Annotated in this window: 189 protein-coding genes, 4 pseudogenes and 1 riboswitch; of the genes and pseudogenes, 96 read left to right on the top strand and 97 right to left on the bottom strand. The window is 63.2% G+C overall.

Annotated features, from left to right (window positions below):
- The 4 genes and pseudogenes from DY201_RS28560 to DY201_RS28545 form a co-directional block, all read right to left on the bottom strand.
- Positions 1–381: pseudogene (locus tag DY201_RS28560) on the bottom strand (succinate--CoA ligase subunit alpha); the annotation flags it as partial.
- 11 nt (positions 382–392) lie between these two features.
- Positions 393–1,577, bottom strand: coding sequence for a malate--CoA ligase subunit beta (locus tag DY201_RS28555; protein ID WP_115734699.1), 1,185 nt, complete (start codon positions 1,575–1,577; stop codon positions 393–395).
- 13 nt (positions 1,578–1,590) lie between these two features.
- On the bottom strand, positions 1,591–2,556 hold the full coding sequence (locus DY201_RS28550) for an HpcH/HpaI aldolase/citrate lyase family protein (protein ID WP_115734698.1): 966 nt from the start codon (positions 2,554–2,556) through the stop codon (positions 1,591–1,593).
- Positions 2,557–2,567: 11 nt separating this feature from the next.
- Positions 2,568–3,758 carry an aminotransferase class V-fold PLP-dependent enzyme gene (locus DY201_RS28545; protein ID WP_115734697.1) on the bottom strand — a complete coding sequence of 397 codons (1,191 nt, stop codon included), beginning with the start codon at positions 3,756–3,758 and terminating at the stop codon, positions 2,568–2,570.
- Positions 3,759–4,041: 283 nt separating this feature from the next.
- Here DY201_RS28545 and DY201_RS28540 point away from each other — a divergent pair, with 283 nt between their 5' ends.
- Positions 4,042–5,292, top strand: coding sequence for a S41 family peptidase (locus tag DY201_RS28540; RefSeq protein ID WP_115734696.1), 1,251 nt, complete (start codon positions 4,042–4,044; stop codon positions 5,290–5,292).
- Positions 5,293–5,298: 6 nt separating this feature from the next.
- On the opposite strand, the gene DY201_RS28535 is transcribed toward DY201_RS28540, so the two are convergent.
- Positions 5,299–6,624 carry an NAD(P)/FAD-dependent oxidoreductase gene (locus tag DY201_RS28535; RefSeq protein ID WP_115734695.1) on the bottom strand — a complete coding sequence of 442 codons (1,326 nt, stop codon included), beginning with the start codon at positions 6,622–6,624 and terminating at the stop codon, positions 5,299–5,301.
- 132 nt (positions 6,625–6,756) lie between these two features.
- Here DY201_RS28535 and DY201_RS28530 point away from each other — a divergent pair, with 132 nt between their 5' ends.
- Genes DY201_RS28530 through DY201_RS28520 form a run of 3 tightly spaced genes read left to right on the top strand, consistent with a single transcriptional unit; the run spans position 6,757 to position 9,430 of the window.
- Complete coding sequence (locus tag DY201_RS28530; RefSeq protein ID WP_115734694.1) at positions 6,757–7,698, top strand: nucleoside hydrolase; 942 nt, start codon at positions 6,757–6,759, stop codon at positions 7,696–7,698.
- The gene (locus DY201_RS28525) at positions 7,698–8,309 is read left to right on the top strand and encodes a TetR/AcrR family transcriptional regulator (RefSeq protein ID WP_115734693.1); all 612 of its coding nucleotides are present in this window, start codon (positions 7,698–7,700) and stop codon (positions 8,307–8,309) included. Before DY201_RS28530 ends, DY201_RS28525 begins: the two co-directional genes overlap by 1 nt.
- 23 nt (positions 8,310–8,332) lie before the next feature.
- On the top strand, positions 8,333–9,430 hold the full coding sequence (locus tag DY201_RS28520; RefSeq protein ID WP_115734692.1) for a pyridoxal phosphate-dependent aminotransferase: 1,098 nt from the start codon (positions 8,333–8,335) through the stop codon (positions 9,428–9,430).
- Positions 9,431–9,451: 21 nt separating this feature from the next.
- Here DY201_RS28520 and DY201_RS28515 read toward each other — a convergent pair whose 3' ends face one another.
- The 3 genes from DY201_RS28515 to DY201_RS28505 all read right to left on the bottom strand — a co-directional run bounded on the left by DY201_RS28515 (position 9,452) and on the right by DY201_RS28505 (position 11,715).
- On the bottom strand, positions 9,452–10,771 hold the full coding sequence (locus tag DY201_RS28515; protein ID WP_245432199.1) for a glucoamylase family protein: 1,320 nt from the start codon (positions 10,769–10,771) through the stop codon (positions 9,452–9,454).
- 68 nt (positions 10,772–10,839) lie between these two features.
- Positions 10,840–11,283 carry a pyridoxamine 5'-phosphate oxidase family protein gene (locus DY201_RS28510; protein ID WP_115734691.1) on the bottom strand — a complete coding sequence of 148 codons (444 nt, stop codon included), beginning with the start codon at positions 11,281–11,283 and terminating at the stop codon, positions 10,840–10,842.
- A 90-nt stretch (positions 11,284–11,373) separates the two neighbouring features.
- A complete protein-coding gene (locus DY201_RS28505; protein ID WP_115734690.1) occupies positions 11,374–11,715 on the bottom strand; it encodes a COG4315 family predicted lipoprotein in 342 nt (113 codons plus the stop codon).
- A 673-nt stretch (positions 11,716–12,388) separates the two neighbouring features.
- Between DY201_RS28505 and DY201_RS28500 the strand changes: the two genes are divergently transcribed.
- Both DY201_RS28500 and DY201_RS28495 read left to right on the top strand, forming a co-directional pair.
- Positions 12,389–12,568: a hypothetical protein gene (locus DY201_RS28500; RefSeq protein ID WP_115734689.1), complete on the top strand. Its 180-nt coding sequence runs from the start codon at positions 12,389–12,391 to the stop codon at positions 12,566–12,568.
- Positions 12,569–12,689: 121 nt separating this feature from the next.
- The gene (locus DY201_RS28495; protein ID WP_115734688.1) at positions 12,690–12,953 is read left to right on the top strand and encodes a DUF1488 family protein; all 264 of its coding nucleotides are present in this window, start codon (positions 12,690–12,692) and stop codon (positions 12,951–12,953) included.
- Between the two features lie 70 nt (positions 12,954–13,023).
- Here the strand turns inward: DY201_RS28495 and secD are convergent, their stop codons facing one another.
- The 4 genes from secD to DY201_RS28475 form a co-directional block, all read right to left on the bottom strand.
- On the bottom strand, positions 13,024–15,558 hold the full coding sequence (gene secD / locus DY201_RS28490) for a protein translocase subunit SecD (RefSeq protein ID WP_115734687.1): 2,535 nt from the start codon (positions 15,556–15,558) through the stop codon (positions 13,024–13,026).
- 106 nt (positions 15,559–15,664) lie between these two features.
- Positions 15,665–15,973, bottom strand: a complete 309-nt coding sequence (locus DY201_RS28485; protein WP_165916024.1) for a hypothetical protein — start codon at positions 15,971–15,973, stop codon at positions 15,665–15,667.
- Between the two features lie 219 nt (positions 15,974–16,192).
- Positions 16,193–16,897 carry a response regulator gene (locus tag DY201_RS28480; protein ID WP_115734685.1) on the bottom strand — a complete coding sequence of 235 codons (705 nt, stop codon included), beginning with the start codon at positions 16,895–16,897 and terminating at the stop codon, positions 16,193–16,195.
- Positions 16,898–16,962: 65 nt separating this feature from the next.
- Positions 16,963–19,896 carry a hybrid sensor histidine kinase/response regulator gene (locus DY201_RS28475; RefSeq protein WP_165916023.1) on the bottom strand — a complete coding sequence of 978 codons (2,934 nt, stop codon included), beginning with the start codon at positions 19,894–19,896 and terminating at the stop codon, positions 16,963–16,965.
- A gap of 374 nt (positions 19,897–20,270) precedes the next feature.
- Here DY201_RS28475 and DY201_RS28470 point away from each other — a divergent pair, with 374 nt between their 5' ends.
- From DY201_RS28470 to DY201_RS28460, 3 genes and pseudogenes are all read left to right on the top strand, one after another.
- Entirely contained in the window at positions 20,271–20,651 is a 381-nt protein-coding gene (locus DY201_RS28470) for a hypothetical protein (protein ID WP_115734683.1), read from the top strand.
- A 201-nt stretch (positions 20,652–20,852) separates the two neighbouring features.
- Positions 20,853–20,954: pseudogene (locus tag DY201_RS29670) on the top strand (YjiS-like domain-containing protein); the annotation flags it as partial.
- A 31-nt stretch (positions 20,955–20,985) separates the two neighbouring features.
- Positions 20,986–21,918 (top strand): alpha/beta fold hydrolase, encoded by a 933-nt coding sequence (locus tag DY201_RS28460; RefSeq protein ID WP_115734681.1) that lies wholly within the window; start codon positions 20,986–20,988, stop codon positions 21,916–21,918.
- Here the strand turns inward: DY201_RS28460 and DY201_RS28455 are convergent.
- Both DY201_RS28455 and DY201_RS28450 read right to left on the bottom strand, forming a co-directional pair.
- Positions 21,885–22,829 carry a glycosyltransferase family protein gene (locus DY201_RS28455; protein ID WP_131922409.1) on the bottom strand — a complete coding sequence of 315 codons (945 nt, stop codon included), beginning with the start codon at positions 22,827–22,829 and terminating at the stop codon, positions 21,885–21,887. The genes DY201_RS28460 and DY201_RS28455 overlap by 34 nt on opposite strands.
- Positions 22,727–25,594 (bottom strand): FkbM family methyltransferase, encoded by a 2,868-nt coding sequence (locus DY201_RS28450; protein ID WP_115734679.1) that lies wholly within the window; start codon positions 25,592–25,594, stop codon positions 22,727–22,729. Before DY201_RS28450 ends, DY201_RS28455 begins: the two co-directional genes overlap by 103 nt.
- 770 nt (positions 25,595–26,364) lie before the next feature.
- On the opposite strand from DY201_RS28450, the gene DY201_RS28445 reads away from it, so the two are divergent.
- Entirely contained in the window at positions 26,365–26,601 is a 237-nt protein-coding gene (locus DY201_RS28445) for a DUF1344 domain-containing protein (RefSeq protein WP_115734678.1), read from the top strand.
- 121 nt (positions 26,602–26,722) lie between these two features.
- Here DY201_RS28445 and DY201_RS28440 read toward each other — a convergent pair whose 3' ends face one another.
- A complete protein-coding gene (locus tag DY201_RS28440; RefSeq protein ID WP_115734717.1) occupies positions 26,723–27,169 on the bottom strand; it encodes a DUF983 domain-containing protein in 447 nt (148 codons plus the stop codon).
- A gap of 357 nt (positions 27,170–27,526) precedes the next feature.
- Here DY201_RS28440 and DY201_RS28435 point away from each other — a divergent pair, with 357 nt between their 5' ends.
- Genes DY201_RS28435 through DY201_RS28420 form a run of 4 tightly spaced genes read left to right on the top strand, consistent with a single transcriptional unit; the run spans position 27,527 to position 31,052 of the window.
- Positions 27,527–28,957 (top strand): cytochrome ubiquinol oxidase subunit I, encoded by a 1,431-nt coding sequence (locus DY201_RS28435; protein ID WP_115734716.1) that lies wholly within the window; start codon positions 27,527–27,529, stop codon positions 28,955–28,957.
- Positions 28,958–28,961: 4 nt separating this feature from the next.
- Complete coding sequence (cydB, locus tag DY201_RS28430) at positions 28,962–29,969, top strand: cytochrome d ubiquinol oxidase subunit II (protein ID WP_115734677.1); 1,008 nt, start codon at positions 28,962–28,964, stop codon at positions 29,967–29,969.
- On the top strand, positions 29,969–30,112 hold the full coding sequence (locus tag DY201_RS28425) for a DUF2474 domain-containing protein (protein WP_115734676.1): 144 nt from the start codon (positions 29,969–29,971) through the stop codon (positions 30,110–30,112). The genes cydB and DY201_RS28425 overlap by 1 nt, the downstream gene beginning before the upstream one ends.
- Positions 30,113–30,128: 16 nt before the next feature.
- Positions 30,129–31,052, top strand: a complete 924-nt coding sequence (locus tag DY201_RS28420; protein ID WP_115734675.1) for a hypothetical protein — start codon at positions 30,129–30,131, stop codon at positions 31,050–31,052.
- Between the two features lie 4 nt (positions 31,053–31,056).
- Here DY201_RS28420 and DY201_RS28415 read toward each other — a convergent pair whose 3' ends face one another.
- Entirely contained in the window at positions 31,057–32,445 is a 1,389-nt protein-coding gene (locus DY201_RS28415) for an aminotransferase-like domain-containing protein (protein WP_115734715.1), read from the bottom strand.
- Positions 32,446–32,890: 445 nt separating this feature from the next.
- Between DY201_RS28415 and DY201_RS28410 the strand changes: the two genes are divergently transcribed.
- From DY201_RS28410 to ftsZ, 12 genes are all read left to right on the top strand, one after another.
- Positions 32,891–34,396 (top strand): NAD-dependent succinate-semialdehyde dehydrogenase, encoded by a 1,506-nt coding sequence (locus tag DY201_RS28410; RefSeq protein WP_115734674.1) that lies wholly within the window; start codon positions 32,891–32,893, stop codon positions 34,394–34,396.
- A gap of 73 nt (positions 34,397–34,469) precedes the next feature.
- On the top strand, positions 34,470–34,970 hold the full coding sequence (locus DY201_RS28405; RefSeq protein ID WP_115734673.1) for a transporter substrate-binding domain-containing protein: 501 nt from the start codon (positions 34,470–34,472) through the stop codon (positions 34,968–34,970).
- The gene (locus DY201_RS28400) at positions 34,967–35,518 is read left to right on the top strand and encodes a type 2 periplasmic-binding domain-containing protein (protein ID WP_115734672.1); all 552 of its coding nucleotides are present in this window, start codon (positions 34,967–34,969) and stop codon (positions 35,516–35,518) included. Before DY201_RS28405 ends, DY201_RS28400 begins: the two co-directional genes overlap by 4 nt.
- A 23-nt stretch (positions 35,519–35,541) precedes the next feature.
- Positions 35,542–36,639 (top strand): amino acid ABC transporter permease, encoded by a 1,098-nt coding sequence (locus tag DY201_RS28395; RefSeq protein WP_165916021.1) that lies wholly within the window; start codon positions 35,542–35,544, stop codon positions 36,637–36,639.
- Positions 36,636–37,715, top strand: coding sequence for an amino acid ABC transporter permease (locus DY201_RS28390; protein WP_115734670.1), 1,080 nt, complete (start codon positions 36,636–36,638; stop codon positions 37,713–37,715). The genes DY201_RS28395 and DY201_RS28390 overlap by 4 nt, the downstream gene beginning before the upstream one ends.
- Before the next feature lie 29 nt (positions 37,716–37,744).
- Complete coding sequence (locus DY201_RS28385; protein ID WP_115734669.1) at positions 37,745–38,416, top strand: GntR family transcriptional regulator; 672 nt, start codon at positions 37,745–37,747, stop codon at positions 38,414–38,416.
- 141 nt (positions 38,417–38,557) lie between these two features.
- Positions 38,558–39,940: an aspartate aminotransferase family protein gene (locus DY201_RS28380; protein WP_115734668.1), complete on the top strand. Its 1,383-nt coding sequence runs from the start codon at positions 38,558–38,560 to the stop codon at positions 39,938–39,940.
- An 88-nt stretch (positions 39,941–40,028) separates the two neighbouring features.
- Positions 40,029–40,832: an amino acid ABC transporter ATP-binding protein gene (locus tag DY201_RS28375; protein WP_115734667.1), complete on the top strand. Its 804-nt coding sequence runs from the start codon at positions 40,029–40,031 to the stop codon at positions 40,830–40,832.
- An 11-nt stretch (positions 40,833–40,843) separates the two neighbouring features.
- Positions 40,844–41,920: a tartrate dehydrogenase gene (locus DY201_RS28370; protein ID WP_115734666.1), complete on the top strand. Its 1,077-nt coding sequence runs from the start codon at positions 40,844–40,846 to the stop codon at positions 41,918–41,920.
- Between the two features lie 335 nt (positions 41,921–42,255).
- Positions 42,256–42,495: a hypothetical protein gene (locus tag DY201_RS29320; RefSeq protein ID WP_207904355.1), complete on the top strand. Its 240-nt coding sequence runs from the start codon at positions 42,256–42,258 to the stop codon at positions 42,493–42,495.
- Between the two features lie 65 nt (positions 42,496–42,560).
- Positions 42,561–42,704, top strand: coding sequence for a hypothetical protein (locus DY201_RS29315; RefSeq protein ID WP_210210435.1), 144 nt, complete (start codon positions 42,561–42,563; stop codon positions 42,702–42,704).
- 201 nt (positions 42,705–42,905) lie between these two features.
- Positions 42,906–43,940 carry a cell division protein FtsZ gene (ftsZ, locus tag DY201_RS28360; protein ID WP_115734665.1) on the top strand — a complete coding sequence of 345 codons (1,035 nt, stop codon included), beginning with the start codon at positions 42,906–42,908 and terminating at the stop codon, positions 43,938–43,940.
- A 53-nt stretch (positions 43,941–43,993) separates the two neighbouring features.
- Here the strand turns inward: ftsZ and DY201_RS28355 are convergent, their stop codons facing one another.
- Positions 43,994–44,401, bottom strand: coding sequence for a group II truncated hemoglobin (locus tag DY201_RS28355; RefSeq protein WP_207904354.1), 408 nt, complete (start codon positions 44,399–44,401; stop codon positions 43,994–43,996).
- Between the two features lie 121 nt (positions 44,402–44,522).
- Entirely contained in the window at positions 44,523–45,185 is a 663-nt protein-coding gene (locus tag DY201_RS28350; RefSeq protein WP_115734714.1) for a 5-formyltetrahydrofolate cyclo-ligase, read from the bottom strand.
- Between the two features lie 124 nt (positions 45,186–45,309).
- Between DY201_RS28350 and DY201_RS28345 the strand changes: the two genes are divergently transcribed.
- Positions 45,310–46,152, top strand: a complete 843-nt coding sequence (locus DY201_RS28345) for a LysR family transcriptional regulator (RefSeq protein WP_115734663.1) — start codon at positions 45,310–45,312, stop codon at positions 46,150–46,152.
- Positions 46,153–46,186: 34 nt separating this feature from the next.
- On the opposite strand, the gene DY201_RS28340 is transcribed toward DY201_RS28345, so the two are convergent.
- The 4 genes from DY201_RS28340 to DY201_RS28325 form a co-directional block, all read right to left on the bottom strand.
- Positions 46,187–46,498 (bottom strand): hypothetical protein, encoded by a 312-nt coding sequence (locus DY201_RS28340; RefSeq protein WP_115734662.1) that lies wholly within the window; start codon positions 46,496–46,498, stop codon positions 46,187–46,189.
- Positions 46,499–46,555: 57 nt separating this feature from the next.
- On the bottom strand, positions 46,556–46,900 hold the full coding sequence (locus DY201_RS28335) for a hypothetical protein (protein WP_131922407.1): 345 nt from the start codon (positions 46,898–46,900) through the stop codon (positions 46,556–46,558).
- Positions 46,897–47,265 carry a hypothetical protein gene (locus tag DY201_RS28330; RefSeq protein WP_131922405.1) on the bottom strand — a complete coding sequence of 123 codons (369 nt, stop codon included), beginning with the start codon at positions 47,263–47,265 and terminating at the stop codon, positions 46,897–46,899. Before DY201_RS28330 ends, DY201_RS28335 begins: the two co-directional genes overlap by 4 nt.
- 442 nt (positions 47,266–47,707) lie before the next feature.
- Positions 47,708–48,535, bottom strand: a complete 828-nt coding sequence (locus DY201_RS28325) for an alpha/beta hydrolase (protein WP_115734659.1) — start codon at positions 48,533–48,535, stop codon at positions 47,708–47,710.
- 315 nt (positions 48,536–48,850) lie between these two features.
- Between DY201_RS28325 and DY201_RS28320 the strand changes: the two genes are divergently transcribed.
- The 7 genes from DY201_RS28320 to DY201_RS28290 all read left to right on the top strand — a co-directional run bounded on the left by DY201_RS28320 (position 48,851) and on the right by DY201_RS28290 (position 56,097).
- A complete protein-coding gene (locus tag DY201_RS28320) occupies positions 48,851–50,476 on the top strand; it encodes an AMP-binding protein (protein ID WP_115734658.1) in 1,626 nt (541 codons plus the stop codon).
- The gene (gene kynA / locus DY201_RS28315) at positions 50,473–51,309 is read left to right on the top strand and encodes a tryptophan 2,3-dioxygenase (RefSeq protein WP_083948826.1); all 837 of its coding nucleotides are present in this window, start codon (positions 50,473–50,475) and stop codon (positions 51,307–51,309) included. The genes DY201_RS28320 and kynA overlap by 4 nt, the downstream gene beginning before the upstream one ends.
- Before the next feature lie 44 nt (positions 51,310–51,353).
- Positions 51,354–52,490, top strand: a complete 1,137-nt coding sequence (locus DY201_RS28310; protein WP_115734657.1) for an ABC transporter substrate-binding protein — start codon at positions 51,354–51,356, stop codon at positions 52,488–52,490.
- Positions 52,491–52,754: 264 nt separating this feature from the next.
- Positions 52,755–53,675: a branched-chain amino acid ABC transporter permease gene (locus tag DY201_RS28305; protein WP_115734656.1), complete on the top strand. Its 921-nt coding sequence runs from the start codon at positions 52,755–52,757 to the stop codon at positions 53,673–53,675.
- A 25-nt stretch (positions 53,676–53,700) separates the two neighbouring features.
- Complete coding sequence (locus tag DY201_RS28300; protein ID WP_115734713.1) at positions 53,701–54,672, top strand: branched-chain amino acid ABC transporter permease; 972 nt, start codon at positions 53,701–53,703, stop codon at positions 54,670–54,672.
- Positions 54,665–55,414, top strand: coding sequence for an ABC transporter ATP-binding protein (locus DY201_RS28295; RefSeq protein ID WP_115734655.1), 750 nt, complete (start codon positions 54,665–54,667; stop codon positions 55,412–55,414). The genes DY201_RS28300 and DY201_RS28295 overlap by 8 nt, the downstream gene beginning before the upstream one ends.
- Positions 55,411–56,097, top strand: a complete 687-nt coding sequence (locus tag DY201_RS28290) for an ABC transporter ATP-binding protein (protein ID WP_115734654.1) — start codon at positions 55,411–55,413, stop codon at positions 56,095–56,097. The genes DY201_RS28295 and DY201_RS28290 overlap by 4 nt, the downstream gene beginning before the upstream one ends.
- Before the next feature lie 40 nt (positions 56,098–56,137).
- Here DY201_RS28290 and kynU read toward each other — a convergent pair.
- The 4 genes and pseudogenes from kynU to DY201_RS28270 form a co-directional block, all read right to left on the bottom strand.
- Positions 56,138–57,386: pseudogene (kynU, locus tag DY201_RS28285) on the bottom strand (kynureninase).
- Positions 57,387–57,404: 18 nt separating this feature from the next.
- Positions 57,405–58,328: an ABC transporter permease gene (locus DY201_RS28280; RefSeq protein WP_115734653.1), complete on the bottom strand. Its 924-nt coding sequence runs from the start codon at positions 58,326–58,328 to the stop codon at positions 57,405–57,407.
- A gap of 5 nt (positions 58,329–58,333) precedes the next feature.
- Positions 58,334–59,113 carry an ABC transporter ATP-binding protein gene (locus tag DY201_RS28275; RefSeq protein ID WP_115734652.1) on the bottom strand — a complete coding sequence of 260 codons (780 nt, stop codon included), beginning with the start codon at positions 59,111–59,113 and terminating at the stop codon, positions 58,334–58,336.
- Positions 59,114–59,238: 125 nt separating this feature from the next.
- A complete protein-coding gene (locus DY201_RS28270) occupies positions 59,239–60,225 on the bottom strand; it encodes an ABC transporter substrate-binding protein (RefSeq protein WP_115734651.1) in 987 nt (328 codons plus the stop codon).
- A gap of 153 nt (positions 60,226–60,378) precedes the next feature.
- On the opposite strand from DY201_RS28270, the gene DY201_RS28265 reads away from it, so the two are divergent.
- The 3 genes from DY201_RS28265 to DY201_RS28255 all read left to right on the top strand — a co-directional run bounded on the left by DY201_RS28265 (position 60,379) and on the right by DY201_RS28255 (position 62,743).
- A complete protein-coding gene (locus DY201_RS28265; protein WP_115734650.1) occupies positions 60,379–61,158 on the top strand; it encodes a GntR family transcriptional regulator in 780 nt (259 codons plus the stop codon).
- Positions 61,155–62,123, top strand: a complete 969-nt coding sequence (locus tag DY201_RS28260) for a threonine ammonia-lyase (protein ID WP_115734649.1) — start codon at positions 61,155–61,157, stop codon at positions 62,121–62,123. The genes DY201_RS28265 and DY201_RS28260 overlap by 4 nt, the downstream gene beginning before the upstream one ends.
- 95 nt (positions 62,124–62,218) lie before the next feature.
- Positions 62,219–62,743, top strand: a complete 525-nt coding sequence (locus tag DY201_RS28255; protein ID WP_115734648.1) for a MarR family winged helix-turn-helix transcriptional regulator — start codon at positions 62,219–62,221, stop codon at positions 62,741–62,743.
- A 46-nt stretch (positions 62,744–62,789) separates the two neighbouring features.
- On the opposite strand, the gene DY201_RS28250 is transcribed toward DY201_RS28255, so the two are convergent.
- A complete protein-coding gene (locus tag DY201_RS28250; RefSeq protein WP_115734647.1) occupies positions 62,790–63,764 on the bottom strand; it encodes a GlxA family transcriptional regulator in 975 nt (324 codons plus the stop codon).
- 105 nt (positions 63,765–63,869) lie between these two features.
- Between DY201_RS28250 and DY201_RS28245 the strand changes: the two genes are divergently transcribed.
- The 9 genes from DY201_RS28245 (at position 63,870) to pcaF (ending at position 73,737) form a co-directional block, all read left to right on the top strand.
- Positions 63,870–64,418, top strand: a complete 549-nt coding sequence (locus DY201_RS28245; RefSeq protein ID WP_115734712.1) for a cysteine hydrolase family protein — start codon at positions 63,870–63,872, stop codon at positions 64,416–64,418.
- A gap of 174 nt (positions 64,419–64,592) precedes the next feature.
- Positions 64,593–66,920 (top strand): bifunctional salicylyl-CoA 5-hydroxylase/oxidoreductase, encoded by a 2,328-nt coding sequence (locus DY201_RS28240; RefSeq protein WP_115734646.1) that lies wholly within the window; start codon positions 64,593–64,595, stop codon positions 66,918–66,920.
- Between the two features lie 2 nt (positions 66,921–66,922).
- Positions 66,923–67,699: an SDR family NAD(P)-dependent oxidoreductase gene (locus tag DY201_RS28235; RefSeq protein ID WP_115734645.1), complete on the top strand. Its 777-nt coding sequence runs from the start codon at positions 66,923–66,925 to the stop codon at positions 67,697–67,699.
- Positions 67,696–68,544, top strand: coding sequence for an enoyl-CoA hydratase family protein (locus tag DY201_RS28230; protein ID WP_115734644.1), 849 nt, complete (start codon positions 67,696–67,698; stop codon positions 68,542–68,544). Before DY201_RS28235 ends, DY201_RS28230 begins: the two co-directional genes overlap by 4 nt.
- A 3-nt stretch (positions 68,545–68,547) precedes the next feature.
- Positions 68,548–69,741 carry an acyl-CoA dehydrogenase family protein gene (locus DY201_RS28225; RefSeq protein ID WP_425358776.1) on the top strand — a complete coding sequence of 398 codons (1,194 nt, stop codon included), beginning with the start codon at positions 68,548–68,550 and terminating at the stop codon, positions 69,739–69,741.
- Positions 69,742–69,751: 10 nt separating this feature from the next.
- Complete coding sequence (locus DY201_RS28220) at positions 69,752–70,168, top strand: acyl-CoA thioesterase (RefSeq protein ID WP_115734643.1); 417 nt, start codon at positions 69,752–69,754, stop codon at positions 70,166–70,168.
- Complete coding sequence (locus DY201_RS28215) at positions 70,161–70,556, top strand: RidA family protein (protein WP_067967726.1); 396 nt, start codon at positions 70,161–70,163, stop codon at positions 70,554–70,556. The genes DY201_RS28220 and DY201_RS28215 overlap by 8 nt, the downstream gene beginning before the upstream one ends.
- A gap of 2 nt (positions 70,557–70,558) precedes the next feature.
- Positions 70,559–72,538 (top strand): 3-hydroxyacyl-CoA dehydrogenase NAD-binding domain-containing protein, encoded by a 1,980-nt coding sequence (locus DY201_RS28210; protein WP_115734642.1) that lies wholly within the window; start codon positions 70,559–70,561, stop codon positions 72,536–72,538.
- Positions 72,535–73,737, top strand: coding sequence for a 3-oxoadipyl-CoA thiolase (gene pcaF, locus DY201_RS28205; protein ID WP_115734641.1), 1,203 nt, complete (start codon positions 72,535–72,537; stop codon positions 73,735–73,737). Before DY201_RS28210 ends, pcaF begins: the two co-directional genes overlap by 4 nt.
- Positions 73,738–73,743: 6 nt before the next feature.
- Here pcaF and DY201_RS28200 read toward each other — a convergent pair whose 3' ends face one another.
- The 7 genes from DY201_RS28200 to DY201_RS28170 all read right to left on the bottom strand — a co-directional run bounded on the left by DY201_RS28200 (position 73,744) and on the right by DY201_RS28170 (position 81,342).
- On the bottom strand, positions 73,744–74,391 hold the full coding sequence (locus DY201_RS28200; RefSeq protein WP_165916020.1) for an outer membrane protein: 648 nt from the start codon (positions 74,389–74,391) through the stop codon (positions 73,744–73,746).
- 411 nt (positions 74,392–74,802) lie between these two features.
- Positions 74,803–75,717: a carbohydrate kinase family protein gene (locus tag DY201_RS28195; RefSeq protein ID WP_115734639.1), complete on the bottom strand. Its 915-nt coding sequence runs from the start codon at positions 75,715–75,717 to the stop codon at positions 74,803–74,805.
- Entirely contained in the window at positions 75,714–76,751 is a 1,038-nt protein-coding gene (locus tag DY201_RS28190) for an ABC transporter ATP-binding protein (protein WP_115734638.1), read from the bottom strand. Before DY201_RS28190 ends, DY201_RS28195 begins: the two co-directional genes overlap by 4 nt.
- Positions 76,751–78,265, bottom strand: coding sequence for an argininosuccinate lyase (gene argH, locus DY201_RS28185; protein ID WP_115734637.1), 1,515 nt, complete (start codon positions 78,263–78,265; stop codon positions 76,751–76,753). The genes DY201_RS28190 and argH overlap by 1 nt, the downstream gene beginning before the upstream one ends.
- 3 nt (positions 78,266–78,268) lie before the next feature.
- On the bottom strand, positions 78,269–79,120 hold the full coding sequence (locus DY201_RS28180) for a carbohydrate ABC transporter permease (RefSeq protein WP_115734636.1): 852 nt from the start codon (positions 79,118–79,120) through the stop codon (positions 78,269–78,271).
- Positions 79,117–80,055, bottom strand: a complete 939-nt coding sequence (locus DY201_RS28175; RefSeq protein WP_115734710.1) for a carbohydrate ABC transporter permease — start codon at positions 80,053–80,055, stop codon at positions 79,117–79,119. Before DY201_RS28175 ends, DY201_RS28180 begins: the two co-directional genes overlap by 4 nt.
- Before the next feature lie 18 nt (positions 80,056–80,073).
- Complete coding sequence (locus tag DY201_RS28170; RefSeq protein ID WP_115734635.1) at positions 80,074–81,342, bottom strand: sugar ABC transporter substrate-binding protein; 1,269 nt, start codon at positions 81,340–81,342, stop codon at positions 80,074–80,076.
- A gap of 289 nt (positions 81,343–81,631) precedes the next feature.
- Here DY201_RS28170 and DY201_RS28165 point away from each other — a divergent pair, with 289 nt between their 5' ends.
- The 3 genes from DY201_RS28165 to DY201_RS28155 are packed head-to-tail and all read left to right on the top strand — an operon-like array spanning position 81,632 to position 86,172.
- Positions 81,632–82,846 carry an ROK family protein gene (locus DY201_RS28165; protein WP_165916019.1) on the top strand — a complete coding sequence of 405 codons (1,215 nt, stop codon included), beginning with the start codon at positions 81,632–81,634 and terminating at the stop codon, positions 82,844–82,846.
- A 25-nt stretch (positions 82,847–82,871) separates the two neighbouring features.
- On the top strand, positions 82,872–85,277 hold the full coding sequence (locus DY201_RS28160) for a PIG-L family deacetylase (protein WP_115734633.1): 2,406 nt from the start codon (positions 82,872–82,874) through the stop codon (positions 85,275–85,277).
- Complete coding sequence (locus DY201_RS28155) at positions 85,261–86,172, top strand: DMT family transporter (protein ID WP_115734632.1); 912 nt, start codon at positions 85,261–85,263, stop codon at positions 86,170–86,172. Before DY201_RS28160 ends, DY201_RS28155 begins: the two co-directional genes overlap by 17 nt.
- Before the next feature lie 45 nt (positions 86,173–86,217).
- Here DY201_RS28155 and DY201_RS28150 read toward each other — a convergent pair whose 3' ends face one another.
- On the bottom strand, positions 86,218–87,096 hold the full coding sequence (locus DY201_RS28150) for an MBL fold metallo-hydrolase (protein WP_115734631.1): 879 nt from the start codon (positions 87,094–87,096) through the stop codon (positions 86,218–86,220).
- Between the two features lie 3 nt (positions 87,097–87,099).
- Positions 87,100–88,581, bottom strand: coding sequence for an aminotransferase class V-fold PLP-dependent enzyme (locus DY201_RS28145; protein WP_115734630.1), 1,482 nt, complete (start codon positions 88,579–88,581; stop codon positions 87,100–87,102).
- Between the two features lie 108 nt (positions 88,582–88,689).
- On the opposite strand from DY201_RS28145, the gene DY201_RS28140 reads away from it, so the two are divergent.
- Positions 88,690–89,160 carry an Lrp/AsnC family transcriptional regulator gene (locus DY201_RS28140; RefSeq protein ID WP_115734629.1) on the top strand — a complete coding sequence of 157 codons (471 nt, stop codon included), beginning with the start codon at positions 88,690–88,692 and terminating at the stop codon, positions 89,158–89,160.
- Positions 89,161–89,232: 72 nt separating this feature from the next.
- On the opposite strand, the gene DY201_RS28135 is transcribed toward DY201_RS28140, so the two are convergent.
- Complete coding sequence (locus DY201_RS28135; protein ID WP_115734628.1) at positions 89,233–89,907, bottom strand: GntR family transcriptional regulator; 675 nt, start codon at positions 89,905–89,907, stop codon at positions 89,233–89,235.
- 227 nt (positions 89,908–90,134) lie between these two features.
- Here DY201_RS28135 and DY201_RS28130 point away from each other — a divergent pair, with 227 nt between their 5' ends.
- Complete coding sequence (locus DY201_RS28130) at positions 90,135–91,166, top strand: trans-3-hydroxy-L-proline dehydratase (RefSeq protein ID WP_115734627.1); 1,032 nt, start codon at positions 90,135–90,137, stop codon at positions 91,164–91,166.
- Positions 91,167–91,168: 2 nt separating this feature from the next.
- Here the strand turns inward: DY201_RS28130 and DY201_RS28125 are convergent, their stop codons facing one another.
- Complete coding sequence (locus DY201_RS28125; RefSeq protein ID WP_165916018.1) at positions 91,169–91,789, bottom strand: helix-turn-helix domain-containing protein; 621 nt, start codon at positions 91,787–91,789, stop codon at positions 91,169–91,171.
- A 227-nt stretch (positions 91,790–92,016) separates the two neighbouring features.
- On the opposite strand from DY201_RS28125, the gene DY201_RS28120 reads away from it, so the two are divergent.
- From DY201_RS28120 to DY201_RS28095, 6 genes are all read left to right on the top strand, one after another.
- Positions 92,017–93,591 carry an ABC transporter substrate-binding protein gene (locus DY201_RS28120; RefSeq protein WP_115734625.1) on the top strand — a complete coding sequence of 525 codons (1,575 nt, stop codon included), beginning with the start codon at positions 92,017–92,019 and terminating at the stop codon, positions 93,589–93,591.
- A 65-nt stretch (positions 93,592–93,656) separates the two neighbouring features.
- Complete coding sequence (locus tag DY201_RS28115; RefSeq protein ID WP_115734709.1) at positions 93,657–94,598, top strand: ABC transporter permease; 942 nt, start codon at positions 93,657–93,659, stop codon at positions 94,596–94,598.
- The gene (locus DY201_RS28110) at positions 94,595–95,464 is read left to right on the top strand and encodes an ABC transporter permease (protein WP_115734624.1); all 870 of its coding nucleotides are present in this window, start codon (positions 94,595–94,597) and stop codon (positions 95,462–95,464) included. The genes DY201_RS28115 and DY201_RS28110 overlap by 4 nt, the downstream gene beginning before the upstream one ends.
- Position 95,465: 1 nt before the next feature.
- A complete protein-coding gene (locus DY201_RS28105; protein ID WP_115734623.1) occupies positions 95,466–96,479 on the top strand; it encodes an ABC transporter ATP-binding protein in 1,014 nt (337 codons plus the stop codon).
- Positions 96,476–97,489, top strand: coding sequence for an ABC transporter ATP-binding protein (locus tag DY201_RS28100; RefSeq protein WP_245432198.1), 1,014 nt, complete (start codon positions 96,476–96,478; stop codon positions 97,487–97,489). The genes DY201_RS28105 and DY201_RS28100 overlap by 4 nt, the downstream gene beginning before the upstream one ends.
- Positions 97,490–97,524: 35 nt before the next feature.
- The gene (locus tag DY201_RS28095) at positions 97,525–99,333 is read left to right on the top strand and encodes an aminopeptidase P family protein (protein WP_115734622.1); all 1,809 of its coding nucleotides are present in this window, start codon (positions 97,525–97,527) and stop codon (positions 99,331–99,333) included.
- 239 nt (positions 99,334–99,572) lie between these two features.
- Here the strand turns inward: DY201_RS28095 and DY201_RS28090 are convergent, their stop codons facing one another.
- A complete protein-coding gene (locus DY201_RS28090) occupies positions 99,573–100,442 on the bottom strand; it encodes a LysR family transcriptional regulator (RefSeq protein WP_115734621.1) in 870 nt (289 codons plus the stop codon).
- A 91-nt stretch (positions 100,443–100,533) separates the two neighbouring features.
- Between DY201_RS28090 and DY201_RS28085 the strand changes: the two genes are divergently transcribed.
- The gene (locus DY201_RS28085) at positions 100,534–100,947 is read left to right on the top strand and encodes a VOC family protein (protein ID WP_115734620.1); all 414 of its coding nucleotides are present in this window, start codon (positions 100,534–100,536) and stop codon (positions 100,945–100,947) included.
- A gap of 54 nt (positions 100,948–101,001) precedes the next feature.
- On the opposite strand, the gene DY201_RS28080 is transcribed toward DY201_RS28085, so the two are convergent.
- Together DY201_RS28080 and hpaR are read right to left on the bottom strand one after the other, a co-directional pair.
- Positions 101,002–101,919: a DUF6929 family protein gene (locus DY201_RS28080; protein WP_115734619.1), complete on the bottom strand. Its 918-nt coding sequence runs from the start codon at positions 101,917–101,919 to the stop codon at positions 101,002–101,004.
- Positions 101,920–101,985: 66 nt separating this feature from the next.
- A complete protein-coding gene (hpaR, locus tag DY201_RS28075) occupies positions 101,986–102,384 on the bottom strand; it encodes a homoprotocatechuate degradation operon regulator HpaR (protein ID WP_115734707.1) in 399 nt (132 codons plus the stop codon).
- A 221-nt stretch (positions 102,385–102,605) separates the two neighbouring features.
- Here hpaR and DY201_RS28070 point away from each other — a divergent pair, with 221 nt between their 5' ends.
- From DY201_RS28070 to hpaI, 6 genes are read left to right on the top strand one after another with little or no spacing between them, the layout of a single operon-like run.
- Complete coding sequence (locus DY201_RS28070; RefSeq protein ID WP_115734618.1) at positions 102,606–102,992, top strand: 5-carboxymethyl-2-hydroxymuconate Delta-isomerase; 387 nt, start codon at positions 102,606–102,608, stop codon at positions 102,990–102,992.
- An 11-nt stretch (positions 102,993–103,003) separates the two neighbouring features.
- Entirely contained in the window at positions 103,004–104,521 is a 1,518-nt protein-coding gene (gene hpaE / locus DY201_RS28065; protein WP_115734617.1) for a 5-carboxymethyl-2-hydroxymuconate semialdehyde dehydrogenase, read from the top strand.
- Positions 104,522–104,536: 15 nt separating this feature from the next.
- Positions 104,537–105,517 (top strand): 3,4-dihydroxyphenylacetate 2,3-dioxygenase, encoded by a 981-nt coding sequence (gene hpaD / locus DY201_RS28060; protein ID WP_115734616.1) that lies wholly within the window; start codon positions 104,537–104,539, stop codon positions 105,515–105,517.
- A 10-nt stretch (positions 105,518–105,527) separates the two neighbouring features.
- Positions 105,528–106,400 carry a fumarylacetoacetate hydrolase family protein gene (locus tag DY201_RS28055; protein WP_115734615.1) on the top strand — a complete coding sequence of 291 codons (873 nt, stop codon included), beginning with the start codon at positions 105,528–105,530 and terminating at the stop codon, positions 106,398–106,400.
- Positions 106,397–107,203 (top strand): 2-oxo-hept-4-ene-1,7-dioate hydratase, encoded by an 807-nt coding sequence (hpaH, locus tag DY201_RS28050; RefSeq protein WP_115734614.1) that lies wholly within the window; start codon positions 106,397–106,399, stop codon positions 107,201–107,203. The genes DY201_RS28055 and hpaH overlap by 4 nt, the downstream gene beginning before the upstream one ends.
- 10 nt (positions 107,204–107,213) lie before the next feature.
- Positions 107,214–108,020, top strand: coding sequence for a 4-hydroxy-2-oxoheptanedioate aldolase (gene hpaI / locus DY201_RS28045; RefSeq protein ID WP_115734613.1), 807 nt, complete (start codon positions 107,214–107,216; stop codon positions 108,018–108,020).
- Between the two features lie 119 nt (positions 108,021–108,139).
- Here hpaI and DY201_RS28040 read toward each other — a convergent pair whose 3' ends face one another.
- The 6 genes from DY201_RS28040 to DY201_RS28015 form a co-directional block, all read right to left on the bottom strand.
- On the bottom strand, positions 108,140–109,549 hold the full coding sequence (locus DY201_RS28040; protein WP_115734612.1) for an aldehyde dehydrogenase family protein: 1,410 nt from the start codon (positions 109,547–109,549) through the stop codon (positions 108,140–108,142).
- Positions 109,550–109,616: 67 nt separating this feature from the next.
- The gene (locus tag DY201_RS28035; protein ID WP_115734611.1) at positions 109,617–111,209 is read right to left on the bottom strand and encodes an ABC transporter ATP-binding protein; all 1,593 of its coding nucleotides are present in this window, start codon (positions 111,207–111,209) and stop codon (positions 109,617–109,619) included.
- Positions 111,206–112,015 (bottom strand): ABC transporter permease, encoded by an 810-nt coding sequence (locus tag DY201_RS28030; protein WP_245432197.1) that lies wholly within the window; start codon positions 112,013–112,015, stop codon positions 111,206–111,208. The genes DY201_RS28035 and DY201_RS28030 overlap by 4 nt, the downstream gene beginning before the upstream one ends.
- 3 nt (positions 112,016–112,018) lie before the next feature.
- Positions 112,019–112,999, bottom strand: coding sequence for an ABC transporter permease (locus DY201_RS28025; protein WP_115734610.1), 981 nt, complete (start codon positions 112,997–112,999; stop codon positions 112,019–112,021).
- A 14-nt stretch (positions 113,000–113,013) separates the two neighbouring features.
- On the bottom strand, positions 113,014–114,543 hold the full coding sequence (locus tag DY201_RS28020) for an ABC transporter substrate-binding protein (RefSeq protein WP_165916035.1): 1,530 nt from the start codon (positions 114,541–114,543) through the stop codon (positions 113,014–113,016).
- A 129-nt stretch (positions 114,544–114,672) separates the two neighbouring features.
- Positions 114,673–115,449, bottom strand: coding sequence for a FadR/GntR family transcriptional regulator (locus DY201_RS28015; protein ID WP_115734608.1), 777 nt, complete (start codon positions 115,447–115,449; stop codon positions 114,673–114,675).
- A 163-nt stretch (positions 115,450–115,612) separates the two neighbouring features.
- On the opposite strand from DY201_RS28015, the gene DY201_RS28010 reads away from it, so the two are divergent.
- Genes DY201_RS28010 through DY201_RS27960 form a run of 11 tightly spaced genes read left to right on the top strand, consistent with a single transcriptional unit; the run spans position 115,613 to position 126,023 of the window.
- The gene (locus DY201_RS28010) at positions 115,613–117,052 is read left to right on the top strand and encodes an NAD-dependent succinate-semialdehyde dehydrogenase (RefSeq protein ID WP_115734607.1); all 1,440 of its coding nucleotides are present in this window, start codon (positions 115,613–115,615) and stop codon (positions 117,050–117,052) included.
- A gap of 11 nt (positions 117,053–117,063) precedes the next feature.
- Positions 117,064–118,317 carry an amidohydrolase family protein gene (locus DY201_RS28005; protein WP_115734606.1) on the top strand — a complete coding sequence of 418 codons (1,254 nt, stop codon included), beginning with the start codon at positions 117,064–117,066 and terminating at the stop codon, positions 118,315–118,317.
- An 11-nt stretch (positions 118,318–118,328) separates the two neighbouring features.
- Positions 118,329–118,628: a hypothetical protein gene (locus DY201_RS28000; RefSeq protein WP_115734605.1), complete on the top strand. Its 300-nt coding sequence runs from the start codon at positions 118,329–118,331 to the stop codon at positions 118,626–118,628.
- Positions 118,625–119,035, top strand: coding sequence for a Rieske (2Fe-2S) protein (locus DY201_RS27995; RefSeq protein WP_207904352.1), 411 nt, complete (start codon positions 118,625–118,627; stop codon positions 119,033–119,035). The genes DY201_RS28000 and DY201_RS27995 overlap by 4 nt, the downstream gene beginning before the upstream one ends.
- Positions 119,032–120,693 (top strand): FAD-dependent oxidoreductase, encoded by a 1,662-nt coding sequence (locus DY201_RS27990; protein WP_115734603.1) that lies wholly within the window; start codon positions 119,032–119,034, stop codon positions 120,691–120,693. Before DY201_RS27995 ends, DY201_RS27990 begins: the two co-directional genes overlap by 4 nt.
- A 41-nt stretch (positions 120,694–120,734) precedes the next feature.
- Complete coding sequence (locus DY201_RS27985) at positions 120,735–121,760, top strand: amidohydrolase family protein (protein ID WP_115734602.1); 1,026 nt, start codon at positions 120,735–120,737, stop codon at positions 121,758–121,760.
- A 50-nt stretch (positions 121,761–121,810) separates the two neighbouring features.
- Positions 121,811–122,827 carry a DODA-type extradiol aromatic ring-opening family dioxygenase gene (locus DY201_RS27980; protein WP_115734601.1) on the top strand — a complete coding sequence of 339 codons (1,017 nt, stop codon included), beginning with the start codon at positions 121,811–121,813 and terminating at the stop codon, positions 122,825–122,827.
- On the top strand, positions 122,824–123,486 hold the full coding sequence (locus DY201_RS27975) for an RraA family protein (RefSeq protein WP_115734600.1): 663 nt from the start codon (positions 122,824–122,826) through the stop codon (positions 123,484–123,486). The genes DY201_RS27980 and DY201_RS27975 overlap by 4 nt, the downstream gene beginning before the upstream one ends.
- Complete coding sequence (locus DY201_RS27970) at positions 123,483–124,139, top strand: RraA family protein (protein WP_115734599.1); 657 nt, start codon at positions 123,483–123,485, stop codon at positions 124,137–124,139. The genes DY201_RS27975 and DY201_RS27970 overlap by 4 nt, the downstream gene beginning before the upstream one ends.
- Positions 124,136–124,804: a 4-carboxy-4-hydroxy-2-oxoadipate aldolase/oxaloacetate decarboxylase gene (locus DY201_RS27965; RefSeq protein WP_115734598.1), complete on the top strand. Its 669-nt coding sequence runs from the start codon at positions 124,136–124,138 to the stop codon at positions 124,802–124,804. The genes DY201_RS27970 and DY201_RS27965 overlap by 4 nt, the downstream gene beginning before the upstream one ends.
- Before the next feature lie 46 nt (positions 124,805–124,850).
- Positions 124,851–126,023, top strand: a complete 1,173-nt coding sequence (locus DY201_RS27960; protein ID WP_165916017.1) for a 4-hydroxybenzoate 3-monooxygenase — start codon at positions 124,851–124,853, stop codon at positions 126,021–126,023.
- A 124-nt stretch (positions 126,024–126,147) separates the two neighbouring features.
- On the opposite strand, the gene DY201_RS27955 is transcribed toward DY201_RS27960, so the two are convergent.
- The gene (locus DY201_RS27955) at positions 126,148–127,332 is read right to left on the bottom strand and encodes an amino acid aminotransferase (protein ID WP_115734596.1); all 1,185 of its coding nucleotides are present in this window, start codon (positions 127,330–127,332) and stop codon (positions 126,148–126,150) included.
- Positions 127,333–127,644: 312 nt separating this feature from the next.
- Here DY201_RS27955 and DY201_RS27950 point away from each other — a divergent pair, with 312 nt between their 5' ends.
- The 3 genes from DY201_RS27950 to DY201_RS27940 all read left to right on the top strand — a co-directional run bounded on the left by DY201_RS27950 (position 127,645) and on the right by DY201_RS27940 (position 131,538).
- Positions 127,645–129,312 carry a thiamine pyrophosphate-binding protein gene (locus DY201_RS27950; protein WP_207904351.1) on the top strand — a complete coding sequence of 556 codons (1,668 nt, stop codon included), beginning with the start codon at positions 127,645–127,647 and terminating at the stop codon, positions 129,310–129,312.
- Between the two features lie 70 nt (positions 129,313–129,382).
- Entirely contained in the window at positions 129,383–130,348 is a 966-nt protein-coding gene (locus DY201_RS27945) for a PDR/VanB family oxidoreductase (RefSeq protein ID WP_115734705.1), read from the top strand.
- A 14-nt stretch (positions 130,349–130,362) separates the two neighbouring features.
- Positions 130,363–131,538 carry an aromatic ring-hydroxylating dioxygenase subunit alpha gene (locus tag DY201_RS27940; RefSeq protein ID WP_115734595.1) on the top strand — a complete coding sequence of 392 codons (1,176 nt, stop codon included), beginning with the start codon at positions 130,363–130,365 and terminating at the stop codon, positions 131,536–131,538.
- A gap of 49 nt (positions 131,539–131,587) precedes the next feature.
- Here DY201_RS27940 and DY201_RS27935 read toward each other — a convergent pair whose 3' ends face one another.
- The 3 genes from DY201_RS27935 to DY201_RS27925 form a co-directional block, all read right to left on the bottom strand.
- Positions 131,588–132,352: an IclR family transcriptional regulator gene (locus DY201_RS27935; RefSeq protein WP_115734594.1), complete on the bottom strand. Its 765-nt coding sequence runs from the start codon at positions 132,350–132,352 to the stop codon at positions 131,588–131,590.
- 156 nt (positions 132,353–132,508) lie between these two features.
- Entirely contained in the window at positions 132,509–133,564 is a 1,056-nt protein-coding gene (locus tag DY201_RS27930; RefSeq protein ID WP_115734593.1) for a porin, read from the bottom strand.
- Between the two features lie 296 nt (positions 133,565–133,860).
- Positions 133,861–134,547: an antitoxin Xre/MbcA/ParS-like domain-containing protein gene (locus DY201_RS27925; protein WP_115734592.1), complete on the bottom strand. Its 687-nt coding sequence runs from the start codon at positions 134,545–134,547 to the stop codon at positions 133,861–133,863.
- 502 nt (positions 134,548–135,049) lie between these two features.
- Between DY201_RS27925 and DY201_RS27920 the strand changes: the two genes are divergently transcribed.
- From DY201_RS27920 to DY201_RS27885, 8 genes are all read left to right on the top strand, one after another.
- Positions 135,050–135,724, top strand: a complete 675-nt coding sequence (locus DY201_RS27920) for a Crp/Fnr family transcriptional regulator (RefSeq protein ID WP_245432196.1) — start codon at positions 135,050–135,052, stop codon at positions 135,722–135,724.
- A 213-nt stretch (positions 135,725–135,937) separates the two neighbouring features.
- Positions 135,938–137,917 carry an AMP-dependent synthetase/ligase gene (locus DY201_RS27915; protein WP_425358775.1) on the top strand — a complete coding sequence of 660 codons (1,980 nt, stop codon included), beginning with the start codon at positions 135,938–135,940 and terminating at the stop codon, positions 137,915–137,917.
- On the top strand, positions 137,914–138,693 hold the full coding sequence (locus DY201_RS27910; RefSeq protein ID WP_115734590.1) for an ABC transporter ATP-binding protein: 780 nt from the start codon (positions 137,914–137,916) through the stop codon (positions 138,691–138,693). The genes DY201_RS27915 and DY201_RS27910 overlap by 4 nt, the downstream gene beginning before the upstream one ends.
- Before the next feature lie 102 nt (positions 138,694–138,795).
- Positions 138,796–139,770: a branched-chain amino acid ABC transporter permease gene (locus DY201_RS27905; RefSeq protein WP_115734589.1), complete on the top strand. Its 975-nt coding sequence runs from the start codon at positions 138,796–138,798 to the stop codon at positions 139,768–139,770.
- Positions 139,771–139,774: 4 nt separating this feature from the next.
- The gene (locus DY201_RS27900) at positions 139,775–140,851 is read left to right on the top strand and encodes a branched-chain amino acid ABC transporter permease (RefSeq protein WP_115734588.1); all 1,077 of its coding nucleotides are present in this window, start codon (positions 139,775–139,777) and stop codon (positions 140,849–140,851) included.
- Positions 140,852–140,898: 47 nt separating this feature from the next.
- Positions 140,899–142,227 (top strand): ABC transporter substrate-binding protein, encoded by a 1,329-nt coding sequence (locus DY201_RS27895; RefSeq protein WP_115734587.1) that lies wholly within the window; start codon positions 140,899–140,901, stop codon positions 142,225–142,227.
- 61 nt (positions 142,228–142,288) lie between these two features.
- Positions 142,289–143,125 (top strand): ABC transporter ATP-binding protein, encoded by an 837-nt coding sequence (locus DY201_RS27890; protein ID WP_115734586.1) that lies wholly within the window; start codon positions 142,289–142,291, stop codon positions 143,123–143,125.
- A gap of 50 nt (positions 143,126–143,175) precedes the next feature.
- A complete protein-coding gene (locus DY201_RS27885) occupies positions 143,176–144,411 on the top strand; it encodes a phenylacetate--CoA ligase family protein (protein ID WP_425358774.1) in 1,236 nt (411 codons plus the stop codon).
- A 96-nt stretch (positions 144,412–144,507) separates the two neighbouring features.
- Here DY201_RS27885 and DY201_RS27880 read toward each other — a convergent pair whose 3' ends face one another.
- From DY201_RS27880 to DY201_RS27840, 9 genes are all read right to left on the bottom strand, one after another.
- The gene (locus DY201_RS27880) at positions 144,508–145,905 is read right to left on the bottom strand and encodes an NAD(P)(+) transhydrogenase (Re/Si-specific) subunit beta (protein ID WP_115730840.1); all 1,398 of its coding nucleotides are present in this window, start codon (positions 145,903–145,905) and stop codon (positions 144,508–144,510) included.
- Between the two features lies 1 nt (position 145,906).
- A complete protein-coding gene (locus DY201_RS27875) occupies positions 145,907–146,332 on the bottom strand; it encodes a proton-translocating transhydrogenase family protein (protein ID WP_115730839.1) in 426 nt (141 codons plus the stop codon).
- Positions 146,329–147,690: a Re/Si-specific NAD(P)(+) transhydrogenase subunit alpha gene (locus DY201_RS27870; RefSeq protein WP_115734584.1), complete on the bottom strand. Its 1,362-nt coding sequence runs from the start codon at positions 147,688–147,690 to the stop codon at positions 146,329–146,331. The genes DY201_RS27875 and DY201_RS27870 overlap by 4 nt, the downstream gene beginning before the upstream one ends.
- Before the next feature lie 201 nt (positions 147,691–147,891).
- Positions 147,892–148,692, bottom strand: a complete 801-nt coding sequence (locus DY201_RS27865) for an ABC transporter ATP-binding protein (protein WP_115734583.1) — start codon at positions 148,690–148,692, stop codon at positions 147,892–147,894.
- An 87-nt stretch (positions 148,693–148,779) separates the two neighbouring features.
- On the bottom strand, positions 148,780–149,553 hold the full coding sequence (locus DY201_RS27860) for an ABC transporter permease (protein ID WP_165916015.1): 774 nt from the start codon (positions 149,551–149,553) through the stop codon (positions 148,780–148,782).
- A gap of 64 nt (positions 149,554–149,617) precedes the next feature.
- On the bottom strand, positions 149,618–150,610 hold the full coding sequence (locus tag DY201_RS27855) for an ABC transporter substrate-binding protein (RefSeq protein WP_115734581.1): 993 nt from the start codon (positions 150,608–150,610) through the stop codon (positions 149,618–149,620).
- A gap of 342 nt (positions 150,611–150,952) precedes the next feature.
- Positions 150,953–151,951, bottom strand: coding sequence for a CobW family GTP-binding protein (locus DY201_RS27850; RefSeq protein ID WP_115734580.1), 999 nt, complete (start codon positions 151,949–151,951; stop codon positions 150,953–150,955).
- A gap of 2 nt (positions 151,952–151,953) precedes the next feature.
- Entirely contained in the window at positions 151,954–152,421 is a 468-nt protein-coding gene (locus DY201_RS27845; protein WP_115734579.1) for a RidA family protein, read from the bottom strand.
- Positions 152,422–152,446: 25 nt separating this feature from the next.
- Positions 152,447–153,190, bottom strand: coding sequence for a GntR family transcriptional regulator (locus tag DY201_RS27840; protein ID WP_115734578.1), 744 nt, complete (start codon positions 153,188–153,190; stop codon positions 152,447–152,449).
- Between the two features lie 251 nt (positions 153,191–153,441).
- Here DY201_RS27840 and DY201_RS27835 point away from each other — a divergent pair, with 251 nt between their 5' ends.
- Positions 153,442–154,794: a cytosine deaminase gene (locus DY201_RS27835; protein WP_115734577.1), complete on the top strand. Its 1,353-nt coding sequence runs from the start codon at positions 153,442–153,444 to the stop codon at positions 154,792–154,794.
- Positions 154,795–154,870: 76 nt separating this feature from the next.
- Here the strand turns inward: DY201_RS27835 and DY201_RS27830 are convergent, their stop codons facing one another.
- The 12 genes from DY201_RS27830 to DY201_RS27775 all read right to left on the bottom strand — a co-directional run bounded on the left by DY201_RS27830 (position 154,871) and on the right by DY201_RS27775 (position 168,422).
- A complete protein-coding gene (locus DY201_RS27830) occupies positions 154,871–155,860 on the bottom strand; it encodes an isochorismatase family protein (RefSeq protein ID WP_115734576.1) in 990 nt (329 codons plus the stop codon).
- Positions 155,860–156,057 (bottom strand): 2-hydroxymuconate tautomerase, encoded by a 198-nt coding sequence (locus tag DY201_RS27825; RefSeq protein ID WP_018431063.1) that lies wholly within the window; start codon positions 156,055–156,057, stop codon positions 155,860–155,862. Before DY201_RS27825 ends, DY201_RS27830 begins: the two co-directional genes overlap by 1 nt.
- A 1-nt stretch (position 156,058) precedes the next feature.
- Entirely contained in the window at positions 156,059–156,742 is a 684-nt protein-coding gene (locus DY201_RS27820) for a resolvase (RefSeq protein WP_115734575.1), read from the bottom strand.
- On the bottom strand, positions 156,739–158,085 hold the full coding sequence (locus tag DY201_RS27815) for a dihydroorotase (protein ID WP_115734574.1): 1,347 nt from the start codon (positions 158,083–158,085) through the stop codon (positions 156,739–156,741). Before DY201_RS27815 ends, DY201_RS27820 begins: the two co-directional genes overlap by 4 nt.
- Positions 158,085–158,972, bottom strand: a complete 888-nt coding sequence (locus DY201_RS27810) for a dipicolinate synthase subunit DpsA (protein WP_115734573.1) — start codon at positions 158,970–158,972, stop codon at positions 158,085–158,087. Before DY201_RS27810 ends, DY201_RS27815 begins: the two co-directional genes overlap by 1 nt.
- Complete coding sequence (locus DY201_RS27805; protein WP_115734572.1) at positions 158,969–160,057, bottom strand: NAD/NADP octopine/nopaline dehydrogenase family protein; 1,089 nt, start codon at positions 160,055–160,057, stop codon at positions 158,969–158,971. The genes DY201_RS27810 and DY201_RS27805 overlap by 4 nt, the downstream gene beginning before the upstream one ends.
- Before the next feature lie 163 nt (positions 160,058–160,220).
- A complete protein-coding gene (locus DY201_RS27800; protein WP_115734571.1) occupies positions 160,221–160,652 on the bottom strand; it encodes a GlcG/HbpS family heme-binding protein in 432 nt (143 codons plus the stop codon).
- A 10-nt stretch (positions 160,653–160,662) separates the two neighbouring features.
- Positions 160,663–162,882: a malate synthase G gene (locus DY201_RS27795; protein WP_425358773.1), complete on the bottom strand. Its 2,220-nt coding sequence runs from the start codon at positions 162,880–162,882 to the stop codon at positions 160,663–160,665.
- Between the two features lie 9 nt (positions 162,883–162,891).
- Complete coding sequence (locus DY201_RS27790; RefSeq protein WP_115734570.1) at positions 162,892–164,145, bottom strand: D-amino acid dehydrogenase; 1,254 nt, start codon at positions 164,143–164,145, stop codon at positions 162,892–162,894.
- Between the two features lie 145 nt (positions 164,146–164,290).
- Positions 164,291–164,393: riboswitch (glycine riboswitch) on the bottom strand.
- Positions 164,394–164,459: 66 nt separating this feature from the next.
- Complete coding sequence (locus tag DY201_RS27785; protein WP_115734569.1) at positions 164,460–165,899, bottom strand: amidohydrolase family protein; 1,440 nt, start codon at positions 165,897–165,899, stop codon at positions 164,460–164,462.
- Positions 165,900–166,052: 153 nt separating this feature from the next.
- Complete coding sequence (locus DY201_RS27780; RefSeq protein WP_115734568.1) at positions 166,053–167,225, bottom strand: M24 family metallopeptidase; 1,173 nt, start codon at positions 167,223–167,225, stop codon at positions 166,053–166,055.
- A 36-nt stretch (positions 167,226–167,261) separates the two neighbouring features.
- Positions 167,262–168,422, bottom strand: coding sequence for a mandelate racemase/muconate lactonizing enzyme family protein (locus DY201_RS27775; RefSeq protein ID WP_115734567.1), 1,161 nt, complete (start codon positions 168,420–168,422; stop codon positions 167,262–167,264).
- 168 nt (positions 168,423–168,590) lie between these two features.
- On the opposite strand from DY201_RS27775, the gene DY201_RS27770 reads away from it, so the two are divergent.
- Positions 168,591–168,902: a hypothetical protein gene (locus tag DY201_RS27770; protein ID WP_245432195.1), complete on the top strand. Its 312-nt coding sequence runs from the start codon at positions 168,591–168,593 to the stop codon at positions 168,900–168,902.
- Between the two features lies 1 nt (position 168,903).
- On the opposite strand, the gene pdxR is transcribed toward DY201_RS27770, so the two are convergent.
- Positions 168,904–170,388 carry a MocR-like pyridoxine biosynthesis transcription factor PdxR gene (gene pdxR / locus DY201_RS27765; RefSeq protein WP_115734566.1) on the bottom strand — a complete coding sequence of 495 codons (1,485 nt, stop codon included), beginning with the start codon at positions 170,386–170,388 and terminating at the stop codon, positions 168,904–168,906.
- Between the two features lie 155 nt (positions 170,389–170,543).
- Between pdxR and tauA the strand changes: the two genes are divergently transcribed.
- The 8 genes from tauA to pta all read left to right on the top strand — a co-directional run bounded on the left by tauA (position 170,544) and on the right by pta (position 179,158).
- Complete coding sequence (tauA, locus tag DY201_RS27760) at positions 170,544–171,563, top strand: taurine ABC transporter substrate-binding protein (protein ID WP_115734565.1); 1,020 nt, start codon at positions 170,544–170,546, stop codon at positions 171,561–171,563.
- 83 nt (positions 171,564–171,646) lie between these two features.
- Entirely contained in the window at positions 171,647–172,459 is an 813-nt protein-coding gene (locus tag DY201_RS27755; protein WP_115734564.1) for a taurine ABC transporter ATP-binding protein, read from the top strand.
- Positions 172,452–173,279: an ABC transporter permease subunit gene (locus DY201_RS27750; RefSeq protein WP_115734563.1), complete on the top strand. Its 828-nt coding sequence runs from the start codon at positions 172,452–172,454 to the stop codon at positions 173,277–173,279. The genes DY201_RS27755 and DY201_RS27750 overlap by 8 nt, the downstream gene beginning before the upstream one ends.
- A 144-nt stretch (positions 173,280–173,423) precedes the next feature.
- Positions 173,424–173,810 carry a nuclear transport factor 2 family protein gene (locus DY201_RS27745; protein WP_115734562.1) on the top strand — a complete coding sequence of 129 codons (387 nt, stop codon included), beginning with the start codon at positions 173,424–173,426 and terminating at the stop codon, positions 173,808–173,810.
- Positions 173,811–173,832: 22 nt separating this feature from the next.
- Positions 173,833–175,233 carry an NAD(P)/FAD-dependent oxidoreductase gene (locus tag DY201_RS27740; protein WP_115734561.1) on the top strand — a complete coding sequence of 467 codons (1,401 nt, stop codon included), beginning with the start codon at positions 173,833–173,835 and terminating at the stop codon, positions 175,231–175,233.
- Positions 175,234–175,278: 45 nt separating this feature from the next.
- A complete protein-coding gene (gene xsc / locus DY201_RS27735) occupies positions 175,279–177,054 on the top strand; it encodes a sulfoacetaldehyde acetyltransferase (protein WP_115734560.1) in 1,776 nt (591 codons plus the stop codon).
- Positions 177,055–177,128: 74 nt separating this feature from the next.
- The gene (locus DY201_RS27730) at positions 177,129–178,160 is read left to right on the top strand and encodes a YeiH family protein (RefSeq protein WP_115734559.1); all 1,032 of its coding nucleotides are present in this window, start codon (positions 177,129–177,131) and stop codon (positions 178,158–178,160) included.
- Positions 178,160–179,158 carry a phosphate acetyltransferase gene (pta, locus tag DY201_RS27725; protein ID WP_115734558.1) on the top strand — a complete coding sequence of 333 codons (999 nt, stop codon included), beginning with the start codon at positions 178,160–178,162 and terminating at the stop codon, positions 179,156–179,158. Before DY201_RS27730 ends, pta begins: the two co-directional genes overlap by 1 nt.
- Positions 179,159–179,188: 30 nt before the next feature.
- On the opposite strand, the gene DY201_RS27720 is transcribed toward pta, so the two are convergent.
- The 24 genes and pseudogenes from DY201_RS27720 to DY201_RS27605 all read right to left on the bottom strand — a co-directional run.
- On the bottom strand, positions 179,189–179,836 hold the full coding sequence (locus DY201_RS27720) for a helix-turn-helix domain-containing protein (RefSeq protein WP_245432194.1): 648 nt from the start codon (positions 179,834–179,836) through the stop codon (positions 179,189–179,191).
- A 125-nt stretch (positions 179,837–179,961) separates the two neighbouring features.
- The gene (locus DY201_RS27715) at positions 179,962–180,564 is read right to left on the bottom strand and encodes a HupE/UreJ family protein (protein ID WP_115734701.1); all 603 of its coding nucleotides are present in this window, start codon (positions 180,562–180,564) and stop codon (positions 179,962–179,964) included.
- 41 nt (positions 180,565–180,605) lie between these two features.
- Positions 180,606–181,424, bottom strand: coding sequence for an urease accessory protein UreD (locus tag DY201_RS27710; protein WP_165916116.1), 819 nt, complete (start codon positions 181,422–181,424; stop codon positions 180,606–180,608).
- A gap of 56 nt (positions 181,425–181,480) precedes the next feature.
- A complete protein-coding gene (gene ureG, locus DY201_RS27705; RefSeq protein WP_115734555.1) occupies positions 181,481–182,128 on the bottom strand; it encodes an urease accessory protein UreG in 648 nt (215 codons plus the stop codon).
- A 4-nt stretch (positions 182,129–182,132) separates the two neighbouring features.
- Positions 182,133–183,845 carry an urease subunit alpha gene (gene ureC / locus DY201_RS27700; protein ID WP_115734554.1) on the bottom strand — a complete coding sequence of 571 codons (1,713 nt, stop codon included), beginning with the start codon at positions 183,843–183,845 and terminating at the stop codon, positions 182,133–182,135.
- 14 nt (positions 183,846–183,859) lie between these two features.
- Positions 183,860–184,555 (bottom strand): urease subunit beta, encoded by a 696-nt coding sequence (locus tag DY201_RS27695; RefSeq protein WP_115734553.1) that lies wholly within the window; start codon positions 184,553–184,555, stop codon positions 183,860–183,862.
- Between the two features lie 12 nt (positions 184,556–184,567).
- Positions 184,568–185,251, bottom strand: a complete 684-nt coding sequence (locus DY201_RS27690; protein WP_115734552.1) for an urease accessory protein UreF — start codon at positions 185,249–185,251, stop codon at positions 184,568–184,570.
- Positions 185,248–185,700 carry an urease accessory protein UreE gene (ureE, locus tag DY201_RS27685; RefSeq protein ID WP_115734551.1) on the bottom strand — a complete coding sequence of 151 codons (453 nt, stop codon included), beginning with the start codon at positions 185,698–185,700 and terminating at the stop codon, positions 185,248–185,250. Before ureE ends, DY201_RS27690 begins: the two co-directional genes overlap by 4 nt.
- Before the next feature lie 52 nt (positions 185,701–185,752).
- A complete protein-coding gene (gene urtE / locus DY201_RS27680; RefSeq protein ID WP_115734550.1) occupies positions 185,753–186,448 on the bottom strand; it encodes an urea ABC transporter ATP-binding subunit UrtE in 696 nt (231 codons plus the stop codon).
- Entirely contained in the window at positions 186,441–187,235 is a 795-nt protein-coding gene (gene urtD, locus DY201_RS27675) for an urea ABC transporter ATP-binding protein UrtD (RefSeq protein ID WP_115734549.1), read from the bottom strand. Before urtD ends, urtE begins: the two co-directional genes overlap by 8 nt.
- Before the next feature lie 3 nt (positions 187,236–187,238).
- On the bottom strand, positions 187,239–188,345 hold the full coding sequence (urtC, locus tag DY201_RS27670; protein ID WP_115734700.1) for an urea ABC transporter permease subunit UrtC: 1,107 nt from the start codon (positions 188,343–188,345) through the stop codon (positions 187,239–187,241).
- A 25-nt stretch (positions 188,346–188,370) separates the two neighbouring features.
- On the bottom strand, positions 188,371–189,261 hold the full coding sequence (gene urtB / locus DY201_RS27665) for an urea ABC transporter permease subunit UrtB (protein ID WP_115734548.1): 891 nt from the start codon (positions 189,259–189,261) through the stop codon (positions 188,371–188,373).
- Positions 189,262–189,332: 71 nt separating this feature from the next.
- The gene (locus tag DY201_RS27660) at positions 189,333–190,580 is read right to left on the bottom strand and encodes a transporter substrate-binding domain-containing protein (protein ID WP_115734547.1); all 1,248 of its coding nucleotides are present in this window, start codon (positions 190,578–190,580) and stop codon (positions 189,333–189,335) included.
- A 506-nt stretch (positions 190,581–191,086) separates the two neighbouring features.
- Positions 191,087–191,695, bottom strand: a complete 609-nt coding sequence (locus tag DY201_RS27655; protein ID WP_115734546.1) for an ANTAR domain-containing response regulator — start codon at positions 191,693–191,695, stop codon at positions 191,087–191,089.
- 13 nt (positions 191,696–191,708) lie between these two features.
- Entirely contained in the window at positions 191,709–192,863 is a 1,155-nt protein-coding gene (locus DY201_RS27650) for a transporter substrate-binding domain-containing protein (protein ID WP_115734545.1), read from the bottom strand.
- Positions 192,864–193,134: 271 nt separating this feature from the next.
- Positions 193,135–194,397, bottom strand: coding sequence for an ArgE/DapE family deacylase (locus tag DY201_RS27645; protein ID WP_115734544.1), 1,263 nt, complete (start codon positions 194,395–194,397; stop codon positions 193,135–193,137).
- Entirely contained in the window at positions 194,397–195,644 is a 1,248-nt protein-coding gene (locus tag DY201_RS27640; RefSeq protein ID WP_115734543.1) for an allantoate amidohydrolase, read from the bottom strand. Before DY201_RS27640 ends, DY201_RS27645 begins: the two co-directional genes overlap by 1 nt.
- A gap of 25 nt (positions 195,645–195,669) precedes the next feature.
- Positions 195,670–196,578, bottom strand: coding sequence for an allantoinase PuuE (puuE, locus tag DY201_RS27635; protein WP_115734542.1), 909 nt, complete (start codon positions 196,576–196,578; stop codon positions 195,670–195,672).
- A gap of 38 nt (positions 196,579–196,616) precedes the next feature.
- The gene (locus DY201_RS27630) at positions 196,617–197,360 is read right to left on the bottom strand and encodes an aspartate/glutamate racemase family protein (protein WP_115734541.1); all 744 of its coding nucleotides are present in this window, start codon (positions 197,358–197,360) and stop codon (positions 196,617–196,619) included.
- Positions 197,361–197,369: 9 nt separating this feature from the next.
- On the bottom strand, positions 197,370–198,086 hold the full coding sequence (locus DY201_RS27625) for an ABC transporter ATP-binding protein (protein ID WP_115734540.1): 717 nt from the start codon (positions 198,084–198,086) through the stop codon (positions 197,370–197,372).
- On the bottom strand, positions 198,083–198,853 hold the full coding sequence (locus DY201_RS27620) for an ABC transporter ATP-binding protein (RefSeq protein WP_115734539.1): 771 nt from the start codon (positions 198,851–198,853) through the stop codon (positions 198,083–198,085). Before DY201_RS27620 ends, DY201_RS27625 begins: the two co-directional genes overlap by 4 nt.
- Positions 198,846–199,649, bottom strand: a pseudogene (locus DY201_RS27615) (branched-chain amino acid ABC transporter permease); the annotation flags it as partial. The pseudogene DY201_RS27615 and the gene DY201_RS27620, both read right to left, overlap by 8 nt.
- A gap of 242 nt (positions 199,650–199,891) precedes the next feature.
- Positions 199,892–200,752 (bottom strand): branched-chain amino acid ABC transporter permease, encoded by an 861-nt coding sequence (locus DY201_RS27610; protein WP_067967374.1) that lies wholly within the window; start codon positions 200,750–200,752, stop codon positions 199,892–199,894.
- 116 nt (positions 200,753–200,868) lie between these two features.
- Positions 200,869–201,448 (bottom strand): ABC transporter substrate-binding protein (locus DY201_RS27605; protein WP_147297345.1); only part of this gene is annotated, 580 nt, incomplete at its 5' end.

Genomic DNA, 201,448 nt, shown 5'->3' with positions numbered 1-201,448 from the left:
GTTCGGGCCGACAAGGCGCATCCGGTCTTCGTAGCGGAAGCGACGCATATAGCGTTTGACCCGCATCATGTCCTGGGAGGGGATGCCGTCGGTGATGCAGACGCAGAGTTTCAGGCCGGCTTCCGCTGCTTCCATGATCGAGTCGGCGGCAAAGGGCGGCGGCACGAAGACGATCGAGGCTTCGGCACCGGTCTCGCGCACGGCACCGCGGACGGTATTGAACACCGGAATGCCCTGGTGGACCTGCCCACCCTTGCCCGGAGTGACGCCGCCGACCACGTTGGTGCCGTAGCGCTTCATATCGTCGGCATGGAACGAGCCGATCTTGCCGGTCAGACCCTGGACGATGACACGCGTCCGGCGATTCAAGAGAACTGCCATTTCGACCTCCCTTAGTTCTTTTTTGATTTCGAGTAGGCGCGCATCGCTTCGACCGATTTCTCGGCCGCCTCGGCGAGCGTATCGGCGACGATCACCTTTTCGCCCGACTCGGCGAGAATGCGCCGGCCCTCTTCGACATTCGTTCCAGCGAGCCGGACGACCAGCGGCACGTTGACGCCAACTTCGCGGATCGCCTTGATGACGCCCTCGGCCACCCAGTCACAGCGGTTGATGCCGGCGAAGATGTTGACGAGGATGGTCTCGATGTTCTTGTCGGCGAGGACGGCGCGGAACGCCTTGGCCACGCGTTCGGGCGACGCACCGCCGCCGATGTCGAGGAAGTTCGCAGGCTCACCGCCGGCGATCTTGATCATGTCCATCGTCGCCATGGCGAGGCCGGCACCGTTGATGATGCAGCCGATGTTGCCTTCGAGGCCGACATAAGACAGGCCACGGTCGCTGGCGAATGTTTCGCGCGGGTCTTCCTGCGACTTGTCGCGCAGTTCCGAAATCTCGGCGCGGCGGAACAGAGCGTTCTCGTCGAACGACATCTTGGCATCGAGCGCGATCAAATTGCCGTCCTTGGTGATGACGAGCGGGTTGATCTCCAGCATCGAGGCGTCGAAATCGCGGAAGACGCGGTAGCAACCGAGCAGCGTGTCGACGGCCTTGCCGATCAGGCTGTTGTCGAGGCCGAGACCAAAGGCGATCTCACGAGCCTGAAACTGCTGCATGCCGGCACCTGGATCGACGATGGCGCGGATGATCGAGTCGGGCTGCTTTTCGGCAATCTCCTCGATCTCCATGCCGCCTGAGGCGGACGCCACGATCATCACTCGCTCCGACTTGCGGTCGAGCACGATGCCGAGATAGAGCTCCTGGCGGATATCGACGGTCTCCTCGACATAGAGGCGCGATACCAGCTTGCCCTTGGGGCCGGTCTGGTGCGTCACCAGCTTGCGGCCGAGCATGGATTCGGCAGCCTCTGAGACCTCATTATCGGTGGTGCAGATGCGGATGCCGCCGGCCTTGCCGCGGGCGCCGGAGTGGATCTGCGCCTTGACCACCCATTTGCCGCCGCCGATCTCGCTGGCGCGATAGGTCGCCTGCTCCGGGCTGTAGGCCAGGCCACCGCGCGGAATCTGCACCGAGTAGCGGGCGAGCAGTTCCTTGGCCTGATATTCATGAATATCCATGTCGAACTCCTCCTCAGTTTGGCAGGCTGTTGCGCGACCGCGCCGACTGCTCGATTGCGTCGTGCATGACCAGGACGTTGCGGGCCATGCGTTCGGATGCGGCGTCGATCATCTTGCCGTCGAGAGCTGCGGCACCCTTGCCCTGCTCCTCGGCCTCCTTGAGCACTTCGATGATGCGGCGGGCGCGGGTGACTTCCTTTTCCGGCGGCGAAAATACGGCATTCGCCAGTTCGATCTGCGAGGGGTGGATCGCCCACTTGCCTTCGATGCCGAGTGCAGCGGCACGCTTGGCGGCAGCGATGTAGGCTTCCGGATCGGAGAAGTCGCCGAACGGTCCGTCGATGGGGCGAAGGCCGTAGGCGCGGCAGGCGACCGTCATGCGCGACAACGCGGCGTGCCACTGATCACCAGGGTAATCGGGGTTGAGACCGCCGATGCTGACGGTACGCGCCTTGCAGCTCGCAGCATAATCGGCAACGCCGAAGTGCATTGCCTCGAGCCGGCCGCCATAAGCAGCGATCGCTTCGACATTGGCCATGCCAAGTGCCGTTTCGATCAGGGCTTCCAGGCCGACACGGGTCTTGAAACCCTTGGCCATCTCGATCTGGCTGACCATGGCATCCACCGTATAGAGATCGGCGGGAACGCCGACTTTCGGCACCAGGATGGTGTCGAGCTTGTCGCCGGCCTGTTCCATCACATCGACCACGTCGCGGTACATGTAATGGGTGTCGAGGCCGTTTATGCGAACCGAAATGGTCTTGCCCTTGGCGCGCCAGTCGATTTCGTTCAGCGCCTGGATGATGTTCCTGCGCGCCCGCTCCTTGTCAGGCGGCGCCACCGCATCCTCGATATCGAGGAAGATGTAATCGGCTTCACCATCGGCGGCTTTGCGGATCATCTCCGGGTTGGAGCCCGGCACGGCAAGTTCCGAGCGCTGCAGGCGCAGCTTGCGGAGGTGGTGGAGTGTATGGCTCATGCGATCCTCCCTCAGGCTGCCTTGGCGACGGCCGGCTGAGCCGACAGGCGGTAGTGCTCGAGCGCGGCACCGACGCCGGAACCCGGCTGAACCTTGACGCCGCAGTCGCGCAGCGACATTTCGGCCGCCGAAATCGCACCGCACATCATCACTTCATTGACCCAGCCGAGATGGCCGATGCGGAACACCTTGCCGGCGACCTTGTTGAGGCCGACGCCGAGCGAGGTCTGGTAGCCGTTGTAGGCGCGGCGGACGATGTCGGCGCTGTCGATGCCCTCCGGAACCACGATCGCGCTGACCGTGTCGGAATTCCACTTCGCTTCCTTGGCGCAGACGCGCAGACCCCAGGCGTCGACCGCCTTGCGCACGCCGGTCGCCAGCCGGTGGTGGCGTTCGAAAATGTTGTCGAGGCCTTCGTCCTGGATCAGGTCGAGGGCAGCGCGCAGGCCGCGCAGCAGCTGGACCGCCGGCGTATAGGGGAAGTAGCCGGTATCGTTGGCGCGGATCTGGTCCTCGAACGAGAAGTAGCAGCGGCTGAATTTCGCCGACTTGGCAGCATTGAGAGCCTTCTGGCTGACCGACAGGAAGCCGAGGCCGGGCGGCAGCATGAAGCCCTTCTGCGAGCCTGACACGGCGCAGTCGACACCCCACTCCTCCTGGCGGAAGTCGATCGAGCCGACCGACGACACGCCGTCGACGAAGAGAAGCGCCGGATGCTTGGCAGCGTTGAGGGCGGCACGCACGGCGCCGACATCGCTGGTCACGCCGGTCGCGGTTTCATTGTGGGTGACGAAAACCGCCTTGATGCGGTGCTCCTTGTCGGCTGCGAGACGCTCGGCATAGATCTCGACCGGAACGCCCGTGCCCCACTCCACATCGACGACGTCGACGTCAAGGCCGAAGCGCTCGGCCATATCGACCCACAGATGCGAGAACTGGCCGAAACGCGACATCAGCACGCGGTCGCCGGGGCTCAGCGTGTTGGTGATCGCCGATTCCCAGGCGCCGGTGCCCGAGGATGGGAAGATGAAGGCGCGGCCGGTCTCGTTGCGAAAGACCTTCATAAGGTCGGCGAACAGGCCACGCGTGAATGCAGGATAATCCGGAGCGCGCATGTCCTCCATCGGCATGTTCATCGCCTGCCGGACGGTCTCCGGAACGTTGGTCGGTCCTGGAACGAAAAGCTGATTGAAGCCGGCCATGAAAAGTCCTCCCGAAAACTGTTGCGGCGCAGTGCCTGTCTGTGGCTTTCGGGAGGATGATCGGTTTTGCACTGCCGGCTCACAACACCTGCCGGGATAGATTCGCGGACCTTTGGGCGTTGGACCGAGCCTACTCTTTCAGATGTGCCGACCCCCTGTCGGATAGGGCGAAGCCTACCCGGCAACCGCGCGCAACGGGCCAGTTCCGCTCACGCAAACTTGTCAGCAAAGGGACTCGTTCTGCGTGAACTTAGGTTGATAATAGGCCGAAGAAGGAACGGCCATGGACATCAAGACCCTCGGCTTCCTCGCGGCGACAGCGCTCTATGTGCTGCAGCCTTTGCCGCTCGTGGCCGACGATGCGCCGCCGAAATCGGGCAATTCCATTTTCGACCGCGCCGTCGAACTCGTCGTCGACAATTTCCACGACGCGTCTGCGTTGCCGCGGTTCGTCGCCGCGGTCAGGCAGGAGATTGGCAGCGAGCCACTGAACGCGGACAGCCCGGACGCGCGGGTCGACAAGGCGATCGACACCGTGCTTGCCAGTCTTCAGGCCTCCCACACCGGCCGTTTCGAACCAGACACGATCGCCTATTTCGAACTCGCCGACATCTTCCGCTTTGCCATCCGCAATGACATGCGGCGGCTGTTTCCGCCCGACGGCCAGGTCAGCTACCCCGGCATCGGCATGATTGCCGAACCGCGCGCGGGATCCCTGTTCGTCAGCGACGTCTATGACGGCTCGCCGGCGGCGGGGGCAGGAATCCTGACCGGCGACGAAATCCTTTCGGTCGACGGCGCCCCTTATCATGAGATCGCATCGTTCCGCGACAAGGTCGGCCGCACCGTCGAGATCAGGCTGCGCCGGAACGCCGGAGCTGAACCTGTCTCCATCAAGGTTGGGGTGGAGCGGCTGCGCCCGCTCAGGACCTTCGAGCGAGCGATCGAGGCAAGCATCGGCATCAGCGAGCGGGGCGGAAGGCGCGTAGGCTATGTCAGGCTGTGGACCCTTTCGGCGTCTGACGGTCTCGACATCGTTGCCCGCGAAATGGCCGACGGTCGCCTCAAGGACGTTGACGGCATGGTCGTCGACCTGCGCGGACGATGGGGCGGCGGCCCTTCCGATGCCGCCGAGCTGTTCGTCGGCGACACGCCGACATTCCGGCTGATCCAGCGCGGCGGCAAGGCAACGCTTGCCAATGTGCGCTGGCAAAAACCGGTCGTCGCCATCATCGACGAAGGCGCGCGAAGCGGGCTCGAATTGTTCGCTTATGCGCTGAAGAGCAACGGCATCCCGCTCGTCGGCGCCCGAACCGCCGGTGCGTTGCTGGCCGGGCGTGCCTATCTGCTGTCCGACGACAGCCTTCTCGAAGTTGCGGTCTCCGACGCCGTCATCGGTGACGACGTGCGGTTGGAGGGTGTCGGTGTTGCGCCCGACATCCCGGTGGCCTTCAGCCTGCCCTACGCCGCGGGCCGGGACCCGCAGCGCGATGCCGCCGTGGAAGAGATGCAGCGCATCCTCGACAGCCGCTGAGCTCCATCACACCCCGGTCGTCGGACGATGCCTGGTGCCGTCGATGAAGCGCTCGTAGCGAAAAGCCGTGGGGTCCACCAAAGGCTTGTCACCGGTGACGATGTCGGCCGTCAGCCTCCCAGCGGCCGGGCCAATCCCAAAACCATGGCCGGAAAATCCGGTGGCGATGACCAGCCCGGGCAGCGATCCAACAGGCGCAATGACCGGCACGGCATCCGGCGTGGCATCGATGAAGCCAGCCCAGCGCTGCAGCGTGGGCACGCCCTTCAACACCGGAAACACCTTCTCCATATTGGCACGGGCAGCTTCGAGCGGAGCAACGGCCGGCGCCGGATCGAGCGTGCGGTGCCGCTCATAGGCACTGCCCTCGCCTTCCAGCCTGGGTGAAAGCCCGAAGGGGCCGCCGAGGAAATCGCCAAAGCGCAGGCCGACAGAGCGCCACTCCCGCGACAGGATCGGCAGGAAATCGGTGACGTAGCGGAAGCTGTCGGGGTTCACATGATGATAGCTGATCGTGCCGTCGGCGATGGTATAGCCGCCGTCGAGGCGCTTGCGATAGGCAAAGCCTTCCGTCCAGGCGGCACCGTCGGGACCGCCCCGAACAGGACCGGTCCGCATCACCGACGAGCGTACGGCAAGCTGCGGCAAGCGGATGCCGACCGACCGGCAGAGCTGGCTCGACCATGCGCCGCCGGCGATGACGACGGTGCTGGCGCGGATCGGACCGTTCTCGGTCACCACGCCCGAGACACGGCCACCCTCGGTCTCGATCTCGCGTGCCGCACAACGCAAAAGGATGCGCGCGCCGGCGCGCTGGGCGGCACGGGCGATCGCCGGCGCTGCCTTCTGCGGCTCGGCCCTGCCGTCGCTCGGCGTGTGCAGTGCAGCCCGGAACGTCTTTCGCCCTCCGGGCATCAGCTCGGCCAGCGCCCTGCCCTCGATCATCTTGCTGTCGAGCGCATAGTCACCGGCGCGCTTCACCCATTCGGCATGGTGTTCGACGTCGCTTTCGTCCTGGCAGAGATAGAGGATGCCGGTGCGGCGAAAGCCCACGTCCTCGCCGACCAGCTCCTCGATGCCGCCCCACATCTTCAACGCTTCAACGATCAATGGCAGCTCGCGGGGGTCGCGGCCCATACGCCGGCACCAACCCCAGTTGCGGCTCGACTGTTCGCCGGCCACATGCCCCTTCTCGCAGACGACGACCGAGATGCCTTTCCTCGCCAGGAACAGCGCCGCGCTGACGCCGATGATGCCGCCACCGACGATGACGACATCGGCACTCTTCGGCCGGATGTCGCCAGCAGGAACCGGATCGACTGGAGGCCCCATTCATTTCTCCCAATGTGCCAACGGGAGGCGTCCCAACCCGTCTTGAAAATAACATACAGTACTGTATGCATTGACGTCTAATTCATGCAATGCCGCCGAAGCTATCCGGCGATCGAACCGGGGGGAAGAGCCATGTCGCCGCGAAAGATCATCATCGATACCGACCCCGGTCAGGACGACGCCTTTGCCATCCTGTTTGCACTTGGCTCGCCCGAGCTTGAGGTGATGGCGCTGACTACCGTCGGCGGCAACGTGCCGCTGGCGTTGACCTCGCGCAACGCGTTGCAGATCGCCGAGCTCGCCGGCCGCTCCGACGTGCCGGTCTATGCCGGCTGCTCGCGCCCGATGGTCAAGGCGCTCAAGACCGCCGAATATGTCCACGGTCCGACCGGCATCGACGGCTGCGTCCTGCCCGAGCCGACCAAGCCGCTGCAGGACCAGCACGCCGTCAACTTCCTCGTCGATACGCTGATGGCCGCTCCCGAAGGCGAGATCACCGTCTGCACGCTCGGGCCGATGACCAATCTCGGCATGGCGATGGTGATGGAGCCGCGCATCATCCCGCGCATCCGCGAAGTGGTTCTGATGGGCGGCGGCTTCTTCGAGGGCGGCAATGCCACGCCCGCCGCCGAGTTCAACATCTGGGTCGACCCACATGCGGCCGCTGTCGTGTTTGACTCGGGCGTACCGGTGACAATGGCCGGCATCGACTGCACCTACACCGCCCAGATGACGCCGGAATGGCTGCAACAGCTGCGTGCGCTCGGCACCCGCTCGGCCATCGAAGCCGCCAACATGGCCGACTTCTACCGCCAGTATGGCTCGCACAAATTCCCGACCGAGGCCCGGCCCATCCACGACGCCTGCGTCACCGGCTACCTGCTCGCACCGCATCTCTACGAGCAGAAGCAGTGCAACGTCACCATCGAGCTGATGTCGCCCGAAACCATCGGCATGACCGTGGTCGATTGGTGGCACGTCACCGGCCGCCGCAAGAACTGCAACGTGCTGCGCCGCATCGACGCCGACGGCTTCTTCGCGCTGATGCTGGAGCGCTTCGGCAACCTCCCCTGATGAACGACGAGATGAAGCGCAGCCCAACTTCTCCCGAACGATCGGCCAGGTCCGAGACGCGGAAAACGCTGTCGCGCGAGGCGTGGATTGCCGCTGCCATCGCTGCGCTGGAAAAGAAGGGCATCGCCAACGTGAAGATCGACCACCTGTCGAAACAGCTGAAGGTCACGCGCGGCAGCTTCTACTTCCACTTCAGGAACCTGAAGGACCTGCTCGACAGCCTTCTGGAGGAATGGCGCCAGCGCAATTGCAAGCCGTTCGAGGCCCTCATCGACCAGGACGTCATCGACGGTCCGGCGTTCTTCGACGCGATAACAGGCGTGTGGATCAGGGAGGACCCGTTCAGCCCACGGCTCGACCTGGCCATCCGCGACTGGGCGCGCAGCTCGGCGGTGATTGACCGCAAGGTGCAGGCGCAGGACGATTTTCGTATGGCATTGCTGGTCAGGGCGTTTGCCACGATGGGCTATGATGAGGACGAAAGCCTGATCCGGGCCCGCATCACCTACTTCCAGCAGATCGGCTACTACGCCACCCACTTCAAGGAGCCGCCGGCGGACCGCAAGCGCTTCCGCTCGCTCTACACCAAGATCCTGATCGGCTCCGACTAGACCAGCTACTTCGAGGAAACGAAATGTCCCTGCCCGTGCCTTACCTCTCCGCCCGAACGCTGACCGTCGTCAAGAAGATCGACACGACAGGCGCAGCACGCATCGTCAATCTCGGGCTCAACGAGAGCTGGCTGGGTTCTGCACCGGGCGTTGTCGAGGCAATCCGTGACGCAGCACCAAACGTCTACCGTTATGCCGATCCGAACTGCGGCACCATGCGCGCGGCAATCGGCAAGCAGTTCAACCTCGACCCGGCCCGCATCGTCTGCGGCAACGGCTCGGAAGAGCTGCTCGATGCCGTTGGCCGCGTCTATGCGCGCGCCGGCGACGAGATCCTGTTTCCGGCCTATTCCTTCCTGCAGTTCGCCATCGTTGCCTACCGCCTCGGCGCCAAGGCGGTCGAAGCACCTCTTGGCCCCGACTTCTCCGTCGATGTCGATGCGCTGCTGGCCGCCGTCACGCCCAAGACGCGCGTCGTCTTCCTTGCCAATCCCAACAATCCCACCGGCTCGGTGGTGCCGATGGACGAGGTCGCGCGGCTGGCGCGTGAGCTGCCGTCGCATGTCGTTCTGGTGCTCGACGCGGCCTATGCCGAATATATCGATCCGGCAGAAGCGGTGGCGACCTTCGAGATCGCCGATCGCCACGCCAACGTCATCGTCACACGTACGTTCTCCAAGGCCTACGGCCTGGCCTCCGCGCGTGCCGGCTGGGCCTATGCCTATCCGGAGGTGGTTTCCGCACTGAACAATGTGCGCGGCATCGGTAACGTCAACGGCCTGGCGCAGGTGGCGGCTACTGTCGCGGTCGGCGAGCAGGACTTTGTCCAGCACGTGCGGACCCGCACCGCCGAAGAACGCGACTATCTCGAAGGCGAACTGCGCAAGCTCGGTTTCGAGATTTCGCCGAGTGCCGCCAACTTCGCCTTCGTCCGCCTGCCCGGCGCCTATGCCGGCTGGGCCCAGGCGACCGTGGCGCGGCTCGCAAGACAAGGTTTCATCATCCGCTCGAACGAAGACTACGGCCTGCCGGAATGGCTGCGCATCTCGATCGCCGACCGGGTCGATCTCGATGAAATGCTCACTCTTTTGCACGTCGAGGTCCGCGCCGCCAACGGCTAGGTGGCAACAAATCCAGCGGCTTTACGTGGAGGGCGAAGCATGAACGCCTAGGAGGTCCTTCTGCTGTCTGGCTCCAGTTCTGGTGAAACCCAACCTGGCCAGACCAAGCCGGACTTCATCTGCCGCCATGAACAGCTTCCACAAGAGCCCGGTTCTGTGGTTTTCGATCATTGCGACGATGGGGCCCTGGTTTATGGCCAGATAGGTTCGGGCATACCAGTTGCGGTTTTCGCAGAACGCATCGACAAAGCCGAAGCGACCCCAGATACGACCTCTCGGTTTGGTCAGGAAACCGCGCAGGGCGGCCATCGCCTGATCGGGCACATAAGGGAAACTTGAGAGGGCCGCGCTCGGCGTGATGATGCCGACATCCCTGTCGGGCGCATGCGCCATGTAGGCCGTCGGCCCGTGGGATGCGGTAAGCCCCCAGCAATCGGCGCCGTAGCCTTTGTGACCATGCGGGTTGAGCACGCAGTGCCGGTGATTGATCAATGCGTGGCGAGTATTTTGCTCCCAATAGTCGGCATAGCGATCACTGAGACCATTTGGATCGAGGCCGCAGAATGAGTAGTGCGCGAAGAAGAGCGGTCCGCCAAAGTTAGTTCCAAGCGGCAGGACGATGCCGTAGTGGTCACGCCCGTTTTGAAAGGTTGGTCCGCCAGCAAAACCGTCGTGGTAGCAATCCGGATCAATGGCATGATGTTGCGATCCCGCCGCCAGAACGAATGCAAGCAGGCACTCGTTCCAGCCCTCGATGGGACTGTTCATGGCCCAGCCATGCCTGGGGCTCCAGTGCCAGTAGAGCTTGCCTTTCCGCGCAAACCAATCCCACTCGGCCTGAGCCAGCAGCGCGTTCACCCGAGCGCGAAAACGCCGCTCTTCGCCTGCAGGTTGGTCGAGATATTGCCGGGCACAAATCAGGCCCTGAAATAGGAACGTCGTCTCGACGATGTCCGCGCCATCGTCCTTTCGTCTGAACGGAATGGTGTCGCCCGTGCTGCCATCGATGAAATGTGGGAACATGCCGTGATAGCGCGGCGAGCCCTCTAGCAGATCGAGCATCCGATACAACCGATGAAGGGCTTCGGCGCGATCGACCCAGCCGCGCTCCACCGCAACGATGATGGCCATGATCCCGAAGCCGGAGCCGCCGATCGCCACGAGATCGTTCGGCGCATCGCCGGCGGTCTTCTGGCGGTCCCGGGCAAGACCGCTGACCGGATTGGCACTCTCCCAGAAATAGCAGATCGTCTGACGCTGCACGATATCAAGCAGGGCGTCATCGGGCAGTTCGGACGGATCTTCTGGAAGGTCGATCATCGAAGGCGAGGCAAGAATCATGCTTCTAGTATGCAGCCAAATCCGTCATTGAAGGGGCCGCTCGCACAGCCCAGTCAGACGACGTCGTCTTACGAGCCATGCCTGCCGGTCATGCTTTCGATCTTGATCCTGTAAAATACCGATGGTGAGGCGACCAACATTGGTGGAGCGCCGGGTTTCAGACTTCCTGGCTCCCACCAGTTGGCGTGTTGCTGAAGCAGAGACCAGGCATGATCGCGATCGCGTCGCCACTGTGGCGTCTCTGGCAGTTCCTCAAACATGCCGAAGACGATAACGCTTCGCCATTCTCGATTGGCGCCCACTTCGTCGACCTGAACACACACCTGAGCATTCTCGCGCATCCAGTCGATCTTCTGGCCCTGCATCGAAAAGCTATACAGATGATTGTCCGAAAATGCGTAATGAAAGGGCACAAGATAAGGCCGATTGTTTCTGACACAAGCCAGCCGTCCGAGCCGATGCGCCGACACAAAGGCAATGTTTTCGTCTCGCGTCATCTCCTGCACGATCATCGCCTGCCTCCTGCTTCCCCGAGTCCGGCGTCTGCCGGCATAGCGGCGGCGCCGTGAGACGCCGCCCCGAATGAAGTTTAGCTTGGATGGTTAGCTGGCCTTGGCCACATGCCAGACGCCGCCAACGCCTTCGCCGTTCATCTCGCCTGCCTTCTTGTCCTTGGCGTAGGTGTAGAGCGGCTTTCCGTCATACGCCCACATCTTGGTGCCGTCGGTCCGGTCAACGACAGTCCATGCGCCCTCGGCTTTTGACTTGGCATCGGCCTTGAGCGCTGGCCAAGCTGCAGCACAAGCATCATAGCAGCTGGATGCGCCTGCCTTGTCCTTGTCGAAGGTATAGAGCGTCATGCCCTTCATATCAGTGTATATTTCGCCCTTGGGCGTCTTCGCCATCATTGCCGGCTCAGCTGCAAAACCCATTCCAGCGGTCATAAGTACAGCTGCAAGTCCAAATGCAATGCGTTCATATTTATATTCCTTATTATTGGTGGGCGGTCGAATGCCGCCATAAATAAAACGGCTGGCCGCTGATGTTCGTTCCTCCATTTTCAGAAATATTTGCTGCACGGGAATAATTGAACGTCGGTGTAGACGCGATCTTGATAAAGGCGCAGGGTCGGTTGTCGGCCGCTTGTCTCAGGGCGCGGCTGATCGAGGGCGGCCATCGTGCCCTAGCCCCAATTGAAAGGAGGACACGGTGTCTTCCAACCATCCGACTTCCGAAGACATCAGACAGAGAGGGCGCTTGCTAGCCAAAATCCGGCAACGTGGCTCTCGGCCTGAATCAGACAGGATTGCTACCATAACGCGATTTCCGGTTGACAGCTGCCAAGGTGGAGCGAGAACCGTCGATGGCTTTCGCAGGCGCTTCGCCAACGACGCACGCCAGTGTAAGGCCATGGATTTGGCCGTCGATCGGTGGGGCGACGAAGGCGGCGCGATCGCAACGGCATCACCCAAACCTCACAGGCCCCCAAAGGGGGAAGCTGATCGTCGACGTGTCAATGACACCGCCGGCAAGCGGCGGCGCGCAAGCGATTTCCACCAACGCAATCGCCTCAGCTATCCAGGCGGCCATTGATGCTCCGAGCGAAAAGAGCCCCTGATGGCTGAACTGCATCAGCGCGGCGTCGAACTCGTGCGCCAGCTTCTCGATGTGGCGGACGACCCGCACGCGGTCACCCAGCAGGACATGCAAGCCCTTCTGCGCGAAGCAGCCCGGATTCTCAGCGGTCTGCTGACGCGGGACATGCCGACCTCGCGACTGCACGATGAGGCAGAGTGACCTTGGGTGCGCATCATCGCAGCGAGCGCAAGTTATGCGGCAAACCTGGCACTGAGTGCCTAAGTGGATCGCCGAACTTCGGCAACCTCATCTTCCCGACTGTCCTGCACTGGAGCAAACGATGACACTCGCCTTTCCAAACAGAAGCCGCAGCTATGACGCCGCGAGAAAAGCCATACGTTTCCTGGGCTACGATGGCACGTTCGAAGTTCCGTTCTTCGTCGAGGTTCAGGCGCTCAAAGCCAGCCAACCGGCGGTCGACAGTGAAACACGATATCTTGCCGCATTCGATGCGGCGCGCATTTCGATCCAGGACGTCGCTCGTGAAGTCTATTCCCACGGGCGCAAGCGTTTGTATGTGCTGACCGCACACGACTTCAGGTGACGCGTCGCGCCGGCCGGCCTGAGGTCGGCCTTTGTCGGAGCCGCCGCCAGGACGGCTCCGACAGGGACAGTCAGGCCTTGGTCGTTACCGCTCCAGTCGAAGGCTCGCGGCCTGCACTGCGGTGCTGCCACCAATCACCGAGCAGCAACAGGATCGGCGCCGCGATGAAGATCGACGAGGTCGTCGCGATGAACACGCCGAACACCATCGGAATGGCGAAGTTCTCGACGGCACTGCCACCCCAGATCGCCATCGGCAGCATCGACAGCAGGATGGCGACGGAGGTGTAGATACAGCGCGCGAACACCTGGTTGATGCTCATGTCGATGATCTCGCGCAGCGGCATCTTCTTGTACAGGCGCAGGTTCTCACGCATGCGGTCGTAGACGACCACCTTGTCGTTCACCGAATAGCCGATGATGGTCAACAGCGCAGCAATCGCCGTCAGGTTGAAGTCCAGCCCGAACAGCGCAAAGAAGCCCACCATCTTGGTGGTATCCAGCACAAGCGTGGCGATGGCGCCGATGGCGAAATTCCACTCGAAGCGCCACCAGATGTAGACGAGCATGGCAAGAGCGGCCAGCACCACGGCCAGGATACCGGACTGCGCCAACTCGCCGCTGACCTTCGGACCCACCACTTCGGTGCGTTCGAACTTCACGCTTGGATCGAGCTTCTGCACGGCGGCCTTGATGGTGTCGACGGCAGCGGTCTGTGCCGCTTCGCCACCCTCCTGGCGCTGGACCCGGATGAGCACATTGCCGTCGCTGCCGATCTGCTGCAGCGCCACCTCGCCAATGTTCAAGCCGCCCAGCGTGCTGCGCAGCTGTGCCAGATCGGCCGGCGTCGACGTCGCGATCTCGACCTGGATGCCGCCCTTGAAGTCGATTCCGTAGTTGAGGCCCGGCTTGAAGAACAGGCCGATGGAGGCCAGCGACAGGAAGATCGACATGCCGATGCCGAGGTAGCGGGCCTTCATGAACGAGATCGAGGTCTTTTCCGGGAAGAAGCGGATCAGCGGTTCGATCGTGATCGTCTTCAGCCGCTTGCGGCGCACAACCGCGGCCATCAGGATGCGCGTCACCGAAACGGCGGTGAACATCGACAGGCAGGTGCCCAGGAACATGGTGATGGCGAAGCCGCGCACCGGGCCGGAGCCGAACATGAACAGCAGGCCGGTGGCGATGAGCGACGTCACGTTGGCATCGACAATTGTCGAATAGGCGCGCTTGAAGCCATTGTCCAAGGCGGCAAAGGCGCTGAGCCCCTTCTTCGATTCTTCCCTGATGCGTTCGTTGATCAGGATGTTGGCGTCGACGCCGAAGCCGATGCCCAGGATGATGCCGGCGATGCCGGGCAGGGTCAGAGTGCCGCCGATCAGGGTCAGGACGCCGAAGGTCAGGATCAGATGCAGCAACAGCGCGAAATTCGCGATCATGCCCCAGGTGCCATAAAGCGCGACCATGAACAGGACGACCGCAACGAAGCCGGCAACGCCGGTGTAGATGCCCATCTTGATGACGTCGCCACCAAGGTCGGGACCGACGGTGCGCTCCTCGATGACGGTCAGCGGTGCCGGCAGCGCGCCGGCGCGCAGAAGGGCCGACAGCGTCACCGTCTCTTCAACGCTGAAGCTGCCGCTGATCTGGCCGGAACCGCCGGTGATCGGCTCGCGGATGTTTGGCGCCGACAGCACCTTGCCGTCGAGCACGATGGCGAAAGGTTTGCCGACATTGGCGGCGGTGATCTCGGCGAACTGACGTGCGCCGACGCTGTCGAAGCGGAAGGAAACAAGCGGTTCCTGAGTACGCTGGTCGAAGCCGGCGCGCGCATCGGTGAGGCGTGCGCCATCGAGCGCGACGCGGTCCTCGACCGGATATTGTGCGCCGGACTTGGCGTCCGGCAGCATGGTGACGCCGCGCGGAAGCGGCTCGCCATTGGCGACGTTGGCCACCATGTGGAATGTCATCTTGGCAGTGCTGCCGAGCAGTTCGCGCAAACGGGTCGGATCCTGCAGGCCCGGCAGCTGAACCAGCATCCGGTCGCTGCCGACGCGCTGGATCGTCGGCTCGGCGACGCCGACCTGGTCGACGCGCTGGCGCACGATCTCGAGACTCTGCTGGAGTGCAGCGTCGAGCTTGTCGCGCTGGCCAGCATCGGTCAGCACGACCTTGATCTGCTTGTCGGCAGTGGTGACCTCGATGTCCGGCTTGCCGCCGCCAAGTCCGAGGCCGCCGCTGACCGGAACGGCCAGTGACTGCAGCGTTGCCAAGGCTGTCGCGCGCTGCGCGTCGTCGGCAATGTTGACGACAATGGCATCGCCGGCAAGACGCGCCGACGAAGCGTTGATGCGCTCCTTGCGCAAGGCGCCGCGCACATCATCGAGCAGCGAGCGCAGGCGGTCGGTCTTGAGTGCCGCCGCATCGACTTCCAGCACCAGGTGCGAGCCGCCCTGGAGGTCGAGGCCGAGCGTGACCTGCTGTTTCGGGAACCAGCTTGGCAATGCTGCCAGTTGCTTGGCGGTGAGGGCGTTGGGAAGCGCGGCAATGATGCCGGCCAAAATGATGATGGTGTATGTCACCACCACCCATCGGGAGGTCCGCATATGATCTGATCCTGCAAAACCATCGCCGCGGCGTCATGGCGCGCGAAAGATGGTTGTTAGTCCTGGTGATGCGATGCCCCATTGAGCCCGCATCATTCATGGATTTTCAGGAGAATGCCGGTGGCGCGCGCGCGCTGTAGATCAGCGTCGAAGATTGAATATCCGCATGCAGGACCAGCTCGGAGCGTGGCCTGGAAATGGCCGCTTCGGGCGTGTCTACCCTGGACGGGATCAACGCCGACTTGCCGTCATCATGCTGCGGCAGCGCCTTGGCGCTTCGCCAATCGACGACGACGAATGTCCGCTCGGGAATGGCGGGACCGGTGTGCCGTCCGCGAACGTCCATCTGGCCTGGAACGGGTTCGGTGGCAGCGGATGCCACAGGCATGCTGTCGACCAGCGATCCGCCGACCATGGCCAGAATCACCGCCAAGCATAGCAGCATGGCCGGCAACATGCCGGTCGCAAGCGATCTATATGCCTTGGTCTGCTGCATCAGGCGGTGGCGCGGTCCGTGGTCTCTGGGGCTGATTTGCCCAAGGAGCCTCCCAGTAAGGCATTTTGATGGATACGCCAAGCAAGTCTCGTCGCTTACGCAGCGGCCGTCGATGCAAGCGCAACGCCGGGTACCAGGCTAGGCATAGAGATATCCGACCCCTCGAATGGTCTTGATCACCTCAGGCTTGGAAGGATCAGCCTCGATTTTCTTGCGCAATCGCGAAATCCGGATGTCGATGCTGCGGTCGAACGGGTCCCAGCCGCGGTCATGCGCAAGTTCGAGCAACTGGTCACGGTTGAGTATCCGTCCCCGGTTCTCGGCGAACACCTTGAGCAGCCGGAACTCCATCGGGGTGATCGCTATGTCCCCGCCGTCGGCGTCGAACAGCTTGCGCGAATCCAGGTCCAGCCGACAGCTCCCAAACTGGGCGCTCTGGGGCCCGAGAGCATTTTCTGAAACACGGTCCCGGCCCGTTGTCCTGCGCAGAACCGCCTTCACCCGTGCCAGCAGTTCGCGCAAATCGACCGGCTTACCGATGTAGTCGTCGGCACCGATCTCGAGGCCGACGACCCGGTCGATGATCTCCGCCGAGCCCGTCAGCATGATGATCGCGACCTCGGAATGCTCACGCAGGTAGCGCGCGAGAGAGAGGCCGTCTTCGCCGGGCATGCGGATGTCGAGGATCACGACATCGACGGGTTGGCTCTCGACGATCTGGCGCAAGGCCGGCCCGGCATCGGCAGTCGTCACGGCATAGCCGTGGCGCTCCAGATACTCCGCGACCATGTCGCGGACATCTGGCTCGTCATCGCAAACGACGATCTGCGAATTGGCAGTCACCGGGTCCTCACCTCAACTGGGAAAGTACCCCTCTTCGGCGAGGGCGGCAAATCAATCGGCATCGTTCACGCCTGCCTGACGACCAGCCCTGAAACAAACCGGCGCAATTCGATCGGCTTCACCGGCTTTTCCAGATAGGGCCGCTTTGTGGCGCGCAGGAAGATCTGCGCATCCGGGCTGATCGTGTCGCCGGTCAGGAAAGCGAGCCTATCGACCTCGGCCGGATGGTAGTCGGCGATGTAGTTGTACAGGCGCCGGCCATCCATGCTCGGCATTTTCAAGTCGCTCAGAATGACGGCAAATGTCCGTTTCCTCAGCTGCGTCAACGCCTCTTCGCCCGACCGCGCGACGACGACAGTGAAGCCGTCGCGCATCAGGACTTCGGCGATCAGGTCGGCAACCTCCCTTTCGTCATCCACCACCAGGCACGACAGGCCCGCCGAGCTCGATGGCTCTTCGTCGGACGGCCCCGATGTTTCGACGAGTCGATCGGAAGCCGGCAGCGAGACGACGAAGGTTGAACCTCCGCCAGGCACGGTCTCGACCTCGATCGTTCCCTGGTGCGATTGAATGATGCGATGGCAGAAGGACAGGCCGATGCCCGTGCCGGCGCCGACCTCCTTGGTCGTGAAGAACGGCTCGAAGATGCGGGGCAGGATTTCTTCGGAAATCCCGGGGCCGGTGTCGGTGACGCTGAGGGTGATATTGCCGCATTCCGGGTGCCGCCCCGTGGCAACCAGTATCTTTCTTGGCCCCTCCCAATGGTGAAGCGCGTGCTCGGCGTTGACCAGCAGATTGATCAGCACCTGACTGAGCTGATCGGGATCGCCCCAGATCGCCGGCAGATCCGGTTCGAGATCGAGCATGAGCTTGATATCGGAAGAGCGGATCGAATAGTTGACCACTTCGAGTGCCGCGGAAACAACCTCGTCTATCGACACATTCATGGCGCGCGTCGGCTGTTGCCTGGCCATCGCCAGGAAAGTCTTGACGATACGGGCGCAGCGCTCCGCCGCCTTGCTGATCTTGTCCGCCCGCTCGATCGTCTTGGGATCGACCGATGTCTCTTTCAGCGTCAGCGACATGCCGAGCACCACCGACAGTGGATTGTTCAGCTCATGGGCAACACCGGCGAGCAACCCGCCGAGCGCCGACAGCTTCTCGTTCTGGTGCAGCTTCTCACGCTGATGTTCCAGTTGCTTCTGCAGCTCGATGCGGTCGCTCAGGTCATATGTGTGGGAAACGATGACCTGCTCGCCGTGGAAATCGATCAGGCGAGACGAAATCGAGCACCAGAATGTCTGGCCGTCGCTGCGCCTGAGCTGGGTTTCGAATTCGTCGACGGCGCCATCGCGCAGCAGCCGTTCGACATATTCGTCGCGGTAACCCGCAGTGGCGAAGTGATCCAGCGCGCCGGCGACGTCGCCAAGCAGCCTCGTCGTCGCCGGGCTGCTGTATAGCTGCTTGCCGTCATGGGCGCGCGTCATCTGGATGCTGACGGGGCTGGCCTCCAGGACCCGGCGCACCAGGTCGTCGGCTTCCTTGGCCGCCAGTTCAGCCCGCTTGCGCTCGGTGATGTCAAGCCGGGTGACGACGAAGCCGCCCTCTCGCGTCGGACTGTTCGAAACGAAGAACCAGCCACCGTCTGCATGCTGGAACTCCTGCTGCCGGTATTCGCGCCGATCCCGGGCCCGCTCGGCCAGCCACTCGTCGATCTTGTCGCCGGGAACGCGGAACTGGCTGCGTTCTGCGGTCACGCGAAGGAAGTCGAACCAGTTCACCCCCGGGACCAGCACATCTGCGCAAATGGCATGCATTTTCCGGTACTGGCAGTTGGCCAGCACCAGACAATCGTCCTTGTCGTAAAGGGCGAAGCCTTCGGCCAGCGACTCGATCGCGTCTGTCAGACGGTTGTTTGCCTGGCGCGTCTGTTGCTGCGCCATGATCATGCCGTTGATGTTCGTTGCGTTGGAGACGATCACCTTCTTGCCCTGGAAGTCGATCAGCCGTGCAGAGAGCGATCCCCAGAAGATGGTGTCGTCGGAACAGTACTGCCGCACGCGAAAGTCGTCGATGCTGCCCTTGTCCAGCAGAGTACGCACCAATGTCTCCCTGTCGCCGGGGTCGACATAGTAGTCTGCGATGTGAGGACGATCGCCATAGAGTTCGCGGCTGGCGGGGTTGCAGTACAGCGTTTCGCCCTCGATCGTCGACATGCGGGTCGGCGAGGGGCATGCGTCAAGCACCCGTTGCATCAGCGACGTCGCCTCGCGCTCCGCAGCCTCGGCCTTCTTGCGCTCGGTGATGTCGAGCACGCCGATGACCAGCGACGGACGCGCGCGAAAGACGCTTCGCCGCCAGTTTGTCGAGCACCAGACGTGTGACCCATCCTCGCGCTGCATCTGGATCTCGCAGTCGCGCAGGATGTCGTTGCCGTGGACGCGGCGACACGCCTGATCGAATTCGTCCGGGTTCACGAAATGGTCGGTGAGGAGCTGTTGCTGTTGCGGCTGCCATTTGCGGCCAAGCAGGTGCGACCCATCGAGGCTCTCATAAAGGATCTGCCTGCTTTGTTCGTCGACGACCCAGACCGGCAGCGGGTGGCTGTCGGTGATGCAGCGGAAGATCTCGGCGCTGCTGAGATGCGCGATCTGGGCCAGCTTCATTTCGGTGATGTCGGTGCTGATCAGTGCGATGCCGGCGCCAAGGCGGGGGTGGCTTGTCAGCAGTTTCCAGGCGCCGTCGACGGTTTGCGCCTCGATCGGCGACACATTCGGCTGCCGCCAGCGCAGCACCGCGCGCCGCACGAAATCGTCGCTCTGTTCAACTGCGAGACCATCGAAGCTGGAGAACTGACGAAGAACCCGGGCAATGGCTGCGATGACATTCATCGGCGGCTGCTCATCGCGGGGCTGGACAATGCCGCCAAAAATCTCGGCGTTGGCGTCGACAAGCATGTCGTCGCTGTCGAAAAGCGCGTAGCCCGTCCGAAGATTCACGGCCGGATCACCAGCTCGCATGATCGTCTCCTCAATCCTGAGCGCGGCCACTTCACGGCGGCGTGAGCGCGGCGGATGATTACAAGCCTTCTGTTTCGGTATGAGGTCGAATCTCCCTCACTTTGTTTCAATTGCTTCGGTCTGATGGCCATTTTCGCGCAATCGCGCGAACAAACGAAACCTTTTTCCCAGGCTCAGAAAAAGCGCCGAAACAGGCCTGAGCTAACTTCCGCCATGTCGACTTCGTTGGGTCGGCTCCCGGCATGCGGAAGCAGCCAGTCTATCAAAAACCCACGGGATGTTGATAGGCGGCCCTTCAGCAGGCGAGGCGCCCGGCAAAGTCGAGAACGCGAACGTCCCCAAGGAGACATGAGATGCGATCGACCATTCTAGCCTTTTGTGCTGTTCTGCCGACCTTCGACATGGCGCATGCTTTCGACATCGCTTCCACCTTTCAGTTCCCGCCCGCCGGGATGATGTCGTCACTGCACGAGCCTTTCACCGCCCCGTCCTCGCGGATCGTGAAGAAGCGAACCGACGTCTATTCACGCGTGTCGCTGGGCGCGACACCAGGGCGGCTCACCTCGCGCCGCCTGTTCAGTGTCCTGCCACTGTCTGCAACCGCCGACAATGGGAACGGCTCGATCTCGGGGCACGGCTCGATCGGGCTTTCGTCGGCCGCTTCGATGGCGGTTGGCGGCCCTGCTCGCCCGGGCAGCCGTCATGTGCCCTGCGGCAACCCGCAGATCGACTGATCATCGCCACTGAAACAAACGAAACACTTCTCCCTGATGCCGGGAACATGCCCGAAACAGGAGAGGTCTAGACCAGCATAGCCGACTTGGCACAGCTCAAAGGAGTTCCAGGACATGACTACCCTGACCATCCGATCACCCGCCGCCGGCCTCGTTTCGTCGCTGGCTTCGCGGATCGCGGCCGCCCATCGGGCATTCTGGCTGCGTCGCGCCCATCGCCGCGCGGTGTGGAACCTTGGGGAACTTGACGACTACCTGCTCAAGGACATCGGCGTGGCCCGCTCTGAAATCCAGTCGCTTGTCAGCGATCCATCCGGTGACCGGAAGCGCGGCCATGAACACGATGTGGAATAGCGCTAGCTGGCAGTCCGACCCGGGCCCAATCTGCCAGCCTGTACTCAGCAACACCGTACTCGCGCTGCACGGCTCTGCGAGTACAGGCAGGCTGTGGCAAGGCACCGCGGACTACCTGCGCGGCCGCCACCGGCTGATCGCACCTGATCTGTCCCGTTACGGCAGCAATCGGACGGCCGGCAACATCCCCGATGTTGCCGGCGTCGTTATTGGCGCGATGGCGGAGCCGATGCACCTTGTCGGACATGGGCATGGTGCGGCGGTGGCGTTGGAAATCGCGCTGTTGCGGCCCGAACTGGTCAAAAGCCTGACGCTGATCGAGCCCGCACTGTTCCATCTGCTGCGTGACGGGGCTCCGACCGACCTGGCGTTGTTCGCCGAGCTTGCCAGCATGGCTGCAAAACTGACGACAACAGCAAGTAGCCCCAACCCGACAGCCGGCATGCGTGCCTATATCGATTTCTGGCACGGCGCAGGGGCCTGGCGCAGGACCAGCGAAAGCCTCCGGCAAGAGCTTGAGCATCATGCGGATCAAGTGGGTCGGGATCTTGCCGCAGCACTTGCAGCAGCCTGGCCGGCAAGACGCTGCCGCAGGCTCGATTGCCCGACACTTGCGATAATGGCATTGGACAGCCCTGTCGCCAGCTTGCGTGTCACCGAAATGGTGGCCGAAGCCGTTCCCGATGCACGGCTCGCCATGGTTGCCGATGCCGGGCATATGGCGCTGCTGACCGACCCCCACATCGTCAATCCGATGATTTCAGCACATTTGCGAACCGCCGACCGCGTACGCTCCGTCCGAAAGCCGCGGCGTTCTAGGGTCCGAACCCATAAAAATGTTGGCATCGCTTCGGGTACAACAGTGCCGAATGGGCCAAGTCACGACGCTCGCAGGAACCCGTTTTTGGTCTGATTAAACTGATCCAGAAGCATGTCATTAATACTCGCCGGGTCCGACATCGTCTCTAGCGGCAGCAGCAATCCCGTGCCCAAGGCGCGCAGGCGCTCGGCAGGGGCTCCCATGTCGAACGTGCAGACCGGATAACCTGCCTCGAGCGCTATGGACAGCGTATAGGAATAGGTCTCCGGCCAAACGGAGGGCAGCAGGGCGACATGAGCCTTCACATCGTCTAGCGCGTCGAATACCTCATCCTCTTTGTAGCCGCCCGTGATCTGGATCTCCGAGGAGCCATTAAGCTTGGGGCTACTCGTGAAACCGACGATCGAAAACGCGATAGGAAGCTGGCGGCTTCGAGCATCGTCGATGCAGGCTTCCAGGATGCGGGCTCCCTTGTGATCACCGATGGCACCGATGGTCACGACTTTCAGCACTCCGCCCTCGTAGGGAAGCGCGACCCTGCGTGCAAAAGGCCTGTCCAGTTCGGCGTGCGGGCGCAGGACGATTTGGCGACCGGGATGGTAGCGGCCCATTCTCAGAATGACGTCCCGGCTTGGCGCGACCACTTCATTTGCGCCTGCGACAAAATCACTGTATCGCCGCCGCCAGCCATCAATGTCCGTCATATCAGTAGATTGCCAGTCGGGGTGAATGGTGTTGGCAGATTTGGGATTTTCGCCGATGCACCGGTTGCACTGCTCGACGCCCGCTTCACCGCAATAGTGCCCCGAGCTGTCGATAAGGGTTACCTGCGGGCAAACGGGCACATAGTCGTGCAACATGACGTCATAGGTCGATCCCAATTCGCGGGCCAGATCCGGGATCAGGTCGAGGATCTTGCTCGACCAGCGAACCGTGCTGTGGACCTCGATATGCGAAACGATGCCCCGGAGTTGCTCGGTAAGCGTCGAAAGGCTGCCTTCCACCGCAAAGGGTTCGAGATTTGCGAAATCGCCCTGCGATGCGACATTGGTGATTCTGAACGCTGTACCATCCCGCACGGGCACGGCACAAAGCAGCGTTTCCCTCCGCTCGACATGCCGGCAGCCGCGCGGTCAGCAAGGTAGCGATCGATGCCGCCACCCCAGCCGTGGGTAAAGCAAAGCACGACACGAGCGAGTCGACCCTCGACGAGACGGGCGATGTCCAGCCGTGCACGCGCAGCTTTGGCGGGATCGGCAGAGAGGTAACGCGCGACAGCGCCGGGGTATTGAGGGTGCTTCTTGACCAGCGCGCGGTAGCCGTCCTTCTTGGCCTGTGCAGCCCCCGAGCTGAATGACGTCTCGCCTGAATGAAAGACAAAGACATCGAGCGCGTGCAAGTTGCGCATGTTCTGCGCCTCGGCCCGAACGCAGAAATCATTCTCCTCGCCATAGCCGCGGCCAAATGTCTTGACGTCGAAATCGCCGATCTTCCTGAATGTTGCGCGCGTCACATACATGCAGAAGCCGACACCCGTCGGCACCTCGACTGCAGTGCCCCGGTTTGCCGCAGTCGCATACTCGTCGATCTTGGCAAAGGGAACATCCAGTTCGCCCGGATTGTCCTTGCAGAATTTCGGATAGCTGCAGATCGTGCCGTTGTTGGTGAACGGCGTCACAGTCGCCACCTCGCCACCCGTGACGTGATCTTTAAGCCGGTCGAGCCAGTCGTTGAAGACCTGGGTATCGCTGTTCAACAACAGCACGTCACGATCGGGGTGCAGTGCGATGCCGCGGTTCACTGTCGCGACAAAACCCAGGTTCTTCTCGTTTCGCAGCAGCGTGATGAGGCCCATCCCGGCAAGCCGATCGAGCGCGCGCGACAGCTCGGGCTCCGGCGAGGCATCATCGACAACGATCAGCTCGAGATCGGTCCTGTTCGTGCTCGTCAGCACCGACATGATGCAAGCCAGCGTGTCGGCGTAGCCGCGATAGACAGGAACAATCACATCAACCGTGGCAGGCGACGCGACGGGAGCAGCGATATGAGCGGCCAACGCCTCGAAATCACCCCAGTCTGGAGCTGCCGGGCGAAATGACGGCTTGAAATGGTCGTCGCGACCGGCGCCCTGAAGATGCTGGCTTAGCAGCATCTTCCTCCTGTCCGCATTCGGATTTGCATTGAGATAGGATGCTGGATCGAAGTTTTCGTTCGGCCACCTGCCCTCCTTCTCGCCACGCTCGATGTAATGCAGCAGCGGGTTTCCGCCCCAATTGCGGATGTCCGCATTGTTTTCAAGGTAGTAGGAGGTATCAAAGCCCTTGCATGGATCGCGCCCTTCATAGGCGCCAAAGAGCACGTAGTGGACCACCGGCTCGTGCCGGGAGGCCCCGACGTCAGGATAGCTGTCCTTGTACCACTCTCGGTCAAACAGCCCTGACTTGACCAGAGTTCGACAGATCTGCGCCAGTTCCGAACGTCCGAACTTGCGCGCCAGAGTTCCTAGTGCACTTCGCCGACGTGCGGCCAGCTGTCCGTCCGAAATATATTCAGAGAGGCGGTCAAGGCGAATGCGATACAGGCTGGCTGCCTCATTGAGCCGCGCGATTTCGCTTCGGTGTTTAGCAGCTTCCGCCTGAAACCTGGATGCAGTGGCCTCGGCCTCGGCCAGCGCGCGCTGTACAAGCGCCAGCTGTTCAATAAGGGGCCGGTCTGGGTCCGCATCATCCGCATAACGGAGTGCGGCCGCAGCTTTGGCTTCGGTCAGCGCCCGCTTTGCAACCGCCTGCTCTTCATTCAGAGCGACCAACTTGCGGTCACGGTCAGCATCATCGGCATGCCGGGACTTTGCGTCGGCCCTGGCTTCGGCAAGCGCACGCTTTACAACGGCCAGTTCTTCATTGAGGGCAACCCAGTTCCGATCGTGGTCCGTATCGTCGCCATAGCGCGGAGCAGCAACGAAGTGCGGCACCAGCTCATCGATGCCATCCACCCTCTTGCACACGCTGGCGCGACATTGCGACGGGACTTGATGATCTGCCGGCAGAAACAACAGCGCAGTCTCGTGTGCAACGCCGAATATGTTCTCCGGATCACCATTGCGGTTTTGCGTATTGTAGGCGGACGTTGATACAAAGTACGAGACGTAGTCGTGCGCGGACATCACATCAAACAAGCTGAAAGCATGCCCAATCGAGTTCACTTCGCAGAAGATTGCCGGTTTGTCGCGACTTATCGTCTTGAAGGCGCCTTTCAGCGCCAGCGACTCATAGCCTTCGACATCCATCTTGATGAAGGCAACCTGGTCGAACTGATAGTCGTCAATCGTTCTGACTTCCACGGCGATGTCATTTGAGCCGGCAACAGTTCTGACCGATTGCGCCCCTGCATTCACGTTTCGATCGTCAGGCAATCTGCCGATAAATGCTCGCCCGGCTTTCTCGCCGATGGCTACCGCGTGAACACTGATCTTCCCATCGAATTGTTCAGCATTGCGCGACAACAGGCTCGCCAATTGCGGCTGCGCTTCAAAGGAATGGACCTTCACATCATTGCTAAGGCTGGCAAATGCACGAGCGTGAAGTCCGACATGGCCGCCAACATCAAGGACCAGGCTGCCCGGCGAAATGAACTGTGCAAGGAAGTCGATCTCGATCTGCGCCCATTCGCCGTACTTGGATAACGAATCTGCAATTGGACGGTCGTGTGTCTTGATGAGCACAGGCCCATATCGCGTGGAGAACTCTGTTGTCCCCGTGGTCGCATTCATTCAGCAGCTACTCTTTTGAAATCCCTTGCATGCGCACCTCCGACCAATCAGCTATCCGAAGGCGAGTCGAAAACCTATCCGCTAACATCGACTAACGGGTATATATCCAGCGCATCCGCTCCGGCCAAGTAGACATTGTAAAAAGGCGCTGCTCCCGACATGGCATCGGCAGCGATCGGCCAACACGGCAAGCGTCGCTATCAACTCCACGGCGACAGGCATCCTCGGTACGAAGAACACCCGGGAACCGGTAGCTGCTCCTAGGGTCAGGACTTCGGTAACGAGGCCGTCCCAGTCAAGCGGCTTTGCGCATGGGAGGTCGGCCGCCAAGTGCGGTGATGAACACCTGCTCTTTCTGATCCGTCCTCTAGTAATTGCCGCCGTCGTCTGAGATCACCCCGGGTACATTCTTCGGTCCGTGGTCAGCGCGGGGCTGCCAACATGATGCTGGATCAATGCAATTCCGATGTGCCCATCTCATTGGCGTGCTCGATGTGGAATCAGCAACAGTCCGGACCACAATCATCGGACCGCGTCCCTGGGGGGACCTCGAGGGCCTGCTGTCATGCAGGCAACGGTTGGAAACTCGAGTCTTCAGGCCGCAAGTGGCACCGTCATGCTAGCAAGCAGCGCCATGTTTCGCTTTCCGCCAAGGAATGAAACAAACGAAACACTTATCGCCATATTCTGAAAACAGCTCGAAACGGGACGCCGCTAGAAATAGGGCGTCGCCGATGTTGGCGTCACCTCCCAAGAAAGGAAACTATCAAATGAAGAAGATCATCCTGGCTGCCGCATCCCTCGCCTTCATGTCGGGCGCAGCGCTCGCCTCGTCGAACAACGGCGTGGTCATGAAGTTCAGCCCGGCATCTCGCGTCATCACCCTCGAGAACGGCCACAGCTTCACCGTGCCGCGTGACGTCGGTCTTCCGAACGTCCAGATCGGCGAAAAGGTCTCGATCGAGCTCAATGACGAAGGAGACAAGGTCACCAGCGTCCTGCGCTGATCGATACCTCCCCACCGCCACAGGGCAGCCTGAAGCTGCCGCAAAGCCATGGGCCGCCCCTGCCCATGGCTTTTTTGCTGTTTCCATGCGCGACTTGATCGCAGGAAACAATGCGCGTCGATCAGGCGGCTGGCGTCTTGCCGTTCTGCTGCTGTCCCTTGGCCTTGGCGTGCCAATCGAAATCGATCGAGCCTTCCTCCGCCTTGTGGAAAAACTGCGAACACACCAGCCAGCCCTTGAGCGGCCGCAACAGCGCCATGCAGCTGAGTACGGTCAGCGGCAAGGTGATGAACAGGTGCACCCATAGCGGCAAGCCGAAGGCCGTCTGGAACCAGGCGCCGAAGGCGAGCGCCGGCACTGCGGCAATGGTCATGGCGAAGAAGGCGGGGCCGTCAGCGGGATCGGCGAAGGAATAGTCGAGCCCACAAACCTCGCAACGCGGCGCCAGCTTCAGGAAGCCCTGAAACAGGTGCCCCATCTGGCAGCGCGGGCAGAGCCCCTGGATGCCCGTCTTCATCGGGTTGTCGGTGGGGGTAAATCCCTCCGCCGTATATCTGGACCGCGACATGCGCGTCTCCTCTTTGCGGGTCGCAAACACGCGGGCAACGCCACAGCGTGCCCTACGCCCCACATAGGGCGCTTCACCCTTGCCGGCAAGGCGCAATATACATATAATTCACATACATTCCGGTCAATCTATGGATGTATGGACTTATTGTATGGATAATGGGCGCGCCACAAGACGCCTGCGCGGGTCCGCCACATGGGGCAAAATGTCCCCCGGGGTGCGTCGACTTTCCGCGCTGCGCAGATCAAGATGGGGGTCTATTGCAAGGCGTGAGCAATACCTGACGACAATCGACGAGTATTACGCTTCGACCAGCAATCGCGCCCAAGCCGATTGTACATGCAAGAGAGGTCCTTGATGTTCGGTCTAACCGCACTCGAACTGGCCCGCATACAGTTCGGCTTTACCATCTCCTTCCACATCATCTTTCCCGCCATCACCATCGGCCTCGCAAGTTACCTCGCGGTGCTGGAAGGCCTCTGGTTATGGAAGCGCGATACCGTCTACCGCGATCTTTATCATTTCTGGTCGAAGATCTTCGCCGTCAACTTCGCCATGGGCGTCGTCTCCGGCCTCGTCATGGCCTACCAGTTCGGCACCAACTGGAGTTACTTCTCCTCTTTCGCTGGCTCGGTCACCGGGCCGCTGCTCGCCTATGAAGTGCTCACCGCCTTCTTCCTCGAGGCCGGTTTCCTGGGCGTCATGCTGTTCGGCTGGAACCGCGTCGGCCCTGGTTTGCATTTCTTCTCCACCATCATGGTTGCGGTCGGCACGCTGATTTCAGCGACGTGGATCCTCGCTTCCAACAGCTGGATGCAGACCCCGCAAGGCTTCGAGATCGTCAATGGCGTCGTCATCCCGGTGAACTGGTTCGAGATCATCTTCAACCCGTCATTCCCCTACCGGCTGGCGCACATGACGGTTGCTGCCTATCTGGCGACCGCTTTGTTCGTTGGCGCGTCGGGCGCCTGGCATCTGCTGCGCGGCAACGACAACAGCCATGTCCGCACCATGATGTCGATGGCGATGTGGATGGTTCTGATTTCCGCACCGGTACAGATCCTGATCGGCGACCTCCACGGTCTCAACACGCTGAAGCACCAGCCCGCCAAGATCGCGGCACTCGAAGGCCATTGGGAAAACAAGCCTGGCGAGGCCGTGCCGCTGACCCTGTTCGGCTGGCCCGACATGGAGAAGGAAGAGACGCTCTACGCGATCAAGGTTCCCAATCTTGGCAGCCTGATCCTGACCCACAGCTGGGACGGCCAGTTCCCCGGCCTCAAGGAATACGCGAAGGAAGACCGTCCGAACTCGACCGTCGTGTTCTGGAGCTTCCGGGTCATGGTCGGGCTAGGCATGCTGATGCTGCTGCTCGGCGCCTGGGGTCTTTGGCTACGCTGGCGCAAGCAACTCTATGAAAAGAGGCTGTTCCTACGCTTCGCCACCTTGATGGGGCCGGCCGGCGTGATCGCCATCCTCGCCGGCTGGTACACCACCGAGATCGGCCGCCAGCCATGGATCGTCTACGGCGTCATGCGCACCAAGGACGCCGTCTCGAACCATTCCGTGCTGGCGATGAGCACCACCCTCATTGTCTTCGTCGTGGTCTATTTCATCGTCTTCGGCATCGGCACCAGCTACATGCTCAAGCTGGTCGGCAAGGGCCCCGAAGTCGACGAGCATGATCCGGGCGAGGACGACATCAGCGGTCGACCGGCGCGTCCGCTATCGGCCGCCCACGAACAGGTCGACATGTTCGCGCCGACCCACGCCGACAGGAAAGGCTGAACCGATGGGCATCGATCTTCCGGTTGTCTGGGCCGTCATCATCGCCTTTGGCCTGATGATGTACGTCATCATGGACGGGTTCGATCTCGGCATCGGCATCCTGTTCCCCTTTGTGCGCGATCGCGAGCAGCGCGACACCATGGTCAACACCGTCGCCCCGGTCTGGGACGGCAACGAGACCTGGCTTGTGCTCGGCGGCGCTGCCCTGATGGCGGCCTTCCCGCTTGCCTATGCCGTCATCCTCAGCGCGCTCTATCTGCCGCTGGTACTGATGTTACTTGGCCTGATCTGGCGCGGGGTCGCCTTCGAGTTCCGCTTCAAGGCCGACCAGCATCACAGGGCATTCTGGGACAAGGCCTTTGCCGGCGGCTCCTACGTCGCCACCTTTTTCCAGGGTGTGTCGCTCGGTGCCTTCCTCGACGGCTTCAAGGTCGAAAATAACGCCTATGTCGGGGATGCGCTCGACTGGATCACCCCATTCAGCCTGTTCACCGGCTTCGGGTTGATCGTCGCTTATGCACTGCTGGGCAGCACATGGCTGATCATCAAGACCGAAGGCGTGCTGTATGACCGCATGGTCGCACTGGCGCGCCCGATTACGCTCGCCTTGCTGGCCGTCATCGGCATTGTCAGCCTGTGGACGCCGCTCGCCCACCCCGACATTGCCGAACGCTGGTTCAGCTTCCCCAACATCGCGTTCTTCTCCCCGGTGCCCATTCTCGTGCTGGTCGCCACATGGCTGATCCTGCGCAGCCTGCAGGGCGCACCGCATGCCGGGCCGTTCATCCTGGCACTGTTTGTGCTGTTCCTCGGCTATAGCGGGCTCGGCATCAGCCTGTGGCCAAACATCATCCCGCCTGACATCACCATCCGCGAAGCGGCTTCCCCGCCGCAGAGCATGGGCTTCACGCTTGTCGGCGCGCTGTTCATCATCCCCTTCATCCTCGGCTACACGGCATGGTCCTATTACGTGTTCCGCGGCAAGGTGAAGGCCGGCGAGGGATACCACTGATGGCGGCCCCCTCCCAGGCACCGGTATCGTGGTCGAAGCGGATCGGCTGGCTGATCCTCATCTGGGCAGTCAGCGTTCTGGGGCTGGGCGCTGTGGCCTACCTCTTTCGCTTGCTGATGAATTTTGCCGGTCTCACAGTGTGAATTGCGGAACGATCCGATGTACAGCAACGTCACCCAGGCGCTTGGTCCGCGCGTGCTTCATGACCGGATCTATGCCGGCGACATCCTTCGTTTCGGCACACTTGCGTCGATGACCGATCTCGTCAGCTACAGCCAAGCCTTTCTGGAGGATGCGTTCGCGCCCTTCGCGCCGGTGGAGATCCATCGCCACCTGTCGCATGACCAGCAGACAGAGAGTTTCGCCCAGCGTCAGCGCGATTTCGCCCGGTCGCCGGAGGTCAGGCGGCTATGGCGCGATGTTTTCGAGGCCTGCGGCCTGGACGCGCAAGGGCTCGCCCGCGACGCGCTCTACCTCAGGTTCCAGCCCCACCAGGACCCTGGTGCCGTCGTGCCGCGTGCCCGCACCACTGCCACCATCGCCTTCCACCGCGACACCTGGGGCTCAAACCTCTATGCCCAGACCAACTGGTGGGCGCCGGTCTACGACATCGATGCGGGGCGTACATTTGCGATCTACCCCTCGCTTTGGGATCGCCCAGTCGCAAACACCAGCGCCGACTTCGACCTTGGCGCGCTGCTGGAGCGATCGAAGGCCGGCGGACGCAACGCTGTCGATGCCGACGCGGCGATACCTCATCTGACCGAGGAGCTTGAGGTCGCCGACGCAACGCCAGTGGTCATAGCACCGGGTGAGATCATCGCGTTTTCCAGTGCGCACGCCCATGCCGGCGTGCCAAACTCAACCGGCTTGACCCGCATCTCGCTCGAAACGCGCACGCTATGGATCGACGACGTTCGTTCAGGTCGCGGCGCGCCCAATGTCGACGGCTTTGCGCGCTGGATGTCGCCCGGCATGTTTCGCCGGGTGAGCGATGAGACCCCGCTGCATGAAATCCTCGGCATGAACCGGATCGAGCGTTTTGCCGGCCCGATTCCGGCGCGCCCGGTCACCGCTCCCTGAGAAGCTACACCACCATCGCCGACATCGCCGACTGCTGCACAAGCAGGTCGGCGACCGTCTTAAGACTCGCAGCGAGCGAAGCCTGATTGGACGCGGCACCCAGACCGAGGCGCACCGCCTCGGGAGCAGGACCGGAAACCGAGAACGCGTCGCTGGTGACGACGCCAATGCCGACCGATCGCAGGCGTGCGGCAAAGTCGCTCCGGTTCCAATCCTCAGAAAGCTTCAGCCAGACGTGGAAACCTTCGGCATTTGCCTGCGCAAGGGTGGGCGGCAGCAGTTGCGACGCGATCGCTTGCCGCTGCCTGGTTTCGGCGCGGATTGCCGCAAGCACGGACTGGGCGACCCCTGTTTCGATCCACCGCGTTGCAAGAGCGGCAGTGAGCGGCGAGGCCATGCCCGCCGTCGCCCGGATAGCGCCCGCCAACTGGACAACCGTACGCTCCTGCGGCACCACCACATAGGCCACGCGCAGGGCCGGCGCCACGCACTTTGCCAGCCCGGCAATGTGGTAGGTGATTTCAGGCGCGAGTGTCGCAAACGTGGCCACCGGATTGACCGGCAAGGCGCCATAGGCATCGTCTTCGACGATCAGCACATCGTGCCGGCGCGCGATCGCCACGATCCGCTCGCGCCTTGCCTGCGACAGCGTTGTCGTCGTCGGATTGTGCAGCGTCGGCGTGCAGTAGAGCAGCTTCGGCGCGCGCTTGCGGCAGACATCTTCGAACGCTTCGGCGATCAGCCCTTCTCCATCCATCGCGACCCCGGTGACGCCAATACGCAGATGCTCGGCAACGGCAAGCAAGCCGGGATAGGTCAGCGCCTCGGCGCAGATCGTCTCGCCCGGCGCAGCCAACGCCCCCAGCAGCGCCAGTAAGGCTCCTTGCGCCCCAGGACACACCATCAAACGGCCGGGCCCAACATCGCCCAGCCGCGGTGCCAGCCACATGGCCCCGGCAGCGCGATCTCGCAATGTACCTCCTGCTTCCTGGTAGCGCATCAACAGGCCAAGGCCGTCGCCGGTCTGCAGTTCGGCGATGCTGTCCCACATTCTCGCGGCCAACTCGGGATCGTCGAAGCGTGGCGGCAGGTTCATGCTCATGTCGACGACGCCTGTCACCGTGGTCGACGAACCGGACGGACGACGCATCCTGACATAGGTGCCCTGCCCGACCCGACCTTCGACCAGGCCGCGCTTGCGCGCCTCGGCATAGGCACGGCTCACCGTGGTGAAGTCGATGCCAAGCTGAGCGGCAAGCGTCCGCTGCGGCGGCAGCCGAAAGCCCCCGGGCAGCCGGCCCGATGCAATGTCAACCGAGAGGGCATCGGCAATCGCCAGATAGAGCGGCCCGTCGGCCTTCGAGATCGAGGGTGACCAGATGTTGACTGTCATGACGCCGCAGGATCCATCATTGATTTCCATATATAGGCATAATGTATGCCTATAGTCACCAGCAATGCCTGTGACGGGCTGCCCAGCGCAAGTGGAACTTAAGCATGGTCCGTAGGACCCCCTATCGAGTCCTTGGGCTCGTTAAGCTGGGTCCTCACGGCTGGACCAGTCGAGGGCACGCTCGCAGTCTGCGAGCGCCTCCGCAACCTTCATAAGTGTTGCGCACTTAAGTGACGTGCCGCAGTTGCCGGACATTTAGGCGATTGCGGAAGAGCGCCGCGCGCCCCCGGGGGCGGCGGAACGCTTGCCCGGCACCTGCGGGCTGGCCCAAATCCGCGGCCATTCCACTGATCCAGCTTGAACTGCCCTTGACTCTTTGTAATTTGACGTTTGATATATCAAACATCAGCTTTCAGATATTGTGGAATTCAGGACTGGTTCGCGCATGACCTTGCATCAAGATTCAATCCATTCCCTCCTTGGACGTTTGGCGGACGCGTCCCTGCTGCGGCAGCAGGCCTATGTCGACGGCCAATGGGTCGATGCAGACGGCAAGGCGACGCAGAAAGTGACCGATCCGGCGACCGGTTCTCTTCTTGGAACAATTCCCGACATGGGAGCAGCAGAGACCCGTCGGGCCATCGAGGCCGCCGACCGTGCCCGCAAGGCCTGGGCGGCGCTGGCTGCGGGCGAACGTTCGGCAGTGCTGCGCCGATGGTTCGGGCTGATTCTCGATAATGCAGAGGACCTGGCTCGCATCATGACTGCGGAGCAGGGCAAACCGCTTGCAGAAAGCCGTGGCGAGGTGCGCTATTCGGCATCCTTCGTCGAGTGGTATGCCGAGGAGGCCAAGCGCGTCTATGGCGACCTCATCCCGGCACCAAAGGCACAGTCGCGCATCATGGTGCTAAAGCAGCCCGTGGGTGTAGTTGCCGCGGTAACCCCTTGGAATTTCCCGAGCGCGATGATCACGCGTAAATGCGCACCGGCTCTAGCCGCTGGCTGTACTGTTGTGGTCAAGCCGTCCGAGTTCACGCCCTATTCCGCGCTGGCGCTGGCCGAGCTTGCGGACCGCGCGGGGGTTCCCGCCGGCGTGCTCAATATCATCACCGGCGACGCTCAAACGATCGGCGGTGAGATGACCGGCAATCCAACTGTGCGCAAGGTGAGCTTCACTGGCTCGACGCGCGTCGGCAAGCTTCTGATGCAGCAGTCGGCCAGCACGGTGAAGAAGGTCTCGATGGAACTCGGCGGCAATGCGCCGGTCATCGTCTTCGCCGATGCGGACCTCGACGTCGCCGTTCAGAACGTCATGGCCTCGAAGTTCCGGAACACCGGCCAGACCTGCATCTGCGCCAACCGGATTTACGTCGAGGACGCAATCCATGGTGCCTTCGTGGCGCGCTTCAAGGCCGCGGTCGAGGCGCTCAAGGTCGGCAACGGTTTCGAAGATGGTGTCGAGCAGGGACCGCTCATCAATCCGGCGGCGCTGACGAAGGTCGAGAGCCATATCGCCGATGCAGTCGCCAAGGGCGGCAAGGTTGCCACTGGCGGCAAGCCCCACGGGCTCGGCGGCACCTTCTTCGAACCGACGATCCTGACCGAGGTGAACGACACCATGCTGTTCACGCAGGAAGAGACGTTTGGGCCAGTGGCGCCGGTGTTCCGGTTCACCGACGAGGACGAGGTGGTTGCGGCCGCCAACGCCACCTCGGCGGGCCTCGCGGCCTATATCTTCACCCGCGACCTGGATCGCATGTGGCGCGTCACCGAGGCGCTGGAAACTGGCATGGTCGGCGTCAATGAGGGCCTGATCTCGAACGAGGTGGCACCATTCGGCGGCATCAAGGAATCCGGCGTCGGTCGCGAGGGCTCCAGTTACGGAATCGATGAATTCCTGAACCTCAAATATGTCTGCCTGACGCAGAACCCGCGTCGGACGGCCTCCTAGGCTTTTGGCCAGCCGAAGGCACGGCTGGCTGCAAGAAACCACCATCGTCATACAACACAAGAGAGGGAATGAAATGACGTTTTCCAGGAGGGTTCAGGGCCATGCCCTGGGGTGCCTGACGGCGCTCGCCATGGCTGGTGCCGTGTTTGCACCAATCGAGGCGCAGGCCGGCAAGGTTCTCGACAATATCAAGCAGAAGGGCAACCTGACCTGCGGCGTCGGCCAGGCCGTCCCGGGTTTCTCGGCACCTGCCGCGAATGGTGAGCTCGCCGGCATCGATGTCGACTACTGCAAGGCTATGGCTGCCGCGATCCTCGGCGATGCCAGCAAGGTCACCTACCGCCAGACCTCCTATTCCGAGCGTTTCGTGCTGCTGGCTTCGGGAGAGATCGACGTGCTGGCCCATGACACGACGACCACGCTCAATCGCGAGGGCGCACAAAAGGCCCGCTTCACCTTCCCGAATTACTTCGACGGCTACACCTTCATGGTACCCAAGTCGCTCGGCATAGAAAGCCCCGATCAACTGGCCGACGCACTGTCTGCATCCTGCAGGGCTCCACCTTCGAGGTGAACACTGAGAACTTCTTCAAGTCGCGCGGCCTCAAATACACCCCGCTGGTGCTCGGTACCTGGGAGCAGCTCGACGCCGCCTTCTTCGGCGGTCGGTGCGACGCCTTCGGCGGCAACTATGGCAATCTCGCCGGCTCGCGCGTCGCCCATGGCAATGTCGACGACTACGTCATCTTCCCGAACTTCCTGACGCTCGAACCCTATGCGCCGTCCGTCTATGGCGATGACGAGGAACTCTTCGTGGTCGCCCGTTGGGTGATGGCCGCGCTGATTGAGACCGAGCGCCTCGGCGTCACCCAGGCGAATGTCGCTGAAATGGCCGCCAAGTCGACGGATCCGGAAATCCAGCAGTTGCTGGGCGCCAAGCCGGGCAACGGTAAGGACCTCGGCCTGTCGGAAGACTGGGTGGTCAAGATCGTCTCGGCGGTCGGCAACTACGGTGAAAGCTTCGAGCGCAATCTCGGCAAGGCATCGCCGATGAAGCTCGACCGGGGTCTAAACGACCTGTGGACCAAGGGCGGCCTCATGTTTGCGGCGCCGCTGAGATGATCAGCCGGGAACGTCTCCATGGTGTGACGTTTGTTGTGGCAGCCACCGCCATCGCGGCGTGGCTGTCCTACAACTTCTCTGCCAATCTGGCCACCAAGGGCATCGTGATCGACTTCGGCTTCCTGCGCGAAGCGACGTCGTTCCCAATCGGCGAGTCGATCATCGCCTACAGCTCCGGCGACACCTATCTGCGCGCGCTGACGGCCGGACTGCTCAACACCATCAGACTGGCGCTCGCCAGCATCGTTCTGGCAACCGTATTCGGCGTGCTCATCGGCCTGACGGCCCGGGTCGGCCACCCCTTGCTTACGCGCCTTGCAAAGGCCTATGTCGAATTCACCCGCAACGTGCCGCTGTTGCTGATCCTTGTGGTCTGTGCGACCGCCGTTCGCGCCCTGCCGGGACCGCGCCAGGCCTGGGCGCCGCTGGATGGCGTCATGCTCTCAAGTCGCGGCCTCTACATACCGCTGCCCGTCTTCGCCGACGGAACGGCTCTGGCTGCTGCAGCCCTGACGCTCGTCGTTGCCTCGTGGGCCGTTTGGCATCTCGCACTGCGCAACAGGAACGAGACTGGCGTCTTCCCCGCCCTCGGCAAGCTCGGCTTGGCCGGCTGCGGCGCGGCCTTCATCGCCCTGTGTTTCTGGGCCATCGCGATGACAACGCTGGACCGCCCCGCGCTCGTCGGCTTCAACTTCCGCGGTGGATGGAGCGTGACGCCCGAATATCTGGCGATGCTCTTCGGCCTAGCTTTCTATACCTCCGGCTTCATCGCCGAGATCGTCCGCGGCAGTCTTGCCGCTCTGCCAAAAGGGCAGTCTGAGGCAGCGGCTTCGCTGGGGTTGGGGTCCTTCCTGACGCTCTGGCTGGTGCTGGCGCCGCAGGCGCTGCGGCTGATGCTGCCGCCGCTGGCCAACCAGTATCTCAACCTGATCAAGAACACGACACTGGCGGTACTGATCGGTTATCCCGATCTGGTGTCTGTCGGCAACACCGCCCTCAACCAAACCGGTCGGGCCATCGAGACAGTGTCTATCTATCTCCTGATCTACCTGTCGCTCAGCCTAGTGACCTCGGTCGTCATACGCCGGCTGGAACGGCGCGCCCAACTGGTGAAGCTATGAGTGATATCGCCGTCGCCACGGTTACCCGTGATCGCCTGACCATCAAGAGCCGTCTAAGCCCCTACTTCAAGCCATGGCCGCACGCGGTCGTCACCGTGCTCGGGGCGCTGCTGCTCGGCTATGTGCTGCTTGCCCTGTTGCGCTGGGCAGTTCTGGACGCCACCTTCGGCACAGCGACGCCCGACGAATGCCGCGCTGCCGGCGGCGCCTGCTGGGCGATGCTAACCGAGCGCTACCACATCATCCTATTCGGCAGCTATCCGGCCGGCGAGTACTGGCGGCCAGCGCTCGCCGTTGCCCTTGTTCTTGCGGTGCTGATTGCCAGTGGCTTCCGGCAACTGTGGAAACCGGCGCTGTTGTTGGCCTGGATCGCGGTCATGATAGTGAGTTTGGTGCTGATGGCAGGCGGCGCGTTCGGCCTGACCCCGGTCTCAAGCAGCCGATGGGGCGGTTTGCCACTGACGGTCGGCCTCTCGGCCTTCGGCATCGTGCTGGCACTGCCACTTTCGGTGCTGCTCGCCCTCGGGCGACGCTCGAAGAGCAAGGTCGTGAAACGCTTCTGCGATGCCTATGTCGAGGTCATGCGCGGGCTGCCGTTGCTGGCGGTCCTGTTCGTCGCTTCTACCATGCTGCCCCTGCTCCTGCCGGGCGGCAGCATGATCGATACGATCCTGCGCGCACAGATCGCCCTGATCCTGTTCCAGGCGGCCTATCTGGCAGAAGCGATCCGCTCCGGGCTCGAGGCCGTGCCGAGGGGACAGACCGAAGCCGCCCAGAGTCTCGGCCTGCCGGATGGGCTCGTGTCGCGGCTGGTGGTGCTGCCCCAGGCGTTCCGCATTGCCCTGCCGGCGATCATCAACACCTTCATCGAGTCCATCAAGGACACCACGCTGATCAGCGTCATCGGCCTGATAGATGTTCTGGGTGGTGCGCGCGGAGCTATTGCAGACGGCACCTGGATGGGCTTTTACCGTGAAGCATATATAGCCGTCGGTCTCGCCTTCTTCGTGTTCTGCTATATCCTGTCGCTCCATTCTCGACGGCTCGAGCAGGAATTCGCCAATGAACGCAGGTAACCGGCTCATGTCTTCAGCAGGAACGCCCAATGCTCGATGAACGCAGGCAGGTCTACAAGTCTCTCGTTCAGGATACGCTGAACGAGCAGATCTACAGGCAGCTCAAGGAGAAATTGATCACCGGCGAGTTCCGCCCTGGTGACAGGCTGGTCCTGCGCAAGCTGTCGGCCACGCTGGGCACCAGCCCGGTGCCGGTGCGCGACGCGCTGCAGAAGCTGGAGAGCATCGGGGCGCTAAGACTGGAGCGCACCTTCTATGTGCCCAACCTGACTCCCGGCGAGCTGGCGGAGATTCGTGACATACGCGTGGCGCTCGAAGGGCTATCCGCCGAGCGCGCCGCTCAGCATTCCACGCCCGAAACGATGACGCCGCTGACCAACCACTTCAACGCCCTGGCCAAGGCAGCGAACAACAACGACGCAAGCCTGTTCCTGCGTGCAAATGCGCGGTTCCATCTCGAGATCGCACGGATGGCGAACTCTCCGATCCTGTTCGACATGATCGAGCCGCTTTGGCTGCGCATGGGTCCGTCGGTTCGCATGGCCAAGGCGCAGCCGGGCCGCCTCAAGGAGGCGATCCCGCCACACGAAGAAGCACTTCATGCGATTGCCGCGCATGACGGCGCGACCGCTAGGGCGGCAGTCCTGAAGGACATCGTCGGCTGCTTCGGCATTCTGGCAAACACAGGCGACGAACCCTGAGAACGCCGCTCGCCTGACTGCCCCACCGGGGCAATCCATAAAAGTTCAACAACCCGACCGCCCTTCGGCACGAAGTGCGGCGACCTAAGCGTGCGCCCTTCGGCAAGTCGCCCAGGGCCGAAAACAACCGGAGGCAACTTCATGTCTAGACCGAATTCCACCGCCACCCGCGATATCGCCCACCAGCTCCACCCCTACACCAACGCCGTCCGCCATGCCGAGATCGGCCCGATCGTGATCGATCGCGGCGAGGGCATCTATGTCTTCGACGATCAGGGCAATCGCTATATCGAGGGCCTTGCCGGCCTATGGAGCGTTGCGGTCGGCTTCGGCGAAAAGCGCCTGGTGGAGGCGGCCACGAAGCAGATGGACAAACTGCCCTACTACCACACCTTCGCCCACAAGTCGCACTTGCCCTCGATCGCGCTCGCCGAAAAGTTGGCCGAAATGGCACCCGAAGGCCTATCGCACGTCTTCTTTACCAATTCGGGCTCGGAAGCCAACGACACCGTCGTCAAACTGGTCTGGTACTATAACAACGCGCTCGGCCGCCCCGCGAAGAAGAAGTTCCTGGCGCGCACCCAAGGCTATCATGGCGTCACCGTTGCCGCCGCCAGCCTAACCGGCCTGCCCAACAACCATCGTGATTTCGACCTGCCGGCAATCCCGGTCCGTCACCTAACCTGCCCGCATTTCTGGCGCTTCGGAAAACCGGGCGAGACCGAAGCGCAATTCGTCGACCGCCTAGCCGCCGAACTGGAAGCTGTGATTGCCGAAGAAGGTGCCGACACCATCGCCGCCTTCATCGGTGAGCCGCTGATGTCGGCGGGCGGCGTCATCCCGGCACCCGAGGGCTACTGGCAGATGGTGCAGGAGATTTGCCGTCGCAACGACATCCTCGTCGTCGCCGACGAAGTGATCACTGGTTTCGGCCGCCTCGGCACGACCTTCGGCTCCGACTATTACGGCATCAAACCCGACCTGATGAGCCTATCCAAGCAGATCACCTCGTCCTACCAACCTCTGGCCGCCGTCATGATCTCGGACGCCATCTTCAAGGCGGTGGCCGACAACAGCGGCAAGATTGGCACCTTTGGCCATGGCTATACCGCTACCGGGCATCCTGTCGCGACGGCCGTCGCGCTCGAAAATCTCGCCATCATCGAGGAGCGCAAGCTTGTCGATAATGCCGCCGCCATGGGCAAGATTCTGCAGGCGCGCCTGGCCAAGCTTGCCTCGCATCCGCTGGTCGGGGAGGTGCGGGGCGCTGGCTTGATCGCTGGCGTCGAACTGGTAGCCGACAAGGCTACCAAGGCTCGCTTTGACGTGCCAGGCAAGATCGGCGCCTATGTCTTCGCTAGAGCCCATCATCATGGCCTGATCGTCCGCAACATCCTGGACACGCTCGCCTTCTGCCCGCCGCTGATCATCACCGAAAGTCAGATCGAAGACATGGTGGAGGCCTTCGAGCGCACTCTGAATGACGCCATCGATTGGATCGCTGCCGGACAGCCACCCTACTAGCAGCAGGGACTGTTGTTCGCAAAAGCCGTCCACTCCGGTGCAGCCGTGCTGCGCTGGAGTGGGCCAAGAGAATATCGAGGAGGTTCAAATGGCTGCGGAAAATAGGGTGAGAGCCGACGATCTCAAGGTCGATCGGGCGAAGATGCACATCTCCGATACCGACGTGGCGATCGACATTGTCGGCATGCACAAGTGGTATGGCGAGTTCAACGTGCTCAAGGACATCAATCTCAGGGTCATGCGCGGCGAGCGCATCGTCATCTGCGGTCCGTCCGGTTCGGGCAAGTCGACAATGATCCGCTGCATCAACCGGCTGGAAGAGCACCAGAAGGGCAAGATCATCGTCGACGGCAAGGAACTGACCAACGATCTCAAGAAGATCGACGAGGTCCGCCGCGAAGTCGGCATGGTGTTCCAGCACTTCAACCTGTTCCCGCATCTGACGATCCTGGAGAACTGCACGCTGGCGCCGATCTGGGTGCGCAAGACGCCGAAGAAGCAGGCCGAGGAGCAGGCGATGCATTTCCTGCGTCGCGTCAAGATCCCCGAGCAGGCCAACAAATATCCGGGCCAGCTGTCGGGCGGCCAGCAGCAGCGCGTGGCGATCGCCCGTTCGCTGTGCATGAACCCGCGCATCATGCTGTTCGACGAGCCGACCTCGGCGCTCGATCCGGAAATGATCAAGGAAGTGCTGGAGACCATGGTCGGCCTCGCCGAAGAGGGCATGACCATGCTGTGCGTGACCCATGAGATGGGCTTCGCCCGCAAGGTCGCCAACCGCGTCATCTTCATGGATCAGGGCCAGATCGTCGAGGAGAACACGCCGGGCGAGTTCTTCGACCATCCGCGCCACGAGCGCACCAAGCTGTTCCTCAGCCAGATCCTCCACTAGGAGCGACGTCCATGAGCAACAAAACCCTGAGAATCGCAGTGATCGCCGGCGACGGCATCGGCAAGGAGGTCGTGCCTGAGGGCCTGCGCGTACTCGAGGCGACAGCAGCCAAGTTCAAGATTGATATCGGTTTCGACGTCTTCGACTTCGCCTCCTGCGACTACTACCTCAGGCACGGAACGATGTTGCCAGAGGACTGGAAGGCGCAGGTCGGTGGCCACGACGCCATTTTCTTCGGCGCCGTCGGCTGGCCGGACACGGTGCCGGACCACGTCTCGCTTTGGGGATCGCTGCTGCAGTTCAGGCGCGAGTTCGACCAGTACGTGAACCTGCGTCCAGTGAGACTGATGCCTGGCGTGCGATCGCCGTTGGCGGGCCGGAAGCCTGGCGACATAGATTTTTACATCGTGCGCGAGAATACAGAGGGCGAGTATTCGTCGATCGGCGGCCGAATGTATCCCGGCACCGAGCGCGAGGTCGTGATTCAGGAGACGGTGATGAGCCGCGTCGGCGTCGACCGGATATTGCGCTACGCTTTCGAACTGGCCAATCGGCGCGGCGCTCGCCACCTGACCTCCGCGACCAAGTCGAATGGCATCTCGATCACCATGCCCTATTGGGACGAACGCGTCGAAGAGATGGCGAAGCGCTATCCCGAGGTGCGCTGGGACAAGTATCACATCGATATTCTCGCCGCGCAGTTCGTGCTCAATCCTGATCGCTTCGATGTGGTCGTTGCTTCGAACCTGTTCGGCGACATACTGTCGGACCTCGGCCCCGCCTGCACCGGGACGATCGGTATCGCCCCGTCAGGCAACATCAACCCGGAGCGGAAATTTCCGTCGCTGTTCGAGCCCGTGCATGGCTCGGCACCGGACATCGCCGGCAAAGGCATTGCCAATCCGGTCGGCCAGATCTGGACCGGCGCGATGATGCTCGAACATCTCGGCCACCACCAGGCGTCCAGCGCCATCGTCAGGGCTATCGAGGAAGTGCTGTCGAACGAGACGCTACGTACCCGCGATCTTGGCGGCCAAGCCGATACGGTCACCTGCGGCAAGGCCATCGCAGATGCCTTGTCGACGTAGGTGTGGGACAAGGTTAGCGACGACTACCAAGGAGACCACCGCGCAACCCGCGAATGCAAATGTGGGTTGCGCGGCGCCGGTGTCCACGTTCCAGGGTTCCTCAACCAGTATCGGGCTAATGGCGGTACCTATTCCGCTTGCCATCAGCCCGATCAAAAGCGTGCACAAAGCTCCAAGCTTCCACTAGGCTGCCGAGAAGGAACAGGCAGAGTGCATTAAGCTAACTTCGCTTGCCGACGGTATCGATCGCACCTCGAAACTTGCCGCCGTCCAGGACGGACCGACGCTGCTGGTCGGCCACTGCTATGGCGGTGCGGTCATATCAGGTGCCGGCCATGAACGTCGTCGGACTGGTCTACATCGCCGCCTTCGCGCCCGAGGAAGGCAACAGCCTCGGCAGCATCTTTGCCCGCCGTGGGCCGCCTTCCGGCGGCGCCAGCATCCGCCCCGACAAGGAAGGCTTCCTCTGGCTCGCTCAGGACACGTTCCGCCAGAGCTTCAGCCAGGACCTGGATGAAAGCGAGTCCCTGGTGATGGCGGTGACGCAAAAGCCGATCGCTGCGCGTTGCTTCTAGGACAAGGCCGGCCCGCTGCCTGGCATAGCAAGCCGAGCTGGTATCAGGTCTCGAGCCGCGACAACATGATCCCGCCTGAAACAGAGCAGTGGATGGCCGACCGCATCAAGACGCGCAAGACCCTCACGCTCGACGCCAGCCACGCCTCGCTGGCTTCGTATCCCCATGAGATCGTCGCCCTGATCGAAGAGGCGGCAAGATCATTCTGACCAAGACAGCCGAGCCTGTCCGGCCGCGCCAGTCGCGGCCGTAGATCGGATCGAACGCCCAGCCCGTCACTTACACGTGCAAAAGCCTGAACTTGCCGGTTAAAAACCGCAATCGGCAGGCTATTCCTTGCAGCCTCCCGATCAATCTGATTCCCTGAGCCGGTCCGATTCGGGCAGGGGCGCTGCGCAGGAAACGGAACCATGAACACTTCCAAGAAACCTGAGATCTCGGAAATGAGGCCGAAGCTGACCGTTATCGGTGTCGGCGGCGGCGGCGGCAATGCCGTCAACAACATGATTGCCGAAGGTCTCGAGGGCACTGAGTTCATCGTTGCCAACACCGACGCCCAGGCGCTGACCATGTCCAAGGCCTCGAAGCTGGTTCAGCTCGGTGCCGTAGTGACTGAAGGCCTCGGTGCCGGCTCCCTGCCGGAGGTCGGTCAGGCCGCCGCCGAGGAATCAATCCACGAGATCATGGATCAGCTCTCCGGCACGCATATGTGCTTCGTGACCGCCGGCATGGGCGGCGGCACTGGAACGGGCGCCGCACCTGTGATCGCACGGGCAGCGCGCGCGGCCGGCATCCTGACCGTTGCGATCGTCACCAAGCCCTTCACCTTCGAAGGCAAGCGGCGCATGCAGATGGCCGAGCAAGGCATCGAGCTTTTGCGCCAGGCTGCCGACACGGTCATCGTCATTCCGAACCAGAACCTGTTTCGCATCGCCAACGCCAAGACCACCTTCGAGGATGCGTTTGGTATCGCCGATAAGGTGCTTTATTCCGGCGTCAGCTGCATCACCAACCTGATCGTCAAGGAAGGCCTGATCAATCTCGACTTCGCCGACGTGAAGACGGTGATGCGTGACATGGGTCGCGCCATGATGGGTACGGGCGTCGGCAGCGGCGAAAACCGCGCCAGCAAGGCGGCCGAAGCATCGATTGCCAACCCACTCATCGACGAAAATTCGATCAAGGGCGCCAGGGGCGTGCTGATCTCGATATCGGGCGGCATGGACATGACGCTGTTCGAGGTCGACGAAGCCGCCACCCGCATCCGCGAGGAGGTCGGCGACGAAGCCGACATCATCGTCGGCGCGATCTTCGACAACTCGCTCCAGGGCCAGTTCAAGGTATCTGTCGTGGCTACCGGCCTGGCGGCCCCGACGTCGCAAGGCGAGCCGGTCGTCAACATGCGCGGCGAGCCTGCGCCGGGCTCGATGCAGCCCTACCACTAAGGCCGAAACGCCTGTCTCTCGCCGCTGCTGCGGCTGGAGACAGGCTGGGCCGATCAATCCCTGTTTCTTGTCATCTCGGCGGCAAAGGTAAAGTGGCGCATCACCAAGGCCTGCAGGTGCTCGGACAGGCCGGCCTTCTCCACCGCCTGTCGCATGCATGTCAGCCAGAGATCGCGCAGTTCCGGGCCGATCGCCACATGCGCGTGGATTTCCTTCAGCCGCGAATGCCCGTGCTTCTGAACGTAATAGCTCGGACCGCCGAAAAAGCCTGAGAGATAGTTGAACTGTTCCTCGCGCGAATGGGCGACGCCATGGCCCCTGCGGTGCAAGAGGTGCAGTTCGGCCGCGGCCTCGTCCTGCTCGACGATATCGTAGAAGATCTCGACCAGCCGGCGGACGGCTTCTTCGCCTCCCAGCTCGAGATAGAGCGAACGCCCCTTTGGCTGCACAGCTTCGTTCACGACAAGCGACCTCCTCCCGATTGCGATGCGTGTCGCACTGCTGTCCGGCATCGCATGGTCAAAGCCTAGCAGCAGGCCCCCTGACGACAAGAGTGGCATGCTGCGACCTATTAGCCAGCGCTCATTCGTCAGTGACGATGACGTCCATCGGGATGTCGTGCGGCTGCGGATAGATCGTGGCGATGCGGCTACGGGTGTAGCCGACGCCGACGACGAGTGGACGCTTGGGCATGGCGGCGAGCGTGCGGTCGAAGAAGCCGCCGCCATAGCCGAGCCGATAGTTCGCATCGTCGAAGCCGACGACGGGCGCGATGACGACATCGGGCAGGATCGCCGGCCCATTGGCGGGGACGAGGATGTTCCAGACGCCCCGCTCCAGCGGATCGCCCGGCGACCAGGCGCGGAATTCGAGCGGCCAGGCCTTCTTGATGACGACGGGCAAGGCGATCCGGCCGCCGCGCCCAATCACGCGGACAGCCCAGTTGCGCAGATCCGGCTCGCCACGGAAGGGCCAGTAGACACTCACAATGCGTCCGCTGACCTTGCCGATTGCCAGGTCGAGTTCGGCGGCGATGCGCTCGGAGCGAGCCTTGCGCTCCTCGGGATCGGCAAGCAGCCGCTCGTCTATCAGGCGCGCGCGCTCCGCCTTGCGCCACCGCGCGACATCGGCCCACGCGTCCATGGGAGCCTTTTCGCCCCGGTAGCCCGGTTCGAGTTCATGCATGAAGCAAGGTGGCGAGGCGTATTCCCGTGTATCGGCAGGAATGCTTTTTTCGTCAGACATCATCTTCGTGTCCCGTTTTGGCGGCGAGATCAATCATCGATGCGGAAAAGGTGCGCTCCATCAATCCAGAAGGCAAACGGAATTAAATGCTGCATTGATGCAATTATTTTGCACTAATGCGCCCATGGATATCGACCGCGCGCGCACATTTCTCGAGATCGTTCATTGCGGCAGCTTCCTCAGGGCGGCCGATCGCCTTCATGTCACCCAGACGACCGTCAGCGCCCGGATCCGCACGCTGGAGGATGAACTGGGCCGTCAGCTGTTCGTGCGCAACCGCAACGGGGCACAACTGACCCCGGCCGGCCGCGAGTTCGAGCGCTTCGCCCAGTCCTTCGTCCAGATCTGGGAACGCGCCCGCTACCAGTTGGCCATCCCATCCGGGCGGACAAGCGTGGTTGCGCTGGGCGGCGAGCTCAGCTTGTGGAACCCGCTGCTGCTCGATTGGCTGGTGTGGATGAAGAAGACCAGGCCGGAGATCGCCGTTCACGCCCATGTCGGTGTGCCGGACCAGTTGCTCGATCAGCTCAGGAACGGCGTGCTCGATATCGCGGTACTCTATGCGCCGAAATTGCTGCCCGGCTTCAAGGTCGAGATACTTCAGGAAGAGCAACTCGTCCTGGTCAGGACCTTGCCCGGCAACGGCAGACCGGAGGCCGACACCTATGTCTATGTCGAGTGGGGGCCATTGTTTGCCGCCCAGCACGATGCCAGTTCGACGGCGTTCGGCGAGCCAGGCCTAGTTGTCGGCCTCGGTCCACTCGGCCTGAGCTATATCCTGCGCGCCGGCGGCATGGGCTATTTCCGCAAGGGCGTGGTTGCCCCCTTGATCGCTGCGGGCGAGCTGGAAACCGTCGAAGGCGCACCAGAGTTTACCTATCCGGTGTATGCCGTCTGGCCCGAAGCCAGCGAAGCACGGGTCGACGTGCAGGAGGCGCTGGCAGGCCTCAGGCAGACAGTCCGGTAAAGGCGCAACGCCACGCAGACTGTCCGCTGTCCGATCAGGCGCTGCCGATGACCCGCATCAAACGCAGATCGTGGCTGCGGCGGTGTTGCCGGCACGCAGCCGCCAGTGCTGCTTCAAGCACCTCGATGTCGGAAGCTTCATGTGGACGCCAGCCGCATGGGCAACCATCGGGGCAGGCATGAACGTCGGCCACTTCGCGGTAAATCGAGCCTACCGCCTGTGCGGCAAGGCGCATCACCGCAATCGGTGACAGGCCCGTCTTGTGCATGACTTCGCAAAACTCGTTCATGATCGTTGCGCGGATATGCGCCGACGCCTCTTCACTGCGGCGCTCGATCTCGGCCATCTTTGACACTCGATAGTCTCCAGCTGATATGTTGTCCCGGGACGGTCCGGCCCTGCCTCAGGCAGGGCGGCGTAGATTTGCCGCGGCAGCCTTGTCCTGATCCATGGCGAAATCCGATGCGATTGCCCGCAGCGCCTGACGCGCGGCATCTAGCTTGCGCATCGCCTCGAACATCGTCTCGCGGTCGGCACGATGGCGTTCGAGCTCAACTGCGAAAACGGCATTGCCGGCGCTGTGGGGTTCGGGCGCGGAGTTAACCCGCTTCAGGCTCAGATCAGCCTGCCGCCTTGCCCGACGAACCCGGGCGCCCAACGCTTCGACCTCGGCGAACGTCTCGCGATAGCGTCGTATGTTGTCGCCCTGCGGCTCGCCGGCATCCTTAAGGGGATTGAAATGCATCATGGCCTGCTGGTCTCCGGTGCAAGCTCGTTATCGCCCGGCCGCGAAAAAGGCTCCCGGCCGGCGATGACGACCGGCTCTTCCGCAGCATAGGATTCGGTCGACAGCGGCCGGATCTCAACGCCCTTGCCGTATTGCAGTTTCTGCCAATGCCCCGGCTGCGGGCGGGCGATGTCGTGGCGATCGCAGGCCTGCGCTATCTGCTGGTCGCGCACGCCAAGCTGGACGGCGATCTCGGTCATCGGTCGCGACCAGACCAATTGATGAAGTTCGGCCCGCGTCAGCTCGACCGCAGCACTGGTCGCGCGCAAGCCCAGCCTGCTGATCCCATGCGTTCCGACATTCATCGCCGAAAGAGCTGTTGCCACGACCTAGTCCCATCGTGCCGACGGTGGCCGTCGCGGCCTTCCTTCTCGGACACAATGGCAACATATAAAACATGACTGTAAATATCAAGTTTAGTTTGGCCGAGATTTGTTGCTCTTTCGGCGAGGCCCGGAACGTCCACTGAAAGTCACCGGGCGCAGCAAAAGCTCAGGCCGCGTGACCCGGCCATCATCGTCCTCGACCTCAGGCTCCGCCTGCTCGAAGCCTGCTTGCCAGGCTGCGATCCTTCAGACGCGCGCTTCGTCGCCGATATGCTCGGCCAGGCGTGCCTTCTGCCGCAGGGCGACGCGCAAGGCAGCCCGGGCGTGGCGCCCGGCAGGCGCGTCAAAGGGATCGAGACCCCTGCCGGCCTTCCCGTACCGGTACAAAGACCGCGCCGATGCGCGCTTTGATCGCCGCCACGATCTCACACTCCGCGTATGTTCAGCCGAGCAAGGTCCTTGTCAGCGCATGGTCCTTGTCGGCAAGTCCGTCGATGACACTGAAATGATGCCGGTCGGGCTCGACCACGGTCGCCGTCGCCGCACCAAGACCGGTCCAGATATTGGCGAGCAATGCGTTCTGGCGCAGGAACTCGGCGCGCTCGCCACCGCCGACCCAGCAGGTGATCCGGACGTTGTCCACCGGCCGCAGCAGCGCCGGGCTTTCGGCCAGCGCCTCGGCCTCGTCGATGTGGAGCGTCTTGTTCATGCCGGTGTTGATCAGCGGCCGGAGGTCATGCACGCCCGAGAGCGAGACGACATGACGGATACGATGCTGGACTTCGGGCGCAAGCGGGGAAGCTGCCGCGACCATGCGCGACACCAGGTGTCCGCCCGCGGAATGGCCGGTCAGCATGATCGGGCCTTCGACCAACGCGGCTGCCTTGTCGATCGCTGCGCCGACTTCACGCACGATGTCGCCAATCCTGACTTCGGGGCACAAGGTGTAGGACGGCATCGCCACCGCGTAACCGCTGTCGATGGAGCCCTTGGCGAGATGCGACCAATAGCTCTTGTCGAGCGCCATCCAGTAACCGCCGTGCACGAACACGACCAAGCCTTTCGGCTTGCCTTCAGGCAGGAACAGGTCGAGCCGGTTACGCGGCCTGTCGCCATAGACGATGTCGAGCTGCGCCCTTTCAGCTGCCGACAGGGTGTCGCGAAACGACTGCGACGGTTCCACCCAGGCAGCCGGCCAACGATCGCCGCCGGCGATGTTGGCGCCATTGGTGTAGGCGTTGTCCCAATCGGCGATACGGCGTTCGAGCATGCGGGCATCCCTCCAAGGCGGCAGCAATTCAGGTGCATAGCAATGGCCAGCGTGCCGGATCACGTCAATGGGCCAGCGTAAGAAACTTTATGCTTGAAATAATTTTGGTCCGGTGCAATTCTCAGCTATCAGCCGAGAACGTGGGAGGTCTCGCTGTGCCAGACGCCGATCGCATGACGATCGCGCAGAAAGGGTGCCGCGGCTTGTGCCGAATGGCTGCCCCTTTGCGGCGCGGCGCCTTCCCCGAAGTACCGCATTCCAACGCACGCATGGCGCTTCCGTCATGCCGATGAGCAGGTAGGGGACAGCCGCAGAATGCTTGGACCGTCAGCGCATATCGACACCTTCACGCGCGACAACCTGCCGCCACAGGAGCAGTGGCCGGACTTCCTGCTCGACGGCTTCGACTACCCCGAATACCTCAATGCCGGTGTAGAGTTGACCGATCGCCTGGTCGAAAAAGGCCTCGGCGACCACACCGCCCTGATTGGCAATGGCCGCCGCCGCACCTACAAGGAGCTGTCCGACTGGACCAACCGGCTGGCGCATGCGCTGGTCGAGAACTACGGCGTCAAGCCCGGCAACCGGGTGCTGATCCGCTCGGCCAACAACCCGGCCATGGTCGCCTGCTGGCTGGCCGCGACCAAGGCAGGTGCTGTCGTCGTCAACACCATGCCGATGCTGCGCGCCGGTGAGCTCGCCAAGATCGTCGACAAGGCAGAGATTACCTTAGCGCTTTGCGACACGCGCCTGATGGACGAGATGATCGCCTGCGCAAAGGATAGCGCCTTCCTGACCAAGGTGATCGGCTTCGACGGCACCGCCAACCATGACGCCGAACTCGACCGGGTCGCGCTCGACAAATCCGTCATCTTCGAAGCGGTCAAGACCGGCCGCGACGACGTCGCCCTGCTCGGCTTCACCTCGGGCACCACGGGCGTGCCGAAGGCGACGATGCATTTCCATCGCGACCTGCTGATTATCGCCGACGCCTATGCCAAGGAGGTGCTTTCTGTCACCTCCGACGACGTCTTCGTCGGCTCGCCGCCTCTGGCATTCACCTTCGGTCTTGGCGGCCTGGCCATTTTCCCATTGCGCTTCGGTGCGGCCGCGACCCTGCTCGAGCAGGCGACGCCGCCGAACATGATCCACATCATCGAGACCTACAAGGCGACGATCTCGTTCACCGCGCCGACCGCTTATCGCGCCATGCTGAAGGCCATGGACGAAGGTGCCGACCTGTCGTCGCTGCGCGTCGCGGTCTCTGCCGGCGAGACCTTGCCCGGACCGGTGTTCGAGGAATGGCTGGCCAAGACGGGCAAGCCGATCCTCGACGGCATCGGCGCCACAGAGATGCTGCATATCTTCATCTCCAACCGCTTCGAGGACATGAAACCCGCCTCCACCGGCAAGCCGGTCGGCGGCTATGAAGCGCGGGTCGTCGACGGCGACATGAACGAGGTGTCGCGCGGCACGGTCGGCAAGCTCGCCGTCCGCGGCCCGACCGGCTGCCGCTACATGTCCGATGACAGGCAGCTCGAATATGTCCGCGACGGCTGGAACCTGACCGGCGATGCCTTCATCCAGGACACCGACGGCTTCTTCCACTTCGCCGCGCGTTCCGACGACATGATCGTCAGCGCCGGCTACAACATCGCCGGTCCCGAGGTTGAAGCCGCCCTGTTCTCGCACCCCGAAGTCGCCGAATGCGCCGTCATCGGCGCGGCCGACGGCGAACGCGGCCAGATCGTCGAGGCCTATGTCGTGCTGGTTGCCGGCGTGGCAGCCGACGCCGCGACCGTCAAACGCCTTCAGGATCACGTCAAGGCGACGATCGCGCCTTACAAATACCCGCGCTCGGTGAAATTCATCGACGCCCTGCCCAAGACCCAGACCGGCAAGATCCAGCGCTTCCGGTTGCGTGCGGAGAAGATGAATTGAGCAAGCCTTACGATCCCTCCGTCGAGGGCGCGCAGATGTCGTTCAAGGACCGCATGTCCTACAGCGATTATCTGCATCTCGAAAAGATCCTCGACGCTCAGGCGCCGCTGTCGACCGCCCATGACGAGATGCTGTTCATCATCCAGCATCAGACGTCGGAGCTGTGGATGAAGCTCGCTTTGCACGAGATCGGCTCGGCGATCCGCTCGATCCGTGCCGACAAGCTTGAGCCCTCGTTCAAGATGCTGACCCGCGTGTCGCGCATCTTCGAGCAGCTCAACAGCGCCTGGGATGTGCTCAGGACGATGACGCCGAGCGAATACACCGAATTTCGCGACTCGCTCGGCCAGTCCTCGGGTTTCCAGTCCTGGCAGTATCGAGCCATCGAGTTCATGGCCGGCAACCGCAACACAGCCATGTTGCGCCCGCACGCCCACCAGCCCGAACTCAGCGAAAAGCTCGAGGCGGTTCTCGCCCAGCCTTCGCTCTATGACGAGGCAATCCTGCTGCTTGGCCGCAACGGCTTTGATATCGGCGCCGACGGCAAGCGCACCGACTGGCGCGAAACGCGCAGCGAAAGCGAAGAAGTGCTCGTCGCCTGGCAGGCGATATATCGCGATCCGCAACGCTACTGGATGTTCTACGAGCTGGCCGAGAAGCTTGTCGATTTCGAGGATTACTTCCGGCGCTGGCGCTTCAACCATGTCACCACGGTCGAGCGTATCATCGGTATGAAACGCGGCACCGGCGGCACGTCTGGCGCCTCGTATCTGAAGAAGATGCTGGAGGTTGAACTGTTTCCCGAACTCTGGAAAGTTCGCACCCGGCTCTAGGACTTCAAATCAAATAATCGGGAACACTTGGGAGGAGTAACCTAATGAAGAAAATCATTGCAGCCGGAGTTTTCGGCCTTTCGTTGGCAGCATCCGGCCTGGCCTATGCCGAACCGGTGAAGATCGGCGTCATCACAACGCTTTCGGGCGGCGGTGCGGGCCTCGGCGTCGACATGCGCGACGCGTTCGTGCTGGCCATGAAGCAGTCCGGCAACAAGGATGTCGAGCTCGTCGTCGAGGACGATGCCCAGAAGCCCGAGATCGCCGTTCAGCTCGCCGAGAAGATGATCCAGAGCGACAAGGTCGACCTTTTGACCGGCATCATCTGGTCGAACCTTGCAATGGCCGTAGTGCCGAACGCCGTGGCGCAGGACGTCATCTACCTGTCGCCCAATGCCGGCCCGTCGGCGCTCGCCGGCGCCAAGTGCAACAAGAACTATTTCAATGTCGCCTACCAGAACGACAATTTCCACGAGGCGATGGGCCAGTACGCCAACAAGGACTACAAGAAGACCTTCATCCTCGCGCCCAACTATCCCGCCGGCAAGGATTCGCTGACCGGCTTCAAGCGCTATTACAAGGGCGAGTTGGCCGGCGAAGTCTACACCCAGGTCGGCCAGACCGACTACGCCGCCGAGATCGCCCAGATCCGCGATTCCGGCGCCGACTCTGTGTTCTTCTTCCTGCCCGGCGGCATGGGCATCTCGTTCATGAAGCAGTACGCCCAGTCGGGCGTGAACATTCCGGTCATGGGCCCGGGCTTCTCCTTCGACCAGGACATCCTGCCGGCGGTTGGAGACGCAGCCCTCGGCGTCAAGAACTCGGCGAGCTGGTCCAAGGATCTCGACAACGAGGCCAACAAGCAGTTCGTCGAGGCCTTCCAGGCCGAATACAAGCGCTTGCCCTCGGTCTATGCCGCCCAGAGCTGGGATACGGCAAACCTGATCCTGTCAGCGCTCGGCAAGGCCAGCGTCAAGGACAAGGATGCCTTCCGCGCAGCACTCAAGGCCGCCGATTTCAAGTCGGTGCGTGGCGAATTCACCTTCAACACCAACAACCACCCGGTGCAGAACATCTACGTGCGTGAAGTGATCAAGGAAGGCGACGTGCTGACCAACAAGATCGTCGCCACCGCCTTCGAGCACCACAAGGACGCCTACTCCGACCAGTGCAAGATGTAGGATGGACAAGGGGGTTAGTCGTAGCAGACCGGCCTTGTACGGAGCGCCCGACCCCCACTCCGCCTCGCTGCGCTCGGCACCTCTCCCCCTCAAAAGGGGGAGGAAAAGAGCCAGAACGCCGCCGGACTTCCTCTTCCCCGTCGAACGGGGGAGAGGTGGCCCGAAGGCCCCGGAGTGGGGGTCGACATCGCCAGCGATGACATAGTCGCGGGCGCGTTTGCCCTATCCCACCAAACAGACACCCAGCCCAGCGAAAGCGTCCCCTTGTCCATAGCACTGCTCCTCGAGCAACTTCTCAACGGGCTGCAGCTCGGGGTGATGCTGTTCCTCATGGCCGCCGGCCTGACGCTGATCTTTGGCGTCATGGGCCTGATCAACCTCGCCCATGGATCGCTCTACATGATCGGCGCCTTCGCATGTGCTGCGGTTGCGGCTGCCACCGGCTCGTTCTGGATCGGCCTGGCGGCAAGCCTCGTTGCCGCTGCGGCGGCTGGCGCGATCATCGAAGTGACAGTCATACGCCGCCTCTACGACCGCGACCATCTCGACCAGGTGCTGGCGACATTCGCGCTGATCCTGATCTTCTCCGAAGGTACGCGCTGGCTGTTCGGCTCGTTCCCCCTCTATCTCGACATTCCGCCGCTGCTTCAGGGCGCAGTCCCCCTGCCCGGCGGCGGCCAGTACCAGCTCTACCGTCTCGCCATCATCGGCGTCGGCGTCGTGGTAGCACTGGGCCTGTATGTGCTGATCTCGCGGACGCGGCTCGGCATGCGTATCCGCGCCGGCGAGTCCGACCGCGAGATGATCGCCGCACTCGGCGTCGATATCCGCACCCTTTACACCGTCGTCTTCGCACTTGGCGCTGCGCTGGCCGGCCTTGCCGGCGCGCTCGTCGGTGCATTGCAGTCGGTGCAGGTCGGCATGGGCGAGCCGGCGCTGATCCTTGCTTTCGTGGTCATCGTCATCGGTGGCATCGGCTCGATCAAGGGCGCCTTGTTCGGCGCCATCCTCGTCGGCGTCGTCGACACGATGGGGCGTTTCCTGCTGCCCAAGGCTCTGGCCCTGATAATCCCCGCCGCCCAGGCCGGCCCGATAGGTGCAGCACTTGCCTCGATGCTGATCTACATCGTCATGGCACTCATCCTTGCCTTCAGGCCGAGCGGCCTGTTTGCGACGCAGTCGTGAGGGTGTCATGACCAACGCCCCCTTCATGAACCGCGAAACCATCGTCAACGTCAGCCTCGCACTGCTTTTGCTCGGCTTGCCGCTGGTAGCGCAGACGATGGGTGAGCCGTTCTACATCACGCTCGCAACGCGCATCGCCATCCTGGCGCTCGCCGCCGTCGGCCTCAACATCGCACTTGGCCTTGGCGGGCTGGTGTCGTTTGGCCACGCTGCCTTCTTCGGCCTGGGCGGCTATGCAGCCGGCATCCTCGCCACCCATGCCTTTGACGGCGTGCCGCTGTTCGCCGGCATCCCCGGCACCGCGTCGATGCCCGTCATCTGGCTTGTCGCGACTGCCGTCTGCGGCCTGATCGCCTTGCCGATCGGCGCCATCAGCCTGCGCACCACCGGCGTCTACTTCATCATGATCACGCTCGCCTTCGCGCAGATGATCTACTATTTCGCCGTGTCCTGGCCGTCCTATGGTGGCGAGGACGGGCTTTCGATCTATGTGCGCAACGAATTCCCCGGTCTGAACACCGCCCAGCCGCTGTCCTATTTCCTGATCTGCTATGCAGTTCTGATGCTGGCGCTCGGTCTGTTCTGGCTGCTGCGCGGCTCGCGCTTCGGCGCGGCGTTGCAGGCGGCCCGGCAGAACGCAACGCGGCTGTCCGCTGTCGGCATCGCTCCATTCAACATCAGGCTGGTTGCCTTTGGTATCTCGGCAATGGTCACCGGCCTCGCCGGCGCGCTGTTTGCCGACCTCAACAAATTCGTCAGCCCCTCCATGCTGTCCTGGCATATGTCGGGCGAGTTGATCGTGCTGATCATCCTGGGTGGCAAGGGCCGGTTGTTCGGACCCGTCGCCGGGGCCATGCTCTATGTCCTGTTCGAATTCGCCCTTGGCGGCATCACCGAACGCTGGCAGTTCTTCCTTGGGTTGATCCTGCTCGGTGTCGTTCTGTTTGCCCGCGGCGGGCTGCTCGGTCTGCTGGCCGGAAAGGCGCGTCATGGCTGAGCCGATCCTCGAAATCCGCGACCTCCGCAAGACCTTCGGCGCCCTGAAGGCGACAGATGGCGTCAGCCTTGAACTTAGGCCCGGCGAGATCCACGCGCTGATCGGGCCCAACGGCGCCGGCAAGAGCACGCTGATCCACCAGATCTCCGGCTCGTTCCGGCCGGACAGCGGCAGCATCCGCTTTCTCGGCCAGGACATGGCCGGGCTCGACATGGCCGCGCGCGCCCGTCTCGGCCTCGGCCGCAGCTTTCAGATCTCGTCGCTGGCGCAGGAGTTTTCCGCCCTGCGCAACGTCATGCTGGCGGTGCAGGCACGCCAGGGCACGAGCTTCCGCTTCTTCCGCCCTGTCATGAGCGACAAGAGCCTGACCGAACCGGCAATGAAGATGCTGGAGCGCGTCGGTCTCGCCGGACGCGCCCACGTGCCCGCTGCCGAGCTGTCGCATGGCGAACGCCGTCAGCTCGAGATCGCAATTGCGCTGGCGCTCGGCTCCAAGGCCTTCCTGTTCGACGAACCGATGGCCGGCATGGGTCCCGAGGGCTCGAAGGCGCTGACCAAGTTCCTCGACGGCCTGCGCCATGAAGCGCCGATCCTGCTGGTCGAGCACGACATGGATGCCGTCTTCGCCCTCGCCGACCGAATCTCCGTGCTTGTCTATGGCCGCGTCATTGCCACCGGCACTGTCGACCAGATCCGCAACGACCCCGAAGTCCGCCGGGCCTATCTCGGAGAAGCCGCGTGAGCCTGCTCGAACTCAAAGGCGTCCAAACCTTCTACGGCGCATCGCAGGCGCTGTTCGGCGTCTCGCTCGACGTCAAGGAGGGCGAAGTCGTGGCGCTCATGGGTCGCAACGGCATGGGCAAGACGACGACGATCAATTCCATTCTTGGCCTGGCGAAGCCGCGCTCCGGTGCAATCAGCTTCGCCGGCCGCCAGGTAGCCGGCATGCGCCCGCATCGCATCGCCCGCCTCGGCCTGGGTCTGGTGCCCGAGGGACGGCGCTGCTTTCCCAACCTGACCGTTCTGGAAAACCTGCTTGCCGCAGCGCGTGGCAGCGAGTGGACGCTGGAAAAAGTCGTCGACCTGTTTCCACGCCTCGGCGAACGACGCGACCAGTATGCCAACACGCTCTCGGGCGGCGAACAGCAGATGCTGGCGATTGGCCGCGCGCTGATGACCAATCCCAGCCTGCTCATTCTGGACGAGGCGACCGAGGGACTTGCACCGGTCATCCGTCAGGACATCTGGGCGGCGATCCGCAAGCTCAAGGATGCGGGTCAGTCGATCCTGGTGGTCGACAAGACGCTGTCGGAACTGCTGCCGGTTGCCGACCGCTGCTTCGTGCTGGAGAAGGGCGTGACCGTGTTCGAAGGCACGCCGGACCGGCTGACGCCTGACATCCAGGACCGCTATCTCGGTGTATGAAAAAGGGCGGCAGATGCCGCCTTTTTCATTCGACCTGAGATCAGGTCACTGCCGACTTGACGGCAAAACGGGCTTCCTTCCAGGCGCCGGTCCGCATGATGTCTTCGAGGATCTCGGCCGCCTGCCAGACGTCCTTGAAGCCGACATAGAGCGGCGTGAAGCCGAAGCGCAGCGTAGCCGGTGCACGGAAGTCGCCGATGACACCGCGCGCGATCAGCGCCTGCATGATGGCATAGGCGTTGTCGTGCTCGAACGAGACCTGGCTGCCGCGCTTCGTGCCGTCGCGCGGGCTTTCCAGCTTGAGGCCGTAGGCGCCGCACCTGGCTTCGACCAGTTGGATGAACAGGTCGGTCAGGGCGATGCTCTTCTTGCGCAGCGCTGCCATGTCGACGCCGTCCCAGTCATCGAGCGCGCCCTTGAGCGCCCGCATGGTCAGGATCGGCTGGGTGCCACACAGGAACCGGCGGATGGCCGCCGTCCGCCGCATAACCCTGCTCGAAGGCGAAGGGCCTGGCATGTCCCCACCAGCCGCTCAGCGGTTGCTGGACGTCGGCGAGATGACGCGTCGCGGCGTAGATGAAGGCCGGGGCACCGGGACCGCCATTGATGTACTTGTAGGTGCAGCCAACGGCGAAATCGACATTGGCACCGTCAAGATCAACCGGCAGGGCACCTGCCGTGTGGCAGAGATCCCAGACGATCAGGGCGCCTGCCGCCTGGGCTTTCTGGGTCAATGCCGCCATGTCGCGCAGCTCGCCCGACTTGTAGTTGACGTGGTTGACGAGAACCACCGCAACCTTGTCGTCGATCAGTTCCTCGATGCTTTGCGCATCGACGCCTTCGAGCCTGAGCACGGCACCGGCACGCGTCGAGGCGACACCCTCCGCCATGTAGAGATCGGTCGGGAAACTGTTGCCCTCGGCAACAATGACCGAACGGTCCGGCCGCATCGCAAGGGCAGCATGCAGCACCTTGTAGATATTGGTCGAGGTGGTGTCGCAGACGACCGTCTGGCCGGGTGCAGCACCGATCAGGCGGCCAATTCGGTCGCCCAGTTCGGTCGGCATGTCGAACCAGCCGGCGGTGTTCCAGGCGCGGATCAGGTCCTGCGCCCACTCCTTGGACGCGGCCGCCTGGAGCTCGCTGAAGACGGCATGCGACGCAGCCCCCAGCGAATTGCCGTCAAGATAGATCACTCCTTCCGGCAGAATGAAGCGATCACGCATCGAGCGCAGCGGATCGGCAGCGTCCATCGCCTCGACAACGGCGAGATCGGGAATTGCAGTCATGATGTGGGCTATCCTTGCTTATTCGCGGATGGTTTCGCGTGCTTGTGCCGGTCCCCGGCTGCGACGCAGGCTCGGCAGCGCCAGCATGGCGAGCACGAACAGGCCGGTGGCGAGCTTCAGGTCGGGGGGCGGCATGCCGGCGGCCAGACAGAACGACACCAGCTGGTAGTAGACAACCGCGCCGACGAACGGGGCGGCGAGCTGGCGCAGCACCGTCTGCTTGCCGACGATGGCTTCACCGATCATCAGCGCCGCAAGGCCGTTGATCAGGATGCCGAGGCCCATGTTGACGTCGGCAAAGCCCTGGCTCTGCACCATAAGCGCACCGCTGATGGCCGAGAATGCGCTGGCAAGGCCGACGCCGCCGATGGTGGCGACCCAGACATTGATGCCTTGCGCCTCGGCCATGTCGGGATTGGCGCCGACGGCACGGATCGCGGTGCCCTTCTCGGTCTTGAAGAACATGTTGAGCAGGATGAAGATGACCGCACCGATCAGTCCCGCGACGATGATCTTGGCGAACGGGAAACCTGGCTGGACGAATGGAGCCCAGTCGAACACCGTCGGCGCACCGAACACCGAGAGGTTCGACTTGCCCATGATGCGCAGGTTGATGCTGTACAGCATCGTCATCATCAGGATGCCGGCGAGCAGCGTGTGGATGCGGAACCGCAGGTGGATGAAGGCGGTGCAGCAGCCGGCGAGGAACCCGGCGATGAGCGCGACGGCAAGCGCTGTCAGCGGCGAGGCACCGCTTGCCAGAAGCACACCACAGACACAGCCGCCGAGCGGGAATGCGCCTTCGCTGGTGAGGTCGGGGAAGTTGAGGGTGCGGAACGGGATCATGATGCCGAGCACGACGAATGCCAGGATCAGGCTCTGCGCCAGGGTGACGGGAATGAGCGAGACGAAGCTCGTGAAAACGGTCTGGATAAAGTCCATGATGATCAGCTCGCCAGCAACATGCGGTCGGTTTTCACGGAGAAATGGCCGATCAGGTCGACAACCGTCACCTTGGCCTTTTCCTCGCCGGAGATTTCGAGCCGAAGCTTGCCGGCATCCAGCATGATGACGCTGTGACCGAAATCGACGGCATGCTGCATGTTGTGCGTCACCATCAGAGTGGTGAGCTTCAGGGCATCGACGGCACGCACGGTCGCCTGCATGACGATGTCGGCGGTGCGCGGATCGAGTGCCGCCGTATGCTCATCGAGCAATAGGAGATCCGGAGAGCCGCCGACCGCCATGATCAGCGACAGCGACTGGCGCTGGCCACCCGAAAGCAGTTCGACGCGGGTGTCCAGGCGATTTTCGAGACCGAGGCCGAGAAGTGCCAGACGTTCCTTGTAGGCCGCCAGGCGAGTGGCATTGAGCCCCTGGCGCAAGGTGCGCTTCTTGCTGCGCAGATCTGCGAGCAGCATGTTTTCGGCGACCGTCATCGAGGCGGCGGTGCCTTTCATCGGATCCTGGAAAACGCGAGCCAAGCGGATGGCGCGCTTGTGAACGGGCATGCCGGTGACGTCGTCACCATTGATCAGGATCTGGCCGGAATCGAGCACCAGCGCGCCCGAAATGGCATTGAGCATGCTGCTCTTGCCGGCACCGTTGGAGCCGATGACGACGCCGAATTCGCCGGTGGCGAGCTTGAGGCTGAGGCCGTCCAGCGCGACTTTTTCGTCGGCCTGACCCTTATAGAAAACTTTACGTGCAGATCGGATTTCGAGCATCCGTCCCTCCAGGAAAAGGCAACGGCGCCCTGGAGCGCCAGAGCGCTCCAGGTTTCTGAACCTGCGCATCGTACCTCTTGGGCCGATGCGCCAAACGCCGCTACCAGTTTTGACGAAGTCGAATATTAGTCGACGATGCAGCCGCAATCAGCGAGCGACGCCGGGATCTCGATGCCGAAGGCGGCCATGGCCTTCTTCGAGATCGTCGCGGCATGGTCCTCATAGGCCGGGCGCGAAGGCGCAATGGTCTTGGGGTCCTTGCCCTTCAGGATTTCGGCGGCGATCTTGCCGGCATTGATGCCGACCTGCTCGTAGTTCACGGCGAAGCTGGCGGGCACGACACCGTCGCGGACTGCATTGTCGTCGGCATTGACGACCGGAATGCCAGCCTGGCGGGCGGCGGCGGCAACGGCCGGGATGGCCGGCTGGATCAGGTTCGAGGTCGGGCCGTAGATCACGTCGACCTTGCCGGCGAGCGAAGCGATGCGCTGCTGGATGTCGTTGACGTTGTCGATACCCACTTCGACCACTTCGAAGCCGGCGGCAGGTGCTGCTTCCTTGATCTTCTCGACCAAAGCGACGTCGTTGGCTTCACCCGGATTGTAGGGCACGCCGAAACGCTTGGCGTTTGGCAAGAGCTTCTTGGTGAATTCCATCACCGCCTTAACGTCCTGCAGGTCGGTAGCACCCGTCATGCCTTCGTCGCCGGCTTCCCACGACGGGACCAGCTTGGCGGCGACCGGGTCGGTCACGGCCGAAAAGACGATGTTGATGCCCGAGCCGGCGAGCGCCTTCTTGGCGATCTGCGAGACCGGGGTGGTGACGGTGTACATCAGCTTCGGCTGTTCAGCCTGAAGCTTGGCGATCATCTGGGGAACCAGCGACGCGTCGAAATTGGTGTGGCTTTCAGTGAAGACGACGTCCTTGCCATCGACATAGCCATTGTCAGCCAGCGCCTTCTTGAAACCGGCGACGGCGGCGTTGAGCTGCGGGTGCTCGCCGAAATTGGCGATGCCGATCTTGATCGGGTCGGCAACAGCGGCACCCAGGCTGGCGGCGAGCGCGCCGGCCAAAATCAGGCCCGACATCAGACCGGACTTCAAATTTCTCATCTATTCCTCCCAGATTTGACAAGCACCGCTCCCCTGAACGGCAGCATGGGACAATCATGAGCAGTCCGGAGAGGTCTGTCAAACATTATATATAATTCTTGCCATGAGCCCCCATGATATATAATTTTTTCACAGAGACGGGGACGGATAGCGATGCAGGATGACGAACACTCGACCAAGACGGAAGCAGCCTACCGGCTGCTGCGCCGCGACATCCTGACGACCCGGCTGATGCCGGGCGCGCCCCTCAAGCTGAGCGCGCTGCGCACGTCCTACGGCGTCGGCTGGACGCCGCTGCGCGAGGCACTGTCGCGGCTCGAGGCCGAGCGGCTGGTGACGGCGATATCCAATCGCGGCTTCACTGTGGCTTCCGTTTCGCGCCAGGAGCTGGAAGATCTGGCGCGAGCCAGGATGGTGGTCGAGCTGCCGCTTCTATTGGAATCGATCGAGAAGGGAGGCAGCGACTGGGAAGCGGCTGTCGTTACCGCGCATTACCGCCTGTCGCGCTGCAAGACCGCAGTCGAGGATCCTTCCGACGCCTCCGTCGATGATTGGGACGAAAAGCACGAAGCGTTCCACTCGGCGCTGTTGAGCGCCGCAACCTCGAACTGGCTGTTGCGATTCCGTTCGACGATCTCCGACCAGCTCCGGCGCCATCACAGGTTCCTCGGACTCGCACCGACCCTGCGGGCGGCCGCCGGCCAGAAGCAGGGCTATGAAGAGGCAATGGCAGCACTTGGCGAGGCGCAGTCGATCGGACCGCACACCGCCCTCATGGAGGCAGCGCTCGATCGCGACCTCGAAAAGGCCAAGGCGCTGATGATCGACCACATCGGCTACACGCTCCACGTCTATGTCCACACCGAGGACTACAGCGGCAGCAGACACGCCGCCCGCGCCGGCAGCCTCAGAACGCCGTCGGCAGCCGAATGACCGCCCCCTATCGCCCGTCGCTTGACGAAATCAGCGCCGCCCGCGCCCGGATCTCATCTCATGTTCCGAGAACGCCGCTGGTCCGACTCGATCTCGACCTGCCCGACCGGCAGATCTTCCTCAAGCTCGAAACGCTTTCTCCGATTGGCGCGTTCAAGCTGCGGCCAGCGCTGAACGCCCTTCTGTCACGCGACCGCGCGACGCTCGCCCGGGGTGTCGCCACCACGAGCTCCGGCAACATGGCCTATGGCATGGCCTGGGCTGCCAACCGGCTTGGCGTGCCGATGGCCGCCTACATGTATTCGGGGGCACCACAGACCAAGATCGATGGCGTGCGCCGCCTCGGCGGCGAGGTCCGGTTCATCTCCATGGAAACATGGTGGCAATACATCATCGGCGCCGACCGACCCGATTTCCCCGAGCTCCTGATCAACCCGGTGACGGACCAGGCGGTGCTGTCGGGCAACGGCTCCATCGGCATGGAAATTGTCGAGGACCTGCCCGAGGTCGACGTCGTGCTGACGCCTTATGGCGGCGGCTCGATGACCACGGGCGTGGCGAGCGCCGTCAAGGCCTTGCGACCCGAGGCAAAAGTCTTCGCCGTCGAGGACGAGAACGCCGCCCCTGTGACGGCGGCGCTTGCGGCCGGCCGCATCGTCGACATCGAGACGCGCCCTTCCTTCATCAAGAGCATCGGCGGCCCGTCGCTTGTGCCGCAACTGTGGCCCATCGCGCGCGAGCTGATCGACGGCGCGGTGTCAGTCAGCCTGATGCAGGTCACCGAGGCTATGCGGATGCTGTTCGCCAAATCCAAGGTCGTCGCCGAGGGCGCGGGGGCAGCTTCGCTGGCTGCGGCGCTGACGAGCCAACATGCCAGGGGCAACATCGTCTGCGTGATCTCTGGCGGCAACGTCGACGCCGCCGCTTATTCGGCGGTGCTTGCCGGCGACATTCCTGCCCCTTGAACCTTTCAAGCTTGTACCATCGCGCGAAACGGCACTACAACTGCCCGAGAGGATAGCCGGCGCACCGGCCGCGGCGAGGAAAGACCCTGACACAGATGGAAGAGCGCAAGGATACAGCCGGCGCCGAAGGCTGGGTGGACGGCGAGACCAAGGTGCTTGAAGCGCCTGCGGATCACGGCACCGAGCTTCGCCTTTGGCTGCGCCTTTTGACCTGCTCGACGCTGGTTGAAACAGAAGTGCGCCGCCGCCTGCGCGAAGAGTTCGATTCCACCCTGCCCCGCTTCGACCTGATGGCACAGCTCGAACGAGCCCAGGACGGCATGGTGCTGGGCGAAGTGTCCAAGCGCATGATGGTATCACCCGGCAACATCACCGTCCTGGTCGAGCGTCTGGCCGAGAGCGGCCACATCAGCCGCACCACCTCGCCCACCGACCGCCGCGTCCAGATCATCGCGCTGACGCCCTTCGGCCGCGCCGAATTCGAGAAGATGGCCGCAGCCCATGCCGACTGGATCGGCGACCTGTTCGGCAGCTTGTCGGCCAAGGACGGCGGCATCCTGCTCGACGAACTCGGCAAGCTGAAACGCTCGATCGTCGCGTCGCTGGCCAAGAGCAGCTAGGTTTCTTGACGCAGTTCCTGACGGAAAACCGCGTTGCTGAAGTGCTCTAGGCCCGAAACCGCGCGCGATAATCGCTCGGCGTCAGCCCGACGATGCGAGCAAAGACCTTGCGGAACGCGCCCGGGTCGCCATAGCCAACCGCCCAGGCCACCTTGTCGACCGTCTGCGTGGTGAATTGCAGCAGCTCGCGCGCCTTGCCGACGCGCAGGCGCTGGCCATATTCGGTCGTCGTGAGTCCGGTCGCCTTCTGGAAGCGGCGCAGGAACGTGCGCTCCTCCAATCCAGCCAACGATGCCAGCACGGCCAGGTTCAGCTCCTTGCCCTCGCCCGCCTGCAACCAATGCTGGACCTTGAGGATGGCCGCGTCGCCATGGCTGAGCCGCGGCGCGAAGGCGCTATAGTAGCGCTGCTCGCGTCCGGGAGGATCGAGCGCCAGTATCCGGGCGGTCTCGATCATCACGGTCGGCCCAAGGAAGCGGTCGACCAGCCGAAGACCCAGGTCGGTCCAGGCCATCAGGCTGCCGGCAGTGATGATGTCACCGTCATCGATGAGCAGCCTGTCGGTGTCGAGCCTAGCCTCGGGGAAACGCGACCGGAACGCCTCGTCATAGACCCAGTTCGTCGTCACCGCCCGCCCGGCCAGCAACCCGGTCTCGCCGAGCACGAAGGCGCCGGCACAGACGGACGCCAGCACGCTGCCGGCGCCGTGACGCTCACGCAGCCAGCTTGCCAGGGGACTGACGGTCTCCCGCGAAATAGGATCGCCAAGCGCCGGCGGCACCACGTAGACCTCGGCTACGCCTGAAACACCCGGATGGCTGTCGAATACCCGCGCAGGAGCGACTCCCGGCTGGTCGGCACGCCAGTGGCTGACGCGCAGCTGGTTCGGCGCTGCACCGCGGCTCTTGCGTGCGGCGGTGCGGTTGGCGAGCTCGAACAGGTCGGTCATGCCAAGCACCGCCGACATCTGCGCGCCGGGGTACAACACCAGCCCGATCTCGATGACGCCAGCTTTTGCCATTTGTCGAAATCACCCCTTGTTATGTCGATATCGCCAATGGGCCGGCACCATAATCCATTGCATCCTGCAGGCAACATTCTTCCCAACAGCAAAGGCATCAGGGACATGAGCAAACGCGCAGTGATCGCCATCGACATCCAGAACGAATATTTCCCCGGCGGCCGCATGCCGCTCGTCGGCATCGAGCAGGCAACTGAAAACGCCGCCCGCATCATCGAGCAGGCGCGCGCCAAGGGCGACACCGTCATCCACGTTCGCCATGTCTCAAAGGACGCGGACGCGCCGATCTTCGCTGCCGGCACCCCAGGGGTCGAGATCAACGCCACCGTTGCCCCGGCCGAGGGCGAGAAGGTCATCACCAAGAACTACGTCAACTCGTTTCGCGAAACCGATCTTAAGGCGACACTCGATGCCAAGGGCATCGAGGAAGTGGTCATCATCGGCGCGATGAGCCATATGTGCGTCGAAGGCGCCACCCGTGCCGCGGCCGACTTCGGCTACAAGACATCGGTCGTTCACGACGCCTGCGCCACGCGCGATCTCGAGTTCAGCGGCAAGACGGTGCCGGCCAACCAGGTCCACGACGCCGTCATGGCAGCGATCGCCTTCGGCTATGGCGAACTCGTGGATACCGCGACCTACCTGTCGCGCTAGTGCATCCGGGCCCCTTCTGGCCCCGGCCGCGCGCTCGCCGACCGGGGCCTTTTTGCGCTCGCTTCCAAAATAACTTTAAGCTTGAAGTTTTTTTTGAAAGCGTCCATGGTACCTCCATGGTCAGGGTCGGGCACACATGTCCACCTGACCGAACGGCTTCAGGAGGAGGACGGCATGCGCATTGTCTGTATCGGTGGCGGACCGGCCGGTCTCTACTTTGCCCTGCTGATGAAGAAGCAGCACCCCGAGCATCAGGTTACCGTCGTCGAGCGCAACCGGCCCTTCGACACCTTCGGCTGGGGCGTGGTCTTCTCCGACGCCACGATGCAGTCGATGCGCCAATGGGACCCGGCTACCGCCGAGACCATCGAGGACGCCTTCAACCACTGGGATGACATCGAGTTGGTGTTCAAGGGTCGCAAGATCCGCACCACCGGCCACGGCTTCGTCGGCATCGGCCGCAAGAAGATGCTGAACATCCTGCAGGAGCGCTGCATCGAGCTCGGCGTCGAGCTGGTATTCGAGACCGACGTGCAGGGCGACCAGGACTTCCCCGAAGCCGACCTCATCATCTCGTCGGATGGCGTGAACTCGCGCATCCGGCACAAATATGCCGACATCTTCAAGCCCGACATGGTGATGCGGCCGAACCGCTACATCTGGCTCGGCACCGACAAGCGCTTCGACGCCTTCACCTTCGACTTCCAGCGCACCGAGCACGGCTGGTTCCAGGCGCACATCTATCGTTTCGACGACCACACCTCGACCTTCATCGTCGAAACCACCGACGAAGTGTTCAAGGCGCATGGCATCGACGAGATGGACCAGGATCAGTCCATCGCGTTTTGCGAGAAGCTGTTCGCCGGGACGCTCGAAGGCCACAAGCTGATGACCAATGCGCGCCATCTGCGCGGCTCGGCCTGGCTGAATTTCGGCCGCCTGATCTGCGACAAGTGGAGCCACTTCAATGGCCAAAGCCACGTCGTCTTGATGGGCGACAGTGCCCACACCGCACATTTCGCAATCGGCTCCGGCACGAAGCTTGCCATTGATGACGCCATCGAGTTGACCCGCCAGTTCGACCTCATCGGCCACGACAAGGCCAGCATCCCGGCCGTGCTCGAAGCCTATGAGGAGGTGCGCCGCGTCGACGTCGCCCGCATCCAGAATGCGGCGCGCAACGCCATGGAGTGGTTCGAAGTCGTGGGCACGCGTTATGCCGACACGCTCGAACCCGAGCAGTTCATGTATTCGATGCTGACCCGCTCGCAGCGCATCAGCCATGAGAATTTGCGCCTGCGCGACAAGGACTGGTTGGAAGGTTTCGAGCGCTGGTTCGCCGAACGCGCCGGCGTGTCGCCTGCCCCCAACGGCTCGGTACCGCCGCCGATGTTCACGCCGTTTTCGATCCGCGGGCTGACGCTGAAGAACCGCATCGTGATGTCGCCGATGGCGATGTATTCGGCCACCGACGGCCTGCCCGACGACTTCCACCTCGTCCATATCGGCGCCCGCGCCATGGGTGGCGCCGCACTCGTCTTCCCGGAGATGACCTGCGTGTCGCCAGACGCGCGCATCACGCCCGGCTGCCTCGGCCTGTGGAATGACGAGCAGGCGAAAGCCTTCAAGCGCATGGTCGACTTCGTCCACCAGCAGACGCTGGCGAAAATCGGCATCCAGATCGGCCATGCCGGCCGCAAGGGCGCGACCAAGGTTGCCTGGGAAGGCATCGACCAGCCGGTAACCTCAGGTGGCTGGCCGCTGATCTCGGCCTCCGCCCTGCCTTATCTCAAGCATTCGGACATGCCGCGCGCCATGACCCGCGAGGATATGGATCGCGTTCTGGCCGACTTCGTCAGCGCAACGGAGCGGGCCCGCGACCTCGGCTTCGACATCCTCGAACTACATGCCGCCCACGGCTACCTGCTGTCCTCCTTCCTGTCGCCACTGACCAACCTGCGCGACGACGAATATGGCGGCAACCACGAGAATCGCGCCCGCTATCCGCTCGAAGTGTTCCGCGCCATTCGTGCCGTCTGGCCCGAGGACAAGCCGATCTCGGTGCGGCTCTCCACCCATGACTGGTACGAAGGCGGCAACACGCCGGAAGACGCAGCGATCTTCGCCAGGATGTTCAAGGACGCCGGCGCCGACATGATCGACTGCTCGTCAGGCCAGGTGGTGAAGGAAGAGCAGCCAGTCTATGGCCGCCTGTTCCAGACGCCCTTCTCCGACAAGATTCGCAACGAGATCCAGGTGCCGACCATTGCCGTGGGTGCGATCTCGGAAGCCGATCACGCCAACTCGATCATCGCCGCCGGCCGCGCCGATCTCTGCGCCGTCGCCCGCCCGCACCTCGCCGACCCGTCTTTCGTCATGCATGAGGCGGCAAAGATCGGCTATGCCGAGCAGGCCTGGCCAAAGCAGTATCATTCGGCCCGTGCCCAATATGTGAACAACCTCGCTCGCGCCGCGGCGGCGGTTCCCACGGGCAAGGCATGAGCATGGCCAAGCGTCACGCCCTGGTCACTGGCGCCGGCAGCGGCATCGGCCGCGCCATCGCACTGGCGCTCGCCGCCAACGGCCACGGCGTCAGCCTGTGCGGACGGCGTGCCGCGCCGCTCGAGGCGGTGCGCGACGAGATCGCCAAGATGGGCGGCGAGGCCTTCGTCCTTGATGGCTTCGACGTCACTGATGCGCATTCGGTCGAGGCAGGTATCGCCAAGGCGATTGCCCATGCAGGCGACATCGCCGTGCTGGTCAACTGCGCCGGCGAAGCGCCGTCGGCACCGTTCGACAAAACCGACCTCGCATTGTGGAACCGGGTGATCGGCATCAACCTCACCGGCACGTTCCTGGTCACACAGGCCGCGCTTGCCTCGGTCAAGCGCGCCGGCAAGGGCCGCATCGTCAATGTCGCCAGCACCGCCGGCCTGACCGGCTATGCCTATGTGTCGGCTTATTGCGCCTCAAAGCATGGCGTGGTCGGCATGACGCGCGCGCTGGCGCTTGAGCTTGCCCGCACCGACGTCACCGTCAACGCGGTTTGCCCCGGCTTCACCGACACACCGCTGCTCGACGGCGCCGTCGAAACCATCACCGGCAAGACCGGGCGCTCGGCCGAAGAGACACGCGCCACGCTCGCCCGCGCCAATCCACAAGGGCGGCTTGTGACCCCCGAGGAAGTGGCCGACACCGTGCTCTGGCTCACCTCGGAAAAGGCCACCGCAATCACAGGCCAGGCGATCCCAGTCGCCGGCGGCGAAGTTCTGGGAGGATGACCATGACCAACCCAATGCAGGACAAGAAGCATCCCTTCCGGGGCCACAAGGCTCAGCACTTCAAGTTCGAGACCGATGCCGACGGCAAGGTCGCGACGATCACGCTGAACCGCCCAGAGAAGAAGAACCCGCTGACCTTCGAGAGCTACGAGGAACTCGGCAACCTGTTCCGCTCCCTGCACCGGGCCAGCGACGTGCGCGCCATCGTCATCACGGGTGCCGAGAACAACTTCTGCTCGGGCGGCGACGTCTTCGAGATCATCGAGCCGCTGACCCGCATGCCGATGCATGACCTGCTCGACTTCACCCGCCTCACCGGCGATCTGGTGCGCCAGATGCGCGCCTGCCCGCAACCAATCATCTCCGCCGTCGACGGTATCTGCGCCGGCGCCGGTGCGATCATCGCCATGTCGTCCGACTACCGCGTCGCAACCCCGGAGGCGAAGACCGCCTTCCTGTTCACCCGCGTCGGCCTGGCCGGCGCCGACATGGGCGCCTGCGGCATCCTTCCGCGCATCATCGGCCAGGGCCGCGCCGCCGAACTTCTGTTCACCGGTCGCGTCATGACCTCGACCGAGGGTCATGCCTGGGGCTTCTACAACGCGTTGCATGAGCGTGGCGCACTGCTCGCCGAGGCGCAGAAATTCGCCCGCAACCTGGCCGACGGTCCCTGGTTTGCGCATGCCATGACCAAGAAGATGCTCGACCAGGAATGGGCGATGGGCATCGACCAGCTGATCGAATCCGAAGCGCAGGCCCAGGCGATCTGCATGGCGACCGGCGACTTCCGCCGCGCCTTCGAGGCTTTCGCCGCCAAAGCCAAGCCCGAATTCAAGGGGAACTGAGCCATGGCCGCGCATTTGATGCCGACCAGTGCGCCAACCCGCGACCACCTCGACTGGCCGTTCTTCGCCGACAGCCACCGCGCGTTGGCGGCTGAACTCGACGCCTTCATCGCCAGCGGCGGGCTGGGCGAGATCGACCATGGCAACGCCGACGGCGCCTGCAAGAAGCTGGTGGCGGCGCTTGGCCAGGCGGGTATCCTGCGTCACTGCGTGCCGGCCGCCTTCGGCGGCGCGTCGAACGTGATCGACAGCCGCTCGCTCTGCCTGATCCGCGAGACACTGGCCTATGCCGACGGTCTCGCCGACTTCGCCTTCGCCATGCAGGGCCTGGGCACCGGGGCGATCAGCCTGTCCGGTTCGGACGACCTCAAGCAGGCCATCTTGCCTAGGATTGCCCGAGGCGAACTGATCTCGGCCTTCGCCCTGACCGAGCCCGAGGCCGGCTCCGACGTTGCCGCCATGAGTACCAGCGCACGCCGTGATGGCGACACCTATGTGCTCGACGGCGAGAAGGTCTTCATCTCCAATGGCGGCATCGCCGACGTCTACACCGTCTTTGCCCGCACCGGCGAGGCGCCCGGCACGCGTGGCATCTCGGCCTTCGTCGTCTATGCCGACACGCCGGGCTTTTCGATCGCCGAGCGCATCGAGACGATGGCCCCGCATCCCCTGGCACGGGTCAGCTTCGACAATTGCCGCATCCCGGCATCCCACCTGTTGGGCGAACCGGGCGAAGGCTTCAAGATTGCCATGCGCACGCTCGATATATTCCGGCCGTCAGTGGCTGCCGCAGCCCTCGGCTTTGCCCGCCGTGCCCTCGACGAAGCCGTCGCGCACGCCAGGTCCCGCAAGATGTTCGGGGCGACGCTGGCCGACCTGCCGACCGCTCAGAGCACGCTGGGCGAGATGGCGACTGCCATCGACGCAGCCTCGCTCTTGACCGTGCGTACCGCCTGGCGGCGCGACGTGCAAAAGCTGCCGATCACCCGCGAGGCCGCCATGGCCAAGATGACGGCGACCGAGAACGCCCAGTGGGTCATCGACCAGGCACTGCAGCTGTTCGGCGGCCGCGGCGTGCGTGTCGGCGAGATCACCGAGCGCCTCTATCGCGAGATCCGTGCGCTGCGTATCTACGAAGGCGCCACCGAAGTGCAGAAGCTGATCATCGGCCGCGAGCTGATGAAGGCCTCGAGGTAGGGGAGCTGACGTGCCCTTCCGTACCTCAAGGCCGCTCCGTTTCGGAGACTGCGACCCCTCCGGAATCGCCTACTTCCCGTCTTACCTGAACATCCTCGTCGGTGTTTTGGAGGAGTTCTTCGGCGATGCCGGTGCGCCGTGGAAAGACCTGATCGCCGAACGGCGCATCGGCACGCCGACGGTGCGACTGGACCTCACCTTTGCCCATCCGGGCTTCCATGGCGACACGCTCGACTTCGAGCTGTTCGTCCGCCGCATCGGCCGCTCCTCGCTCGATCTCGAGCACAAGGTTTCGGCCGCCGGCACGCTGCTCTGGAGCGCCCGCCACAGCGTGGTCGCCACCTCGCTCGATACCCACAAATCGCTTGCCTGGCCGGACGACCTCCGCGCCGCACTCGAAAGCCGCCTGGAGACGACAGATGCATGAGATCCTGCAACCCGAAGGGTGGGCCAAGCCCATCGGTTATGCCAACGGCATCGCCGCGAGCGGCCGCACCATCTTCGTCGGCGGCCAGATCGGCTGGAACGCGCAGTGCCAGTTCGAGACTGACGACTTCGTCGGCCAGGTGCGCCAGACGCTGGAAAACGTCGTCGCCGTGCTGAAGGCCGGCGGCGCCGAGCCGCACCACATCACCACGATGACCTGGTACTTCACCGACAAGAAGGAATACACCGAGAACCTGCGCGGCCTCGGCCAGGCCTATCGCGACGTGATCGGCCGCCACTTCCCCGCCATGGCCGCCATGCAGGTGGTGGCGCTGGTCGAGGACCGCGCCAAGATCGAGATCCAGGCCACCGCGGTCATCCCGGCATAGCCATGAGCGCGACGCGGTTTTCGGAGAGCGTTTCAGGCAGCATCCGTGACGGCGTGCTCGTCGTCACCATCGACAATGCACCCGTCAACGCCACCTCGGCACATGTCCGGCAGGGGCTGGTCAAGGCACTCGACCATGCGTCAGCCGTTGGCACCGTCATCGGCGTCGTCATCACCGGCGCCGGCCGCACTTTTGTCGGCGGCGCCGACATCAGGGAGTTCGGCAAGCCACCGGTCGAGCCGACGCTTCCCGAGGTCATGCAGCGTATCGAGAATTGCAGCAAGCCGGTGGTTGCTTCCGTCAATGGTGCCGCCCTCGGCGGTGGCTGCGAGATCGCACTTGCCTGCCATGGACGCGTCGCCGGCGAGGTCGCGAGTTTCGGTTTGCCCGAGGTCAAGCTCGGCATCGTGCCGGGCGCCGGCGGCACCCAGCGCCTGCCGCGCCTCATCGGCACCGTCGCGGCCATCGACCTGATCGGCAGCGGCCGCACAATCAGGCCTGATGAAGCCATCAAGCTTGGCCTTGTCGACGGCGTCGCAGCCGATCATCTCGCGGCAGCCATCGGCCTTGTCCACCAACTCGCCGGTCAGCCGCAAAGGCGCACGGGGTTGCTCGATGTCCCGATCGCCGAATTGGCCGCCGTCGATGCGGCGTCAAAAAAGATCCTGTCCAGATCGCGCGGCCAATCGGCCCCTGCCGAGGCCGTTCGCCTTGTCCGGCTGGCTTCGGACAGGACTTTCCAGGACGGCGTCGCCGAGGAGCGCGCCACCTTCCTGCGCCTGCGGGATTCCAATGAGGCGGCAGCCCTGCGCCATGTCTTCTTCGCCGAGCGGCAAGCCGGCAAGGTCGACAAGCTTGAGGGCATTGCCCCACGCAGGATCGAGACGGTCGGCATCGTGGGTACCGGCCTGATGGGCGCCGGCATCGCAGTGTCCGCATTGACAGCCGGCTACCGCGTCTTCGGCATCGAGCAGACCGAAGACGCCGCCACCAAAGGGCGCGAGCGCATCGCCGGCATTCTCGACAAGGCGGTCCAGTCAGGGCGTCTTGCGGCGACAGTTTGCGACGAATGCCTTGCGCGGCTGGTGGTGGCTGCGAACATCGGCGAACTCGCCGCAGCAGATCTCGTCATCGAGGCGGTGTTCGACGATCTCGCGGTCAAGACCGAGCTTTTCCAGCGCCTCGATGGCATCGTCAGGCCGGATGCGATCCTCGCCACCAACACCAGCTACCTCAACCCCGACGAGATCGCAGCGGCGACTGCTCACCCCAGGCGCGTCGTCGGCCTGCACTTCTTCTCGCCGGCCAACATCATGCGCCTGGTCGAGGTCGTCGACTGCAAGGCAACAGCGCCCGACGTGCTCGCCTCCGCGCTGGCCTTCGCCAGGAAACTCGGCAAGCTGCCGGTGGTCTCAGGCGTAACCGAAGGCTTCATCGGCAACCGCATCTTCTCGGCCTATCGCCGCGAAGCGGAGTTCATGGTCGAGGACGGTGCCGCGCCCGAAGAGGTCGACGCTGCACTTGAAGCCTATGGCTTTCCGATGGGCATCTTCACCGTCTACGACATGGCCGGGCTTGAGATCGCCTGGGCGCGGCGCAAGCGACAGGCGGCAACACGCGATCCAAACGCGCGTTATGTCGAGATCGCCGACAAGCTTTGCGAAGCCGGCCGTTTCGGCCGCAAGGCAGGCAAGGGCTGGTACGACTATGCGTCTGGCGAAAAGGCCGTCGATCCAGAGGTCACTGCGCTGATCGCCGCCGCACGCACGGCCAAGGGCATCTCGCCCCACAGCTTTACGACCGGCCAGATCGTCGACCGGCTGCTGCGCGCCATGGCCGACGAAGGCGCTGCCTTGCTCACTGAGGGCATCGCCGCGCGATCGAGCGATATCGATCTGGTGATGATCAATGGCTACGGTTTTCCGGCGCACAAGGGCGGGCCGATGTTTGCAGCCGAAACGGACGAGGACATGACACCATGACCGAAGCATATATCGTAGGCGGCGTCCGCACCCCGATCGGCCGTTATGGCGGCGCGCTTGCCTCTGTGCGCCCTGATGATCTCGCGGCTCACGCCATTCGCGAAGCGCTGGCGCGGCACCCTGGCATCCCTGCCGACCAGATCGATGAGGTCGTGCTCGGCTGTGCCAATCAGGCCGGCGAAGACAACCGCAATGTCGCCCGCATGGCTGCCCTGCTTGCGGGCCTGCCGGTGTCGGTGCCCGGAACGACGATCAATCGCCTCTGCGGTTCCGGCCTCGACGCGGTTGGTTATGCAGCACGCGCAATCAAGCTTGGCGAAGCTGACATCATCATTGCCGGCGGCGTCGAAAGCATGTCGCGCGCGCCCTTCGTCATGCCCAAGGCTTCAAGCGCATTCCAGCGCAGCACCGAAATCTTCGACACCACCATTGGCTGGCGTTTCGTCAACCCGTTGATGGAAAGGCAATACGGCATCGATTCCATGCCCGAGACCGCCGAGAACGTCGCCGCCGAGTTTTCCATTTCACGCGAGGATCAGGATCATTTCGCCCTGCGCAGCCAGGCTCGTGCCGCCGCCGCGCAGAAAAGCGGCCGTTTTGCCGGCGAAATCGCTCCTGTCACCATCAAGGGCCGCAAGGGCGAAGCGACTGTCGTCGAGCACGACGAGCATCCGCGCGAAACGACGATCGAAAAGCTTGCGGGCCTTTCGGCCCCGTTCAGAGATGGCGGAACGGTCACCGCCGGCAACGCATCCGGCGTCAATGACGGGGCCGCAGCCGTGATCATCGCTTCTGCGCGCGCCGTCGAACGCCACGGCCTCAAGCCTCTAGCCAAGGTCGATGGCATGGCGACCTCAGGCGTAGCCCCCCGCATCATGGGCATCGGCCCAGTCGGTTCGACGCAAAAGCTTCTGGAACGCGCCGGCCTTGTCATATCAGACATCGACATTGTCGAACTCAACGAAGCCTTTGCCGCGCAGTCGCTGGCATGCATGCGCCAGCTTGGCCTCGCCGATGACGCGGGCCACGTCAATCCGAATGGCGGCGCCATCGCACTCGGTCACCCGCTCGGCATGTCGGGCGCGCGTCTGGCACTGACCGCAGCATTGGAACTCGATCTGCGTGGCGCCAGACGCGCGCTCGCCACCATGTGCATCGGCGTCGGCCAAGGCATTTCGCTTCTGATCAGCCGGCCCTAGCCGCCGCTAGAATTGGAAGTTCGCGCCTATCCTGAAGGTGTGGACGCGCAAGGCGATATTGACCGGGTCCGGCAGATTGTAGCTGTCGCTGCCGAAGTCGTTGTAGAGATATTCGGCTTTCAGCGAGAGCTTGTCCGTCACCATGGTCTCGACGCCGGCACCCAAAGCCCACCCGGTGTGAGTGCCATTGCCGCCGAAAAGCTGACCACCGCCATTGAGGTCGAGGTCGAAGCCGGCAAACGCGACACCGGCGGTGCCATAGACGAGGACCCGCTCGGTCGGGATAAAGCCGACACGGCCGCGTATCGTGGCCAGCCAGTCGAGATTGCCGTCGAGGCTGAACCCCTGCCCCACGTCTGAAAAGCCAATGCCGGTCGCGGCGATATCGCCTTCTACACCCAGCACAAGACCGTTCATCCGCGTGTTGAGACCGATCTGGACCCCGCCGAGCCAGCCGTCGATGTCCCTGTAAGAATCGGGTCCGGAGGCATCGACGTCGCGTGCCCGCCCTGAGCCGTAGCCGGCATGAACACCAGCATAAGGTCCGCTCCAGAATTCGATGGTCGAGGCCGGCTTGCCTGCCGGATCGGCCGCATGGGCCGTGGTTGCCAGAGTGAAAAGGGCTGCACTTCCAAGGACAATGAACCTGATCATGACCGCTCCCATAAGTAGAATTCCCTACCCCCTGATGACAGGGAATCAGAACTCTCCGCGGCCGCCAATGCCGGTCGGGATCAAATCCTGCGGTTCACAAGCTATTGTTATTATTATGCAACACCACATATCTCGTGTGCTGGACGACGCCGAAAGCAAAGCCGAGCGCCGGTCTATACACAACCCAAGACTTCATTAGTTGTGGCTAAGATACATGCGAGGCGCTCGAAGACTGCGACGCTTCTGACACCGAAATACTATGTGCACAAACGATCGGCCTGCACCCGCTTGGCAAGGAAGAGAAATGCCCCGCTTTGAGCCCGCCAAACGGTCGTGGCATGGCTGCGCGGGAACCCAAAGCCGCTTGCAGCGCGAATCAGCCGGGCCGAACATCGCGCAGCAACGTGCTCCTCAGCCCACGGCCCGACGCTGCGGTTGGCGCAGAATCGCCGAGCCTCCGGCCGCCTGGACGGCAAGGCTGCCAAAAGTGATACCGGCGGCAAGGCAGGCATCCTCGGACTGACCGGAAAGCCAGGCATCGATGAAACCGGCGTTGAAAGCATCGCCCGCACCCGTCGTGTCGACAACCGGAACCACCTCCGCCTTTCGGTGCAGCAACTGGCCACTGGCCTTCAGCCATGCGCCCTCGCCGCCCGCTTTCAGGGCAACGACCGGAAAGTCCTTGGACAGGATCTCGATGGCTGCAATCGGGTCGTTCTCGCGTGTGATCGCCGTTGCCTCTTCCATATTGGGTAGGAAGATGTCGACGCCGGCACAACGATCAAGCAGTTCGGCTTCGTAGATCAACGTCTCGTCCCAGCTCGGATCGAGCGACACTGTCAAGCCCTTCGCCTTGGCGCGGCTCACCAGATCGGGGATCTCGTGCAGCGTGGCATATTCGGCAATGTGCAAGTGCCCAGCATCGCTCCAATCGAGCGCGGCATCGAGCGTCGCAGGGAGGGCGGTCCCTGCGCGCCGCGACAGGAAGGCGCGGTCGTTGCCGATCACCGAGGCGACGGTGACCTGCGGCCCCGCGCCGGGCGAATGCTCGACGAAACGCAGGTCGACATTGCTTGCACGGAGTTCGGCCTCGATCCCTGTAGACAGCGAGTCCGTGCCAAGGCGCGCCACCAGAGCGACTTGACGCCCGGCATGTGCCATGTGGGCGGCCGCGATGAACGCGCCGCCGCCGGCGGCCATCTTCATGTCCTGCGCAAACACCTCACGCCCCGGCTCAGGCAGCGATGCCAAGCCGGTGAAGATCAAGTCACAGTAAATCCGCCCGATGCTGAGCACCGCCGGACGCTTGGCATTTCCCGATGTCATTGCCGGCCCAGGCTCTTCTCGGTCTTGGCGTCGAAGAGATAGAGGCTGCCCGGCGCCGCGCGGCAGGTCAGCGTGCTGCCGGTCGCGGGGATGAACTTGCTCGGTGCAGTGGCAATCACGGCACTGCCGTCGACATCGAGATGCACAAGCGTCTCGGGTCCGAGCGGCTCCACCGCCGTCACCGTTCCGGTGAGCTCCAGACCACCTTCCGACTTCTCGATGGCTGCGGTCAGTTCATGCGGCCGCACGCCAATCAGGATGTCGCCGCCGGCAGCAGGCTCGATGCCCTTGCCGTTCTTGCGGCCCGGCACCAGGTTCATCGACGGGCTGCCTATGAAGCGCGCGGTGAAGACATCGACCGGATTTTCGTACAGGTCGGTCGGCGTGCCCACCTGCAGGATGTGCCCATCCTTCATGACCACGATACGGTCGGCCATGGTCATCGCCTCGACCTGATCGTGGGTGACATAGACTGTGGTCGTCTTGAGCTTCTGGTGCAGGCGCTTGATCTCGATGCGCATCTGGGCGCGCAACTGGGCATCGAGATTGGACAATGGCTCGTCGAACAGGAAGGCCGACGGATTGCGGACCATGGCGCGGCCGATGGCGACACGCTGGCGCTGACCGCCCGACAACGCCGCCGGACGGCGGTCGAGATACTTCTCCAGGCCGAGGATCTTGCCTGCCTCTTCGATACGCTGGTCCTTCTCGGCCTTGGACAGCTTCGAGGTGTAGAGACCGAAGCCGATGTTCTGGCGCACGGTCAGATGCGGGTAGATGGCGTAATTCTGAAACACCATGGCGATGTTGCGCTGCTTGGGATCGCGCTCGTTGACCACCTCGCCGCCGATCTTCAGCGTGCCGCCGGAAATGTCTTCGAGGCCGGCGATCATGCGCAAGGTCGTCGACTTGCCGCAGCCCGAAGGCCCGACGAAGACCACGAATTCGCCATCGGCGATTTCAAGGTCGATGCCCTGGACTACGTCTACCTTGCCGTAGCGCTTGACCAGCTTTTCAAGTTCGATCGTCGCCATCAGAGCGCCCCTGCCAGTGCCTTGAATTTCTCGCCGAGTTCTTTTGCGGCTTTCGCCTCGTGCCCGGCATGCTCCTGCGCAACGGCATCCAGTGCCGCTGCCTTCTTCCTGTAGACGCCGATCGCCTCGGCCATCGCCGCCGGTGCCGGGCCGCCGAAGCGGTCGCGCACGGCAACGAAATGTTCCGGCGAGACGATCTCTTCGAACTTGTCGCGGCCGAAGCTCGGTTCGCGTCCGGTCGAATGCCTGAAGGCTTCGAGGAACGGCGCGTAGCCGTCCGTGGCGAGCCCGCCGCCAGCCGCAACCACAGATTTGGCGACCGTGGCTGCGATCTCATGCGCCTCGCGGAAGGACAGGCCCTCAATGCGGACGAGCGAGTCGGCAAGTTCGGTGATGGTGATGCAGGAGCGGCGGATGTTTTCGGCCACACGCTCCGGATCGATGCGGATCGCGCCGACGAAGGCCGCGAGCAGGTCGAGCACGCGGGAGGCAGCGGTAAACGCCTCGTAGCCCATCGACTGGGTTTCGCCCTCGCTGTCGTTCATGTCGGTGAACGGCGTGTTGTGGATGACACCGAGCACCGTGCGGGCGCGGCCCATCGTCTGGCTGGCGAGCAGCCGCATATGCTCGATCGGCACCGGGTTGCGCTTCTGCGGCATGATCGACGAGATCTGCACGAAAGCGTTCGGCACATAGACCTGGCCGACCTCGAAGCTGGTCCAGAACTGGAAGTCCTGAATCAGGCGGCCGAGATGCAGGAACATCAGCTCGATCGCCGAATAGGTCGACGTGATGTAATCGGACGCCGCGATGCAGCTGTAGGAATTGCGCAAGGGTGCGGCAAAGCCGAGCAGATCGGCGACGCGCTGCCGGTCGATCGGGAACCCCGACGTGGTGATGGCGGCAGCCCCCATCGGCGACAGGTCGACGATCTTGCGCGCCTCTTCGAAGCGCTCGATGTCGCGGATCAGCACCTCGATGGCAGCCGACAGGTAATGCCCGAAAGTCGAGGGCTGCGCCGGCTGGCCATGCGTGTAGGCAACGATCAGCGTCGCCTTTTCACGCTCGGCCGCGTCGATCATCGCGGCCAGCAGATGCCGCGCCTTGACCATCAACGCATCAATGCGCTGCTTGAGTCCAAGCTTGAACAGCGTGTGGTCGATGTCGTTGCGCGAACGCGAGGTGTGCAGGCGTCCGGCGACATCAGCGCCGAGGCGGGCCTTCAGTTCCTTTTCGATGAGGAAGAAGAAGTCCTCGACCTCGCCGGTGTAGACCAGCTTCTCCGGATCGACTTCACGGTCGATGGCTTCGAGAGCACCGGCGATCGCCGACGCCTGCTTGGCATCGAGAATGCCGGTCTCGGTCAGCATCACCAGATGCGCCCGGTCGATGGCGCGGAAGCCGTCGACATGGTGGGTCTTGGCGCCGTCGAAGAGCGGCCGAAGCACCGTCTCCTTGTAGACGGGATCGGGAAAGACGCTCTTGTCGGAGAGCCTGGGGTTCAGTTCAGACATTTTCTATCCCTTGAGCCCGGCAAGCATGACGCCGCGGACGATGTAACGCTGGAGCACGAGGAAGACGATCAGCGTCGGCAAGGTGGCGATCGCCGCACCGGTCATGATCATTTCCCACTGGATGGACTGTTCGACAGCGAAGCTCGATAGGCCGACCGGCAAGGTGTAGAGCTCCTTGCTGGTGGTCACGATCAGCGGCCAGAAGAAGGCCGTCCAGTTGCCGAGGAAGGTGAAGATGGCGAGCGCGGACAGAGCTGGCGTCACCAGCGGCATCGCCACCTTCCAGAAGATCTGGAACTCGTTCAGGCCATCGACGCGGGCTGCCTCTAGGAAGTCGTTGGGCACACCTTCGAAGAACTGCTTCATCAGGAAGGTGCCGAAGGCCGTCATCATGCCGGGGAACATGATGCCCCAATAGCTGTCCAGCCAGCCGAGATTTGCCGACATCAGGTACCACGGGATGACGAGCATCTCGGTCGGGATCATCAGCGTCGACAGGATGGCGAGGAAGATGAAGTAGCGGCCGCGAAATTCGAACTTGGCCAGCGTGTAGCCGACAAGGCTGTCGAAGAAGACGTTCGACAGCGTCACCATGACGGCGACGAACATCGAGTTGAAGAACCAGCGCATGAAGCGCCCGTCGGCCAGGATCGCGATGTAGTTGTTGAGCGTCGGCGCTGCGGGAATGAGCCTGAGGTCATAGACCTGGCCGGCCGTCTTGAACGACGTCGAGAACATGAAGGCCAGCGGCGTCACCATGATCAGGCCGCCGATGAACAAGAGCGTCCAGGCGAGGATGCGGCCGGGCTTGACGTTGGCGTGAGACAGCGCCGGCGTTTGGGTGACGGCACTCATTTCTTTTCCCTCAGGATCCAGAGCTGCAACAGCGATACGAACAGCAGGATGGTGAACAGCACCACCGTCTGGGCCGCCGCATATCCCATCGCGTAGGACGAAAACGCCGTCTGGTAGATCATCAGCACCAGCGGCTTGGTCGAGCCGAGCGGGCCGCCCGGGTCGTTGGTGGTCATGTTGTAGACCTGGTCGAAGATGCGCAGGAAGCCGATCGACGAGAACACGACGAGGAACATGGTTGTCGGCTTGAGCAGCGGCAGCGTGATCTTGCGCAGGATCGCCCATTCGCCGAGGCCGTCGATGCGCGCAGCCTCGTAGAAGGTATTGGGGATCGACCGCAGGCCGGCCATGAAGATGATGATCTGGAAGCCGAGGCCGGCCCAGATCGCCGTCAGCATGATCGACGGCAAGGCCTGATCAACCGAGCGGATGAACGGCTGCTGGGGAATGCCGAGCGTGCCGAGCGCATTGTTAATGACGCCGATCGGTGCCGGCTGGTAGAACCAGCGCCACACCCAGGCCATCGCGGCAGCCGTGGTCAGGTAAGGCAGGAAATAGAGGCCGCGGATCAGCCCGTGCATGAAGCGCACGCGATCGAGATGGTAGGCAATGACGAATGACAGCAACAGGCTGATCGGCGTGCCGACGAGCAGATAGGCAAAGGTGTTCTTGAACACCTTCCAGAACTGCGGGTCTGCGAACAGCTTTTCGTAGTTGGCCAGGCCGATGAACTGCGGCGGCTTCAGCAGGTCCCAGTTGGTCAGCGAAAGCCAGAAGGCTTCGATGGTCGGGTAAAAGCGGATCACCGAATAGAACAGGATCGGCAGAGCGAGGAAACTCCACACCCAAACCAGCCGCTTCGTCCGCATGGAACGGCGTTCCCAGAAGGTCGCGCCGGGGCGGCTCAGCGCCGCCCCCTGTTGATCCGCTGTCACAGACATCAAGCCTTCGCCTTACTTCGGGGCTGCTGCGTCGATGATCGCCTGCTCGGCCGCTGCGGCCTGTGCGAGCGAATCCTTCACCGACTGGCCTTCGAGCAGCACGCGGTTGGCCATGTCGATGGTGGTCTGGCGCTGGGCTGCCTCATCAACGAACATGGTGGTGCGAGCGTATTCGAGACCCTTGAGGAACGGGCCGTAGACCGGATCCGCAAGGTTGGCCTCGGTCATGGCAGCCGAGCGGCGTGCCGGCAACTCGCCGACCGTCTTCAGCCAGACGTCCATGGCCTCAGGCGAAGAGATGTAGGCGAGGAACTTCTTCGAGGCTTCGAGCTTCTCGCCGCTGGTCGTCGCCGAGATGCCGTTGGCGAAGTAGCTGGCATAGTTGGAACGGGTGCCGTCGGCATTTGCCGGCAATTCGGTCACGCCCCATTCGAAGCCTTCGATCGACTTGAAGGCGCCGAGACGGAAGGTGCCGTCGATGGTCATAGCCGCCATGCCGGCACGGAAGGCTGCCTGGCCTTCGTCCATGAAGCCGGCCTGGCCGATCTTCTTTTCGGTCTGCAGGTCGGTGTAGAACTTCAGCGCCTTTTCACCGGCTTCGGTGTTGTAGGCCACCTTGCGGTCGCCGTCGGTGTAGGGCTGGCCGCCGAACTGGCGCACCAGCACTTCACGCCACCACTGATGATCCTGGCCGGCCATGTCGAGGGTCGATCCGGCGACGATCAGGTTGCCGGCGGCATCACGCTTGGTCGCCTTCTCGGCGGCAGCGACGAACTCGTCGAGCGTCTTGGGTGGATTTGCCGGGTCGAGGCCGGCTTCGGTGAACAGCTTCTTGTTGTAGAACAGCGCCAGCGAACGCACGGCGGTCGGCAGGCCGTAGTAGTCCTCGCCGCGCTTCATGGCGCTGACGATCGGGAAGAATTCGCTTTCGATCTTGTCGTGCGGGAACGCATCGGTCGGCAGCGGCTGCAGCAGACCGCCGGCAACGAACTTGTCGAGCCAGCCGTAGAACAGCTGCATCACGTCGGGGCCCTGCCCGCCCATCTTCGCGGCGATGACGCGCGTCTGATAGTCGGCATAGGGGAATGTCGTCTGCTTGACGGTGATATCCGGATTGGCCTTCTCGAAGTTCTCGATCAGCTGGTCCATCGCCTTGACGCGCGAGTCGAAGACATACTGCCAATACTCGATCTCGACGGCCTGGGCCGCGTTGATTGCCAGCGTGCTGAAACCAGCAATCAGTCCGGCAAACAGGGTTGCTCTACGCATGTAAACCTCCATCTGCGCCCGCCGGAAAATCCCGGATGTCGGGCGGTGATTATCCCCTTGGACCGCAGCCTCGCATGCAATCGAGGCCCGGTCCGTCTCGTAACTCCGATGCTTTCAGGCGCGAGCGGATCACGCTCGCCAAAATCAGGCACCAGCAAAGCTGCGGATCCTCCCCGCACACTGCCTATACGCTTTCCTGCCGGACGCCTTTTGTCAATAAGATAATTTACTTGAATTAATCTGTTGCGGGGTTCGGGCCTTCCGCGTTATCAATTTTGCAACTGAAGTCAGGATGCGCGAAATGGCGTTTCAGCCGGGCAGCACACATCAGGTCACATTGGGCAACAACCCCGAGCGCAGCCGCGACCATAACCGTCGCGTTGTGCTCGACGTCGTGCGCCGCAATGGCGCGCTGGGGCGCATGCATATCGCCCGGCTGACGCATCTGACGGCGCAGGCCATCGCCAACATCGTCGACGAGCTGGTCAGCGAAAACCTGTTGATGGAGACCGGGCGCCTGCGCTCGGGCCGCGGCCAGCCGCCGATCCAGTTCGCCGTCAACCCCGATGGCGCGATGACCATGGGCATCGAGATGGCCTCCGACCACATGGTGGCGACCGTGCTCGACCTGTCGGGACAGCCGCGCTCCAAGCGAATCATGCCGGTCAGCGACACCAGCCCCAGCCAGGTCATCGCCCATCTGCGCGCCGAGCTCGACACGGTCAGGTCGACGTTCAAGTCGCGGTTGCTTGGCATCGGCGTGGTCATGCCCGGCCCGTTCGAGATCGAAGGCATGACTTCGGTCGGCCCGACGACACTGCCGGGCTGGGCCAACATCGATGCGGCAAGCCTGCTCAGCGAAGCCTGCGGGGAGCCCGTGACGGTGGAAAACGACGCCAACGCCGCGGCTGTCGGCGAACGCTTCTTCGGCGCTGGCCACACCATCTCCAGCTTCTGCATGGTCTATTTCGGCGCCGGCCTTGGCCTTGGCATGATCCAGGACGGCACGCCGTTCCGTGGCGCCTTCGGCAATGCCGGCGAAATCGGCCACGTCGTTGTCGTTCCCAGAGGCAGGGCTTGCCCATGCGGCCAGCACGGCTGCCTTGAGCGCTACGCCTCGGTCCATGCGCTGCGCGAAAAGCTTTGCGCCGCCGGCATCCCCGACTGCGATTTCGCCGATTTCTCCGATCTCCACGCCAAGCGCCATCCGGTGCTTCTGGAGTGGATGGACGAGACGGCGACCTATCTCGCCCCGATGATCGCAATGATCGAAAACATCCTCGACCCCGAAACGGTGATCCTTGGCGGTGTGTTGCCGGACGCGATCATCGACGAACTGATCGAACGGATGGGACCCTTGCCGATCTCGGTCGCAAGCCGACGGACCCGCGCCCTGCCCCGCGTCATGCGTGGCCAGACCGGGCAATATACGGCGGCACTCGGTGCCGCCGCACTGCCGCTGTTCGAGGTGGTTACCCCCAAGCTCGAAACCGCCGCCACCGCGCCCACCGAATAGCAGACTGAAATACCGGAGGACCTGAATGCCGAGCGCCCGCGAACGTATTGAAAGACAAAAGGCCAGCCCGTCGCTGCTCAGGCTTCACCGTGCCCTTAGCCGTCTCGTCTCCACCGTCACAATGATGAACACCGGAGCCCATCCCGACGACGAGCAGAGCGGCCTGCTCGCCTGGTTCCGTCTTGGCCTCGGCATGCGCGTCATCGTCGCCTGCTCGACGCGTGGCGAAGGCGGCCAGAATTCACTCGGGCCGGAACGCCTAGGCGTGCTCGGCATGATGCGCACGCGCGAGATGGAGGAGGCGGCGCGCGAGCTCGACGCCGACGTCGTCTGGCTCGGCCATGGCCCCGATGACGAGGTGCATGATTTCGGCTTCTCCAAGGATGGCGACCAGACATTCACCCGCTGGGGCGAGATGCGCACTGTCGAACGGCTGGTGCGTGCCTATCGCTGCGAACGGCCCGACATCGTCATTCCGACCTTTCTCGATGTCCCCGGCCAGCATGGCCACCACCGCGCCATGACCCGCGCAGCCGAAAAGGCAATCAGGCTTGCCGCCGACCCGCAGGCTTTCCCCGAACATTTCAAGGAAGGCATGAGCCCCTGGCAGGTGGCGAAGTATTATCTGCCGGCATGGTCGGGCGGTGGCGACACCTATGACGACGAAGTGCCACCTCCCGATGCGACGGTTGTCGTCAACGCGCCCGGGCGCGAACCGGCGACGGGCGCGGAATATGACCGCATCGGAGAATGGTCGCGCTACTACCACGCCTCGCAGGGCATGGGTCATTGGCCTGATGTTGCCGAGACGCGCTGGCCGCTGCATTTACTGCTTGCCGCCAACGGCACAAAGGCCGAGACGTCGGTGCTCGACGCGCTGCCGGCAACGCTCGCCGATCTCACCGCATCGCGAGACCTCTCCTATGAAGCCGCGCAGGCGCTGAAGGCCGCCGGTTTGGCCGTCGACAAGGCAATCGCGGCATTCCCACACGCCGATGCGATCATTGCAGCCCTCACCGAAGCGGCTACCCAGCTTGCCGCTGCCCGCAACAATGCCTCGCCCGATTTCCTCGAACGCCACCGCCACCGCCTCGACCGCAAGGCACGCGAGATCGACGCCGCCTTGATCGAGGCCGCGGGCCTCTTCGACCGCGCGACGCTGTCGCCGTCGACAGTGGCGCCGGGCGGAACGGCTGAACTCACCGTCGATCTGGCCCCCGCCGGCGACGATCGTTCTGTCGAGGTCGAAGCTGTGCTGCCCAATGGCGTCACGGCCAAGGCGGAGACCATCACCGGACGCCGACGCAGCCTGAAGATCGTTGCCACCGTGGACGCCGCTTACACAAAGCTCTATCCGCCGTCATGGACGGCTCTCGGCGGCAATGGTGACGCCCATGTCGTCATCTCGGCGAAGTTCGGCGATCATACCGCCCGCGCCACCTATGACCTCGAGGAGCCATTTGCCGTGCTGCCGGCAAGCTCGGTCGTGATGGAGCCCGAAGCGCTGATCGTGCCGCTCGACGGTACCAGACGCGAATGGCCGGTCAAGCCAGTGGTCGCAGGCAAGGATGCGCCCGTCTCGCTCAACATGGAAGGCGGCTGGTCACTCGCCCAGGCCGAAGGTGGCCAGGTCATCCGCGCTCCCGAGACACGTGTCGCCGGGCTAACCACCATCACGCCACTGGTCGGCAGCAGGCCGGCATTGCGGCTTACCCCGATTGCCTATTCGCATATCGGCCGCGTCACCCATCGCCAGCCGGAAGCGCTGCGCGTGCTCACGCTCGACCTCAAGCTCCCGCAAGGCGCTGTCGTCGGTTATGTCGGCGCAGGCGCCGATCGCGTCGGTCTTTGGCTGTCGCGCATTGGGCTCGACGTCACCGAACTCGACGCCAAGGCGCTGGCCGGAGACCTCAGCCGCTACACCACCATCGTCGTCGGCATCTTTGCCTTCGGCATTCGCAAGGATTTGGCAGCAAGCACCGAGAAGCTGCACCGCTTCGTCGAAAATGGCGGCCACCTTGTCACCCTTTACCACCGCCCGACCGATGGTTGGGATCCACTAGCGACGCCGCCGAGGAAACTCGAGATTGGCTCGCCGTCTTTACGCTGGCGCGTAACGGATCCGACCGCCGAAGTTACGGTGCTGGTGCCGGACCACGTCCTGCTCAGGGGGCCGAATGTGATCGGCCCGCAGGACTGGTCCGGCTGGAACAAAGAGCGCGGGCTCTATTTCGCCGCGCGCTGGGACGAGGCTTACCAGCCTCTGCTGGCCATGCACGACGCCAACGAACAGCCGCTGATGGGTGCGCTGGTCTCGGCTCAGATCGGCAAGGGCCGCCACACCCATACAAGCCTCGTCCTGCATCACCAGATGGACAAGCTTGTGGCGGGGGCATTCCGCTTGATGGCAAATCTTGTCCAGCCAGCCTGACAGCACGGTGACGCCCGAGGCGGGGGAAGAGCGTCACAAGGCCAACCGCGAGGGCATCGTCTGGGTGCTCGCCGACATGCTGCTGGTCTCCGGCGGCATGACGGCGCTCGTCAAGGCACAGGGGCTGATCTACCCGGCGTTCCAGCTCGTCTTCGTCCGGGCGATGATCGGCCTGTTGTTCATCCTGCCTTTGATCTGGCGCCACCGCCACCACATCCGCCACACCAAGCATCCCTGGCAGAACGTCTCGCGCATCAGCTGCAACGCTATCGCGCTGACCAGCCAGTTCATGGCCTACACGCTGCTGCCGCTGGCCGTGGTCAACGCGCTGAGCTTTTCCAGGCCACTCCTCACCATGGCCATGGCTGTCGCCTTCCTCGGCGAGACGGTTTCGCGGCTACGCTGGGTGGGTGCTGCCTTCGCCTTCGCCGGCGTGCTCGTCATGCTGGCGCCGGGCGGCGTCGACTGGAATCTCGGCCTGCTTGCAGTGTTTGCTACGGTCGTCTTCGGCTCGCTCGCCATCATCCAGACACGCATGCTGCGCGACGAAAACACGACCGTGATGATGGTATTCTACACTGTCGGCCTTGCGGTCATCACCGCTGTGCCGGCCATCTTCGTCTGGCAGCCTGTCAAGACCTTCGACTGGGTGCCCCTGCTCGGCATCGGGCTTCTGGCGCAGGCCGGTCAATACTGCTTCCTGCGCGCCTATCGCCTTGCCGACGCCAGCGTGCTCGCGCCGATCGGCTATCTCTCGATCGTCGTCACGACTGCCGCGGGCTATGTCTTCTTCGGCGAAGTGCCCGACCAGCGCATCGTCATCGGCGCAATCGTCATCCTCGCCGCCTTGCAGACGACCGCCCATCTCGAGCGCCGCGCCAACAGGAAGAAGTGACCTTCGCCAAATCCGCGAGCGTCCTGCTCCCGGAGGCGGGGAACATCAACCCCAGGCAGCTCCGTCAAGCGCGTTGAGCGGGAACTTGAGGTAGCGCTGGCCATTAGCTTCGGGCTCGGGAAGCCGGCCGCCATTGATGTTGATCTGCAGTGCATGCAGGATCAGCTTCGGCATCGGCAACGTGGCGTCGCGCCCATTGCGAAACGCCACGAAGTCCTCTTCCCGCTCATAACGCGTCAGGTGAATGTTCTGACTTTTCTGGGCGGCAACGGTGCTTTCCCACAACGGGGTGCGTCCGCCAGGCTGGTAGTCGTGCCCGACGAAAATGCGGGTGTCATCAGGCAGCGCCATGATGTCCTGGATCGTCGACCATAACGCATTGGCGCTGCCGCCGGGGAAATCCGTACGTGCGGTGCCGCTGTCCGGCATGAAGACGGTGTCGTGGACGAAAGCTGAATCGCCGACGACATAGGTGACGGATGCCAGCGTGTGACCGGGCGAGAACATCACACCCGTCTTGATGTCGCCGATCGCGAAGGTGTCGCCCTTGTCGAACAGCCGGTTCCATTGCGAACCGTCGGTGCGGAGTTCAGGCCAGTTGTAGATGCCGGCCCATAGTTTCTGCACGTCGACGATGCGCGCCCCGATCGCCGTCGGCGCACCGGTCTTTGCCTTCAGATAGGACGCCGCCGAGAAGTGGTCGGCATGTGGGTGAGTGTCGAGGATCCACTGGATCTCCAGATCCTGGTCGCGAACATGGTCCAGCAGCTTGTCGGCGTTGACGGTCGCCGTCGCACCCGATTTCTCGTCGAAGTCGAGGACCGGATCGATGATCGCGCACTTTCGGGTTCGCGGGTCGGAGACCACATACTGCACCGACCAGGTGCGTGGGTCGAAAAAGGCGGCGACGTCTGGTCTTGCCATCTCTCAAGCCTCGGCCATTTCGGCAGCGCGCGGATAGAAAATCGCACGGCTGGCATCGAAATCGTAGCGCTCCTGATACTGCACCGCGTCCGAAGCCAGCTTCAACACCGCATCGAGGATGAACTGCACTTTCTCTTCAGGCAGCAGCACGCTGAAATTAAGCCTGACAAAGCCTGGCTTGCTGATCTCGTCGCCAGCCAGGATAGCTTGGCGCATGCGCTCAGATTCCGTCTCGCCGATCGACAGCAGGCGATGGACATAAGGGCCGGCGCAAGCGCAGCCGCCACGCGCCTGGATGCCAAAGCGATCGCTGAGCATGCGGGTCACCAGCTGCTGGTGAACATAGCTGCCCTTGCCGTCCCTGACCCGGAACGAAAAGATCGGCAGCCTTTGCGGGGCCAGGGCGCCGAGCAGCTCGATGTTCCCGGCGCCATTCCAGGCCGACATAGCGCGGCTGGTCAGTTCAGCGTTGCGAGCCCGCATCGCATCCGCGCCGAGCGCTTCCTTGACCAGGAAGGCAAGAGCCGCGCGGATGTCGCCGACCACGTTGGGCGTGCCCGCCTCCTCCCGCGCTTCCAGGCTGGTGCTGTAGTCGTGGCCCGCAGGCGAAACGAATTTGACGGTGCCGCCGCCGGGCCATGAAGGCTTGTCAGTCGTAACCGCATCGCGGCGGACGATCAGCACGCCCGAAGCGCCCGGACCGCCGAGGAACTTATGCGGCGAGACGACCACGGCATCGATTTCGGCGCCTGATACGGGCGACATGGCGATCGGCATGTAGGGTCCCGCACCGGCATAGTCCCAGACGATCTTGGCGCCAGCCGCCTTCGCCTGCCTGGTGATGGCAGCGACATCGGTAATGACACCGGTGACGTTGGAGGCAGCCGAAAACGCGCAGACGGTGAGGTCAGCCTCCCATTGCAGCACTTCGTCCAGTGCGACTAGATCAGGTCCACCGGCAGCGCATTCGGCGATCTCGATCACCTCCGCCCCGCTTTCGCGCCAAGGCAGGATGTTGGAATGGTGCTCGTAGGGGCCGATGATGACACGGACCTGCTTGCCAACGGCAACGGCATCGACAACGCCCAGAAGCTTGACCAGCCGATTGATGCCGGCCGTCGCGCCCGATCCGGCGAAGATGACCGCATGCCTGTCGCTCGCGCCACAGCACGCGGCGATCGCCGCGCGCGCCTCGCGGCGCAGGCGGGTCATCATGCCGCCGCAGTAGGAAGCCTCGGTGTGGCTGTTGGCATAATAGGGCAAGACCTCCTCGAGCACGAAGCGCTCGATCTGCATCAACGCCCGACCGGAAGCGACATAGTCGGCATAGACCATGGGCTTAGGGCCGAACGGGCCGTCGATCTTCGCGTCCTTGCCGACAAGCCCGCTGCGCAGCTCCGCGACGACGTCGCGTACGGCAAGGCACTCCTTGAACTTGTCCAGCAAGCCGGTGCCGCCAGGCTTTTCGCAGCGCTCGGTCTTCATCGAATCTCTCCCGCAACCAACTGGAGGCGATTCTAATCGGATGCGGGAGGTGAAACCTCATCTTTTTCGCGCGACTTTGCAGCCATCTTGGGTCATATGATCTGAATCATGGAAAAAATCGACGAAATCGACAACAAGATTCTGGCGTGCCTGCAAAAGGACGGTGCGATCTCGCAGCGCGACCTGGCCGAGCGTGTCGGGCTGTCGCAAAACGCCTGCTGGCGCCGCCTGCAGCGGCTCAATGCATCCGGCCTGATCCGCGGCACCCATGCCGACATCGACCTTGCGGCACTCGGCTACGACCTGACCGTGTTCGTCATGATCCGCACCCGCCACCACTCCAAAGAATGGGCGGACAATTTCCGCAAGCATGTTGAACGCATGCCCGAGGTGACTGACTTCTATCGCATCGGCGGAGACTGGGACTATCTGATCAAGGTGGTGACCAGGGGCATGTCGGGCTACGACGCCTTCTACCAGAAACTGATCACCAACTTCGACCTGGCGACGGTGACCGGTTTCTTTTCCATGGAAGCGATCATCGAGAACCGTGCCGCGGATCTGGCCCGGCTACGCTGACCAGCACTCAGAGCACAGTGTCGAGCATGCTCTGACGGCGGCCGGAGAGCCAGAAGGCGGCTTGAGCGTTCTTCAGTCGTTCTTGCCGCGCGTTTCCTCGAGGAACGTCACCAGCGCGCGGCCAGCGCCGAGGATGTGGTCGCGGGTGAGATCGGCTGCCTTGTCGGCATTGCCTTCGATGCAGGCATCGAGGATGCCCTGGTGTTCGCGCCGGGCGCGATTCATGCCGTCGGTCAATGTCAGCTGGGCGCGCAGATAGCGGTCGATGCGGTCGAGCGAAGCGCGCACGATCTGCAGATAGTAGGGCCGCCGCGCCGCCTCATAGAGGCTGTAGTGGAAGTTGCGGTTGATCTCGCCCCACTTGGCCGAATTGGCTTCGCTGTCGAACGCCGCGCAGTGACGTCGGGCCATATCAAGCGTCTTCGCGTTCATGTTGGGCACGGCAAGCCTGATGACTTCCGCCTCGATGAGCGCGCGAAACTCGAAGATCTCCTCGATCTCCTCGATCGACAGGCCGGCGACGACCGCGCCCTTGTAGCGCTGGGTGGTGATCAGGCCGTTCTGCTCGAGCCGCGACAGCGCCTCGCGCACCGGAATGCGGCTGGTGTTGAACAGCGAGGCGATCTGGTCCTGCCTGAGGTTTTCGCCCTCGGCGAGTTCGCCTTCGATGATCGCCTTGCGTAGCGCCTCGTAGACGATATCGGCCGCCGATGCGGCTTGCCTGATATCGACGGTCTCCAGTTTCATTGCGGTCCAACCTTGCAGGATTGCGGCCAACGGCCAAGGCTCGGTGATAGGTGCTGTGGCAACAGGGGGCAACATGCCCAGCATTTTCTTCCCGCACAATTGCATATTCCAGATTGTATATTGGATCCGATTTTTCTATGGGTGCAAGATCCGCATGACCGAGGCACGATGTGCGGACCCGGCATCGTGGCGGCAGGGAACATAGCGAATTCGCGAGGAGGCGAAGGATGCGCACAAGCAAGGTGATCCACATCGTGTCGTGCCACGCCGAGGGCGAGGTCGGCGACGTCATCGTCGGTGGTGTTGCGCCACCGCCCGGCAACACTTTGTGGGAACAGCGGCGCTTCATCGCCGAGGACAAGACGCTGCGCAATTTCGTGCTCAACGAGCCGCGCGGCGGGGTGTTCCGCCACATCAATCTTTTGGTGCCGCCCAAGGACCCGCGCGCCGCGATGGGCTTCATCATCATGGAGCCGGAAGACACGCCGCCGATGTCGGGCTCCAACTCGATCTGCGTTTCGACCGTGCTGCTCGACAGCGGCATCGTGCCGCTGCAGGAGCCGGAGACGCGCTTTGTCCTTGAGGCGCCGGGCGGGACTGTCGACGTCGTGGCGAGTTGCCGCAATGGCAAGGCCGAGCGGATCACTGTCACCAACGTGCCGTCCTTTGCCGACAGGCTGGATGCAAAGCTCGAAGTCGAGGGCCTGGGCACGCTGACCGTCGACACCGCTTACGGCGGCGACAGCTTCGTCATCGCCGACGCGAAGGCGCTGGGATTTTCCGTCACGCCCGACGAGGCGCGCGAGCTGGCCGAAACCGGCATAAGGATCACGCGCGCCGCCAATGATCAGCTCGGCTTCTCGCATCCCGAGAACCACGAATGGGACCACATCTCATTTTGCCAATTGGCGCTTCCGGTCGAGGAAAGGGACGGCGTCCTGCATGGCCGCAACACCGTCGTCATCCAGCCCGCCAAGCTCGACCGCTCGCCGACGGGCACCGGCTGCTCGGCCCGCATGGCCGTGCTGCACGCACGCGGACTGATGAAGGTCGGTCAGCGTTTCAGCGGCCATTCGATCATCGGTTCGACCTTCGATTGCCGCATCGTCGGCGAGACGTCAGTCGCCGGCCGGCCGGCGATCGTTCCGGAAATCTCCGGACGCGCCTGGATCACCGGCACCCACCAGGTGATGCTCGATCCCGACGATCCCTGGCCGGCAGGCTACAGGCTCGCCGACACCTGGCCGCGAAAGCAGTAGGGTCAGGTCTCGGAGATGATGCGCGTGGTGCCAACCCAGAGCTCGCGCGCCGGACCCGGGCCGACGTTGCGGGCACGGTGCGGCAGCGAGGCAGGGAAATGCAGCGTGTCGCCGGCCTTGAGCAGGTACTCCTTGCCATCGATCTCGTAGAGCATCTCGCCTTCGATCAGATAGAGAAAGTCCTCGCCCTGATGGGTCGTAATCTCGGAGGCATAGCCTTGCGGCATGTGGGTGATGCAGCCATTGAGCTGGGCACCGGGAAAGCCGCGCTCGAGCAACTCATAGACGCGCTCCTTGGTTTCGACATTGTAGCCACGGCGCGCACCGGCATGCGAGACCATCGAATGGGTGTGTTCCGGCGGCTGCGACAGGAAGGTGTCGACGCTGGTTTCGAGCGCACTGGCGACGTTGTAGAGCGAAATCAGCGACGGCGTCGAAATCCCGCGCTCGATCTGGCTGATGAAGCCTTCGGTCAGGCCCGCCTCGGCCGCGACCTGCTTCATCGTCTTTCCGATCAGCTTGCGGCGCGCCCGCAGCATCTGTCCGATCGAAGCGGCGGCAGGCATGTCCGCATGCGGCGCGTCCCCGTTGCCTGCGGCCGCGTCATCGATATCGAGGGGCATCACTGTCTTTCCGCTTGACTTCACAATTTCGATGAACTTTAGTCCAGCTAAAGTTGGTTGCGCAAGCCAAAATGGCCCCCGCGCCGCCGCTTTGATGGGGAACTGCACAATGCCTTCGCGGCAATCCGGACGCAAAGAAAATTGTCCGGCAAAATTGGATAAAATATCCAAGCTAGTCGCGGAGGCGTAGCGCCGGCATTGCCGGCAGGCCAAGAGGAGGAGAAGACATGAAACGCTTTTTGCCGCTTTTGCTCGGCGCAGCATTTGGTCTGAGCACAGCGACGTCGGCGTTGGCGGTCGAGCGCGGCGGCTCGATGACCTTTGCCCGCTATGACGATTCCGCCGTCATCGACCCGGTCTGGGCCGATCGCAATCCCGACTTGTGGATGATCACCAGCCTGTATGAGACGCTGCTGCGCAACGGCGCCGACGGCGCGATCGAGCCCGGCCTGGCCGAAAGCTACGCGGTCGCCGGCGACGGCAAATCGATCTCGCTCCAGCTGCGCGACGGCCTGAAATTCTCCGATGGCTCGGCCATCACGGGCGACGACATTGTCTTTTCGCTCGATCGCGCCCGCAATCCCGACGGGCCATGGGCCGGCCTGCTCGGCTCGGTCGAAAAGGTGACGGCAGAGGGCGGCAAGGTCACGCTGTCGCTGAAGCAGCCCGATCCCACGATCCCCTCGATCCTCGCAACCTTCAACACCGGCATCGTCTCCAAGGCCGCGTTCGAGAAGGCCGCAGGCGCCAACGACCAGGAAAAAGCCAAGGCCTATTTCGACAACAACCCGGTGACGTCGGGCCCCTTCACCATGAAGAGCCGCACCGCAGGCAGCTCGATGAGCTTCGCCAGGAATCCGAATTACTGGCGCGCCGGCGAGGACGGCAAGCCGCTGCCCTATCTCGATGGCGTCGATTTCGTCGTCATTCCAGATGACGCCACCCGCATCCTCAAGCTGCAGGCGGGCGAAGTCGACGTCGCCGAATTCATTCCGTTCGCCCGTGTCGGCGAACTCAGCGGCGACGCTAATCTGAAGATGGAGCTATTTCCCTCGACCCGCATCATCTATGCGCCGATCAATACCCGCGACACCCGCAAGGACGGCTCGAAGAACCCGCTCGCCGACCTCAAGGTGCGCCAGGCGCTGAACTACGCTACCGACAAGAACATGCTGATCAAGCTGGTGACCTTCGACACCGGCAAGCCGATGACCTCGCTGATGTCGGCGGCAACCCAGCTGCATTACGGGCCGGAGCCGCTATACCCCTACAATCCGGAGAAAGCCAAGCAACTGCTAGCCGAAGCCGGTGCCGATGGCGGCCTCGACATCACCTTCACCACGCTCGCCGGCAGCGCCGACGACGCGACGCTGTTCACAGCCCTTCAGCAGATGTGGGCGCCGCTCGGCGTCAACCTGAAGGTCGAGCAGGTCGACAACCCGACGCGCGGCGCAAAGAACCGCTCCGGCGAGTTCGACATCCACACCTATGGCTGGGCCAACGACGTCAACGACCCCGCACAGGTGACCGGCTGGCTCGGCTATTACAAACAGCGCCAGGCCGTTGGCACCGGCTGGAACAACGACGAGTTCAACAGGTTGTTCGAGGCGTCGAACTCCGAGGTCGATCCTGCCAAGCGCAAGGACGAATACAAGCGCATGCAGGAAATCTATGCGGAGAACGCGCCGCTACTCTTCCTCTATGAAACGCCTTTCGCCGTAGCCGTGTCGAAATCGGTCGAGGACTATGTCCAGACTCCCCTCGGCGCCAACGACTTCTCGGCCGCATGGCGCGCCAAGTGATCCCAAGATGACCGGTGGATGCCGGGCGGCACGCGCTGCCCGGCCTCTTGCACAAGGTTTGGTTCATGCCTTCACTTTCCTATCTCTTGGCGCGGCTGTTGCAGATCATCCCGACCTTTCTGCTGGTCATGGTCTTCATCTTCCTGCTTGTCCGCATGCTGCCCGGTGACCCCGCCATCGCCATGGCGGAAGCCAAGGCGACCGACGCTCAGGTCGAGCAGATCCGCCACAATCTTGGCCTCGACCAACCGCTGCCGATGCAGTTCGTGGTCTTCGTCAAGAACACGCTGACGGGCGACCTCGGCCGCTCGATCATGCTGAAGGCACCGGTCACGGAGGTCATTCTCGACCGTCTGCCAACGACAATTTTCCTGGCGCTTTATTCGGTGGCGCTCGCCGTCTGCCTGGCGGGGCCGCTGGCATTTCTCGCCGCGGTGCGCGTCAACAGCACGACCGACGTCGTCATTCGCAGCGTCTTCCAGATCGGGCTGTCGATGCCGGTGTTCTACATCGGCCTGGTGCTGCTCACGGTGCTTGCGGCGCAATTGCGATGGTTTCCGGTCGGCGGCTACGGCACGGGCTTTCTCGACAATCTGCACCACCTGATCCTGCCGGCGCTGAGCGTCGCGCTCTACACCTCGGCGATCATCCTCAGAAACCTGCGCGCATCCTTGATCGAGGTGCTTGACGCCGACTATGTCCAATTCGCCCGCGCCAAGGGTCTGTCGACGCGGATCATCATGACCCGCCACGTGCTGCGCAATGCGCTGGTGTCGACCGTCACGTTGCTTGGCCTGTCGATTGGCAACCTGATGAGCGGCACGCTGGTGACCGAGACGGTGTTCGCCATTCCCGGCGTCGGCCGGCTGATGCTGGAGGCGATCTTCGCCCGCGACTATCCGCTGATCCAGGGCCTGACGCTGACCTTCGCCGTGCTGGTTTCGATCGTCTTCCTGCTTACCGACGTCGTCCAGTCATTGCTCGATCCGAGGCTTCGCAAGGCATGAGCGCAATCGCACGATCCCTGCCGCGCAGGCCGAGCCGCTTCCGCGCCTTCGCCGGTCGAGCCTTTGCGCGACCGTCCTTCGCCATCGGCTTTGCCATCATCGCGATGTCGATCGCGCTGGCGCTTTTTCCGCAAATCTTCGCGCCTTACGACCCACTTGCCTTCGACATGACGGCGATCCAGCAACCGCCGAGCCTCGCACATCCCTTCGGCACCGACAATTTCGGCCGCGATGTTCTCTCAAGGGTCATCTGGGCCTACCGTGTCGACATGCAGATGGCGCTGTTCGCGACCATTTTCGCGTTGACCATCGGCGTCACCATAGGCGCCTTCGTTGGCTATTACGGCGGCATCGCCGACACCATCTTTGGGCGCTGCGTCGACGCCATCATCACCTTTCCTTTCCTCGTGCTGGTCATTGCAATCGTCGCCGTGCTCGGGCCGGGCCTGGTCAACATGTACATCGCCATCACCATGGTGAACTGGGTCTATTATGCGCGGCTGACCCGCGCGGAGATCATGACGCAGAAGGCAAACGACTACGCCGCCGCCGGCCGGGTGCTCGGCTATTCCGACCGCCGCATCATCTTCCGCCACCTCCTGCCCAATGCGATTTCGCCTGTAATCGTCTACTGGATGACCGACATGGCGCTGGCCATCCTGCTCGGCTCCTCGCTCGGCTATCTCGGCCTCGGCGCGCAGCCGCCGGCGGCCGAATGGGGCGTGCTGATCGCAGAAGGGCGCAACTTCCTGCTCACAGCCTGGTGGATGAGCCTGATGCCGGGCCTCGCCATCGTGCTCACCGGTCTCGGCTTCAGCCTGCTCGGCGACGCGCTGGCCGACCTGCTCCGACCGAAGGGGCGCTGATATGACCGAACACTTGCAACATACGGTGCTCGATCTGCGCCATCTCAGGACCGAATTCGGTTCACGCGAGCGCCCACTGATCGCCGTCGACGACGTCTCCTTCAGCGTCAAGGCAGGTGAGATCCTCGGCCTCGTAGGCGAGTCCGGCTCGGGCAAGAGCATCACCTTGCGCTCGATCCTCGGCATCGTCCGTCCGCGTGGCCGCGTCGGCGGCGAGATCCTCTGGAAGGGCCGCGATCTCGCATCGCTTGACGAAGCGGCGTTGCGCAAGGTGCGCGGACGCGAGATCGCGATGATCTTCCAGGAGCCGATGTCGTCGCTCAACCCGTTGCTGACGGTAGGCCTGCAGATCGCCGAAAACCTCGTCGCCCATACCGGGCTCGACGCCCGGGCACGCAAGGCCAAGGCCATCGAGTTGCTCGACATGGTCGGCATTCCCGCTGCGCGCAATCGGCTTGGCGACTATCCGCACGAATTCTCGGGCGGCATGCGCCAACGCGTCATGATCGCCATCGCCCTTGCCTCGAACCCGCAGCTGTTGCTGGCGGACGAGCCGACGACGGCGCTCGATGTGACGATCCAGGACCAGATCCTGCGCCTGATCCAGTCGCTGAGCCGCGATCTCGGCATGGCCGTGATCCTCGTTACCCACGACATGGGCGTGGTGGCACAGACCTGTGACCGGGTGGCGGTAATGTATGGCGGGCGTCTGTGCGAGGTGGGCACCACCAGCCAGGTGATCGCTGACGCGCGCCACCCCTACGCGCTCGGGCTGTTGCGCTCGATCCCGCGCAATGTCGCGCCACGCACACCGCTCTACTCGATCCCTGGCGCACCGCCGTCACTCAGCGCGCTGCCTCCAGGCTGCGCCTTCACCGCGCGCTGCCCGGTTGCCGGTCCGGAGTGCGGTGATGTTCGCCCGCTGCTCGCTGACGTCGACCACTATCACCAGGTGGCCTGCCACCATCGCGCCGCGGCGCTCGCTCACTTTCGTCAACACGAGGCGGCGTCATGAACATGCTGACCATGGAGTCGGCCAGGCCGCTGCTGTCCATCCGCGACCTCACCATGCGCTTCGAAAAACCGCGTTCGCTTTCCGATACGCTGGCAGGCCGGCCGCGCCAGGTCGTATCGGCGCTCAATGGCGTCGACCTCGACGTCATGCCGGCCGAGACGCTCGGCATCGTCGGCGAATCCGGCTGCGGCAAGTCGACCCTGGCGCGCTGTATCGCCGGACTGCACCAGCCAAGGGGCGGCGACATTCTGTTCGAGGGTGAGAGCGTCGCCGGGCTCAAGGGACCGAAACGCCGCGCCTACAACAAGCGCGTCCAGATGATGTTCCAGGACCCCTATACCTCGCTCAACCCGCGCATGACGGTGCGCGATACGCTGCGCGAGGCGATCTCGGTGCACAGGATGCGCGAAGGCGCTGCCATCGAGCGGCGCATAGACGAGTTGCTCGATCTCGTGCGCCTGCCCGAGGGTGCCGCCGACAAGTACCCGCACGAATTCTCCGGCGGGCAACGCCAGCGCATCGGCATCGCGCGTGCGCTGTCGCTCGAGCCGATCTGTCTCGTCGCCGACGAGCTTGTGTCAGCGCTCGACGTCTCGGTTCAGGCGCAGGTGGTCAATCTTTTGCTTGAGCTGCAGGACAATCTCGGACTGACGGTGCTGTTCGTTGCGCATGATCTCAGGCTGGTGCGCCACGTCTCGCACCGGGTCGCGGTGATCTATCTCGGCGCCATCGTCGAGGTCGGCCCGTCCGAGGCGCTGTTCTCGCGGCCGCGCCATCCGTATTCGCAGGCGCTGCTGGCTGCGGCACCGTCGCTCGATCCGGAAGACCGCAAGCGCGCGCCGGCACTGTCAGGCGAGTTGCCGAGCCCGCTCGACATCCCTCCGGGCTGCCCGTTCCATGTGCGTTGCCCGCATGCCGCCGAGCGCTGCCGTATCGAAAAGCCGGCGCTCCGACCTGTCGGCGCCGGCATGGCCGCCTGCCACTTCGCCGAAACCATCTCAGCGGCGTGATAGCCGCGACCATCTGCAGTTCAAGGACAGACGACATGACACCGACCGACAGGCTGGACACGACCGGCCGCGTTGAAGCGCTGCGCCGCAAGCTCGCCGACGAGGGGCTCGACGGCTACGTCGTGCCGCGCTTTGACGAACACCAGAGCGAGTATTGCGCGCCACATGACTGCCGGCTCGCTTACCTCACCGGTTTCACCGGCTCGGCCGGCGTCGCGATCGTCATGCGCGACAAGGCAGCGATCTTCGTCGACGGCCGCTACCAGGTGCAGGTGCGCGACGAGGTCGACCTCGGCAGCTTTGCCATCGAGCACTTCTACGATGCGCCGCTGAAGGACTGGCTGGCGAAGCACGTGCGTGAAGGCCAGCGCATCGGCTTCAATGCAATGCTTTTGCCCTCGACCTGGGACCAGGATTGCCGTCGAGCCGTTATGTCAGCCGGTGGCAGCTGGGTCGCTGCCTCGGACGATCTCGTCGATGCGATATGGCCGAACCAGCCCGAGAAGCCGCTCGGACCGATCATGGCCTTCGGCCGCCGGTACTCGGGCGACAGCGTTGCAGAAAAGAAACGCCGCATCGCCGAGCTGGTCGCAGCCCAGGGCGCCGACTTCCTCGTCGAGGCGCAACCCGACAACATCTCCTGGCTGCTCAACGTGCGCGGCCGCGACGTGGCGTTCAACCCGATGCCGCATTCCTTCCTGATCATCGACAAGGACGGCAGCACCGAGTGGCTGGTCGACCACCGCAAGCTGCCAAACGATCTCTCCGAATTCGAGCTCGATGGGGTGGCGCTCGCCGAGCCGGCGCGCCTGCTGGAACGCGTCGCTGCCTTTGCCAACGGTCGGACGGCACTCGTCGATCCCGGTTTTGCGCCCTCGGCGGTTGTCCATGCGGCGCGTGACGGTGGCGGCGAGGTCAAGCTCGCCCGCAGCCCGATCACACTCGCCAAGATGCTGAAGAACGAAGTCGAGCTGCAGGGTTTCCGTGACTGCCACCGCCAGGACGGTGCTGCCTGGGTGCGTTTCCTGGCCTGGCTCGACCGCTACGGCCGCACGCGCGAAAGCCAGGGCATGCCGGTGAGTGAACTGGAGGCTGAAGAGCGCATCCTGACCTATCGCCGCGACAGCAGGCTGTTCGTCGAGCCGAGCTTCCGAACGATTTCAGCTTCCGCCGGCAATGCCGCGATGTGCCATTACAACGCTACTGTCGAGACCAACGCGCCGATCACCTCGGCCGGCGTCTATCTGCTCGATTCCGGCGGTCAATATCTGACCGGGACCACCGATGCCACGCGCACGACTGCGTTGGCAGAGATCGGCCCGGAGATCCGCCGCGCCTATACGGCCGTGCTCAAGGGGCTGATCTCGATGCTGACGCTGAAGTTCCCGGCGGGCACTTTCGGCCACCATGTCGATGCCTTCGCGCGGCGGCACCTCTGGGAGCTCGGTCTCGACTACGACCACGGCACCGGCCATGGCGTCGGCCACTTCCTGTCGGTGCACGAGCAGCCGCAACGCTTCGACAAACGCGTCAACGAGATCGCCCTGCGGCCCGGCATGGTAACGACCATCGAGCCCGGTTACTACAAGGCGGGAGAATATGGCATCCGCCTCGAAAACCAGGTCGAGATCGTCGAGGCCGGCGACGGCTTCATGACCTTCAAAAGCCTGACACTTGTGCCCCTCGACCTGCGCCTTGCCGATATCGAGCTGCTGACATCGTCGGAAAGACGATGGCTCGACGCCTATCATGACGAAGTAACGTCGGCGCTGAGCCCCCTGCTTGGCCGAGATGACCTGGAGTGGTTGCAGCGCATGTGCGCACCCTGTCGGGACGCCATCTGAGCGGATATCACGTCAGTTCATGCGCCGCCTCGACCGACCGCACTCCATCTCAGGCCTCCGATCAGAGGCCTGTTGGCGTTTCGGACAGACGCACTCCTGCCACGCGTCGCGGCGGTGTCGTTGCGAATGCCGGCTTCACCGCTCGTCGCCACGGCATCGACTTTACTAATTTTGGCCTGATCCCGGCAGCAAGGCTGGACTGGATCGGCAAGACGCTCGGACGCGGCGCCGCCTGAGCCTCAGCCAATCGCCGCCTCGACAAGCAGATCACGCAAAAGTCGGATGGCGTTCGGCTTTTGCGCAACGCTCGGCGCGAGAAAGGACAGCGACCGTTGGTGCGCATGCGCGTGCGGCACGGGAATGACGTTGAACCCATTGGCAACGAGCCCCGGCCAGTGGGGCACCAGCGAACTGCCGATGCCCTTGGCAACCAGGATCGCGATCGTTTCCAGCGCATCCATGTCGCAACGCACATCAGGGTGGAGCCCCACCTTCTCCATATAACCGGCGACGATACGCCCGCCCCATGATGACGGGTCGTAGCGGATGAACGGCGTCTCCCGCGCATGCGCGACGATATCAGCGGGCGCGACGGCATCACGCGTCAGATACATCAGCGGCTCACGCGAAATGCAGGTGGCGTCGAGCAGTTTGGGCATCGCAAAGGGCGGTTCGACGAGCACGGCAACGTCAAGCTGGCCGGCCAGCATCTGATCGTAGAGGTGTTCGGACGTTCCGGGCGTCAGCCGCAGTTTCAGGGTTGGCGCGCGCGCCGTCAGCCTGCCCAGCACCGCCGGCACCAGCCCGGTGAGGACAGTCGAGATCGCGCCCACCCTGAGATCACCGGACAGGCCGCTGGCGTCGAGATCATCGACGAGCAGCGAGGCATCGCGAACCAGCGCGCGGGCCCGCGGCAACAGCGAAAGGCAGACCTCCGTCGGTCGTGCGGTGTGGGCGCCGCGCACCAGAAGCGCGCAACCGAGAATGCGTTCCAGGGCCTGGATTCGCTGGCTTACAGCCGCTGGCGTAAGCCTTTCCCGCCGCGCTGCGGCAACGATCGAGCCCGTCTCGACCACCGCCACGAGGCTCTGAAGAAACCGGATATCCAATGGATTTCCTTATGCCGAGAAACACAATTCCATAGTTTTCCTTTCTTATCGGACGTTCTAGATATCGGTCAAACACTGGGAAACACCCGATATGAAATCACTGTTCCATCTCGCCATTCACGTGACGGACCTCGACGCAGCGCGCGGTTTCTATGGCGGTGTGCTCGGCTGCATCGAAGGGCGTTCCACCGACAGCTGGGTCGACTTCGACTTTTTCGGCCATCAGCTGTCGCTGCATCTCGGCAAGCCGTTCGAGGTCACCCGCACCGGCAAGGTCGGCACCCACCTCGTCATGATGCCGCATTTCGGCATCGTGCTTCCGCTCCACGACTGGTTCGCGCTCGCCGATCGCTTGAAAAAAGGCGGCATCGCATTCGACATTCCGCCTGTCATCCGCTTCGAAGGTGAACCCGGCGAACAGCGCACGATGTTCTTCTTCGACCCTTCGGGCAATCCGATCGAGGTCAAGGGTTTCAAGGATTTCGACAGCGTCTTCGCCGCCTAGACGAGACAGGTCACGCTCGACAGGTTCAGGGATGAGATCGCGTGCCTGGCGTAATCAGATCGCGATCGTCGCCGAATAGAGCGCTGCTGCAACGTCCGGATCGTCAGCGTCGGTGACTGCCAGCAGGTCGAGGCGGTTGCCGTCGAGCTCGGCGTGAATGCCCTCGATCTTGTATGGCCTATCCAGTTGGCGGACGAAACGCAGCCGGTTGTCGTTGTCGACAATGCCAATAGCAGCGCCAACGCAAGCGCCATCGTTGAAGGCATCCTCGGTGTCTTCGGCTACGGCACTGAAGACAATGGCACCACCCGGCAGCAGCGCAGCATCGGTGAAGCACAACGGCACACCATCGACATGGCCGAGATCGAGCCTGCCGATTTTCACAGACCGAAGCGCATCGGTACGACGGCCGGTCACGACTTCGACGACCTCAGCAAGGCGGTAGCGGATAATTGCATTGTCTGTGTGCAGCTTGTTACCGCGCTGGAACAGGCACAGTTCGTCCCCGGCAACAACGGCGCCTTCGACATTGACCTCGGCGAAGGCAGCGGCAAGCGGAACAAGCATGGCCGACAGGTCCAGGCTTCGTGGCACGCCTGATATGCGACCCAACGGATCAAGTCCGAGCAGGGCACCCCCGCGCCGGTTAGGCCGCGAGCCCGAGCCGACGACGAGCAGTGCGCCATGATGAAAACCATCGAAAGCAGGCAGAAACGTCAGTGCTTCGAGGTCCGGCTTTTGGCGCTTGCGCGCCGCTTTATCCTCCGGCAGCACACCGTCGAACAACCTGACCAGCCGGCCAGGGCCGGCGACGGTGGTCGAAAAGACACCAAGATGGAGTTCATCGTCGGCGATGACATACATCGTCGAATCGAGGCAGACGAGGCCGCTTGCGGCGCTGAGATGCAATGGCCGCTCAGCACTTGTCGCAGCCGTCAGGGTCAATTCGCGCAGCTTCTTGAGGGCGATCATGCGGTAGTCATAGCAGCTTGTGCACGAATGGCTCCTACCTGCCTGAACATTGCCGCTGCCCGACGGTCATTTCTTTTCGAGATCGATCAGCCCCTCCAGCAGGTCGAGCAGCTGTTCGTAGCGCTCGTGACCGATGCGCCTTTGGACTTCATCATAGATGGCACTGCTCTCCGGCGACACTTCCGAGATCAGAACCTGCCCCTTCGGCGCGATGGACAGCATCACACGGCGGCCATCGCCTTCGACCTTGCCGCGGGTGATCAACTTGCGCTCCTCCAGCGCCTTGATGATCCGCGTCAGACTCGGCGCCAGGATCGAGGCGCGTTCGGCAAGTTCCGTCGCATCGAGGGGGCTCTGCTCGCCAAGCACGCGGATGACACGCCACTGCTGTTCCGAAACGCCATGCTGGGCGAGTATGGGGCGGAACTGGGCCATCACTACTTCGCGCGCGCGCAGCAGTGACATCGGCAACGAGCGTCGGGTGCTTTGCAGCAAGGGCAACTCCTGATGGCAGGTGGCGGCTTGGCCGGCATTCCACTTCTTTTCGATAATACCCGCGCCCCGACGGATCAACGCCGCGCGGCGGCAATCAGCCAAATTCTGACGACATAAGCGCCTTGACAGCGATCGGCAAAACTATTTAACATGTTAAATATCAAAGCGCCACCTGTGCAGGAAGACAAGCCTTGCCTCACCTCACGCTCGAATATTCCGCCAATCTCGACGGCCGCGTCGACATGCCGGCGCTGTGCGGAGAGCTGTCGCAGGCGATCCTCGACACCGGCCTGTTCGAACATGGCGCGGTCAGAGTTCGGGCACTGCGCGCCGACGCCTATGCGGTTGCCGACCGTCTGCCGGACAACGCCTTCATCGACATGAGCTTCAGGATCGGCGCCGGACGGACAGGCGCCGACAAGAAGCGTGCCGGTACGGCTATCTTCGCTGCCGCGAACGCGTTTCTCGCACCTCTTTTTGCCACGCCTCATTTCGCGCTTTCACTCGAGATCCGCGAGATCGACGCCGAGCTGAGCTGGAAAAACAACGCCATCCACCCGCGATTGCGGAACAAGTGACGGAAACCTCAATGTCAGATTTCGAAAACAACCTGCGCAAGGCTGAAGCCTATCTCGAACGCTTCAAATCCGGCGGGGTCAGCAACCACATCAACGGCGAGGCGATCCCAGCGCTCGACGGCACGACCTTCGAGACCATCTCGCCTGTCGACCTCAAGCCGCTCGCCCGGGTGGCACATGGCAAGGCGGCGGACATCGACATGGCCGCCAAGGCAGCCAAGGCAGCCTTCCCCGCCTGGGCCGCCCAGTCGGGCGATGCCCGCAAGAAGGTGCTGCACGCGATCGCCGACGCCATCGTCAAGCGGGCAGAGGAAATCGCCTTCATCGAGTGCATGGATACCGGCCAGTCGCTGAAATTCATGGCCAAGGCAGCCCTGCGCGGCGCCGAGAACTTCCGCTACTACGCCGACAAGGCGCCCGAAGCGCGCGACGGCCGCACGTTGCAGGCGCCTGGTCAGCTGAACATCACCACCCGCGTGCCGATCGGCCCGGTCGGCGTCATCACGCCGTGGAACACGCCCTTCATGCTGTCGACGTGGAAGATCGCCCCGGCGCTCGCCGCAGGTTGCACGATCGTCCACAAGCCGGCCGAGTTCTCGCCGCTGACGGCGCGGTTGCTTGTCGAAATCGCCGAAGAGGCAGGCTTGCCAAAGGGCGTCTGGAACCTAGTCAACGGCCTGGGCGAGGATGCCGGCAAGGCGCTGACCGAACACCCCGACATCAAGGCGATCGGCTTCGTCGGAGAAAGTCGCACCGGTTCGATGATCATGCGCCAGGGCGCCGACACGCTGAAGCGCGTGCATTTCGAGCTCGGCGGCAAGAACCCGGTGATCGTCTTCGCCGATGCCGACCTCGAGCGCGCTGCGGATGCCGCCGTGTTCATGATCTACTCGCTCAATGGCGAACGCTGCACCTCGTCGTCACGCCTGCTGGTCGAAGCCTCGGTACACGACACGTTCGTGGCCATGGTGGCGGAAAAGGCCAAGCGTATCCAGGTCGGCCACCCACTCGACCCGAAGACAGTCGTCGGCCCGCTGATCCACCCGGTGCACGAGACCAAGGTGCTGTCCTACATCGAACTCGCCCGTTCGGAAGGTGCTACCATTGCCGCCGGCGGCACCAAGGTCGACGGGCCTGGCGGCGGCTGCTACGTGGCACCGACATTGTTCACCGGCGCGCGCAACGACATGCGCATCGCCCAGGAAGAGATCTTCGGGCCGGTGCTGACGGCAATCCCGTTCGAAACCGAAGCCGAAGCGCTTTCGATTGCCAACGACACCCAATACGGTCTTGCCGGATATCTGTGGACATCGGATGTGACGCGCGCCCTGCGCTTCACCGAAGGGCTGGCTGCGGGAATGATCTGGGTCAATTCGGAGAACGTCCGCCATCTGCCGGCGCCGTTCGGCGGCGTCAAGAATTCCGGCATTGGCCGCGACGGCGGCGACTGGTCGTTCGACTTCTACATGGAAACCAAGAATATCGCCTTCGCCACGGCGGCCCACAACATCCAGAAGCTCGGCGGCTGAGCGGGAATACGAACCATGCCATTGCCCACACCAAACCTCTATCCCGCCTTCAACATCGTACGACTGAGCCATGTCGAGTTGGCGGTGACGGACCTCGCCAAGTCCCGGGCCTTCTATGTCGATACGCTCGGCCTGCAGGTCACCGACGAAACCGCCGACACGATCTATCTGCGCGCCATGGAAGAGCGCGGCCACCACTGCATCGTGCTGAAAAGGAGCGACCGGGCCGAGGCCCGCGACCTCGGCTTCAAGGTGTTTTCGGACGAAGATCTCGACAAGGCCGAGCACTTCTTCAAGACGAGGGAGCTGCCGGTCGAATGGGTCGAGCGGCCGTACCAGTCGCGCACGCTGCGCACCCGCGACCCGCACGGCATTCCGCTGGAGTTCTATTCCCGGATGGACCGGCTGGCGCCGATCCATCAGAAATACGCGCTCTACAAGGGCGTGAAGCCGCTGCGCATCGATCACTTCAACTGCTTCTCGCCCGACGTCGACCAGTCGGTCGCCTTCTACAACGAGCTCGGCTTCCGCGTGACCGAATTCACCGAGGACAACGAGACCGGTCGCCTGTGGGCGGCGTGGACCCATCGCAAGGGCGGTGTGCATGACATCGCCTTCACCAACGGGCTCGGCCCGCGCCTGCATCACGTCGCCTTCTGGGTGCCGACGCCGCTCAACATCATCGACCTGCTCGACCTGATGGCGACCACCGGCTACGTCGGCAACATCGAGCGCGGCCCCGGCCGGCACGGCATTTCGAACGCCTTCTTCCTCTACATCCGCGATCCTGACGGTCACCGCATCGAGATCTATTGCTCGGACTACCAGACGGTCGATCCCGACCTCGAGCCGATCAAGTGGGACCTCAAGGACCCGCAGCGCCAGACGCTGTGGGGCGCCCCTGCCCCACGCTCATGGTTCGAGGAAGGCAGCACCTTCGCCGGCGCCGAACCGCGGCCGTCAGCGCTCGCCGCATCGCCGATCATTGCACCGTGAGAGCAGCGACATGACCGAGCGGCCTCGTTTCGCCACCTATACACATGCCGGAAAGACCAGCTACGGTGCAGTGACCGCCCAAGGCATCGTCGAGCTGGCGTCGCTCTTCCCACAATGGGCGTCATTGCGCGAGGTCATAGCCGACGATGGTTTCGACAAGCTTTCGCAAGCCGCAGCGAGGCGCTCGGCCGACATTGCCGAAGCCGAGATCACCTATCAGATCCCTATCCCGACGCCGGAAAAGCTGATCTGCGTCGGGGTCAACTTCCCCGACCGCAATGAGGAGTACAAGGACGGCCAGGCTGCGCCCGGCAATCCGTCCCTGTTTATCCGTTTTCCACGTTCCTTCGTGGGACATGGCACAGCCCTCGTACGGCCGCCGGAATCGCCGCAACTCGACTATGAAGGCGAGATCGTCATCGTCATTGGCAAAGGCGGACGTCGCATTTCCGAAGGCGATGCGCTCGACCACATCGCGGCATTGTCGCTGTGCAACGAAGGCACGATCCGCGACTGGGTACGGCATGCCAAGTTCAACGTCACCCAGGGCAAGAACTTCGACGCCACCGGCGCCATCGGCCCCTGGCTGGTGCCCTACACCGAGGAGGCGCAGCTTGCCGACATCCGACTGACGACGAAGGTCAATGGCGAACTGCGGCAGGATGACCGCACAAGCCGCATGATCTTCAGCTTCCGCAAGCTGATCAGCTACATCTCGACCTTCACCACGCTTGTTCCAGGCGATGTGATCGTCACCGGAACACCGACTGGCGCCGGCGCGCGCTTCGATCCGCCGCGCTGGCTGGTCCCCGGCGACATCGTGGAAGTCGAAGCCGAAGGCATCGGCACATTGCGCAACACCGTCATGGACGAACAGCCATGAAGCTTAAGCCAGAGCAGCATCAGACAGCAGCGCAACGCCTCGACCAGGCCGAAAAGCAGCGCAAGCAGATCGGGCTGTTGTCGCTCGATCACCCCGAGATGGACATTGAGGACGCCTATGCCGTGCAGGCCCAGTGGGTACAGCTCAAGCTTGCCCAGGGCAACCGCCGGATCGGCTGGAAGATCGGCCTGACGTCCAAGGCAATGCAATATGCGCTCAACATCGACATCCCCGATTCAGGCGTCCTGCTCGACGACATGATGTTCGCCGATGCCGCGACCATCCCGGCCGACCGCTTCATCCAGCCGCGCATCGAGGCCGAGATCGCTTTCGTCATGAAGGCGCCGCTGCAGGGTCCGAACACGACGGTGTTCGACGTGCTCAACGCCACCGATTTCATTGCGCCGGCCATCGAGATCCTCGACACGCGTATCCTGCGCAGCGACCCGGCAACGGGCCGCACCCGCACCATCGTCGACACCATCTCCGACAATGCCGCCAATGCCGGCATCATCACCGGCGGACGGCCGATGCGCCCGACCGAGGCCGACATGCGCTGGATTGGCGCCATCGTGTCGCGAAACGGCGAGGTCGAAGAAACCGGCCTGGGTGCCGGCGTGCTCAACCATCCGGCAGCCGGCATCGCCTGGCTGGCCAACCGGCTGGCCATGTTCGGCGGATCGATCTCAGCCGGCGATATCGTGCTCTCGGGCTCGTTCATCCGTCCCGTCGAAGCACGCCACGGCGACACCATCATGGCCGACTTCGGCCCCTTCGGAACCGTCAGCGCCTACTTCGCCTGAGGACATCGTCATGCCCGCACCACGCAACAATTTCAAAGCCGCCCTGCTGAACGGCGACACCCAGATCGGCCTGTGGCTCGGCCTTGCCAATGCCTACACTGCCGAGATCTGTGCCGGCGCCGGTTTCGACTGGCTGGTCATCGACGGCGAGCATGCCCCGAACGACATCCCGGTCATGGCGGCGCAGCTGCAGGCCATCACCGCCTCCGGCTCCCATGCCGTCGTGCGCCCGCCAATCGGCGAAACCTGGATCATCAAGCAACTGCTCGACATCGGCGCCCAGACGATCCTTGTCCCGATGGTCGAAACTGCAGATCAAGCCCGCGAGCTGGTCAAAGCGATGCGCTACCCGCCACATGGCGTGCGCGGCGTGGGTGCAGCACTTGCCCGCGCTTCGGCCTTCAACCGCATCCCCGATTATCTGGCCACCGCCAACGACCAGACCTGCCTGCTGGTGCAGCTGGAGAGCCGGGCCGGGCTCGCCGAGCTTGAAGCCATCGCCGCTGTCAACGGCGTCGACGGCATCTTCATCGGGCCGGCCGATCTCGCCGCCGACATGGGCTACCTCGGCAAGCCCGGTGCGCCGGAGGTGCAGGCAGCTGTGGAGGATGCAATCCGGCGCATCGGCATTTCAGGCAAGGCTGCCGGTATCCTCACCTCTGATGCCAATCTGGCGCAGCGTTACCTGGATCTTGGCGCCAGCTTCGTTGCCGTCGGCAACGATGTCGGCTTGCTGGCGCAGGCGACGAGTACACTGGCGGCAAAGTTCAAGGCGGGTGGCGGCGACAACACTCGGGCACAAGGCTCCGGCTACTGAGCCGGTCCTCCCATCAGAAATGCAGAAAGGGCGGCTCCAGGAGCCGCCCTTTCGTTTTGCTGTCCTGCGGTCATCCGGCGCAGCCGCAACCGCATCGCACAGCCGAAGCCGGCTCTCGCTCAGCGCGTGATATGGACCGTCTGCATCTGCATGTACTCTTCGAGGCCCCAATGGCCGAATTCGACGCCGATGCCCGACTGTTTTGCGCCGCCAAAAGGTGCTGCCGGCGATATCGAGCTGTGGTCGTTGACCCAGGCGGTTCCGCATTCGAGGCGCCGCGCCAGTTCTTCAGCCCGTTTGAGATCAGACGACCAGATTGAGCCGCCCAGGCCATTTTCACTGGCGTTGGCGCGCGCGATCGCATCGTCGACGTCGCTGTAACGCACGATCGGCAGGATCGGGCCAAACTGCTCCTCGTCGACGATACGCATGCCGTCGGTCACTTCGGTGACGACGGTCAGCGGGAAGAAGTAGCCGGCTTCGCCAGAGGCCTCGCCGCCTGCCAGGAAGCGCCCGCCATTGGCCTTGGCATCATCGGCGAGCGCGCGCACCAGATCGAACTGCGCCTTGTTCTGCAACGGGCCGAACTGGCTCGCCGGATCGCTGGCCGGACCGACCTTGGCGGCACGCGCCAGGGCGGCGATCTTATCGGCGAGCGCGTCATGCAGGCTCTCATGCACGTAAAGGCGCTTGAGCGCGGCACAGGTCTGGCCGCTGTTGCCGAAGGACTTGGCGAAGATCACCGGCGCGATGGCGTCGATGTCGGCGTCGGGCAAGACGATCGCCGCATCGTTTCCGCCGAGTTCGAGCGTCAGGCGCTTCAGCGTGTTGGCGGCATTCGACATGATGTTGCGCCCGGTGGGCGTCGAGCCGGTGAAGACGATCTTGTCGATGCCGGGGTGGCTGGTGATGGCGCGGCCGATGCCGCCCTCGCCGGTGACCGAATTGAGCACGCCGCGCGGCAGATGCGCATTGGCAAGCTCGACGAGGCGAAGCGTGCTCAGCGGCGTGTAGGAAGACGGCTTGATCACCACGCAATTGCCGGCCATCAGCGCCGGCATGACGTGCCAGGTGGCGATCAGCACCGGATGGTTCCACGGCGTGATGGAGGCGACCACACCGAGCGGCTTGCGGTGGACCTCGATCCTGACCTTCTGGTCGTCACGGATCACTTCGACCGGTGGCGTGAGCTTGGCCGTTTCGCGCATCCAGTGGATGGCGGCGCCAATCTCGCCATGGGCACTGGCACGCGGTTTGCCCTGTTCGGTCGACAGTAGCACCGCCAAGGATTCCTTGTCGGCTTCGACCGCATTGGCGATCTCGTTGAGCAGGCGTGCCCTCTCCTCGATCGCCGTGTCACGCCATGTCGGGAACGCTTCACGCGCGGCTGCAACCGCTGCGTCGAGATGCTCAGGGGTGGCGGCCGGACAGTCGGAAAAGACCTCCGCCCGCGCCGGATCGATGACGCCGAACGTGCCTGCGGCCGGCACCCTTTCGCCATTGATGATCATCGCATGGGACTGCGTCATGGTTGTCTCCCTCGAATTTGAACCACCGCAAATCGCGGCACTGGCCGCACAAGCGGCCACGCTTCCTTCAGGCGGCATCGGCGGAAAAGCCGTCCAGCCAGCCTTCACGTAGCTGCGGCACCGCACGGATCAGGCTGCGCGTATAGTCGGACTGCGGCTGTTCGAACACTGCGCGCGTATCGCCATGCTCGACGATCCGCCCTGCCTGCATCACCGCTGTCTTGTGCGAGAAGCGCAGCGCGAGGCCCAGATTGTGGGTGATGAACAGGATGCTCAGCCCCTCGTCCTTGATCAGCCGGGTGAGCAGCCTGACGATGCTTTCCTCGACCAGCGGATCGAGCGCCGACGTGATCTCGTCGCAGATCAGGATGTCGGGTTTTGCCGCCAGCGAACGGGCAATGCAGACACGCTGCTTCTGCCCGCCGGACAGCGATGCCGGGTAGCGGTCGAGATAGGCCGACGGCAGCTCGATCGCATCCATAAGTTCGCGCAGTCGCTGTTCGGCGCCGGCTCCACGCAACCCGTGGAAATAGCTCAGCGGCCGGCCAACGACGTCACGGATGGTCTGGCGTGGATTGAGCGCCAGGTCGGGCAACTGGTGAATGTACTGGATCAGGCGTCGCTGGTCGAAGCTGCGGCGTTCGACCAAAGGCGCAAGCAGGCTGTCGCGCATGCGGATCTCGCCGGTGCGGGCCGGCTGCAGCCCGGCAATGCTGCGCGCCAGTGTGGTCTTGCCGCTGCCGGACTCGCCGACGAGTGCCAGGACCGAACCGGCGCCAAGCCTGATCGAAGCGTCCTTGACGGCAGTAACACCGCCATAGCCGACATCGACATTGCGTACATCGAGCAAGGTTTCGTCGCTGCCGTCGGCACTGGCGTAGCTACCATCGCCCTGGTGGGCGACGAGGCGCTTGGCGTATTCCGTCTGCGGGTGGTCGACGAGCTGGCGCGTCGGCCCCTGCTCTACCATCTTGCCATTGCGCATCACGACAATACGGTCGGCCATCTGCGACACAACGGCCAGGTCGTGCGAGATGTAGAGCGCACCGCAATTGTGCGTGCTCGCCACCTTTTTGATCAGCCTGAGCACCTCGATCTGAGTCGTCACGTCGAGTGCGGTGGTCGGTTCGTCGAAAATGATCAGGTCGGGCTGGTTGATCAGCGCCATGGCGATCATCGCCCGCTGCAGCTGGCCGCCCGAGACCTGGTGCGGATAGCGGCGGCCGAAATTCCGAGGGTCAGGAAGCTGGAGTTCCTCGAACAGTTCGGTCGCCATGCGCCGCCGTTGCGCCGAAGTCAGCTTCTGCGCCATGGCAGGGATTTCGGTGACCTGGTCTTCCAGGCGGTAGAACGGGTTGAACGCCGCTGCGGCGCTCTGGGCAACGTAGGACGCCTTGGTGCGACGGATGGTCTCCAGCTCGGCGGTTCCGAGTTCCATCAGCGACTGGCCACCCAGCGTGATCGACCCCGCGGTCGGTCTGCAGCCTGACTTGAAGAGCATGATCGAGCTCAGCGCCAGCGTGCTCTTGCCCGCGCCGGACTCACCGATGATGCCCAGCACCTCGCCGCGGTCGACATGGATGGAGACGTCGTCGAGCAGCACGCTAGTCCGTGTCTCGACGCGCAGATTGTCGATGCTCAGTATTCGATTACCGCTCATTTCACGTCCGGTTTGTCTGAAAAGCGACCGACGAGCCAATCAACGATCCCATTCACGCTCAGGCAGAAGAGCGCGATGCAGAAAGCCGGTATCAGCGGTGTCAGACGGCCGGTTGAAAGGGCGAGCGCATTCTCGCGGACAAGTCCGCCGAGATCGGCCGCGGGCGGCTGGATGCCGATGCCCAGGAAGCTGAGCGAACTGATGAAAAGTGCCGCGGAGGAAAGCCCCAGTCCGAACTGCGCCAAAAGCGACGGCACCATGTTAGGTAGTATTTCCTTGAACAAATACCAGTGCAGCCGTTCGCCACGCAGGCGCCCGACTTCGACATATTCCATCGCCGCCAGATCGCCGGCGATCGGCCGGGTGACGCGGTAATAGGTGCTCGACTGCAGCACCGCCATGGTCAGGATCAGCGTCGTCAGCGACACGCCGGCAATGGCCAGAATGATCAGCGCGAAGATGATCTGCGGGATCGACATCAGTATGTCGACGGCACGGCCGATGACGATATCGACCCAACCCTTGCTCAGGCCGGCGATGATGGCCAGCGAAACGCCGATCATGCAGGCCAGCGTGGTGGCGATCAGCGTCGCAACGAAGGTGTAGCGCGTGGCGTAGAGAATGCGGGACAGCATGTCCCGGCCGAGGCCGTCGGCACCCAGCAGACCGCCCACGCCGGGCGCATCGAATGCGGCATGGACCATCTCGTTCGGCGGGAACGGCGCCAGCACCGGCGCAAGGATGGCGGCTGCCGCCATAGTTGCGAGGACGGCAAGGGAAACGGTCAGCGTCAATTTGCTCGACACGGTTCAGTTCCCCTTCCTGGGCAGGCGCTGACGCGGATTGACGAGCATGGCCAACAAGTCGGCGGTGAAGTTGAGTGTGATGAAGATGGTGGAGAACAGCACGCCGCAGGCCAGCACCATCGGGATGTCGCGATAGGCGACCGCGTCGACCATCAGCTTGCCCATGCCGGGATAGTTGAACACGGCTTCGATCACCACCACGTCGACGATCAGATAGGCCATGGTGATCATGCAGATCGAGACAATCGGCGACAACGCATTGGGCAGCGCGTGCTTGAGGATGATCCTGTTGCGGGGAATGCCCTTGGTCTCTGCCATCAGAATGTAGTCGGAGCTCATCACCCCGAGCACGGCGGCACGGGTCAGCTTCATTACATGGGCCTGCGCGACCAGCACCAGGGTCAGCACCGGCAACGTCAGAGCCGAAATCCAGGTTGGCAGGCTGGCGCTGGAACGGACCATCGACAAGGGCGGAAACAGCCCGAGCTTGACCGCGAAAATGAAGACCAGCAGGTAACCGATCAGGAAGGACGGCATCGACAGGAAGATCGCCGAGATCGAACCGGTGGCTGTGTCGAGTGCCTTGCCGCGGTTGATGGCGGCGAGCAAGCCGATGCCGACGGCGAGCGGCAGAACGATCGCCGCCGCCGAAAAGGCAAGGATCAGCGAATTGATCAGCCGCGGCACCAACAGGTTGATCACCGGCTGGGAGTTGGAAAGCGAGGTTCCGAAATCGCCGTGCAGCGCATTGCCAAGCCAATGGAAGTAGCGCACCGGCAGAGGTTGGTCGAGGCCCAGCTCCGTGCGCAGGGCCAAGACCGTTTCAGGGGTGGCATTCTGGCCGAGCAACGCATTGGCTGCGTCGCCCGGCAACATCGACGTTCCTAGGAAAACCAGGAACGAAATGAAGAAGATCGACACGAGCCCGGACGCAACCCTGGCGACTACGAACGATTTCACCGGGGAATTGGCGAACAGAGTCATGCCGTCCAGTCCTGTCAGGCGAACCAGACCTGCTCGATGGCGCGGTAGCCCGCCATCTGCAGAGCCGACGGCACGAAACCGTCGAGATCGCTGGTCGTGCCTTCGACCGTGCTGGAGAAGAACGGAATGATGGTGCCGCCATCTTCCCGGCAGATCTTCTGCGCCGTCGCATAGAAGGCCTTGCGCTTCTCGAGGTCAGGCTCGGCACGCGCGGCGATCACCGCGGCGTCGAAATCCTTGTTCACCCACTTGCACTCGTTGTTTCCCGAGGTACTGAGGAAGGCGACCGAGAAGATCGCATCCGCGGTCGGCCGGTCGGAACGGGCCGAAACGTGGAATGGCGTCTGGCCGACGATGGTTTCCCAGTAGCCGTCCGAGGGCTCGCGCTTGACCTCGATCGGAATGCCCGCCTTGGCGGCGTGCTCCTGGAAGATCACGGCCATGTCGACGGCGCGCGACGAGATCGCTTCCGAGGTCTGCAGCACGATCGGACCCTTGAAGCCGGTCTTGTCGAACAGCTCCTTGGCGCGCTTCGGATCGTATTCCGTCTGCGGCAAATCGGCGGCAAAGACCGGATCACTCGGTGCAACCGGCGTATCGTTGGCGATGCGGCCGACGCCGACCGAGACACGCTCGAGCATGTCGGGACGGTTGACGGCGAGCTTGAGCGCCATGCGCATATCAGGGTTGTCGAACGGCGCCATGTCGGTGCGCATGTTGAAGCAGATGAAGCCGCGGCCCTCGGTGTTGTAGATCTTGAGGTTCGGCATCTGGCGCATCAGCGGCGCGGTGCGGGCGTCGAGCAGCGTGGTCAGATGAATCTGACCGCTCTGGAACGCGCTGCCAAGCGCCGAGGCATCGTTGATGGCCAGGAATTCGAGGCTGTCGACGAAAGCTGCGTCCGACTTGAAATAATTCTCGTTACGCTCGGCTTCGAGAACCTCGCCCGGCGAAAACCGCTTCAGCTTGTAAGGGCCGGTGCCGACACCGTCAAAGGTCGTCGTCCCGGCCGGGACGATGCCCAGCGAGAACGCCGTCAGCATCGCCGGGAACATGTAGTTGGCTTCGGGCAGGTCGATGATGACGCGGTTCGGACCGTCGGCGCGGATATCGGTCACGCCCTTGATGATGCTGCGCATGTTGGAACGCGACGCCTCTTCGGCATGACGCTTCAGCGAGAACACCACGTCCTCGCTGGTAAACGCCTTGCCATTGTGGAAGGTCGCGCCCTCGACCAGATCGAAAATCCAGCTCTTGCCGCCATTGGACGGCTCCCAGCTCTTGGCGAGGCCGGGCCGCAGTTCCATGTCGAGGCCATGCACCTCGATCAGCGAATTGTAGGTGATGCCGGACATGACCGCCGTGTAGGGCGAGCCGAACGTCCTGGGATCCAGCGAATCCGCCGTTGACGCACCACCGCTGGCCGCGACAAGGTGGCCGCCGCGCTTGGGCTCGGCAGCCCATGCACCGCCGCCGGGCAAAGCCGCCATAAGGCCGGAAGCCGCTGAGATCTTGAGCAGGCTTCGGCGCGAAATCGTAAACATCTTCCTCACTCCCTTTTTCGCAAATTGACCCACAACGCCGCTTCTCTTGCGGCGTTCAGCAGGCATTCCCCTCTGCATTTCGGCTTGGAACCAAAGCGGCAGGACGCAGGTCCTGCCGTTCCTCCATGGTCAGTCGCCGGCTCCTGCCTTCGCCAGGTCGCCCAATTGGCGCGACTTGACGAATTGCAGACGCCCGTAAACGAGGTTTCTGGCCGCATCGGGCTCGCGTGCTTCGATGCAGGCAATCAGCGCGCGCTGGAATGCCACCGCGCGACGGGCCACGTCAGGCGACGACCCCCTGACATAGAGCGGCATCAGAACATGGCTGAGCGCCCTGAACTGTGCAGCGAGCACCCGATTGTGGGAGGCCGCGACGACGCAGCCGTGAAAGTTGATCGCCGCCCAGGTGAACTCCTCGGCGTCATCGATCAGTCGCTCGGCTTCTCCAAGCGCCTCATGCAATGCCTTGATGTCCGCGCCGGTCGCATTGCTGGCTGCAAGCCCCGCCGCCATCACCTCGATGGCGATCTGCGTGTCGAGCAGCTCCTCGGTGCTGATGCCGATCAGCTTCAGCTGGATGGCGATGGTTTCGGCCAGCCGCTCGGAATTGCCCTCGGCGACGAAGATGCCGCCCTTGATGCCGACCTTGACCTCGATCACGCCCGACGCCTGCAACGAGCGCAACGCATCGCGCATCGTCATGCGACTGACGCCGAACTGCAGGGCCAGCGACGCTTCCGAGCCCAGGCGATCGCCAGGCGCCAGCCTGCCGGCGAAAAGCACGGTGCGGATCTGGTCGATCACGCTCGCCGAAAGCGTCGTCTGCTTGCCCGAGGACCACAGCCGCTCCGCCGGGCCGACCATCTGGGTAAGACCGCTACCTTCAGCATCAGGTGCTTTTTGCATGTCGATCCCTTTGATACGATATTTAGGACAAAAAAGATCATCCGGAGTCAGAAATCAAGCGAAAAATGGCGATTGCGCGGCCTAAATTTTTAAACTATCATATATTTCAAGATCGGCGGTGACGAGCTCCTGCCTTGAACAATTTCAATCAGTTGAGTGGGACATGGCCACAGAAGATCAGATAGATCGCTCGTTGCGCATCGGCTCTGAGAGGGTCCGGGCGGCCGACCGCGACATCCTGCCGGTCATCAACCCTGCAAGCGGTGAGGCGATCGGCGAAATCCCGGTCGCAACCACCGCCGATCTGGACGATGCCCTGGCTGCGGCCGCCGCCGCATACCGCTCCTGGCGCAAGGTTTCGGCATTCGAGCGCTACGCAATCCTGCGCCGCGCGGCGGGTTTGCTGCGTGAACGCGCACCAGGCATCGCCCGAGCCATGACACTGGAGCAGGGCAAGCCGGTCGGCGATTCGATGGCCGAGGTGCAGGGCGCTGCCGACATCTTCGACTGGTACGCCGAGGAAGGCCGCCGCGCCTACGGGCGTATCATTCCGTCGCGCACCTCAGGTGTGCGCAGCCTGGTGTTCCGCGAGCCGATCGGCCCGGTCGCCCTGTTCACGCCGTGGAACTTCCCCGTCACGATCCCGGCACGCAAGATCGCCGCGGCACTTGCCGCCGGATGCTCCTGTATTGCCAAGCCCGCCGAGGAAACGCCGTCGCCGACACTGGCGATCGCCCAGGCCCTTGCCGATGCCGGCCTTCCACATGGCGTGCTCAACGTCGTCTTCGGGGTGCCGGATCACATCTCGACGCATCTGATCGCATCGCCGGTGATCAAGAAGATCTCCTTCACCGGATCGACCCGGGTCGGCAAGCACCTCGCCAGGCTGGCGGCCGACGGCGTCAAGCCGGCGACGCTGGAACTCGGCGGCCATGCGCCGACAATCGTCTTCGCCGACGCCGACGTCGAGAAGGCAGCGGAAATGACCGCCCGGTCGAAGTACCGCAACGCTGGCCAGATCTGCATCACGCCGACCCGCTTCTATCTGCATGAGAGCATTCACGACCGGTTCGTTGCCAGGTTTCGCGATGTCGCCGCCTCGCTCAGGCTGGGCGACGGTCTCAACCCGGAAACCCAGATGGGACCGCTGGCCAATGGCCGCCGCATCGACGCCATGGAGAGCCTGGTTTCGGACGCGCAACGCGCCGGCGCCAGCGTCGAACTGGGCGGCGAACGGACTGGCGAGCGCGGCTATTTCTGGCAACCCACCGTTCTGACCGACGTGCCCAACGAAGCGCGGATCATGAACGAGGAGCCGTTTGGCCCGGTCGCGGTGACGCGTCGGTTCAAGGATTTCGACGAGGTCGTTGCCGAGGCCAACAGGCTGCCCTTCGGTCTTTCCGCCTATGCCTTCACCCGCGACACGACCACAGCCACGCGCATCGGCGACGAGCTGGAGTCCGGCATGGTCGGCATCAACAACATGGTGCTGACGACGCCCGAGACCCCGTTCGGCGGCGTCAAGGAGAGCGGCTATGGCTCCGAAGGCGGGTCGGAAGGCCTCGATAGCTATCTCGTGACCAAATTCGTGACACAGGGTTGAAGCGTAGAGCAATGACCGAGCATTCCATTCCCAACTTCCGTGAGATCGGCGAAATCACCGGGTCGACGGATTCCCGCGACGTGCTGGCACACGCCACCAAGCAGGCGGCCAGGAATTTCGACGACTATCTCATCGTCGATGTCGACGCCCATGTTTCGGAAGATCATTTCTGGTCCGAGATCATCGACCTGATCGACAATGACGTGCTGCGCCAGATCGGCCAGCACCAGGTCAAGGGCTTTGGCGGATCGAACGCCCTGCTCAACATCTCACCGGGCCTGTCGCTGCAGAGCGTCGGCGGCCGCATCGGCCACCAGGGCCGGCGCGAACCGGTAAGCGACGACAGTGTCCACCGCTTCATCTCGACCGCCCGCCGCAGCATGGATGCGATGGGGCTCGACTATCAGGTGGTATTCCCGAGCGCCATGCTGCTGCTCGGCATGCACCCGCAGGACGAGATCGAGGTGGCGCTGGCCAAGGCGTTCAACCGCTGGATGATCGAACGCATCCTGCCGATCGACAGCCGCATGAAGGGCCTGCTCTACCTGCCGTTCAACACGCCCGAGGCGTGCGAGGAGCTCGTCGAGCGCTACGGCGACACCGAAGGCATCATCGGCTTCACCGTCTGCTCCACCCGCAACAAGCCGGTCCATCATGACTGCTATATGCGGCTCTATTCGATGATCCAGGAACTGGACAAGCCGGTGGCCTTCCACTCCGGCTACCACTGGGGCGATCCGTCCTTCGCGCAGCTCAACCGCTTCCTGTCGATGCATGCGCTGTCGTTCACCCACTACAACCAGATCCACCTCACCAACTGGATCGTCAACGCCATGCCGGAGCGCTTCCCCAAGCTGAACATGCTCTGGGTGGAAAGCGGCCTCGCCTGGATCCCGTTCCTGATGCAGCGCCTCGACCACGAGGTGCTGATGCGGCCAAGCGAGGCGCCCGGGCTCAAGCGGCTGCCCAGTGAATACATGCGCGAGATGTACTACACGAGCCAGCCGCTCGAGCGCACCAACATGAAGCTTCTCGAAGCGACCATGGAGGCGATGAACGCCGAGACCCAGCTGCTCTACTCCTCGGACTGGCCGCACTGGGACTGGGACTCGCCGGCGACAATCGACTCGCTGCCTTTCCTCTCCGAACAGGCCAAGCGCAACATCCTCGGCCTGAACGCCGCGCGACTGTTCAAGCTCGACACGACACGCCGCAAGCCGCTGGCCGAGGACGTCCTCGCCAATCGCCCGAAAACCGCATCGTAGTGGCACAGACAATGACAAACTCAGAACATGGCGCTGGTTTCAGCGCGGCAGCCGCGTCAATTGCAGCGGCAGCAGACGAGGCCCTTGCTTCGGGAACGCTCGAACAGATCAGCGAGGCCGACATCGCAATCGCACTCGCCGCACTTGGAAAGCTCTACGCGGCCAAGGTCGAGAAGTCGGACAAGATTTTCCCGCCAGTCAACCAAGACGCTCTGACCGCCACCGAAACCGCAGTCCTGGTCAGTGAGCTTCTGCGCGCTGCCGACCTCAACGTGTTCGACCTCGCCATGTGGTTCCGGAGGGCATCGTGAGCGGCGCTGACATGGCGGCGGGAACGTCGCGGCAGATCGTGCTGGGCCGGCACGACGAGCTCAAGAAGCGCCAGCGCATGGTCATCGACGTCGATGGCACAGGCATCGGCGTCTACTTCGTCGGCGAGGAAGTGCGTGCCTATCTCAATATCTGTCCGCATATGGGCGGACCGGTGTGTCAGGGCAAGATCATGCCGCGCACGCTGGAATTGGTGGCCGACAACGGCAAGAGCCTCGGCTTGGGCTTTTCCAAGGAGCAGTTGCACATCGTCTGCCCCTGGCATGGCTTCGAATTCGACATGCTGACAGGACGCCACCCGATCGATCCTAAGGTCGGCCTGACCCCTGTGCCTGTGCAGGTGACCGACGGCAATGTCGTGGTCACGGTCGGGAACCCGCGGCCATGACCACAAGCCTGCAGACTGACGTGCTCATCGTTGGCGCGGGTCCCGTCGGGTTGACGCTCGGCATGGTGCTGGCACAACGCGGCGTGGCGGTGACGATCCTGGAGACCCGCCATCGCGGTGAACCGCCAAACGTGAAATGCAATCACGTCTCGGCACGTTCGATGGAGATCCTGCGACGTCTGGGCGTCGCCGGCGCCGCCCGCAATGCCGGCCTGCCCGAGGACTATGCCAACGACATCGCCTATCGCACCTCGATGACCGGCAAGGCGATCACGCGTATTCCCATCCCCTGCCGGCGTGACCGCTTCACGGCAACCGGCGGCCCCGACACAGACTGGCCGACAGCCGAGCCGCCGCACCGGATCAACCAGCTCTTCCTCGAACCGATCCTGTTCGAACACGCCGCCGCAATGCCGGGGCTGACGGTGCTCAACCGGACAGAATATCTGTCTCACGCTGAAACCGACGACGGCTTGCAGATCAGCGCCCGCAATATCGACAGCGGCGAGCAGACGACGATCTCGACCCGTTATCTTGCCGGTTGTGACGGCGGCCGTTCGCAGGTCCGCCGCGACATCGGCGCCAAGCTCGTCGGTGACGCCGTCGTTCAGCGCGTGCAGTCGACCTACATCCGTGCACCGCAGCTGCTCGGCCTGATGAACGACGCGCCGGCATGGGCGAGCTTCTCGCTCAACCCGCGGCGCAGCGGCAACGTCTATGCCATCGACGGCCGCGAGACCTGGCTCGTGCACAACTATCTGCGTGACGACGAGCCGGATTTCGACAGCGTCGATCGTGACTGGTCGATCCGCGAGATTCTCGGCGTCGGCCCGGACTTTTCCTATGAAGTCCTGTCCAACGAAGACTGGTTCGGCCGTCGCCTCGTCGCCGACAGCTTCCACAAGGGCCGTGTCTTCATCTGCGGCGACGCAGCCCACCTTTGGGTCCCTTACGCCGGCTACGGCATGAACGCCGGCATCGCCGACGCCGAGTGCCTTGGCTGGCTGCTCGCCGCCAACGTCGCCGGTTGGGGCAAATCAGGCATGCTCGACGCCTACGCCGCCGAACGTCAGCCGATCACCGAGCAGGTCTCGGTCTTCGCCATGAACCATGCCCATGCCATGGCCAAGGAACGCAAGGTGGTACCCACCGACATCGAGGACGACACACCCGCCGGCGCTGCCGCGCGCGAGGCACTGGGACGCAAGATCTACGACCTCAACGTCCAGCAATATTGCTGCGGCGGCCTCAACTTTGGCTACTACTACGACCGCTCGCCGATCATCTCCTATGACGGTGCGGCACAGCCGGCCTACTCGATGGCCGAATTCACGCCGTCGACCGTGCCTGGCTGTCGCACGCCGCACATCTGGTTGGCGGACAAGCGCTCGCTCTATGACGCGATGGGCCCCGACTACACGTTGCTGCGGTTCGACCCGAGCCAGGACGCAGAGCCCCTGATGGCGACGGCAGCGGCACGCGGAATCCCGATCCAGCTGCTCGACGTCGTGCCCGGCAAGGGTGGCCCAGGTCCATATGCCGAAGCCTTCGTGCTGTCGCGGCCCGACAGGCACGTCGCGTGGCGCGGCGACGCCTGCCCGACCGACCCCAACGCGCTGCTGGATACCATCACCGGCACTGCCGCCTCGGTGAATTGAGGCCGGCCCATGCGAACCTTACTGGAATTCTGGAGTGCCAGATGAAGATCATCGACTGTCACGCACACATGGCGGTGCCGCATCAGCTTCCCGCCTACAAGGCCAGCATCCTGTCGCATCGCGGCGCCCATGGCCGCAAAGCGCCGCCGGTTTCCAACGAAGCACTGGAGCAGGCGTTCAACCGCGTCGAGATGGCGCCGATGGGCCACCTCGCCTGCCTTGACCAGGCCGGCGTGGACATCCAGATGCTGTCGCCGCGCCCGTTCCAGCTGATGCATTCGGAAGAACCGAAGAAGCTCGTCCACTGGTACGTCGAATACGCCAACGACATCATCGCGCAGGAATGCGCGCTCTATCCCGAGCGCTTCTACGGCGTCGCCGGCCTGCCGCAGACCGGCGACAGCCCGATTACCGAAGCGCTGCCGGAGCTCGAACGCTGCGTCAAGGAGTTCGGCTTTCGCGGTTGCCTGATCAATCCCGATCCGTTCGAAAACAACGGCCGCATGGCACCGCCGATGGGCGACCGCTACTGGTATCCGCTCTACGAAAAGCTCTGCGAACTGGATGTCGTCGGCCACATCCATTCGGCGAGTTCGCGGGCGCCTGAGCGCGAGCCCTATTCGCTGCACTTCATCAACGAAGAGACCACCGCGGTCTACGGCCTGTGCAAGTCGACCGTGCTTGACGACTTCCCGGACCTCAAGATCCTGGTCAGCCACGGCGGCGGCGCGATCCCGTACCAGCTCGGCCGCTTCGATGCGACCACCGTGCCGCGCAACGGCATGTCCTCTTCAGGCGTTCGGTTCCGCGACCGGCTGCAGAAGCTCTACTTCGACACAGTGCTCTACTCGCGCGACGCCATCGAGCTGCTGGTCAAGGTGGTCGGTGCTTCGCAGTGCCTCTATGGCGCGGAGATGCCCGGCGTCGGCTCATCCATCGACCCGGAGACCGGCGAGACCTTCGACACCATCATCCCGCACATCAACGGTCTGTCGTTCATCTCGGATGATGAACGCAAGGCAATCCTGGGCGGCAATGCCGCGCGGCTTTTCAACATCGAAGCCTGATCAACCCAGGTCACCTGAAGCGCAGCCTTGGAACAACATGGAGGCTACCTATGGCGAAAATAGTCGGATTCATCTGCACGGCTCACGGGCCGCAACTGCACACCACGCCTGACAAGTGGCTGCTGCGCGTCCAGTCGGACCGCACCCGCATGCACCCCTTCCGCGGCGGCGTCTATTCGTTCGACCAGCTCTGCGAACTGCGCAAGGACGAGAACCTTGCCGAACGCAGCACGATGGAGGCGATGACCGCCAACTACGAGAAGTGCCACGTCGCCAGCGAACGCCTGGCCGACGCCTTCGATGCGATGAAGGCCGACGTCGCCATCATCTTCGGCAACGACCAGCACGAGATCTACGGCGAGGACCTGAGCCCGCCCTACATGATCTATTACGGCGACAAGATCCGCCATCATCCGGCGACCGAAGAAGGCCGCCGGCTGATGCCACCGGGTGTCGCCGAGGGCGAAGCCGGCCACGCACCGGAAGAGTACCGCGAATACGATACGGTGCCGGAACTCGCCAAGCACATCATCGGCAATCTGGTCGACAACGAGTTCGACATCACCGTCTCACCCAAGCTGCCCACGCACAATCCGCGCACGACCGGCATCAGTCACGCCTTCGGCCACATCTACCGCCAGGTGATGCGCGACAAGGTCATCCCAAACGTCCCGATCTACCAGAACACCTTTTTCCCACCGAACCAGCCGACCGCTCGGCGCTCCTACAAGTTCGGCCAGGTCGTCGGCGAAGCCATCCGCTCCTGGAAAAGCGACGCCCGCGTCGTCGTGTTCGGCTCGGGCGGCATGAGCCATTTTACCATCGACGAGGACTGGGACGCCCGATTCATGAAGGCGATGCGCGAAAAGGATACCGAGTTCCTCAAGAGCATCCCGCTCTCTGAGCTCCAGTCGGGCACTTCGGAAATGAAGAGCTGGATCACCACCGCTGGCGTCATGGAAGCCTACGACACCGAGTTCCACGAAGTGGCCTACGTCCCTTGCTACCGCTCGCCGGCTGGCACCGGCACCGCTCAGGGCATGTACTGGTGGGGCGTCAATCCATGAGCGCGGAGTTGCTTGTACGGCTGCGCCGGCTCGATGCATGTACAGTCTCGGATGCGCTCGACGCACTCGGCCTGCCTGGTGCCGTCGGCGGCATCGCCCGCCGTTCCGGCGGCGGCGTGGTGGCCGGGCGTGTCGTCACCGTCGCCCTCGCCGAAGGCCCGGCGCCGGCGGGCGCACCCAAGGTCCATCTCGGTGCCCGCGCCATCGAAGCCGGCGACGCCAACTCGCTGATCGTCGTTTCCCATCCCGGCATCGACGCCGGCGGCTGGGGCGGAGTGCTGACCCAGGCCGCGCGCCTTGCCGGCATTCAGGGGGTGATCGTCGATGGACCGTTGCGTGACGTGGATGAAGCCAACGGGCTCGACTTTCCGATCTTTGCGCGCGCGACCACCGTGCGCACGGCTCGCGGCCGCGTCCATGAGGTCGCAACCAACGTGCCCGTCACCATCGACGCGGTGATGGTGACGCCCGGCGATTACGTCATTTCAGACGGTTCGGGTGCGGTGTTCATCACCGCCGACAATGCGGAGAAGGTGATCCGGACCGGCGAGCGCATCGCTGCCAAGGAACGCCTGATGATCGAAGCCCTGAAGGCCGGCAAGCCGGTCTCCGAGGTGCTCGGCGCCGATTACGAAGACATGCTCGAGGCAATGCAATGATCGACCAAGCCGTAGAACGCGCCGGAAAACACGACTGCGCCACCTTGTCCGACGCCATGGACCGGCTTGGCATCGAAGGTGTCTGCCGGGGCATCAAGCCACGCGACCACAAGTTCCGGCTCGTCGGCCGCGCCTTCACCGTCCGCTACGTGCCGGTCGATGTGCTGGCACCGGGCAATGTCGGCGACTTCATCGACGACCTGCCGGCGGGTACGGTGGTCGTGCTCGACAATCGCGGCCGCGAGGACTGCACTGTCTGGGGCGATATCATGACCCAGCTGGCCAGCCACAAGGGCCTCGCAGGCACTGTCATCGACGGCGCCTGTCGCGATGTCGATCTTTGCCTCAGGCTCGGCTATCCGATCTATTCGCGCAGCTATTCGATGAAGACCGGCAAGGACCGCGTCCAGGTCGACGCCACCGGCATCACGGTCGAGATCGGCGGCGCGCTGGTTCGCCAGGGCGATATTCTGGTCGGCGATGCCGATGGCGTCGTCGTCATTCCGAGCGAGCGCGCCGAACAGGTCCTCGACCTCGCCGACGAGATCGCCAGCGCCGAGAATGCCATCCGGAAAGCCATCACCGAGGGCATGTCGCTGCGCGATGCCCGCGTGAAGTACCGTTATCACTCGCTGCAGACGCGCCAGTCATGAACAAGGTCGTCCGCAACATCGAGCGCGCCGATGGCGCGACCATCGCCCGGTTGGCCAAGGCCGGCGTCGCCACCACCCATGAAGCCCTTGGCCGGACCGGTCTGATGAGCTCACGGATGCGGCCCATCTATACCGGTGCCGCCATATCGGGAAGTGCCGTCACCGTTCTGGTGCCGCCCGGCGACAACTGGATGATCCATGTGGCGATCGAGCTGATCAAGCCGGGCGACATCCTTGTCGTTGCGCCGTTCTCGCCTTCCGACGCCGGCTATTTCGGCGACCTTCTGGCGACCTCTGTGATGGCGCGCGGAGGCATCGGCCTCGTCATCGACGCGGGCGTGCGCGACATCCGCGATCTGACCCAGATGAAGTTCCCGGTCTGGTCGACAGCGATCTGCGCCCAAGGCACGGTCAAGGAAACGATCGGGTCGGTGAACGTGCCGGTCTCGTGCGCCGGTGCGGTGGTCAATCCCGGCGATGTCGTCGTCGCCGATGACGACGGTGTCGTGATCATCCCGCGCGAAATGGCCGATACCGTCGCGCAACTTTCCGAGCGTCGCATCGCCGAGGAGGAAGCCAAGCGTACCGAACTCGCCAAGGGCATTCTCAGCCTCGATCTCTTCAACCTGCGCGGGCGCCTGAAAGACAAGGGCCTCGAATACTGACGCCTGACACGGCGCCGCAAACCAGTCAGCAGCAATGGGTGAACTCATGAAAACTCAGGTCGGGATCATCGGCGCGGGGCCAGCCGGCCTGCTCGCGGCGCGTATCCTCCAGCTCAACGGTATCGACTCGGTGATCCTGGAACGGCGTACGCGGGCCTATGTGCTCGAGCGCGTGCGGGCGGGCGTCCTCGAATCGGGCACGGTTGATACGCTGCGCACATACGGCATGGGCGAACGCCTCAATCGCGAGGGCATTCCGATGCGCTCGATGCAGCTGTGCTGGGACAGGCAGAAGGCCGACATCTCGCTCGACGACGGGACCGGGCGGCACCTCACAACCTACGGCCAGCAGAAGATCGTCGAGGACCTGATCCTTCAGCGCGAGGCTGACGGCCTGCCGATCGTCTTCGAAGCCGACGTATCGAGCCTCGATGATATCGAGACTGCACCGCGCATCCACTACCGCCACAATGGCGAAGACAGGGTGCTGGACTGCCAGTTCATTGCCGGCTGCGACGGTTATCATGGCGTCAGCCGCGGGCACATTCCCGGCTCGGACGAGCATGTCTTCCTGACCGAATACCCGTTTGCCTGGCTCGGCATCCTGGCCGAGGCCGCACCTCTCGCTGCCCGCCGCGGCTTTGCCCATTCGACGCGCGGCCTCGCCGTCGCTTCAGCCCGCTCGGCTTCGGTTGGCCGGCTCTATCTGCAGGTCGAGCCAGACGCCGACCCCAACGCGATGAGCGATCAGCAGATCTGGGATGAACTCGACATCCGCATGGACGACGGTACCGCAGCGCAGCTCAATCGCGGCCCAATTATCGAGCGCTCGGTAGCGCGCCTGCGCGGCTATGTCTGCGAGAAGATGCGCCACGGGCGGCTGGCGATTGCCGGTGACGCAGCACATATCGTTCCGCCGAGCGGCGGCAAGGGGCTTAACCTCGCGGTTGGTGATGCGCGTATCATGGCCGAAGCGATCCGTCGGCTGCTGACGACCAACGACACCACCTTACTCGACAGCTATTCGGAAATGTGCCTGCGCCGGATCTGGCCGACCGTCCACTGGGCCTGCTCGATGTGCGAGGCCCTGCACATCTTCCCCGGCCAGACGAACTTCCAGACCCGGATGCAGTACCAGACGCTGAACCACTGGGGAAACACCGAGATCGGCCAGCAGCGTCTGCGCAAGGCCCAGCTCGGCCTGCCCTACGAAATCTGAAACCCGGACTGGGACACCGCGACGAGTTGGCCCCGGTAACATCTCGACAAAACGAAAGGGCGGCGCTCCGATGGAGCGCCGCCCTTCTTTCATTCACGCGGACCAGAGCCCGCCATTCACGACTTCAGCCGCAGACGGCGACGATAGCGTTGGCAACGTGGCCGACATTGTTGTCGGTCAGGCCGGCCACATTGACACGACCCGAACTGGTGATGTGGACATGGTGCTCGACCTTCATCCGCTCGGCGTCGGCAGGGGTGATGCCGAGCATGGCGAACATGCCGCGCTGCACGCCGAGGAATGCGAAGTCGCGCGTCGTTCGGCCGGCAAGCGCTGCCACCAGCTTTTCGCGCATGCCATTGATGCGTCCGCGCATTTCGGCGACCTCGCCTTCCCATGTCGTGCGCAGAGCCGCATTGCCGAGAATGTGGGCGACGACCGAAGCGCCGTGGTCCGGCGGCATCGAATAGTTGGTGCGGACGACCGGCAGCAGGTGGCCGTGCGCGCGGCTGGCCGTGGCCTCATCCTTGGCCACCAGCGTCAGCGCGCCAACGCGTTCACGGTAGAGCGCAAAGTTCTTCGAATAGGAACTGGCAATCAGCATTTCCGGCAAGCGCTCGGCCAGGAGCCTGACGCCGGCGGCATCCTCGGCCAGCCCGTCGCCGAAGCCAAGATACGCCAGGTCGATCAGCGGGGTGGCGCCGGTCGAGGCGAGCAATTCGGCGATTTCCGCCCACTGCGCCAGGCTCGGGTCGGCGCCGCCGGGGTTGTGGCAGCAGCCGTGGAATAGCACCAGATCACCGGGACCCGCGGCGCGCAGCGCCTCGATCATCCGGTCGAACTGCAGCTTGCCCGACGCGACGTCGTAATAGGGGTAACGGACAACCTGGAGGCCAGCAGCGGCCAGCAGCGAAGGATGGTTCGGCCAGGTCGGATCAGGAAGGAAGACCTTGGCGCCCGGCTTCACGCTCTGGGCGAAGTCGCCTGCGACACGCAGCGCTCCGGTGCCGCCCGGCGTCTGGATCGCTTGCGAGCGCGCGAGCAGGCTGCTGTCGGCGCCGAAGATGAGTTCCCGAGTCAGGCGATTATAGTCTTCATTGCCGGCCGAAGAGACATAAGCCTTCGACTTCTGGTTCTCCACCAAGAAGGATTCCGCCTGTTTGACCGTTGCCAGCACCGGCGCGTTGCCCTGCCCGTCCTTGTAGATGCCGATGCCGAGGTCGACCTTGTCGGCGCTCGGGTCGTCGCGGAACTGCTGCATCATTCCAAGCAGCGGGTCGGCTGTCGGCGTGGAGAGATTTGAAAACATATCACCCTCTATTGTCTCGTATTATGAGACTTTATCGCGCATTTTGAACATGGTCAACTCGGACTCATCAAGCTGACCTCTTGTGGCGCGCGTCCTCTAGCATTTTTCCTGATGTTACACGACAGCCAGCCCAAGCGGATTCCAACTCGGATGAGGTATCGCGTTTTGTCGTTGACTAGCGAGACGATGTAACGCATTATGAGACGACTTTGCATTTCATGTGACTCTTCGCAGGGTTTTGGAACCTGGGCCGGCAAAACGGCCTCGGGTCAGAGCCGGCCCTGCAAGCGAAACCAATCGGAGAAAAGCGGCGTGAACGGGAACTACGAACCTATGGAGCTGACCGGAGGACAGGCGTTGGTCGCCCAGCTCCTGGAAGAAGGCGTGACCGACATTTTCGGCATTCCCGGTATTCAGCTCGACTGGGCGGTTGACGCCATCCGCAGCCAGCCGGACCGCATTCGCTACATCATGCCCCGCCACGAGCAGGCGACGTCCTACATGGCCGACGGCTATGCCCGCACCACCGGCCGCGAAGGCGTGTTCATGGTCGTGCCCGGCCCCGGCGTGCTCAACGCTCTGTCCGGCCTCGCTACCGCCTATGCATGCAGCTCGCGCGTGCTCTGCATCTCGGGCCAGATTCCATCGACCCTGATCGGTCAGAAGCACGGCATGCTGCACGAAATCCCCGACCAGAGCGGCATCCTCAAGTCGCTGACCAAGTGGCACGGCATCGCTCATCGCCCCGAAGACGTTCCCGCGCTCGTCCATGAAGCCTTCGTGCAGCTGCGTTCAGGCCATCCGCGCCCGGTCGCCATCGAATTGCCGCCTGACGTGCTGCAGGCCAAGGGCGTGACGAAAGTCCTGCCGCGCGCCGAATTCAGCCGCCTAGAACCGCAGCCCGACACCATTAAGGAAGCGGCCGCCATCCTGGCGCAGGCGAAGTTCCCCGTCATCCAGGTCGGCGGCGGTGCCGCCGCATCAGGTGCCGGCAAGGCCATCTTGGCGCTCGCCGAGCGATTGCAGGCGCCTGTCGTCATGACTGACGGCGCACGCGGTCTGCTTGATGACAACCACCCGCTTGCCCTGACATCACTTGGCGGACGCGCGGTGTTCCCGCATGCCGACGTCATCGTTGCGGTCGGAACCCGGTTCATCGACGGCATCGCCAAGCCGACCCATGCCAGCGGCGACACCAGATACGTCTATGTCAATGTCGATGCGGGTGCCGCCGGAGCACCCCGCACTCCGGGCTGCTTGGTGCTGTCGGACGCGACCGCCGCCGCCGAAGCGCTGCTCGCAGCTCTGCCGTCCGAAGTACGTGTCTCGGCATCAGACAAGATCGGCAAGGTCAAGGCCTGGTCTGCATCGCAGACCGATGCCATCCAGCCACAGACCGACTATGTCAGAGCGATTCGCTCCAGCATGGCCATGGACGACATCCTCGTCAGCGAGCTGACCCAGGTCGGCTATTTCTCCAACATCGCGTTCCCTGTCCATGCCGCCAACTCCTACGTCACCCCGGGCTACCAGGGCACGCTGGGCTACGGCTTCAACACTGCCCTGGGCGCCGCTCACGGCAACCCGGACCGGCGCGTCGTTTCGCTCAATGGCGACGGCGGCTTCGGCTGGGGCATGCAGGAGCTGGCGACGCTGGCGCGCGACGGCTGCAACATGTCGGTCGTCGTCTTCGTCGACGGACACTATGGCAATGTCCGCCGCATCCAGCAGCGCACCTTCGGCGACACCTTCGCGGTCGAACTCGCCAACCCGGACTTCGCCCATCTGGCAAGCGCCTTCGGCCTGCCCTTCGAAAAGGTGGACTCACCATCGGGACTTCACGACGCACTGGTGCGGGCAAAGGATAGCAATGGCCCGGCCCTGATTGCCGTCTCGGTCGGCGAGATGCCGAGCCCCTGGGCGTTGATCCACCCCTTCGTGCCATCGCCCGTCACGCCACCAGCCAACCCGCTGGGCTGAACCTCACCGGGCCCGGCATCCCGCGGACGCGCGGCCGGGCCTCCTCGAACGGCTAGGGATGGCCGCAAAAATGAACGACGGTCACCAGCAGCCTGCCGACGCGACGATCGAGGTGATCGTCCGTCGGATTTCCTACGAAACGCCGACGGTCCTCTCATACGATCTGAGGCCCACCAACGGCGCGCCCCTGCCTTCCTTCGACGCCGGCGCCCATATCGACGTCCATCTTCCCGATGGTCTGGTGCGGCAATACTCGCTGATCGGTGCGCCGCATGCTTCGGACTACCGCATCGCCGTCGCACTCGACCGGGCAACACGTGGCGGTTCGCGCTGGCTGCATACAAATGCGCGGCCCGGCGATCGCATCAGAATCTCGCAGCCCCGTTCGACCTTCGCGCTTGCGGACGCCAAAGCCACTTCGATCCTGATCGCCGGTGGCATCGGCATCACGCCCCTGCTCGCCATGGCGAGACAGCTGCACGAGGCAGGGGCTGACTGGACGCTACATTATGCAGTGCGTTCGCGAGCCGAATGCGCACTTCTCGACGAGCTCACGGCGCTCACCGACAACATCCAGCTCCACGTCGACAGCGAAAAAGATGGTCTGCTCGATATCGCGCGTATCGTCGCTCAGGCACCGCCGGATGCACAACTCTACTGCTGTGGTCCCGCGCCGATGCTCGATGCGTTCCTGGACGCCGCCTCGTCCCGCGATGCCTCGACAGTGCATTCCGAATCCTTCACGCCGAGCGTACCAGCCGTCGATGATGGCGGCTTCACGGTCATCCTGAACAAGTCGGGGCTCTCGATTCAGATCGGTGCCGACCAGACAATCCTCGATGCGCTCGAACAGGCCGGGGTGCATGCGCCCTCTTCCTGCCGCAACGGCGTCTGCGGCACATGCGAAACCCGCGTGCTGGAGGGTGTGCCCGACCACCGCGACAAAGTGCTGAGCGATGCTGAACGCGCGGCGGGCAATACGATGATGATCTGCTGCTCACGCGCCACGACGGCGCTGCTGCGGCTCGACCGCTAGGGGAGGATATTGCAATGACGAAAGACGGATCGGCCTATGCCTTGCCCAAGCCGACATATTTCGCCGAGCTGACCGAGGTCGGACGTGGAACGCCGATGGGCGAACTGCTGCGCCGCTATTGGCATCCTGTTGGTCTGTCGGAGGACGCAACAGCAACGCCACGAAAGATCATGGCGCTGGGCGAAGAGCTCATCCTGTTTCGCGATGGCACCGGCCGGCCCGGCCTTGTTCATCCTCGCTGCGCCCATCGCGGCGCATCGCTCTATTATGGCCGGGTCGAGGAGCAGGGCATTCGCTGCTGCTATCACGGCTGGCTGTTCGATACCGAAGGCAACTGCCTGGAACAGCCTTGCGAGCCCGAAATGGGTGCGAAGACCCGCGGACATGTCCGCCAGCCGCATTATCCGCTGGAGGAAAAATACGGCCTAATCTTTGCCTATATGGGCCCGCTCGACCGCAAGCCCGCGCTGCCGCGCTATGACGTGCTGGAGAAGCTCGGCGACGGCGAGTTCCTTGAAACGGACGACAGCAGCATCGGCAGCGGCGGGCCTGTCATCGTCGACTGCAACTGGCTCCAGCACTATGAAAACGTGCTCGACCCGTTCCATGTGCCGATCCTGCACGGCTCCTTCAGCGGCGACCAGTTCAATTCCAAGATGAGTCTGATGCCGCGCGTGAGCTTTCACTACACGCCGCGCGGCGTCTCCAGCCTGCAGCTGCGCGATCTCGAAACCGGCGAGCACCAGCGCATCACGGAGGCGGTGTTGCCGACCGTGCGCGCGGTGGCAAGTCCGGTCGCAACCGTCGACGGCCCGTGCAGCCTGCTCGGCTGGGTCCTCCCCATGGACGATACGTCGTTCCGCATCTATTCGGTCGGCCGCGTCAGCGAAGCCGGCACGCTGGCCAAGATCCGCTCGAAATATGCCGGCAAGCTCTGGCACGAGCTGACCGAGCAGGAGCACCAGAAGCTGCCGGGCGACTACGAGGCGCAGGTCGGCCAGGGGCCGATCACCTTCCATTCCGAGGAAAACCTGACCTCGACCGACCAGGGCATCGGCATGCTGCGCCGCGTCCTGCGCCAGCAGGTCGACGCGGTTGCCAACGGCAAGGATCCGATCGGTGTCGTCTTAGACCCCGCCAAGGCACTCGTCGAGCTCGAGGCCGGATCACGCGTCGTGCCCAGGGCATGATCGAACAGCCGGCTCAGCGGCATCGCCGGCGAACCGGCAAGCACGGTGATCAGCTTGCTTGCTTGGGCATCAGAGGCGGGTTGACGCCGTCGGCGTAGCGCTTCTGGATTTCGCTGGCGACCGATCTCACGGTCGCAAGCAATTGGACATCGGGCTCGGGCACCAGCAGCGACGACGACAGGATGACACCCAGCGCGGCACAGATCTGGCCGTCGGCCTCAAAGATCGGCGCGGCGATGCCGCCAAGCCCGTTGCCGCGCGTGTCGGTCTCGAAATCGACCCCATAAGCCGTCAGGTTCTCGACCACCCGCGGCGGCACCGGCTTCTTGTTCTCGAAATAATAAAACAGCCGGGCTGCCGGCGATCCCGGCAAGCTCAGCACCATGCCGGGCTGCACCATGATACCCGGCTCGAACGGATTGGGCACCGCGTGTACCACCATCGCGCCGCCCTTGATCGGCGTCGTCAGCAAGGCGGTATGACCCGTCTGCGCACACAGTTCATTGAGATAAGGCCGCGCGATCTCGACGACATTGCTGCGGTAGACGGCGGCTCGTCCGAATTTGAACAGCTTGCGGCCGAAGACGTAACCCTCACCCTCCCGGGCATGGTCGACGAGACCAAGCCTGGTCAGCGTCTGCAGGTGCCTGGACACCCTTGCCTTGGTCATGTCGAGCGAGCGAGCGAGTTCGGTCACGCGCACCGGACCCGGCGCGTCGGCCAGTGCATCGAGAATCTGCACCGCAACCTCGACGCTTTTTACCGTTGACGAGGATCCTTGCTCGTCGTCATTGTCCTGGTTCGACCGTCTCATGCTGTTCTTCCGCTGCGCATGGCCTGTTATATGTCACGCATAGCAAGAAGTATTCACGAAATTCGAGACAGCCGACCTGAAATTCCTTGGGTTCGTCGGCGGAAAAAGACAAACCCGGCGACTGGAAGCCGGGTTTGCCAAGATCAGTTCAGCAGATCAGAACGAAGCGTCGAGACGCAGGAAGCCCGAGAACGAGCCGTCGACCGGATAGCTGTCGCCATCGTTGTAGTTGAGGGCCAGCTTGGCGTTCAGGTTCTCGACGATCTTGTAGTCGATAACGGCGCCGATGGCCCAGTCGTTGGCGTTCAGGTCGACGGTCTGGCCGGTGACGAAGTCGCCATAGTGACGATCACCGAAATACTGGCCGCCGGCGCCAACCGACAGACTTTCGTTGACCTGGTACTTCACATAGCCGCCGATCGACCAGTCGTAGCCCGAGTAGGGCGCCAGCAGGCCAAGCCAGGTCGCACCGGATTCATAAGTCGCGATTGCCTGGAGCGTCAGGGCATCGGTTGCCTTGACGTTGACAATGCCCTTCAGAGCGAACTCGGAGAAGCGATCGTCATAAGCGGCGTAGAGGTTGACCGAACCCCAGCCCTGGGCGATCGAGACCTTACCGGTCACCAGCGGCACATAGTCGAAATTGTTGTCTTCTTCTTCCAGGCCGACCGACACTGCAATGCCGTTGCCGGCGTCGAAGGTGTAGCGGATCTGGTTGATGAAGGTGCCGCCGCCCTTGTCGAACTCGCCGTCGACGCCGCCGTCGAACAGCGTGTCGTTGCGGCCGATCATCAGGCCACCGACCTCGAAGTAGGCATAGCGGATCCACATGTCGGTCGCGTCGGTGTACGGCCTCGGCGTGGTCGAGGTGGTACCATACGCGCCGCCGTCATTCTGCCAATGCAGTTCGATGTAGCGGCGGAAGGTGCCGTATTCGGTTTCCGAGCGTGCGTCGAGCTTGAGGCGCGCTGCCGAATACTTCTTCCAGCCGTCGTCCGTGTCCTTCCAGTCGATCTGGTAGCGAACCAGGCCGCCTACCTTGAGGCAGGTCTCGGTGCCGGGGATGTAGTAGAAGCCCGCGCCGTAAACGTCGCAGATACGGACATATTCCATCGGTTCCGGCTCGGCGACGACGACAGCGTCGGCCGCACGGGCGCCAGAGACTGCAAGCAGAGCCGCAGCAGAGCCGAGAAGAATGCTCTTGATATTCATTATCCAACCTCCAGTAGAATTAATTCAAATGGCACAGAGTACTTCCTTATATTGAAAGCACATTCAGCGCCGATCCCCCAGAAACAGTTTTTGATATTCCGCTTCCGGCCAGCCTGAATATCGCTATATGATCGGATTGATAAACATCAAATTTAGCCGTTACCTCAAATTTCCGATGAATCTAGTTTCTTAGTGATATAAAAACAACAACAATACTGAACAAATGAAACATTAAACACATCTTGCACAAATGGGACGTTACTATTACATGCAAAAAGCTGGCGACCACGTTCTCCCTAGGAGGCCAGCGAGTGTTCTTTCGCCGCCGAAACGACGTCGCCAACCAAATCCTGCTTGAGCAAATCGATCGGAGTCCTACCGTTAAGCACCGGCGAGGGATGGATCATCCAGTGCCAGGCCAACCGCGGATGGGTGATATGCGCCAGCACGTCACGAATGCCGGAAGCCGGCCTTCCATCGACGAATTGCGCCAGGGGAAATACGTGACGCTGCCTGCCCTTTCGCAACGCGATGACCTCGTTGCAACGGAACCAACGGTGCAAGGTGGATCGTGGTATGCGGAGGTTCTCTTCCAGATAGGTAGCCCCCGCCACGCGGCCTGCCCACTCCTCAATGGTCATGGAGTCGAGGTCACCACCACGGATTTGGCCTTGCCGCGTCGACAAGGTTGACGGCTGCGCCAGTAGCCCGGGATCGCCGCCCTCATTTGCCAGGCACTGGCGCGACGCTTCGACAGCCAGGGCTCGGATAAATTGCGAGGCAAGGTCAGGCAGCTCGGGCGATATGCTGCTCGGCAATTGCGCCGCCGCCGGGCAAGCCACAGCATCGCGCGATCTCCGCTGCCGCTCCGGCCATCCAGAATTGTCACCATCAACTGCGAGTATGTTCTTCAGTTCGCTGAAGAAGAATTCGGTGTATTTGTTGACAAGTGTTATTCCATGCGCATGAATATCTTCGACCATTTCCAATTAATCCTTGCCAATGCAAAAGGTAGCATCAAGCTGAAGATCCAATCTTGGGGCGCTGTCGCTTTTCGCGAAGTTGGTCCCGCGGACCGACCGGCGGTCAGCGAAGCCGGCTCAACACCGGCCAATGCCGGCAGCGGCACGCAGTGCCGGGCCCGTTTGTCGGCCACATGCATGCAAGACAGCGTTCATCGACACCCTCCCCCCGATGCGATCTGCGCCTCGATCCGCTCCCCTAGGGGGCTCCTCCACGGTCGGGCTGCTCGGCCTGGCATCTTTGTCCACTCGATGCCGAGGCGGATCATGCCTACAATGACTTCCGCACGGTTGGCATAGTCGATCCGGACGATGTCCCTGTCATTCCTTGAGCGCCCGCTCACATTCCCCAAGGGAATGGGCAGCAACCTGTGTTTGGGGTAGCTGCTGGCAAGTCTCACGGCATGGCGAGCGCGCCAAAGACATGGTACGCACGACCTCGTCATGAAGAGTGGGAGCGCGCGTGATAAGCCCGGAGCAATTTCTGGCCTCGGTATTCTGGGCGCGGGAACTGCCGGAGGATGAGCGCGAGCGTGCGCGGCGCGGCATCATGCTGCGCATCCTTGAACCGGGGACCTATTTCATCCATCGCGGTGATCGCATCGACAACTGGATCGGTGTGGTCAGCGGCCTGTTGCGGCTGGGCTCGATCACCACATCGGGCAAGGCGGTGACCTATGCCGGCCTGCCGCCGAGCTGCTGGTTCGGCGAGGGGTCGCTGCTTAAGGACGAGCCGCGGCAGTATGACGTGCTGGCCTTGCGCCGCACGCAGGTGGCGCTTCTCAATCGCGCGACATTTTTCTGGCTGTTCGAAAACAGCGTCGCATTCGACCGGCTGCTTGTCCGGCTCATCAACGAACGGCTCGGGCAGTTCATTGCGCAGGTCGAGCATGACCGTACGCTCGACTCGACCGGCAAGGTGGCGCGCAGCCTCGCTTCCCTGTTCAATCCGGTGATCAGCCCCTTCGTCGGCTCCCATATCGACATCAGCCAGGAGGAGATCGGTTTGCTGGCCGGCGTGTCGCGGCCTGTCGCCAACCGGATCCTGCAGGAACTGGAAAAGGCCGGTTTGCTCCGCAACGAGGGTGGCGGCGTGACGATCCTGGATCTGGAAAAGCTGCGCAGCTACGGCGAATAGCGCTCCTCGCACGACTGGCGTCCGGCACATGCCATCAATGAATTCAATGATTTAGTGGAGTTTTTCTGCCGCGGACACACAAGGCCGGTAGCCAAGACTGAACATTGGCGGCCTGTCTGTCAAGCCAGCCCTTGAAAAAGCCTGCCAAGGTTGCGAGCCTCACTGCAACGACCGGGAAGACCCGGCGACCTACGAGGGAACGAAACGGGAGGCGTGCCTTTGGCACAAGGGAGCGAGACGCGCGAACGCGACACGTTTGCCAAGCTTTTGTGCGAGCACGCACAGGTGCGGCCAGACCGCCCGGCGATGCGGCACAAAGACCTCGGCATCTGGCGCACATGGAGCTGGAGCGAACTGGCCGAAACAATTCGCGCTTACGCAGCAGGCCTGCAGCAGTTGGGTCTCCAGCGCGGCGCGACGATCGCCGTCATCGGCCAGAACCGGCCGGCCATGTACTGGACCATTCTCGCGGCGCAGTGGCTGGGCGCCATCCCCGTGCCCGTTTACGCCGACGCCGTTGCCGACGAAATGGCCTATGTGCTCGACCATGCCGACGTCGCATTTGCAGCGGTGCAGGACCAGGAGCAGGTCGACAAGCTGATCTCGATCCAAGATCGTGTGCCCAAGCTCCGCACCGTGCTTTATGACGAGCCGCGCGGCCTGCGCGACTACGATCACAGCCGGCTCCACGCTATCCATGACATCGTCGAGCAGGGTCGCGTCCGGCTGGCAGCCGACAGTGCCGTGGCCGCCGCGATCGACGCCGAGCGCGATCGCGGCCAGGCCAGCGACATCTCGATCATCCTCTACACCTCGGGCACGACTGGCCGTTCCAAAGGCGTGCTCCTGACCGCCGGCGGCTCGATTGCGGCAGCGCGCGATACCGTGACCTTCGACAAGCTGACCGACCGCGACGAGGTACTTGCCTACCTGCCCTTGGCCTGGGTCGGCGATCACTATCTCAACTATGCGCAGTCGCTGGTCGCAGGTTTCTGCATCGCCTGCCCCGAAAGCCGCGAGACGGCCGAGGCCGATACCCAGGAGATCGGGCCGAGTTTCTATTTCGCGCCGCCACGCGTGTTCGAAACCCTGCTGACGCGGATCACCATCCGCATGGAAGATGCCGGCGCGCTGAAGCGCGCAATGTTCAACTACTTCATCGGTGTCGCCAAGCGCTGGGGCGAACAGATCCTCGACGGCAGGCAGGTCCCGCTCGGCGCCCGCCTTGGCTACGCCATCGGCAACCTGCTGGTCTACGCGCCGCTGAAGAACGTGCTCGGCTTCTCTCGTATCCGGGTCGCCTACACAGCCGGCGAGGCGATCGGCCCGGATCTGTTTTCGTTCTATCGCTCGCTCGGCCTCAATCTGAAGCAGCTCTATGGCCAGACCGAAGCATTCCTCTATGTGACCGCGCAGCCGGACGGGCAGATCCGTGCGGGCACGGTCGGGCCGGCAACACCCAATGTCGACATCCGCATCACCGACGACGGCGAGGTGCTCTACCGTTCGCCCGGCCAGTTCGTCGGCTACTACAAGGATGCGGAGAAGACGGCGGAGACGGTGACATCAGACGGCTATGTGAAAACAGGCGATGCCGGCTTCTTCGACCCCGACGGCCACCTCAACATCATCGACCGGGCCAAGGATGTCGGCAAGCTGAGGTCGGGTGCGCTGTTTGCGCCGAAATATATCGAAAACAAGCTGAAATTCTTCCCCAACATCAAGGAAGCCGTGGCCTTCGGCCAGGACCGCGACTTCGTCACCGTGATGCTCAACATCGACCTCACGGCGGTCGGCAACTGGGCGGAGCGCAAGAACATCGCCTATGGCTCGTACCAGGAACTGGCGCAACGGCCGGAGGTCTATGCGATGTTCATCGAGCACGTTGCCGAGGTAAACCGGGCACTCGCCGCCGAGCCGCGCATGGCAGCCGCCCAGATCCATCGCTTCCTGATCCTGCACAAGGAACTCGACGCCGACGATGGCGAGATGACCCGTACCCAGAAGGTCCGGCGCGGCTTCATAGCCGAACGCTACAAGCCGCTTGTCGACGCGCTCTACAGCGGTGCCGAAGCTGCCGACATCTCTACCGAAGTGACCTTCGAGGACGGTCGCAAGGGCGTGATCTCTGCCCGCGTCCGCATTGCCGACGCCAAGGCCATGCCAGCCACAAAGCTTGAGGCCGCCGCATGACCGCGACATCGGAAACACTGCTGGCGGTAGACGGTGTGTCGTTGTCGTTCGGCGGCGTAAAGGCCATCACCGACGTCTCATTCGACATCCGCAAGGGCGAGATCCGCGCCATCATCGGTCCCAACGGCGCCGGCAAGACCTCAATGCTGAACGTCGTCAACGGCTTCTATCACCCCCAGCACGGCCGCATCACCTACAAGGGCAAGACCCGTCCGCGCATGCGGCCCTACCAGGCCGCGAGCCAGGGTATCGCCCGCACCTTCCAGAACGTGGCCTTGTTCCGCGGCATGACCACGCTCGACAACATCATGGTCGGCCGCACACTGAAGATGCACCGCGGGCTCTTCTGGCAGATGCTGCGCTACGGGCCGGCGATGCGAGAGGAGATCGAGCACCGGCGCGTGGTCGAGGACATCATCGACTTTCTGCAGATCGAGTCGATCCGCAAGACGCCGGTGGGCAAGCTGCCCTACGGCCTGCAGAAGCGCGTCGAGCTTGGCCGGGCGCTTGCGATGGAACCGGAACTGCTGCTGCTCGACGAGCCGATGGCCGGCATGAACATCGAGGAGAAGGAGGACATGTGCCGCTACATCCTCGACCTCAACAAACATTTCGGCACCACCATCGCTCTCATCGAACACGACATGGGCGTGGTGATGGACCTGTCCGATCGCGTGGTGGTGCTCGAATACGGGCACAAGATCGCCGACGGCACGCCCGACGTGGTCAAGGCCGACCCGAAGGTCATCGAAGCCTATCTCGGCGTGGGGCACTGAGCATGCAGCAGTCTGGTGGAAGAGAGAAGTTCCGCAAGAACACGAGACACACGACACGCTGGCCGGCTCGTGCCGTCTGCCGGTTCGGCTGAGGGGAAACAGATGCTCTACAACATCTTCATCGACCCCTTCGTCCAGATGGTGCAGATGCCCGACCTGCTGGTGCAGACCCTGTGGGAGGGACTGGTGTCGGGCGTGCTCTACGCGCTGATCGCGCTTGGCTTCGTGCTGATCTTCAAGGCGTCGGGCGTATTCAATTTCGCCCAGGGCATCATGGTGGTGTTTTCGGCGCTCACCCTCGTCGGTTTCTACGAGAAGTTCTCGGCCGCAGGCTTCTCTGGCCACACTGCCGCGTTCGTCGCGCTGGTTTTGACCGCGGTCGTGATGTTCGTGCTTGCGGTGCTGGTTGAGCGTGTGGTGCTGCGGCCGCTGGTCAATCAGCCCGACATCATCCTGTTCATGGCCACCTTCGGCATCACCTATGTGCTGATCGGCCTCGGCGAAATGGTGTTCGGCGGCGACCCCAAGCAGATGATCGCCAGCGAGCTGTTCCTGCCGAGCGGTTCGGTCGACGTCGAGATGCTCGGTGGGCTGGTCAGCTTCCAGAAGATCGACATCGCCGCCGCCGTCATCGCGTCAGCGATGATCGTCGGGCTTGCCTTGTTCTTCCAGAAAACCCGCATCGGCCGTGCGTTGCGCGCCGTAGCCGACAGTCACAAGGCAGCTCTTTCGGTCGGCATTTCGCTCAACCAGATCTGGGTCATCGTCTGGTTCGCCGCAGGCCTGGTCGCGCTGGTGACCGGCATCATGTGGGGCGCCCGCTCCGATGTCTCCTTCGCGCTGGAGATCGTGGCTCTCAAGGCGCTGCCGGTGCTGGTTCTGGGCGGCCTGACCTCGGTCCCTGGCGCGATCGTCGGCGGGCTGATCATCGGCATCGGCGAGAAGCTCGGCGAGTTCTACTGGGGGCCCCTGCTCGGCGGCGGCATCGAGAGCTGGTTCGCCTATGCCATTGCACTTCTGTTCCTGCTGTACCGGCCGCAGGGCCTGTTCGGCGACAAGATTATTGAGCGGATCTGACCCCATGTTCTATCGCGAAACAGGCCAGTTCAAGCAAAGCTACGCGGCCGACCAGGCGGTGTTCCCGATCCTGCAGGACAGGCTCGGCCTGGCCGCCATCCTGCTCGTTGCCTTCGTCGTCGTGCCGCTGTTCGGCAACGAGTTCCTGCTCGCCTCGGTGATGGTGCCGTTCCTGATCCTGTCGCTCGGCGCGATCGGGCTCAACATCCTCGTCGGCTACACCGGACTTTTGTCCCTCGGCTCGGCCGCCTTCATGGGCGTCGGCGCCTATGCGGCCTACAAGCTTTCGACAATCTTTCCAGGCGTCAACATCCTGGTCTGGATCCTCTGCTCGGGCTTCTTCGCAGCTGGCATCGGCGTGCTGTTCGGGCTGCCGTCGCTGCGCATCAAGGGCTTCTATCTTGCGGTCGCGACGCTGGCCGCGCAGTTCTTCCTGCAATGGTGCTTCGTGCGCATCAGCTGGCTCTACAACGACAACCCGTCAGGGGCGATCGAGGTGCCGGCGCGTACTTTGTTCGGCCTCGCCATCACTGGCCCGTCGGCCACACCGGTGACGCGCTACCTGGTCGTGCTCGTCATCGTCGTGGTCATGACCCTGCTTGCCTCCAACATCGTTCACGGCCGGATCGGCCGCACCTGGATGGCGGTGCGCGACATGGACATCGCGGCCCAGCTGATGGGCATCCGCCTGCTGCCGGCAAAGCTGTTGGCCTTCGCAGTGTCATCCTTCTATTGCGGCGTCTCGGGCGCGCTGATGGTGTTCCTGTGGCTCGGTGCCGCCGAACCATCGGCCTTCGACATCAAGCTGTCGTTCCTGCTTTTGTTCATGGTCATCATCGGCGGCCTCGGCTCGATGATCGGCAGCTTCTTCGGCGCCGCCCTGATCCATATCCTGCCGATCATCATCCGCGGGCTCCCCGAGGCGCTCGGCCTGCCGATCGCCGCCGCGACCGTGGAGCACCTGACCTATCTGATCGTCGGCGCCCTCATCATCTTTTTCCTGATCGTCGAACCGCACGGCCTCGCGCGGCTCTGGCAGATCGCCAAGCAGAAGCTTCGTGTGTGGCCCTTCCCTTACTAGGGGCTGCCCACAAGACGGAAATGCAAACAAGTAGGGAGGAGAACGTCATGTCACTCAAGAACTGGTTATACGCACTTTCCGCAACAGCAGTGCTGACCTTGCCCGCCGTCCACGACGCGCAGGCCGAGGACTCGATCTACGTGCCGCTGTTCACCTACCGCACCGGCCCGTTCGCCGGCTCCGGCACGCCGATCGCCAACGGCATGCACGACTACCTGACACTACTCAACGAGCGCGACGGCGGCATCGGCGGCGTCAAGCTGATCGTCGAGGAATGCGAGACCGGCTACGACACCAAGAAGGGCCTCGAATGTTATGAATCGGTGAAGCCCAAGAAGCCGGTCATCGTCAATCCGTGGTCGACCGGCATCACCCTGCCGCTGATCCCCAAGGCAGCCGTGGACAAGATTCCCGTGCTGTCGATGGCCTACGGCTTGTCGGCCTCGGCCAAGGGCGACACCTTCCCCTGGATATTCAACCCGCCGGCGACCTACTGGGACGGCTTCACCCAGATCCTGCAATACATCGCGACGCAGGAAGGCGGCGGCATAGAGAAGCTCAAGGGCAAGAAGATCGGCTACATCTATCTCGACGCCAGCTTCGGCCGCGAGCCGCTGCCGCTGATCGAGCAGCTGTCGAAGGAACTCGGCTTCGAAGCCAAGCTGTATCCGGTTGCAGCCGCCGACATGCAGAACCAGTCGTCGCAATGGCTGAGCGTCCGCCGCGACAAGCCTGACTACATGATCCTCTATGGCTGGGGCGCGCTCAACGCCACCGCCGTCAAGGAAGCGGTGAAGACCAACTACCCGATGGAGAAGTTCATCTCGATCTGGTGGCCAAGCGAGGATGACGCCAAGGGCGCCGGCGATGGCGCCAAGGGCTTCAAGACGCTGAACTGGCATGCCGTGGGCGCAGACTTCCCGCTGCTTGCCGATATCCAGAAGCACGTCGTCGACGCCGGCAAGAGCCAGGTCTCGGGCAAGGACAAGGTCGGCCAGGTTCTCTACAACCGCGGCATCTACAATTCGATGCTGATTGCCGAGGCGATTCGCAGAGCCCAGGAAATCACCGGCAACAAGGTGGTCACCGGCGAGGACGTACGACGCGGCCTGGAAGGCCTCAACATCGACGAGGCGCGGCTCAAGGAAATCGGCCTCGAGGGCTTCACCGGTGCGGTCAAGCTCTCCTGCGCTGATCACAACGGCCACTTCTCAACCTTCGTCCAGAGCTGGAATGGCACCACCTACGAGAAGGTGTCCGACTACATCGCGCCGCTGAGCGACAAGGTCGGTCCGTTGCTCGATGCCGATGCCAAGGCCTATGCCGAAAAGAACGCGCCATGGCCGGCCCGTTCCGAGGCCTGCGACGCCTCCTGAGGCTACCCTGAACCCAGTCCCTTCCCCTGATGGGGAAGGGACGATGCCCCGGAACTTGCTGATGTCTGAACATGCTTCCAAAGCGGTAGAGCCGGCCCGGCCGATACTGACGGTCAACAACATCGAGGTGATCTACGATCACGTCATCCTCGTCCTCAAGGGCGTGTCGCTTGATGTGCCGAAGGGCGGCATCGTCGCCATCCTCGGTGCCAACGGCGCCGGCAAGACCACCACGCTTAAGGCGATCTCCAACCTGCTCAGGGCGGAGCGCGGTGAAGTCACCAAGGGCTCGATCGAGTTCGACGGCGACCGTGTCGACCGGCTCAGCCCGAACGAACTGGTGCGGCGCGGCTGCATTCAGGTGATGGAGGGCCGGCACTGCTTCGGCCATCTGTCGATCGAGGAAAACCTGCTCACCGGCGCCTTCACGCGTCGCGACGGCAACCGTGCCATCCGCGACGATCTCGACATGATCTACGACTATTTTCCGCGGCTGAAGCAGCGCCGCTCGTCGATGGCCGGCTATACCTCGGGCGGCGAGCAGCAGATGTGCGCCATCGGCCGCGCCATGATGAGTCGGCCCAAGATGATCCTGCTCGACGAGCCGTCGATGGGGTTGGCGCCGCAGGTCGTCGACGAGATCTTCGAGATCGTGAAGGATCTGAACAGCAAGCAGGGCGTGTCGTTCCTGGTGGCCGAGCAAAACACCAACATGGCGCTGAAATACGCCACCTACGGCTACATCATGGAGACTGGCCGCATCGTCATGGATGGTGACGCCGCTTCCCTGCGCGACAACGAAGACGTCAAGGAATTCTATCTCGGCATTGGCGGCGAGGGTCGCAAGTCGTTCCGCGAGGTCAAGAGCTACAAGCGGCGCAAGCGCTGGCTGGCGTGACCTGTTCCGGACAGCGCCCTGCCCCTTGTTCAAACTCCAGGTGAACCATGGTGACGAACGCACATTACGATGCCGGGGAAACCCAGGATCCGGCCGCCCGCGAGGCGGCACTTTTTGCCCGACTGCGTTCGCTTCTCGAAGGCGCGCTGCACGCCACGCCGGCCTTGCGCCAGCAACTCGAGGCCGTTGCCTTGGACGGCCTCGTCGATCGCGCAGCCCTGCAGCAGGTGCCGGTCATCCGCAAAAGCGAGCTGCTTGTCCTGCAGGCAGAGAACCCACCCTTCGCCGGACTCACCCCCACCAGGCCCGGCGCACTCAAGCGCTTGCTCGTGTCCCCCGGGCCGATCTTCGATCCCGAGGGCCGCGGCGACGACTGGTGGGGCTCAGCGCGCGCCCTGTTTGCCTCTGGGATGCGCAGGGAAGACGTCGTCCACAACGCCTTCAGCTATCACCTGACGCCGGGTGGGCACATGATGGAAGCAGGCGCGCACGCGCTTGGCTGCGCGGTGATCCCGGCCGGGGTCGGCAACACCGAGCAACAGGTCGAAGCGATCACGGTACTGAAGCCGACAGGCTACATCGGCACGCCGGATTTTCTCAAGATCCTGCTCGACCGCATGACGGCATCAGGAACTGCCAGCCCGTTCCGCCATGCGCTGGTTTCCGGCGCTGCGTTTCCGGCTTCGCTGCAGCAGGAAATCGCCAGCGCCGGCATCGACGCCTATCAGGCTTACGCCACCGCCGAGCTCGGCGTAGCCGCCTATGAAACGACAGCGCGCTCGGGCCTCGTCGTCAATGAGGGCCTGATCGTCGAGATCGTGCGTCCGGGCACTGGCGAGGCAGTCGCTCATGGCGAGGTCGGCGAGGTTGTGGTTACCCGGCTGAGCCCAGAATACCCGCTGCTGCGTTTCGGCACCGGCGACCTGTCGCGTGTGCTGCCAGGCCCGAGCGCCTGCGGCCGCACCAACATGCGGCTCGCCGGCTGGATGGGCCGCGCCGACCAGCGCACCAAGGTCAAGGGCATGTTCGTCGACCCGGCCCAGATCGCAGCGATCAGCCGGAAATTCCCGGCGCTTGGCCGCCTTCGCCTCGTCGTCAGCCGCGAGGCGGAGCAGGACGTCATGCTGCTGAAAGCAGAAGCCAGCTCAACCGGTGGCGAACTGCAGGCGGAACTCGAAGCAGCCTTGCAGGCTGCGACCAAGATGCGCGGCGGCGTCGAGATCGTCGCGCCCGGCGTCCTGCCCAATGACGGCAAGGTCATCGCCGACGAGCGGCCGGTCGAATAATCCACGGCAGAAGCTCGCCAGCAACCGCCGTCTGTAGAAAGAAGCCCGGGCTCTGCCGGGCTTTTGTTTGTCGCGGTGGATGGGTGAACCTTTGGCTCAGTGATCCATGGCCTTGACGATTTCTTCGGTCATCTTCTTTGCGTCGCCGAGCAGCATCATGGTGCCGTCCTTGTAGAACAGCGTGTTGTCGATGCCGGCATAGCCGGAGCCGAGTGAGCGCTTGACGAACAGGCAGGTGCGGGCCTTGTCGACGTCGAGGATCGGCATGCCGTAGATCGGCGAGCTCTTGTCGTCACGCGCCGACGGGTTGGTGACGTCGTTGGCGCCGATGACATAAGCGACGTCGGCCTGCGAGAACTCCGAGTTGATGTCTTCCAGTTCGAAGACCTCGTCATAAGGCACATTGGCCTCGGCAAGCAGCACGTTCATGTGACCGGGCATGCGGCCGGCAACCGGGTGGATGGCGTATTTGACTTCCACGCCATTGGCCTTGAGCTTGTCGGCCATCTCGCGCAGCGCATGCTGGGCCTGGGCCACAGCCATGCCGTAGCCCGGCACGATGATGACCTTCTGGGCGTTCATCATGAGGTACGCTGCGTCGTCGGCAGCACCTGTCTTGACCGTGCGCTGGATGCCGTCGTCGACAGCCGCCGCCGTCTCGCCGCCGAAGCCGCCTAATATGACCGAGATGAACGAGCGGTTCATGCCCTTGCACATGATGTAGGACAGGATCGCACCCGAGGAGCCGACCAGCGCACCGGTGATGATCAGCGCGAGATTGCCCAGCGTGAAGCCGAGTGCCGCTGCCGCCCAGCCCGAATAGGAGTTGAGCATCGACACCACGACAGGCATGTCGGCGCCGCCGATCGGGATGATCAAGAGCACGCCCAGCGCAAGCGACAGCGCCACGATCAGCCAGAAGATGGTGGTCGACTGGGTGGTGACCAACAGCACGATCAGCACGACCAGGCCGATGCCGAGCGCTGCGTTGATCAGGTGACGGGCCGGCAGCATGATCGGCTTGCCCGACATGCGGCCATCGAGCTTGAGGAAGGCGATGACCGAGCCGGTAAACGTGATGGCGCCGATGGCAACGCCAAGGCTCATCTCGACAAGCGCCTGGCCGTGGATGGCGCCGACGGCACCGATGCCGAAGCTTTCCGGTGCATAGATGGCTGCGGCTGCGACCATCACGGCGGCCATGCCGACGAGGCTGTGGAAGGCAGCGACAAGCTGCGGCATCGAGGTCATGGCGATGCGGCGGGCGGTGACCGCACCGACACCGCCGCCGATGGCGAGGCCGAGCACGATCAGGCCGAGGCCGGTGGCAGAGGGCTTGGCCAGCGCCAGCGTGGTCACGATGGCGATGCCCATGCCGACCATGCCGTAGGTGTTGCCCTTGCGGCTGGTGGTCGGATGCGACAGGCCGCGCAGCGCCAGGATGAACAGGATGCCGGAGACGAGATAGAGGAAGGAAGCAAGGTTCAGGGTCACGTCACTTGTCCTTCTTCTTGTACATCGCCAGCATGCGCTGGGTGACGAGGAAGCCGCCGAAGATGTTGACCGAGGCCAGCACCAGGGCAACGAAGCCGAAGCCGGTGGCAAGGCCGGAGGCGGCGATGCCGACGGCCAGCAGCGCACCGACGACGATGACCGAGGAGATCGCGTTGGTCACCGCCATCAAAGGCGTGTGCAGCGCAGGCGTCACCGACCAGACGACGTAATAGCCGACGAAGATCGCCAAAACGAAGATGGCGAAGCGGAACACGAACGGGTCGACCGCACCGCCAGTGACGGCATGTGCCGCATTGCCGGCGGCTTCCGCCGCACCTTCTGATGTGGCGAGATCCTGGACACCGAGCCGGACGGCGGCAACCGCCTGGTCGAGTTGGTCGAGGGCTTTCTGAAGACCTTCCATCATGCGTCTCCCTGCTTGGACGACTTCTGGGCCGCGGCCTTCTCGACCGGTTTCTTCTCGACCGATTTCTTGGCGGCTGGTTTCTTGGCGGCCGGTTTGTCCGCTTTGGCTTCGGCCGGCTTCTTCGGCTCAGCCTTGGCAGGTGCTGCGCTATCGGTCGCCGGGTCGTCGCCACGGTTCTGGCCGGCCACAACAGGCTTTGGCTTGTCCACTGCAGCTGCAGCCGCCGCATTGGCGAAGTTGGGGTGAACGATCTTGCCGCCGTCGGTCAGCATGGTGGCCTTGACCAGTTCGTCGTCGCGATTGATGACGATCTGCTTTGCTGTCTTGTCGACCATGGTCTCGAGGAAGGCGAACAGGTTCTTGGCATAAAGCAGCGAGGCGGACGCAGCGACCCGGCCCGGCACGTTGAGATGGCCGACGATCTTCACGCCATTGGCGGTCGTCACCACCTTGCCGGCTTGCGCACCCTCGACATTGCCGCCGCGCTCGACAGCAAGGTCGACAAGCACCGAGCCCGGCTTCATCGAGGCGACCATTGCCGCCGACACCAGCTTCGGCGCCGGACGGCCCGGGATCAGGGCGGTGGTGATGACGATGTCCTGCTTGGCGATGTGCTCGGCGGTCAGTGCCGCCTGCTTGGCCTGATACTCCTTGGACATCTCCTTGGCGTAGCCGCCGGCGGTCTCCGCTGCCTTGAACTCCTCGTCCTCGACGGCGAGGAACTTTGCGCCGAGCGAGGCGACCTGTTCCTTGACCGCCGGACGCACGTCGGTGGCCGTGACGATCGCGCCCATGCGGCGTGCGGTGGCGATCGCCTGCAGGCCGGCAACGCCGACGCCCATGATGAACACTTTGGCCGCAGGAACAGTACCGGCTGCCGTCATCATCATCGGCAGCGCCCGGTCATATTCCGAAGCACCGTCGATGACCGCCTGATAGCCGGCGAGATTTGCCTGCGACGACAGAACGTCCATCACCTGGGCTCGGGTGATGCGCGGCATGAACTCCATGGCAAACGCCGTCACCCCGGCCTTGGCCATCGCCGCCACACCGGCCTCGTTGCCATAAGGATCCATGGTGGCAAGCACCGCAGCCCCTGGCTTGTAGCCCTTGACCTCGGCCTCCGAGGGACGGCGCACCTTCAGCACGACATCGGCTTTCGAGGCATCGCCGGCTTTGCCGATGACAGCCCCCACCGCCGCATAATCGGCGTCGGGAATGCGCGACAAGGTGCCGGCACCCGTCTCGACAACAACCTCAAAACCAAGACCCACAAGGCGTTTCACCGTATCCGGTGAAGCCCCCACACGGCTCTCAATCTCATCAAGCTCTCTGGGTATGAATATCGTCCCGGACATCCGAGGTCTCCGCGCAAATGTTCGCCCGCCGGGAAATTTCCCGGCGACGCTGATGCCGTTACTGCAGTATTCGCCGATTTGACGGATCGGCCGAACCGACTAGAGAGCCGCGCATCCAAATGGAACGCCAAGGATGCTGCAAAGCCTTGAGGCCGTGCCTGATCCTACCTGAAAATCGGTTCCGATTTTCGGACTGCTGGTCTAGTGGGCGACGAGAATGCCCTTGGCTTCGAAGATCGCCCGGATCTGCCGGACATAGGCGTGGTATTCCTTGTCCTCGTGGGTCTTGCTCCACAAACGAGGCCTGGGCAGGTCGATCTTGAGGTCGAGGTCGACGCGGCCCGGACGGGGCGACATCACCAGGACGCGGTCGGCGAGGAACACGGCCTCGTCGATGCCGTGAGTGATGAACAGCACCGTGTTGCGCAGGCGCAGCCACATCGACTGCAAATCCATGATCATCTGTTCACGGGTCAGTGCGTCGAGCGCGCCGAAGGGCTCGTCCATCAGCAGCAGGCCCGGCTCCTGGATCAGCGCCCGGCAGATCGCCACGCGCTGGCGCATGCCGCCGGAAAGCTCGGAGGGATATTTGTTGCCGAAGCCTTCGAGCCCAACCTGGGCAAGCAGTTCCTCGGCGCGGGCACGGTACTTGGCGACGTCGAGCTTCTTGATCTCGATCGGCAGCAAGATGTTGTCGAGCACGGTGCGCCAGTAGAGCAGAAGATCGGACTGGAAGACCACGCCGGTCTTCGGGTGCGGCCTGCTGACGCCGTCGCCGTCGATGGCGATGCTGCCGGTCGAGGCAGGCGTCAGGCCCGCGAGAAGCGAGAGCAGCGTGCTCTTGCCGCAACCGCTGGGTCCGACGACGGCAACGAAGCTGCCGGGCTCGATCTTGAGATCGATCTTGTCGAGAGCAAGGACGTCGTCGTCCTCGCGTGTCTTGTAGATTTTGGAAAGCCGCGAAATGTCGACCGCCGCGCCCATCTGGGTAGTGGCACTCATGGGATTGCCTCACTGAACCTGTTGTCGTTGCTCGGCCGCACAAGCGGCCGGCTGATTTACTTGCGGCCTGGCTATTTGGCGGCCTGGCTACTTGGCGGCGTCGCGCTTATAGGTGACGCGGGCTTCGATGGTGTCGATGATGAAGTAAAGCATCACGCCAAGCCCGGAAATCGTCACCACGGTGGCGAAGTTGAGCGTCGTGTCGAACAGCGAGTTGGCTTGAAGCTGCAGATAGCCGAGGCCACGTTCGGCAGCGACATATTCGCCGATGACTGCACCGATGACCGCCAGCGACACCGCAACCTTGAAGCCGCCGAAGATGTTGGGCAGAGCTGCCGGCAGACGGACCTTGAAGAAGGTCTGCCATTCGCTGGCGCCCATCGAGCGGACCAGGTTGACCAGGTTCTTGTCGAGCGACTGCAGGCCGACAACCGTCGAGATGACGATCGGGAAGAACGAGATCAGGAAGGCCAGCGTGATCTTGGGCGCCCAGCCATAGCCGAGATAAAGCACAAGCAGCGGCGCCAGCGCCACCTTGGGCACCGTCTGCAGTGCCACCAGGATCGGGTAGATCGCACGCTCGAAAGCCCTGGAATAAAAGATCGCCAGCGCCAGCGGGATGCCGATCAGCACGGCCATGGCAAAGCCTGCGACGACTTCGAACAGCGTGACATAGGCGTGGGTGGCGAGCAGAGGGATCTCGTTGACGATCCGCGTGGCGATTGCCAGCGGCGTCGGCAGAACGAACTCCGAAAGCCCGGAAAGCGGGACCAGCACCTGCCAGGCGCCAAGCAGCACAACCGCCAGGATCAGCGCCGAATAGCGTTCCAGCCATGGCCCACGTGATTTTTTCCTGCTCATGCCCTTGCCTTGCTTCTTCTGCGCCCGAGCGGCGCCGATTACATCCGTGCTCGCCACCGTAGCCTCACTGCGTCAGAAGTTCATTGGTATAAAAGGACGACATCGGCTTGGCGTCGCCGATTTCCTCGACGCTGCCGATCAGCTTGATGGCGTCGGCAATCGCCTTCTCATCGATGTGGCCGATCGGTGTGCCGGCTGGCGAATGGATCGATGCCGAGGTTGCCTCGATCTGCTGTTGCACCACCTTGTCGGACGGACCCGCCTGCCAGACGGCCTTGAGCGCTGCAGTGGCGGCAGCCGGATCGGCTTTCGTCATCTCGATCGCCTTGGCGTTGGCGGCGAGGAAGCTCCGGAGAGCCGGGCCCTTCTTGGCGATGCCATCATCGCTGGCGACAACCGCCATGCCCGGCACTGCCAGGCCGAATTCGGTCAGGTCAAGGGTCGGGAACTTGGTGCCGGTCTTGTCTTCGAGTACGGGCAGATCGTTGGTCTTGTAGACGCTAACGACGTCGACCTGCTTCTGCAGGAACTGCGGCACGCGCGATTGCGAGTCCATCTGGACCTTGGAAACCTTGCTGCAATCGATCTGGTTGATCTCGCAGAAGGCGCCGAGATAGGAAGTGCCTGTCTCGCCGACGGCGTGCGCAATGGTCTTGCCTTCGAGATCCTTCGGGGTCGTCACCGCCTTGTCAGGATGCGAGATCAGCGCGATCGGCGACTCCGGCTGGTAGAGCGCGATAATCTTGACCGGCATGCCCTTCTGGATCGCCGAGATGGCAAAGATGCCGGGCAGAATGACGGCGTCTTCCTGGCCCTGGATCAGCGAACCGAGTGCCGCCTGCGAGCCGGCGCCTTCGCCGAGCTTCAGCGTCACGCCGGCATCCTTGTAGAGACCCTTCTTCTCACCGAGATAGAAGAAGCCATACTCGCCCTTCAGCTTCCAGCTGAAGCGGACGTTGACGTCTTCCGCCATGGCGCTGTGACTGGCAAGAACGGTGGCGACAGCAGCCGTGGCGATGAGCGCCGTGCCGCGAATGAGACCTGTGGCGTACAACATTTCTCTCCTCCCTAACGAGCACCATGCCGGCGCCCCTATGGCCCGAAGGCCTGCCTCTCCCCGGAACGAGGCGCGACAGCTTTCGCTCTCAAACCTCATTCTTGATCTCATAGTGTGATCACATTTCATGATTGTCAAGCGATGAATCGGAACTGGCGAAGCGCGAATTTACGTGTCCGACCGATGCTTCGACCGGCAATCCCTGCCGCTGCGGCAAGCATCGGAAATTGCTGGCGGATTCACCACGCGTCGAGACGACGCAACCCCGCCCATTGCCGGGCGAGCGCGATCACAGTTCAATGAACATCCTGGAATTGCCTGGGAAACGCGAAACGAGCGCAGTCAGTTCGCAGCGGCGAAGGTGCTCGGCAATGAGCGTTCAATCGCGCTTCGGCTCAGGTTGCGCGCGATGAACACCAGCCAGCCGCGCGCCGTATCCTGCGGCCAGCGCGGCAAATATTCGGGCGGGTAGACAACGTGCTGGACACCGTGGATGACCACCGGCCGGGGATCGCCCTTGACCGCCAGCAACCCTTTGACACGCAGGATCGATTGACCGCGGCCGGCAAGCAGCAGCTCGAGCCAGTCGACAAAGGCTGCCCAGTCGACCTCCCTGTCGACCTGGACGGCAAAGGTCTCGATGCCATCGCTGTGCCGCCCCGCCATCGGCGTGTCGGCCATCTCGAAGTGACGCGGTTCCCAGTCCTCGTCGTAACGGAAGATATCACCGGTGCCGGGCATGGAACTGCGGCTGGAAACAAGCTGGCGAACCTGCGGGTTCAACTTGCCGACCTCCTGGCCAAGCGCATCCAGTCGCCATGGCTCGACAAGGTCAGACTTGGTGATCACCACGCAGTCGGCGAGCGCAACCTGCTGTACGGCCTCGGCAAAACTGCCGATGCTGGTGGCGCCGCTGACGCCGTCGACGGTGGCAACGATACTGCCCGCCCGATAGCCGCGACGGAGCTTGATGTCGCTCATCACTGCCTGCATGATCGGCGCGGGGTCGGCGAGGCCCGTGGTCTCCACCACGACCCGGCGGAACGGCGCCACCTCGCCACGACGAACCATCGCCAGAAGGTCCGCCAGAGTGGATACGAGATCATCGCGCACGGCGCAGCACAGGCAGCCCGAAGACAACAGCACGGCGTCTTCGGCAACCTCGCGCACCAGCAGATGGTCGAGCCCGACTTCGCCGAACTCGTTGATGATCACGGCCGTATCAGCGAGATCCGGCTCGCCGAGAAGGTGCCGCAGGAAAGTCGTCTTGCCGCTTCCGAGGAAGCCGGTCAGCACGTGGACCGGAATTCTGTCGTCGGTCGCCGCAGCGGCAGGCAACATGATCAGTTGACCTCGAAGATCGCGTCCACTTCGACCGGCACATTGCGCGGCAGCGAGTAGCAACCGACGGCGGCACGGGCATGACGGCCAGCCTCGCCGAACACCTCGACCATCAGGTCGGAGGCACCGTTGATGACCTTGGGATGATCCCTGAAGTCAGGCTCGGCATTGACGAAGCCGCCAAGACGTATGACCCCTACAACGCGGTCGAGATCGCCGTCCAGCGCCTGCTTGAGCTGTGCCAGGATGTTGACGGCGCAGAGCCGCGCCGCGGCCTGGCCCTCCTCGACGGTGAAATCGGACCCGAGCTTGCCGGTGAACTTGTCCTTGCCGCCTTCGGCTGGAACCTGGCCCGAGACATAGACCTGGTTGCCCAGCCGGCGGGCCGGCACGTAGTTGGCAGCTGGCGCAACGGTCGCCGGCAGGCTGATGCCCAGGCGAGCAAGGTTCTGTTCAACTTTTCCCACCATGGCAGGATCCTCCCAGATCGTGATGTCAGTAATCGAATTGCAGATCCGCCCCCTGCGCGAAAGGCAGCTCGATGCCTTGCGAGCCGGCGACGCTGAGCAGCGCCTTGCAGGTGGTGCGGATGTCGTGGACGATGCCCTTCTTGGCAGCGGCGGCATTGCCGTCTTTCAGCGCCGCAAGAATGTCCTCATGGTCCGACGCGTTCCATGGCATCGAGGGGATCAGCAAAGACATGTACATTGTCGGGCCGAACTGCAGCCACAGCGACTCGATCAGCGGCATCAGCACATCGGACGCGGCCGCTTCATAGAGCGTGAAATGGAATTTCTGGTTGAAGGAAAGGCAGTTGAGGATGTCACGCTTTTCGATCGCCACCAGGAGCTGCTTGTTGATCGCAGCGAGTTCGCTGATCAGCGCCGGCGACGCCCTCTTGGCGGCAAGCTCGGCGGCCATTCCCTCAAGCATCTCGCGCACGGCAAAAAGGTCGCTCAGCTTGTCCGGACTCAGCCGCGGCACACGCACCGAACCGCCCTTGGTTTCCTCGAGCGCATTGGCCGCAACCAGGCGGCTCAGCACTTCGCGCACCGGCATGGGACTGGTGCCGAAGCCGGCGGCCAGCTTGCGCAGGCTCATCACCTGGCCGGGCAGGAAGGCACCGACCATCAAGCCGCGGCGCATGTAACGCAGCACATGCCCGTGGACATGCCCGCGCTCCTTCTTGGCTGTTTCGGTGCCGCCGTTGCTGGCGTCCTCAGTCTTGTCTATCCGCATTCTGTTTCTCCGCCGCTCGCAAGGTTCCTCAAGAATTGCGCTGTACGAGGAACGGCGTCAGGCAGCGGGCTTGCCGCAGACAGTCGCCGGCCGGGGGCAGAAGTTGACAGGCCGCAATCTGTGATCTCATATTGTGATCAATAAATGATCTTTGCCGAAACGGCAACCTTTAACTGCCCGGCTGGTTCGCCAACAAACATCGCGAGCGCCTGAGCACCTAGGCATCGCATCAGCCCCAGGAGAGGCCGTCCATGACTGCACAGCTTGTATTGCGCGAACAGCTCGCCGACGGCGCAAGGATGAGCCGGTACGTGCTGCGCAACGTGCGTCTCAACAGTGCGGTGACAAACTGGAGTGCCATGGATGCCGCAGGGTTCTTTCTTGCTGACCTGACTGTAGAGCACGGCAGGATATTGGCAACAACTCCCGCGCGCAGCCAACCCACTGAAACAATTGACAACGGCCTGTTTTCCATAGACGTAGGCGGTCGCGTCGCCCTGCCCACCTTCGTCGACTGCCACACCCATCTGGACAAGGGCCATATCCTGCCGCGCACGCCGGCGGCGAACGGGACATTCGACGGCGCACTGGCGGCAACACGCGCCGACCGGACCGCCAACTGGTCTGCCGGGGATGTCTTCAAGCGCATGGACTTCGCCTTGCGCTCGGCTTTCCACCACGGCACCTCGGCGATACGCACCCACGTCGACTCGCAGCCGCCGCAGGACGCCATTTCCTGGCCGGTGTTCTCTGAACTCCGGCAGCATTGGCGCGGTCGCATCGACTTGCAGGCCTCCTGCCTGTTTCCCATCGACATGGCCCGCGACGACACCTTGCTCGATGGCATGACCAGGCGGGTGGCTGCCGCCGGCGGTACGCTTGGGGCGGTTGCCTATCCTGCACCCGACATCGACCACCTGCTCGACCGCATGTTTGCTGCCGCGGTCAGGAATGGCCTGGATCTCGACTTCCACGCCGACGAGACCTCCGACCCAACAGCCGACGCGCTTCGGCGCATCGCCGAGGCCAAGCTACGCGCATCATTTGCCGGCAAGGTGCTGGTCGGACATTGCTGTTCACTGGCGGTGCAGGATGAGGCAATCGTCGATGCAACGCTGGACACGGTCGCGACCGCGAGCGTTGCCGTCGTGGCGCTGCCGACCTGCAACCTCTATCTGCAGGACCGCCGCAATGGCGCGACCCCGAGATGGCGCGGCGTGACCTTGCTGCACGAGATGAAAAAGCGCGGCATCGCGGTGGCGCTCGCCTCCGACAACACGCGCGACCCGTTCCATTCCTACGGCGATCTCGACATGCTCGACACGTTCCGCCTCGGCACGCGCGTACTACATCTCGACCACCCGAGTGGCGACTGGATCAGGGCCGTGACCACGACCCCGGCCGAGGTCATGGGTCTCGGAGCCAAGGGCGGCATCGCCGAGGGGCAGCCCGCTGATTTCATTCTCTATGAAGGCCGCAGCTGGTCGGAGGTGCTTTCGCGCGCGGAGAGCAACCGCATCGTCATCCGCAATGGGACACCGATTTCGACCTCACTGCCTTCCTACGCCGAACTCGACGGGCTTGAAGGCCTGGCGCTCGGCTGAGCCGGGACGACGTCAGCGACCAAGAAAAAGGCCGCCGAAATCCGGCGGCCTTTTTACATCAGTATACACGAGCGGATCAGGCCGAGGCGCCGACCTGGTAGAGCTCGACCTTGGTGCCGTCGGGGTCGGCGATGTAGATGGTCAGGCCATAGGGCCCATCATGCAGGTCGGTGTAGTACTTGACCCCGGCCTTCTTCAGCCTGGCATCCATGGCGCGCACATCGTTGACCTCGAAGGCGATGTGATCGAGCTGGCGGTGGTCCGAAGCCTTGCCGTGGATCAGCGCAATGCCCTGGTGGAAGGCCGTGAACGGACGGCCGTCGGCCAGCGGCTTGGCTGGACGGATCGTGAAGCCGAGCTGGTTGGTGTAGAAGGCGACCGACGTGTCGATATCGTTGACCATGATCAGCTGGTGGCCATAGTTTGTGACACGCGGCTTGACCTGCTCGCCGATCCAGTCGAGGACCTCGGACGAGTGGGCGATCTCGCAGAAATACTGCTTCCAGACCTGCTTGGCAGTGGCTTCCCATTCGGCATTGACGCCCGACACGCAGTCATCGACGGCAATGACGTCGAGGTCACGCAGATAGGCCTCGCGGATCGAGGTCTCGACGCAGGCGTTGGTGGTCGCACCGGTGACAAACAGGTGCTGGGTGCCGAGCATCTTCAGCATCATTTCGAGGCGCGTCTCGTAGAAGGCGCCGAAGCGGTGCTTGCGGATGACGAAGGCCGGATCGAAATCGGCCAGCGGCTTCAGCTCGTCGATGATCTGCTCGTCCCAGCTGCCGGCCAGCGCCGACACCTGCTTGCGGCGCGCTGTATGGCCGAGCAGCTTCTTCTTAGCGCGGTTCTGGTCGACCGCGAAGTGCTCCTGCATCGTCCAGATGACCGGGATGCCGGTGTCCTGGCAGCGCTTGATCAGCTTGGCCAGCGGCGGCACGATCGCCGACAGGCGCTTGGTGTCGACGCCGGAAACACCGAGTGTGCCCTTTTCGTGGATGAAGGCGTTCTGCAGGTCGATGACCAGCAGTGCCGACTTGCGATAATCGAGAACGTCGAGCGCCATCACTTGTGCTCCACCATGTCGATGCCGAGCACGCCGCCGCGACCCCAGCTGTCCTTGGGCGTCTCATGGATCACCACATGCAGGTGATCAGGCTTGCAGGCGGCTTCCTCGACCATGGCCTTGGTAATGGCTTTCACGAGGTTGCGCTTCTGCTCGACAGTGCGCCCCTCCCACATCTCTACGACGACGAACGGCATGTTATTTCTCCTCTCTTTCGCTGGGCATCGCGCCGGAGGCCCATACGGGCACGGCCGGCGCAAAGCCCGAAACCAGATCGTTGTTGGCCCGGTCGGTGCCCGAGAGCAGCCACAGCGGGCGGTTCGAGTAATTGACCAGCACCTGCTCTTCCATGCAGGCACGGTTGGCCGGATGGTTCGTATCGCGGTCAAACCGGCTCGTCGCCGGCATCAGCCTGACGACGAAGAGTGGTTCCGACGCCTCGAAACCGCTAAGTGCATCAGGATCGATCTCCCCCAGCCCAATGGCTTTCGCCTCCAGCTCTTCCCTGCCGACGGCCACCAGCACCACGACGCCTGCCAGCGGCGTCACCGGCCAATAGCGGCCTTCGCCGCCCTCGGCGACAAACTCACCATAGCGGCCTGCCTCGGGAAAAAGCTCGCTGTCCCAGAGGATGACATCGGGCCCGATGACCTTCTTCGCGGCATCGATCACGACATCGCTCTCGCACAGGTCGAGAAAGCTCCACGGATCGGTCAGGCCGATGCAGTGGCCCCATGGATTGTGGATCCCCGACAGCCTCTCCTGGCGGATCGTCGCCTTGCCGGCGACGATCCTGGCCACCGCCTCGCGTACCGGCAGACGCGCCGGTGTCAGCGAAATACGACCAGCCAGGTCGAGATGATCGGAGACCTCTGAGGTCATGACGGCACTGTCACGCAGCGGCCGCGGCCGTAATGGCTTTCGGCGACCACGCCGTTTTCGTAGACCACGTCGCCGCGAGCGATCGTCATCACCGGCCACCCCTTGAGCTTCCAGCCTTCATAGATGCAGGTGCCCTTGCCGGTGTGGGTAACCGAACGCTCCTCGTCGAGGTCGACCAGCACGAGATCGGCGTCAAAGCCGACGTCGATATGGCCCTTGCGCGGCCAAAGGCCGAAGCGCCGCGCCGGATTGAATGAATTGAGCTCGACCAGACGGCTGAGCGGCAGCCCACGCTGGTGCACGCCGAAATGCAGCATCAGCGACAGCTCCCACGGGAAGCTGACGACGCCGGGGAATTCCGTCCACAAATCCTCGAGCTTCTTGGGCAGGAACGGCACGTGGTCGGTGCCGAGGCTGTAGACCGAGCCGTTGAGCATGCCGGCCCACAGGCCTTCGAGTTCGTTGCGGTCGCGCAGCGGCGGCGAGATCTTGGCGCGCATGTCCAGATCGTCGTCATAGCAGGTGCGCGTCAGGTAATGCGGGCATGTCTCGACAGTGACGTGGACGCCGCGCGCCTGCGCCTCGGCTGCCAGCACCGGGCCCATGCCGACCGACGTATGCACCAGATGCAGCGAGCAGCCGGTCTTCTCGGCCAGGAAGATCATACGCCTGATCGTCTCGACCTCGCAGAAGGCCGGGCGCGATTCTGTATAGGCGCCGAGGTCCTGGCGTCCGGTCGCGGCGATCTCCTTCTTGATCCACGAGGCGATCTGGGTGTTCTCGCAATGGACGTTGATGACGCCGCCGGGGATCTTCGACAGGATGCGCATTGCCGCGTAGACCCAGCCGTCCGTCGCCGGCACGATGCCGATCGGATTGTCGGGCTCGTAGCCGAAATAGCACTTGAACGACTTCACGCCGGTCTTTGCGACGATCTCGGGGATCTCGGCAATGTGCTCCTCGCGCTGGATGCCGAAGTGAAAGCCGAAGTCGATGACCGAGTTCTCCTCGCCCAGCGCCTTCCGCTCCTCGTAGAACGGCAGATAGGATTCCTTGAGATTGCGGATGTAGAGCAGCGCCGTGGTGACGCCGCCCGAAGCCGCGGCCGCCGTCTCGGTCCGCATGTCCTCGGGATAGGGAAACTTCACGCCGAGATGGCAGTGCGGGTCGATCAGGCCGGGCATCAGAACCCGGCCCTCGGCGTCGATGGTACGGGTCGCGTCCGGCAGCACCTCGTCGGCGCCGGTCAGCACGATCTTGCCGTCCTTGACCGCGACGCCGCCGTGGAATTCGCCGTCGTGGCGAACCACCCGCGCGTTCTTGATGACCAGATCCGCCTTCATCACTTCTGCTCCAATATGCCTTCGATGCGTCTTGAGATGCCGCTCCACTGACTGCGGCCGACGGTGATCGGCGCGCGTGCGCCCATGCCTCGTGCCCAGATCGCCTTCATCCCGAGTTCGGCTGCAGCCTCCCTGTCGATGGTGCCGGGCGGGGCCGCGACGTCGACCAGCAGCGCATGCTTGGGCAGCAGCTTGAGCTGGTCGCGATCAAGCAGCCGCTTCGGCACGCTGCCGATAACGATATCCATCTTCGGCAGGTATTCAGGCAATTGTTCGAGCGTCAGCGATTCAGCACCCGCCGCATAAGCAGCCGCGCGCTGCACCGGGTTGCGCGCCGCGACATGGACATGGGCGCCGAGCGCCACCAGCGTGTTGGTCAACAGCGAGCCGATGGTGCCCTGCCCGACAAGGCAGATGTTGGACTTGTGGATGGTAATCTCAGTGTTCTCGATGATCACCTTGAGCACGCCCTCGACGATCGCCGGGCCGCGTAGCAGCATCAGGTCGACGTCCCACTCATATTCGTGCAGCGTGATGCCGAGTTCCGCGCAATGGCCCTTCAGATTGGCATCGCCCCAGCCGAGGATGATGTGGCCCGGCTTGCGCATGCCCTCCAGCATCTCGCGCGTCGGGATGATCTTTTCAGGGCACTTTGGCGCAAACAGCGCACCTTCGGCGGTGATGCCCGGGATCGGGAACAGCGCGATGTCGGCACCTTTCAGCGCGTCGGCGGCATCCTTGGCGTGATAGACGCCCTCGATGCCCTCCTCCGGCCAGGGAAAACCGTAAGCACGGACGGTGGCGCCGGCGCGCACGGCGCAGCGGGCAATCTCCTGTTCGCGGGCGTCGCCGGCGACGACGGCGATGACTGTGTTGTTCCAGCTCATTTCGCCCTCACCTTCTGAATGACCTGATCCCGAGACATGCCGGCGATACCCATCGCCTCGGCGGTGCGACCGCCCTTGCGATAGTCTGTGCCGACGGCGATCTGCGCCAGGCTGTAGAGAGAATGCGCCACGGGGGTGTCGACGCCGGCAATGCGGGCGAATTCGAGGAATGGCAGCAGGCCGTGGCCGAAATCTTCCTTGTAGTAGCGGTATTCGAGCGAATCCGGACCCTTGATGCGCTTGTTGGCCTCGCCGCCGGCAATCGCCGCGCGGAAGTCGGAAGTGTCGGTGACATCGGCCTCGACCGTACCGAGCAGCTTCATCTCCTCGACGAGGTTGGGCAGATCATGCCCGAAGGCCCTGGCGACCGCCAGACGCTCGTCGTCGAGCTGTTTCATGACGCGGGCGACGCCGGGGGTCATCGCATCGACGTAAAAGGTGAAGTTGCCGCCAGTCGCCTCGACCCAGGCAGCGGCAAGGACAGCCGCCGGCGGATGCAGGACCATGTTGACGTTGGAGAGGTCGGAAGCGATCACGTCGGCAACCGGGGTAAGGCCCGGATAGAGTTTTCCCGCGATCTCCAGCACCTCGGAGCCGCCCTTCAGCGCCGCGGCCTTGAGCTGCTTGGCGCGGCCGGAGACGGTGACGCCATCGGGGCGGTACTTGCGTGCGACATAGGTCAGGGTCGAGAACTCGACGACGGGCGGTGCCGCGCGGCCAGTGCGCGAAAAAGTCTCGGCGAATTCGAGCGCGCCACCGGTGTGACCGGGATTGAGCACCACGGGTTTGCTCGAGGGCCAGCCGGCAGCCGCAAGCGCCGAGGCGATGGCCGAATGCGAAAAGGTGGGCAGGACGACGACCGCGACATCGACGCCATCGATTGCCGCCTTGAGATCGGTGGTGATCAGCGCGGGCTTGGCCACGCCCTCGCCGAGCTTGCCTTCATAGGCGACACCACCCAGCTTGACATGCGGCTCCAACGTTTCGGCCGAACGCGCCCAGAAATGGACGTCATGACCGGCCTGGACCAACTCTGCGACCGAGGCTGCACCGCCCGCGCCGGCTCCTAATACTGCAACTTTCATTCTCTCCTCCGGGGGCCGAGGTACGGCTATTGGGCCGCACGACCTCATGCTCGAAACGGGTACTCCTCCCCGTTCCTCGCGCCAATTGATTGTCATCAATCAGTTTGATCACACTTTATGATCACACTGTAAATTGTCAAGCGGAAGAATGCGCTTCCGTCACTCACGCGGCCTGATGCTTCAGCCCTGCCGCCTCGATGCCTGAAATGGCGGCGAGTTCGTCATTGTCCGATGTGTCGCCAGTGATGCCGACGGCGCCGAGCAACTTGCCCGACGCGTCGCGGATCAGCACGCCCCCCGGCACCGGCACGATCTTGCCGCCGGAGACGGCGTTGAGCCCTTCCATGAAGTGCGGCCGCTCCTTCGCCGTCTGGTCGAGCCAGCGCGAGCCCATGCCGACAGCGAGCGCGCCATAGGCTTTGCCCGAGGCGATCTCGTAGCGCAGCATCGATGCGCCATCCTGCTTCTGGAAAGCCTTGAGATGGCCGCCGGCGTCGAGCACGGCAACCGTCAGCGGCTTCATCTTCACGTCCGATCCTTTGGCGAATGCGGCTTCGATGATGGCGTTGGCCTTGGCGAGCGTCAGTTCGGACATGTTTGCTTCCTCAATTCGTAATCTTGGGTTGTGACGCAATGCGGCGCTTCGCCTTGAGCTCGAGCCTGCGCTTGTGGAGAACCGGTTCGGTGTAGCCATTGGGCTGGGCGCGGCCTTCGAAGACGAGGTCGCAGGCGGCGCGGAAGGCGGTCGACTGGTCGAACTCGGGCGCCATCGGCTTGTAGAGCGGATCACCGACATTCTGCCGGTCGACGATCGCCGCCATGCGCTGCAGCGAATCCATCACCTGGATGTGCGAGCAGACGTCGTGGCGCAGCCAGTTGGCGATGTGCTGGGACGAGATGCGCAAGGTGGCCCGGTCTTCCATCAGCCCGATGTCGTTGATGTCGGGAACCTTGGAGCAGCCGACGCCCTGGTCGATCCAGCGCACGACATAACCCAGGATGCCCTGCGCATTGTTGTCGAGCTCACGCTGGATCTCGTCGGGCGTCCAGTTGGGACGAACGACGACTGGCACCGACAGGATGTCGTCGAGCCGCGCCTTGGGCCGGCTCTTCAGCTCGGCCTGGACGGCATGCACGTCGACCTTGTGGTAGTGGGTGGCATGAAGCGTCGCTGCCGTCGGCGACGGCACCCAGGCGGTGTTGGCGCCGGCGCGTGGGTGGGCGATCTTCTGCTCCAGCATCGCTGCCATCAGGTCGGGCATCGCCCACATGCCCTTGCCGATCTGGGCATGGCCCGACAGGCCGCATTCGAGCCCGGTGTCGACGTTCCAGGCCTCATAGGCATTGATCCATGGCGCCTGCTTCATGTCGCCCTTGCGCACCATGGGGCCGGCTTCCATCGAGCTGTGGATTTCGTCGCCGGTGCGGTCGAGGAAGCCGGTGTTGATGAACACCACGCGTTCCTTGGCGGCACGGATGCATTCCCTGAGGTTGATCGTGGTGCGCCGCTCCTCGTCCATGATGCCCATCTTGATGGTCTTGCGCGGCATGCCGACAAGCCGCTCGACGCGGTCGAAGATCTCGACGGCAAAGGCAACTTCCTCGGGACCATGCATCTTCGGCTTGACCACATACATCGAGCCGGCGCGGGAATTCATGCGACGCCCGTTCTGACCGACGTCATGAAGCGCAATCAGCGCGGTGATCGCCGCATCCATGATGCCTTCGGGCACCTCATGGCCGTCGCGGTCGTGGATCGCGGGATTGGTCATCAGGTGGCCGACATTGCGCACCAGCATCAACGAGCGGCCGGGCAGCGAAACGGTCTTGCTATCGGCACCGGTGTAGGAACGGTCGGCGTTCAGCTTGCGGGTGACAAGCTTGCCGCCCTTGTCGAAGCTTTCCGCGAGATCGCCCCTCATCAGGCCGAGCCAGTTGCGGTAGACGGTGACCTTGTCTTCGGCGTCGACTGCCGCAACCGAATCCTCGCAGTCCTGGATGGTGGTGAGAGCGGACTCCAGGATCATGTCGGAGATACCGGCCGGATCGGTCTTGCCGATCGCACTGTCCCTGTCGACCACCACCTCGACATGCAGGCCGTTCTTGACCAGCAGCACCGCGTCTGGATTCTTTGCCTCGCCGCGATAGCCGGCGAATTGTTTTGCATCGCTCAGTGCAACCGAACCGGACGCAGTCGCAAGCTTGAGCGCGCCGCCCTCGACCGCAAGCCCGGTCACCTCGCTCCAGCTGCCTTGAGCCAGCGGTGCCGACTGATCGAGGAACGCCTTGGCCCAGGCAATGACCTTTTGGCCACGCTTGGGATTGTAGCCCTTGGTCTTCTCGGCGCCGTCGGCATCCGGGATCGCATCGGTGCCGTAGAGCGCGTCATAGAGCGAACCCCAGCGCGCATTGGCGGCGTTCAGCGCATAACGCGCATTCATCACCGGCACGACAAGCTGCGGCCCGGCGACGGTGGCGATCTCCGGATCGACATTCTCGGTTGTCACCGCAAAGGCTGGCCCCTCGGGGACCAGATAACCGATCTCGCTCAGGAACGCCTTGTAGGCGGCCATGTCGTGCGGGGCGCCGTGCTTGCGGTACCAGGCATCGAGCTTGAGCTGGAAGTCGTCGCGCTTTTCCAACAGCGCCCGGTTCTTCGGCGCCAGATCATGCACGATTGCGGCAAAACCCTCCCAGAACGCATCCGCATCCACACCCGTCCCCGGCAGAGCCTCCGAGACCACGAAGTCGTGGAGCACGCGCGCAACAGAAAGGCCATGGACGAAGACACTGTCGTCAATCCGGTTCATCATGTTCATCGTCATAACTCCCGGTCAGGCTGCAAGTGCAGCGTCGGTGCGGAACTCGCCCGAAATGGTCTCCACGACCATCTGGGCCGTTGCCGCCGACAGCGTCCAGCCGAGATGACCATGGCCGGTATTGTAGAACACGCCGGGCTGACGGCCCTTGCCGACCCTCGGCATCATGTTCGGCATCATCGGCCTGAGACCTGCCCAGGGCACGACCCTGTTGGTGTCGACATCCGGGAACAGCATGCGTGTCCAGTCGACCAGCGGCCTGACGCGGTCATCGCGGATGTCGCGATTCATGCCGTTGAACTCGGCGGTGCCGGCAACCCGGAAGCGCCCGGCGCCAAGGCGGCTGGTGACGATCTTGGCGCGATCGTCGAGCAGGCTGACCCATGGTGCAGCAGCCTGGCTGCGCTCGTCGTCGAGATGCACGGTGATGGAATAGCCCTTGACCGGGTAGACATTGACCCGGTCGCCGAGCATCGCTGCGAAATGGCGGCTGGCGGAACCGGCGCAGATGACGATGCCGTCGGCCTCGACGACCCTATAGTCGGGCTGGCCGTCAGCACCGTCGGTCGTGTAGCCGATGCAGAACATGCCATCCCGGGCGATACGGTCGACATTGGCGTCGAAGACGAAGCGCGCACCGCGCCGCTCGCAGGCGTTGGCGAGGCCGAAGGTGAACTTGTGGATGTCGCCGGTCGAGTCCGACGGCGTATAGAAGCCGCCATGAAAATCGCCATTCAACGTCGGCTCGATCGACTTCACCTCCTCAGCCGTCACCGGCCGGCGGTCGAGACCGCCCTCGACCAGCATCGCATTGACCTTCAGCGCGTGCTGGAAACTCGGTCTGTCCCAGTAGAAATGGAGGATGCCGCGACGGACATGGTCGAAGTCGATGTTCTCGCGCTCAGCAATCGCAAACAGGTGCTTGCGCGCGGCAATCGCCAGCCGCGTCGTCTCCACCGTGTTGTCGCGGTAATGTGCGATGTTTGAGACGAACTCAGCCAGCCAGGCATATTTGTGCCAGGTTGGCCGGGGGTTCATCAGCAGCGGCGCATCACTGCGCAGCATCCACTTGATGCCCTTGAGCAAGGTCGACCAGTGGTTCCAGACCTCGGCGTTGCTGGCCGACAGCTGGCCGCCATTGGCAAACGACGTTTCCATCGCGGCATAACGCTGGCGATCGACGACAGTGACGGTGTAGCCGCGCTCCAGAAGGGCATAGGCAGTGGTGACGCCGGTGATACCGGCGCCGATAACGGCAATATGGGGCATTTCACTCTCCGCGAACAAAGTTGGGTGCGGGCCGGAACCCGCTGTTTTCCCCAATCTGTCGCTGTACCTGAGAGCTTAACCGCGCCGGCCTTGCCGGTGCGGCTTTCCCCTTCGGTGGACGCTCGAGGCGCCTCTCTCCAGATCGTTCAACTGCATGGTCACTTTTGCCTGAGAGTTTCCTGGGGGGTTGCTCCGTCGGCGTCGGCCGGTGTCATCTCGCAGCGGCCGATCTCTCCCATGCAGCCTCTTGAACGCATGTCTTCATAGCTGGTGGCGCACCCTTCCGCAACGCGAGACGCGGCAGGGTCCAGCCCTCAGTTGCCTTCGTCGTACAGCGTCGTGGTCGTCTCGACGTCTTCCTCGTGCAGGCCAGCGCGCACCACGGCGGCGGCTGCCAGTTCGCGCGCCTTGCGGCGTATGCCCGCCTCGTCGACACCCTGCACCTTGCCGTCGACATAGACCGCCTTGCCGTCGACCCAGGTCTGGGTGATCGAGGCCGTCGAGGCCGAGAACACCAGCGCCTGCAGCGGATCGTAGAACGGCGTCCACTCGACATGGTCGAGATCGAACAGGATGAAGTCGGCCTTCTTGCCGATCTCCAGCGAGCCGATCTCGTCGTCCCACATCAGGGCGCGCGCGCCCTCGATGGTGGCGGCACGCAGCGCATCGCGGGCAGTGAAGATGTCGGGCTTCAGCCGCGCGTCCTTGAACATGCCGGCAACGACAAGCATCTGCCGCATCAGGTTCATGTTGCCGGCGGCCGAGACACCGTCGGTGCCGAGGCCGACCTTGACGCCGGCCCTGACCATCTCGGGGTATTTGCCGATCGACGTCGCGCCCTTGCCGAGCTTGAATGACGAGCACGGGCAGAAGGCGACGCTGGCGCCGCGTTCGGCCAGAAGCTTGACCTCCTCGTCCGACACGGCCGCGCCGTGGGCGATGACCAGGTTCTTGCGGATGCCGCCGGCATTGTCGACGCGGGTGATCGGCCAGCAGCCATATTTGCTTTCGCAGACCTTGGCCTCCTCGATGGAGGTCGCCAGGTGGTAGGTCGTGCCGACGCCCAGCTTCTCGGCCAGCGCCACGGCACCGACATGCAGTTCGAGACTGCAGGGCTCCTTGCCCTCGATGTTGACCCAGCAACGGGCACGACCGTCGAGCGTGTTGTTGTAGCGCAGCACGTTTTCCTCGAGCACCTTCAGCGCCGTTTGCGCATCGGGGAAGAAATGATGCTCGGCCATCTCCTCGGTCCAGCCGCGCGGCAACTCCGACGGGCGATTGTCGGCGGCGTGGCGGCCGGTGATGCCGCGGATGCCGGTCTTGTCCATGGCGCGGATGACGATGCCGGGATCGTATTGCGAGCCCATGTCGAGGAAGCAGGTGGTGCCGCAGCGCAGCATCTCGGTGATGCCGAGCAGCGCGCCCCAGTATTCGTCTTCCTCCGTTATGTGGGCGTAGAAGGGCTTGGCCCAGTGGAACACCCAGGCGCGGGTGTTGAGATTGTCAGGGAAGACCGCGCGGGAAAGGGTCTCGGACAGATGCACGTGACTGTCGACGAAGCCAGGGCAGATGCCCAGCATGGTGCCGTCGATGACCTTGTCGAAGCTCGTGCCCTTGTGGCGCGATGCCACCTCGCCGGCCGTTCCGATGTCGGCGATGCGGTCGTTCTCGACCACCACGCTCGCATTGCGCAGCACCGTGTCGTTCTTGTCGACTGTGAAAGCGAAGTTCAGATTTTCGATCAGCGTACGCATGCAGCTCCACCCAATGCTTTACCCACGGACCCTCCAGATCGCGTCGCCGGTCCGTGACGGCGGGCGATATCCGAGCATTCGCACACTCTTCCGAGCGGAACGCGACGGCCGGGCCAACAATCACCCCGGCCGCCATTTCGCAAGCAGTAGCGCTTAGGCCACCGCCTTGACCTTGCCGCCTTGCCTGGCGGTGCCGCAGAGGATCAGCTTGTCGGTGTCGGCGTAATCGGACAACAGCTCCGAGCCCTTCGACGTCACCAAAAGCATGTCCTTGTTCTGCATGCCGTAGCCATAGCCGGTGTCGTAGCAGAGCGGCTCGAAGCCAAGCACCATGTTCTCTTCCAGCGGCGCATCGCTGCCCGGCTTGCCAAGCACCGGCGTCAGGCCGAGATAGGGGTCTTCGTGCAGGTGCAGGCCAATGCCGTGGCCAACGAACGAGATCGGCGGCAGGTTGAGCTTGGCGAGCTTGGCGATGAAGGCGTCGTAGATCTCGCGGCAGCTCGCACCCGGCTTCACCTTCTCCATGATCTCATACTTGCACTCGACCAGGTGAGCCCAGATCTTGTCGGCCATGGGCGGCGCTTCGCCGACAATGGCGGTGCGGCAGACGCCGGCCTGGTAGCCATTGATGACCGAGAAGATCTCGACGCGGCAGACATCGCCGCGCTTGAGGACGCGATCGGACGGGCCGACATTGGGCAGTACCGAGCGCTCGCCGGTGGCGACGATCAGAAGCTTGAAGTGTTCGGCGCCGAGCGAATAGACGTTGCGGGTCAAGTGCCCGGCAATGTCCATCTCGGAGTCGCCGGCATCGACCACGGCCAGCGTGTCGGTGATCGCCTGGTCGGCGATGCGCGACAGCTTGCTGAGCAGTGCGATCTCTTCGGCCGTCTTGATCTGGCGCAGCCGCGCCAGGATCGGTTCGGCATGCTCGAAGCGCGCGCCTGGCATCGCCGCGATCAGACGGGCGAAATCGCCTGCCGGCAGATAGTCCATCTCGAGGCCGATACGCGACTTGGCAAGGCCGAGGCCGGCGAGCTGATCGGCCAGCACCAGCATCGGATCGTCGGAGAATTCGGCCCAGATACGGGCCGGCATGTCGGGCAAGCGGCGCTTGATCGTCGATGCTTCCATGTCGACGCCGAAGATCGCGGTGCGGCCGTCAGCTGTGACGATGGTCATCGCATGGCGGTGACGGATCAGCGGCTGAGACGGCACGACGAAGCCTGTGGTATAGGCAAAGTTCTCGGGCGACGAGCAGATGATGGCGTCGAGCCCATGCTCGGCCATTGCCCTCACCTGCTTGGCTACGATTTCTGCCCGCATGATTTCGTTCCTCTCCTTGAGTTTCTTGACCGGCGCTCAGTCGCGCACGCGGTATTTTTCGACCTTGGCGAGGTCGACATCGATGCCCATGCCGGGCCCGGACGGCACGACGACCGCGCCGTCTACGACCTGCATCGGTTCGACCAAAAGGTCGTCCTTGTAATAGATGCCGCCAACCTGGCCGTGTTGCGCCTCGGCCGGTGTCGAGATCGGGATGACGCAGGACAACGTCGCTGCCGGCGATGCAGCCGCCACCTGGACGTTGGCGAGGTTGCCGATGCCTGTCTCGATCGAGCCATTGACGTTGCAGATGATGCCGGCGGCGCGGCAGACCGCGCCGACTTCCATCGCCTTGTACAGGCCACCGGCCTTGGTGGTGTAGATCGAGATGATCTGGATGCCGCCATTCTGGATGATCTGGATAGCGTCATGGGCATTCCATGCCGACTCGTCAGCCATGACGGGCGCGTCGATGCGGCGGCCGACTTCGGCGATGCGCTCGATACCCATCACCGGCTGCTCGACATATTTCAGCCGGTACTTTTCCATCTGGCGAACGGTCTGCACCGCCTCTCCAGGCGTCTTGTAGCCTTCATTGGCGTCGACGCAGATTTCCATCGCCTCGCCTGCAGCCTCTCGGACTGCCGCAACCATCTTGACGTCGCGCGCCGGGTCGACGCCGATCTTGACCTTGATCGTCTTGATGCCTTCGGCAGCAAGCTTGGCTGCCTCGACCTTTGCCTCCTCGATCGAGATCAGGCCGATCGAATGGGTGATGGCGACCTTGTCACGCGCCTTGCCGCCGAGCAGCGTATGAACGGGAACGTTCAGCCAGCGGCCTGCGAGGTCATAGGCCGCGAACTCGACTGCCGCCTTGGAATAGGGATAGCCGCGGATGATGGCGTCCATGCGGGCATGGAGCTCGGCGAAATTGCCGAGTTCGAGGCCGATGACGGCAGGCGCCAGGTAGGTTTCGATGACGCTGCGGGTGATCATGGCGGACTCGCCGAAGTAGCGGCCGAACTCACCGCCCCAGTCCTTCAGCGCCGGGGCCTCGCCCCAGCCCACCCGGCCGTCGCTGTCGGTCATCTTGACCATGACATAGCGGCCGATGACCTCGGTCAGGCCGGCCCATTTGTGCTCGCGCCGCGTCGGCAGTTGAACAATGAGCGTTTCGATGGACTTGATCGTTGGCACCGGTCTCTACCTTTTCCTTGTCACCGCAGAGGCATCTCTGTACGATGCGATCATCTAGTGTGATCACACTTTATGATCATATTTTTGGATGTCAAGCGATCCCAGGATCGATTTTTCACCCCGACCGAAACGGCGGTGATGCGTGGTAGGAAGGCAGCGGAGGAAAAGATGATTGTCGAAGCGACCAATTATTTCGCCAGAGAGGATCAGGCGGATGAGGTTCTGAAGCAACGCCGCAAGGCGACAGAGATCAGGCGCCAGCTCGGCCTGGACCCCGGGCGCATCCTTGTGCGGACGGAAGGAAACGGACCTGACATACGCTGGGAATGCGGCTTCGCCTCCAGGGAAGCTTATGACGCCGACCGGGCTGCACGCGCAGCATCGCCCGACTTCGAAGCCGCTCGCAAGCAGATGCACACGCTGCTCGAGCGCTTTGAGCGCCACGTCTACGAAGTGGATGAAAGAGCGACAGGTTCCTGATCTAAGCCTGTGCCAGCAGCTTATTCATCCTTGCCCGCACACGGACAACGCCCTCGGCGATATTGTCGCGCGGGATCGACGAATACCCCATGCGGAAGAAACGGCACGGCCCGTCCGCATCGGGAAAGAACGGCGAGCCGGATTCGATCAGCACGCCGTCCTGCTTGAGTTCGTTCATCAGCAGGTCGGCATCCAGCCCATCAGGCCCCTCGACCCAGAACGACGTGCCGCCAAAGGCTGACGATCCGGCGATGGTGAAGCCTTCGCGCTTCAGCGCTTCGGCCATGACGATGTGCCGCTTGTGGTACTCGCCACGCATGCGGTGCAGCACCGCATCGTGGTGGCCGAGCGCGAGGAAGTAGGCGGCCGTGCGCTGGAGATGGCCGGGCGGGTGACGCAGCATCAGGGCACGCAACGCTCGCGCCTCGCGGATGACCGGTGCCGGCGCTACGAGATAGCCAAGCCGCAGGCCCGGAAAAAGCGATTTGGAAAAGCTGCCGATGTAAAACACGCGGCCGCTGCGATCGAAGGACTTCAGCGCCGGAGACGGCGGCGCGAGAAAGCTCATCTCGAACTCGTAATCGTCCTCGACGATGATGAAGTCCTCGGAGGCTGCGGCGGCCAGGAGTGCTGCGCGGCGTTCGACGGGCATGGTGGCACCCGTCGGCGAGTGGTGGCTCGGCGTGACGAACACCGCGTCGACCTTCTCAGGCAGGACCTCGGGTGGCAGGCCCTCCTTGTCGACGTCGATGGCAGTGACATCGGCCCCGCTCAGCTTGAGCGATGCGCTCATGTCGGGGTGGCAGGGGTTTTCGCACACGGCGTGCGCGCCCTGCCGCAGCAGGAGCTGGGTGACGATCCACAGTGCGTTCTGCGCCCCCACCGTGACGAGAATCTCATCGGGCGTGGCGCGGATACCGCGGCTGGGCAGCGTCCGGGAGCAAATGTAATTGACCAGCTGCACGTCATCGGCAGCGGCAAAGTCGCCGGCCATCAGTTCAAAATCCTCGCGCGCCAGCGCACGCCGGGCACAGTCGCGCCAGGCGCCGAGATCGAACAGCGACGGGTCCATCTGGCCGTAGAGGAAAGGATAAGGATAGCGGCGCCAGTCGAGCGGCTTGCGCATCTGCTTGGCAACGATGAAACTCGACCGCAGTTTCGTTGACCAGTCGATTTCGTCAGCGCCGCCGCCGGACACTGCAGCTTCGAGCACGGTTGTCGGCGGATTGCCGGCAACACGATAGGCGCTTCTGCTGGCGGTTTCGACATAACCCTGCGACGCCAGCTCCTGATAGGCAAGCGTCACCGTGATGCGCGAAATGTTCAGATATTCCGCGAGCTTGCGGGTCGAGGGCAGCTGAGCGCCAGGCTGCAGCCGGCCAGACAGCACCGCCGAGACCACAGTTTCGCGGATCTGCGCCTGCAGGCCGATGCGGCTCGCCCGGTCGAGAAAGAAAATCGTCTCCGAAACTGTCGCCTGTGCCATGGTCCCACGCGGGTTCAATCTGGAGTCATTCAACTTCCAATCTGGATATAAGGCAATTCAAAGGTTCCATTTAACCCTATGTCCAGAACCAAGACCGGCATCAAAGCCGGCAAGTTCCCGGAATAACCGGTGGCTAACAAAACAAGAGGGTAACGATGATACACTTTAAGCATTTCAAGCATTTGGCCGGCGCCGCAACCGTAGCGGCCGGCGTGTTCACCTCCTGCCTCGCCTATGCCGAAACGACTGTCGTTGTCGGCTATCAGCAGATCGTCGGGCCGTTCGTCACGGCCATCGCCGACGGACGTTTCGACGCCGCCGCCAAGGAAGCGGGCTACACCGTCGACTGGCGCCAGTTCAGCTCGGGCGGCGACATCTCGACGGCTCTCGCTTCCGGCAGCGTGCCGATCGGCGTGATCGGCTCGACCGGCACCACCGCCGCCGCCACGCGCGGCGTCAATCTCGAACTTTTCTGGATCCTCGACAATATCGGCAAGTCGGAAGCGCTCGCCGTCCGCAACGGCTCGGGCATCGAAAAGCCCGAGGATCTGAAGGGCAAGAATGTCGGCGTACCGTTCGTGTCAACCTCGCACTTCCATCTTCTTGTCGGTCTCGAGCAGGTGTGGAAGATCGATCCGCGCGAGGTCAACATCCTCAACATGAAGCCGCCGCAGATCATCGCCGCCTGGCAGCGTGGCGACATCGACGCCGCCTATGTCTGGCCGCCGGCACTGACCGAATTGCTCAAGAACGGCAAGACCATCGCCGATTCGGAGACAATCGGTGCTGCCAGCGTACCGACCTTCGACGGCCTTGTCGCCGACAAGAAGTGGGCCGCCGAGAACCCGAAGTTCATGGCCGCCTTCACCAAGGTGCTGGCTGAATCCTACGCCGACTACAACAAGAACAAGGCAAGCTGGACGGCGGACTCGCCTCAGGTGCAGGGCATCGTCAAGCTGATCGGCGGCGACGGCGCAGGTGCTGTCGAAGCGCTCAACCTGCTGTCGTTCCCCAATGCCGACGAACAGGCATCCGAAACATGGCTTGGCGGCGGCGCCGTCAAGGCGCTGAACGAAAGCGCCAAGTTCCTCGTCGCCCAGAAGCAGATCGACAAGGCGCTCGACGACTACGCCCCCTTCGTCAACAGTAGCTACGCCAAGGACGCATCCAAGTAGCATTGGACGTGCCGCCGGCCGGATGCCGGTCGGCGGCATTTTCTCCACCACTCGATTGCATTTTCTTCGAAAGGCTCGACGCGATGGAAACCCTCAACGTCAGCAATGTAAGCCTGACCTATCCAGGCCTCTACTCCGACCAGGCGGTGATCGCGCTCAAGGGCGTGAACCTCGAGGTCAAGAGCGGCGATTTCGTCGTCGCCCTCGGTGCCTCAGGCTGCGGCAAGACTACCCTGCTCAACCTGATGGCCGGCTTCATGACACCAACCGACGGCGATATCACACTAGGCGGACGGCAGGTCGTCGGCCCAGGCGCCGACCGTGGCGTCGTCTTCCAGAAGCACGCGCTGCTGCCCTGGCTGAATGTCATCGACAACACCGAATTCGGGCTCAAGCTGCGCGGCATAGACAAGGCGACCCGGCGCGAGCTGGCGACAAAGAACCTCGCCCTTGTCGGCCTGCAGGATTTTCACCGCCACATGATCTACCACCTGTCCGGCGGCATGCAGCAGCGCGTCGGCATCGCCCGTGCGCTGACCTGCGACCCGGCGATGCTTCTGATGGACGAGCCGATGGCGGCGCTCGACGCGCTCACCCGCGAGACCATCCAGGAACTGCTGCTCAAGGTCTGGCAGCTGACCAACAAGATGTTCTTCTTCATCACTCACAGCGTCGAAGAAGCGCTTTTCCTCGGCTCCCGACTGATCGTCATGTCGCCGCGTCCGGGCCGCATCACCCACACCTATGAGCTCGATTTCAATCGGCGCTTCCTCGAGGAGGGCAACGCACGTGCAATCAAATCCAGCCGCGATTTCATCGACATGCGCGAGCAGATCCTCGGCATCATCTACGGCGACGAGCGCCAGTCCGGCAATCCGGAACTCCTCCATGCTTGAGCGCCTCTCACGAGCCAAGTCCGTTCGCCCGGGCAAGATCTACGGCGCGCCCGGCGACGGCATGAGCGGCCATATCAGCCTGATCACCGCGCTGGTGCTGTTCGGCCTCTGGCTGCTGATCACCGAGATGGGCTGGGTCAAGCCGCTGTTCCTGCCCTCGCCGCTCGCCGTCTGGGACAAGTTCGTCGTCGCCATGACCGATGGCGTTTCCAACTCGACGCTCATCCAGCACACCCTGGCCAGCCTTGGCCGTGTGCTCGGCGCCTTCTTCCTGGCGCTGGTCACAGCAGTTCCAATAGGCATCCTGATGGGGGTCAACCGCACGGTGCGCGGCCTGTTCGACCCGATCATCGAGTTCTACCGGCCACTGCCGCCGCTCGCCTACCTGCCGCTGATCATCATCTGGCTCGGCATCGGTGAATTCCCGAAGGTGTTCCTGATCTATCTCGCCATCTTCGCGCCGATGGCAATCGCCGCCCGTGCCGGCGTCCGCTCGGTGTCGACCGAACAGATCCATGCCGCCTATGCCATGGGTGCCACCCGCGCCCAGGTCATCTCCCAGGTGATCCTGAAGGCCGCCCTGCCCGAGATCTTCACCGGCATGCGCATCGGCATCGGCGTCGGCTGGACCACGCTGGTCGCCGCCGAAATGGTCGCCGCCCACCGCGGTCTCGGTTTCATGGTGCTGAACGCCGCCGAGTACCTCGCCAGCGATACGGTCATCATGGGCATCATCGTCATCGGCATCTTCGCCTTCGCCTTCGACCTCATGCTGCGCTACCTGGAAAAGGCGATGATCCCCTGGAAGGGCAAGATCTGATGCCAAAGGTCACACACCCGGCAACGTCGCCACCCGGCTGACGTCAAACCTGACCGTACCAACAGACAGACCAATCCGCCGGCTTGTCCGGCCACGGCGAAGCCATGCCCAAAGGCTCCGCCGTACAGATACGAGGACCACGACATGTCTCTCACCGCCGACGGCCTGGCTCGCCTCTTCGATGCCTTCAACCGCCACGACATCGACGGCGTCATGCATTTCTTCGCCGGCAACTGTGTCTTCAACGGCGTTGCCGGCCCAGAGGCCTACGGCACCCGCTTCGAAGGTACCGAGGCAATCGCTGCGGCCTTCAGCGCTGTCTGGAAGGCGATGCCAGACGCGCACTGGGCCCATCATGGCCACTTCGTCCATGGCGATCGCGCCGTCTCGGAATGGACGTTCACCGGCACCAACGCCGACGGCAGCCGCATCGAAGCGGAGGGCTGCGATCTGTTCACGCTCGATGACGGCAAGATCGTCCGCAAGCAGGCCTTCCGCAAGAACCGGCCGCTGATCGCGGCTGGTGCCTGAGCGGTCTCGGGAGGACCACGGAATGGAACATCAACTCTTGAGGTCCGCGGCACAACGTCTGCCGTTCGATCCGGGCTATGACCCGGTCCATGCGCCACACCCGGGCGCCGGCAAGGACTATGCGCCGACCTACTGGATCGCCACCGCCGGCCCGCAGCCGGAAGACGATGGCCCCGTCACGCAGGACATCGACGTCGATGTCGCCATCATCGGCTCGGGCTATACCGGCCTATCCTGTGCCATTCATCTGGCCAAGGAGCACGGCATCAAGGCGACGGTGCTGGAAGCAAATGGCGTCGCCTGGGGCTGCAGCACCCGCAATGGCGGCCAGGCGCAGATTTCGGCCGGCCGGCTCAAGCGTTCGCAGTGGATCGAGCGCTGGGGCGTCGACGTCGCCAAGAAAATGCATGTCGAGGTATCCGAAGCCTTCGATCTGTTTCGTGACCTGATCCGTCAGCCCGAGATCGACTGCGAGCCACAGGATGGCGGCCACCTCTACATCGCCCATCGCGACAAGGTGCTGCCGGCGCTGGAAAAGGAAACGCGCCTGCTCAACGACGTCTTCGGCTATCGCGCCCGCATGATCGGCCGCGATGAGGTGCAAAGCGATTTCGTTCGCGACGCCGAAGCCAAGGGCGCGATGTACGAGCCCGACGGCATGGGCATCCATGCCGCCAAGCTCGCCTTCGGCTATCTCAGGCTGGCCCGCAAGCTGGGTGCGAAAGTGCACACCTCAAGCCCGGTCCTCGGCAGCGAAATCAAGGGCGGCGTACATCACCTGCGCACGCCGGGCGGCATCGTCAGGGCGCGCGCAGTCTGTATCGCCACCGCCGGCTACACGTCGCCCGGCCTGCACGAGCTGACGCGCCACCGGCTGATGCCGATCCTGTCCAACTCGATCGTGACGCGGCCGCTGACCGACAGCGAGCGCGAGACGCTGAACTTCCAGACCCGCATCCCGCTCACCGACACGCGCACGCTACGCCATTATTACCGGATGCTGCCCGACGGGCGTGTGCAGATCGGCAGCCGCAGCGCCATCACCGGACAGGACGCAGTCAATGCAAGTCATCTCGACCGTCTGCTCGAAGGGCTCTACCGCAAGTTCCCGATCCTGCGCGGCATCGAGGTAGACTACTCCTGGTGGGGCTGGGTCGACGTCAGCCACGACATGATGCCGCGCATCTTCCGGCCCGATCCCAAGCAGCAGCTGTTCTACGCCATGGGCTATGGCGGCAACGGCGTCATGTACTCGGCCCAGGCCGGCCGCCGCATGGCTCAGATGGTTGCCGGCAAGGGCGGCGAACTCGACCTGCCGATCTTCACCTCTCCGCTGCCCAGTCACGGGTTGCTGACGCCGTTCCGGCGGCTCGGCCAGTGGGGAATGTACCGCTGGTATTACCTCAAGGACGAAATCCTGTAGCCCTCCCAGGCCGCCCTCGACCCGAATTGGAAAGGAACCCAGAAAATGAAAATGACCACCGAAGAAGCATTCGTCAAAGTTCTCCAGATGCACGGCATCGAGCATGCCTTCGGCATCATCGGCTCGGCCATGATGCCGGTGTCGGACCTGTTCCCCAAGGCCGGCATCAAGTTCTGGGACTGTGCGCATGAGACCAATGCCGGCATGATGGCCGACGGCTTCAGTCGCGCCACCGGCACCATGTCGATGGCCATCGGCCAGAACGGCCCAGGTGTGACGGGCTTCATCACCGCGATGAAGACCGCCTACTGGAACCACACGCCGCTGCTCATGGTCACGCCGCAGGCGGCCAACAAGACCATCGGCCAGGGCGGCTTCCAGGAAGTCGACCAGATGGCGATGTTCGAGGAAATGGTCTGCTACCAGGAGGAAGTTCGTGACCCCTCGCGCATTCCCGAAGTGCTGAGCCGTGTCATCGAAAAGGCCTGGCGCGGTTGCGCCCCGGCGCAGATCAACATCCCGCGCGACTTCTGGACCCATGTCATCGACGTCGACCTGCCATCAATCGTGCGTTTCGAGCGCCCGGCCGGTGGCCCGCAGGCGATCACGGAAGCAGCGCGCCTGCTGTCGGAAGCAAAGTTCCCTGTCATCCTGAACGGAGCCGGCGTCGTCATCGGCAACGCCATCAACGAATCCATGGCGTTGGCCGAGCGTCTCGACGCGCCGGTCTGCTGCGGCTACCAGCACAATGACGCCTTCCCCGGCAGCCACCGTCTCGCCGCAGGACCGCTCGGCTACAACGGCTCGAAGGCAGCGATGGAGCTGATCGCCAAGGCAGACGTGGTGCTGGCGCTCGGCACCCGCCTCAACCCGTTCTCGACCTTGCCCGGTTACGGCATCGACTACTGGCCAAAGAATGCCGCGATCATCCAGGTCGATATCAATGCCGATCGCATCGGTCTGACCAAGAAGGTCTCCGTCGGCATCTGCGGCGACGCCAAGCAGGTCGCCCGCCAGATCCTCGAGCAATTGACGCCCTCGGCCGGAAACGAAGGCCGCGAGCAGCGCAAGGCGGCGATCCACCAGAACCGCTCGGCCTGGCTGCAGCAGCTGTCATCGATGGACCACGAAGAGGACGACGTCGGCACCGAGTGGAACGCCACCGCCCGCCTGCGTGAGGCCGACCGCATGTCGCCACGCCAAGCCTGGCGTGCGATTCAGGCCGCCCTGCCTAAGGAAGCGATCATCTCCACCGACATCGGCAACAACTGCGCCATCGGCAACGCCTATCCGAGCTTCGAACAGGGCCGGAAATATCTCGCACCGGGCATGTTCGGCCCTTGCGGCTATGGTTTCCCGTCGATCGTCGGTGCCAAGATCGGCTGCCCCGACGTGCCGGTGGTCGGCTTCGCCGGAGATGGCGCCTTCGGCATCTCGATGAACGAAATGGGCGCGATCGGTCGTGAAGGCTGGCCGGCGATCACCATGGTGATCTTCCGCAACTACCAGTGGGGTGCAGAGAAGCGCAACACGACGCTGTGGTATTCCAACAACTTCGTCGGCACCGAACTCAACCCTAATCTCAGCTACGCCAAGGTGGCCGATGGCTGTGGCCTCAAGGGCGTCGTCGTCGATACCACGGCCAAGCTGACCGAGGCGCTGGCCAAGGCCATCGACGATCAGGCCAAGGGCATCACCACCTTCGTCGAGGTCATCCTCAACCAGGAGCTGGGCGAGCCCTTCCGCCGCGACGCGATGAAGAAGCCAGTGCCGGTGGCTGGCATCGATCGCGCCGACATGCGCCCGCAACAGCGTGCCTGACTGCGCAACAAGACCGCCTGCCCGGTTCGCCGGGCGGGCGGGACGCCAAAGTTTCATGATCCGGGAATGATTGAATGAACACCGCCGCTGCGACACAACGCTTCAATGGCCTGCCTTCGGTGGTGCAGGTCTACTGGCCCGGCCTTGCCGTCACCGCTGCGGTGGCGATCGCGGCACAGTTCCTCTCCGATCATTATGGCGCGCCGGCTATGCTGATGGCGCTGCTGCTCGGCATCGCCTTCCACTTCCTGTCGGAGGAAGGACGCTGCGTCGCCGGCATCGACTTCTGCGCCAAGAAAATTTTGCGCATCGGTGTCGCCCTGCTCGGCATGCGCATCAGCGTCGATTTGCTCATCGGACTCGGCGCCAGCACCATCCTGCTTCTGGTTGCCGCCATCGCCGCGACAATCCTGTTTGGCCTTGGCGCCGCCAAACTTCTCGGCCGCGGCTGGCGCCTTGCCCTCATTACCTCCGGCTCGGTCGCCATCTGCGGCGCCTCAGCCGCCATGGCAATCGCCGCAGTGCTACCCAAGAACGAGTTCTCCGAGCGCAACCTGATCTTCACCGTGCTGTCGGTGACGGTGCTGTCGACTCTCGCCATGATCTTTTACCCGATGATCGCCCAGGCCATCGGCCTCGACGCGCGCGCCACCGGCATCTTCTTCGGCGGCACCATCCACGACGTCGCCCAGGTCGTCGGCGCCGGTTTCTCGGTTTCGCCTGAGGCGGGTGAGACGGCGACGCTGGTCAAGCTCATCCGTGTCACCATGCTGGCACCGGTCGTACTGATCTTCTCACTCGCCACCCGCAATGTCGGCTCCGTCGGCGAGAGCGGCAAGCGCCCGCCGCTGCTGCCCGGCTTCGTCATCGCCTTCCTCATTCTCGCCGCCATCAACTCCTTCGGCTTCATCCCGGAGGCGGTTTCGAAGGTCGGTATGGAGACGTCGCGCTGGGCACTGCTCGCCGGCATCGTCGCTGTCGGCATGAAGACCTCATTGCGCCGCGTGCTCGACGTCGGCGGCGACGCGGTCGCCCTCATCGTCGCCGAGACCATCTTCATCGGCCTCTTCATCCTCGCTGGCATCTATTATCTGGGGCACGCCTGATGAAACCGCTGGAACGCATTCTCGCAACTGCAAGACAGGCGCCCAAGCATATCGTTCTCCCCGAGGGCGAAGATCCGCGCATCGTCGAGGCCGCGATCCGGGCCAGGCGTGAAGGCATCGCCGAGATCACGCTGATCGGCAATCACGGCGTCATCACGCAGGCCCTCGCGGTGTCAGGAGCAAGCCAGCTGGATTGCCACATCGAGGACCCCGCTTCCTCCCCACTGGCAGCGCGCCTCGCCCGTGCCTACTTCGAACTCCGCAAAGCCAAGGGCGTCGATGAGGCTGCCGCGGCAGAGGCGCTGCGCTCGCCGCTCGTCTTTGCCGCCATGATGGTGCGCGAGGGTGAAGCCGACGGCACGGTTGGCGGCGCCGTCGCCACCACTGCCGACACCGTGCGGGCAGCCCTGCAAACCATCGGCCGCGCCCCCGGCATCGGGCTGGTCTCGAGCTTTTTCCTGATGATGCTGTGCCAGCCCCATCACGCCAAGAAGGGCGCTTTCGTCTTTGCCGACTGCGGCCTGGTGGTCGATCCCGATGCCGCCGGCCTCGCCGACATCGCCCGCATGTCCGCCCGCTCCTACCAGGTGCTCGCCGGCGCACCGGCCAAGGTCGCAATGTTGTCGTTCTCGACCAATGGCAGTGCTGCCCACGAGCGCGTCTCGAAGGTGGTCGAGGCAACCCGCCTCGCGCATGCCGCCGATCCCCAACTCGTCATCGACGGCGAGTTGCAGTTCGATACCGCTTTCGTCGAAGCCGTCAGCGCCTCCAAGGCGCCCAACTCGGCGCTGCATGGCGAAGCCAACGTCTTCGTCTTCCCGAATCTCGACGCCGCCAACATCGGCTACAAGATCGCTCAGCGCATCGGCGGCGCCGACGCTATAGGCCCGATCCTCCAAGGCCTGGCCAAGCCGGCAAACGACCTCTCCCGCGGCTGCACCGCAGAGGACGCGTTTCACATGATCGCAGTAACCGTGGTGCAGGCGCAGGCTCGGTAAGGTGAGGCTCCAAGCCGGCCATGTTGCAAGTCAGTCTTCCCCACCCTGCGGATAAGAGATGATCGACAGGAACCTTATCGGCAGCTTTGTCAGCTGTTCGGGGCCGTGCGGGGTGTCGGCTTCAAAGAACAGGCTGTCGCCGGGGGCCATGTGGTAGAGTGTCGAGCCGTGGCGATAAGTGATCTCGCCTTCAAGCAGGTACAGAAACTCCATGCCCGCATGCTGGAACAGCGGGAAGACGTCGGTGTGGCTGGTCAGGGTGATGAGGTAAGGCTCGACTGAGACCGCGCTTGACGCGGAGCCGATGTAGCCGAGCAGGTTGTAGTGATGACCGGCGCGGGTGCCACGCCGCTCGACCTCGAGCCCGGTTCCGGCCCGGACGAAGACCGCGCTGCGCTCGTCCTCAAAGCTTCTGAGCAGCGCGGTCATCGGCACGCCAAGCGCCTGGGACAAGGCTTGCAGCGTGGTCAGCGACGCCGAAATGACGCCGTTTTCGATCTTCGACATCATGCCGACCGAGATGTTTGCAGCACCGGCAAGCTCGGTTGCCGTCATGCCGTGACGTTTGCGGCAGGCCCGCACCTCTCTGCCGATTGCCGCCTGCAGCTCGTTCTCCCCGGGGACACGCACGGCGTGCGGGTCCTGTTGCAACGAAACCTGCGTGGTTTTCCTGTTCATGCAAGGCCCGGTCCTTGGAGGTAACCCCGTGGGGCGGGTCTGATGTAGGGGAACTGTCGCATTCATCCTGGCACCTCCGTCGGTCATTGTTTGCCGCTAGGCTGCCCCGGCAGCAAAACGCCCTGTCAAACGAGGCCGGTCACCACTCCGATGCCGGTGACCGCTGCCAGCATGCCGAGCGAACGAACGACAACTGCCCCGCGTGCGCCAGCCTTGCCCTCGAGAGCCAGACCGAAGCCAAGTCCGGCTGCGTGCAACATCGCTGTCGCCAGCACGAAGCCTGCGCCATAGGCCAGGCCGCTGGCGCTCTCTGGCATCTCGGCGCCATGGGCGTAACCGTGGAAGACGGCAAAGAAGCCGACCAGCGCCATGGCGGCCGCTACTCCGGCGCGCAAGTTGAAGGCGACAACACCTCCGAGAACGACAATCGACAAACCAATGCCGAGTTCGACGAACGGCACGGCAACACCAGCAAGGCCAAGTGCGCCACCTAGAACCATCACCGACACGAAGCTTGCCGGGACGAGCCAGCGGGACCGCCCGCCAAGCTGAGCGGCGAACAGGCCAACCATCACCATGGCGAGCACATGATCGAGCCCACCGAGCGGATGGGCAAAGCCGTGGGTGAAGCCTTCGACATGGCCGATGCCGGTGTGGGCGCTGGCGAAACTGGGCGCCAGTGCGAAGGCGGCCAGTGCCGCTGTCCTTGCGAAAAATCTGGAGTTCATTGTCTTGTTCCTTTCATCGAAGATAGCAAGATATCGGTCCGTCATTTGCGTCGCGGCACGGGTTGCTGGCCGAAGGCTGCTGCAACGGCGAGCACGAACAGGCTTTCGGCAATGCCGCGTGCGGCGATCGCATCCGCTGCCAGGCACCGCACGCCCCAGCCTGCTCCGTTAGGGAGCGTCGTGATGCCGGCAAGCTGACGCTCCGGCCGGCCGAGTGTGGCAAGCTCGTCGACCGTGGGAAGCCGATCGGGCGCACCCAGGAGCATGAAGTTTGTCACGACCTTCCAGCCGCCGATGGGCGAAGCCGGGCCTGCGAGATCCACTCCTGCGACGTGTAGATTGTCGCGCACGAGCAGCCGCCCGTCGGCGTCGCGAATGTCGACCTTCGCCTCCAGCCGCTCGAATGGACGGCCCCGTCCTTCGGGATCGTGCAAAGCGAAGGCGTCGGACAACAGCAGCACCGCCCCCGACGCAAGCCTGGCCTGGGTGACGCTGGCACAGGCGGCGCCGGGAAACAGCACCAGCGGATCGGGCGTCAACGCCAGGAAAGCTCCCTCCTCCAGGACGATCTCGGTCATCTGACGGGCCGGCTGGCCATGACAGTCGTGAACGACAGTGGCAGCCTGTGTAGTGACATGGCCGGCAGCACCTGCCCCGATGTCGAGTCGGGTCGAAAGCCTGTCATCGCGATAGAGCCCGCCCGAAGACGACTGCTGGTAGACCGTGAGCAGCGATGGGATGGCAGCATCGAGCGCAAACGGCCGCGTCATGTGGAAAGGATAGGAGACGTACTGGCGTCCGATATGCGTGCGCGCGCCGTGGCGTGCCAGCGCAAGCTCGAAGCGGCCACTTCGTGCCACGGCCTGGCGCGGTGGCGCCGACAGCCGGGATATAGGTGGTTGGGGCCAATGGCTCGTCATCTGAACAACACGTCCGAGACGATGCGGTCGGCAATCGCGTCGATCCCATCATTGCTGCGGCAATTGGTGAGCGCCATCGGCCGGCCCGCCCGCGCAGTGGCGGACTGCGCGGCCATCGCCGCAAGGTCGACACCGACGTAAGGGGCGAGATCGGTCTTGTTGACGACCAGCAGGTCGCATTTGAGGACGCCGGGACCGTTCTTGCGCGGAATGTCGTCGCCGCCGGCAACGTCGATGACGAACATCCACCAGTCGACGAGGTCGAGCGAGAAGGTCGAGGCGAGGTTGTCACCGCCGCTCTCGATCAGGATCAGCTCGACATCCGGAAACAAGGCTTCCAGATCATCGGCGGCGGCGATGTTGAGGGTAGGGTCCTCACGGATGACAGTGTGCGGGCAGGCGCCCGCCTCGACCGCCGCCACACGCGCCGGGTCGATCAGGCCGGAGCGCCGGATACGCTCGGCATCCTCGGCGGTGACAAGGTCGTTGGTGACGATCGCAAGCGACACGCCGCGCGCCGCGAAAGCCGGGATCAGCCGTTCGATAAGCGCGGTCTTGCCTGAACCGACGGGACCGCCAATGCCGATGCGGGCGGCTCCGACACGCGACTGTGCAGGCGAATGAAAAGACGTCCTGGTGTCCATGATGTCACCTCAGCATGTAGCGTTGGGTCAGCGGCAGTTCATAAGCCGGCTCGCAGGTGGCCAGTTCGCCATCGACGAAAACGTCGAAGGTCTGCGGATCGACGCGGATATTGGGGCAGGCGTCGTTGTGCAGCATGTCCTTTTTCGACAAGGCGCGATTGCCGCGCGAGGGCAGCAAGGCCTTTTTCAGGTCGAGCGTCGCGGCAAGGCCCCTGTCGATGGCGAGCGGATTGACGAAGCAGGCCGACAGTGCCTGCTTGGCGCGGCCGAAGGCGCCCCATTGCGGCCGCAGGAGCAGCGGCTCGCAGGTCATCAGCGAGGCAGCGCTGTCGCCCATGGCGCCCCAGGCGATGAAGCCACCCTTGATGACGAGTTCCGGTTTGATGCCGAAGAAGGCCGGCCGCCAGATCACGATGTCGGCCATCTTGCCGTCTTCGAGCGAACCGACATGCTCCGCGATGCCGAAGGTGCGCGCTGCATTGATGGTGTATTTGGCGACGTAGCGCTTGATGCGTTCATTGTCGCCGAAGCGCGTGGTCTCTTCGGACAGGCGGCCGCGCTGCTTCTTCATCTTGTCGGCGAGTTGCCAGGTGCGGCAGATCACCTCGTTGATGCGGCCCATGCCCTGGCTGTCGGAGCCGAGCATCGAGATCGCGCCAATGTCGTGCAGGATGTCCTCGGCGGCGATGGTCTGGGCGCGGATGCGGCTTTCGGCGAAGGCGACATCCTCTGGTATGGCCGGGTTGAGGTGGTGGCACACCATCGTCATGTCGAGATGTTCGTCGAAGGTATTGATCGTGTAGGGATTGGTCGGGTTGGTCGAGGACGGCAGGCACCACGGCACACCGGCGACGCTGATGATATCAGGCGCATGGCCGCCGCCGGCACCTTCTGTGTGGTACATGTGAATGGTGCGGCCGTTGATGGCGGCGAGCGTATCCTCGAGGAAGCCGGACTCGTTCAAGGTGTCGGTATGAATCTGGACCGGGAAGTCGAGCTCGTCGGCCACCGTCAGGCAGGTGTCGATCGAGGCCGGCATGGTACCCCAGTCCTCATGCAGCTTGAGGCCGAGGCAGCCGGTCTCGATCTGCTCGATCAGCGATGCCGGCCGGTGCGAGTTGCCGCGACCGAGGAAGCCGAAATTGATCGGCCAGTGCTCGGCCGCCTGCAGCATCTTGCCGACATTGAACGGGCCACCGCAGTCGATCCCGACGGTGATTGGGCCGAGAGAGCCACCGAGCATGGTCGTGATGCCGGAGGCGATCGCGTGGTCGCAGAGCTGGGCACTGTCGAAATGGACATGGACGTCGAGCGCACCGGCCGTGGCGATAAGGCCTTCGCAGTCCCGCACCGTGGTCGCCGCCGAGACGATGAGCCGCGGGTCGACGCCGTCCATGGTGGCCGGATTGCCGGCCTTGCCGATGCCGACGATCTTGCCGTCGCGAATGCCGAGATCACCCTTGACGATGCCGACGACGGCATCGATCACCGTCACGTTGCACAACAGGAAGTCGAGCGCGCCCTCGGCGCTGGTAACGCCGGCGGCGAGGCCGGCACCATCCCGCAGTGTCTTGCCGCCGCCATGCAGGCACTCGTCGCCATAGACGGCGAAGTCCTTTTCAACGACGGCGACGAGCGAGGTGTCGCCGAGACGGAAGCCGTCACCGGTGGTCGGGCCGTACATTGCCGCATAGTCGCGGCGTGACAAGGTTGCCATGATCGTTCCTCCCCTCAGGCGCCGCGAAAGCCGCGGGCGCGGGCGTTAGCAAGGGCAGCGGCCTTCACCGCTGCATCGTCGGCCTGGCCGTTCGACAGCCCGTTGAGGCCCGAAAGCAGCTGCTGCCCACCGAATGTGGTGAGCGGAACATCCTTCTCCTGTCCCGGCTCGAAGCGCACGGCGGTGCCGGCAGCGATGTCGAGGCGCATGCCGAAGGCCGCCGCACGGTCGAAGTCGAGCGCCTTGTTGACCTCGAAGAAGTGGTAGTGGCTGCCGATCTGCACCGGGCGGTCACCGGTGTTGACGACCTTGAGCGTCAGCTTGCGGCGGCCGGCATTCAGCTCGATCTCGCCTTCCTCGGTAATGATCGCCCCGGGTTCGACATCGTCGGCAACAGCACCTGCGGCCGGGCGCAGCGGCTCATGCACGGTGACCAGCTTGGTGCCGTCGCGGAACGTCGCCTCGATCTGCAGCATCGGCAGCATCGCGGCCACGCCTGGCATGACATCGGCCTGGGTCAGGATGGCGGAGCCGAACGACATCATCTCGGCAACCGACCGACCTTCTCTCGCGCCTTCGAGTATCTCGTCGGAAATGATGGCAACGGCCTCGGGATAATTGAGCAGCAAACCTTTGGCCCGGCGTTTGCGTGCCAGCTCGGCCGCCGTATAGATGGTCAGTCGTTCAAGTTCGGTCGGCGTCAGCAGCATTGTGTGCACTCCTCAATTCGAAAACAGGCGCTGGCCCGAAGCGCCGTGCATAGCGACCGCGATCTCACAGAGCGGCGTGAACGAACGCAGCGCTTGATCGTCGGCAACGGGCCTGCTGGCTGCCGCTTCGATCTCAGGCAGCGCCCGGGCAATCGACGCCTGCGCGTCGATGGCGCCGATCGAGCCGAGCCGCACAGCGGCCGTCGCCAGCGAGGCGACCATCTGATAGCCGCCGATCGCAACGGCCGTCGCCTCATCGAGGCCGATCGCCTGCCACACCAGACCCTGGACGACTGCCAAGTGGCCGGAGGCCCGACCATTGCGAACCATCGCGCGGTAAGCTGCTGCTCCCTTGGTTCCCAAGCGCCCATGGGTGGTCAGGAGAGCCGTGCCGTTGCGGCGCGAGCCCGACCGCAGCCCCTCCACGAAAGTCGACGCCTCGACCTCACGGTCCAGCTCTGCCAGCGCCTCAAGATCTCCGGCAAATCGAAAAGACCGGACCAGCGCGACACGATCCGCATCGGCCCAGCGATGTCGGATCTGGGTGTCGACAAAACCGGCGAAGTCGAAAGCTCCCAGTTTCCCGGCAAGCGAGGACGACGCCTCGAGCCCTTGGGAAAAGGCAAATCCACCTGAAGGAAATTGCCCGTCGGCATGCTGCAGGGCAACGAGCAGATTTGCCGCCGAAAAGCTCATTCGGACACCTCGCTCATCGCGACGCGACCGCCCGAGATGAGCGGATCGATGCGCGCGGCATAGGCCGACGCAGGTCCGTCCTGGGCGACCAGCAGATCCTCGCCGTCGAAGCGGACACGCCAGTGCAGATTGCCGGCGTGATAGCCGAGCTCCAGTGCGTCGCTGGCCGAGCGCGGGCTGAACCTCAGCCAGCGCTGCTCGCCGGCGCGAACGATCACCGCGCGATGATCATCGAGCACCAGCACCGCGCCGTCATGCAGTTTCTGGTCCCGCGGTAAGGTGATCGCCACTTCCTCACCCTTGTCGGTCTTCGCCATCAGCCGCCGACGGTCGAGATCGCCGACGGCCACCGTCACGAATTCCACGGCATGGTGATGCTCGAGATGATGAATCGCTTCATGCAGACCGGGATCGTTTCGGCTCCCGACAACGCTCTCAACTCGAAGCATCTCGACATTCCTTTCTGCGCTTTACGTTCGGGTCTTTTGGCCGCTCGCGCGGTTACAGGCCCATATGCTTGTGGATCAGTTCATTACTGAGTTCTGCGGTATCGCCGGCCGCCGCGATCTGTCCCTTCTCGAGTATGGCGAAGCGGTGTGCGGCGGTTCGGGCGAAGCGTATCTTCTGCTCGACGAGGATGATGGTCAGGCCATGGTCCCGGTTGAGCGACACGATCGCCTCTTCGATGTGCTCGACGATGTTGGGCTGGATGCCCTCGGTCGGCTCGTCGAGAACCAGGATACTGGGGTCGGTTGCCAATGCGCGGGCAATCGCCAGCTGTTGCTGCTGCCCGCCCGAGAGGTTGGTGCCGCGCCGGTGGAGGTGGTCCTTCAGGAACGGAAACAGCGTCCAGACCAATGGCGGCACCGAGGTCTGGCCATCGGCGCGCGCGTTGCAGCCGAGCAGGATGTTGTCGAGCACACTGAGCCCCGGCACGATCTCGCGCCCTTGCGGCACATAGCCGATGCCGCGCCTCGCCCGCTGGTAGGTCAGGTCGCCGCTGATGTCGGTGCCTTCGAACTCGATGGCGCCCTTGGTCTGCACGTCGATGCCGAGCAGGCTGCGCAGCAGCGTCGTCTTGCCGACGCCGTTGCGACCCATGATGCAGAAGACCTCGCCCTCGCGGATTTCGAGGTTGAGATCGTGGATGATGTGGCTGGTTCCGTAGAACGCGTTGAGGTTTTTGAACTTAAGCATGGCTGAGTGTCGCCGATCCAAGATAAGCCTCGATCACTGCAGGGTTGCGTTCGATCTCGTCGGCGGTTCCCTCGGCGAGCACCGCCCCCTGGTGCATCACGGTGATGGTGCGGCAGATGCGGCGGACGAAGGCCATGTCGTGCTCGATCACCAGAACCGTGTGGCCGCCGGCGAGATCCAAAAGCAGTTCCGCAGTCTTGTCGGTTTCGGCCGCGGTCATTCCGGCGGCGGGTTCATCGAGCAGGATTATCTTGGGCTCCTGGCTCAGCACCATCGCCAGTTCGAGCCATTGCAGCTGGCCATGCGACAGTTCCGAGGCCTTGCGCTTCATCGAGCCGAGAAGCCCGGTGCGCTCGGCAACCGCGACCTCCTTGTCGCTCGGTCCCCGCCTCACGCGCTCGAACAGGTTTTCGAAGACACGTACCCGGCGGTTGCTCGCCACCTGCAGGTTTTCCAGCACCGTCATGTCCTTGAACACCGTCGGCGTCTGGAACTTGCGGCCGACGCCACTGCGGGCGATGGCTGCCTCGCCGATGCCTGTGATGTTGCGGTCGCGCAGCCAGATCTCGCCTTCGGATGGCAGCGTCTTGCCGCACAGAAGGTCGAGCAGGGTCGACTTGCCGGCGCCATTGGCCCCGATGATCACTCGGAGCTCGCCATCGGCGATCGACAGGTCGACGTCGCGCACGGCGGGAAACTCATCGAACCGTACCGTCAGGTTCTGGGTCCGCAGGATTGGGGCAGCCGATGCGGTTGCTGCTTGAGGTGACCTATGAACGGCATTCATCGTTCATGCCTCCCTTGCCGACAGTTCGGATTTGGCGAAGCGTTCAGCCTTGCCAGGACGGTCGATGAACGCCTTGAAAATCCCGGCTATGCCATTCGGCATGAACAGCACGACGACGACGAAAAGCAGCCCCAGGATGATAGGCCACACCGGCTGGAAAGTCGCGCTTTCGCTGGCCAGCGAGCCGACGAAGTTGACGATCAGCGCACCGATGCAGGCCCCGAGCAGCGATGCACGGCCGCCGGTTGCCGCCCAGATCACCATCGAGATGCTGAGCGACGTCGCCATCAGCGACGGCGTTGCGAATTCCGAGGTGAGCGTGAAGAGCATTCCCGCCAGGCCGGCGACGCCGGCCGAGACGCAGAAGATGAAGAGCTTGTAGTTCTCGACGTCGTAGCCGAGATAGCGGGCACGTGCCTCGTCCTCGCGAATGGCCTTGAGCACCTGGCCGATGCGCCCCGTCAGCATGTAGCGGGCGAGCAGGATCACCGCGATCAGCGTCAGCGCAACGGCGTAGTAGGCGCTCGGTCCGTAGGGGTCGAACTCGAAGCCGCCGATCTCCAGCAGGGCCAGGTCGGCCAGCCCGTTGAAGCCGCCGGTCAGGGGCTGGTTGTTGATGATGAGCAATTGCCCGATCAGCGCGAAGGCCAGCGTGATGATGCTGACATAGACGCCGGTGGTGCGCCGCTTGAACATGACGTAGCCGATGCCGGCGGCCAGGATACAGGGCACGACGATGCCCGCTATCATGCCGACCGCCACCGAACGGAACGGTATCCACAGGAACGAGCCCGTCGTGACACAGCACAGGTCGCGAACCGCATTGGGTTCCATGTTGAGCAGCATCAGCTGCGGCACCGGATTGTTTTCCGGCACGGCGAGGGTCAGCGACATCGCTAGCATGTAGGCGCCCATTCCGAAGAACAGGCCCTGGCCGAGGCTGAGTATGCCGGCATAGCCCCACGACATGCTTATGCCGATCGCGCAGATCGAATAGACCAGATAGATCGCGACGCGGTTGGTCCAGAAGCTGTTGAGCACCAGCGGAAGCGCAAGCACAACGGCAAAGAAGACGACGTAGGCGATGATGGAAGCGGTGCGGTAAGTCATGCGCTCGTCCATGTTGCGGCCAAGCTCAGCGGCTCTTGGTGACGAAGAGGCCCTGAGGCTTGAACAGGAGAATGAAGATCACGACGGCAAACAGGACCGTCCGTCCGTAGACGTCGTTTGCCCATGTGGCGACGAAGCTCTGGACTTCGCCGAGAATGCCGGCCGAGGCGAAGGTGCCGAGCAGATGGCCGACGCCGCCAGCGACGACGACCAGGAAGGCGTCGACGACATAGGGTGTGCCCATGTCGGGCGAAACGGTCTTGAACCCCGACACAAGGACACCAGCGACGCCGGCGAGGCCGGAGCCGTAGGCAAAGGCCAGCATGTTGACGCGCTTGTCGTTGATGCCGCAAGCAGCCGCAGTGTTGCGGGCAACCGAAACGGCGCGCAACTGGCTGCCGAAGCGCGTCCTGTACATGACGAGCCAGGTGATGGCGCCGAGCGCCAGCGCGGTGACGAAGACGAAGGCCCTGTAGACCGGGATGTTGGCGCCGAAAAGTTGAATAGCCTGCTGCAGTTCGGCAGGAACCGGAACGTTCTGAAGGTCGGAGCCCAAACCATCGATCTCGACGCCGAACAGGCCGAGCCCGAAATGGATGCGGATCAGCTGCTGCAGGATGAGCGCGATACCCCAAGTCGCCAGCAAGGTGTCGAGCAGCCGGCCGTAGAGCCTGCGCACGACGGTACGCTCGATGATCAGCCCGAATGTCGCCGTCACCAGGAACGCCAGCGGCAGGCAGAGATAGATGTTGAAGCCGAGGTGCTTGGTTGCCAGCACCGTGGTGTAGGCGCCGATCATCACCATCTCGCCATGGGCGAGATTGATGACGTTCATGGTGCCATAGATGATCGCCAGGCCGAGGGCGACCATGAACAATATCGATGCAATGCTCAGGCCGATGACAAAAGTTTCCATGCCGCTTCCATCCGCGTTGGTCGGGGGCGTGCCGGCACGGACTCCGCGCCGGCACAGCTGGCAGTCCGGGACTAGAGCGTTGCCCCGCCCGTCGTGCAGACCCGCTTGTCGGCGGTCTCACCGACGCTGGAATAAGGCAGCGGCACCAGCGGTTCGGCGTACTGGTCGACGATGTCGAGCAGGCCGTCGGCGCGGGTCTTGCCGATACGCGGCGTCAGGTAGCTGTGCAGATTGTCGGGGTCGATGGTGACCTTGCCCTGGGGGGCGTCGAAAGACAGCCCGCCGGCACTTGCCACGATCGCATCAGGCGCCAGATCGCCTGCCTTTTCTGCGGCCATCGCCCACATGTTGACGCCGATATAGACCGCCTCCATCGCGGCGTGGGTCACGGCATCGGCGCCGGCATAAGCCTTGAATGCTTCTACGAACACCTTGTTCTGGGGCGTGTCGACAGTCTGGAAATAGGGCAGCGAAACATAGCTTCCGAGCGCATATTCCGGGCCCATCGCCTTGATCTCGACCTCCGTCGTCGTCGAGGCGCAGAGCGGCAGCTTGTCGAAGTCGTAGCCCTGGTTACGCAGCTCCCGGTAGAAGGCGACGATCGAGTCGCCCACCACGTTGGAGAAAATCACGTCGGCGCCGCTCGAGCCGATCTTGGAAACCATCGACGCCCACTCGGTGTGACCGAGCGGCAGGTATTCGTCGCCGACCACCTGCATACCGATCTTTTCGCAGATCGTCTTCGATGTCTTGGCCATTCCGCGCGGGAACGCATAGTCGGAGCCGACGATGAACACCTTGTTCTTGCCCAGGCTCTTCTGCAGCCAGGGCAGCGAATTTTCCAGCTGCTGATTGGGCACTGCGGAGCCGGCATAAAGCACGTTCTTGGAGCACTCCTCGCCTTCATACCAGGTCGGCCAGACGAGCAAGCCCTTGCGCCGCTCGACGACCGGCAGAACAGCCTTGCGGCTGGCCGTGGTGTAACAGCCGAAGATCACCGGAACCTGGTCCTCGATCGTCAGCTTGCGGGCCTTTTCGCTGTAGATGCGCGGCTCGGACGCCGGATCTTCGATGATGGCGCGCAGCTTGCGGCCAAGAACACCGCCCTTGGCGTTGATTTCGTCAATTGCCATCTGGGCGCACTGGTTCATCGATTTCTCGACGATCGCCGTGGTCCCGGTCAGCGAATACATGATGCCGACGGGAATCTCGTCGGCTGCCCAGGCCTTGTCGCCGAGACGCAGGATTGCAGGTGCGGCCAGTCCGACGGCCGCGAGGCCTGATGCCTTCAGAAACGTACGCCTATCGTGGTTTTTCATTGGTCCTCCTGTTCGCATCGTTGTGCGTTTGATTTTTTGTGAAGCCGCCCCATTCGCGACCAACTACAGGCTGTATTAGAAAATTATAATAAGCAATAGTTATTCAGTATATTTTTCTCCAAGCAAAACAATTGCTCAAATAACTATCCTCATCATCACAAATGATAATGAATAAATCGATCCACTATTTTGATGAAATATCAATCTGTTCTTCTACAATCGTAAGGCCCTCCAGGCCGGAGGCGACAGACCCGACCGAAAGGAGGTGAGCTGCCGCCAAGCAAAGGCGATGCCACGCACGCGTTCGCATGCGCTGACCAACGAGCGTCAAGAAGTGCTGCAGAGTTCGAACCAACGGCTGCCAACGGCCTTGTCGGAAGCCGAAAAACAAAAAAGCCCGCCAACTCCGACAAGGAGCTTGCGGGCTACATAGCCACTCGGTGCGGACCACATTGTCTCACACCGCATCGACGCCAAGCTTCACCCGGCGTCAATTATTTTTCATATTAGTCACGCATGTCCTTGAACGTCAAGAGCTCATGCGCGTTGATGATAGCACTCGCCAGATCGTCCATCGGTACGCGTTTGGCCATCGCTTGCCGGCGAATGTTCTCATACGCGTCCTGTTCACTAAGCCCTTGTGTTTCCATCAGAATGTTCTTCGCACGCAGGATACGGTTGTTGCCGGCCAGCTTCCGCTCCAGCTTGCGGATGCGCTTGCTGGCGTTCTGACGTTCGAGCCAGAGCGCGCGCGCGATGGTCAGATTGGTGAGCAGGCCAAACGGGCGGATCGGCCGCTCGATGACCGCAAGCGCGCCGCATTCCAGCACCACCTGCAGCGTGCTGGGGTCCTCATAGGTCACCACCGCCACCAGGGCCGGATCCGACGGCTCGACCGGCCGGAACAGGCTCAGGATCTTGTCGCGGTTCTCCTGCTCGATCGAGACCAGCACCACCACGGCCGATGGATTGATCGCATCGGGCAAAGGCCAGGTCGTCTCGCAGCTGCAGCCGATGCGCCTGAGATGCTCGACCAGCGCCAACCCCGCCTGGTCCGGCGGGTGTATGACTTGGACGCGCAAGCCCTTCAGGTCCTGGAGAATACTGGTTGGCACCGAAAACGATCCGCTAAGCCTTGCGTTTCAGCTGATGGGGTTTGCTCATCCAATCATCGAATGACGCCGTGACGAAATAGGGATCCGGCCTGATCCTCGTCTCGGACTGCCAGATGATGTCAAACTTGCCCTCCGCGTTGACACGACCGATACGTGACCACAGTTCGGTGTGGTGGTTGTCGGGGTCGATGCGTATCCGCCCTTGCGGCGCTTCGAACTCCAGCCCGGCGAGATGCTTGGCCAGCGCTTCCGGCTCATCCGTGCCAGCCAGTTCCAGCGCCTTGGCGTAGAGGTGAACCTGGAAGTAGGCGGCCTCGGCGCCCGCCGTTACAGGCGCATCGGCGCCGAACCGTTGCTTGTAGGCCGAAACGAACCGCCGCGCCTGAGGCGTGTCGAGCGTTTCGAAGAACGATGCGGAGGTCAGGTGTCCCGCAGCGATATCAGGCACCATCTCGGCGACTTCCGCTTCGGTGGTCGTCAGGCTGGCAATCGGCATCGTTGCGACGTCGAAGCCCGCTTCCTTATAGGCTTCGTAGAGCATGACCGCACCCGTGCCGACAACCGTCGACACCACGATGTCGGGTTTCAGCTTGACGATCTGCTTGATGACACGGTTGAAGTCCTTGCGGACCGCTTCGACGGGCACATAGATTTCGTCGAGAATGGTGCCCTTGGCCCTGGTCACAAGGTCCATGACAACGCGGTTGTATTCATAGGGGAATACGTAGTTCGAGCCGACCAGCAGGAAACGCGTGCCGTAATTCTCGATCAGGTAGCGCGCGAGCTGGACCGCGTTCTGGTTCGACGACGAACCCGTATAGAAGCAGCGCGTCGAATACTCGAACCCTTCATAGAAGGTCGGGTAAAAAAGCATACCACGATAGGCTTCGATTTCCGGCAGTACGGCTTTTCGGGCGGACGACATGTAGCATCCGAAAATGATCTTGATGCCGTCTTGGGAGAGGAGGCGAACGGCAAGCTCCTGGTACTTCTTGGCCGAACATTCCGGATCGTAGAAGACCGCACTTATCCCGCGCCCGCGAACGCCACCGGCTGCATTGATCTCTTCGATCGCAAGGCGCGTCGCGTTGGCTTCGGCCGTTTCGGCTGCTGCCGTCACTCCGCTATTGGAAAACAGGACGCCAATCCGCCAGTCACCATTCGCCATGCGATATAAGCCACCTATTGATCAGGTCGATAGAATACCACCCGGTCATCGGCGCGAGCCGGGCGGAGTCTGCTTTGGGAGATTTGGGAAACGCCACTGTTTCCAGTTCCATAGAGATATCCTGACCGCGCGGGAAAGGCAACGCAGCTCTGCGATCCAGCCACGCAAGCGGGGCGTGCCAGCAAGCAGTTGCGTTCCATGCCCTATCCGGCAGGAAAGGCGGCCGATGGACCGCCTCTGCGCAACGCTCGAACGCCTTCGCCACAAACCGTCAGGCGTTGCCGGTAAGCATGTCGTAAAGAGCCAGCGTCACGACATTGGTCGCCAGCACGAGGTCGTCGATCTTGAGCTTCTCGTCGGCACGGTGCGCATTGGCCTCGAGCATCGTTCGCGGGCCGGCGCCGTACAGCACCGTCGGGATGCCGGCGTTGCTGTAGTGCCGCGCATCGGTATAGAGCGGCACCCCATGCGTCGGGACGGCCTCTCCGGCGAGTTCCGAGGCATGCCTCTGCAACGCACCAGCCAGACGTTCCTGCCCATCGAGCGGCTTCAGCGGATTGGCCAGCATCAATTGCCGGACATGGCATTCGACGCCCGGCATCTCCCGCGCGGTCGCCTCGATGAAGGCGATCAGGTCGCTCGCCACCTCCGGACCGTTCTCCTCCGGGATCATCCGACGGTCGACACGCATCACGATCTTGTCGGGGACGACGTTTGTGTTGATGCCGCCAGAGATCAGCCCGACGACCAGCGACGGCGTGGTGATGCCTTCGACCGACGAGCGCTGCTCCGAAAAACCCGAGCGCAGCGAATAGAGCCGGCTCAGGATGTGCGTTGCAGCCTCGAGCGCGTCGATGCCTGTTTCGGGTCGTGCCGCATGAGCGGACTTGCCGCGGACGTCGATGTCGAGATGCAGGCAGCCATTGTGGGCAGTGACGACGCCATAGGACAGGCCGGCGCAGATCGCGTAATTCGGCTTGGTCAAGCCCTGTTGCAGCAAATAGAGCGGGCCGATGTCGCCGCCGACCTCTTCGTCATAGGTCAGGTGGATTTCGATCGTGCCCGACAGCTTCTCGCCCAATGCGCGCAGCGCCAGCAGCGCATAGGCATAAGTGACGAAGTCGGACTTCGAGGTTGCCACGCCCCGACCGTACATCCAGCCATCCTTGATCTCGGCGCCGTAGGGATCGACCGTCCAGCCTTCGCCAGGCGCTACGACGTCGCCATGCGCATTGAGCGCGATGGTCGGACCGGGGCCAAACGTATGGCGGACAATCAGATTGGTGGCGCTGATCATGCCGACGCTCGTAACCAGCGCGTCGGGCACCTTGTGTCGCTCGACCGTGAAACCAAGGCCTTCATACAATTGGGCAGCGCGATCGGCATGCGCTGCGCAATCTCCGGGCGGGTTGTCGGACGGCACCTTGACCAGTTCTGCCAGCATGCGCACCTGGTCGTCGCGATGCGAACGGATGTAATCCAGCAGACGCTCTGAACCGAGGCCGGGGCGTTTTGCGATAGGGTTCGGTTCCATTAGGGTCTTCCCTGAAAATTCTCGATGAAATGCAGGAGCACAGCCGCCCCCGTTGCAACGTCTGCAGCGGTGACCGACTCCTCCGGCGAATGGCTGATGCCGTCCTTGCAGCGAACGAAGATCATGCCGATGTCCGTGATCGCGCTCATCGCCATGCCGTCATGGCCGGCACCGCTGGGCAGGCGCAGGGGCCGCACCCCTGCCGCTTCGACAGCTGCCTCGATGCGGTCGACGAAATCGAGTGCGCATGGGCAGGACTTGAGATCGAGAATCTTGTCGATGTCGATCTCCACCCCCCGCCTTGCGGCGATGGCCCGCGCAGCGATGCCGAGTTCGTCGAAGGCGGCTTGGCGGATGCCGTCGGCCTGTGAACGCAGATCGACGGTCAGCGACACCTCACCGGGAATGACGTTGATCAATCCTGGATCCGCCTTGATGAAGCCGACGGTGCCGACCGTGTCGGGATGGGCCGAGGCTATGCGCTCGACCGCGAGCGCGATTTCGCTCGCCGCCAGAAGCGGATCCTTGCGCATGCCCATCGGCACCGTGCCGGCGTGGTTGGCCGCACCCTTGAGCTTCAACACAGCGCGCGTCTGGCCGCTGATCGCGGTCACCACGCCGACCGGCAGGCCCGAAGCCTGCAGCACCGGGCCCTGCTCGATATGCAACTCGACATAACCGATCAATTCGTCCGGCCGATGGGCGGCCGCCGCGACGGCCTCGGGATCGAGACCGAATTCGATCATGGCCTCGCGAACGCTGATGCCCTGCTCGTCGCTGGCGTTGAAGAGGTCGTCGCCGAACTGCCCTGATATGGCCCGGCTTCCAGCGAGCGTCGTCCTGAACCGTGTGCCCTCCTCGTCGGCGAAGGCAACGACCTCGATACCGAACGGCAGGCGACGGCCGTGGCCATGAAGTACTGCGACGCAGTCGAGCGAGGTCAGCACGCCGAGCGGACCGTCATAGCGGCCGGCATGGACAACACTGTCCATATGCGAGCCGGTAACGAGATAGGGCCCGCCGTCGCTGTCGGAATGGTAGCGGCCGACGACGTTGCCGGCCTCGTCGATACGCGCGTCCATGCCGGCATCGTGCATCCATCCGGCAATGGTTTCGGCGGCCGTGCGATGTTGCGGCGACAGATAGAGCCGCGTCACGCCAACGCCCGGCTCGCTGATGCTGCCAAGCTCGTCGCAGCGCCGCATGATGCGCCGCCCGGCGTCGGTTTCGTTGAGGTAAGTCGACATGATGCTATCCCGGAGCCTTGCGCCGCTACTGCCGCTCAGGTGCATGGTGCTTGTGCCAGTGGCGGGCGATTTCGTCGCGCCGGCAGATCCAGACGCCTTCGTGCTTCTGGACGTAGTCGAGGAAGCGCAGGAACGAAGCCCAACGCCCGGGGCGGCCGACGATGCGCAGGTGGAGCCCGGTGGACATCATCCGCGGCGTCCTGTCGCTCTCGCGATAGAGCACGTCGAACGTGTCCTTGAGATAGGTGAAGTACTGGTCGCCGGAGTTGAAGCCGGCGGCCGCCACAAAACGCATGTCGTTGGCTTCGAGTGTGTAGGGAATGCGCAGATGCTGCTTGCCGTTGACGTTTTCCCAATAGGGCAGGTCATCGGCATAGGTGTCGGAATCGTAGAGGAAGCCACCCTCCTCCACCACCAGCTTGAGCGTGTTGGGGCTGCAGCGTCCGGTGTACCAGCCGACCGGCCGCTCGCCAGTCACCCGCGTGATGGTGTCGATGGCAAGCTTCATCTGGGCGCGTTCGGTGTCCTCGCCCATCCACTGGTGGTCGATCCACTTCCAGCCGTGGCTGGCGATCTCGTGGCCGAGGGAGTGCATGATCTTGCCGGCCTCGGGGTAGTGCTGCAGCGCCAGGCCGTTGGCCAGAACAGTGGTGTTGATGTCGCGCTGCTTGAACTCGTCGAACACGCGCCAGAACGCGACGCGCGTGCCATACTCGTAGAGCGACTCCATGTTCATGTTGCGCACGCCGAACAGTTGCGGCGCGCCGATGATGTCGGAGATGAAGTTCTCCGAATGGGCATCGCCGTGCAGGACGCAGTTCTCGGATCCCTCCTCGAAGGCGACGATGAACTGCAGCGCGAGCTTGGCGCCGTTCGGCCAGTTGGCCATCGGCGGCCTGTTGCCGTAGCCGACCATATCGCGGGGGTATGACATTGTTCGATCCTTTCTACCTGTTCCGGACGGACGCCGGCCTAGTCGCGCGGTGCGATTTCAAGATGCTTCACCGATCCGCTCAGCCGCTTGGGCAGCGGATAAGCCAGGTCACCGAATTTGCTGGTGCCGAGCCTCAGGGCGACGATGCCTTCGACCAGCTTGGTTGCGGCGGTGACACCTTCGATGACCGGAACGCCGATCTCCTCCTGGATATGCGAGGCCAGGTCGGCCATGCCGGCGCAGCCGAGCACGATGGCGCCGATCTCGTCTTCGGCGACGGCGCGGCGGCATTCCTCGACGATGTCATGGCAGGCCGCCATGCCGGTCTCCTCGAGTTCGAGAACCTCGAGCCCGCAAGCCCGGACCTTGCGGCACTGATGTTCGAAGCCGTGGACCTGCAACAGATGCTCGCAGATGATCTTGGTGCGGGCGAGCGTGGTGACCACCGAGAAGCGGGTCGCCACGATGCTGGCAACGTGGAAGGCCGCCTCGGCGATACCGATTACGGGTCCGCGTGCGAGCTCGCGGGCGGCGAGATAGCCCGGATCGCCAAAGCAGGCGATGACATATCCGTCGACGCCAGCGCCCTCGCCCTCGTGAATCCGTTCGAGGATGCCGATCGTGCCCAGGGCTTCGTCGTAGTGGCTTTCGATCGACGGCGGGCCGCTCTCGACCGAGACTGACAGGATCTCGGTGCCCGGTGCGGCGACGCCTTGCGCGGCAGCCAGGTTCTTCCTGGCGAAAGCCGCAGTGGTCGTCGGATTGATGATCTCGATCTTCATGATCTACCCCTAGCCGCCGAGATAGGCGCGGCGGACGTCGTCGTTCTCGGCCAGCTCATGCGAAGGCCCAGACAAGGCGATCTTGCCCGTCTCGAGCACGTAGGAACGACTGGAGAGCTTGAGCGCCATGCGCGAGTTCTGCTCGACGAGAATGACGCTGACGCCATTGTCGCGGTTGATGCTGGTGATGAAGCGGGCGATCTCGCGAACGATGATCGGCGCGATGCCGAGCGACGGTTCGTCGAGCAGCAGAAGCCGCGGTTTGGACATCAGCGCGCGGCCGATCGCCACCATCTGCTGCTCGCCGCCGGACAGGCTGCCGGCCTGCTGGCCGATGCGCTCGCGCAGGCGGGGGAACCGCGTCAGGATGCCGTCGAGATCGGCGGCGACACCGGCGCTGTCCTTGCGGCGGTAGGCGCCCATCAGAAGGTTGTCGCGCACGCTCATGAACGGGAAGATGCGCCGTCCTTCCGGCACCATCGCCACGCCGCGCGCCACGATCTGGTCTGGCCCCTTGCCATCGATGCGCTCGCCGTCGAACCAGATCTCACCGCTCTCAGGCGGGGTCAGGCCAGTAATGGCGCGCAGAATGGAGGACTTGCCGGCGCCGTTGGCGCCGATGAGGGAAATGATCTCCCCCTCGCCGGCATTGAGGGAAACACCCTTCACGGCGCGAACCCGGCCATAAGACACGGCGAGGTCCCGGATCGAGAATTGCGCGCTCATAGGCCGATCTCCGTGTCTTCCGCGCCGAGATAAGCTTCGATGACCTTCTCGTTCTGCTGGATCTCCGCCGGCGTGCCCTCGGCGATCTTGCTGCCGAAGCTGACGACCACGATGCGTTCACTGACCGACATCACCGCGGCCATGTCGTGCTCGACCAGGATAGGCGTGACGCCCTCGTCGCGAATTTTGCGGATCAGCTCGACGCCGCGCTTGGTCTCGTCCGAGTTCAGCCCGGCAAACGGCTCGTCGAGCAGGATGAGCTTTGGCTTGGCAGCAAGCGCTACCGCGATGCCGAGATTGCGCAGCATGCCATGCGGCAAGGCGGCGGACACCGTGTTGGCAAGGTGTGCCATGCCGAGCAGGTCGAGTACGTGATCCGCGTATTCGCCGGCTTCCCGCTCGTCCTTCCTGGCGCGCGGCGTCCGGAAGATCATGCCGGCGAGCGAAGCCTTGCAGTCCTTGTGGTAGCCGAGCAGCACCGTCTCGCGCACGGTCATGTCCTGGAAGCTGGTGTTTTCCTGGAACGTCCTGACGATGCCGTGGCGGGCAACCGCATGCGGTCCGATGCCGGTAATGTCCTTGCCGTTGAAACGGACGGTTCCGCTCGTCGGGGTGAGGAAGGAGGCGATCAGCTTGAAGCAGGTGCTCTTGCCGGCGCCGTTGGGCCCGATAATGGAAAGGATCTCGCCCGCATCCAACGTGAAGTTCAGGTCGTTCACTGCGGTCAAGCCGCCGAAGATCTTGGTCAATCCGCGAACTTCAAGCATTGGATGCCTCCTCCGACTTGCCGGAGCGCCGCTTGATGACGCTCAGGATTCCGTTCGGCATGAGCAGGATGCACAGGATCATCAGGCCGGAGAAAATGACGGTCTGATAGCGCTGGAACTCATGCAGGAGTTCGAAGCTGCTCATCATGACGACGGCGCCTACCAGCGGGCCAACGACGAATTCGAGACCGCCGACGAAGCAGTAGACCATGAAGTAGACGCTATCGAGCACCTGGAAAGTGGTGGGGTAGACGTTCTGCTGCAGAGTGGCAAAGAAGGCACCGCCGACGCCGGCATAGAAGCAGCTGACCATGAAGGCGACGACACGATACTTGGCGACATTGATGCCAAGGCTCGACGCCAAATCCTCGTTCTGCCTAAGCGAGCGGAACACGGCGCCGACACGGCTGGTGTCGAGAAGCCACATGAACCAAAGGCCGAGCAGCATCAGCGTGCCGGCGAGGTAGAAGAACGGCAGCCGAGCGCCCTTTTCGAAGGCCGGAATGATGGTCAGGCCGAACAACGACAATTCGCTGGGAAGCGGAAGGTCGACGATGCCCTGGGCGCCATTGGTCAGGGCCGGGAAACTCAAAGCCGTCAGGCGGCAGGCCTCGGTGATGCAGAGCGTGATCATGGCGAAATAGACGCCCTTGAGACGCAGCACCGGCCAGCCGATCAGGCCGCCGAGCAGGGCCGCGACTGCTCCCGACAGTGGCAGGCAGATCCAGAACGAGACGCCGAGCCGCGACACCAAGATGGCTGTTACGTATGCCCCGATCAGCGCAAATCCTGCCTGGGCAAGGTTTGATGCGGCCGATGGCGAAGGTCAGCCAGACACCGAAGCTGATGAAGCTGACGGCAGCCATGGTGGTGAATACGTTGAGCAGGTAGCCATTGGCACCGAAGACCAGCGGAACGGCAAGGAAGTAACCTGCCGCGATCAGCAGCCCCAGCCCGATGGGCTTCAGCGAGGAGCTTCGCTGCTCGCTTGGGGACAGGTTCACATTTGGCATGGATATGGTCTTTTGCATGGTCGTCTCAGCCCCAGGGCTTACCCATGATCCCGTTCGGCCTCACGATGAGGAAGCAGATCACGATCAGGAAGATGATGAGAAAGGTCAGCGAGCCCGGCAAAAGCGCATAGCCGACAGATTCGAGGAAACCCAGGACGAAGCCGCCAAGGATGGCGCCGGAGAGCACGCCCGCACCACCGATCATGATCATCAGGAATGCCTTGATCGAGATCGCCGTGCCGGCACCGGTGTGAACGGCGAAGATTGCCACGAGCAGCCCCCCGGACAGGCCGGCAAGGCCAGTACCGAGGCCGAAACCCATGGCGGAGAGCCATTTGAGATTGACGCCCTGAAGAGCGGTCGCCTCGCGGTCCTGCGCCATGGCCCGGAGCGCTCGTCCGGTCTTGGTGTAGCCGATAAAGGCCATCAAGGCGGCGATCAGCATCGCTGCGACGACGATGACGACGATGCGTCCGGTGGGCAGCCTCGCATCGAAAACTTCGATGACGCCGGTTGCGATTGGGGGAACGCCTCGCTGCTTTTCGCCGAAGACGATCAGCGCCAGGCTTTCGAGGAACACCGCCGTGCCCATGGCCAGCAGCATCGTCACCTCCTCGCGCTTGACGCGCAGCATCACCGGCCGGAACAGGAACAGTTCCATGGCCACGCCGAGCAGGCCGACGATCAGGAAGGACATAACGAGGCCGAACCAGAACGGCAGCCCGAACACGACATTGAAGTAGTAAACGACGAACCCGCCGATCATGTAGAGCTGACCATGGGCAAAATTCACCACCTTCATGATGCTGAAGATGATGGTGATGCCGAGCGCGATCAGCGCGTAGGTCGTTCCGACGACAAGTGCATTGAGCATAACCTGCGTCATGCGAAGTCTCCTGTGCGAGGATGGACCTTCCGCCCATCCGCGGTCCGCGTCATGCGGACCTCATGCGAGGGAAGTGCGGGCGGCGGTCATTGGGGGCGAACCGCCGCCCGGGTTCGTCAGTCAGGGAGTTTTCCGACGAACAGCGGCTTGTATTCGCCGTTTTCGACCTGCTGCACGACGATCGGCACGGACACCTGACGCGGCTGGCCGTAGTCGGTGCGGCCGACATATTTCAGCTCGCCGCCTTCCTTGAGGAACGGGTTCTTGCCGACGAAACCGTCCAAGGCGGCCTTGAAGGCTTCAGTGTCGTCAAGGGCCTTCGGTCCGACGCTCTGCAGCGTCTGGATCATGATCTCGGGACCGTAGACATACAGGCCGGCGACATCGTTCCACTCACCCCAATCCTTGGTGTAGCGCTCGATGAACTTGACCATGAAGTCGCTGCGGATCGCTTCGGTGCTGGCGCCGCCAGCGGCGATGAAGCCGTTAGCTGCATCACCCGCAACCTCATAGATCGCCTTCGGGTCCTGTCCGGTCTCGGTGCTCATGGTTCCCGTGAAGCCCAGTTCGCGCGCCGCCTTGATCAGCGGGCCGACATCTGAAGGCGAAACACCCGACAGCACGATGTGGTCAGGCGAGGTGCCGATCACCTTGGTCAGGATCGGAAAGAAGTCGGTGGTGCCGGACTCGTAAGTC

This window comes from Aminobacter aminovorans (genome assembly GCF_900445235.1).
Lineage (GTDB): Bacteria > Pseudomonadota > Alphaproteobacteria > Rhizobiales > Rhizobiaceae > Aminobacter > Aminobacter aminovorans.
The sequence above is the reverse complement of the archived record's forward strand: the minus strand, read 5'-3'. Positions and strand labels throughout refer to the sequence as shown.

Excerpts from the sequence above, each read along its gene's own strand:
- DY201_RS28555 (WP_115734699.1), bottom strand. The coding sequence starts at position 1,577 with ATGGATATTCATGAATATCAGGCCAAGGAACTGCTCGCCCGCTACTCG.
- DY201_RS28550 (WP_115734698.1), bottom strand. The coding sequence starts at position 2,556 with ATGAGCCATACACTCCACCACCTCCGCAAGCTGCGCCTGCAGCGCTCG.
- DY201_RS28545 (WP_115734697.1), bottom strand. The coding sequence starts at position 3,758 with ATGGCCGGCTTCAATCAGCTTTTCGTTCCAGGACCGACCAACGTTCCG.
- DY201_RS28540 (WP_115734696.1), top strand. The coding sequence starts at position 4,042 with ATGGACATCAAGACCCTCGGCTTCCTCGCGGCGACAGCGCTCTATGTG.
- DY201_RS28535 (WP_115734695.1), bottom strand. The coding sequence starts at position 6,624 with ATGGGGCCTCCAGTCGATCCGGTTCCTGCTGGCGACATCCGGCCGAAG.
- DY201_RS28530 (WP_115734694.1), top strand. The coding sequence starts at position 6,757 with ATGTCGCCGCGAAAGATCATCATCGATACCGACCCCGGTCAGGACGAC.
- DY201_RS28525 (WP_115734693.1), top strand. The coding sequence starts at position 7,698 with ATGAACGACGAGATGAAGCGCAGCCCAACTTCTCCCGAACGATCGGCC.
- DY201_RS28520 (WP_115734692.1), top strand. The coding sequence starts at position 8,333 with ATGTCCCTGCCCGTGCCTTACCTCTCCGCCCGAACGCTGACCGTCGTC.
- DY201_RS28515 (WP_245432199.1), bottom strand. The coding sequence starts at position 10,771 with ATGATTCTTGCCTCGCCTTCGATGATCGACCTTCCAGAAGATCCGTCC.
- DY201_RS28510 (WP_115734691.1), bottom strand. The coding sequence starts at position 11,283 with ATGATCGTGCAGGAGATGACGCGAGACGAAAACATTGCCTTTGTGTCG.
- DY201_RS28505 (WP_115734690.1), bottom strand. The coding sequence starts at position 11,715 with ATGACCGCTGGAATGGGTTTTGCAGCTGAGCCGGCAATGATGGCGAAG.
- DY201_RS28500 (WP_115734689.1), top strand. The coding sequence starts at position 12,389 with ATGGCTGAACTGCATCAGCGCGGCGTCGAACTCGTGCGCCAGCTTCTC.
- DY201_RS28495 (WP_115734688.1), top strand. The coding sequence starts at position 12,690 with ATGACACTCGCCTTTCCAAACAGAAGCCGCAGCTATGACGCCGCGAGA.
- secD (WP_115734687.1), bottom strand. The coding sequence starts at position 15,558 with ATGCGGACCTCCCGATGGGTGGTGGTGACATACACCATCATCATTTTG.
- DY201_RS28485 (WP_165916024.1), bottom strand. The coding sequence starts at position 15,973 with ATGGTCGGCGGATCGCTGGTCGACAGCATGCCTGTGGCATCCGCTGCC.
- DY201_RS28470 (WP_115734683.1), top strand. The coding sequence starts at position 20,271 with ATGCGATCGACCATTCTAGCCTTTTGTGCTGTTCTGCCGACCTTCGAC.
- DY201_RS28460 (WP_115734681.1), top strand. The coding sequence starts at position 20,986 with ATGAACACGATGTGGAATAGCGCTAGCTGGCAGTCCGACCCGGGCCCA.
- DY201_RS28450 (WP_115734679.1), bottom strand. The coding sequence starts at position 25,594 with ATGAATGCGACCACGGGGACAACAGAGTTCTCCACGCGATATGGGCCT.
- DY201_RS28445 (WP_115734678.1), top strand. The coding sequence starts at position 26,365 with ATGAAGAAGATCATCCTGGCTGCCGCATCCCTCGCCTTCATGTCGGGC.
- DY201_RS28440 (WP_115734717.1), bottom strand. The coding sequence starts at position 27,169 with ATGTCGCGGTCCAGATATACGGCGGAGGGATTTACCCCCACCGACAAC.
- DY201_RS28435 (WP_115734716.1), top strand. The coding sequence starts at position 27,527 with ATGTTCGGTCTAACCGCACTCGAACTGGCCCGCATACAGTTCGGCTTT.
- cydB (WP_115734677.1), top strand. The coding sequence starts at position 28,962 with ATGGGCATCGATCTTCCGGTTGTCTGGGCCGTCATCATCGCCTTTGGC.
- DY201_RS28425 (WP_115734676.1), top strand. The coding sequence starts at position 29,969 with ATGGCGGCCCCCTCCCAGGCACCGGTATCGTGGTCGAAGCGGATCGGC.
- DY201_RS28420 (WP_115734675.1), top strand. The coding sequence starts at position 30,129 with ATGTACAGCAACGTCACCCAGGCGCTTGGTCCGCGCGTGCTTCATGAC.
- DY201_RS28415 (WP_115734715.1), bottom strand. The coding sequence starts at position 32,445 with ATGACAGTCAACATCTGGTCACCCTCGATCTCGAAGGCCGACGGGCCG.
- DY201_RS28410 (WP_115734674.1), top strand. The coding sequence starts at position 32,891 with ATGACCTTGCATCAAGATTCAATCCATTCCCTCCTTGGACGTTTGGCG.
- DY201_RS28405 (WP_115734673.1), top strand. The coding sequence starts at position 34,470 with ATGACGTTTTCCAGGAGGGTTCAGGGCCATGCCCTGGGGTGCCTGACG.
- DY201_RS28390 (WP_115734670.1), top strand. The coding sequence starts at position 36,636 with ATGAGTGATATCGCCGTCGCCACGGTTACCCGTGATCGCCTGACCATC.
- DY201_RS28385 (WP_115734669.1), top strand. The coding sequence starts at position 37,745 with ATGCTCGATGAACGCAGGCAGGTCTACAAGTCTCTCGTTCAGGATACG.
- DY201_RS28380 (WP_115734668.1), top strand. The coding sequence starts at position 38,558 with ATGTCTAGACCGAATTCCACCGCCACCCGCGATATCGCCCACCAGCTC.
- DY201_RS28375 (WP_115734667.1), top strand. The coding sequence starts at position 40,029 with ATGGCTGCGGAAAATAGGGTGAGAGCCGACGATCTCAAGGTCGATCGG.
- DY201_RS28370 (WP_115734666.1), top strand. The coding sequence starts at position 40,844 with ATGAGCAACAAAACCCTGAGAATCGCAGTGATCGCCGGCGACGGCATC.
- DY201_RS29320 (WP_207904355.1), top strand. The coding sequence starts at position 42,256 with ATGAACGTCGTCGGACTGGTCTACATCGCCGCCTTCGCGCCCGAGGAA.
- DY201_RS29315 (WP_210210435.1), top strand. The coding sequence starts at position 42,561 with ATGATCCCGCCTGAAACAGAGCAGTGGATGGCCGACCGCATCAAGACG.
- ftsZ (WP_115734665.1), top strand. The coding sequence starts at position 42,906 with ATGAACACTTCCAAGAAACCTGAGATCTCGGAAATGAGGCCGAAGCTG.
- DY201_RS28350 (WP_115734714.1), bottom strand. The coding sequence starts at position 45,185 with ATGTCTGACGAAAAAAGCATTCCTGCCGATACACGGGAATACGCCTCG.
- DY201_RS28345 (WP_115734663.1), top strand. The coding sequence starts at position 45,310 with ATGGATATCGACCGCGCGCGCACATTTCTCGAGATCGTTCATTGCGGC.
- DY201_RS28340 (WP_115734662.1), bottom strand. The coding sequence starts at position 46,498 with ATGGCCGAGATCGAGCGCCGCAGTGAAGAGGCGTCGGCGCATATCCGC.
- DY201_RS28335 (WP_131922407.1), bottom strand. The coding sequence starts at position 46,900 with ATGATGCATTTCAATCCCCTTAAGGATGCCGGCGAGCCGCAGGGCGAC.
- DY201_RS28325 (WP_115734659.1), bottom strand. The coding sequence starts at position 48,535 with ATGCTCGAACGCCGTATCGCCGATTGGGACAACGCCTACACCAATGGC.
- DY201_RS28320 (WP_115734658.1), top strand. The coding sequence starts at position 48,851 with ATGCTTGGACCGTCAGCGCATATCGACACCTTCACGCGCGACAACCTG.
- DY201_RS28310 (WP_115734657.1), top strand. The coding sequence starts at position 51,354 with ATGAAGAAAATCATTGCAGCCGGAGTTTTCGGCCTTTCGTTGGCAGCA.
- DY201_RS28300 (WP_115734713.1), top strand. The coding sequence starts at position 53,701 with ATGAACCGCGAAACCATCGTCAACGTCAGCCTCGCACTGCTTTTGCTC.
- DY201_RS28295 (WP_115734655.1), top strand. The coding sequence starts at position 54,665 with ATGGCTGAGCCGATCCTCGAAATCCGCGACCTCCGCAAGACCTTCGGC.
- DY201_RS28280 (WP_115734653.1), bottom strand. The coding sequence starts at position 58,328 with ATGGACTTTATCCAGACCGTTTTCACGAGCTTCGTCTCGCTCATTCCC.
- DY201_RS28275 (WP_115734652.1), bottom strand. The coding sequence starts at position 59,113 with ATGCTCGAAATCCGATCTGCACGTAAAGTTTTCTATAAGGGTCAGGCC.
- DY201_RS28270 (WP_115734651.1), bottom strand. The coding sequence starts at position 60,225 with ATGAGAAATTTGAAGTCCGGTCTGATGTCGGGCCTGATTTTGGCCGGC.
- DY201_RS28265 (WP_115734650.1), top strand. The coding sequence starts at position 60,379 with ATGCAGGATGACGAACACTCGACCAAGACGGAAGCAGCCTACCGGCTG.
- DY201_RS28260 (WP_115734649.1), top strand. The coding sequence starts at position 61,155 with ATGACCGCCCCCTATCGCCCGTCGCTTGACGAAATCAGCGCCGCCCGC.
- DY201_RS28255 (WP_115734648.1), top strand. The coding sequence starts at position 62,219 with ATGGAAGAGCGCAAGGATACAGCCGGCGCCGAAGGCTGGGTGGACGGC.
- DY201_RS28250 (WP_115734647.1), bottom strand. The coding sequence starts at position 63,764 with ATGGCAAAAGCTGGCGTCATCGAGATCGGGCTGGTGTTGTACCCCGGC.
- DY201_RS28245 (WP_115734712.1), top strand. The coding sequence starts at position 63,870 with ATGAGCAAACGCGCAGTGATCGCCATCGACATCCAGAACGAATATTTC.
- DY201_RS28240 (WP_115734646.1), top strand. The coding sequence starts at position 64,593 with ATGCGCATTGTCTGTATCGGTGGCGGACCGGCCGGTCTCTACTTTGCC.
- DY201_RS28235 (WP_115734645.1), top strand. The coding sequence starts at position 66,923 with ATGGCCAAGCGTCACGCCCTGGTCACTGGCGCCGGCAGCGGCATCGGC.
- DY201_RS28230 (WP_115734644.1), top strand. The coding sequence starts at position 67,696 with ATGACCATGACCAACCCAATGCAGGACAAGAAGCATCCCTTCCGGGGC.
- DY201_RS28225 (WP_425358776.1), top strand. The coding sequence starts at position 68,548 with ATGGCCGCGCATTTGATGCCGACCAGTGCGCCAACCCGCGACCACCTC.
- DY201_RS28215 (WP_067967726.1), top strand. The coding sequence starts at position 70,161 with ATGCATGAGATCCTGCAACCCGAAGGGTGGGCCAAGCCCATCGGTTAT.
- DY201_RS28210 (WP_115734642.1), top strand. The coding sequence starts at position 70,559 with ATGAGCGCGACGCGGTTTTCGGAGAGCGTTTCAGGCAGCATCCGTGAC.
- pcaF (WP_115734641.1), top strand. The coding sequence starts at position 72,535 with ATGACCGAAGCATATATCGTAGGCGGCGTCCGCACCCCGATCGGCCGT.
- DY201_RS28200 (WP_165916020.1), bottom strand. The coding sequence starts at position 74,391 with ATGATCAGGTTCATTGTCCTTGGAAGTGCAGCCCTTTTCACTCTGGCA.
- DY201_RS28195 (WP_115734639.1), bottom strand. The coding sequence starts at position 75,717 with ATGACATCGGGAAATGCCAAGCGTCCGGCGGTGCTCAGCATCGGGCGG.
- DY201_RS28190 (WP_115734638.1), bottom strand. The coding sequence starts at position 76,751 with ATGGCGACGATCGAACTTGAAAAGCTGGTCAAGCGCTACGGCAAGGTA.
- argH (WP_115734637.1), bottom strand. The coding sequence starts at position 78,265 with ATGTCTGAACTGAACCCCAGGCTCTCCGACAAGAGCGTCTTTCCCGAT.
- DY201_RS28180 (WP_115734636.1), bottom strand. The coding sequence starts at position 79,120 with ATGAGTGCCGTCACCCAAACGCCGGCGCTGTCTCACGCCAACGTCAAG.
- DY201_RS28170 (WP_115734635.1), bottom strand. The coding sequence starts at position 81,342 with ATGGAGGTTTACATGCGTAGAGCAACCCTGTTTGCCGGACTGATTGCT.
- DY201_RS28165 (WP_165916019.1), top strand. The coding sequence starts at position 81,632 with ATGGCGTTTCAGCCGGGCAGCACACATCAGGTCACATTGGGCAACAAC.
- DY201_RS28160 (WP_115734633.1), top strand. The coding sequence starts at position 82,872 with ATGCCGAGCGCCCGCGAACGTATTGAAAGACAAAAGGCCAGCCCGTCG.
- DY201_RS28150 (WP_115734631.1), bottom strand. The coding sequence starts at position 87,096 with ATGGCAAGACCAGACGTCGCCGCCTTTTTCGACCCACGCACCTGGTCG.
- DY201_RS28145 (WP_115734630.1), bottom strand. The coding sequence starts at position 88,581 with ATGAAGACCGAGCGCTGCGAAAAGCCTGGCGGCACCGGCTTGCTGGAC.
- DY201_RS28140 (WP_115734629.1), top strand. The coding sequence starts at position 88,690 with ATGGAAAAAATCGACGAAATCGACAACAAGATTCTGGCGTGCCTGCAA.
- DY201_RS28135 (WP_115734628.1), bottom strand. The coding sequence starts at position 89,907 with ATGAAACTGGAGACCGTCGATATCAGGCAAGCCGCATCGGCGGCCGAT.
- DY201_RS28130 (WP_115734627.1), top strand. The coding sequence starts at position 90,135 with ATGCGCACAAGCAAGGTGATCCACATCGTGTCGTGCCACGCCGAGGGC.
- DY201_RS28125 (WP_165916018.1), bottom strand. The coding sequence starts at position 91,789 with ATGCCCCTCGATATCGATGACGCGGCCGCAGGCAACGGGGACGCGCCG.
- DY201_RS28120 (WP_115734625.1), top strand. The coding sequence starts at position 92,017 with ATGAAACGCTTTTTGCCGCTTTTGCTCGGCGCAGCATTTGGTCTGAGC.
- DY201_RS28115 (WP_115734709.1), top strand. The coding sequence starts at position 93,657 with ATGCCTTCACTTTCCTATCTCTTGGCGCGGCTGTTGCAGATCATCCCG.
- DY201_RS28110 (WP_115734624.1), top strand. The coding sequence starts at position 94,595 with ATGAGCGCAATCGCACGATCCCTGCCGCGCAGGCCGAGCCGCTTCCGC.
- DY201_RS28105 (WP_115734623.1), top strand. The coding sequence starts at position 95,466 with ATGACCGAACACTTGCAACATACGGTGCTCGATCTGCGCCATCTCAGG.
- DY201_RS28100 (WP_245432198.1), top strand. The coding sequence starts at position 96,476 with ATGAACATGCTGACCATGGAGTCGGCCAGGCCGCTGCTGTCCATCCGC.
- DY201_RS28095 (WP_115734622.1), top strand. The coding sequence starts at position 97,525 with ATGACACCGACCGACAGGCTGGACACGACCGGCCGCGTTGAAGCGCTG.
- DY201_RS28085 (WP_115734620.1), top strand. The coding sequence starts at position 100,534 with ATGAAATCACTGTTCCATCTCGCCATTCACGTGACGGACCTCGACGCA.
- DY201_RS28080 (WP_115734619.1), bottom strand. The coding sequence starts at position 101,919 with ATGATCGCCCTCAAGAAGCTGCGCGAATTGACCCTGACGGCTGCGACA.
- hpaR (WP_115734707.1), bottom strand. The coding sequence starts at position 102,384 with ATGTCACTGCTGCGCGCGCGCGAAGTAGTGATGGCCCAGTTCCGCCCC.
- hpaE (WP_115734617.1), top strand. The coding sequence starts at position 103,004 with ATGTCAGATTTCGAAAACAACCTGCGCAAGGCTGAAGCCTATCTCGAA.
- hpaD (WP_115734616.1), top strand. The coding sequence starts at position 104,537 with ATGCCATTGCCCACACCAAACCTCTATCCCGCCTTCAACATCGTACGA.
- DY201_RS28055 (WP_115734615.1), top strand. The coding sequence starts at position 105,528 with ATGACCGAGCGGCCTCGTTTCGCCACCTATACACATGCCGGAAAGACC.
- hpaH (WP_115734614.1), top strand. The coding sequence starts at position 106,397 with ATGAAGCTTAAGCCAGAGCAGCATCAGACAGCAGCGCAACGCCTCGAC.
- hpaI (WP_115734613.1), top strand. The coding sequence starts at position 107,214 with ATGCCCGCACCACGCAACAATTTCAAAGCCGCCCTGCTGAACGGCGAC.
- DY201_RS28040 (WP_115734612.1), bottom strand. The coding sequence starts at position 109,549 with ATGACGCAGTCCCATGCGATGATCATCAATGGCGAAAGGGTGCCGGCC.
- DY201_RS28035 (WP_115734611.1), bottom strand. The coding sequence starts at position 111,209 with ATGAGCGGTAATCGAATACTGAGCATCGACAATCTGCGCGTCGAGACA.
- DY201_RS28025 (WP_115734610.1), bottom strand. The coding sequence starts at position 112,999 with ATGACTCTGTTCGCCAATTCCCCGGTGAAATCGTTCGTAGTCGCCAGG.
- DY201_RS28020 (WP_165916035.1), bottom strand. The coding sequence starts at position 114,543 with ATGTTTACGATTTCGCGCCGAAGCCTGCTCAAGATCTCAGCGGCTTCC.
- DY201_RS28015 (WP_115734608.1), bottom strand. The coding sequence starts at position 115,449 with ATGCAAAAAGCACCTGATGCTGAAGGTAGCGGTCTTACCCAGATGGTC.
- DY201_RS28010 (WP_115734607.1), top strand. The coding sequence starts at position 115,613 with ATGGCCACAGAAGATCAGATAGATCGCTCGTTGCGCATCGGCTCTGAG.
- DY201_RS28005 (WP_115734606.1), top strand. The coding sequence starts at position 117,064 with ATGACCGAGCATTCCATTCCCAACTTCCGTGAGATCGGCGAAATCACC.
- DY201_RS28000 (WP_115734605.1), top strand. The coding sequence starts at position 118,329 with ATGACAAACTCAGAACATGGCGCTGGTTTCAGCGCGGCAGCCGCGTCA.
- DY201_RS27990 (WP_115734603.1), top strand. The coding sequence starts at position 119,032 with ATGACCACAAGCCTGCAGACTGACGTGCTCATCGTTGGCGCGGGTCCC.
- DY201_RS27985 (WP_115734602.1), top strand. The coding sequence starts at position 120,735 with ATGAAGATCATCGACTGTCACGCACACATGGCGGTGCCGCATCAGCTT.
- DY201_RS27980 (WP_115734601.1), top strand. The coding sequence starts at position 121,811 with ATGGCGAAAATAGTCGGATTCATCTGCACGGCTCACGGGCCGCAACTG.
- DY201_RS27975 (WP_115734600.1), top strand. The coding sequence starts at position 122,824 with ATGAGCGCGGAGTTGCTTGTACGGCTGCGCCGGCTCGATGCATGTACA.
- DY201_RS27970 (WP_115734599.1), top strand. The coding sequence starts at position 123,483 with ATGATCGACCAAGCCGTAGAACGCGCCGGAAAACACGACTGCGCCACC.
- DY201_RS27965 (WP_115734598.1), top strand. The coding sequence starts at position 124,136 with ATGAACAAGGTCGTCCGCAACATCGAGCGCGCCGATGGCGCGACCATC.
- DY201_RS27960 (WP_165916017.1), top strand. The coding sequence starts at position 124,851 with ATGAAAACTCAGGTCGGGATCATCGGCGCGGGGCCAGCCGGCCTGCTC.
- DY201_RS27955 (WP_115734596.1), bottom strand. The coding sequence starts at position 127,332 with ATGTTTTCAAATCTCTCCACGCCGACAGCCGACCCGCTGCTTGGAATG.
- DY201_RS27945 (WP_115734705.1), top strand. The coding sequence starts at position 129,383 with ATGAACGACGGTCACCAGCAGCCTGCCGACGCGACGATCGAGGTGATC.
- DY201_RS27940 (WP_115734595.1), top strand. The coding sequence starts at position 130,363 with ATGACGAAAGACGGATCGGCCTATGCCTTGCCCAAGCCGACATATTTC.
- DY201_RS27935 (WP_115734594.1), bottom strand. The coding sequence starts at position 132,352 with ATGAGACGGTCGAACCAGGACAATGACGACGAGCAAGGATCCTCGTCA.
- DY201_RS27930 (WP_115734593.1), bottom strand. The coding sequence starts at position 133,564 with ATGAATATCAAGAGCATTCTTCTCGGCTCTGCTGCGGCTCTGCTTGCA.
- DY201_RS27925 (WP_115734592.1), bottom strand. The coding sequence starts at position 134,547 with ATGGTCGAAGATATTCATGCGCATGGAATAACACTTGTCAACAAATAC.
- DY201_RS27910 (WP_115734590.1), top strand. The coding sequence starts at position 137,914 with ATGACCGCGACATCGGAAACACTGCTGGCGGTAGACGGTGTGTCGTTG.
- DY201_RS27905 (WP_115734589.1), top strand. The coding sequence starts at position 138,796 with ATGCTCTACAACATCTTCATCGACCCCTTCGTCCAGATGGTGCAGATG.
- DY201_RS27900 (WP_115734588.1), top strand. The coding sequence starts at position 139,775 with ATGTTCTATCGCGAAACAGGCCAGTTCAAGCAAAGCTACGCGGCCGAC.
- DY201_RS27895 (WP_115734587.1), top strand. The coding sequence starts at position 140,899 with ATGTCACTCAAGAACTGGTTATACGCACTTTCCGCAACAGCAGTGCTG.
- DY201_RS27890 (WP_115734586.1), top strand. The coding sequence starts at position 142,289 with ATGTCTGAACATGCTTCCAAAGCGGTAGAGCCGGCCCGGCCGATACTG.
- DY201_RS27875 (WP_115730839.1), bottom strand. The coding sequence starts at position 146,332 with ATGATGGAAGGTCTTCAGAAAGCCCTCGACCAACTCGACCAGGCGGTT.
- DY201_RS27870 (WP_115734584.1), bottom strand. The coding sequence starts at position 147,690 with ATGTCCGGGACGATATTCATACCCAGAGAGCTTGATGAGATTGAGAGC.
- DY201_RS27865 (WP_115734583.1), bottom strand. The coding sequence starts at position 148,692 with ATGAGTGCCACTACCCAGATGGGCGCGGCGGTCGACATTTCGCGGCTT.
- DY201_RS27860 (WP_165916015.1), bottom strand. The coding sequence starts at position 149,553 with ATGAGCAGGAAAAAATCACGTGGGCCATGGCTGGAACGCTATTCGGCG.
- DY201_RS27855 (WP_115734581.1), bottom strand. The coding sequence starts at position 150,610 with ATGTTGTACGCCACAGGTCTCATTCGCGGCACGGCGCTCATCGCCACG.
- DY201_RS27850 (WP_115734580.1), bottom strand. The coding sequence starts at position 151,951 with ATGTTGCCTGCCGCTGCGGCGACCGACGACAGAATTCCGGTCCACGTG.
- DY201_RS27845 (WP_115734579.1), bottom strand. The coding sequence starts at position 152,421 with ATGGTGGGAAAAGTTGAACAGAACCTTGCTCGCCTGGGCATCAGCCTG.
- DY201_RS27840 (WP_115734578.1), bottom strand. The coding sequence starts at position 153,190 with ATGCGGATAGACAAGACTGAGGACGCCAGCAACGGCGGCACCGAAACA.
- DY201_RS27835 (WP_115734577.1), top strand. The coding sequence starts at position 153,442 with ATGACTGCACAGCTTGTATTGCGCGAACAGCTCGCCGACGGCGCAAGG.
- DY201_RS27830 (WP_115734576.1), bottom strand. The coding sequence starts at position 155,860 with ATGGCGCTCGACGTTCTCGATTATCGCAAGTCGGCACTGCTGGTCATC.
- DY201_RS27825 (WP_018431063.1), bottom strand. The coding sequence starts at position 156,057 with ATGCCGTTCGTCGTCGTAGAGATGTGGGAGGGGCGCACTGTCGAGCAG.
- DY201_RS27820 (WP_115734575.1), bottom strand. The coding sequence starts at position 156,742 with ATGACCTCAGAGGTCTCCGATCATCTCGACCTGGCTGGTCGTATTTCG.
- DY201_RS27815 (WP_115734574.1), bottom strand. The coding sequence starts at position 158,085 with ATGAAGGCGGATCTGGTCATCAAGAACGCGCGGGTGGTTCGCCACGAC.
- DY201_RS27810 (WP_115734573.1), bottom strand. The coding sequence starts at position 158,972 with ATGAGCTGGAACAACACAGTCATCGCCGTCGTCGCCGGCGACGCCCGC.
- DY201_RS27805 (WP_115734572.1), bottom strand. The coding sequence starts at position 160,057 with ATGAAAGTTGCAGTATTAGGAGCCGGCGCGGGCGGTGCAGCCTCGGTC.
- DY201_RS27800 (WP_115734571.1), bottom strand. The coding sequence starts at position 160,652 with ATGTCCGAACTGACGCTCGCCAAGGCCAACGCCATCATCGAAGCCGCA.
- DY201_RS27795 (WP_425358773.1), bottom strand. The coding sequence starts at position 162,882 with ATGACGATGAACATGATGAACCGGATTGACGACAGTGTCTTCGTCCAT.
- DY201_RS27790 (WP_115734570.1), bottom strand. The coding sequence starts at position 164,145 with ATGCCCCATATTGCCGTTATCGGCGCCGGTATCACCGGCGTCACCACT.
- DY201_RS27785 (WP_115734569.1), bottom strand. The coding sequence starts at position 165,899 with ATGCGTACGCTGATCGAAAATCTGAACTTCGCTTTCACAGTCGACAAG.
- DY201_RS27780 (WP_115734568.1), bottom strand. The coding sequence starts at position 167,225 with ATGCGGGCAGAAATCGTAGCCAAGCAGGTGAGGGCAATGGCCGAGCAT.
- DY201_RS27770 (WP_245432195.1), top strand. The coding sequence starts at position 168,591 with ATGATTGTCGAAGCGACCAATTATTTCGCCAGAGAGGATCAGGCGGAT.
- pdxR (WP_115734566.1), bottom strand. The coding sequence starts at position 170,388 with ATGGCACAGGCGACAGTTTCGGAGACGATTTTCTTTCTCGACCGGGCG.
- tauA (WP_115734565.1), top strand. The coding sequence starts at position 170,544 with ATGATACACTTTAAGCATTTCAAGCATTTGGCCGGCGCCGCAACCGTA.
- DY201_RS27755 (WP_115734564.1), top strand. The coding sequence starts at position 171,647 with ATGGAAACCCTCAACGTCAGCAATGTAAGCCTGACCTATCCAGGCCTC.
- DY201_RS27750 (WP_115734563.1), top strand. The coding sequence starts at position 172,452 with ATGCTTGAGCGCCTCTCACGAGCCAAGTCCGTTCGCCCGGGCAAGATC.
- DY201_RS27745 (WP_115734562.1), top strand. The coding sequence starts at position 173,424 with ATGTCTCTCACCGCCGACGGCCTGGCTCGCCTCTTCGATGCCTTCAAC.
- DY201_RS27740 (WP_115734561.1), top strand. The coding sequence starts at position 173,833 with ATGGAACATCAACTCTTGAGGTCCGCGGCACAACGTCTGCCGTTCGAT.
- xsc (WP_115734560.1), top strand. The coding sequence starts at position 175,279 with ATGAAAATGACCACCGAAGAAGCATTCGTCAAAGTTCTCCAGATGCAC.
- DY201_RS27730 (WP_115734559.1), top strand. The coding sequence starts at position 177,129 with ATGAACACCGCCGCTGCGACACAACGCTTCAATGGCCTGCCTTCGGTG.
- pta (WP_115734558.1), top strand. The coding sequence starts at position 178,160 with ATGAAACCGCTGGAACGCATTCTCGCAACTGCAAGACAGGCGCCCAAG.
- DY201_RS27720 (WP_245432194.1), bottom strand. The coding sequence starts at position 179,836 with ATGAACAGGAAAACCACGCAGGTTTCGTTGCAACAGGACCCGCACGCC.
- DY201_RS27715 (WP_115734701.1), bottom strand. The coding sequence starts at position 180,564 with ATGAACTCCAGATTTTTCGCAAGGACAGCGGCACTGGCCGCCTTCGCA.
- ureG (WP_115734555.1), bottom strand. The coding sequence starts at position 182,128 with ATGGACACCAGGACGTCTTTTCATTCGCCTGCACAGTCGCGTGTCGGA.
- ureC (WP_115734554.1), bottom strand. The coding sequence starts at position 183,845 with ATGGCAACCTTGTCACGCCGCGACTATGCGGCAATGTACGGCCCGACC.
- DY201_RS27695 (WP_115734553.1), bottom strand. The coding sequence starts at position 184,555 with ATGCTGCTGACGCCGACCGAACTTGAACGACTGACCATCTATACGGCG.
- DY201_RS27690 (WP_115734552.1), bottom strand. The coding sequence starts at position 185,251 with ATGAGCTTTTCGGCGGCAAATCTGCTCGTTGCCCTGCAGCATGCCGAC.
- ureE (WP_115734551.1), bottom strand. The coding sequence starts at position 185,700 with ATGCTTCGAGTTGAGAGCGTTGTCGGGAGCCGAAACGATCCCGGTCTG.
- urtE (WP_115734550.1), bottom strand. The coding sequence starts at position 186,448 with ATGCTTAAGTTCAAAAACCTCAACGCGTTCTACGGAACCAGCCACATC.
- urtD (WP_115734549.1), bottom strand. The coding sequence starts at position 187,235 with ATGAATGCCGTTCATAGGTCACCTCAAGCAGCAACCGCATCGGCTGCC.
- urtC (WP_115734700.1), bottom strand. The coding sequence starts at position 188,345 with ATGACTTACCGCACCGCTTCCATCATCGCCTACGTCGTCTTCTTTGCC.
- urtB (WP_115734548.1), bottom strand. The coding sequence starts at position 189,261 with ATGGAAACTTTTGTCATCGGCCTGAGCATTGCATCGATATTGTTCATG.
- DY201_RS27660 (WP_115734547.1), bottom strand. The coding sequence starts at position 190,580 with ATGAAAAACCACGATAGGCGTACGTTTCTGAAGGCATCAGGCCTCGCG.
- DY201_RS27650 (WP_115734545.1), bottom strand. The coding sequence starts at position 192,863 with ATGGCGAATGGTGACTGGCGGATTGGCGTCCTGTTTTCCAATAGCGGA.
- DY201_RS27645 (WP_115734544.1), bottom strand. The coding sequence starts at position 194,397 with ATGGAACCGAACCCTATCGCAAAACGCCCCGGCCTCGGTTCAGAGCGT.
- DY201_RS27640 (WP_115734543.1), bottom strand. The coding sequence starts at position 195,644 with ATGTCGACTTACCTCAACGAAACCGACGCCGGGCGGCGCATCATGCGG.
- puuE (WP_115734542.1), bottom strand. The coding sequence starts at position 196,578 with ATGTCATACCCCCGCGATATGGTCGGCTACGGCAACAGGCCGCCGATG.
- DY201_RS27630 (WP_115734541.1), bottom strand. The coding sequence starts at position 197,360 with ATGAAGATCGAGATCATCAATCCGACGACCACTGCGGCTTTCGCCAGG.
- DY201_RS27625 (WP_115734540.1), bottom strand. The coding sequence starts at position 198,086 with ATGAGCGCGCAATTCTCGATCCGGGACCTCGCCGTGTCTTATGGCCGG.
- DY201_RS27620 (WP_115734539.1), bottom strand. The coding sequence starts at position 198,853 with ATGCTTGAAGTTCGCGGATTGACCAAGATCTTCGGCGGCTTGACCGCA.
- DY201_RS27610 (WP_067967374.1), bottom strand. The coding sequence starts at position 200,752 with ATGACGCAGGTTATGCTCAATGCACTTGTCGTCGGAACGACCTACGCG.